Below are 208,584 nucleotides of genomic sequence, written 5' to 3' on the forward strand. Positions count from 1 at the left end.
CGGGCTTTTCCCTTCGGTCTTGCGTTTCCGACTCTATCAGATCTTTCCGATCCGATTTCCTCGGTGCTTTCCGGCCTCTTCGGTTTCCCGTTTCGACCTTCCGGCGTTTCCGACTCTATCAGATCCTTTCGGGCCTGATTCCCAGTCAGAGTGGGTTGTCTTTGCGGCTGTTGGGCCGTTCCGACGAGTGAGACTTTAGCGGATTCCTTGCCCCCGACGCTAATCGGGCGGCTCGCGCTCAAACCTTCGAACGCGGATTCCTCATTTCGCAAAAATGCACGGAAGCATGACGGCGCGACAAAGCATCGTCTGCTTGTAGTGGTTCTTGCGGAATGGTTGTCCGGGGCCGACCGGGGTCGGTGCTCACGTCGGACAACTCGGAGAACACTACGGACCGGGGAATCCCATGTCAACCCGGGGCCCGGGGGTAGCCTCTCCGTATGACTACGCATGCGCACACCACCCAGTGGTGGGCCGCCTGACGGCGGCCCGCGCTCACGCATGCACTCAGCGGCCGCCGACTCGGCGGCCGTTCGCGTATCCCCCTCCGGGAGTGCGGCCGACGGGTCGGCGCACAGGAGAGAGGGAGAACGAACGCGATGAAGAGGATCTTCAGCGGGATCAAGCCGACCGGGCATCTGACTCTGGGCAACTACCTCGGGGCCGTACGACGGTGGGTCGAGGTCGATCAGTACGAGTCCGACGGGCTGTTCAGCGTCGTGGATCTGCACGCCTTGACCGTCGAGCACGATCCAGCGCGTGTGCTGCGGCTCAGTAGGCAGGCGGCCACGCTGCTGCTGGCCGCCGGCCTGGACCCGAAGCTGTGCACGGTGTTCGTGCAGAGTCATGTGGACGAGCACGCCCGGCTCTCGTACCTGCTGGAGTGCACGGCCACCGACGGCGAGCTGCGGCGAATGATCCAGTACAAGGAGAAGGGCGCGCGGGCGCGGGCCGCCGGGGAGAGTGTGCGGCTGTCGTTGCTGACGTATCCGGTGCTGATGGCGGCCGACATCCTCGCCTACGGGACCGACGAGGTGCCGGTCGGTGAGGACCAGACGCAGCATGTGGAGCTGACCCGGGATCTGGCAGTGCGGTTCAACCAGCGGTACGGGCATGTGTTCACCGTGCCGAAGGCGACGCATCCCGAGGTGGCCGCTCGCGTCATGGATCTGCAGGACCCCGGCTCGAAGATGGGGAAGTCGCACGAGAACGCGGCTGGCATCGTCTATCTGCTGGACGACGAGGACACGGCCCGGCGGAAGATCATGCGGGCCGTGACCGACAGCGGACGGGATGTCGTGTACGACCGGGAGGCCAGTCCTGGCGTGGCGAATCTGCTCGATCTGCTGGCCGCCTCGACAGGTGGGAACCCGGAAGCCCTGGCCGGTGTATATGAGTCGTACGGATCTTTGAAGCGGGACACGGCGGACGCGGTGGTCGAGATGCTGCGGCCGGTCCGGGAGCGGCACGCGGAGCTGGCGGCCGATCCGGGTCATGTGGACCAGGTGCTACGGGACGGGGCCGAGCGGGCCCGGGGGATGGCGCGGCCGTTGGTGGACCGGGCCTATCGGGCGATCGGGTTGATGCCGGCCGTCGGGTGACGGAACGCGTGGCGATAGTCCCGCGGGCTGGTGGCGAGGTGCGAGGCGAAGTGCTGGCGCATCGTGACCTCGCTGCCGAAGCCCGCGCGGCGGGCGACTTCGGGGAGGGGGTGGTCGGTGAGTTCGAGGAGTTTCTGGGCGGCGGCGACGCGCTGGGTGATGAGCCAGTGGAGGGGGGTGGTTCCGGTGGTGGCCTGGAAGTGGCGGGCGAAGGTGCGCGGGGACATACCGGCGCGGGCGGCCAGGCTCGCGACGGTGTGGGGTTCCTCGAGGTGGGCGAGGGCGTAGGAGCGGACGGCGGCCAGGGCGTCGGCATCGCGGTCGGCGCGGGGTGTGGGGCGCTCGATGAACTGGGCCTGGGTGCCGGTGCGGAAGGGGGCGGTGACCATCGAGCGGGCGATCGTGGCGGCGGCCTCGGCCCCGTGGGCCGTGCGGACGAGGTGGAGACAGAGGTCGATGCCGGCGGCGGTGCCGGCCGAGGTCCAGATACCGGAGTCCTCCACGAAGAGGGCGTCGGCTTCGACGGTGACCTGAGGGTGCCGGGCGGCGAGGGTCGGGGCGAGGTGCCAGTGGGTGACCGCGCGACGGCCGTCGAGGAGTCCGGCCTTGGCCAGGACGAAGGCGCCTGCGCAGAGGGAGGCGACGGGAGTGCCGGCGGCGTGGGCCCGGCGGAGGGCTTCGAGTACGGGGGCGGGTGGCTCGGCGTCGGGGTCCTCGATACCGGGGACGAGCACGAGATCGGTGGAGGTGAGGTCGTCCAGCCAGTCCAGCGTGCGGTCGGGGGTGAGGCTGAGGCCGCCGCGCAGGGAGATGGGGGTGGTCGGGTCGGCCGCGACGCGGCGGAGCTCGAAGGGTGGGACGCCGCGCATACGACGATCGCTGCCCCAGACCTCGGTGACGACGGAGACGTCGAAGGCGCGGATGCCGGGGAAGGAGAGGAGGGCGATGCGCTGCATGGTGGCAGTAAACCATCGATCGGTGGCATTCCACCCTCTGGGAAGGCCGGCCGAGGAGCGGCAGCATCGTGGCCATGGAGATCGCGGAGAACGCAGCACTGGTGGTCATCGACGTACAGAAGGGCTTCGAGGAGGAGCACTGGGGACAGCGGAACAACCCGGCCGCCGAGGAGAACATCGCGGCACTGATCGATCTGTGGCAGGAGACGGGACGGCCGGTCGTGTTCGTACGGCACGACTCTCAGGCGCAGTCCCGGTCGCCGCTGCGGGTCGGGCACGTGGGCAACGACTTCAAGGACTTCGTCGAGGAGCGGAGGGGGAAGGGCAGCGGGCGGGAGCTGCTGGTGACGAAGAGCGTGAACTCGGCGTTCTACGGGGAGCCGTCGCTGGACGTCTGGCTGACCGGGGAGGACATCGCGCAGATTGTGATCGTCGGGATCCAGACCAACATGTGCAACGAGACGACCGCGCGGATGGGCGGGAACCTCGGCTATGACGTGGTGTTTCCGCTGGATGCCATGCACACCTTCGACCTGGCCGGGCCATTCGGGTGGTCGCAGAGTGCGGACGAGCTGTCGCGGGCCACGGCGGTCTCGCTGCACGGGGGCGGGTTCGCGAAGGTCGTGTCGACGGAGGACGTGGTGAAGGGGGCCTCGGCCGGGGTCCGGTGACCCCGGCCGGGGAGGGCGGTTCCGTCAGCCGTTGCCGGAGGCGAGCTCGCGGCTGCGGTCGCGGGCGGCCTCGAGGGCGGCGATGAGGGCGGCCCGTACACCGTGGTTCTCCAGCTCACGGATGGCGCTGATGGTGGTGCCCGCCGGGGAGGTGACGGCCTCGCGGAGCTTGACCGGGTGTTCGCCGCTGTCGCGGAGCATCACGGCGGCGCCGATGGCGGCCTGGACGATCAGGTCGTGGGCCTGGGCGCGGGGCAGGCCGAGGAGGATGCCGGCGTCGGTCATGGCCTCGACGAGGAAGTAGAAGTAGGCCGGGCCGGAGCCGGAGAGGGCAGTGGCGGCGTCCTGCTGGGACTCCGGGACGCGCAGCGTCTTGCCGACGCCGCCGAAGATCTCCTCGGCGTGGACGAGGTGCTCGGGGGTGGCGTGGCTGCCGCCGGAGATGACGGACATGCCCTCGTCGACGAGGACGGGTGTGTTGGGCATGACGCGGACGACGGGGGTGCCGGCGGTGAGCCGCTCCTCGATGAAGGAGGTGGGGATGCCGGCGGCGGCGCTGATGACGAGGCGGTCGGCGGTGACATGGGGCGCGAGCTCGTCGAGGAGGCGGCCCATGTCCTGGGGCTTCACCGCGAGGATGAGGGTGTCGGCGCGCTTGGCGGCCTCGGCGTTGGTGACGGGCTCGACGCCGTAGCGGGCGCGCAGCTCTTCGGCGCGCTCGGTGCGGCGGGCGGTGACCAGGAGGTTGGCGGGGCGCCAGCCGGCCCGGATCATGCCGCTGAGGAGCGCTTCACCGATCTTGCCGGTGCCGAGGACTGCGACGGTCTGGGTCATGGCTCTGTTCACCTCGCCGGAAGGGATACGTGTCGCCATCCTCGCACCGCGCGGGGTCGCGCGGTGCGGGTGTCCGAGGGGCGGTCAGGCCGTGCGGCGGCGGAGGGTCGCCGCGCCGAGGGCGAGGACGAGCAGGGCGCAGCCGGCGACGACGAGGGCGTCGAGGACGAAGGTGCCGGTGATGTCGGGGTGCCGTACGACCTCGTTCATGCCGTCGACGGCGTACGACATCGGCAGCGCGTTGGAGATCGCCTCCAGGACGGGCTGCATCCGTTCGCGCGCGATGAACAGTCCGCAGAGGAGCAGCTGCGGGAAGATCACGGCCGGCATGAACTGGACGGCCTGGAACTCGGAGGCGGCGAAGGCCGAGACGAAGAGGCCGAGGGCGGTGCCGAGGAGGGCGTCGAGCAGGGCGACGAGGAGCAGGAGCCAGGGGGAGCCGACGACGTCGAGGCCGAGGAGTCCGAGGGCGAGGCCGGTGGCGAGGGCGGACTGGACGATGGCGAGGAGTCCGAAGGCGAGGGCGTAGCCGGCGATGAGGTCGCCCTTGCCCAGGGGCATGGCGAGCAGGCGTTCCAGGGTGCCGGAGGTGCGTTCGCGCAGGGTGGCGATCGAGGTCACGAGGAACATCGTGATCAGCGGGAAGATGCCGAGCAGCGAGGCCCCGATGCTGTCGAAGGTCTGCGGGCTGCCGTCGAAGACGTACCGGAGCAGCAGGAGCATCAGGCACGGGACGAGGATCATCAGGGCGATCGAGCGCGGGTCGTGGCGGAGTTGGCGCAGGACGCGGGCGGCGGTGGCGAGGGTGCGGGCGGTGCTCATCGCTGGGGCTCCTCAAGGCGTACGGCCGCGAGGGCGTCGGCGGCGTCGACGAGGTGGAGGAAGGCCTCCTCGACCGTGGCGGTGTCGTTGCGGCGGCGCAGGGCTTCGGGGGTGTCCTCGGCGAGGATCTCGCCCTCGCGCATGAGGAGCAGGCGGTGGCAGCGCTCGGCCTCGTCCATCACGTGGGAGGAGACGAGGATCGCGGCGCCGCGTTGTTCGGCGATGCGGTGGAAGAGGTTCCAGAGGTCGCGGCGGAGGACGGGGTCGAGGCCGACGGTCGGTTCGTCGAGGACGAGGACCTCGGGGGTGCCGAGGAGGGCGACGGCGAGGGAGACGCGGCTGCGTTGGCCGCCGGAGAGCCGGCCGGCGAGGGAGTCGGCGTGCGAGGCGAGGTCGACGTCGTCGATGGCCCGGGCGACCGCGGCGCGGCGGTCTTCGCGGTGGGCGCGGCCGGGGAGGAGGACGGCGGCGAAGTAGTCGAGGTTCTGGCGGACGGTGAGGTCGTCGTAGACGGACGGTGCCTGGGTGACGTAGCCGATACGGGAGCGCAGGGCGGCGTCGCCCGCGGGGCGGCCGAGGACCTGGAGGGTGCCGGTGACGTGGGCCTGGGTGCCGACGATCGCGCGCATCAGGGTGGATTTGCCGCAGCCGGAGGGGCCGAGGAGGCCGGTGATCCGGCCCGCCGGGACGGTGAAGTCGAGGCCGCGCAGGACGGTCCGGTCGCCTCGCACGACGGTGAGGCCGTGCGCGACGATGGCCGGCTGCGTGACGTCGCCGGAGTAATTCATCATGCGATGAATAATGCGCGCGGGGGTCCGGAGCGTCAAGGACTTGGGCATCGCCTATCGGACCCCTCGGAATCCGGGCACCCGGAATCGGGATGGGTCGGCCGATGGCGGGAATCGGGCGGGTCAGGCCGGGCCGGTGGGCGGCGAGGCGGCGGCGCCCGTGGCGCCGGCGAGGTGGATCTCCGGGCGGGGGACCGAGCCCGCGCGCAGGGCGGGGTCGCCGGGGAGGTGGTGGGAGACCGCGCGCAGGGCGGGGTCGCCGGCGATCCGGCCGGAGGGGGCCGGGGGGTGTGGAGTTCGGCGGGCTCGGCCAGTGGGCGCGGTCAGGTGGGTGCCGCGGAAGGCCGGTACGGCGGCCGAGGGCGCGGATGAGCCGTTCGTACGGGACCGCTGCTGCCGTCGTCGGTGGTGACGAGGCAGGTGGCCGGGTCGGGGGCGGGAGCGCGCGGCGATCTGCGCGGGCCGGTCCTCGCAGGAACGGCGACAGAGGGTGGGTCGGTGGGTGACGTCGGGGCCGCCGACGGCGCGCTCGCGGAGACGGACCCGGTCAGTGAAGTGGTCGGCCGGAGCGATAGGTGACCCGGGCTTGCGGGGAGAGGCGAAGGGAAGCCCGTGGTCGGCCGGAGCGATAGGGGTGACCCGGTCATGTGGGCGAGGCGATGGGCGGCCATCAGGCCCGTGTAGCCGGCGCCGAGGACAAGGGCACGGGCGGCCGTGCGGCCTCTGGTGGGTGCCTGTGCTTGGGCTACTTGCGCTTGGGCTTCTTGCGGGTCGCCGGGTTGCCCGCGCGGGCGCCGCGGCGCTTCTCGTACTGGCTGCGGGCCGTCTCGTACTCCGCGCGGCGCAGCTTCTCGCCCGGGGCCTCGACGAAGCAGCGGAGGAAGTAGGCGAGGAGCGAGCCGATGAAGCCGATCATCTTGAGGCTGCGCAGCGAATCCTCGCGGGCCGGGTCGGCGGGGCGGCGGACGAAGCCCTCCCAGGTCTTGCGGAAGGCGATGGCGCTGCAGATCCCGAACATCAGGACCACGAGCATGTTCATGAGGCCGCCGACCGCGGCGATCTCCAGCCCCTGGTAGGCGAACCGCAGCACGAAGCAGCCGGCCGCGGCGGCGACGAGTGCGCCGACGGCGAGGCCGACGCGGCGCAGCGTGTAGTTGCCGCTGTGGTCGACCCACGTCGTCCCGAAGAAGCGGATCTCCTCGGGCTGCGGACCGGCGGGGGTACCGCCGGCCGCGCCCTTGGCGGTCGTGCTGGGCTTGGCGGTCTGGTCTTCGTCGCTCACGAGGTCGATTATCCCCGGGCGGCGGCGGGAGGGGTCAGCCGCAGCGGCGGGCGACGTAGCCGTCGCGCCCAGTGTTCACGTAGGCGTCCGAGACGTACTCGCCACTGGCGATGTTGTCCCAGATGTTCGACGTGCCGTACGGGCCTGTGACCGTCTCGCCCGGCTTCTGGCAGTAGATCGCCACGCTCACACCGATGCTCAGCACACGCACGATCGGGTACTGGGTGCCGGGCCCCGAGCGCACGTTGACGCGGTACCCGGGCGCGACCGGATAGCGGGCGACCTCCGCGGCGGCCGTCCCGGCCGTGGTGAAGAGCACGGCCAGCGCGGCGGCGGTGCTTCCGGCGGCGAGAACCGCTCGTCTGGTCAATGTCATGTCCCGTGTCCCCCTGTCAGCCGCAGCGGCGGGCGACGTAGCCGTCGCTGCCGGTGTTCACGTACGCGTCCGAGACGAACTCCCCCGGCGCGATGTTGTCCCAGAGGTTCGTGGTGCCGTACGGGCCGGAAATCCACTCGCCCGGCGTCTGGCAGTAGATCGGCACCCGGACGTCCAGGGCGAGAGTCCGCACGATGCGGAACTGCGTGCCCGGGCCCGAGCGCACGTTGACGCGGTACCCGGGTGCGATCGGGTAGCGCATCACGCTCATCGTGGTGACGCCGTCCAGCTCCGAAACCGCTGTCGATTCGTCCGTCTCGCCGACCGTCTTGTCAACGCCCATGGCGTCCTCCCCCGTTGGCGCAAAGCGCTCCGCTGAAATTCACTCTCTGCGACGCGCAGGCTAGCAAGCTCCACCGACATCGACCGCGCCATGGACTAGGCTCCGTGCGTCGCGCACGCGCGCGGCCTCAACGGGGAACCACACGGGGGTTGGCTATGCCGCCGTTGCGCAGTACCGGCGCCGACCGGGAAGCGGAAGGACCTGAGTACGCGGGCGAGTACCGCCTTCAGGCCTGTCTCGGCGCGGGCGGCATGGGTGTGGTGCATCTGGCCACCTCCGCCTCCGGGTTGCGGCTCGCGGTCAAGGTGGTCCACGGAGCGTACGCGGAGGACCCGGAGTTCAGGGCCCGTTTCCGCCAGGAGGTGGCCGCCGCGCGCCGGGTCAGCGGTGCCTTCACCGCGCCCGTCGTCGACGCGGACCCCGACGCCGTGCGCCCTTGGATGGCCACCCTCTACGTCCCCGGGCCCACCCTCGCCGACCAGGTGAAGCGGAACGGCCCCCTGTCCCCCGCCGAACTGCGGCGGCTGACGGCCGGACTCGCGGAGGCGCTGCGCGACATCCACCGGGCCGGCGTCGTCCACCGGGACCTCAAGCCGAGCAATGTGCTGCTCACCGACACCGGGCCGAAGGTCATCGACTTCGGCATCTCCCGGCCGGTGGACAGCGATCTGCACACGGAGACGGGGAAGTTGATCGGGTCGCCGCCCTTCATGGCGCCCGAGCAGTTCCAGCGCCCCCGCGAGGTCGGGCCGGCGGCGGACGTGTTCGCGCTCGGTTCCGTCCTGGTGCACGCGGCCACCGGGCACGGTCCGTTCGACTCCGACAGCCCGTACATCGTCGCGTACCAAGTCGTGCACGACGAGCCTGATCTGACGGGGGTTCCGGCGGACCTAGCGCCGCTCGTCGCCAGGTGCCTCGCGAAGGAGCCGGCCGAGCGCCCCAGCCCGGCCGAGATCATGGCGGCGCTGCTGCCGCCCTCGTACGAAGCGGCGGCGTTCATACCGTCCCAGCGCCGGCCCCTCACCCTGCCCGAGGCCCCGCCCGGGCCGTCGGGCTCCTGGGACGCGGACACGCCCGTACGGGCCCCCGCACCGCGCCCCCGCCGACGGCTCCGCCCGTTGATCCTCACCTCCGTCCTCGTCGTCCTTGCGGCCGGCGGATCGTTCGCGGCGCTCCACATGGCCGGCGGAGACACCCCGGTCGCCAAGTCACACCCGGCGGAGGCGGCTTCTGCCTTCTCCGGCTGGCACACCAGGGTCCAGAAGGACGGCGATCCGGCCTCCCCGGCCTGTGCCTACGCGGCCGACGCGCTCTACTGCTCAGGCCGAGGCGTCGCGCTCGCCCGGCTCGACCCCGCCACCGGCCGGGTGATCTGGTCGCGTCCCGCAGCGGCCGGTGAGGCCGTCTCCGCCCCCGTACCGTCCGGTGGTCTGCTCGGGACCGTCGCCTCCGACGGAACCCTGCGGACGTTCGCAGCAGACCGGGGCGACCTCGTGTGGGACACCAGTGCCGCCGCCCACCAGGAAGGCGCCAGCCCGGCCGGCGACACCCTCCTCTTCCCGGCGTCCGCCGCCGCCGTCAGGGCCGTCGACAGTGCCACAGGGAAGCAGCGATGGCGGCACGCCCTGCGCGGCTTCACCTCGCCCCGCTTCGGCCCCTACAACAAGACCTCGGGCCTCGTGCCCGTCTTCGAGACCACGACCGGCGGTACGCGCACCTCGCTCGGGGCCCTGCGGCCACGGACCGGCGAGGTCGTCTGGCAGCAACGGCTGGAGGGAGACCTCGTGCCCATGGGGACGGGCGAGAACGGCGTGCTGTTCCTGCGCTCCACGAACTCCGACTCGCAGACCGACGCCGTCGTTCGCTACGACCCCGCCGACCACTCCGTGCGCCGCATCCCCCTCCGCTACCGGCTCGACGAGCCGCGAACCGCCGTCCGCGGCACCAGCGTGTATCTCCTCGACGCCGGCGGCCGGCTCACCGCCCTCGACACCGCCGCCCCCCAGGGCCGCGTCCTCTGGGAGCTGGAGACCGCCGCCGGGAACGTTTCCGCGCCCGTCCTGGGGCCGGGTGGGCGGCTCTATCTCTCCGCGTCCGACGGGCGGCTGCTCGCCGTCGACACCGTGCGGGGCGCGCTGATCGGGCAGACGAAGCCGCGGCTCGGTGACGGCAGGCTCGGGTACGCGACCACCGTGCCCGCGCCCGTCGTCGCCGGGGACCGGGTGTTCGGGACGGCGCCCGACGGGTCCGTGTTCGCCGTGGACGGGCGCGACCCGTCCGGGTGGTGACGGCGGGCCGCCCACAACGCACGGACGCGGGGAGGGAGCGTCTCCGCCCCTCCCCGCGTCCGCCGCTTCTCTGAGCCGGCTCAGCCCAGCTTCGTCACGTCCCGGACCGCGCCCTTGTCGGCGCTCGTCGCCATCGCCGCGTACGCCCGCAGCGCCGCCGACACCTTGCGCTGCCGGTTCTTCGGGGCGTAGACGCCGCCCAGCGCCTCACGGCGCGCCGCCAGCGTCGTCTCGTCGACGAGGAGCTCGATGGAGCGGCTCGGGATGTCGATACGGATCCGGTCGCCGTCCTCGACGAGCGCGATGGTGCCGCCCGACGCCGCCTCCGGCGAGGCGTGGCCGATCGACAGGCCCGACGTACCGCCCGAGAAGCGGCCGTCGGTCACCAGCGCGCAGGTCTTGCCCAGGCCCCGGCCCTTGAGGAAGGAGGTCGGGTAGAGCATCTCCTGCATGCCCGGGCCGCCGCGCGGGCCCTCGTAGCGGATGACGACCACGTCGCCGTCCTTCACCTGCTTGTTGAGGATCTTCTCGACGGCCTCGTCCTGCGACTCGCAGACGACGGCCGGGCCCTCGAAGGTCCAGATCGACTCGTCCACGCCGGCCGTCTTCACGACACAGCCGTCGACGGCCAGGTTGCCGCGCAGGACCGCGAGTCCGCCGTCCTTCGAGTACGCGTGGGCCGCGTCGCGGATGCAGCCACCGGCCGCGTCCGTGTCCAGGGAGTCCCAGCGCTCGGACTGGGAGAAGGCGGTCGCGGAGCGGACGCAGCCGGGCGCCGCGTGCCACAGCTCGACGGCCTCGTCCGAGGGGGAGCCGCCGCGCACGTCCCAGGTCTCCAGCCATTCCTTGATGGAGCGGGAGTGGACGGTGTGGACGTCCTCGTTGAGGAGACCGGCGCGGTACAGCTCGCCGAGGATGGCGGGGATGCCGCCGGCGCGGTGCACGTCCTCCATGTAGTACGTGCCGCCGGGCGCCACGTTCGGCGCGACCTTGGCCAGGCACGGCACGCGGCGCGAGACCGCGTCCATGTCGGACAGGCCGTAGTCCAGCTCGGCCTCCTGGGCGGCGGCGAGCAGGTGCAGGATCGTGTTGGTCGAACCGCCCATGGCGATGTCCAGGGCCATGGCGTTCTCGAAGGCCGCGCGGGTGGCGACGTTGCGCGGCAGGACCGAGTCGTCGTCCTCGTCGTAGTAGCGACGGGTGATGTCGACGACCGTGCGCGCCGCGTTCTCGTACAGCGCCCTGCGGCCCGTGTGCGTGGCAAGGAGCGAGCCGTTGCCGGGGAGGGAGAGGCCGATGGCCTCGGTCAGGCAGTTCATCGAGTTGGCGGTGAACATGCCGGAACAGGAACCGCAGGTCGGACAGGCGTTCTCCTCGATCCGGAGCATGTCCTCGTCCGAGATCTTGGGGTTCACCGAGTCGGACATCGCGTCGACCAGGTCGAGCGTGCGGACCGTGCCGTCGACCAGCGTGGCGCGGCCGGACTCCATCGGTCCGCCGGAGACGAAGACCGTCGGGATGTTGAGGCGCAGTGCGGCCATCAGCATGCCGGGGGTGATCTTGTCACAGTTGGAGATGCAGATCAGGGCGTCGGCGCAGTGCGCCTCGACCATGTACTCCACGCTGTCCGCGATCAGGTCGCGGGAGGGCAGGGAGTACAGCATGCCGCCGTGGCCCATCGCGATGCCGTCGTCGACGGCGATCGTGTTGAACTCGCGCGGGATGGCCCCCGCGGCCGTGATGGCCTCGGAGACGATCCGGCCGACCGGCTGCAGGTGGGTGTGGCCGGGGACGAACTCCGTGAAGGAGTTGGCGACCGCGATGATCGGCTTACGGCCGATGTCCGCGCCCGGTACACCGGAGGCGCGCATAAGGGCGCGTGCGCCCGCCATGTTGCGGCCGTGGGTGACTGTGCGGGACCTCAGCTCGGGCATCGTCGCTCGCTCCTCGTGACGGGTGTGCTTGCTGTCGAGCGTACGCCGATGGACCAAGATCTGGACAGCGTGTCCGTATGCCGGACCGACTGTTCAGCTTTCGGTCAAGACCCGGTCCGAACTCGGTCAGGACTCGGTGAGGTACCGCTGGAGGGTCGGGGCCACCATCTCCACGATCTTCTCCGGGTCGGCGGTCGCGAGCGGCTCGACCTGGATGACGTACCGCAGGATCGCGATCCCGATCATGTGGGAGGCCGCCAGCTCCGCGCGGAACTTCGGGTCCGGCACGTCGAGGTCGGCCGCGATCCGCTCCAGGAGCCGGCGCAGCACGAAGCCGCGCAGCACCTTCGCGGCCGCTTCGTGGGTCAGCGCGGATCGGATGATCGCGAGGAGCGGGGCGCGGGTGACGGGGTTCTCCCAGACGCCGATGAAGAAGCGCGCGAGCCGTTCGCCGATGGCCTCGCGCGGGCCTCCGACGATCGCCGGGACGACGTTCGCGGGCTCGAAGGAGACCTCGATCGCGGCGGCGAAGACCTCGTCCTTCGTACCGAAGTAGTGGTGCACGAGCGCCGCGTCCACCTCGGCCGCCTTGGCGATGCCGCGCACGGACGTCTTGTCGTAGCCGCGTTCGGCGAACTGCGTGCGGGCCGCCTCCAGGATGCGGTCGCGCGCGCCCGGACCGCTCTCCTCCTCGGTACGCGAGGGGCGGCCGCGTCGGCGCGGGGGCGGTCCGGTCGGCTCGGCCGGATCGGTCGGCTCGGCTGGGCCCGTCGGGTCGGTCGGTCCGGCTGATCCGGTCGGCTCGGCTGATCCCGTCGGGTCGACTGGTCCTGTCGGGTCGGTCGGCTCGGCCGGGCCGGTCGGCTCGGTCGGTCGCGTCATGAGCGGGGGGTCCGGGACGACGGTCTGGCCGCCGAGGCCAGGTGCAGCCGGGTGAAGGCGAGGGCCTCCGCGAGGTCGGCCTCGCGTTCGGCCGCTGACATCGCCCGCCGGGTGTTGACCTCGATGACGACATGGCCGTCGAAGCCGGTGAGCGCCAGACGCTCCAGGACCTCGGCGCAGGGCTGGGTGCCGCGCCCGGGCACCAGGTGCTCGTCCTTGGCCGAGCCCTTGCCGTCGGCGAGGTGGACATGGCCGAGGCGGTCGCCCATGCGGTCGACCATGGCGAGGGCGTCGGTGCGGGCCGTGGCGGTGTGCGAGAGGTCGACCGTGTAGTGGCGGTAGTCGTCCTTGGTGACGTCCCACTCGGGGGCGTACGCGAGCATCTCGCGGTCCTTGTACCGCCAGGGGTACATGTTCTCGACGGCGAACCGCACGTCCGTCTCGTTGGCCATCCGCCAGATGCCGGTGACGAAGTCACGGGCGTACTGGCGCTGCCAGCGGAACGGCGGGTGCACGACCACGGTGGAGGCGCCGAGCTTCTCCGCGGCCGCCTGGGCGCGCTGGAGCTTGGTCCAGGGGTCCGTGGACCAGACGCGCTGGGTGATGAGCAGACAGGGCGCGTGGACGGCGAGGATCGGGACCTGGTGGTAGTCCGAGAGGCGGCGCAGGGCCTCGATGTCCTGGCTGACCGGGTCGGTCCACACCATGACCTCGACGCCGTCGTAGCCGAGGCGCGCGGCGATCTCGAAGGCCGTCGCCGTCGACTCCGGATAGACCGAGGCCGTCGACAGGGCGACCTTCGCATCCGGGATGCGCACCACTGGTTCTGCCACGAAGGACAGGGTACGGGGCGGGGCGAGGCCTCGGGGAGGTGGTTCCGGTCACGCGGGGCGCGAGGCACGCGCGCGTGGGCCGTCCCGCGGGGCACACGCGCGTGGGGAGGGACCGGGCGGCAGGGCGCCTGGTGGCCGGTCGATTCGGGCCCCCGTATCCGGTGGCGGGCACCCCGCTCCCGTAACCGGTGGCAGGCACCCCGCTCCCCTCACCGGGGCGCTCGTAACCGCCCGCCCCCGCCCTCGCTACTCCTCCGGCAGGTGGTCCAGACGGCGCAGGATCACGCCCTCGCGCAGCGCCCAGGGACAGATCTCCAGTTCGTCCACGCCGAAGAGGTCCATCGCCCCCTCGGCCACCAGCGCGCCGGCGAGCAGCTGGGGTGCGCGGCCCACCGAGACGCCCGGGAGGCTGACGCGTTGTTCGGCCCTCATGGCGGCGAGCTTCGGGACCCACTCCTCCAGAGACGCGCGGGTCATGACGCGCCGCAGGTAGAGCCCCTTGTCCGAGCCAGGCGATCCGGCGATCCGGGCGAGCTGCTTGAAGGTCTTGGACGTGGCCACCACGTGGTCGGGCTTGCCGAAGCGGCTGAATTCTCCGACCGTACGGGCGATCTGGGCGCGCACATGGCGGCGCAGCGCCCGGACGTCCGACGCGTCGGGCGGGTCGCCGGGCAGCCAGCCGGACGTCAGCCGGCCCGCGCCGAGCGGCAGCGAGACCGCCGTGTCCGGTTCCTCGTCGATGCCGAACGCGATCTCCAGCGAGCCGCCGCCGATGTCGAGGAGGAAGAGCTTGCCCGCGGACCAGCCGAACCAGCGGCGGGCCGCCAGGAAGGTGAGCCGGGCCTCCTCCTCGCCGGTGAGGACCTGGAGATCGATGCCGGTCTCGTCCTTCACGCGGGCCAGGACGGCGTCGGCGTTCGTCGCCTCGCGTACCGCGGAGGTCGCGAACGGCAGCACTTCCTCGCAGCCCTTGTCCTCGGCGGCCTGCAGGGCGTCGCGCACGGTCGCGATGAGTCGCTCTATGCCGCTGGGGGCGATGGCACCCCCCTCGTCGAGGAGCTCCGCCAGCCGCAGCTCGGCCTTGTGGGAGTGCGCGGGCAGCGGGCGGGCGCCGGGGTGGGCGTCCACCACCAGCAGATGCACTGTGTTCGAACCGACGTCGAGGACTCCGAGTCTCATGGACGGAACGCTACTGCTCCCGCGCGCATACGCTGGGAGTGTGCCAAAGACGAAAAAGGCGAAGCCGGGCAAAGACAACACTGCCAAGGCTCAGAAGACCTCCAAGAAGCAGGGCGGGGCTCCCGGCCCGGGCGAGCCCGACGAGAAGGGCATCGACTTCCCGCGGGCCTGGGTCGAGTTCCCCGACCCCGCCGACGACGAGCAGGTCTTCCGCTGCGACCTGACCTGGCTCACCTCGCGCTGGACGTGCATCTTCGGCAGCGGCTGCCAGGGCATCCAGGCGGGCCGCGCCGACGACGGCTGCTGCACGCTGGGCGCCCACTTCTCCGACGAGGACGACGAGAAGCGGGTCGCCTCCCATGTGGAGCGGCTCACGCCGGAGCTGTGGCAGTTCCATGACGTCGGCACGGAGACGGGTTGGGTGCAGCTCGACGAGGACGGCGACCGGCAGACCCGCCGCTGGGAGGGGTCCTGCATCTTCCAGAACCGCCCCGGGTTCGCGGGCGGAGCCGGCTGCGCGCTGCACATCCTGGCCCTCAAGGAGGGCAAGGAGCCGCTGGAGACCAAGCCGGACGTCTGCTGGCAGCTGCCGGTGCGGCGGACGTACGAGTGGATCGAGCGGCCCGACGACACCAAGATCCTCCAGGTGTCGATCGGCGAGTACGACCGGCGCGGCTGGGGCCCGGGCGGCCACGACCTGCACTGGTGGTGCACCTCGGCGACCTCGGCGCACGGGGCGGGAGAGCCGGTGTACGTGACGTACCGGCCCGAGCTGACCGAGCTGATGGGCAAGGCGGCGTACGACGTGCTGGTGGAGCTGTGCGAGGCCCGGCTGGCCTCCCAGCTGCCGCTGGTGGCGCCCCACCCGGCGGACCCGACGCCGCGGTAGCGGTCCAGGGCCTGTCCGGCGGATCGGTCGCCGACCCGGCCGTGATCCGCCGGGCAGGCACCCCCTAGGACCCCGGCGGGGAGTCCGAGCCGCTCGGTGTTCCCGGGTCCGTGGACTGCGGGGGTTCGTTCGTGGGCGTCGGGTCCCCGCTCGGCGGAGGCGTCGTCGGATCCGTCGTCGGGGGCGGTTCCTCCGTCGTCGGGGGTGGCGTCGTCGGGTCCGTGGTCGGCGGAGGCGTCGTCGGGTCCGTCGTGGGAGGGGGCTCCTCCGTCGTCGGGGGCGGCGGGGTGCTCGCCCCGCGACCGTCGATCCGCACCATCGCGCCCGAGGGGTTCACCCCGACCCGCCCGGACCACGGGCCGACGGGCTCGCGTGCGTGGTCGACGCTGATCCGGACCGTCACGGATTCGCCTGGCCGCAGGGTGCCGGCCGCCTGGCTCACGTACAGCCAGGGCGCGTCCGTCCACAGCGACCAGTCGGCGGGCGATCCTCCGGAGTTCGTCAGCGTGAGCAGGGTGGTGCCGCCGTCGCCCCGCGCGGCGACCGTGATCCGGCCCGGGCCGGGCTGTCCGGGCAGGGTGGGCCCCACGGACCCGCCGGGGCTGATGACCTCGACCGACACGTCCGGGGAGCGGCTGCCCTGGGTGAAGCGGGAGTCGGGGGTCGTGCGGGCGTTGCCCGCGTTCTCGTAGCGGTCGTAGGGGGCGCCGTCGAGGCCCGCCGGTTCGTCCGCCTCGCGCGCGCTGACCGGGGCGGCCGCGCCGACGTCCTCCCCCGACCCACCGCCGCGGTACGAGGCCCACAGGGCGAGCACGGGGGCGGCGACCACGGCCGCCACGACGGTGGTCGTCACCGCGCGGGCCCTCATCCGGTCGCGGCGGGCCGCGTGGTCCTTGGGGTCCATCGGGAAGCCGGCGGGCCCGAAGCGCGGAGCAGCGGCACGCGCGCGTGGGGCGTGCAGCATCGCCACGTACGCGGCGGCCCTCGGCGCCTCGACGAGCGGGAGCCTGCCCGGGGAGACCGCCGTGGCGCCGGGCCAGGGGCCGCCCGCGCCCGCCCGCTCGGCGGCCCGGCGGCAGCGCGGGCAGTCGTCGACGTGGCGGACGAGTTCGGCGCGCAGGGCCGCGGAGAGCAGCACCTGGTGGTCACCGGTGAGCCGGGCGACGGTGGGGCAGTTCCCGGTCTCGACGACCGCGAGCGCGGCCCGGGTCCGCTCGACCTCGCAGGCGGCCGAGGAGAGCAGTTCCCTGGCGGCGAGCGGGTCGAGGGAGAGCACGGCGGCGACTTCGCGGTGCCCGAGGCCGTGCCGGACGGCGAGCTCCAGGGCCTCGCGCTGCTCGGGGGTGGTGCCGGCCGCCTCGGGCCAGGCGAGCAGGGCCAGTTCCGCGCGCCGGCGCTCGGCGACCTCCTCGGAGACCCGCGGCGGCTCCGGCTCGGCGGCGACGGGCCGGCCGGTGTGGGAGCCCTGCCGCTTGCGGCGCTGCTCACCGAGGCTGCGCAGACAGGCCCAGCGGGCCAGCGCGTAGAGCCAGGCCGTGCGCCCGGCCTCGTCGGACGGGCAGCGGCCGTGCTGGCGTTCGGCGACGGCGAGGACGTCGCCGAGGACGGCGGTCGCGACGTCGTGGTCGCAGAGCACGGAGAGGCAGTAGGTGAAGAGGCCGTCCAGATGGGCCTCGTAGCGGGCGGGCGGGTGCTGGCCGACGGTCCGGGGGCCTTCGGCCGCCCGCCGGTGCGCCCGGTGTGCGCCGGTGGTGTTCGTGGAGGATTCCAGCCTGCTGCTCATCACTGGGCGACCGTAGGCAGGAGTGGGCGGCCTCTTCGTACCGGTTCAACACTTTTAATCCTTACGGGTGAAGGTATCCCTCAAAAGGGGACAGGAAGGTGGCATTCCGCTGCCGGGAGCACGGCGGGCGGCGGGCACGGGGTCCGCTGTCAGTGGGTGCCGCTACGGTTCGGGGCATGGCTGCCCGTACGAAATCCGCCAAGGACAGGCCGTCCTACCGCTGCACCGAGTGCGGCTGGACGACCGCCAAATGGCTCGGCCGTTGCCCCGAGTGCCAGGCCTGGGGGACGGTCGAGGAGTACGGCGCGCCCGCCGTCCGCACGACCGCCGCAGGCCGTGTCTCCACCGCCGCGCTGCCCATCGGCCAGGTCGACGGCCGACAGGCCACGGCGCGCTCCACCGGCGTCGACGAGCTGGACCGGGTCCTCGGCGGGGGCCTCGTGCCCGGCGCGGTCGTGCTGCTCGCGGGCGAGCCCGGCGTCGGCAAGTCCACGCTGCTGCTCGACGTCGCCGCGAAGGCCGCCAGCGACGAACACCGCACGCTGTACGTCACGGGCGAGGAGTCCGCGAGCCAGGTCCGGCTGCGGGCCGACCGCATCAACGCGCTGAACGACCATCTGTACCTGGCCGCCGAGACCGACCTGTCCGCCGTCCTCGGCCACCTCGACGCGGTCAAGCCCTCGCTGCTGATCATGGACTCGGTGCAGACCGTCGCCTCCCCGGAGATCGACGGCGCGCCCGGCGGCATGGCGCAGGTGCGCGAGGTCGCCGGCGCACTGATCCGGGCCTCCAAGGAGCGGGGCATGTCCACGCTCCTGGTCGGCCATGTCACCAAGGACGGGGCCATCGCCGGACCCCGCCTTCTGGAGCACCTGGTCGACGTCGTCCTGAGCTTCGAGGGCGACCGGCACGCGCGCCTGCGGCTGGTCCGCGGCGTGAAGAACCGGTACGGGGCGACGGACGAGGTCGGCTGCTTCGAGCTGCACGACGAGGGGATCACGGGCCTGGCCGACCCCTCCGGGCTGTTCCTGACCCGCCGCGACGTCGCCGTGCCGGGCACCTGCCTGACGGTCACCCTGGAGGGGCGCCGGCCGCTGGTGGCCGAGGTCCAGGCGCTGACGGTCGACTCCCAGATCCCGTCCCCGCGCCGGACCACCTCCGGCCTGGAGACCTCCCGGGTCTCGATGATGCTGGCCGTCCTGGAGCAGCGCGGCCGGATCAGCGCGCTCGGCAAGCGGGACATCTACTCGGCGACGGTGGGCGGCGTGAAGCTCTCCGAGCCGGCCGCCGACCTGGCGATCGCGCTCGCGCTCGCCTCCGCAGCCAGCGACACCCCGCTGCCGAAGAACCTGGTCGCGATCGGTGAGGTCGGCCTCGCGGGCGAGGTCCGCCGGGTCACGGGCGTGCAGCGGCGCCTGGCCGAGGCGCACCGGCTCGGGTTCACGCACGCCCTGGTCCCCACGGACCCGGGGAAGGTGCCGGCGGGCATGAAGGTCACGGAGGTGGCGGACATGGGCGACGCGCTGAGGGTGCTGCCGAGGAGCCGCCGGGCGGCGGCCCCGAAGGGCGAGGACGGGTAGCACTCGGGCGAGAAGGGGGTGTGCTCCGGCGCGCGGCGGAGGGGCGCGGGGCGGTGTCGCTAGACTTTGCCCTGGTCTCGCCCATCCGTACGAGCCGGAGGAGTGCAGTGGCAGCCAAGGACGGGAACGAAGCGCTGATGCGCGCGGCCCTCAGCGCGGTCGCTCCCGGCACCGCACTGCGCGACGGCCTCGAGCGCGTTCTGCGGGGCAACACCGGCGGTCTGATCGTGCTCGGCATGGACAAGACGGTGGACTCGATGTGCACCGGCGGCTTCGTGCTGGACGTGGAGTTCACCGCGACGCGGCTGCGTGAGCTGTGCAAGCTGGATGGCGGGCTCGTCCTCGACAAGGACATCTCCAAGATCCACCGGGCCGGTGTCCAGCTCGTTCCGGACGCCTCCATCCACACCGAGGAGACCGGCACCCGCCACCGCACCGCGGACCGGGTCTCCAAGCAGTGCAACTTCCCCGTGGTCTCCGTCTCCCAGTCGATGCGGCTCATCGCCATCTACGTGAACGGTGAGCGCCGCGTCCTGGAGGAGTCGGCCGCGATCCTCTCCCGCGCCAACCAGGCGCTCGCGACCCTGGAGCGGTACAAGCTCCGGCTCGACGAGGTGGCCGGCACGCTCTCCGCCCTGGAGATCGAGGATCTGGTGACCGTCCGGGACGTGACGGCCGTCGCCCAGCGCCTGGAGATGGTCCGCCGGATCGCCACCGAGATCGCCGAGTACGTCGTCGAGCTCGGCACCGACGGCCGGCTGCTCTCCCTCCAGCTCGACGAGTTGATCGCGGGCGTGGAGCCCGAGCGCGAGCTCGTCATCCGCGACTACGTGCCGGAGCCGACGGCCAAGCGCTCCCGCACGGTCGCCGAGGCGCTCACCGAGCTCGACGCGCTCACCCACGCGGAGCTTCTCGAACTTCCCATCGTGGCGCGGGCCCTGGGCTACAGCGGCTCCCCCGAGACCCTCGACTCCGCGGTCTCCCCGCGCGGCTACCGGCTCCTCGCCAAGGTCCCGCGGCTGCCCGGCGCGATCATCGAGCGGCTCGTGGAGCACTTCGGCGGGCTGCAGAAGCTGCTCGCGGCCAGCGTGGACGACCTCCAGACCGTCGACGGCGTCGGCGAGGCCCGGGCGCGCAGCGTCCGCGAGGGCCTGTCCCGGCTCGCGGAGTCCTCGATCCTGGAGCGGTACGTCTAGGGCCTGACCGACCTTGATCCGAAAGACAGGCCCTGGCCGCACTCGGACACGGAAAGGGGCCGTACGGAGAATCCCGTACGGCCCCTTTCCCGTACCGTCAGTCCTTGGCCAGCGTGAACGAGGCCGGAAGGACCTTCACGCCCGGCATCGCCGCCTCCACCAGGTACGTCCCCGGTCCCACCGGGCCCGCCGGGGCGGTGGCGCACTGCGGGGCGCTCCGGCCGCGGTCCCACTCCACGGTGTGGGTGATCGTCGAGCGTGCCGGGATCCGCAGCAGGACGCCGACGGCCGGGCGCGGGCAGTCCTGGGAGGACCAGACGTCCTCGTTCTTGTCGTTACTGACCGTCAGGACCGCGTTCTTCGGGCCGAAATCGGCCTTGCAGTCGACGGCGGAGGTGTTCTTGGCGACCAGGTGGAAGCGGGGCTTCTCACCCGGCGCGTACGAGACCTTGGCACTGCGGAGGGTCAACTGCAGTGCTCCGGGCGCACAGTTCGGCAGCGGAGAATCGGCCGGAACCTGCTGCCCCGCGCCCGTACCCGCGCCACCGTCGCCGCCCGCGCCGTCGGTGTCGCCGTTCTTGCCGCCGCCCTCGGTGCCGGCGTCCGCGCCGGCGGAAGCGCTGTCTCCACCGTCGCCACCGTCGCCGCCGTCGCCGCCGTCACCGCCGGAGTTCTCGCCGGACTCGCCCGACTCGTCGCGTCCGCCCGGCTGTTCACTGATCGCGGGTCCGGAGCCGGAAGGTCCGGGAGTGATCGAGGGCGCGGGAGAGGAGCCGTTGGCGGCGTCGTTCGTCTTCTTCCCGCCGCCCCCACCGGAGGTGACGACCCAGAGCGCGAGCAGCGCGAGGAGTGCGACCAGGCACAGCGCGACCGCCCTCCGTCGCCAGTAGATGGAGGAGGGAAGCGGCCCGACCGGATTGCGCAGTGATCCCACGGACCGAACCTTACGAGAGATCGGCGCCAACTCCCGCCCCACCCGCCGCCCCAGGCACCAAACTTTGCCGATGATCACATCCCCCCCACTTTCGTAGGGGGTCGTCCTGGTCCTTCGGCACGGGTGCCGGTCATCGGCCGGCGGTTAGCGTCGCCGACCATGGACACGCTCACCGACCTCTCCGACGACATGTATCTCGACGTCGCCGGCTTCGCCCACTCCACCCCGCACTGGTTCCAGAGCCTCGCCGAGCTGTGGACCGAGGCCGGACTGCTGCTGTTCGGCGTGCTGTTCGTGGCCGGCTGGTGGCGGGCCAGGTCCGGGCGGAGCGACGCGATGGCCCTCGCGCTGCTCGCCCCGCTCGCGACGGCCTTCGGTTACGTGGTGAGCGAGGCGCTCAAGACAGTGGTGGACGAGGAGCGCCCGTGCCGGGCCGTCGTGGGCGCCCCCGCCTCGCTCGTCCCGTGCCCGCCGACCGGCGACTGGTCCTTCCCCAGCAACCATGCCGCCATCGCGGGCGCCGCGGCGGTCGCACTCGCGCTGGCCTGGCGCGGGATCGTGTGGCTGACCGTGCCCATGGCGCTGCTCATGGCCTTCTCCCGGGTCTTCGTGGGCGTCCACTACCCGCACGACGTGACGGTCGGTCTGCTGCTCGGCGGAGCGCTCGCGTTCCTGACCGTCAGGGCCGCGGCCCGGCCCGTCCGGGCCCTGGTGGAGACGGCCCGGACGAGCCGCAACGGCGCGGTGGTGTGGTGCGCGGGGCGCGGGCCGCGCCCGCGCGCCTCCACGCGCCCCGAGGGCGTGCGCCACGGCGCGCACTGAACGTGCCAGGATCGGAGGTGCCATGACTTCCACCGACACGTCTCTCACCGACGCCCCCGAAGCGGCCGCCCCGGCCGAGCTGCACGGGCCCGTCCTCGCCTGGTTCGACCGGCACGCCCGCGACCTGCCCTGGCGCCGCCCCGAGGCGGGGGCGTGGGGGGTGATGGTCAGCGAGTTCATGCTCCAGCAGACTCCGGTCGTACGGGTCCTGCCGGTGTACGAGCAGTGGCTCGCGCGCTGGCCGCGGCCGGCCGACCTCGCGGCCGACGCGCCCGGCGAGGCTGTGCGCGCCTGGGGCAGGCTCGGCTATCCGCGGCGCGCGCTGCGGCTGCACGCGGCGGCCGTGGCCATAACGGAACGCCACGGCGGCGACGTACCGAGCGAGCACTCCGCGCTGCTCGCGCTGCCCGGCATCGGGGAGTACACGGCGGCCGCGGTGGCCTCGTTCGCGTACGGGCAGCGGCACCCGGTTCTCGACACCAACGTCCGCCGGGTGTTCGCCCGGGCGGCCACGGGCGTCCAGTACCCGCCGAACGCCACGACCGCCGCCGAGCGCAGGCTCGCTCGGGCGCTCCTGCCCGCGGACGAGGAGACGGCGGCCCGCTGGGCGGCCGCCTCGATGGAGCTGGGCGCGCTGGTCTGCACGGCGAAGAACGAGGACTGCGGGCGTTGCCCGATCGCCCACAGCTGCGTCTGGCGGCTGTCGGGGAAGCCGGCCCACGACGGACCGGCGCGGCGCGGCCAGACGTACGCGGGCACGGACCGGCAGGTGCGCGGCCGGCTGCTCGCCGTACTCAGGGAGGCCGTCGGCGCGGTGCCGCAGTCCGCCCTGGACGCGGTCTGGGACGAGCCGGTGCAGCGGGGCCGCGCGCTGGACGGCCTGGTCGCGGACGGCCTGGTCGAGCCCTTGGAGAACGGCCTGTACCGGCTGCCGCAGTCCTGAGCCCCTCGAGCCGGACCCCACCCCGGACAGCCGAACTCCACTCCTTACCCATCTCACGCCCCTGTTACACAACCGATGGGCAGCCGTGCATCCGCCGACGGCTGCCCCGGACAGCCTCGTGACAACTGCTCCGTAACTTCGTCGACGTCAAGCAAACAGGCTGGTCACGGGGATCGGAGGCGGTTCGGGATGTCGCACGGTGAGGTGCTCGACTTCGAGGAGTACGTCCGCACTCGGCAGGACGCGCTGCTGCGCAGCGCGCGCCGTCTCGTCCCGGACCCCGTCGACGCGCAGGACCTGCTGCAGACGGCGCTGGTGCGGACCTACGGCCGCTGGGACGGCATCGCCGACAAGTCGCTGGCCGACGCGTACCTCCGCCGGGTGATGATCAACACGCGCACCGAGTGGTGGCGGGCCCGCAAGCTCGACGAGGTCCCCACCGAGCAGCTGCCCGACGCGTCCGTCGACGACGCCACCGAGCAGCACGCGGACCGTGCCCTGCTGATGGACATCCTCAAGGTGCTCGCCCCGAAGCAGCGCAGTGTGGTCGTCCTGCGGCACTGGGAACAGATGAGCACGGAGGAGACCGCGGCCGCGCTCGGCATGTCGACGGGTACGGTGAAGTCCACGCTCCACCGCGCACTGGCCCGACTGCGTCAGGAACTGGAGAGCCGCGGCGTCGACGACGCCCGTGCTCTGGAGCGGTCGACCGTACGACGTGACGAACGGGGGCAGGACCGGTGCGCGGCCTAGGCGCCAGACACAACGGCGACGACGACGGGCCCGACGGCCCTCGGCGACAACTCATCCTCCGGGCGACGGGTACCACGGCACTGGCCGGACTCGTCGCCGTCGGGCTGTTCCTGACGGCTTGTTCCACCGGCGGTACCGGCTCCCGGGACGAGGGCGCGGCCCGCGCCGACGAGGCGGCATCGCCCGCCCCGACGCCCTCCCCCTTCGCCTCCGGCGAACCGTCGACCGCCAAGCGGGTCGACCCGATCGCGCTGATCAAGAACGACCCGAAGATCGGCGAACGTCTGAAGGCGGATCTGAAACCCTGTGTCGCCGACGCGTACCCGGTGGACGCCTCGTACGGGAACCTGACCGGCGGTACCTCGCCCGATGTCGTCGTCAACGTGATGACCTGCGGCGATGCCGTCGGCATCGGCACGTATGTGTACCGCGAGGAGAGCGGCGCGTACAAGAACGTCTTCATGGCCGAGGACGCGGCGGTCTACGCGACGATCGACCGGGGCGACCTCGTCGTCACCAAGCAGGTGTACGCCAAGGGCGACCCGGTGGCCTACCCCTCCGGCGAGGACGTGATCTGGTACCGCTGGGCGGGGAACAGGTTCAGCCAGCACGACTGGGTGCACAACGACTACAGCCGCGCGGTCGGCGACGGGGGCATCGACGGCCCCGCGCCGACCAGCAGCAACTGATCAGCGGACGAGGTTCCAGGAAGGGCGCGCGATGGCCGAGACCCATGTGCTGTTCGTCGAGGACGACGACGTCATCCGTGAAGCCACCCAGCTCGCGTTGGAGCGGGACGGCTTCGCGGTGACCGCCATGCCCGACGGGCTGTCCGGGCTCGAGGCGTTCCGGGCGGACCGGCCCGACATCGCGCTGCTCGACGTGATGCTGCCGGGCATGGACGGCGTCAGCCTGTGCCGCCGGATCCGTGACGAGTCGACCGTGCCGGTGATCATGCTGTCCGCGCGCGCCGACTCCATCGATGTCGTCCTTGGCCTGGAGGCCGGGGCCGACGACTATGTGACCAAGCCGTTCGACGGGTCCGTGCTCGTGGCGCGGATCCGGGCGGTCCTGCGCCGTTTCGGGCACGCCGGCGGCCCGGCGGCCGGTGACGGGGGGCGGGACGACGCACCCGAGGGCCCGGTGCTGGTCTTCGGCGACCTGGAGGTCGACACCGAGGGCATGGAGGTGCGCAAGAACGGTTCGCCCGTCGGTCTCACCCCGACGGAGATGCGCCTGCTGCTCGAGTTCTCGTCCGCGCCGGGCACGGTCCTGTCCCGGGACAAGCTCCTGGAGCGGGTCTGGGACTACGGCTGGGGCGGCGACACCCGCGTGGTGGACGTCCACGTCCAGCGGCTGCGCACCAAGATCGGCCAGGACCGGATCGAGACGGTCCGCGGCTTCGGCTACAAGCTCAAGGCATAGGGCAGCGCACTGGTGAAGCCGCTCGCACTCCGTACGGGGGTCCGCTGGAAGATCGCCGTCGCCATCGCGGCGGTGGGCGCGCTCATCGCGGTCACCCTCAGCCTCGTGGTCCACAACTCGGCGCGGGTCTCGATGCTCGACAACGCGCGCGAGGTGCAGATGGAACGGCTGCTCTTCGCGCAGCGGATGTACGAGGGGTCCAAGCCGAAGGAGCCACGGTTCGGCACCAAGATCAACGACCCGATGCTGCCGCCGCAGCTGGACCAGCTGATGCGGGACAAGCGGCGCGGAACGTACGTCCAGGAGCACAGCCACGGCGGTCCGCCGGACGTCTGGGCGGCCGTGCCGCTGGCCAACGGCGACGTGCTGTCGCTGCACATCCCGTTCGCCGACCGCAGCACCGCGATCATGAAGGACCTCGACCGGGCCCTGGTCATCGGCTCGGTGTCGGTGGTGTTCGGCGGCTGCGCGCTCGGGGTGCTCATCGGCGGCCAGCTCTCGCGGCGGCTGCGCAAGGCAGCGGCGGCGGCCGGCAAGGTCGCGCAGGGCAACACGGACGTACGGGTACGGGACGCGATCGGCGGGGTCGTCCGCGACGAGACCGACGAGCTGGCCCGCGCGGTGGACGCCCTGACCGACGCGCTGAACGAGCGGATCGAGGCCGAGCGCCGGGTCACCGCCGACATCGCGCACGAGCTGCGCACCCCGGTGACCGGGCTGCTCACGGCGGCGGAGCTGCTGCCGCCCGGCCGCCCCACCGAGCTCGTACGGGACAGGGCGCAGGCCATGCGGACCCTGGTCGAGGACGTCCTGGAGGTCGCCCGGCTCGACAGCGCGTCGGAGCGGGCCGAGCTGCAGGAGATCGCGCTCGGCGAGTTCGTGGAGCGGCGGGTGCGGGCGCTCGACCCGGAGGCGGTCGTGCACGTCGTCCACGAGTCCTGGGTCAACACCGACCCGCGCCGGCTGGAGCGCATCCTGGGCAACCTCCTCGCGAACGCGGCCAAGCACGGCAAGCCGCGGGTCGAGGTGACGGTCGAGGGCCGGGTGGTACGGGTCCGGGACCATGGCCCCGGCTTCCCCGAGGCGCTGCTCCGCGAGGGCCCGAGCCGCTTCCGTACGGGCGCGAGCGACCGCGCGGGCCAGGGCCACGGGCTGGGTCTGACGATCGCGGCGGGGCAGGCCCGGGTCCTCGGGGCCCGGCTGACGTTCCGCAACGCGGCGCCCGAGGGGACCCCGGAGGGGGCGGGCGGGGCGATCGCGGTGCTGTGGCTCCCCGACCACGCTCCGACGAACACCGGCAGCTTCCCGATGATCAAGTTCGCGGACTAGGGCCTGTCCGGCGGATCAGGGTCGGATAGGCCCTGGGGCGTATGCAGAAGAACGGCCCCGGCACACCTGGTGTGCCGGGGCCCTTTCGCGTACGGGAGGGGTCAGACGGTCTCGGCGACCTTCGGCTCCTCGTCCGTGGCCTGGGGCTTCGGCGCCGGTCCGGCACCGCGCAGCGCGACCTCCTTGACCAGGAAGGCGAGGACGAAGCCGATGACCGCGACCGCCGCGCCGACCAGGAAGGCGGAGTGGGTGCCGGCCGACACCGCGTACTGGTACGCCTCGCGGAGCGCGGCGGGCAGCTTCGCCAGGGAGGCCGCGTCGAGCTGGGCGGACTGCTGGGTCAGCTCCGAGCCGCCGCGCGCCGCCATCTCGTCCTGGACGCGGCTCGTGAAGAGCGCGCCCATGATCGCGACGCCGAAGGAGGAGCCGAGGGTGCGGAAGAGGGTGGTCGCGGAGGACGCGACGCCCATGTCCTTCATCTCGACGCTGTTCTGCGCGACGAGCATCGTGATCTGCATCAGGAAGCCCATGCCGGCGCCGAGCACCGCCATGTAGATCCCGGAGGTGAGGCGGGAGGTGCCGGTGTCCATCTGGGCGAGCAGGAACAGGCCGATCACCATCAGCGCCGTACCGATGATCGGGAAGATCTTGTACTTGCCGCTGCTGGTGGTGATCCGGCCGGAGACCAGCGAGACGACCATCATCGACAGCAGCATCGGCAGGAGCAGCAGGCCGGAGTTGGTGGCCGAGGCGCCCTGCACGGACTGCTGGTAGAGCGGCAGGAAGAGGACCGCGCCGAACATCACGAAGCCGGTGAGGAAGCCGATCACCGACATGAGGGTGAAGTTACGGCTCCGGAAGATGTGCAGCGGCACGACCGGGTCGCTCGCCCGGGTCTCGGCCCAGAGGAACGCGGCGAGCGCGGCGACGCCGGCGACCGAGAGACCGACGATGGTCGCGGAGCCCCAGGCGTACTCCGTACCGCCCCAGGTGGTGACCAGGACGATCGCGGTGATGCCGACGGTCAGCAGCGCGGCGCCGAGGAAGTCGATCCGGGTGGAGCGGTCGCGCTCCTTCTTCGGCAGGTGGAGCACGGCGGTGACCATCGCGAGGGCGACGGCGCCGAGCGGCAGGTTGATGTAGAAGGACCAGCGCCAGCCCCAGTGGTCGGTGATGGTGCCGCCGACCAGCGGTCCGCCGATCATGGCGAGCGCCATGACGCCGGCCATCATGCCCTGGTACTTGCCGCGCTCACGGGGCGGGATCAGGTCGCCGATGATCGCCATGACGCCGACCATCAGACCGCCGGCGCCGAGGCCCTGGACGGCACGGAAGCCGATCAGCTGGCCCATGTCCTGGGCCATGCCGCTGAGCGCCGAGCCGATCACGAAGATCACGATCGAGGTGAGGAAGACGCCCTTGCGGCCGAACATGTCGCCGAGCTTTCCCCAGATGGGGGTGGAGGCGGCGGTGGCCAGGGTGTACGCGGTGACGACCCAGGAGAGGTGCGCGAGACCGCCGAGCTCGCCGACGATCGTCGGCATGGCGGTGCCGATGATCATGTTGTCGAGCATCGCGAGCAGCATCGCGATCATCAGGGCGAGAAGGACGACGCGGACGCTGCGCGGCCGCTCCGCCCCCTCGACTGTCTTCGGTTGCGGTGTCGTCGTCATGTCCCCTGCTCCCCGTACCCCTCTGGGTGCTTACTTGCCGACCGGCTAGTTACTACACTGGGGGACAGTAGACCCGTAACTAGCCGGTCGTCAAGTAAGTAAGAGTGTGTGGGAGCGGACCATGGCCAGAGGCAACACCCGGCAGCGCATCCAGGACGTGGCCCTCGAACTCTTCGCCGCGCAGGGGTACGAGAAGACCTCACTGCGCGAGATCGCCGAGCACCTCGACGTCACCAAGGCCGCGCTGTACTACCACTTCAAGACCAAGGAAGACATCATCATCGGCATCTTCCAGGACCTCACCCGGCCCGTGGACGAGCTGATCGCATGGGCGCGGGAGCAGCCGCGCACGCTGGAGGTCAGGGAGGAGATCCTGCGCCGCTACCAGGAATCGCTGGTCGGCGCGGCACCGCTGTTCCGCTTCATGCAGGAGAACCAGGCGGCCGTCCGCGAGCTGAGCATCGGCCTGACCTTCAAGGAGCGGATGCTCGAACTGAGCGCCCTGATCCAGGAGCCGGACTTCGCCATGATCGACCGGGTGCGCTGTGTGAGCGCGATCTTCACCCTGCACGCGGGGATGTTCTTCATGGACAACGTCGAGGGCGACCCCGAGGAGAAGCGTGAAGCCGTCCTCGAGGTCGCCCTCGATCTGATCACCCAGGCGCACAGCGCGCGGTGAAGCGTTCCTCGGGTCAGATGGTGACGCCGACGGTGCGCAGGAACGCGGCCGGGTTGAGAGCCGAGCCGTAGTTCGGGGTCGTACGGATCTCGAAGTGCAGGTGCGGGCCGGAGGAGTTGCCGGTGTTGCCGGACGAGGCGATCTTCTGGCCGGCGGCGACCTTCTGGCCGATGTGCACGTCGATCTTCGACAGGTGCGCGTACTGCGAGTACTTGCCGTTGGCGTGCTTGACGACGATGGCGTTGCCGTACGCGGGACCGTCACCGCCGCCGTTCGGGCCGGCCTTCACGACGGTGCCGGCGCCGGCGGCCTTGACCGGGGTGCCGACGGGGACGGCGAAGTCCTGGCCGGAGTGCTTGTGGGCCCACATGGCGCCGCCCTGGTTGTAGCTGGCGGTCAGCGTGTAGGAGGTGACGGGCTTGACCCAGGACGGAGCCTTCTTGGCGGCGACCGGGGCGGCCTTCACGGCCTTGGCGGCAGCGACCTTGGCTGCGGCGGCCTTGGCGGCGGCGGCCTGCTTGGCGGCGGCGGCCTGGACGGCCTTGGTGGCGGCGAGCGCCTGGGCATCGGCCTGCGCGGCGACGGCAGCGGACGCACCGGTCGCGGCAGTCGCGATGGTGGCGGCCTTGCCCTCGGCGGCGAAGGCGGACCCTGCTCCGGCCACCAGCGACGCTCCCAGACCCGCGGTGGCGAGAGCAACGGCGGTGATACGGGCGGCGGGGTTCATGACGCGCTTCGACATACGGGGGAAAACCTCCGGGACAGAACGGGACCCGACGCGAACGGCGCGCCGGGCTGCTTGGTGCTGTTCCTTGGTAACCCGGACCCCCATCCGGGGTAAAACACCCCATCTACGACATTGCGTCGTAGCGATCTCCTGGGGTGTTCAGGTCTTGACGACCCCGGACACCCCTCCCTGAAATCGGACAAAGCGGCACAAGAGATTCGGTTTATTCGCACGTCGGACCCGCCCGGATCAGTCCGACAGGCCGCTTCTCGTACGGTTCGGTCCCCCTAGGGACCAAAGTCCCGACCGCCCGGCCCTGAACGTCCCGAATCGACAGCAAACGCCAGCACTATTCCGGTTAGTACCCCTCGAAACGCCTGTGCGCCTTGTCACGGCGCGCCGCCCCTGAATGGGACCTGGGTCACGCAACCAGGGCGTGTCGAAGGCCGTCCCTGACTACGGTTTGCGGGACACGGTCCGCAGCAGGGACATACGGGGGACGCACGTGGATCCAGCACTCGTCGGCATGCGACTCGCCTCGTCCGCGATGGGCCCACTGCTCAAGAAACTCCTGGTCAAGGACGGTCCCGGCGCCGGACTCACGGGCGACGCCCGCCGTATCCGGCTCTCCCGGCTGGTCTCCTTCCGCGGCGAGCAGCGCACCCTGACGGAACGCGACGTCCGCAAACTCGCCGCCACCCTGGTCGAACGCGCCCGCACAGGCCCCGGCGAGCCGCCGTTCCCCGCCGACGAGACCGAGGCGCTCACCGACGCCCTGACCGCCACGCTCCTCGCCCTCGGCGACCTCGACATGGACGACGTCCAGGCGGTCCACCTCGGCCACACCGCCCTCGCCAGGCGCCTGCGCACGGCTGCCCCCGCCCCGGACGGCCTGTCGACGGACTCGGTCCTCTTCCTCGACTCGCTCATCGAGTGGGCCTGCCTGCACATCCTGGAGTTCTTCACCCAGCGGTCCACGTTCGTGGCCCGGACACTCGTGGAGCAGACCCGCGGCCAGAGCGAGCTGACGGCCAAGGTCGACGAGGTGATCCGCCGGACGCCGCGGGTGGACGGGCGGGACGCCGAGTTCGAGCGGCGCTACCTCGCGTACGTGGCGAAGAAGCACGGCAGCCTCACGATCTACGGGGTGGACCTCCGCGACGCGCCGGAGAAGTGGCCGCTGGACGTGGCGTACCTGTCGCTGGAGGCGACGACGAGGGCGGCGGCGAACCCATGGTCCGCGGAGTCGCCCGCCACGACGGAGTGGGGCGGCCTCCGCTCCGGCCGGGCGGCGGCCGTCCACCGTGGCGACCTGCTCGGCGGCCGCGCCGACCAGGTCCTCGCCCGGCACGACAAGGTGCTGCTCCGCGGGATCGCCGGATCCGGCAAGACCACGCTCGTGCAGTGGCTGACGGTCGCGGCGGCGGGCCAGGAGGAGGACCACGCCGGGAGCATGGCGTACCTCCGCGACCGGATCCCCTTCGTCCTCCCCCTCCGTACCCTCACCCGCCACGGCGAGCGGCTCCCCGCCCCCGACCGCTTCCTCTCCGCCGTCGACTGTCCGATCACCCCGCCCGAGGGCTGGGCCGACCGCGTCCTCGCCGCCGGGCGCGGCCTGGTCCTCGTCGACGGCATCGACGAGATCCCCGAGGCGGAGCGCGACCGCGCCCGCCGCTGGCTCCGCGGCCTCCTCGACACCTACGACGGCAACCGCTGGCTCGTGACCTCCCGCCCCACCGCCGTACGCGAGGACTGGCTCACCTCCGACGGCTTCACCGAACTCACCCTCGCCCCCATGTCCACCGCCGAGGTCAGCACCTTCGTCCAGCGCTGGCACCGGGCGGCCGGTCCGGAGGCAGCACCGTACGAACAACCCCTCCTCGATGCCCTGCGGACCACCTCCGACGTCTCCCAGCTCGCCACCAACCCGCTGATGTGCGGCCTGATCTGCGCCCTGCACCTCGGCAGGCGCGGCTTCCTGCCGCGCGGCCGGAAGGCGCTGTACGACGCGGCGCTGTCGATGCTGCTCTCCCGCCGGGACCGTGAGCGGGACATGGGCACGCCGTACGGGATCGAGCTGGGCGAGGCCCCGCAGATCCAGCTGATCCAGCGTCTCGCGTACTGGCTGACGCTCAACGGCCGGACGACGATGGACCGTGCGCACGCCGAGTCCGTCGTACGGTCCGCCGTGCCGGCGATCACGGAGGCGGCGGGGTACGACCCCGGCGCGGTCTTCACGCACCTGCTCCACCGCAGCGGCCTGCTGCGCGAACCGACCGCGGACACCGTCGACTTCGTGCACCGCACCTTCCAGGACTACCTCGCGGCGAAGGCCCTCGTGGACCAGTGGGACATCGGCGTCCTCGTCCAGCACGCGGCGGACGACCAGTGGGAGGACGTCATCCGCATGGCCATCGGCCATGCGCGCCCGCGCGAATGCGCGGAGATCTTCGACGAGTTGCTGAAGGCGGCGGACGCGGAAGCGACGCGACGCACGCACCTGCGCATCCTGGTCGTGGCGGCCACGGCGCTGGACCACGCCACGGAGGTGGCGCCGGAGATCCGTGAGCGGATCCTGGCGCGGACTGCGACGGTGATTCCCCCGCGCAACGCGGAGGAGGCACGCGAGCTGGCATCGGTGGGACGGGCGGTCCTCGACCTGCTGCCGGAACCGGAGGGTCTGGACTCCGAGGCGGCGCTGCACGTCGTGACGGCGGCGACCCACATCACGGACGACGCGGCACTCCCCTACCTCCGACGGTTCACCCGACACCCCGAACTGCGCGTCCGGTCCCAGCTGATGTGGGGATGGTCCCGGTTCGACACGGTGGCGTACGCCGATCAGATCATCGCGGACCTGGATCCGGACAGGCTCAACTACACCGTCCGCTCCGACCAGCAGGCCACGGAGCTCGTGCGCCTGGGGCTGAGGTGCCTTTCCATCGACATCCGCTCGGGCGTCACCGACCACGGGATGGCCGCTGTGGCGCCGCTCCTCACGAATGCGGCGACCCTGGCGCTGGCGGACGACATGGCGTGGGCCCTGGAATCCGTGCCTGCCGAGAACGAACTGCTCTATCTCCATCTGGGGTCCCGCCCCCCGGCGGGGCTCGGCTCCCTGCGCTCCTTCACCCATCTCGAGGTGCTCACTCTGGGCGGGGTCGGTGCGCTGAGCGAGGAGGAGTGGCTCGCCATCGGCGCCCTGTCCCGGCTGCGGAGCTTCTTCGTGGACGACGTCACGCTGCTGAGCTGCCCCGACACGATCCGCTTCCCTCACGTGCAGGTCCTCGACGTGATCGGTGAGCGCACCGACGAGCTGTTCGAACCGATCGCCCGAACCTTTCCCGGTCTGCGCCTGCTGTACATCACCGAGAGCGGCCGCAGCCATTCCTACGACCTCGCCCCCCTCGCGAGCCTGGAAGGCCTCGAATCCGTACACATCCCCGACGCCGAGGTCACCGGCGCCGAACACCTCTCCCCCACCGTCCGCGTCATCACTTGAGCTGACCTCGCCCGCCTTCCCCAGGTACGTTCCGATCATGACCGACATAGGGACCGACATCGAGCTCGCCGACGCCATCGAGTCCGTACGCGATCAGCTCGTCGACGCCGCCACCCGCGCCACCGGAAAACCCGTCACCTTCGAAGTGGGCGACATCGAGATGGAGTTCACGATCGAACTCCGCAAGGAGGTGAAGGGCGGGACGAAGGTCAAGGCCTGGGTCGTCGAGGCCGGGGCCGATGCCTCCCGTACCCGGGGTGAGACCCACCGCGTCTCCTTCACCCTCAAGCCCCGGAACGCCGCCACGAACGGCCCCTGGCTCGTCGGCAACGAGGACGCCGGTGACACCTCCGACTTCGGTGGCGGGCAGCCGCGTTGACGCCCCCCGCACCGAGCCCCTCCGTACGGCTCCCCGTCGTCGTCCGCTCCGAGCAGCACGGGCGGCAGGGCAGCGGTGTGCTGCTCACCGCCGACACCGTCCTCACCTGCGCCCATGTGCTGCTGACCGCCTATTCGGCCTGGGTGTCCGTGCCCGGCCGGAGCGAATCGGTCCTCTGTCAGGTGATCTGGTCGGACCAGCGGCTCGACGCGGCGCTCCTCCAGGCCCCGGAGAGCCTGGTCGACCCGCCCGGCGACGAGTACGACGCGTACCACCCGTACCGCGCGGAGATCAGCCGGATCGCCACCGACCGGCCGCTGCCCGACTGCGAGATCCTCGGCTACCCCCGCGTGCAGCGGTACGAGGACGGCCGCAAGCTGGAGAGCGATCAGTACCGGGGCACGCTGCTCCCGCTCGCCGGCCTCGTCCGCCGCACGATGGTCGTCGAGCTCGACGCGCCCCCGGCCGCCGAGCCCGCCGACGGGAGTTCGCCCCTCGCCGGGCTGTCCGGAGGGCCCGTCGTCGCCGGTGACGGGCTGCTCGGCATCGTCAGGGAGGTCCCGCGCGGGCGGGGCCACCGGCGGGTGGAGTGCGTGCCCATGAGCGCCATCGCCGCGAACGGCGAGTTCCTCGTCGCCTTCACGCAGGCCACCGGCCGCGGCTTCCCCTCGCTCACCGCCCTCACCCGGCACAGCTCGACCGACTCGCCGTACGAGCAGGAGTACGGGGAGGCGGTGGGAGCCGCCTACCGCCGGACGCGGATCTTCGGCCTCGACGAACTCGGCCGGCGCGCCGCCTCCTGGGACCTGGACACCGCCTACCTCTCCCTGGAGGCCACCTCCGGGGAGCCCGGGACCGCACCCGTTCCCCGGCGCATCGACGAACTCCTCGCCGCCCGCCCCCGTGTCCTGCTCCGCGGCGACGCGGGCGCCGGAAAGACCACCCTGGTCTGGTGGCTCGCCGCCCACGCGGCCGCCGGCACCCTCGACCCCCAACTCGCCGAGCTGAACGGCCTGGTGCCGTTCGTCGTCCCGCTCAGGACGCTCCGGGCCCACGGCTCCGCGTTCCCCTCGCCCGCCGAACTCCCCGGCGTCGCGGGCCTGATGGTCGACCCGGCGCCCGACGGCTGGGCAGGCCGGGTCCTGTCCGGCGGCCGGGCGCTGCTCCTCGTCGACGGTCTCGACGAGGTACCCCAGGACCACCGGGAGGCCGCGCACGCCTGGCTCTCGGGGATCCTCGCCCGCTTCCCCCGTACCCGCTGTGTGGCGACCGTACGGCCGCTCGCCGTGGAGCCGGAGTGGCTGGCCGCCGAGGGCTTCGAGGAACTGACCCTGCTGCCCATGCGGGACCAGGACATCCAGGCCTTCGTCGCCGCCTGGCACGACGCGGCGAGGCTCGACGGCGAGGCCGAGCACCTGGCCGCGCTGGAACAGGACCTCGCCCAGCAGTTCCGCCACAATCCGGCCCTGTCCGACCTCGCCCGCACCCCGCTGCTCTGTGCGGTGATCTGCGCGCTCCACCGGTTACGGGAGGGGTTCCTGCCCGAGACGCGCTGGGCGCTGTACGAGTCGGCCCTCCAGCTGCTCCTCGGCACCCGCGACGACCGGCGCCGGATCGACGCCCCCGACGGCATCCGGATGTCGGTGGAGGAGCACCAGCAGCTCCTCCAGCGTCTGGCCGCCTGGCTGGTCCGGGGCGGTCAGACGGAGTTCACCCGGCAGCAGGCGCTGCACCAGCTGAACCGCGCGCTGCCGGGGATGCCGCGGGTCCTGGCCCAGGGGACGCCCGAGGAGATCCTCACCCACCTGCTCAACCGCAGCGGCCTGCTCCAGGAGCGGACGGACGACGTCTTCCAGTTCGCGCACCGCACGTTCCAGGACTTCCTGGCGGCGAAGGAGTTCGTCGAGGACGACCTCGTCCCTGAGCTCCTGCGCCACGCGCGGGAGCAGCAGTGGCACGACGTCCTGCTCCTCGCGGCCGGCCACTGCTCCCGCCGGGAGCTCCCGGTCCTGGTGGAGGGTCTGCTCGCGGAGGGCTCGGCCAGCCGGAAGTGGGACCTCAAGACGACCTTGTACGTACTGGCGGCGCAGTGCGCCCACCATGCGGCGTGGCTGTCCGAGCCCCTGCACGGGCGCGTGCGGAACGCGGTGAGGTCGGTGCTGCCCCCGCGCACTCCCGAGCAGGTGTTCCAGCTGGCCCGGCTCGGCCCGTACGTCCTGCCGCTGCTCCCCGGCCCCGACGAGAACGGCAGGCACGACGAGCACGTGCTCGAGGTGATCTGCGCGGTCGGCGGCGCCGAGGCCATCCCGTACGCCCGCGCTTTCGTGACCTCGCACCTCGCCTACCGGCTGGCCTTCCGCTGGCGCTTCTTTCCCCCCGCCCCCTACGCCCGGGAGGTCCTGGCGCGTCTCGACCTCGGTACGACGCCCCTGCTCGTTTCGTCCCGGGGCGAGCTGGCGCAGCTGGGCATGCTCGGCCCGGTCGCGCACCTGTGCTTCATGGGCGACTTCACCGGCGACGAACTCGCCCGGGCCGTGGCCGGGGCTCGCCCCGACCAGGTCGAGATCGTCGACAACCCGGCACTGGACGGCATGGAGTGGCTCCGCGACTGCGGCGCGATGCCCGCGAGTCTGACCCTGCAGGACTGCTCCGGGGTGACGGGTCTGGTGCCGCTCACCGAGCCGGCGGGTCTGGAGGTGCTCCGGCTGCGGGACACGCCCCTGCGGCCCGACGACGTGCGGGCCCTCGCCGCCATGCCCGGGCTGCGGATCCTCAGCCTCCAGACCACTCAGGTGGACGCGCTCGACCGCCTCGACCTGGCGGCCCTGCGGGCGCGCCCCGACCTCGACCTCCGTACCACCTGACCCATGCCGAAAGGGGCGGCCCCGGACTCTTCCGAGTCCGGGGCCGCCCCTGTCATGCGTCGGAACGCTTACGCGTCCTTCGAGAGGTTCGGGCCCGCTCCGCCCGTCGCCTGCTCGATCGGCGGGACGTCCGGCAGTGCCGACTTCTCCTCGCCGCGGAAGGTGAACTTCTTCTCCTCACCCTCGCCCTCGGTGTCCACGACCACGATGTGACCGGGGCGCAGCTCGCCGAAGAGGATCTTCTCGGAGAGCGAGTCCTCGATCTCGCGCTGGATCGTCCGGCGCAGCGGCCGGGCGCCCAGAACGGGGTCGTAACCCTTCTTGGCGAGCAGCTCCTTCGCGGACTGGGAGAGCTCGATGCCCATGTCCCGGTCCTTCAGGCGCTCGTCCACCCGGCCGATCATCAGGTCGACGATCTGCAGGATGTCGTCCTGGGTGAGCTGCGGGAAGACGATGACGTCGTCCACACGGTTCAGGAACTCCGGGCGGAAGTGCTGCTTCAGCTCGTCGCTGACCTTCGCCTTCATCCGCTCGTAGTTGGACTTCGTGTCGCCCTGGGCCGCGAAGCCCAGGTTGAAGCCCTTCGAGATGTCCCGGGTCCCGAGGTTGGTCGTCATGATGATGACCGTGTTCTTGAAGTCCACGACCCGGCCCTGGGAGTCGGTCAGTCGACCGTCCTCCAGGATCTGGAGAAGGGAATTGAAGATATCGGGGTGGGCCTTCTCGACCTCGTCGAATAGGACGACGGAGAACGGCTTGCGGCGCACCTTCTCGGTGAGCTGGCCGCCCTCTTCGTAGCCCACGTATCCGGGGGGAGAACCGAAGAGACGGGAAACCGTGTGCTTCTCGCTGAACTCCGACATGTCGAGGGAGATCATCGCGTCCTCGTCGCCGAAGAGGAATTCGGCGAGCGCCTTGGACAGCTCGGTCTTACCGACACCGGACGGGCCGGCGAAGATGAACGAGCCACCGGGACGCTTCGGGTCCTTCAGACCGGCTCGCGTACGACGGATCGCCCGCGAGAGGCCGATGACGGCGTCCTTCTGGCCGATGACGCGCTTGTGGAGCTCGTCCTCCATGCGCAGCAGGCGGCTCGACTCCTCCTCGGTCAGCTTGAAGACCGGGATGCCGGTGGCGGTCGCGAGGACCTCGGCGATCAGCTCGCCGTCGACCTCGGCGACGACGTCCATGTCGCCGGCCTTCCACTCCTTCTCCCGCTTGGCCTTCGCCGCCAGCAGCTGCTTCTCCTTGTCGCGGAGAGACGCCGCCTTCTCGAAGTCCTGGGAGTCGATCGCGGACTCCTTGTCCCGGCGGACGCCGGCGATCTTCTCGTCGAACTCGCGGAGGTCCGGCGGCGCGGTCATCCGGCGGATGCGCATCCGGGAGCCGGCCTCGTCGATCAGGTCGATCGCCTTGTCCGGAAGGAAGCGGTCCGAGATGTACCGGTCGGCCAGCGTCGCGGCCTGGACGAGGGCCTCGTCCGTGATGGAGACGCGGTGGTGGGCCTCGTAGCGGTCGCGCAGACCCTTGAGGATCTCGATCGTGTGCGGCAGCGACGGCTCCGCGACCTGGATGGGCTGGAAGCGGCGCTCGAGGGCCGCGTCCTTCTCCAGGTACTTGCGGTACTCGTCCAGCGTGGTCGCACCGATGGTCTGCAGCTCACCACGGGCCAGCATCGGCTTGAGGATGCTCGCGGCGTCGATCGCGCCCTCGGCGGCACCCGCACCCACCAGGGTGTGGAGCTCGTCGATGAACAGGATGATGTCGCCGCGGGTGCGGATCTCCTTGAGGACCTTCTTCAGGCGCTCCTCGAAGTCACCGCGGTAGCGGGAGCCGGCGACCAGCGCGCCGAGGTCCAGGGTGTAGAGGTGCTTGTCCTTGAGGGTCTCGGGCACCTCGCCCTTGACGATGGCCTGCGCCAGGCCCTCGACGACGGCGGTCTTGCCGACGCCGGGCTCGCCGATGAGAACCGGGTTGTTCTTCGTACGGCGGGACAGCACCTGCATGACCCGCTCGATCTCCTTCTCGCGCCCGATGACCGGGTCGAGCTTGGATTCGCGGGCCGCCTGGGTGAGGTTGCGGCCGAACTGGTCGAGGACCAGGGACGTCGAGGGCGTGCCCTCGGCAGGACCGCCGGCCGTGGCGGCTTCCTTGCCCTGGTAGCCGGAGAGCAGCTGGATGACCTGCTGCCGCACCCGGTTGAGATCGGCGCCCAGCTTCACGAGGACCTGGGCGGCTACGCCCTCGCCCTCGCGGATCAGGCCGAGCAGGATGTGCTCGGTGCCGATGTAGTTGTGGCCGAGCTGGAGGGCCTCGCGGAGCGACAGCTCCAGGACCTTCTTGGCACGCGGGGTGAAGGGGATGTGGCCGGACGGGGCCTGCTGCCCCTGACCGATGATCTCCTCAACCTGCTGGCGGACCGCCTCGAGCGAAATCCCGAGGCTCTCCAGGGCCTTAGCGGCGACACCCTCACCCTCGTGGATAAGGCCCAGGAGGATGTGCTCGGTGCCGATGTAGTTGTGGTTGAGCATCCGGGCTTCTTCCTGAGCCAGGACGACAACCCGCCGCGCGCGGTCGGTGAACCTCTCGAACATCGTTAATCGCTCCTCAGAGCGGTCAGTCAGTTAGGGGTCGATCCCCTCCCTGTCCTTCCGCAGCTTAGTCCCGCAAGCGGGGACCGCTCATTCCAACTGCCGACATCCGTCCGGATCACCCCCTCTCAAGCGGGGAGACCTGCTGCCGAACAGCCGACAAATGCTCCAACCCGATGGTGCGAGACGATGTTCCCGCAGGCCAAGCAGTTACCCGTGCCATCTGTACGCCGATGGCGAACGTGAGACGCCAAAGCCCGCGAGTCGCCCCTCCTCACTAGGAATGTCTTACCCGTAAGCACTGACACTCCATGCAGCACACCCCGGTTCCCTCCGCTACGGGCGAACATCCTTGCGCTCTCGAATGCACCCGTACGCCCCCATCACGGACACTCTGCGCATCGGATCAAGGACGCTGGGTCATCGCGGGCGTAACCAACGAGCCCTCGCGGGAGTTCCCCGGACATGGCCCTCACCGTTCCGCTCCCCCGCTCGCCGATCGACGGCGGCCTGGTGCGGTGGTACGAGCGGGAGCTCGGCTGGGCGGCCGTGGACGGCCCACCGGTGCAGCTGGTCACGGGGGTGCGCTTCGACGTCCTGGAGCTGCCCGCCGCGGCCGGCCGGGCGGTGCTGCGCAGACATGGCAGGGCAACCGGGCCGGTGGCCCTCATGGGGCGCAGAATGCGGCTGCTGGTGGCCGCGGGGAGCGCGGAGGAGCTGCCGGGGCTGCTCGACTGGCTGGAATGGGGCGGGATCTCACTGGATCTCGTCGCGCTGGGCGCGGGCGGCCGGATGACCGCTCCCATTCCCCCAGGACGGAGCGGTTCCGGCGCACCGGGCACCGCGGTGTGGCTGCGGGCCCCCGAGCCCGGCCGGGCAGGGGAAGACTCGCTGCCCGCCCTGCGGGCCGCCACGTGGGGCGGTGCGGGCGCCCCCTGTCTCGTACGGCTCGTGGCCGCCGCCGCCGCGGAATGCCACCGGGTGCGGCTGCTGAGTGCTCGCCCTCACGGATCGGCGCCTCAGCAGCTGACGCCTCAGCGGTTCGCGTCCTCGTAGGCCGCCTTGATCTCCGCGGGCACACGACCGCGGTCGTTCACGTTGTAGCCGTTCTCCTTGGCCCACGCGCGGATCTTCGCGGTGTCCGGGCTGCCACCGGCGGCGACCCGGCCCTTGCCACGCGTACCGGCGCTGCGGCCACCGGTGCGCCGACCGCTCTTGGTGTACGGCTCGAGCAGGCCACGGAGCTTGTCCGCGTTGGCGGTGGTGAGGTCGATCTCGTAGGTCTTGCCGTCCAGCGCGAACGTCACGGTCTCGTCCGCCTCGACACCGTCGAGGTCATCGACAAGAAGGACCTGAACCTTCTGTGCCACCGGATTTCCTTTCATCGAAAATGCAGTACGCGGAAAGGAAACCGCTTTTCCCGGAAAAACACAAACCCCTGGCAGAGGTTCAGAAGCCCGGCAACGCGGGAAACGTGCGCGATTCGGACATAGGGTTCCGGATGCTCGCCCCGATCACAGATGCAGAAGCATCCGGCTGTTGCCCAAGGTGTTCGGCTTCACTCGTTCGAGACCGAGGAACTCTGCGACACCCTCGTCATAGGAACGCAGGAGCTCGCTGTAGACATCTCCGTCGACCGGAGTCTCACCGATCTCGACGAAGCCGTGCTTCGCGAAGAAGTCGACTTCGAAGGTCAGGCAGAATACCCGGCGTACACCGAGCCATCGGGCGGTGTGGAGCAACTTGTCGAGCACGTGATGTCCGACGCCCGCGCCCTTGAACTCCGGATCGACGGCGAGAGTACGCACTTCCGCGAGGTCTTCCCACATCACGTGGAGTGCGCCGCAGCCGACCACCTCCGCGTCCTCGTCGCGTTCGGCGACCCAGAACTCCTGGATGTCCTCGTAAAGCGTCACGGTCGCTTTGTCGAGCAGGATGCCGCGCTGGACGTAGGGGTCGACAAGGCGGCGCACGGCGGCGACATCACTGGTGCGGGCACGACGAACGGTGACGGCTTTTGAAGCGGTGGAGGACGACGACATGGGGGGACGTTATCGCTCCTGGTCCGTCGTCCCGCCGTCGCCCTCGCCGGTGGCCTCGTCGGCGGGCTCGGCGGCGCTCTCCGCCGGTGGGGCCGGGTCCTCGGTGATGTTGTGCCCGGCGATACGGAGCGCGTCGGTGAGGGCCTCTCGCTGCTCGCTCGACATCATGCCGAAGAAGGCGACGAGGGCGGCGGCGGGGTTGTCGCTCTGGGACCAGGCTTCGTTCATCAGTGCGGCCGAGTAGGCGGCGCGGGTGGAGACTGCCGTATATCGATAGGCGCGCCCGTCGACTTCCCTGCGTACCCAGCCCTTCTGATGGAGATTGTCCATTACCGTCATGACGGTGGTGTAGGCGATGGACCGTTCCTGCTGGAGATCCTCCAGGACTTCCCGGACGGTCACCGGGCGGTTCCATTGCCAGACGCGTGTCATGACGGCGTCTTCGAGCTCTCCCAATTGACGGGGCACAACGCCCACCATAGTCCGCGAACCGGGAATGGCTGGTTATTGGCGTAGGAAACGCAACAAAAAGGACGTACGACATGAAAACTGTCGTACGTCCCTGATGTGAGCGGGCTCCGGCCGCGGGGCCGGGGCCGGACTAGGAGGCGGTGCCGTCCGCCTGACGGGTGGCCTCGGCGCGAGCGAGGGCGGCGTCCACGGCCGCGTCCTCCTTGGCCTTGTTGGGGCCGCCCTGGCTCTTCACGATCGTGACGACGAGGACGGTGAAGAACACGGCCATCACGACGGGGGGCAGGAGCGCGGATACGTAGTCCATGCCGACCAGAGTAGCTATCCGGCCGCGCGTTCCTCGGGTGGGGGCGGGGGTACGGGGCGTCGGCGCGGCGGGAACACCTCGGAGGGCTTGGGCGCCGGCTTCTTGGTGGGGGCGGGCGGCTTGGGGGCGGCCGGCTTGGGCTCGTCGGTGGCCGCGCGACCGCCGGGGAGGGCGAGCAGCCGGGTTCGGGGAGCGGGCGCCACCGTCCGGCAGACCGTCCGGGAGGCGCGGGCGAGACGGACCCGCACGGAGCGCTCGGCGAGCACCTGGCAGCGCTCCAGGAGGACGGCCGCCCGGGGGTTCTCGCGCAGGGCGCGCAGGGCGGTGAGGTCGTCGGCGGCGGGGTCGTAGCCGGCGGCGAGGGCGTCCTGGAGGAGCTCCAGATAGCCGGGGAGCGAACCGGGCAGGGCCTCGCGGTAGCGGGCCAGGTCGGCGAGGAGGAAGGCGCGCAGCCGGCCGGCCTCGCGGACGGTGTCGTCCACGGATTCGGCGAGGCGCAGGCAGTCCTGGACGTCCTCGTCCTGAAGGGGGGCAGGGTTGAGGGCGGTGGCAAGGGCGCGTCGGAGCACACGCAGCTCGTCCGCGCTGAACGCCATGCCGCCGCGGGATCCGTATGGCGTGGGCATGAGGTGACGATACGCGCTAATCGGACAAATTTCGTTTACCGATCATCCCGGCGCGGCGGGGCCCTGGGCCGGGCGGCGGGGCGGGTGCGCTGCCGGGTGCCCGCGCCGGCGCCGCGGCCCCGCCGCTCACATCCGCGAGACGTTGCGTTCGTACACCAGGCGGAGGCCGATCAGGGTCAGCCAGGGCTCGTGCTCGTCGATCTCGGTGGATTCGCCGAGGACCATCGGGGCGAGGCCGCCCGTCGCGATCACCGTCACGGCGGAGGGGTCGCCGTCCCGGCCGACCAGTTCGCGCTTCATCCGGGCCACCACACCGTCGACCTGGCCCGCGTTGCCGAACACGATGCCCGACTGCATCGCCTCGACCGTGTTCTTGCCGATCACGCTGCGCGGCCGCGCCAGCTCGATCTTGCGGAGCTGGGCGCCGCGGACACCCAGCGCCTCGACCGAGATCTCGATGCCGGGCGCGATCGCCCCGCCCGCGTACTCGCCGCGGGCGCTGATCGCGTCGTACGTCGTCGCCGTGCCGAAGTCGACCACGATCGCCGGGCCGCCGTAGAGGTCCACCGCGGCGACCGCGTTGATGATGCGGTCGGCGCCGACCTCCTTGGGGTTGTCCGTGAGGATCGGAACACCCGTCTTGACACCCGGTTCGACCAGGACGGCCGGGACGTCGCCGTAGTACCGCCGCGTCACCTCGCGCAGCTCGTGCAGGACCGAGGGGACGGTCGCGCAGATCGCGATCCCCTCGATGCCGTCGCTCAGCTCGACACCCAGCAGCGGATGCATGCCCATCAGGCCCTGGAGCAGGACCGCCATCTCGTCGGCGGTGCGACGCGGGTCGGTCGAGATGCGCCAGTGCTCGACGATCTCCTCCCCGTCGAAGAGACCGAGAACCGTGTGCGTGTTGCCGACGTCGATGGTGAGCAGCATCAGCCCCGCACCTCGCGCAGGTCGAGGCCGATGTCGAGGATCGGGGACGAGTGGGTGAGCCCGCCCACCGCGAGGTAGTCCACGCCGGTCGCCGCGTACGCCGCCGCGTTCTCCAGCGTGAGGCGGCCGGAGGACTCCAGGACGGCGCGGCCGGCGACCAGGGCGACGGCCTCCTCGGTCTCCATGGGGGTGAAGTTGTCGAGCAGGATCAGGTCGGCGCCCGCGTCGAGGACCTCGCGGACCTGGTGCAGGGTGTCGACCTCGACCTCGATCGGCACGTCCGGGAACAGCTCCCGTACGGCCTTGAAGGCCTGCGCGACACCGCCGGCCGCCACCACGTGGTTGTCCTTGACCAGCGCGGCGTCCGAGAGCGACATGCGGTGGTTGACGCCGCCGCCGCAGCGCACCGCGTACTTCTCCAGCGCGCGCAGGCCCGGCGTGGTCTTGCGGGTGTCCCTGACCCGGGCCCTGGTGCCCTCCAGGACGTCGGCCCACGCGCGCGTGGCGGTGGCGATGCCGGAGAGGCGGCACAGGATGTTCAGCGCGCTGCGCTCGCCGGTGAGCAGGTCGCGGGTGCGGGTGGTGACCGAGAGCAGCTTCTGGCCGGCCTCGACGCGCTCGCCGTCCTCCACGTGCCGCTCGACCTCGAAGGTCTCCGTGCAGACGATGGACAGCACCGCCTCAGCGACCCGCAGACCGGCCACGACCCCCGCCTCGCGGGCGGTGAAGTCGGCGGTGGCGATGGCGTCCTCGGGGACGGTCGCGACGGTCGTCACGTCCACGCCGCCGTCGAGGTCCTCCTCGATGGCCAGGTGCGCGATGTCCTCGACCTGGACCGGGTCGAGCCCGGCGTCGGCGAGCAGCTGGGCGAGCGCGGGGTCGAGACCGCACTCGTACACCTCGTCGCCCCCGGCACAGCCGCAGCCGTCACCGCAGCCGCCCGCGTCCTCGGCGGGGGCGCTGATCTGGATCAGCGGTACGTCCACGGGCTCGGGACGGCGTTCCTCTGGCGTGCTCACGGTTGCGGCTCCCTGGGGGCTTCGGGGGTTACGGAGGGAAAGTCTGCGGTGGCGGTACGGCGGACCACGAGCCGCCGGTCCGAGGTGAGGCGCACGATCAGGTGGCGCTGCCAGTCCTCGTCGCGCTCGGGGTGGTCCTCGCGCCAGTGGCAGCCGCGGGTCTCCTCGCGCTCCCTGGCCGCGGCGACCAGCACCCGGGCGACGCACAGCAGGTTCGTGGTCTCCCAGGACTCGACGCCCGGCTCGGCCGCCTTGCCCAGCCGGTCCTCCGCCGCCGTGAGGCTCAGCGCCTCCAGGGCCTCGGCGGCGTGCCCGAGGCTCTCGGCGGAGCGCAGCACCCCGGCGTCCGCGCTCATGACGCGCTGGATCCGGACCCGGGTCTCGGGGGCGAGCAGCGGCAGCACCGACGCGGTGGCCGGGACGACCGGAAGGCCCTCGCGGTGCGGGCCGCGCGTGGCGATGTCCTCGGCGATGCGCTCGGCGAAGACCAGGCCCTCCAGGAGCGAGTTCGAGGCGAGCCGGTTGGCGCCGTGCACGCCCGTGCAGGCCACCTCACCGCACGCGTAGAGGCCCGGGACGGTGGTCCGGCCCGTCAGGTCGGTGCGGACGCCGCCGGAGGCGTAGTGGGCCGCCGGCGCGACCGGGATCGGCTCGGTGACGGGGTCGATGCCGTGGGCCCGGCAGGCCGCCAGGATGGTGGGGAACCGGTTCTCCCACATCTCGGCGCCGAAGTGCCGGGCGTCCAGGTACATGTGCTCCGCGCCCTGCTCCTGCATCCGGCGCATGATCGCCTTGGCGACGATGTCGCGGGGGGCGAGCTCGGCCAGCTCGTGCTGCCCGAGCATGAAGCGGACCCCGTCGGCGTCGACGAGATGGGCGCCCTCGCCCCGTACCGCCTCGGAGACCAGCGGCTGCTGGCCCTCGGAGTCGGCACCGAGGAAGAGCACGGTGGGGTGGAACTGGACGAACTCGAGGTCGGAGACCTCCGCCCCGGCCCGCAGGGCGAGCGCGACGCCGTCGCCGGTGGAGACGGCCGGGTTGGTGGTGGCCGAGAAGACCTGGCCCATGCCGCCGGTGGCGAGGACCACGGCGGGGGCGTGGACGGCGCCGACGCCGTCGTGCTGGCCCTCGCCCATGACGTGCAGGGTCACACCAGCCGTGCGGCCCTCGTCGTCGGTGAGCAGGTCCAGGACGAGGGCGTGCTCGACGGTGCGCAGCCCTCCGTCCCGTATCGCCTCGACCAGGGCGCGGGAGATCTCGGCGCCGGTGGCGTCGCCGCCGGCATGCGCGATCCGGCGGCGGTGGTGGCCGCCCTCGCGGGTGAGGGCGATCTCGCCGTCGGCGTTCTTGTCGAAGTCGGCGCCGGTGGCGATGAGTCGGCGCACGGCGTCGGGGCCCTCGGTGACGAGCAGCCGTACGGCCTCGGTGTCGCAGAGCCCGGCGCCGGCCACGAGGGTGTCGTCGAGGTGCTGCTCGGGGGTGTCGCCCTCGCCCAGCGCGGCGGCGATGCCGCCCTGCGCCCAGCGGGTGGAGCCGTCGTCCAGGCGGGCCTTGGTGACGACGACCGTGCGCAGCCCGGCGGCGGTGCAGCGCAGGGCCGCGGTCAGCCCGGCGACGCCGGAGCCGACCACGACGACATCGGCGTCGATGGCCCAGCCCGGCGCGGGCGCGTGCAGCCGTATTCCGGTCACTTGGTGGCTCCGAAGGTCAGCGGGATGTTGTCGATCAGCCGCGTCGTGCCCACGCGCGCGGCGACGGCGAGGATCGCCTCGCCGTCGTGGTCGTCGGCGACGTCGGTGAAGTCCGCCGGATCGACCAGCGCGAGGTAGTCGAGGGTGAGCGGCGGCTCGGCCTTCGCCGCGTCGTCGAGGACGGCGCGGGCCGCGGCCCGTACGGCTTCGGCGCCGCCGCTCTCGGACGCCTGGGCCACCGCGTGGGCGTCCGCCGCGGCGCGGGCCTCCCCGAGCCGGGAGAGCGCCTCCGCGCGGGTCTCGGCCCGTTCCTGGGCGCCGGGCAGCGAGTCGGCACGCGCGCGCAGCGCGTGCTGGGCGGCGAGCCGGTCGCTCGCGGCGAACAGGGCGCGGGAGAGCGCGAGGGCGGTGCGGCGCTCGCCGTCGGAGAGGTAGCGGTTACGGCTCGACAGGGCGAGGCCGTCCGCCTCGCGGACGGTCGGCACGCCGACGATCTCGACCGGGAAGTTCAGGTCGCGGGCCATCCGGCGGATCAGCGCCAGTTGCTGCGCGTCCTTCTGGCCGAACAGGGCCAGGTCCGGGCTGGTGAGGTGGAGCAGTTTGGCGACGACGGTGAGCATCCCGTCGAAGTGGCCGGGCCGGGAGGCGCCTTCGAGGCGCTCGCCCATGGGGCCCGCGGTGATCCGGACCTGGGGCTCCCCGCCGGGGTAGACCTCGTCGACGGCGGGCGCGAAGACCGTGTCGGCGCCGGCCGCCTCGGCCGTCCTCAGGTCGGCGTCCAGCGTGCGGGGGTAGCGGTCGAGGTCCTCGCCGGCGCCGAACTGGAGCGGGTTGACGAAGACGGTGACGACGACGAATCCGTCGGGGCCGACGTACTCGCGGGCCGTGCGGACGAGGGTGGCGTGGCCCTCGTGGAGGGCGCCCATCGTCATGACGACGGCGGTGCGGCTGTTGGCGCTGCGGCGGTTTTCGGCCGCGCGGGCGTGGAGTTCGTCCGCCGTGCGGACCAGGGCGAACGACGAGGCCGCCGCCGACGTGGTCGACGCGGTCGACGTGGACGACGCGGATGTCATCGGGGGTCCCCCTCTGCGAGCACGCCCAGCAGATCCTCGGCCAGCTCGGGCTTGAGCAGTCCGTGCGCGAGCGCCCGGTCCGCGGTCGTACGGGCCATCGCCAGATAGCCGGCGACGGTGCCGGGCGCGTGCTTGCGCAGCTCGGCGACATGGGCGGCGACGGTGCCGGCGTCACCGCGCGCGACCGGGCCGGTGAGTGCCGCGTCGCCCGAGCGCAGGGCGTTGTCCAGGGCCGCGCCCAGGAGGGGGCCGAGCATCCGGTCGGGGGCGGCGACCCCGGCCGTACGGAGCAGTTCCATCGACTGGGCGACGAGCGTGACCAGGTGGTTCGCGCCGAGGGCGAGGGCCGCGTGGTAGAGCGGGCGGGCCTCCTCCTCGATCCACTCGGGCTCACCGCCCATCTCGATGACCAGGGCCTCGGCGGCGAGCCGCAGCTCCGCGGGCGCGGTCACTCCGAAGGAGCAGCCGGCCAGCCGCTGGACGTCGACGGAGGTCCCGGTGAAGGTCATGGCGGGGTGCAGCGCGAGGGGCAGCGCGCCGGCCCGTCGCGCTGGGTCCAGGACCTGCACGCCGTACCGCCCGGAGGTGTGCACGAGCAGCTGTCCCGGCCGTACGGCTCCGGTCTCCGCGAGGCCCTCGACCAGGCCGGGCAGGGCGTCGTCCGGGACGGTCAGGAGCACCAGCTCGGCGTGGGCGAGCACCTGCGCGGGCGCCATGATCGGCACGTCGGGCAGCAGGGTGGCGGCTCGGCGCACGGAGGCGTCGGAGACCGCGGAGACGGCGACGGGACGGTGCCCCGCGAGCTGGAGGGCGGCGGCGAGGGCGGGCCCCACCCGACCGGCTCCGACGACTCCCACGGCGAGTCGCGCGGGTCGGTCTTCCGCTCGGGGTTCTGCTGGTTGGTTCACGCGGCAACGGCCTTCCGTTCCAGTCCGCGGGGGGTACCGGACGATTTCTGGTCATGCTACGCCAGCGTTTCGCGCTCCCCGGCGGCTGTCCACAGGGTGTGGGCGGTGGTGTGATGATCAGCCCATGGACGATATGGAAGCGCGGCTGCACCGGGCGAAGGTGTGGGGCGGTGCGCGGCGCAAGCTGTGGCACCAGCCGGTCGAGGGCACGGTCGGTGAGCGTCTGCGGGAGCTGGCCGACTGGGCGGGGACCACGGAGGACGACGGGGGCCCGCTCGACGTGTACGGCGACGGCCTCGTCGAGGAGGTCGAGCGACGGGTCGCCGACGCGCTGGGTCTCCCGGCCGCGGTGTTCTTCCCGACCGGGACGATGGCCCAGCAGGTGGCGCTCCGCTGCTGGTCGGGGCGGACGGGCAGCCCGGTCGTCGCCCTGCACCCGCTCGCCCACCCGGAGGTCCACGAGGGCGGTGCGCTCGGGGCGGTGAGCGGACTGCGCACGGTCCACCCCACGGACGAGCCACGGCTGCCGACGGCCGAGGAGGTGCGCGACCACCCGGAGCCGTTCGGGACGCTGATGCTGGAACTGCCGCTGCGGGACGCGGGATTCGTGCTGCCGTCCTGGGAGGAGCTGGTCGACGTGGTGGAGGCGGCCCGCGAGCGGGACGCAGTGGTGCACGTCGACGGCGCGCGACTGTGGGAGTGCGCCCCGCACTTCGGGCGCGGGCTGCGCGAGATCGCCGGTCTCGCGGACAGCGTGTACGTGTCGTTCTACAAGTCGCTGGGCGGCCTGTCGGGGGCGGCGCTGGCCGGCCCGGAGGACGTCATGGAGGAGGCGCGGGTGTGGCGCCATCGGTACGGGGGGCTGCTCTTCCAGCAGTACCCGGCCGCGGTGTCGGCGCTGCGGGGCCTGGAGCGGGAGCTGCCGCGGCTGCCCTCGTACGTGGCGCACGCGCGCGTGGTGGCGGCCGGGTTGCGGGCCGGCTTCGAGGAGGCGGGGGTGCCGTGGTTCCGGATCCACCCGGAGCCGCCGCACACGCACCAGTTCCAGGTCTGGCTGCCGTACGACCCGGAGACGCTGACGACGGCGTCCCTGGCCCTCACGGAGGCGACGGACACGGTCCTCTTCCGAAGGTGGGCAGGGCCGGGCGCGGGCGGCCCGCCGGGGGTGGCGGTGACCGAGGTGACGGTGACGGAGCCGGGGCTCGCGTGGACGGAGGCGGACGTCCGGGAGGCGGTGCGGGAGTTCCTGTCGCGGGTGGGGTGAACCGGGGTGGTGAAGGGGTGAACCCGCCTCGCGCCGCCGGGCCCGGCCGCGGTCAGCAGGCGCCCGGGTGCAGCCAGCGGTCGAGCGCCGCGCAGAGGCGGTGACGGGGCCGGCCCGAGGGAGTGGTGCGGCAGCGGCGGTGGCGCCTGACGGCGCGGAGGGTCTCGATGTCGTGGGTGCCGGGGATCGGCGGTAGTCGATCGCGGTGCTGCTCGGCCCGGTAGCTGTCCAGGAGGTACTGGTGAAGGGCGTTCATGCACTTCACGATGGGCCGGGCGGGGGCCGCGGTCGCGCCGATTGACGGCCGCCGTCAAACGGGCGGCAGGGGGCCCGGCTCGACCCGCACCATAGGGGGGTGAGCGTGACCATCGACATCACCGGACTGCCGCACCAGCGGATCTCCTTCTGCCCCTCGCCGCTGGCCGAACTCGGCGCCGCCCTGCACGCGCTGTCCGAGCCCGGGCACCACCCCGGGCTGCACGGCTGGGCCACGACCACCGCGGCCGGGCTCGAGCCCGCGCTCGCCGACCGGATGCACGAGGCCGACTTCATGTGGAGGTCCACGCGCTCCGACTTCCTGCTGCCCGCCCAGCCGCGCGAGACGCTCGCCGAGGAGCTCGACGACCTCGACCGGATGACCGACGAGACCTACGTGGGGGCGGCGCTGGAGATCTCCTGCAGCACGCAGTACGCGGACGGCCTGCCCTCCCCGCTCGTCGACGCCCACTCCCGCCGCCGCGCTCTTGACCTGGCCGCCGCACGCGGCCCGCGCCAGGCCGCGTTCGTCGAGCGGATGCTCGCCGATCCGACCGGCACGCGCGCGTGGATCCGCCGGCTCCTGGAGGACTGCGACGACGCGTTCTTCGCCGACACCTGGCGCCGGGTCCGGGTCCAGCTCGCGGCCGACGCCCGGCACAAGACCGAACTGCTGCGCCGCAAGGGCCTCGCCGACGCCGTCGCCGCGGTCTCCCCGGCGATGAGCCTGGAGGAGGACGAGCGCGGCTCCCGGATAGCCGTCGACAAGCTGGTACTCGGCCGCACGACCGCCCAGGGCTCGGCGCTCACCTTCCTGCCGACCGCCTTCGGCCGACCGCATCTCATCGCCGTGCACGCACGCGGCTGGCAGCCGGTGATCCAGTACCCCGTATCCACCCGCGAACTCGCCGGCACCGCCCCCGTGGAGACGGTCAAACTCCGCCTGGAGGCCGTGGCCCACCCGATGCGGATGCGGATGTGCCGCAACCTCGCCCGCGCCTCGTACACGACGAGCGAGCTGGCCGACGCGTACGGCATCACCGCCCCGGAGGTCTCGCGCCACCTCGCCGTCCTGAAGAAGGCCGGGCTGCTCACCACCCAGCGCCGCGGCCGCTACGTCCTGCACCAGCTGGACGTGACCGTCGTCGCCCGCCTGGGCAGCGACTTCCTCGAAGCCGTCCTGCGCTAGGGCCTGTCCGGCGGATCAGGGTCGGACAGGCCGCGGACCCGGCCATGATCCGCCGGACAGGCCCTAGCGGCTCGAAGGGACCAGCTCTCAGTCGAAGCGGATGTGGGCGAGACCCACGCGCACCCGGCGCAGCCGGTGCCGCAACGGCCGGTCCGTGTTCGGCGCGAGCCGCAGCCCCGCGACCCCCGCCACCTCGTCCGCGACCTGCGGAACCGTCAGCCGGTCGGTACGGATGTGGTGCGCGAACTCCGGGCCGTTCAGCCGCTCCAGGCACACGTCCAGCTTGCTCACCGCGAAGCTCTCGCGCGTCACGGCTCAGACCGCCCCGCCGCCCGCCCGCACCAAACCCGTCTCGTACGCGAGCACCACCACCTGCACCCGGTCGCGCAGGTCCAGCTTCGTCAGGATGCGGCCGACGTGCGTCTTCACCGTCGCCTCCGAGAGCACCAGCCGGGCGGCGATCTCGCCGTTCGACAGACCCTGCGCCACCAGGAGCATCACCTCGCGCTCCCGGTCGGTGAGCCGGTCCAGCTCCTTGTGCTGCGGCTCCTTCCCCGACGAGGGCAGCATCGGCGAGAACCGGTCGAGCAGCCGGCGGGTGGTCGACGGGGCCACGACCGCGTCCCCGCTGTGCACGGACCGGATCGCGCCGAGCAGCTCGCCCGGCGGCACGTCCTTGAGCATGAAGCCGCTCGCCCCCGCCTTCAGCCCGGAGAAGGCGTACTCGTCCAGGTCGAAGGTGGTCAGGATCAGCACCTTGGGGGCGTCGGGCTCCCCGCAGATCCGCCGGGTCGTCTCGACCCCGTCGAGCTTGGGCATCCGTACGTCCATCAGCACCACGTCCACGGCCGTGGAGCGCAGCACCTCCAGCGCCTCCACGCCGTCGCCCGCCTCGGCGACGACGTCCATGTCCGGCTGGGCGGCGAGCACCATGCGGAAGCCGGTGCGCAGCAGCACCTGGTCGTCGACGAGCATCACGCGGATGGACATGAAGATCCTTAAAGGTCGTCAGTGGGCGGGCTTGAGGGGGAGCAGGGCGCTGATGCGGAAGCCGCCTCCCGGACGCGGCCCCGCGTCCAGGGTGCCGCCGACCATGCCGACCCGCTCGCGCATGCCGATCAGGCCGTGGCCCCGGCCGTCGGCGCCCCCGTCCTCGTACATCTCATGGGTCGCGCCCCGCCCGTCGTCCTCCACGAGAAGGCCGAGGCCGTCGTCGAAGTACACCAGGCGGACACTGGCCCCGGCGTCCGGGCCGCCGTGCTTGCGGGTGTTGGTGAGGGCTTCCTGGACGATCCGGTACGCGGTGAGTTCGACGCCGCTGGGCAGCGGCCGCGGCGTCCCCTCGATCCGGAAGTCGACGGTCAGACCGGCGCCGCGGACCTGCTCGACGAGGTCCTCGATCTGCTGGACGTCGGGCTGGGGCACGTACTCCCCCGCCTCCTTGTGCTCGCCGGTGCGCAGGATGCCGAGCAGCCGGCGCATCTCGGCGAGCGCCTGGCGGCCGGTGGAGGAGATCGTCTCCAGGGCCTGCTTGGCCTGCTCGGGCGAGGCGTCCAGGACGTAGGCGGCGCCGTCGGCCTGGACCACCATCACCGACACGTTGTGCGCGACGACGTCGTGGAGCTCGCGCGCGATCCGGGCGCGCTCGGCGGCGACCGCGACCTTGGCCTGCGCCTCGCGCTCCTGCTCCAGGCGGGAGGCGCGCTCCTCCAGCTGGGCGAAGTAGGCGCGGCGGGTGCGCAGGGAGTCGCCGAGCACCCAGGCGAGGGCGAACGGCACGGTCATGATCACCGTGAAGAAGATCTTCGCGAGGTTCGAACCGGGTCCCTCCATCGGCCAGCGCAGCTGGGAGAGCGTGGCCGCGCTCAGTCCGCCGATGAGCGCGACGCGGGAGGCCCAGCGCGGTCCGTCGCTCGACGCCACGGTGTAGATGATCACCAGGATGGCCAGGTCCGCGAAGAATGGCAGCAGGTCGAAGGCGAGCTGGGCGACGCTCAGGGCGACGGCGAGCAGCAGCATCTTCTCGGGCATCCGGCGGCGCAGCGCGACCACGAGCGAGTACAGCGCGGCGACGACGCCGTACGCGGCGGGGTTGTCGACCGGCGGGTAGGACGAGCCCACCCACAGCAGGGAGAACCCGAGGAGGACGACGGCCCAGAAGGTGTCGACGCCCGTCGGGTGTCTGCGGATGAAGTCGTAGAGGCGCTGCACGTAACCCAGCGTAGGGAAAGCAGATAGGTGCAGGGGTCAACCGTGGGGTCGATCCTTGGCGTGAGGGCCGTACTCCGCAAGGTGGAGACTGGGGCCCGTGACGGATGAGACGTGTCAGTGGCAGGGGTGGCGCGAGGCCACGGAGCAGGCGCTGTACGGGCCCGGGGGCTTCTTTCTGCGCCCCGAGGGCCCGGCCGGGCACTTCCGCACCTCGGTGCACGCGTCCCCGCTCTTCGCGGGGGCCGTGGCCCGGCTTCTGGCGCGGGTGGCGGAGGAGCTGGGGACGGACGAGGTCGCGTTCGTGGACGTGGGCGCGGGGCGCGGCGAGCTGTTGACGGGTGTGCTGGCCGCCTCGCCGGCGGGGCTTTCGGTACGGGCGTACGGCGTGGAGCGCGCCGCCCGGCCCGCGGGTCTCGACCCGCGGGTGGAGTGGACGGACCGGATGCCGGAAGGGGTCCGCGGACTGATCTTCGCGAACGAGTGGCTCGACAACGTGCCGGTGGACGTCGCGGCCGTCGACGAAGCGGGGGCCGTCCGGTACGTCGAGGTGCGGGCTGCGGACGGGGCGGAGCGGCTGGGGGGTGTCGTCGAGGGCCCGGACGCGGAGTGGCTGGAGCGGTGGTGGCCGCTGCGGGAGCCCGGTGAGCGGGCGGAGATCGGGCGGGCTCGGGACGAGGCGTGGGCGGCGGCGGTCGGCTCACTGGCGGCGGGGACGGCGGTGGCGGTGGACTACGGGCATGTACGTGAGTCCAGGCCGCCGTTCGGGACGCTGACGGGGTTCCGGGCGGGGCGGGAGGTGGAGCCGGTGCCGGACGGGTCGTGCGACGTGACGGCGCATGTGGCGATGGACGCGTGCGCCTCGGCCGGCGGGGGTGGGGAGCTGGTGACGCAGCGGGAGGCGTTGCGGGGGTTGGGGGTGAGCGGGGAGCGGCCGCCGCTTTCGCTGGCCTCGTCCGACCCCGCGGCGTACGTGCGGGCGCTCGCCGGGGCGGGCGAGGCGGCCGAGCTCACCGCGCGGGGTGGGCTGGGGGACTTCCTGTGGCTGACGCGGACGGTGCCGGGGCCACGGGCTGGACGGGCCTGACAGGGCGCCGCGCCTGTGGGCTGTGCCCACCCGTTCCGCCCCTGCGGAACAGTTGCCCACAGCGGGGTGGGGGAGGGTGGGGTCCGCCCCGCGGAACAGTTGCCCACAGCGGGGTGGGGGAGGGTGGGGTCCGCCCTGCGGAACGGGTGGCCACAACGGTTTGAGCAGAGGGGATACTGGCCCCATGACGGAGACGACGGTCGGAATCGGCGGGGCGGCGGAGAGCACCGACATGGTGCTGAACATCGGGCCGCAGCATCCCTCGACCCATGGTGTGCTCCGCCTCCGCCTCGTTCTGGACGGCGAGGTGATCCAGCACGCCGAGCCGGTCATCGGGTACATGCACCGCGGCGCCGAGAAGCTCTTCGAGGCGCGCGACTACCGGCAGATCATCATGCTCGCCAACCGGCACGACTGGCTGTCGGCGTTCTCCAACGAGCTCGGTGTCGTCATGGCCGTCGAGCGGATGCTCGGCATGGAGGTCCCCGAGCGGGCCGTCTGGACCCGCACCCTGCTCGCCGAGCTGAACCGGGTGCTCAACCACCTGATGTTCCTGGGGTCGTATCCCCTCGAACTGGGTGGTATCACCCCGGTCTTCCACGCGTTCCGGGAGCGCGAGGAGCTCCAGGCCGTGATGGAGGAGGTCTCCGGCGGCCGGATGCACTACATGTTCAACCGGGTCGGCGGGCTCAAGGAGGACCTGCCGGCCGGATGGCTCGGGCGGGCCCGCGAGGCCGTCGCCGACGTCCGGTCGCGGATGGACGTGTACGACAAGCTGGTTCTCGGCAACGAGATCTTCCGGGGCCGCACCCGGGGCGTCGGCGTGCTCACCCAGCAGACGGCGCACGCGTACGGCGTGTCCGGGCCCATCGCCCGCGCCTCCGGTGTCGACTTCGACCTTCGCCGCGACGAGCCGTATCTGGCCTACGGGGAGCTTCAGGACACGCTGAAGGTCGTCACCCGTGAGGAGGGCGACTGCCTCGCCCGCTTCGAGTGCCTCCTGGAGCAGACCCACAACTCCCTGGACCTCGCCGACGCCTGCCTCGAACGGCTCGACGAGCTCCCGCCGGGACCGATCAACCAGCGGCTGCCGAAGGTGCTCAAGGCGCCGGAGGGCCACACGTACGCCTGGACCGAGAACCCGCTCGGCATCAACGGCTACTACCTGGTCTCCAAGGGCGAGAAGACGCCCTACCGGCTCAAGCTCCGCTCGGCGTCGTTCAACAACATCCAGGCGCTGACCGAGCTGCTGCCGGGCACGCTGGTGGCCGACATGGTGGCGATCCTGGGTTCGCTCTTCTTCGTCGTCGGCGACATCGACAAGTAGCGGACGGGTGGTCCGCGGGACCGCCGGTCGTCAGCCGGTGTGGCGCATCACGACGAAGTCCTGCGGGCTCTTCTCCCCGGGCACGTGCCGCGCGACGCTCCAGCCCCAGCGCTCGTAACGCTCGCGCAGCTCCGGCACGTCGAGCGTGGTCAGCATGCGCGGCGCGGGCGCCTCGGCGAGCAGGGCGTCGTGCAGGGTGCGGCCCAGGCCACGGCCTTGGTGGGCGGGGACGACGACGAGTTCGACGAGCTCGAAGGTCTCCTCCCCGCCGGAGAGGGCGTTGTCCACCCAGCCGGCCGAGAAGCCGGTCAGGGCGCCGTCCGCGTCGAGGCCGGCCACGCAGCGGAAGCCCGGCTGCCCGGTGCGGGCGAGCAGCCGCTCCACGGTCCGCACGGCGCCTCGGGGTGTGTCGTGCCAGGGCGCGCCGCAGAAGGCCTGCGCGCACAGGGCTATCAACTCGTCCCGGCGTCCGGCCACTTCGTCGGCGCCGAGGACCGAGGTCACGAGTTCACGGCTCCGCGCAGTTCCGCCACGTCGATCTGCTCGGTCTCGTCGTGCGCGGTCAGGTCGATGACCTGGCCGATCGCCCGCTGCTCGGGGCTGCGGCGCGCGACGGTCGCGAGGACCTCCTCGCCCACCACGTCCGCGAGGTCGGCGTCCTGCACGGCCTCGATGGCGGCCGCCGCCTTCTGCATACCGAAGAAGTCGAAGCCTCCCTCGGGGCGCGGGGCGCGGCGCGCGGTGTAGGGGACGATCGCGGACGCGGCCGGGACGGGCCGGACGGCGGGCACGGCGGAGGGAGCGGGCACCACGGCGGTCGACGGACGAGCGTGCTGCTCGGTACCGGCGGCCGCCGCGTGCTTCCCCTGCGGCTCCTCCGTCTCCCGGGCGCGCTCGGCGAGATCGCGGCTGCGGGCCGCCTCCGCGGTACGGCGGGCCTCCTGGGCGGCGGCGTTGCGCGCGAGGTTGCGCAGGGCGTCGGCGGCCTGGCGGTACGCGGCCGGGGTCGGCGTGGACCCGGCGGCCGGCAGCTCCTTCGCCGGGGCGGCCGACTCCAGGGCGAGCTGCCGGCGGCCCTCCAGGGCGCTGGCCCGCTCGGTCTCGGCGGTGGCGTATCGGCGCAGCAGCGCCGCGTGCTCGCCCCGCAGCCCGGCGAGTTCGACCCGCTTGGAGCGCAGCTTCGCGTCGAGCTTGGCGCGCAGCTCGCGGGACTCCTCGAGGTCGGCCTCGAGCTCGGCTATCCGCTCCTCGGTCTTCCACTGGTCGGCGGTACGGGCCCGGGTCAGCTCGGCGACCTGCCGACCGGCGCTCCGGTCCCAACTGCGCATGATGACGCCACCGGTGACCGCGGCCGCCGCGGCGGCCGCCACCAGCAGCCTCAGCGCCACGGGATCGGCGAGCAGCCAGGCGCCCGCGGCACAGACGACCGACGCTCCGGCGACCGCCGAGGGCGGCAGGAGCTTGTGCAGAGGAGGGGAATGACGGTGGCGTCCACGTGGCATGGCCTGAAATTTACCGTGCGTAGGCGCCCTATGGGGTGTCGGCCCGGCAATCTCTTGGCCACTTCTCGCCGCCGTTCTCGCCGCCGGGCTCGCACCCCCGCCGGACCGGGCCGACTCCCCTTAGCCGGCCCCTACTTCTTGACCAGCCCCTTCGACTCCAGATAGGCCTTCGCGACGTCCTCGGGCTTCGCGCGCTCCGCGTCCACCTTGCGGTTCAGTTCGGCGAGATCGGCCGTCGTGAGGACCTTTGTGATCTTGTCGAGCGCGGCGGCTATCTCCGGCGACCCGGCGTCCTTGGCATTGACGACCGGCAGCACATTGTCGGCGTTCTGCAGCTTCTTGTCGTCGGTCAGGAAGACCAGACCGAAGCTCTCGACCGTCGCGTCCGTCGTGGTGGTCAGCACCAGCTGGTCCACGCCGTCCTTGACCGCCTGCTTGGACTGCGGCGTACCGACTCCCTTGGGGTCGATCCCCGTCACGTCGATCCCGTAGGTCTTCTTCAGGCCCGGTGCGCAGAACGGCCGTATCTCGCATTCGTCCCCGGCCGCGATCTTCACCTTCAGCTTGGCGGCGCCGAGATCGGAAAGCGTCGTCAGCTTGTTCTTCTCGGCGAATTCCTTGGACACCGCGAAGGCGTTCTGGTCGACCGCCTCGCCGACCGCGAGGACCTTCAGTCCGCGCGGCTCCGCGAGCTTCTTCAGCGCCTCCACCGTGGCCGCCGCGTCCCCGGAGGCGACCGGCTTCTCCTCGGGCGCCTTCGGACCGTTCACCTTGGCATTGAGGAATTCCGCGATCGTCGCCGCGTATTCCGGTACGACGTCGATCTCGCCCTTCTCCAGCGAGGGTTCGTACAGCTCACGGTTCTTCACCGTGGTGACGGTCGCGGAGTATCCGGCGTCGTTCAGCACCTGCGCGTACAGCTCCGCGAGCACCTTCGACTCCGTGAACGCGGCGGCGCCCACGACGAGCGAGCCCTTGCCCGAACCCGCCGACGGCGCACTGCTCTTCTCCAGGCTGTCGCCGCCGCACGCGGCGAGCCCGGCGGCCAGCGCCGCCACGCCCAGTACCGCACCCGCGGTGCGCGAGGTCCTGCTCACGAGATCACCCATTCCGTTCGTCGTCCATCGTTCCGTGGTCCGTCGTCAGCGGTCCCGGCCGTCACGGCGTCCTGCGGCCGAGCAGCCGGTCCGCCCCCACCAGCACCGCCTCCACCAGGAGCGCGAGCAGCGCCACGAGCAGCGCGCCCGCGACCACCTGCGGGGTGTTGTACGTGTTGAATCCGGCGGTGATGATCCGGCCCAGGCCCCCCTGGCCGACCATCGCCGCGATGGTCGCCGTGGCGACCACCTGCACGGCGGCCGACCGCAGGCCCGTCATGACCAGCGGGCGGGCGAGCGGAAGTTCGACCTTCCCGAACACCTGCCCGCCCGACATGCCCATCCCCCGAGCGGCCTCGACCACCGCCCGGTCCACCTCCCGCATCCCCACGTACGCGTTGGTGAGCAGCGGCGGCACCGCGAAGAGGACCAGTGCGATCACCGTCGGCACGTAGCCCGCGTTGCGCAGCGGCGACACCATGAACAGGGCAAGCACCGCGAAGACGGGAATCGCCCGCCCGGCGTTGGAGACGTTGACGGCGACCGTGCCGCCCTTGCCCAGGTGCCCGAGCCCGAGACCCACCGGCAGTGCGACGGCGCAGGCGATCAGCAGCGCGACCCCGCTCACGTACACATGCTCACCGAGCCGGTGCCACACCCCGCCGTCACCCGCCCAGTTGGCACCGGTGGTCAGCCAGCTCCAGGCGTCCGCCACGACCCCCATGTCACTCGCCCCCCGCCGCGGTACGTATCCGGGTCCACGGTGTGAGCAGCCGCTGGACGCCCAGGAGCAGCAGATCCGCGGCGACCGCGAGGAGCACGCACAGCACGGAGGCGGCGAGCACCTGCGCCTTGAAGAAGGTCGGCAGGGCGTCCTCGATGAGGTTGCCGAGCCCGCCGCGCCCGACGATCGAGCCGACCGTCGTCAGCGCGATGGTGGAGACCGTCGCCATGCGTATGCCGGCCATCAGGGCCGGCAGCGCGAGGGGCAGTTCGACCTCCCACAGCATGCGGCCCGCGCCGTACCCCATGCCGCGCGCGGCCTCCCGCGTCTCGGCCGGCACCGCCTCAAGGCCCGCCAGGATGTTCCGTACGAGGATCGTCAGCGAATACAGCACGAGTCCGGTCACCACCAGCGCCGCCGAGAGCCCGAAGAAGGGCAGCAGCAGCGAGAACATCGCCAGGGACGGAATCGTGTACAGCAGCGTCGTGAGGCCGAGGACCGGACCGGCGAGGCGCGGCCGGGCGCGCACCAGCAGCGCCATCGGGAAGGCGACGGCGAGCCCGATCAGTACGGACACGACCGTGATTCCCACATGTTGAACCGTCGCGTCGGTCAACTCCTGGCTCCGGGTGCGCAGATACTCGCCGCAGATCCAGTCGTTCGTCACCAGACAATTCGACCCGCTCATCTGCCCTCCCCCCGGTCGCCCACCGCTGCCGAACGTATGTCCAGCGACCCTAACCCCGCCACTGACAATCACCGAGGACCGCCACAATGCGGCAACACGCCCTTCACACGCCCTCGGCCGCCGACCGTCAGAATGGGGAACCATGATCCGGTTCGAGCAGGTGACCAAGCGGTACGCGGACGGCACGACGGCCGTCGACGACCTCTCCTTCGAGGTCGCCGAGGGGGAACTGGTCACGCTCGTCGGCCCGTCCGGCTGCGGCAAGACCACCACGATGAAGATGGTGAACCGGCTCATCGAACCGACCGAGGGACGCATCCTCCTCGGCGGCGAGGACATATCCACGATCGACCCGGTCCAGCTGCGCCGCCGGATCGGTTACGTCATCCAGCAGGTCGGGCTCTTCCCGCACCGCACGGTCCTCGACAACACCGCGACCGTCCCCCACCTCCTGGGCGCCCCCCGCGCCCGGGCACGCGCCCGCGCCGCCGAGCTCCTCGACCTCGTCGGCCTCGACCCGAAGAAGTACGGCGACCGCTACCCCGACCAGCTCTCCGGCGGACAGCGCCAGCGCGTCGGCGTGGCCCGCGCGCTCGCCGCCGACCCGCCCGTGCTGCTGATGGACGAGCCCTTCGGCGCGGTCGACCCCGTCGTCCGCGAGCATCTGCAGAACGAGTTCCTCCGGCTTCAGGCCCAGGTCCGCAAGACCGTCCTGCTGGTCACCCACGACCTGGAGGAGGCCGTCCGCCTCGGCGACCGCATCGCCGTCTACGGACAGGGCACGATCGAGCAGTTCGACACGCCCGCCAGGGTGCTCGGCGCCCCCGCCACCCCGTACGTCGCCGAGTTCGTCGGCGCCGACCGCGGCCTCAAGCGGCTCTCCGTCACCCCGGTCGACCGCGCCGCCCTGGAGGAGGCCCCGGTCCTGCGGCCGGGCGAGGCCGCCTCCGACGCTCCCTGGTCCGTCGTCCTCGACGCCGACGGCCGTCCGGAGGGCTGGGTGTCGGCGGACGATCCCGGCCGCACCCGCCCGACCCCCGCACCGGTCCCGCTCGGCGCCTCCCTACGGGAGGCGCTGGCGGCGCTCCTCCAGGACGACACCGGCTGGCTCCCCGTCACCGACCCCGCCGACGGCGGCCGTTACGCCGGCGTCCTCACCCCGGCGGGCGTCCACCGGGCGCTGCGCGCGGCCACCGAGGCCGAGGAGACCGCACTCAGTTCGCGCTGAGCCGCCCGCTCATCCACACCAGCCCCGGCGGGATCTCCCGGTTCCAGGTGTTGAAGTTGTGCCCGCCGCTGTCGAGCGTGATCGAGGAGACCCGCGCCGGGGCCTTGACCTTCTTGATGAAGTCGAGGGTCGCCCCGCGGTTGTCCTCGCCCTGCTTCGACGTGGTCACGAGGAACGACGACCTCCCCTGCGGCGCGTGGTCCAGGCTCCACAGCAGATCGGCCCGCTTGCGCGCCGCACCGTCACCCCGGAACAGATCACCCGTCGTCACGTCCTCCGCCGCCTTGTAGTACGCCGAGAACCCCGCGCCCGCCGCGAACCGGTCCGGATGGTGCAGCGCGATCTTCAGCGCACAGTAACCGCCGGTCGAGTTCCCCATGAAGCCCCAGTTCCGCGCCTTCGTCCCCACCCGGTACGTCTCCGAGACCGCCTTCGGCAGGTCCTCGGCGAAGAAGGTCTCGGTCTGCGGCCCGCCAGGGATGTCCACGCACTCGGTGTCCCGGGGCGGCGCCACGGTCGGGCGCAGCATCACCAGGATCATCGGCCGCATCTTCTTCTCCTTGGCCTGCAGAAAGGCCGTCTTCGGGTACTTCAGCCCCTTGAGGAGGTTCTCGGCCGTGCCCGGGTAGCCGGTCAGCACCACCGATGCCGGGAACGTGCTCGTCGCGTACTCCTTCTGGAAGTACTCCGGCGGCAGATACACATAGGCCGGGGAGTCGATCTTCGACTTCTCGCCGGCGACGACGACCTTCTGAATCTGGCCGCCGACCGCCGGACGGCCACCGCCCGGCACATCCAGCGCCTGCGTGCCGACGACCTTGATGTCCTTGGAGGCGGCCGAGTGGTCGACGACCACCCCCATGTCCTGCTCCTGACCGAAGAGGTCCGCCCAGGAGCCGTAGAACAGGAAGGAATTGTTCGCCGCGAGACCGACCGAGGCGAACAGCGCGAGCTGGGTGGCGAGCAGCAACCCGATCCTGCCGAGGACGGACCGCACGCCGCCACGGGCCAACCGCGGCCACAGCCAGACCGTGGCCGCGAACAGCACCACCGCCACCACGACGGCCAGCGCCAGAACCTTGCTGCTGGTGAGACCCATGAGACGCCCGAGCCCTCTTCCTCAGAATTTCCCGTACCCGAATGAACCCGCTTCCCCGCGACGCCGTCCTAGAAGGCGCAAAACCTCCGGCACGGCCCGCCCCTGACCACCGCGCGGCCGCCGGACCACACAATCTCTCGCGGAACCACGGGAAGCACGGGAAGCGATGTCTGTCACGGTAGATGGGGACAAATCAGGATCGGTTCCGGTTCGGGTACGCCGGATTCTGCGCGGACCTCGCCCCGAGAAGGTCCCCTCCCTCGTCGGTACGGCCTGCACCCTCATCGGCCTGATCGACATCGCAGCGGGCGTCTTCCCGCGCTTCCGGGCCAGCCGGATGCACGCACTCGCCGAAGTCCTGCCCGGCACCCTCGGACCGCTCTCCGCGGCCCTCTCCCTCAGCGCCGGCGTCCTGCTCCTGCTGCTCGCCCACGGCCTCAAGCGCCACAAGCGCCGCGCCTGGCGGGCCGCCGTCGTCCTGCTGCCCCTCGGCGCCGCCGCCCAGTTCGTCTGGCGCCACTCGGTCCTCGGCGCCCTGCTCTCCCTCGCACTGCTCACCCTGCTGCTGCGCCACCGGGACCAGTTCGCCGCCCTGCCCGACCCCCGCAGCCGCTGGAAGGCGCTCGCCAACTTCGTCGTCATGGGCGCCGGCTCCATCGTCCTCGGCCTGGTCATCGTCAGCGCCCACCCGCGCCGCGTCATCGGCAGCCCCAGCCTCACCGACCGCCTCGAACACGTCCTGTACGGACTCTTCGGCTTCGAAGGCCCCGTCGGCTACACCGGCAACGTCGACTGGACCGTCGGCTACTCCCTCGGCGCCCTCGGCATGCTGACCGCCCTCACCACCATCTACCTGGCCTTCCGCCCCGAACACCCCGCCGCCCGGCTCACCGAGGACGACGAGACCAGGCTGCGCGCCCTCCTCGACAAGCACGGCGGCCGCGACTCCCTGGGCCACTTCGCCCTCCGCCGCGACAAGGGCGTCGTCTTCTCCCCCAGCGGCAAGGCCGCCGTCTGCTACCGCGTCGTCTCCGGCGTCATGCTCGCCAGCGGCGACCCCATCGGCGACGTCGAGGCATGGCCCGGCGCCATCGACCGCTTCATGGACGAGGCCAAGGCCCACTCCTGGACCCCCGCCGTCATGGGCTGCTCCGAGACCGGCGGTGAGGTCTGGACCCGCGAGACCGGCCTCGACGCCCTCGAACTGGGCGACGAGGCGGTGGTGGACGTCGCGGATTTCTCCCTCTCCGGGCGCGCCATGCGCAATGTGCGCCAGATGGTGAAGCGCATCGAGCGCAACGGCTACACCACCAAGGTCCGCCGCGTCCGTGACCTGTCCGACGGCGAACTCGCCCGCGTCCGCCGCGCCGCCGCCGACTGGCGCGGCACCGACACCGAGCGCGGCTTCTCCATGGCGCTCGGCCGGATCGGCGACCCCGGCGACGGAGACGCCGTCATAGCGACCGCCCACAAGGACGATCCCGACTCCCCGTACGGCGACCTCAAGGCGATCATCCACTTCGTCCCCTGGGGCACGGACGGCATGTCCCTCGAACTCATGCGCCGCGACCGCTCCGCCGACCCCGGCATGAACGAACTGCTCATCGTCGCCGCCCTCCAGGAATCCCCCCGCCTGGGCATCGAACGCGTCTCGCTCAACTTCGCCATGTTCCGCTCCGCCCTCGCCCGCGGCGAGAAGATCGGCGCGGGACCCGTCCTGCGGGTCTGGCGCGGACTCCTGGTCTTCCTCTCCCGCTGGTTCCAGATCGAGTCCCTGTACAAGTTCAACGCGAAGTTCCGGCCCCGCTGGGAACCCCGCTTCGTCGTCTACCGCAAGAGCCGTGACCTGCCCCGTATCGGCTTCGCCGCCATGCAGGCCGAGGGCTTCGTGAGCCTCGAACTGCCCCGCCCCTTCGCCCGCCGCAAGGCCGCCGCCGAGGCCCGCCCCTGCGCCCACATCGTCGCCCCGCACCCGGACCGGGAAGTCCGGGCGGCCTGACCACACGGGCGGGCCTGACCGGCACCCCCGGACCGGGCAGCCCCTAGTCTGGACATATGAGTACGTCGATCGGTCGGGGCACGGCCTGGGGCCTGCCGGAGTGGGACCGCTGCGCGGTCATGGGCGTCGTGAACGTGACGCCGGACTCCTTCTCCGACGGCGGCCGCTGGTTCGACACCACGGCCGCCGTCAAGCACGGGCTCGACCTGGTCGCCGAAGGCGCCGACCTCGTCGACGTCGGCGGCGAATCCACCCGCCCCGGCGCCAGCCGCGTCGACGAGGAGGAGGAACTGCGCCGGGTCGTCCCCGTCGTCCGCGGCCTCGCCGCCGAAGGCGTCACGGTCTCCGTCGACACCATGCGCGCCTCCGTCGCCCGCGCGGCCGTCGCGGCCGGGGCCACCCTCGTCAACGACGTCAGCGGCGGCCTCGCCGACCCGGACATGGTCCCCGCCGTCGCCGCCGCCGAGGTCCCCTTCGTCGTCATGCACTGGCGCGGATTCAGCCAGGACATGAACAGCCTCGCCGTCTACGACGACGTCGTCGGCGAGGTCCTCACCGAACTGCGCCACCGCATGGAGGCCGTCGTCGAAGGCGGCATCGCCCCCGAGCGGATCGTCATCGACCCCGGCCTCGGCTTCGCCAAACTCGCCCCCCACGACCTCGCCCTCGTCGCCCACCTCCCCGAACTCCGCGCCCTCGGCAGGCCCCTGCTCGTGGCCGCCTCCCGCAAGCGCTTCCTCGGCCACGTCCTGGCCCGCGAAGGCGCCGCCCCGCCCCCCGCACGCGAACGCGACGCCGCCACCGCCGCCGTCTCCGCCATCGCCGCCCACGAGGGCGCCTGGGCCGTCCGGGTCCACGAGGTACGGGCCACCGCCGACGCCGTCCGGGTCGCCAGAGCCGTCGAGGGAGCCGCGTGACCCACCAGACCGACACCGAAGCGGTCGAGGCCGCCAACACCGCCTTCTACGAGGCGATGGAGCGCGGCGACTTCGAGGAGATCTCCGAGCTCTGGCTCGACGACGGCGCCACCCCGATCAGCTGCGTCCACCCCGGCTGGCCCGTGCTCACCGGCCGCGGCGAGGTACTCCGCTCGTACGCCCTGATCATGGCGAACACCGAGTACATCCAGTTCTTCCTGACCGATGTGCAGATCTCCCTCGCCGGCGATGTGGCCGTCGTCACCTGCACCGAGAACATCCTCAGCGGCGGACCGGCCGAGGACGGGGCCGAACTCGGACCCCTCGTGGGCCAGCTCGTGGTCGCCACCAATGTGTTCCGCCGCACATTCGAGGGCTGGCGGATCTGGTCCCACCACGGCTCCCCGGTCCTCACCGAATCGGACGAGGAAGAGGACGAGGAACCCGGCTCCTGACGGGATTCCCGGGGCCTTTCGGGTGACCACCGGGATTGGAATCCACCGCTCTGGGTAGGGGCCGCACCCAGCCCCTGTGGCCCTCGCCTCAGCCCCCCGTGGGCAAGCGCTGTCGGTGCCCGCGGGTAGATTCGATTCCGGACACCCGGCCGTCCGCACCCGGCTGCGTGGCCACAAGAACTACGACAGCAGGAGTGATTCGCGTGGATCGTGTCGCGCTGCGCGGCCTCAAGGCCCGAGGACACCACGGCGTCTTCCCCAAGGAGCGCGAGGAAGGCCAGACCTTCATCGTGGACCTCGTCCTCAGCCTGGACACCCGCCCCGCGGCAGCCGACGACGACCTGACGAAGACCGTGCACTACGGCGTCGTCGCTGAGGAAGTCGTCGATGTCGTCCAGGGCGAGCCGGTGGACCTGATCGAGACGCTCGCCGAGCGGATCGCCGAACAGTGCCTCAAGCACGCCGGCGTCCAGGAGGTCGAGGTCGTCGTCCACAAGCCGGACGCGCCCATCACGGTCCCCTTCGACGACGTGACCATCACCATCACCCGGAGCCGAGTATGAACAGCACGCAGAGCGACCCCACCGTGCAGCCCGTACCCGCCTCCGTCGTCGAGGCGGTCGACGCCGCCGACGTGACGCTCTCCAACCCCAAATGGGCCGTCATCGCCCTGGGCGCCAACCTCGGCAACCGCCTGGAGACCCTCCAGGGCGCCGTCGACGCCCTGGAGGACACCCCCGGCCTGCGGGTCAAGGCCGTCTCCCCGGTGTACGAGACGGAGCCCTGGGGCGTCGAGCCCGGCTCCCAGCCCTCGTACCTCAACGCGGTCGCCCTGGTGAAGACCACGCTGCCGCCCAGCTCCCTCCTGGAGCGGGCCCACGCCGTCGAAGAAGCCTTCCACCGGATCCGCGAGGAGCGCTGGGGCGCGCGCACCATCGACGTCGACATCGTCGCGTACGCCGACGTGGTCTCCGACGACCCCGTCCTCACGCTCCCCCACCCCCGCGCCCACCAGCGCGCCTTCGTCCTCGCCCCCTGGCACGACGTGGACCCCGAGGCCCAGCTGCCCGGACACGGCCCGGTCGCGGACCTGCTCACGACGGTCGGCGACGCCGGCGTCGTGCCACGTGCCGACCTGGAACTCCGTCTGCCCGAGTAGTCGTTACGCTCGTGGGACACCACCCGCGCGACGACACGAAGGACACCCGGTGAAACAACTGCGGCTCAAGGTTCTCGCCGGACTGTTCATCGTGGCCGGAATCCTGTCCTGGGGCGCCGCGCGCCTCTGGGACGCGGTGGGCACCCTGCCCAGCGTGCCGCTCGCCGCGCCGATCGTCCTCGCGGCGATCGCGGTCGTCCTGACGGCCACCGCCCTGTCGCTGCGCGCCCGTCTGAAGGCCCAGCGCGAGCGCCGGCCGGGCGCGAAGGGAGTGGAACCGCTGATGGCGGCCCGCGCGGTGGTCTTCGGCCAGGCGAGCGCCCTGGTCGCCGCCCTGGTCGCCGGCATGTACGGCGGCACGGGCGTCTTCCTCCTCGGCTCCCTGGACATCCCGGCCCGCCGCGACCAGGCGATCTACGCCGGCTTCTCGGTCCTGGCCGGCATCGGCGTGATCGCGGCGGCCCTGTTCCTCGAGCACGTCTGCAAGCTCCCGGAGGACGAGGACCACAACGGCAAGGGCACAGCGCCGGTGGCCTAGGCCCTAGCGGCAGAGCGCGTCGATCTCCTCGGAGAACATCGCGAACTCGGCCTGCGCCTCGACGACGATCTCCCGGGCGGCCCGACGCCCGGCCACCGCCGCGTCCGGCCGCGCACACCAGATCGCGGCGAGCCCGCCGGCCCCGCCCTGCCCGAAGACCCGGAATGCGCCGCCTTCGAGCTCGTGGTCACCAGGGCGGACGGCTCGCTGCTAGCGGGCCAGTATCAGGGACATGGCCTCGGCTCGCGTCGTAGCGTCACGCAGTTGGCCACGCACTGCCGAGGTCGTCGTCTTCGCGCCCGGCTTGCGGACTCCACGCAGGGACATGCACATGTGCTCGGCCTCGATGACGACGATCGCGCCACGCGCCTCCAGGATCTCCATGAGCGAGTCCGCGATCTGCGTCGTCAGCCGCTCCTGCACCTGCGGACGCCGGGCGAAGACATCGACGAGACGCGCCAGCTTGGACAACCCCGTAATCTTGCCCGATTCGGCGGGAATGTAACCGATGTGAGCTACGCCATGGAATGGCAGCAAATGATGCTCACAGGTAGCCATCACTTCGATGTCCTTCACCAGGACCATCTCGTCGTGACCCAGGTCGAACGTCGTCGTCAGAACCTCTTCGGGCTTCTGCCACAGGCCCGCGAAGAGTTCCCTGTACGCCCGCGCCACGCGCGCCGGAGTCTCGCGCAGGCCCTCGCGGTCCGGGTCCTCGCCGACCGCGATGAGGAGCTCTCGTACGGCGTTCTCGGCGCGCTTCTCGTCGTACTCGCCGATCGTGCCCTCGCCGTCCAGCGTCACCGGGTCGGTCATCTGTGCCTCGTTCCATCTGAGCCATGGCGCGAAAAATGCCGCGCCCCCACAGGCTAGAACCTGTCGGGGCGCGGCATCCATTCCGGGGGGCGGAGGTCAGGCCTCCGGGGCCTCCTCGGGGGCGACCTCGATCGCCTTCGTGGTGTCCACCGTCGCGCTGCCGTTCGCGCCGTTCGTCAGTGCCAGCTCCTTGGGGGAGAGCACCGGCGGGCGGGTCGAGGGCGTGCGGCGGGAGGAGCCGGTCCACGCGGGGCGGGCCGGGCGCTTGACGATCGGGGCGAAGATCTCGGCGATCTCCTCCTTGCCCAGCGTCTCCTTCTCGAGGAGCTGCAGGACCAGGTTGTCGAGGACGTCACGGTTCTCGACGAGGATCTCCCACGCCTCGTTGTGCGCGGTCTCGATGAGCTTCTTGACCTCTTCGTCGACCAGCGCGGCGACCTCTTCCGAGTAGTCGCGCTGGTGCGCCATCTCACGGCCGAGGAACGGTTCGGTGTTGTCGCCACCGAACTTGATCGCGCCGAGCCGCTCGGTCATGCCGTACTGCGTGACCATCGCGCGTGCGGTGGCCGTGGCCTTCTCGATGTCGTTCGCCGCGCCCGTGGTCGGGTCGTGGAAGACCAGCTCCTCGGCCGCGCGCCCGCCCAGCATGTACGCCAGTTGGTCGAGCATCTCGTTGCGCGTGGTCGAGTACTTGTCCTCGTCCGGGAGCACCATCGTGTAGCCCAGGGCCCGGCCGCGGGACAGGATCGTGATCTTGTGGACCGGGTCGGAGTTCGGCGAGGCCGCCGCGACCAGGGCGTGACCGCCCTCGTGGTACGCGGTGATCTTCTTCTCCTTGTCCGACATGATCCGGGTCCGCTTCTGCGGGCCCGCGACCACACGGTCGATCGCCTCGTCCAGGGAGTGGTTGTCGATCAGCTTCTTGTCCGAGCGGGCGGTGAGCAGCGCCGCCTCGTTCAGGACGTTGGAGAGATCGGCACCGGTGAAGCCGGGGGTGCGGCGGGCGACGGCGCCGAGGTCGACGTCCGGGGCGACCGGCTTGCCCTTCTGGTGGACCTTGAGGATCTCCAGACGGCCCTGCATGTCCGGGCGGTCGACGGCGATCTGCCGGTCGAAGCGGCCGGGGCGCAGCAGCGCCGGGTCGAGGATGTCGGGCCGGTTCGTGGCGGCGATCAGGATGACGCCGCCCTTCACGTCGAAGCCGTCCATCTCGACGAGGAGCTGGTTGAGGGTCTGCTCGCGCTCGTCGTGGCCACCGCCGAGACCGGCACCGCGGTGACGGCCGACGGCGTCGATCTCGTCGACGAAGACGATCGCCGGGGCGTTCGCCTTGGCCTGCTCGAAGAGGTCGCGGACACGGGAGGCACCGACACCGACGAACATCTCGACGAAGTCGGAGCCGGAGATCGAGTAGAACGGCACGCCGGCCTCGCCCGCGACGGCGCGTGCGAGCAGGGTCTTGCCGGTTCCGGGCGGGCCGTAGAGCAGCACACCCTTGGGGATCTTGGCGCCGACGGCCTGGAACTTCGCCGGCTCCTGGAGGAACTCCTTGATCTCGTGGAGTTCCTCGACGGCCTCGTCGGAGCCCGCCACGTCGGCGAAGGTGGTCTTCGGGGTGTCCTTGGTGATCAGCTTGGCCTTGGACTTCCCGAAGTTCATGACTCGGGAGCCGCCGCCCTGCATCTGGTTCATCAGGAACAGGAAGACGACCACGATGAGGACGAACGGGAGCAGCGAGAGCAGCACCGACAGGAACGGGCTCTGCCGCTCCGGGGAGACGGTGTAGCCCTTGTCCAGGGCGCCGGAGGCGGCCTGGTCCTGGAGCGTGGTGGTCAGGTTGGCGCCCTGGTCACCGATGTAGCTGGCCTGGATCTTGGTGCTGCCGCCGTACTTGTCCTTGTCGGCGCCCTTCTTGAGCTCGACCTTGATGACCTGCTCGTCGCCGGTCGTCAGCTTGACCTGGTCGGCCTGCTTGTCGTTGATCGCCTGGACGACCCTGCTGGTGTCCACTGTCTTGTAGCCCTCGGACGAGCCGACGACCTGCATCAGCACGACCACGGCGAGGACGGCCAGCACGATCCACATGACCGGCCCACGGAAGTATCGCTTCACGTCCATCCATACGGAGCGAGAACGCTCCGTCCCTCCTGCCCGTAGGTAAATGCTGCTGTGAGAGCTGCTATGAGAAAAAGCTGTTCTTCGGAAGGTACCTCAGCACGGGGACCCGTGACCGCCTTCCCTTGCTCCAACGGCGGGAGGGCGGTACGGGTTCCCGTGCCTCAGCCGCCGTAGACGTGCGGCGCGAGAGTGCCGACGAAGGGGAGGTTGCGGTACTTCTCCGCGTAGTCGAGTCCGTACCCGACGACGAACTCGTTGGGGATGTCGAATCCGATCCACTTCACATCGATCGCGACCTTCGCGGCGTCCGGCTTGCGCAGGAGCGTGCAGACCTCGAGGGAGGCCGGCTCGCGCGAGCCGAGGTTGGACAGCAGCCACGACAGCGTCAGGCCGGAGTCGATGATGTCCTCGACGATCAGGACGTGCTTGCCCTTGATGTCGGTGTCGAGGTCCTTGAGGATCCGGACGACGCCGGAGGACTGGGTGCCGGCGCCGTAGGAGGAGACGGCCATCCAATCCATGGTGACGGGGGTGGACAGCGCGCGCGCCAGGTCCGCCATCACCATCACGGCGCCCTTGAGGACGCCGACGATGAGCAGGTCCTTGCCCGCGTACTCCGCGTCGATCTTCGCGGCCAGCTCGGCCAGCTTCGCGTCGATCTCTTCCTTGGTGATGAGCACCGACTTGAGGTCGGTGCCCATGTCCTTCTCGTTCACCCGGGTCACTTTCGTTGCAGCTTGCGTCAGCCTTGCCGAATGACCAGTCTGCCACCCTGCCGCCGTGCCTCGACGCGGCCGGGCAGATTGATGGCGCCTTGGCCGCGCCAGCCGGTGATCAGCCGGTCGACCTCTTCGATGTGGCGGGCGAAGAGGGAACCGGCGGGTGCGCCCTCGGCGATCATGGCGCGGCGCAGGATGCGGCGGCGGACGGCGGGCGGGAGCCCGAAGAGCTTGGCGCATTCGAGCCGGCCGGCCTCGTCGCGTACGGCGGTCTCGGCGTCGGCGGCCCAGGAGTCGAGGGCGTCGGCGTCGTCGCGGGAGAGCTGGGCCGTCCGGGCGAGGGCTTCGACGACGCCTTTGCCGAGCGCCTTCTCCAGGGCGGGGAGGCCTTCGTGGCGGAGCCGGGAGCGGGTGTAGGCGGGGTCCGCGTTGTGGGGGTCGTCCCAGACGGCCAGTTCCTGGGCGACGCAGGCCTTGCGGACGGTCTGCCGGTCGAGCTCCAGGAAGGGGCGGCGGTAGCGTCCGGCGGCGCCGGAGATGGCGGCCATGCCGGAGAGCGAGCGGATGCCGGAGCCTCGGGCGAGGCCGAGGAGGACGGTTTCAGCTTGGTCGTCGCGGGTGTGGCCGAGCAGCACGGCGGCGGCGGCGTGGCGTTCGGCGGCCTCGTCGAGGGCGGCGTAGCGGGCGTCGCGGGCGGCTGCCTCGGGCCCTCCTTCGCGGCCGACGGTGACGGTGACGGCTTCGACGGGGCCGAGTCCGAGCGCGGCCATGCGGCCGGCGACCTCGGTGGCGCGCTGGTCGGAGCCGTCCTGGAGGCCGTGGTCGACGGTGATGCCGCCGGCGCGGACGGGGAGTTTGCGGGCTTCGAAGGCGAGTGCGGAGGCGAGCGCCATGGAGTCGGCGCCGCCGGAGCAGGCGACGAGCACGAGTGGGTGCTGGTCGGGTGTCGCGGCGGGGTCTGTCTGATGCTCGGTGATGACGTCGTGGAGTACGCGGCGGACCGCCAGGCGTATCGCCGCGACCGCAGGATGGGGACCCATGTCCGGTGCCCTTCGTGATGGAGTGGGGTGCCTCGGTCGGAGTCTTAACGGTCGGAAGAGGGGGTTCGGTCACTCAGAGTGCGTCGATGGTGACAGAACCTGGCCGTTACCCGAGCATTGCACGCCCCACCCTTTGCCTAGGGTCCCTCGGATGGGTGATTGGAGGCGAGTTCTTCCGTCGTACGCCGCACCCGTCTCACGAGTCTGCCTTACGGTGCACCCTCGCGACCCAGTCCGCCGGTTCGGCGATCTCCGCCTTGGTGGGGAGTGTGTTCGGCGAGGTCCATACGCGGTTGAAGCCGTCCATGCCGACCTGGTCGACGACGGCCCGGACGAAGCGCTCTCCGTCGCGGTACTGGCGCAGTTTGGCGTCGAGGCCGAGGAGCTTGCGCAGGGCGAGGTCGAGTCGGGAGGCGCCGCGGGCGCGGCGCTGCTGGAACTTCTCGCGGATCTCGGCGACGGAGGGCACGACCTGGGGGCCGACGCCGTCCATGACGTAGTCGGCGTGGCCTTCGAGGAGGGACATGACGGCGGTGAGGCGGCCGAGGATCTCGCGCTGCTCAGGGGTCTGCACCAGTTCGACGAGTGAGGGGGCGGGCTCGCCCTCCTCGCCCTCGGGGCGGCCGCCGACGAAGGCCTGGGCGGCCTCGCGCAGTCGCTCGACGACGGTGGAGGGGTCGACCTCGGTGGCGCCGAGGAAGGACTGGATCTCGCCCTGGAGGTGGTCGCGGAGCCAGGGCACGGCGGTGAACTGGGTGCGGTGGGTCTCCTCGTGGAGGCAGACCCAGAGCCGGAAGTCGTGGGGGGCGACGGCGAGTTCGCGTTCGACGTGGACGATGTTGGGGGCGACGAGCAGGAGCCGGCCGCCGCCGTTGTCGCCGGCGGGGAGTTCGCGGGTGGCGGGGGCGAAGGTCTCGTACTGGCCGAGGATCCGGGAGGCGAGGAAGGACAGCAGCATGCCCAGCTCGACGCCGGTGACCTTGCCGCCCACGGCGCCCAGCATCGTCCCGCCGGGCGTGTTGGAGCGGCGCTCCTGCATCTTGTCGAGGAGCGGGGAGAGCAGTTCGCGGAAGCCGGCGACGTTGGCCCTGACCCAGCCGGCCCGGTCCACGACGAGGACGGGTGTGTCCCGTGGTTCGTGGCCTTCGGGGATCATCCGGGTGAAGGCCCTGACGTGTTCCTCGGACGCCTTGGCGTGGCGTCGGAGCTCCGCGACCACCTCGCGGGCCTCGTCACGGCTCACCTCGGGTCCCGGCCTCAGTAGGCGGGTCGCGGTCGCGACCGCGAGATTCCAGTCGACCATCTCGGCACCACCGATGCTCGTCATGCGTCAACCGTACGTTCTTGTCGCCTGTTCGGTGAGGGTTCGGACCTGTTCAGCCGAGGGGGGCGAGGGCGGCGGAGAGTCGGTCGAGGGCGGGCTGGGCCGTGTAGGGGGAGGGGGTTCGGCCGGCGAGGAAGGCGAAGGCGAGGAGTCGGCCGTCGGCGGTGACGACGGTTCCGGCGAGTGTGTTGACGCCCGTCAGGGTGCCGGTCTTGGCGCGGACGAGGCCGGCGCCGGTCGTGGCGGGTCCGGTGTCGAAGCGGCTCTTGAGGGTGCCGCTGAAGCCGCCGACGGGCAGGCCGGTGAGGACGGGGCGCAGGGCGGGTCGGGTGGGGTCGGCCGCCCGGGTGAGGAGGCCGGTGAGCAGGGCGGCGGAGATCCGGTCGTCGCGGGACAGGCCGCTGCCGTCGGCGAAGCGCGCCCCGGCGGTGGGCAGGCCGAGGCCTGCGAGTTCCGCCCGGACGGCCTTGCCGGCGCCGTCGAAGCTCGCGGGCTGCTTGCGGGCGAGGGCGGTCTGGCGGGCGAGGGCCTCGGCGAGGTCGTTGTCGCTGTGGGTGAGGGTGCGCTCGACGAGGGCGGAGAGCGGGGCGGATTCGGTACGGGCGAGGTGGGCGGCCTTCCGGTTCTCGGCGGCCTTGGGGTCCTCGGCGGCCTTCGGGTTCTCGGCGGCCTTGGGGTTCTTGGGGGCGCGGGCGGGGGTCGGGTCGCCCTGGACCTTCGTACCGGCCTTGTCGAGGAGCTCGGCGAAGGCGGTGGCGGTGTCCCCGGCCGGGTCGGCGGTGCGCGGGGCGGGTCCGCTGTCGGAGCCGTCCAGACGGCCCTCGTCCAGCATCAGGGCGCTGACGGGGGCGATGTTCTCGTTGGGGCCGATGGGGTGCCGGGCGGGACCCTGGTAGAGGCTCGTGTCGTAGGCGACCCGTACGTCGGTGACGCCCCGGGCCTTCAGGGCGCGGGCGGTGCCGTCGGCGAGGGTCTTGAGGCGGGCGCGGTCGAGCGTGGGATCGCCGCCGCCCACCAGGGTGACCGTGCGGCCGTCCGGAGAGGCGACGACGGTGGTGGGGATGCGGTGGTCGGGCCCGAGGGCCGAGAGGGCGGCGACCGATGTGGCGATCTTGATCGTGGAGGCCGGGGTCATCGGGGTCGTGGCGCCCTCCCCGTACAGCTGCTTCCCGGTGGTCGCGTCCACCACCGATGCGGTGCGCAGCGTGCCGAGGCCGGGGTCGGCGAGGAGCGGTACGAGGGTGGCGGCGAGGTCGCTCTCGCGGCTCGTGCCCGGCGCGCCGAGCGCGCGGAGCACTCCGGCGGCGCTGGGGGCGGGGGCGGGGCGCGGCGGGCCCGCGGGGGGCCGGGAATCCGCGTGATGTGCGCCACCTGTCGGGGCCGCGGCGGCCGCTCGGGCCCGCTCGGCCTTACGCTGACCGTTGTCCCACGGGCCGGCGGCGGTCACCGCTCCGGCGGCCAGGGCCAGACCGAGCACGGCAGCACCCGCCGTGACCTGCCACGTCCTCGGCTCCGGCATTGCTGACCAGCCCCTTTCGCGATCACACACAGGCGTGAGGGACACTTAATCACTGCGCGTTGCCGCAGGCATTCACATGTGTTGATTCAGGAGGAGCCACCCGTGGAGTTCGACGTCACCATCGAGATCCCGAAGGGGTCGCGGAACAAGTACGAGGTCGACCACGAGACCGGTCGCATCCGCCTGGACCGCCGCCTCTTCACCTCGACCAGCTACCCGGCCGACTACGGCTTCGTCGAGAACACCCTCGGCGAGGACGGTGACCCGCTGGACGCGCTGGTCATTCTGGACGAGCCGACCTTCCCCGGCTGCCTGATCAAGTGCCGCGCCATCGGCATGTTCCGCATGACGGACGAGGCCGGCGGCGACGACAAGCTGCTGTGCGTCCCCGCCTCGGACCCGCGCGTCGAGCACCTGCGCGACATCCACCACGTGTCGGAGTTCGACCGCCTGGAGATCCAGCACTTCTTCGAGGTCTACAAGGACCTGGAGCCGGGCAAGTCGGTCGAGGGCGCCAACTGGGTCGGCCGCGCCGAGGCCGAGGCCGAGATCGAGGCCTCCTACAAGCGCCTCGAGGCGCAGGGCGGCGCCCACTGAGTGGGCCCACGTTCGACGTCGTGACGGGCGGTGCACCTCTGCGGAGGGGCACCGCCCGTCTCGCGTGAGGCCGTATGGCCGTGCCCATACTGGGCAGACACGTGTGAATGGGAGTGAGGACGAAGAGAGTGGTCGCGGAGGCGGACGGACCGGAGGACCGGAAGCCGCAGTCGGACGAGGCGCGCAGCGCCTTCACTCCGCCGGCGGGCGTCGAGCAGCCGGTGGTGCCGGAGGAGGAGCATCCGACCTCCGAGTTCGCGCTTCCCGAGGGTCTGGAGCCCGAGCCGCCGGCCGAGCAGGAAGGTTCCGCCTTCGCGCCGCCGTCGACGTACTCGGCGAAGCAGTCGCCCCCCGCCTTCACACCCGCCCACGGCATCCCGCTGGTAAAGCTGCCGGCGGACGCGCCCTGGCAGGACCGGATGCGCACGATGCTGCGGCTGCCTGTCGGCGAACGGCCGGTGCCGGAGGCACAGCGCAAGGAGGACGAGGCCGGGCCCGCGGTGGGCCGTGTGCTCGACCTGACCCTGCGTATCGGTGAGCTGCTGCTCGCGGGCGGGGAGGGCGCGGAGGACGTCGAGGCCGCGATGTTCGCGATCTGCCGCTCGTACGGTCTCGACCGGTGCGAGCCGACCGTGACGTTCACGCTGCTGTCGATCACGTACCAGCCGTCGCTGGTGGACGATCCGATCACGGCGAACCGGACGGTACGGCGCCGGGGCACGGACTACACCCGGCTGGCCGCGGTCTACCAGCTGCTCGCCGACATCAACGCGGAGGAGCACGACGTCACGCCGGAGGAGGCGTACCGGCGCCTCGCGGAGATCCGCCGGAACCGGCACCCGTACCCCGGATGGGTGCTGACGACGGCGGCGGGTGTCCTGGCGGGCGCGGCCTCGGTGCTGCTCGGTGGCGGCGCGACGGTCTTCTTCGTGGCGGCGCTTGGCGCGGTGCTCGGGGACCGGCTGGCGTGGCTGTGCGCGGGGCGCGGGCTGCCGGAGTTCTACCAGTTCCTGGTGGCGGCGATGCCGCCGGCCGCGATGGGAGTGCTGCTGACGCTGCTGCACGCGGATCTGCGGCCCTCGGCGGTCATCACGGGTGGTCTGTTCGCGCTGATCCCGGGGCGGGCACTGGTGGCGGCCGTGCAGGACGGCCTGACCGGCTTCTACATCACGGCCTCGGCCCGGCTCCTGGAGGTCGGGTACTTCTTCGTGGCGATCGTGGTGGGCGTGCTGTCGGTGCTGTACGTGGCCGTGCAGTTCGACGCGCAGCTCAATCCGGAGGGGGTGCTCAGCGCGGTCGAGCGGCCGGTGGTGCAGATCCTGGCGTCGATGGTGCTGTGCGCGACCTTCGCGATCCTGTTGCAGCAGTCGCGGGACACGGTGTTGTTCGCGACGCTGAACGGCGGTGTGGCGTGGGTGATCTACGCGTCCATCGCGGTGACGGCGGACGGCTCCGCGGTGATGGCGACGGCGGTGGCGGCGGGCCTGGTGGGCCTGTTCGGGCAGCTGATCGCCCGGTACCACCACACCTCGTCCCTGCCGTACGTGACGGCGGCGATCGGGCCGCTGCTGCCCGGTTCGGCGACGTACTTCGGGGTGCTCTCGATCGCCCAGAACAACCTGGACCAGGGCTTCGCCAACCTGGCGAAGGCGGCGGCCCTGGCCCTGGCGATCGCGATCGGGGTGAACCTGGGAGGCGAGCTGGCCCGCCTCTTCATGCAGGCTCCGGGCGCGGCGGCGGCCCGCCGCGCGGCGAAGCGTACGAGGGGCTTCTGATCCCTTGAGTGCTACCGCTTGGCGTGGCGGCCGCGCTCGTTCGGGGTGTCGTGGTCGCCGTGGTCGCCCTTGGCGCGGGCGGCCTTCTTGGACTGGGAGCGGGCCCGGAGGTACTCGATCACGATCGGGATCACGGAGATCGCCACGATCAGGATGAGGATCGCCTCGATGTGCCGGTGCACGAAGTCGACCTTGCCGAGCGAGGCGCCCAGCAGGGTCACGCCGGCGCCCCACAGCACACCGCCGATGATGTTGAACGTGATGAACGAGCGGTAGTTCATGCGGCTGACACCGGCGATGATCGGCGTGAACGTCCGCACGATCGGTACGAAGCGGGCCAGGATCAGCGACTTCGGGCCGTGCTTCTCGAAGAACTCGTGCGCCTTCTCCACGTTCTCCTGCTTGAACAGCTTGGAGTCGGGGCGCTTGAAGAGGGCCGGGCCGACCTTGCGGCCGAAGAGGTAGCCGACCTGGTCGCCGATGATCGCGGCGAGGACGACCAGGGTGCAGACGAGCCACAGCGGCTGGTCCAGCTTGTTGGTGGTGACCAGCAGGCCGGTGGTGAAGAGCAGCGAGTCGCCGGGCAGGAAGAACCCGATGAGCAGGCCGGACTCGGCGAAGACGATGACGAGGACACCGATCAGGCCGAAGGTCTGGATCAAGTAATCCGGGTCCAGCCAGCTCGGTCCGAGGGCAAGCGTATTCACGGGTTCCGGGCTCCTGCAGTTGGTGGGGGCATGGGACGGCTGCCCCAAAGTATCAACGCTTTCTTACGGCCCCGGGTTCCACGGGGCCCTCCACCGGGCCCCTCCGGGGTGCGGGGGCGGGCGGGCGGGCCGAGGCTGGGGCCAGGAGGTGGATGCTGATGGGCATCGATGAGTACGGAGGCGGTCAGGGACCGCAGCCCGACGTGCTGGTGGTCACGACCAACGACGTTCCCGGCCACGAGGTCCGGCAGGTGCTCGGCGAGGTCTTCGGGCTGACGGTGCGCTCGCGGCATCTGGGCAGCCAGATCGGCGCCGGGCTGAAGTCGATGATCGGCGGGGAGCTGAAAGGCCTGACGAAGACCCTGGTGGAGACCCGTAACCAGGCGATGGAGCGGCTGATCGAGCAGGCGCGGGCGCGGGGTGCGAACGCGGTCCTGATGTTCCGGTTCGACGTGACGGAGGCGGCGGACGTGGGGACGGAGGTCTGCGCGTACGGCACGGCGGCGGTGATCGCTCCCCGGAGTTGAACGGGGAACACGCCCGAATCGCGGGGTGTTGTGCGGCATTTGCACACTTATGGTGGGCCGGTGGTCACTGATACCCCGTCGTCCGCGCCCCCGCCCCCCGTCCCCGAAACCCCTCTCCGGGTTCTGCTGCCGCAGATCCTGCCCGCCCTCGTGGTGGGGGTGGCGGCGAGCCTGCTCTTCCTCGGGATCGAACTGGTCGCCGAGGAGTTCCAGCACGTGCTGTGGGAGATCCTTCCGGACGCCCTGGGCATCGGCGGCTTCTCGTCCCTCTGGATGATCGTCATGCTCACCGCGACCGGAATCGCGGTCGGGCTCGTCGTCTGGAAGGTGCCCGGGCACGCGGGCGCCGACCCCGCCACCACCGATCTCGCGGGCGCCCCGATCGCGCCCGCCGTCGTCCCAGGGCTGCTCCTCGCGAGTGTTCTCGCGCTGGCCGGCGGGGTCAGCCTCGGCCCGGAGAACCCGATCATCGCGGCCAATGTCGCGCTGGCCTACTGGCTCGGCCGCAAGGCCCAGCCGGCCCTGCCCGGGGCGCTGTGGGTCTCGCTCGCCTCGGCCGCCACCATCGGCGCCCTCTTCGGCACGCCGGTGGCCGCCGCCCTGGTCATCTCCGAGGCCCTCGTCCACCAGCCGGGCGGCCGGGGCTCGTTGTGGGACCGGCTCTTCGCCCCGCTGGTCGCCGCCGGGGCGGGTTCGATGACCGCCTCCGTGCTTTCCGACCACACCTTCGACATGTCGCTGCCGCAGGTGACCGACCCGGGATGGAGCGATCTGCTCGCCGCGATGGTCGTCGCCACCCTCGCGGCCCTCTTCGGCCTCCTCGCCTGCTACGGCTTCCCCCATGTCCACCGCTTCTTCAAGCGGATGCGGCACCCGATGCTGATGCTGCCGGCCGGCGGCCTGGTCCTCGGTCTGCTGGGCGCGCTCGGCGGGCATCTGACGCTCTTCAAGGGCCTGGAGGAGGTCAAGGAGCTCACCTCGAACATCGGCGGGTGGTCGTCGGGCGAGCTGGCCCGAATGGCCGTGGTCAAGCTCGTCGCCCTGCTCGTCGCCGCCTCGTGCGGGTTCGTGGGCGGCCGGGTCTTCCCCGCCGTGTTCATCGGCGCCGCCTTCGGCCTGCTGGCCCAGGCCCTCGTCCCCGAGATCCACCCGGCCGTCGCCGTCTCCTCCGGCGTGCTCGGCGTCCTGCTCGCGACCACCCGGCAGGGCTGGGTGAGCCTCTTCGTCGCCGCCGTCATCTCCTCCTCGCCCGCGATCCTCGCGGTCCTCTGTCTGGCCTCCCTGCCCGCCTGGCTGGTCGTCACCGGCCGCCCCCAGCTCGAACTCGACGCGTCCGGCGCCTCTCTGCGCTGAGCACCCCCTGGAAGGAGTTCCCATGCCGCTGCACAAGGGTCCCCACGAGGCCGAGCCCGACCGGCGCCTCGCCCTCAACCCCTTCTACGGCGAGGCCAACCCCGTCGGCGGGATGACCGACGCGCCACCGCGCCACCGCCTCCCCGAGGGTCCGCTGCCGCCGATGAGCGCCTATCAGCTGGTCCACGACGAGCTGATGCTCGACGGCAACTCCCGGCTCAACCTCGCCACCTTCGTCACCACCTGGATGGAGCCCCAGGCCGGCGTCCTGATGGCCGAGTGCCGTGACAAGAACATGATCGACAAGGACGAGTACCCGCGCACCGCCGAACTGGAGCGCCGCTGCGTGGCCATGCTCGCCAACCTGTGGCATGCCCCGGACCCCTCGACGGCTGTCGGCTGCTCCACCACCGGCTCCAGCGAGGCGTGCATGCTCGCCGGCATGGCCCTCAAGCGTCGCTGGGCCAAGAAGAACGCCGATCGCTACCCGGCCGGCGCCCGGCCCAATCTGGTGATGGGCATCAACGTCCAGGTCTGCTGGGAGAAGTTCTGCACGTTCTGGGAGGTCGAGCCCCGGCTCGTGCCCATGGAGGGCGACCGCTTCCATCTGGACCCGCAGTCGGCCGCCGAACTCTGCGACGAGAACACCATCGGTGTGGTCGCCGTGCTCGGCTCGACCTTCGACGGCTCCTACGAGCCGGTCGCCGAGATCTGCGCCGCCCTCGACGCCCTCCAGGAACGGACCGGACTCGACATCCCCGTCCATGTGGACGGCGCCTCCGGCGCGATGGTCGCCCCGTTCGTGGACGAGGACCTGGTCTGGGACTTCCGGCTGCCCCGGGTCTCCTCGATCAACACCTCCGGTCACAAGTACGGACTCGTCTATCCGGGCGTCGGCTGGGCGCTGTGGCGCTCGCCCGCCGAGCTTCCCGAGGAACTCGTCTTCCGGGTCAACTACCTGGGCGGCGACATGCCCACCTTCGCCCTCAACTTCTCCCGGCCGGGCGCCCAGGTCGTCGCGCAGTACTACACGTTCCTGCGGCTCGGCCGGGAGGGCTACCGGGCGGTCCAGCAGACCACCCGGGACGTCGCCCGCGGAATCGCCGAACGGATCGAGGCCATGGGCGACTTCCGCCTGCTCACCCGCGGCGACCAGCTGCCCGTCTTCGCGTTCACCACCGCCTCCGACGTCACGCGTTTCGACGTCTTCGACGTCTCGCGCCGGCTGCGCGAACGCGGCTGGCTCGTACCGGCGTACACCTTCCCCGCCAACCGGGAGGACCTGTCCGTGCTGCGCGTGGTCTGCCGCAACGGCTTCTCGGCCGACCTGGCGGGGCTCCTGATCGAGGACATGAACCTGCTCCTGCCGGAGCTCCGGAGCCAGTCCGGCCCTGCCATCGGCGACAAGAAGGCCGCCACCTCCTTCCACCACTGAGCGCGAGGGACGCTCAAGGGGTCTCGCCCTCGCACCCCAGGCCGAACTCCGCCCACCGCTCGCCGTCGACGGATATGTCGTAGAGGCAGGCGGTGCCGTGGCGGAGCAGCCCGACGGGTGTACGGCGGGTGAAGCCGGAGCCCTCGCCCGAGGGGCGGAAGCTGCGGCCCCCGTCGACACTGACGTACTCCCGGTCCTCGGCGCCGATCAGCACCCGGCCGCCGGGGCCCGGCACGGGGAGCCCCAGGAGGGTGCGGGGCTCCACCATCGGCCCCGTCGTCCACATCCGCTCCCAGGTCCGGCCGCCGTCCAGCGAGCGGTGCAGCGCCCGCATCGGGTTCTTGACGGGCTCACCGCCCTTCAACTCCCCCATCTCCGCCGCGTAGACGGCGTCCGGGCCGACCGCGACCGCGGTGTGCCATCCCGGCTCGGCGGTCGGGCTCGGCAGCCGGCTCACCGACCAGCTGCGGCCCGCGTCCCGCGACACGGCGACGGCCGCCCGCCCCGAGAGCGGGTCGGTCCCCGAGGCCCACCACGAGCCGTCGGGCTCCGCGACCTCCGCCGGCCTCGGGTGCGCCCCGAGCAGCGGCCCCTTGGCGAGGGCCCGCCGCCGTCCGTCCTCCGGGGAGATCACGACCAGCCGCTCCCGGGCGCAGTCGTCCACGAAGGCCCCGGCGGGCTGCGCGCAGTCGGTGGTGAGCACGGCCCCGGCCGGTATCGCCGCGGCCGTGCCGACCGTCTTCAGGTCGCCCTCGCGCCAGTTCCGCCCGCCGTCCCGGGTGAACCAGGTCCGCCGCGCCTCCGGCTCGGCGCCGCCCTCCTCGATCAGGGCGCGCCCCGGCCCGACCACCACCAGGTGCGAGGAGACCCCCTCCGTCCCCCGGAGCTCGGGCAGCGGCGACTTCCGCAGCACCCAGCTCTTCGCGCCCCGGTCGAGCACGGCCACGTGCTGCCGGCAGAACCCGTTCTCCGGCACCTTCTCGTCCGTCACGCAGTCGGCCAGCAGGGCGAACCCGCTGCCGTCGGAGGCGAATCCAGGGGCGTGCGACCACCCGGGCAACTGCGGCGCGGACGGTATCCGCGGCGGCGGGACGACCGATGCGCCCGGACGCCCCGCACCTCCCGGAGACCCCGAAGCCCCCGAACCCGAACCCGCCGCCGAGCCCGCCGTCGAACCCGGACCCGCCGCCGAGCCCGGGGGCCGGGAGTCCGAAGACCCCGATGACCCCACACCCGTACAAGCCGTCAACACCAGCGCCACGACGGCGCCGGCCACTCCGTAGAGCCCGCGCATCGCCCGTCCCCCTGCCCTTCGCCCGGTCCGCGGTGAACCGTCTGCCTTAGTTACACCGCTCGACCGGTCGGGGTTCCCACTACGCGCTCAGCTTCCTGAACTTCCTTACGGCCAGCGGGAAGAAGACCGCGAGCAGCAGCAGCGGCCACACCACCGCCGCCATCACGTGCCCCGGCTCCCCGCCCGGGTTGCCGAAGAGGTCCCGTACCGCTGTCGCGGTCGCCGACATCGGGTTCCATTCGACGACCGTGCCCAGCCACCCCGGCATGGACTCGGGCGAGGCGAAGGCGTTCGAGAGGAAGCCGATCGGCCAGACCAGGATCTGCACGGCCTGCACCAGCTCCGCCCGGCCCGCGACGAGCGCGAGGTGGATGCCGATCCAGAGCATCGCGAAGCGCAGCAGGAGCAGCAGCCCGACGGCCCCGAGGAAGGCACCGAAGCCGCCGTGCGCCCGCCAGCCGATCGCGTACCCCACGCCGATCATCAGCAGCAGGCCGGCCGCGGACTGGAGCATGTCGGCGACTGAACGCCCCACGAGCACCGCTCCGTCGACCATCGGCATCGAGCGGAAGCGGTCGATCACTCCCTTGTTCAGGTCCTGGGTGACGGCGGTCATGGTGCCTTCGAGGCCGAAGACCATCGTCAGCGTGAGCATGCCGGGGACAAGGAAGTCGACGTACGCGCCGTCGATCCCCCGGCCGCCGCCGACGAGGTAGCCGAACATCAGCAGCATCATGATCGGGAAGACCAGCCCGACGACCACCTGGACCGGCTGCCGCGCCCAGTGGGCCAGCTCCCGCCGGGTCATGGTCCAGCAGTCGCTCATCACATACGCGGCGCTCATGCCGCCACCTCCTTCTCGCGCTCCGTCAGATGCAGGAAGACCTCGTCGAGGGTCGGCCGTCGCAGGGCGATGTCCTCCGCCTCGATCCCGGCCGCCTCCAGAGCCCGTACGGTCTCGGCCAGCGCGGCCATCCGGTCCGTCACCGGGGCGCTGACCCGCCGCCGGTCCGTGTCGACGTCGACCTCGGGCGCGGAGACCGGCAGCAGCCGCGCCGCCTCGGCCAGCCGCCGCCCGTCGCGCACCACGACGTCGATCCGGTCCCCGCCGACCTTGGCCTTCAGCTCGTCGGCCGTGCCGTCGGCGACGACCCGGCCACGGTCGACGACCGAGATCCGGTCGGCGAGCTGGTCGGCCTCCTCCAGGTACTGCGTGGTCAGCAGGACGGTCGTCCCGCCTCCGACGAGGGAGCGCACCGACTCCCACACCTCGCCCCGGCCGCGCGGGTCGAGTCCGGTCGTCGGCTCGTCGAGGAACAGCACGTCCGGCTCGGTGATCAGCGAGGCCGCGAGGTCGAGCCGGCGTCGCATCCCGCCGCTGTACTGCTTGACCGGCTTGCGGCCGGTGTCCGCGAGCCCGAACCGCTCCAGGAGTTCGTCGGCCCGCGCGCCGGCCCGCCGGGCGCCCAGGTGGTGGAGCCGCCCGAACATCTCCAGGTTCTGCCGGCCGCCCAGCTCCTCGTCTACGGCCGCGTGCTGACCGAGCAGCCCGATCCTGCGCCGCACGTCGGCCGCCTGCGTCCGGACGTCGAAGCCCGCGACCCGCACCAGGCCCTCGTCGTGCCGCAGCAGTGTGGCCAGGATCCGCACCGTCGTGGTCTTGCCCGCGCCGTTGGGGCCGAGCACCCCGTGCACCGTTCCGGCGCCGACGACCAGGTCCAGCCCGTCGAGCGCCTGCTTGTCCCCGTACCGTTTCCGCGCGCCCTCGACGACGATCGCGTCAGTCATCCGTCTCCTCCAGTCGAGCCTCTCGGCCCAGTAGTCAAATTTGACCACCGAGGGAAGGTATGCCCGCCGCTTCGATTAGTCAAACTTGATTAATCTTGAGATTCGTCCGGCGCGCCCGTCGCGTACGGGTTCTCCTCGCCCTCGGCGAGCACACCCACGAAGGGCTCCCCGCCCTCCCCCGCGAAGGAGTACGCACCCGCCTCGATCCGCTCGATCAGACCGAGGGTCCACTCCTTGCCGGCGTCCGCCGAGTGCACCCAGAGATGCATGATCTCGCCGATGTGTCCGAGCTGCTGCGGGCCGCCCTCCGGCGTGTAGTACTCGGTGACGGCGGTCCGCCACTCGTCGAGCGCCCGGAGCCGCTCGCGCAGCAGCCCCACGACCTCGGCCCGGGGGAGGTCCACGATGAACCCGATCCCCGCCGACAGGACGTCCATCTTCTGGTCGTACGTGGTCAGCGCCTCGCGCAGCAGCGCGAAGTACTCCTCCGTACCCTTCTCCGTCACCTCGTACTCGGTCCGCGGCGGGCCGCCCGCCGTGCTCGGCGCGATCTCGTACGCGTGCAGCAGACCTTGCTTGGCCATCTGCTTGAGCGCGTGGTAGATCGAGCCGGGCTTGGCGTTCGACCACTCGTGCGCGCCCCAGTACTCCAGGTCGTTGCGGACCTGGTAGCCGTGGGCCCGCCCGTGCTGGCGGACCGCGCCGAGAACAAGAAGCCGGATCGCAGACACCCTCGCACCTCCTAGTCAATTTTGACTAGGGTACGGCGGTTCTGCCTCTCAGCGGCCCTCCTCGCCCTCCTCCTGCGCGATCAGCGTGAAGGAGTCCTTGCCGTCCAGGGTTTCCCTGACGATGTCCGCGTGCCCGGCGTGCCGCCCCATCTCCTGGACCAGGTGGAGCAGCATCCAGCGCATCGAGACCCGTCCGTCCTTCGGGAACCAGGGGGCCGGGGGCAGCGGGAAGGTGTCGTCCAGGCTCGGCACGGACCGGACGAACTCCTCGGTCTCCTTCGCCACGCCGTCCCAGAAGTCCAGGGTCTCCGGCACGGTCTCACCGTCGACCAGCCGGAAGCCGTCACCCCAGGAGTCCTGGGAGCGCTGCTTCTCGTTCGGGCGCTGCTGGGCCAGCCGGAGCCAGGTCAGCTCCACCTCGGCGACGTGCTTGATCAGACCGGACAGGCTCAGCGAGCTGGCGCTGGGGCGGCTCGCCGCCTGCTCCTCGGTGAGGCCGAGGGCGGCGCGTCGGATCGCGGCCCGCTGGGCCTCGACGAAGTTGAGGAACGCTCCGCGCTCGTCACCCTGGGCCTCCGCGGGAACAAGAGCAACCATGAGATGTCCGCCTTCCGTGTAACGACTCGTGGATGCCGGGGAGTTGGTCCTCCTTCCGACACCCACCACGCTACGGAGCCTTGCGGACAGTTATGGTCCTAAAACGGGAACCGGCTCCGGCCGTGCTGGATCGAGATCCACTTCTGGGTCGTGAAGGCGTCGATCATGGCGTCGCCGTTCAGGCGGCCGATGCCCGAGTGCTTCTCGCCGCCGAACGGCACGATCGGCTCGTCGGCCACGGTGCCGTCGTTGATGTGGATCATGCCGGTGTGGATGCGCTGGGCGACCCGTACACCCCGCTCGATGTCACCGGTGTGGACGGCGCCGCTCAGGCCGTACGGCGTGTCGTTGGCGATCCGTACCGCCTCCTCCTCGCCGTCGAAGGGGATGATGAGCGCCACCGGGCCGAAGATCTCCTGGCTCAGCACGGGCGCGTCGGCCGCGAGGCCGGTCAGGACCGACGGGGAGACGACGTTGCCGTCCGCCGAGCCGTGCAGCAGGGCCGTCGCACCCCCCGCCACCGCCTGCTCGACGACGGACGAGACGGACTCCGCCTGCTGGGAATTGATGAGCGGGCCGATGTGCGTGGCGGGGTCGGCCGGGTCGCCGACACGCAGGGTCTTCACCTTGGCGACGAACTTCTCGGTGAACTCCGCCTCCAGGGTGCGGTCCACCAGGATCCGGTTGGCGGCCATGCACACCTGGCCCTGGTGCACGAAGCGGCTGAAGACGGCCGCGTCCACCGCGTAGTCGACGTCGGCGTCCTCGAGGACGATCAGCGCGCTGTTGCCGCCGAGTTCGAGGACGGCGTGCTTGAAGTTCTGCGCGCAGACGGTGGCGACATGGCGGCCGACCTTGTCGGAGCCGGTGAAGGAGATGACCTTCGGCACGGGGTGGGTCAGCAGCGCGTCGCCGATCTCCGCGATGTCGGTGACGACGACGTTCAGCAGCCCGGCCGGCAGACCGGCCTCCTCCAGGACCTTCGCGACGAGCGTGCCGCCGCAGATCGGGGTGTTCTGGTGCGGCTTGAGGACGACCGCGTTGCCGAGCGCGAGCGCCGGGGCGACCGACTTGATCGACAGCAGGAAGGGGAAGTTGAAGGGGGAGATGACGCCGACCACGCCGACCGGGAGGCGGTAGACGCGGTTCTCCTTGCCGTCGACCGGGGAGGGCAGGATCCGGCCCTCGGGGCGCAGCGCCAGCTGGATGGCCTCGCGCAGGAACTCCTTGGCGAGGTGCAGCTCGAAGGCCGCCTTCAGGCGGGTGCCGCCGAGTTCCGCGACGATCGTGTCGCCGATCTCCTGCTCGCGCTCCTCGACGATCCGCAGGGCGCGCTCGAAGACGAGTCGCCGGGTGTACGGGTTGGTCTCGGCCCACGCGCGCTGGGCGCGCTCGGCGGCGCGGTAGGCGCGGTCGACCTCGTCGGCGGTGGCGACGGTGATCGAGGCGAGCTTCTCCCCCGTGTAGGGGTTGAAGTCGATGATGTCCCACGAGCCGCTGCCGGGCTTCCACTCGCCGTCTATGTACTGGTGGGCCAGGTCGGTGAAGTAGGACATGTACGAGACCCCTTAACCCGCGGTGGCGGACACTGTGGCGACTGTGACATCTGTTTCCTGATGTCACGTCATCGTACTGACGTCCTAGGAGAGTTGAAGGAGTCCTCGGAGAAGATCGCGACTTTCGGCCGGATCGGGACTGTCCTCGCTCAGCCGCTCCATCACGCGGGCGTACTGTGCGACCTCCTCGCGCTTGTCGAGGTAGAGGGCGCTGGTCAGCTGCTCCAGGTAGACGACGTCGGAGAGGTCGGACTCCGGGAAGCTCAGCATGGCGAACGCGCCGCTCTCGCCGGCGTGCCCGCCGAAGCTGAAGGGCATGACCTGGAGCGTCACGTTGGGGTGCTCGGAGATCTCGATGAGATGCCTCAACTGCCCCTGCATCACGGACCGGTCGCCGTACGGGCGGCGCAGCGCGGCCTCGTCGAGGACGGCATGGAACTGCGGGGCACGCTCGGAGACGAGGACCTTCTGCCGCTCCAGGCGCAGCGCGACGCGGCGCTCGATCTCGGCGCGCGGGGCGTCGGGCATGCCGCGGGAGACGACGGCGTGCGCGTACGCCTCGGTCTGCAACAGGCCGTGCACGAACTGGACTTCGTAGACGCGGATGAGGGAGGCGGCGCCCTCCAGGCCGATGTACGTCTGGAACCAGCCGGGCAGTACGTCGCCGAAGCTGTGCCACCAGCCGGCCACGTTGGCCTCGCGGGCGAGCCCGAGGAGCGAGCCACGCTCGGACTCATCACTGACGCCGTAAAGCGTGAGCAGGTCCTCGACGTCCCTTGCCTTGAAGCTCACCCGTCCCAACTCCATGCGGCTGATCTTGGATTCGGAGGCGCGGATCGAGTAGCCGGCCGCCTCGCGGGTGATGCCGCGCGATTCGCGCAACCGCCTCAGCTGCGAACCCAGCAGGATGCGCCGCACCACGCTCCCGCTCGCTCCGCTCGATTCGACTGCGGTCACGGCTCCAGCCTCTCCTTCGCGGTCTCGGGCCCCCGGATTCTGCCACTAAACGCTTCAGCGCGTACACATTCGATTACGGAAAGGCGGCAAGTTCAGGGCGACTTCCTGATCAAGGCGAAAGTGGTCGGCAGAAGATATGCACAGAATCGGCGCGGGGACGGACAGGTCCGGCGCGTGCACGTGCATCTGCCCTTGCATCCCTTGGTCGCATTCGGAACCATGGACCCCGCGCAGCTGCGTACTCGTTCGTGTTGTCGCACCACAGTCGCGATTCCCGGGAGTGCCTCGCATGGGGACGAATGGATCGACCATGCTCGAGCCGTTACGGCAGGGGCTTCCGCCGATCGATCCCGCTGCCGTCTCCACCTCCGCCTCCTGCGCCCTGCCACCCCGCTACGAAGCGGTGCGCGGCGCACGGAAGTTCACGCAGTCGACCCTCGCGCAGTGGGAGCTGACCGAACGCTTCGACGACGTCGCCCTGGTCGTCTCCGAACTCGTCACCAACGCCCTGCGCCACGCGCTGCCGTCGGACACCCCGCAGGAGGAGGACGGCCGGCACGCTCCCCCGGTCCGCCTGCACCTGATGCGCTGGACGAGCCGCCTGGTGTGCGCGGTGCGGGACCCGAGCCACCGGAGCCCGGAGGCGCGCGAGGGGGACGAGGACTTCGCCGCGGAGTCCGGGCGGGGGCTGTTCCTGGTCGACTCCTTCAGCGACGGCTGGGGGTGGCACCCGCTGGCCGGGACGCTCCAGGGCAAGGTGGTCTGGGCGCTGTTCCGGCTCGGGCCGGAGTAGGACGCGCACAAGGGATACGCAGACACACGAAGGGCCCCGGCGCACACGCGCCGGGGCCCTTCGTGCGCGTACGTCACACCAGGTGGTCGAACTCCCCGTCCTTGACCCCGAGCAGCAGCGCCTCGATCTCGGCGGGTGTGTAGACCAGAGCGGGCCCGTCGGGGTGGCGCGAGTTGCGGACGGCAACGTTGCCACCGGGCAGTTTGGCGAACTCCACGCAGGACCCCTGGGAGTTGCTGTGCCGGCTCTTCTGCCACACGACACCGTGAAGCTCCGTGGCCGCCATGCCGTTGTACGCGTGATGCGCATGATGCACTGGTAGCTCCCCGAGATGCTTGGTGCAGGTGTCAACTTCCTCGGATCATAGCTGTGTTCATATGCCAATGCATGAGCAGATGCACGTGCACGCGGGGTGGCGTAGCGACTACGCGACTCAACGCACTCAGCGAGCTACCGACGAGTAAGGCAAGAGTGCCATCTCCCGCGCGTTCTTGACGGCCCGGGAGATCTGCCGCTGCTGCTGCGCGCTCACCCGCGTCACCCTACGGCTCCGGATCTTCCCCCGGTCGGAGATGAACTTCCGCAGCAGATCGGTGTCCTTGTAGTCGACGTACGTGATGCCGTCGCGGTCCAGGGGGTTCGGGCGCGGCTTGGCGGGCTTGCGGGGGGACTTGGGGGGCATGGGTCAGACCTCCAGGAGGGTGTCGAAGGCGGGCGGGAGGCGCTTCCAGGCCTCGCGCCCGGCGGCGTACTCGGCATCGGTGAGCAGGCAGGAGCCGAGGACCTCGGCCAGACCCTCGCGGTCCAGGCCGGGCGAGATGAAGACCAGGTGCTGACAGCGGTCGCCGTGCTCGGGGTGCCAGTCCAGAGCGGCGGCGGCCCGGCGGACGGGCGGGACCATGTCCCAGGCGGCGTCGGGCAGCGAGGCCAGCCACGGGCCGACGCTCTCGACGCAGAGCGCACCGCCCGCCGCGTCCCAGTGGAGCAGGGTGTCGGGCCTGTCGGCGAGCCAGAACCGGCCCCGGCTGCGGGCCGCGGCGCAGGTCAGGTCCTCCAGGGCCGCGTACAGCCGCTCGGGATGGAAGGGACGCGTGTGGTGCCAGACATAGGTGGCGACCCCGCTCTGGTCCGCCTCCTGGGGCAGCAGCGCGCAGGCCGGATGCTGGGCGGCGGCCGCAGCCTCGACGTCGAAGCCCGCGAGGGCTGCCGCGGCCAGCTCCGTGCCGGACTCGACCGGGATCCGCCGGGCGGTGGGGTGGAGCTGGGCCAGGAGGGCGCGGTCCTCGTCGTCGGCCTCGGGGCTGTCGACGACGGCCAGGACGGGCGCGTACTCCAGCTGGCGCGCCCAGGTGTCGGCGACGGTCCGCCGGTCGGTGGCGGCGGCCGCGAGCCCCGTGTCCGCGAGGTCGTCGCCGTTGCCGAGGTAGGGCAGGACCAGGGCCGGGTCGACGGCGGTCATCACGGCGGTGAGGCGGAGCCCGGCCGCGGCGACGACCTCGGCCATCGCCTTGGGTTCGACCGAGTCCCAGAGCTCGACGACGGCGAGGCGGGTGAGGCCGGCGTCGGCGAGCCGCTGGAGCTCGGGCACCAGGTCCTCGCGCAGGGCGCAGCAGGCGCAGTCGTTGACGAGCGGGGTCTCGCCGGTGGACAGGGCGCCGGTGGCGTCGCGGACGGTGCGGGCGACCGTCCCGGTCTCCGGGGCCGTCGCGAGGTCGTGATGGAGCGCGACGCTGCCGGGGACGGTGGCGAGGAGCCGGTCCACGGCAGCGCGGCGGGCGTCGGAGTGGAGCCCTCCGACCAGGGCGACGGAGAGGCCTGCGGACATCAGCGAGCCTCGCGCCGTCCGTAACGCCGCTCGAAGCGCTCCACCCGGCCGGCGGTGTCGAGGACGCGCGCGGTGCCGGTGTAGAAGGGGTGGCTCGCCGAGGAGATCTCGACGTCGACGACGGGGTAGGTGTTGCCGTCCTCCCAGACCACGGTCTTGTCGCTGGTCATCGTGGAGCGGGTGAGGATGGCGAAGTCGCCGGCCTTGTCGCGGAAGACGACCGGGCCGTACGCGGGGTGGAGTTCGTGCTGCATGGGGTGCTCAGCGCTCCTCTCGGAAGTCGACGTGGCGGCCGGCGACCGGGTCGTACTTGCGCAGGGTGAGTCGGTCGGGGTCGTTCCGGCGGTTCTTGCGGGTGACGTAGGTGTAGCCGGTGCCGGCGGTGGACCGGAGCTTGATGATCGGGCGGAGTTCGTTGCGGGCCATGGTGTGTAGAGTAAATGAACATGGTTCCCATTTCCAATATCACCGAGGAGAGGTAGGTCACCCTTGTCCGCCCACTGCCAGCTGACCGGCGCACAGCCCGGATTCGGCAACCGCATCTCGCACTCGCACCGCCGTACGTCACGGCGCTTCGACCCGAACATCCAGAAGAAGCGCTACTGGCTGCCCAGCGAGGGCCGGTACGTCCGGCTGACGCTGAGCGCCCGCGCGATCAAGACCGTCGACACGATCGGGATCGAGGCCGCGGTGGCCCGGATCCGCGCACGGGGGGTCAGGGTCTGATGGCGAAGAAGAGCAAGATCGCGCGGAACGAACGACGGAAGACCGTCGTGGAGCGGTACGCCGAGCGGCGGGCCGAGCTGAAGGAGATCATCCGCAGGCCGTCCACCCCGGAGGCCGAACGCGAGGCGGCGGTGCGGGAGCTGCGTCGCCAGCCCCGCGACGCGAGCGCCACGCGGTTGCGCAACCGGGACGCGGTGGACGGCAGGCCGCGCGGGCACCTTCGGAAGTTCGGGATCTCGCGCGTCCGGCTGCGCGAGCAGGCGCACGCGGGGTTCCTGCCGGGGGTGCGCAAGGCGTCCTGGTAGCGGGGAGCGGCCGGGGCGGGGGGCGAGCCGGGGAGCTTCCCCGCCCCGGACGGCCCGGGGACTTCACCCGCCCGTCCGGCCCGGGGGGCTCCCCCCGCCCCGTCCCGCCCGGGGGACTTCCCCCGCCCCGTCCGGCCCTACGGGGTGTCGGGGAGCTCGGGGCGGGTGCGGCCGAGGCCGGCCGCGTTCGCGGCCGTCGTGCCGTGGCTCCAGCCCGCCTCGTCCCACATCGCGCGGACGCGCGTCGTGCGCGTGTCGGGGAACATCTCGTCCGTGCGGGAAGTGACCGCGACCTCCCGGCTGCGCAGGGCGGGCAGCAGCGTCGGCTCCTCCGCGGTCACCCGGCGCGCCGTCGTCTCGAGCCGCGCGCCCAGGCGATTCGCGTACGCGAGCAGGAAGGACTGGCGGAAGGACTTCGTGCGCTTCCGCCCGCCCGCCCGCTGCTCCGCCTCCGCCCGCGTCATCGCCGCCGTGCCCTGGACCAGGAGCGAGGTGTACAGCAGCTCCACCGGATCCAGGTCCGCCTCGAAGCCGACCACCGTCGAGAAGCCGTACGGCTCGTTCCACACCGCCCGGCAGTGGTTCGCCGTCGCCACCGCGTCCAGCAGGATCGCCTTGGCCTGCTCGTACGGCGGCTCCACCCCGATCCGGATCGCGCCCGGCACGTCTCCCGACGGCGTACGGGACGCCAGCGCCGCCTCGTCCAGGCTGTGGCGGGCCATCAGCTCCTGGGCCTTGGCCGTCAGCGCCTCCGCCTCCTCCGGGTAGCCCGTGGCCTCCGCCTTCGCCAGCAAGGCCCGTACACGCGTCAGCATCCGCGGCTCGCCCACCGTCGCGGCCGGCAGCACGTCACCCGGCACCGGGCCCACCGGTTCCAGGGACGGCAGCCTGACCAGCAGGCGGTACAGCTCCAGGGACGTCGTCGCCGAGGAGAAGCGGTCCGCCCGGACGGGAGTGGTGTCCAGGTCGGCGAGTTGCGCCGCCCAGCGCGACGGCAGGCGCTCGTAGCGTCCCGTCTCCGAGGCGATCAGGGCCCCCGCCAGCCGCACGTGCTCCTCGCCCAGATCCCGCCGCACCAGCCGGACGACATCCGCCGGCTGCCAGCCCCGCTCCCACGCCCGCCGCACGAACTCCCCGCCACGGCGGGCCAGTTCCGCGTCCGCCGCCCGGTCCGCCGCGAGCAGGGACGCCGCCGTGTCCAGGGCCGTGTCGTCGTCCGTGTACAGGGCCTCGAAGGCCCTCTCGACCGTCGTGCTCACGACTGCTTCGCGTCCCATTCCTCACGCGCCCGACCGATCACCGCACGGTGGTCGAGCGACCAGTCGATCAGCTGCTTGATCAGGTGCGTCATGCTGTGGCCCGTCTCCGTCAGCGCGTACTCCACCTGCGGCGGCGTCGTCGGATACACCGTCCGCGTCACGAGCCCGTCCCGCTCCAGGCGGCGCAGCGTCAGCGTGAGCATCCGCTGCGAGATCCCGGTGACCAACCGCTGCAACTCCTTGAACCGCCGCGCCCCCGCCGCAAGTTCGACCACCACGTGCACGGTCCACTTGTCGCCGAGCCGGTCCTGCACATCCCGTACTCCGCACTCCTCCGCGCAACTCACCAGAGGGTCGGTGGTTACCTCCGTGTGCCCCTCGTACATGAATGTGCCTCCTTACCCGACGCGCGCGCTGCCTCCAGAATGATCCTCACCGAACACGATCACGAAATCAGGGGGAATCATGCTGCTCGTCACCGGTGTCTCCGGCGGTCTCGGCTCCCTCGTCGCGGAGCGTCTCGCCGGCCGTGACGACATCGGCCCCGTCGTCCTCGGAACGCGGGCCGGACTGCCCGGCACCCGCCTCGTCGACTTCGACGAGCCCGGCACCCTGCCGGACGCCTTCGCCGGGGTGGAGACCCTGCTGCTGATCTCGGCGGGGTACGGCGAGGACGACACGGTCATCGCCCGCCACGAGGCCGCCATATCCGCCGCCGAGCGCGCCGGGGTCGGCCACATCGTCTACACCAGCCTCTCCGGCGACGGCGACCACCTCACGTACTCCCTCGCCCACCGCTGGACCGAGCGGCGGCTCCAGCGGTCGAGCGTGAACTGGACCGTCCTGCGCAACGGGCTCTACGCCGAGTTCCTCGCCTGGATCGCCACCCCCGACGCCGACAACCGCATCACCGGCCCCCTCGGCGAGGGCCGGCTGGCTGCCGTGGCCCGCGAGGACCTCGCCGAGATCGCGGTCACCGTGGCCACGGCCCCGGCCGCGCACGCCGGCCGCACCTACGAGCTCGTCGGCGAGCGCCCGCTGGGCGGGGCCGACCTGGCTCGGGCGCTGGGCGCCGAGTACGCCCCCGGCACGCTCGCCGAGGCGCGTACCGCGATCGCGGCCTCCGGGGCCGTGGACTTCCAGGTGCCGATGCTGACCGGGACGTACTCGGCAATCGCGCACGGCTTCATGGACGGCACGAGGGTCAAGAGCGACCTGCGGGATCTCCTCGGCCGTGAGCCGCTGGACGCGCTCGAGGTGTTCGTGGCGGCCGTACGCCGGGAGTAGGGCAAGGCATACCCCGCAGACGCCCTCCAGCGGTCGTGATCGGCGGGCGTGCGGACGGTTGGCTTGAGGCATGACATCAACCGCCGTACGGCTCACCGACCTTCGTCGCCACCACCGCGACGTCCGCGCCCTGGACGGCGTCGATCTCGACTTCCGCACCGGGACCTTCACCGCCGTCATGGGGCCCTCGGGCTCCGGCAAGTCCACGCTGCTGCAGTGCGCGGCCGGCCTCGACCGGCCGACCGGTGGGACCGTCGAGGTGGGCGGGGTCGCCCTGGAGGGGCTGAGCGAGCGGCGGCTGACACTGCTGCGGCGGGACCGGATCGGGTTCGTCTTCCAGTCGTTCAACCTGCTGCCCTCGCTCACCGCCGCGCAGAACGTGGCCCTGCCGCTGCGGCTGGCCGGGCGCCGCCCGTCGCGTACCGAGGTACGGGAGGCGCTGGAGCGGGTCGGGCTCGGCGGGCGGGAGAAGCACCGCCCCGGGGAGCTGTCCGGCGGGCAGCAGCAACGGGTCGCGATCGCCCGGGCGTTGATCACCCGGCCGGCGGTGCTCTTCGGGGACGAACCGACCGGCGCCCTGGACTCCACCACCAGTCGCGAGGTCCTGACGATGCTGCGGGAGCTGGTGGACCGGGACGGCCAGACGATTGTCATGGTGACGCATGATCCGGTGGCGGCTGCGCGGGCGGACCGGGTGGTGTTCCTGGTCGACGGACGGGTCGTGGGGGAGCTGCACGCGCCCACGGTCGAGGCGGTCGCGGCTCGCATGGCCGGTCTGGAGACCGCGGGGGCGGGGGCACCGGCATGCTGACCGTCGTCCTCTCCGGGCTGCGCGCCCGCTGGGCCGCCTTCCTCGGCAGTTTCGTCGCCCTCGCCCTGGGCGTCGGGCTCCTCACCACCATGGGCCTCGGGCTCGCCTCGACCTTCGACGCCCCGGAGCGGGCACCGCAGCGGTTCGCGTCCGCGCCGGTGGTCGTGAAGGGGAAGGACGCGGTCACCGTCGACGTCCGGCGGGGGCCGGACACGGCATCCGTCTCGCGCGGGCTCGACCGTCCACAGCCTGTGGATATCGACCTTCTGGGCGAGCTGAAGGCCCGCTGGACCGTCACCACCGCCGGCGGCCCCGACGCCGTCGGCGTCCACGGCCCCGCGGCCGAGATCCGTACCCTCGTCGGCGACCGCGCCCAGGTCCTCACCGGGAAGGACCGGCGGCTCGCCGACCCCGAGCCCGAGCGGGACGCGGAGGCGCTCGTCGCCCTCAACGCCCTCCTCGGCACCGCCGGCGGTGTCACCACCTTCGTGTCCGTCTTCGTCGTCGCCTCCACCTTCGCCTTCGCGGTCGCCCTGCGGCGGCGGGAGTTCGGACTCCTGCGCACCGCCGGGGCCACCCCGGGCCAGGTGCGGCGGATGCTGCTCGCCGAGGCCGCGGGCGTCGGGATCGTCGCCTCGGCGACCGGGTGCGCGCTCGGCGCGTGGGGGGCACCGTGGCTGGCGCGGGTGCTCGTCGACGGCGCTCTCGCCCCCGACTGGTTCGCGATCGGCGCGGCCACCTGGCCGCTGCACGCCGCCTTCTGGACCGGGGTGACCGTCGCGATCGCCGGGGCCGTGGCCGCCTCCCGCCGGGCCGGGAAGGTCGGCCCGACGGCCGCGCTGCGCGAGGCGGACGTCGACACCGACGTGCTGCCGCTCGGCCGGGCGCTGCTCGGCACGGGGCTGCTCCTGGCCGGTGCGGGGCTGCTCGTGTGGACGTGTGTCACCGAGCCGTCGGAGCTGCTGAAGCGGAAGACGTACACGACGCTGCCGATGCTGCTGATCACCGGCGTCGCCCTGCTCGCCCCGCTGCTCGTCCGGCCGGTGGCGCGCGCCCTGCGGCTGCCGGGGGCGACGGGCATGCTCGTACGGGAGAACAGCGCGGCGGCCGTGCGCCGTACCGCCGCCGTCGCCGCACCCGTCCTCGTCACGGTCGCGCTGGCCGGCTCGTTGCTGGGCTCGGCGACGACGGTGACGAGCACCAGGGCGGCGGAGGCACGGGAGCAGACGGCCGCTCAGTACGTGGTGAGCGGGGAGGACTTGAGGCCCGTGCGCGTGCCGGGCGCGTCGGCGACGGGCGCCACCTCCGTCTTCGTACGGGACGGGGCCGAGGCGCTCGTGAAGTACGGGGCCCGGGCGGTCTCCGACCCGGCGGCCTTCGCGGACCTGGCACGGCTGCCGGTGGTGGCCGGGGACGTACGGGACCTCGACGACCGGTCGATCGTCGTCAACGAGGAATGGGAGCGGCGGACGGTCGGCGAACAGGTCGAGGTGTGGCTCGCGGACGGGAGCGGCCCGGTGAGGCTGCGGGTCGTGGCGGTCCTGGCGCTCGGGACGGGCGACAACGGACCGTACGTGACGCGGGCGAACGCGCCGGGCGCGGCGGTGGACCGGATCGACGCGGCCGGCCCGGCGCCGGAGGCCCTCGCGGCGGCGGGCGGGACGGTGCGCACGGTGGAGGAGTGGGCCGCCGCCACCCACCCCGCGACCAGCCCGCAGACCCGGCTCGGGCTGCTCCTGGTCCTCGGCATCGCGCTCGTCTACACGGTGATCGCGCTCGCCAACACGCTGCTGATGGCGACGTCGGTACGGGGCGGGGAGCTGGCCTCGCTCCGGCTGGCCGGCGCCACCCGGGCGCAGATCCTGCGGGTCGTGACGGGCGAGGCGGGTCTGGCCGTGGCGATCGGCGCGGTCCTCGGCCTCGCGGTGACGGCGGTGAATCTGGGGGCGCTGGGGGCGGGGCTCGGGGCGCTGTCCGCGCCGGTCTCCCTGTCGGTGCCGTGGGGCGCGGTCGGGGCCGCGGCGGGGGCGTGCGGGGCGGTCGCCGTGACCGCTTCGGCGCTCCCCGCGTGGCGCGCGACGCGCTGAGCGGCGAAGGTGGGTGGACGGGGCGGTGACCAGGGTCGGAGCCGGGTCACCGCCCCGCCCCACGTGCCACGGCCCCCGCCGGGCACGCCCCGCCAGGCGGACCCCCGTCCCGCCCGGCCGGCCCAGCCCGGCGAACCCCCGTCCCGCCCGGCCGACCTCCGTCCCGCCCGGCACGCCCCGTACAGCGGGCCCCGTCCTGCCTGGCACGCCCCGCACAGCGGGCCCCGTCCTGCCTGGCATGTCCGCCCTGCGCCCCCGTCCGGAACGCCCCGCACGCCCGCGCCGTCCGGCATGCGCCGCCCAAGCGCCCCCGTCCTGCTGTCCCGCCCCCGTCCTGCGTGGCCCCTGCTGGCGGGCGCACCTACGGCAGGAGGATCAGCTTGCCGCGTGCGTGGCCCGACTCGCTCAGTTCCTGGGCCCGCGACGCCTCCTTCAGGGGCAGGGTCTCCGCCAGCCGGACCTGCAGCCGGCCCTCGGCCGCCAGGCGGGCCTGCGAGGTGATCCAGTCACGCACCTGGTCCGGGCCCTCGATCACGCCGCTGAAGACGATCCCGTGCTCCTCCGCGTCCGTCGCCGCGATCGTCACGATCCGTTCCTTCGCGCCGCCCAGCAGCTCGATCGAGACCGACAGCGTGTCGTGCCCCGCCGCGTCGAAGACCGCGTCGACGCCCTGGGGCGCGGCCGCCCGGACCCGGTCGGCGAGGCCCTCCCCGTACGTCACCGGGATCGCGCCCAGCGAGCGCAGGTAGGCGTGGTTGGGCTCCGAGGCGGTGCCGATCACCGTCACACCGGCCGCCACCGCGAGCTGGACCGCCACCGAGCCGACGACTCCCGCCGCGCCGTGCAGGAGCAGGGTCTCGCCCGAGGTCACCCCCAGCAGGTCGAGAACGCGCTGCGCGGTCTCCCCCGCGACGGGGAGGCTCGCCGCCTGCTCCCAGGACAGGCCGGCCGGCTTGGGCACGAACAGGTCGGCCAGGGCGTACTGGGCGTACGCGCCCGTCTTCGTCCAGCCGAGCACCTCGTCGCCGACCTCGACACCGGTCACCCCCGGCCCCAGCGCGTCCACCGTGCCGGCGAACTCCAGGCCGGGCACCGCCGGGAACGTCGTCGGGTAGAACTCCTCCACCCAGCCGTAACGGCGCTTGTGGTCCACGGGGTTGACGCCGACCGCGGCCACCTTCACCCGTACCTCACCTCGGCCCGGCTCGGGCACCTCGATCCCCGTCTCGTGGCGCAGCACGTCCGGGCCGCCGAACTCTTCGTAGACGATCGCTTCCATCGCATCCTCCTCAGGTCGGCCTCCAGCTTCGGGCTACGGACCCCTCCCTCCGGCCAGTCGAACGGCCAGTCCCAACTGGCCGAAAGACCAGCCGCGGACAGGGGCCGGCTCACTAGGCTGAACCGCATGGACGCGACCACGCTGACCACCGCGTACGAGATCATCCGGCAGCCGCTCGGCGAGATCCTGCCCCGGCTCTCGGCCGCCCTCGCGCCGCTGATTCCGCACCGGACCGCGGCCGAACTCTCCACGCACTGCGCGCACTCGCCCTTCAAGGCGGTCGGCGAGACCGCCCTGCTCACCGCCGCCGAACTCACCCCGCTGCTGTCCTCGGGCACGCCCGGCAGCCCTTGGCAGGGCAGGGCGACGGTCGGCGGCGCGGAGCGCGAGGTCGTGGCCGTCACCAGCGACGCGACCGCCCGCCGTTCGGTCCTCGTGCTCGTACGGGAGGACGGCACCGGCCCCGTGCCGGAGGAGACCCTGGCCGTCGCGCAGGCCCTCTGGGACCTGGTGACCAGCCACTTCGACCGGTTCGCGGTGGAGGCACTGCCGGGCGCCCTGGCCCGTTCGCGGGCGGCGGCCGACACCCGGGCACGGGTGATCGCGGAGCTGACGACGGCGCACACGGCGGCCCTCTCCGGGATCCTCGGGGTGCTCCGCAGCCGGGCCCTGGACGACGGGGCGGCCCGGGTGACCGCCACCGACCTCGCCGTCAACGCGCTGATCGAGATGCGGGCGGAGTCGACGCGGGACCGCTCGGTCGCCGAGGAACCGGCCCACGAGGCCTTCGACCGACTCGCCGACGGTTTACGGACGATGCTGCGCCACAGCTCCGTACGGCTCGAACTCGGCCCGCCGGACAGCCCGCGCTCCCTGGCGGCGGACGTGGCGCACGGTGCGCGGGCGATCGTCCGGGCCCTGCTGCTCGTGATCCTGGAGCAGGACTCCGTGAGCCGGGTCCGCGTCGGCTGGCAGCTCACCGAGCACGAGCTGCGGGCGACGCTGCGGGACGACGGCGCGGGCGCCCTGGACGCCTGCCCGCTCGGCGCGGGCAGTATCACCGACCGGCTGGAGGTGCTGGGCGGCCGGCTGGAGATGGACGCCGTCCCCGGCTGGGGCACGACCCTCACGGCGACACTCCCGCTGGCCACCCCGGACGCGCCGGTCACGGCGGTGGACCCGCTCACCGACCTCGGCGGCCGCGAGCTGGAGGTCCTGACCCAGCTCGCGCTCGGCCACCGCAACCGGCAGATCGCGCAGGAGCTCCACATCAGCGAGTCCACGGTGAAGTTCCACGTCGCCAACATCCTGACCAAGCTGGGGGTGGGATCCCGGGGCGAGGCCGCGGCCCTCTTCCACAAGGCGGCGTAGCCGCGGCGCGACCCGGCCCTGCCGGTCCGGCCCCGTCGGTCCGGCCCCGTCGGTCCGGCGCTGTCAGTGGCAGGTGCCAGACTCGCACCCATGAGCGAGAGGTGGGCGCTGGCCTGCGAGGCGGAGGGGGACGGAGCGCTGCTCGTCCCGCTCGGTCCCGACGGGCTGCCCGCCGGGCCCGTCCTGCGTGAGCCGGACCTCGTCGAGGCCGTCCGCTCCCGGCCCGGCGTCGCCCGCTGGGTGTGGCGGTCGACCGCCGAGGTCCTTCCGCGGCTCCTCGCAGCAGGCATGCACGTCGAGCGGTGTTACGACATCGAGGTGGCCGAGCAGCTCCTCCTGGGCCATGAGGGGCGCCTCGGGGAGCCCCGTTCCGCGGCGGCCGCCCTCGCGCGGCTGCGGAACGCACCCGTACCGCCCGATCCGCCGCAGCGGGCCGCCGAGCCCGGCTCCCAGGACTCGCTCTTCGAGCCGGTGCCGTCCTCCGGGATCCCCTTCGAAGGGCTGCTCGAGGTGTACGCCGAGCAGCAGCGGCGGCACGACCGCGCCGAGCACCCGGGGCGCATGCGGCTGCTCACGGCCGCCGAGTCCGCGGGGATGCTCGTCGCCGCCGAGATGCACCGGGCCGGGCTCCCCTGGCGGGCCGATGTGCACCGGGAACTGCTCCACGAACTGCTGGGCGAGCGGTACGCGGGGGGCGGCGAGCCGCGCCGCCTTGCGGAGCTCGCCGACGAGGTCTCGGCCGCCTTCGGACGCCGGGTCCGGCCCGATCTGCCCGCCGACGTGGTCAAGGCCTTCGCGCAGGCCGGGATCCGGGTGCGGTCCACTCGCCGCTGGGAGCTGGAGGAGCTCGACCATCCGGCGGTGAAGCCGCTCGTCGCCTACAAGAAGCTGTACCGGATCTGGACGGCCCACGGCTGGTCCTGGCTCCAGGACTGGGTGCGCGACGGCCGCTTCCGCCCGGAGTACCTGCCCGGGGGCACGGTCAGCGGCCGCTGGACGACCAACGGCGGGGGCGCCCTGCAGATCCCCAAGGTCATCCGGCGGGCCGTCGTCGCCGACGAGGGCTGGCGGCTGGTGGTCGCCGACGCCGACCAGATGGAGCCGCGGGTGCTGGCCGCGATCTCCCGCGACCCCGGCCTGATGGAGGTCGCCGGGCACCCCGACGACCTGTACACCCGGCTGTCGGACCGCGCCTTCTCCGGCGACCGCGACCACGCCAAGCTCGCGCTGCTCGGAGCCATCTACGGCCAGACCAGCGGCGACGGCCTGAAGAACCTGGCCGCGCTGCGCCGCCGTTTCCCACGGGCCGTGGCCTATGTCGACGACGCGGCGAAGGCCGGCGAGGACGGCCGGCTCGTACGGACGTGGCTCGGCCGGACCAGTCCGCGCGCGGTCGGCGCGGGCGAGGACGAGGAGGCGGGCATCCCGCAGGAGGGCGGCGAAGCTCCTGTGGCGGACGGCGAGTTCACTCCCGGGTACGCCTCCAGCAACGCGCGGGCGCGCGGGCGGTTCACACGTAACTTCGTCGTTCAGGGCAGCGCCGCGGACTGGGCGCTGCTGATGCTCGCCGCGCTGCGCCGCGCCACCGCGGGGATGCGGGCCGAGCTGGTCTTCTTCCAGCACGACGAGGTGATCGTGCACTGCCCGGCCGAGGAGGCGGAGGCGGTCACGGAGGCGATCCGCGCGGCCGGGGACGAGGCGGGGCGGATCGCGTTCGGGCCGACGCCGGTGCGCTTCCCGTTCACGACGGCGACGGTGGAGCGGTACGCGGACGCGAAGTAGCGGAGCGGACACACGACCACGCGAGCGGCCGATGGAGTGGGACGCCCGGTCGCGGAGCGTCGTCGCTGGTCAGCAGGCATGCGCCGGTGACGCGGTGGGCGCGAGGCCGGGGTTCGCATGAGTTCGCGGCTCCCAAAATGTCCCAGATCGCCCCAGAAGGGGTATCCCTGAAACATGAACGCTTTTCTCTTGGATTCCGCAGGGGTCACGACGGCGGCGGGGGTCTGGCAGTCCGGGCTGGCCCAGGTCCTCGGCGGCCTGGTCGTGGTCGCCGTACTGATCGGCGCGTTCTGGCTGGGGATGAGGGTCAGGGACAAGGAGTCCCCGACGCCCAAGCCGGAGGAGCAGCCGAACCGGCCCGAGGGCGGGCTTCCCGGCGAGACCTCCGAGTACCGCAGGCCCGCCGAGATGCCGCAGACCGACGGGGAGCACCGGCTCATGCCGTACGAGCTGAAGGACGGCGGCGAGGCCTCGCCCGACCCGCCGAGCGAGGAGAAGCGCAAGTGGGGCGGGATCTCCAGCGGCGGCTTCGGCAGCGGTGGGCCGGGGCACGGCGACTGACGTTCGGCACGGGCGCGAGATGCCTCACGGAGGTTGCGAGCGGTGGTCGATCACGCGGTGAACCATGACGATCACGCGGTCGGGTCGCGGCTGCGGGAGGTCGCGTACCGGTTGCTCGGCTCGTTCGGCAGGGCCGACGCGGCCGTGCGGGAGGCGGCGCTGCACCTGGGCCGCTCCGGCTCCCCGGCCAGGGACGAGACCATGGCGGTCGCCCGCGTCTGTCTGGACATGCTGCGGTCGCGCGAGGGGCGGCGCGACGACCCTTGGGACCCCTGGGGCGCGGGCGAGCCGGGGCAGGCCACCGACCCCGAAGAGCGGGCGCTGCTCGCCGCGCTGGACAGGCTGACACCCGCCGAACGGCTGGCGTTCGTGCTCCACGACATGTTCGCGGTGCCCCTCGAGGAGATCGCGCCCGTCGTGGAGCGCACCCCCGCCGCCACCCGGCAGCTGGCCGCCCGGGCGCGCCGGCGGGTGCAGGGCACGGAGGAGATGCCGGAACCGGACCTGCCACGCCAGCGCGAAGTCGTCGCCGCCTTTCTCGCCGCCGCGCGGAGCGGCGACGTCGACGCGCTGCTCGCGCTCCTCGACCCCGATGCGGTGCTGCGGGCGGACGCGGAGGCCGTACGGGCCGGGGCGAGCGCCGCCCACGGGGCGCTGCCGGTGGCAGAGAGCTTCGCCGGGCGGGCCCGGTCGGAGCGTCTCGCGCTGGTGGACGGGGCGGCCGGTCTGGTGTGGGCGCCGGCGAGCGGACCGAGGTCGGTGATCGCCTTCACGGTGCTCGACGGCCGCATCACGGCCGTAGACGTCCTGATGGACCCGGCCCACCTCGACCGCCTGAAGGTCGAGATCCTGCCCGAGTGAGCGCTCAGGAAGGGGCGGACTCGGCGCCCTTCCTCTCCATGGACCGCGGCGCCCCGGGGGACTGGGCAACCTGGGCGGGAAGGTCGCGCCGGGTCCGCACCGGCGAGAGGAACACCGGCAGGAAGGCGGTGGCGAGCAGAGCGCCACCCACCCACAGGGTGGGGTGGATGCCGACGAGTTCGCCGAGGAGTCCCGCGACCGCGGCGCCGATCGCGAGCGCACCGGTGAGAAGGAAGCGGAAGGTCGCGTTCATGCGGCCGAGCATGTCGTCCGGGGTCATCCGCTGACGCAGGCTGACGCCGAGGACGTTGTCCATGCCGGTCTTGAACATCGCCAGCAGCCATCCGGCGCCCGCGATCCACAGCCAGGGGCCGTGCCCGATGAGCGGGACGAGCAGCCCGGCGGGGGCGAGAACGAGACCGGCCAGGCCCAGGGTGCGCCCGTAACCCAGGCGGGCCGCCACCGCCCGCGCGCAGCGGGAGCCGAGCAGGAGTCCGAGGCCGCCGGCTGCCCAGTAGACGCCGAGGACACCGGCGGAGAGCCCGAGTTCGCGGACGAAGATCACCGGCATCATCGTGTTGAGCACCTGCGAGCCGAGGTTGGTGAGCGCTGCGCTCAGGGAGAGCGCCCGCAGCTCCTTGTTCCCGAGGACGTGCCGTACGCCGGCGGCGATCTGGGCGCGCAGCGATTCCCGGGTCCGGTCGGCCGGTGCGGCGGGCGACGCCGCCTCCTTCAGCCACAGGAGCCGTACGGCGGAGGCGAGATGGCTCACCGCGGCACCCGCCACCGCCGCCGGGGCGGTGAGCAGCTGGACCAGGGCGCCGCCCGCTCCACGGCCGGCGACGTTGGTGACGGCCATCAGGCCGACCATGGCCGCGTTGGCCTGGACGAGTCCGTCCCGGCCGACGAAGCGGGGCAGGATGCTCTGCCCGGTGACGTCATGGAAGACGGTGGCGCAGCCGCCGAGCAGCACGACGGCGTAGAGCTGGGCGAGGGTCAGGGCGTCGCACCACCAGGCGACGGGGATGGAGGCGAGGAGCAGCCCGCGGGCCGTGTCCGCCGCGATCAGTACGCGCCGCTGGGGCAGCCGGTCCACCCAGGCTCCGGCGGGGAGGCCGATGAGCAGGAACGCGAGAGTGGCGAGGGTGGCGAGCGCCCCGACCTCGCCGGGGCTCGCGTCCAGGGTCTCGACGGCGATCAGCGGAACGGCGACGTATCCGACGTTGGTACCGAGGTGACCGAGAACGGCCGCGGAGAACAACGTACGGAAGTCGGGCACGCGCCAGGGTGAGTCGGATCGCATGTCTGCGAACCTGCCGCACCCCAACGCGTCAGCACAAGCGAATAGTTCTACAGCGACGATTAAGCGGTGCTACACCGACGTGCGGGCCGCGCGCCCCACGATCGGGACGCGCTGCCGTTGCCGCGAACTCCCGCACAGGTCACCGTGCCTCCGCGTCCGCGACCTCCAGTGCCTCGTCCAGGATCGCCAGGCCCTCCTTGGCCTCCGACTCCGTCAGGTTGCAGGGCGGGGCGACATGGATGCGGTTCATGTGGACGAAGGGCCACAGGTCGCGCGCCTTGCAGGCCGCGGCGACCCGGGCCATCGGCGCGGCCGCCTCGCCGGTCGCCGCGTAGGGGACGAGCGGCTCGCGGGTGGCGCGGTCGGCGACCAACTCCAGGGCCCAGAAGGCGCCGAGACCCCGGACCTCGCCGATACTGCGGTGCCGGGAGGCCAGTTCGCGCAGCCCCGGACCGAGGACGCGCTCGCCCAGGTCGGCGGCGTGCTCGACGACGCGCTCGACGCGCATCGTCTCGATGGTGGCCACCGCCGCCGCACAGGCCAGCGGATGCCCGGAGTAGGTGAGACCGCCGGGGTACGGACGGTCGGCGAAGGTCGCGGCGATCTTCTCGCCGATCGCCACCCCGCCCAGCGGCACATAGCCGGAGTTGACCCCCTTGGCGAAGGTGAGCAGATCCGGGACCACGCCCCAGTGGTCGGCCGCGAACCAGCGTCCCGTACGCCCGAAGCCGGCCATCACCTCGTCCAGGACGAACACGATGCCGTAGCGGTCGCACAGCGCGCGCACCCCGGCCAGATAGCCGTCCGGGGGCACCAGCACACCAGCCGTACCGACCACCGACTCGAGCAGGACCGCCGCGATCGTGCCGGGCCCCTCACCGACGATCGTCTCCTCCAGATGACGCAGCGCCCGCTCGCACTCCTGCCGCTCGTCCGTGGCGTGGAAGGACGACCGGTAGGCGTACGGACCCCAGAAGTGGACCACCCCGGCCGCGCCCGTGTCCGAGGGCCAGCGGCGCGGGTCACCGGTCAGATGGATCGCGGTGGAGGTGGCGCCGTGGTACGAGCGGTACGCGGACAGGACCTTGTGCCGGCCGGTGTGCAGCCGGGCCATCCGTACCGCGTGCTCGACCGCCTCCGCGCCGCCCGTGGTGAAGAAGATCCGGTCCAGGTCGCCGGGCGTGTGCTCGGCGATCAGCCGGGCCGCCTCGGAACGGACGTCGACGGCGAAGCTCGGGGCGACGGTGCACAACTGCCCCGCCTGCTCCTGGATCGCGGCGACGACCCGCGGATGCTGGTGGCCGATGTTGGTGTAGACGAGCTGGGAGGAGAAGTCGAGGTAGCGGTTGCCCTCGTGGTCCCAGAAGTACGCGCCGGAGGCGCCGGCCACCGGCATCGGCTCGGTCTGCGCCTGCGCGGACCAGGAGTGGAAGACATGGGCGCGATCGGCGGCGCGCGCGGCGGCGTTGGTGCGCGCGGCCTGGTCGTCACGGGTCGTCATGCCTGCACCGCCTCCCCGGTCAGGACGCGCCCGGCGCGCTCCGCGATGTGCTCCGGCATCTCGATGTCGGCGGGCAGGACGGGGTCGGCGACCGGCTCCCCGAACGTGGTGACGACCGGCAGCACCCCGGCCCACAGCCCCAGTGCCGCGTCCTCGCTCTCGCCGTCGTCCGGCGGCCCGGTGGCGATCTTCACCGAGGCCTCGACGAGGTCGAGCGCCACCAGCGCGGTCGCCGCGAGCTCCTTCCGGCTGGGCTGCCGGGCGTACTCCCACTGCCCCGGCGCGCACTGCTCCGTGAGCGCCCGCAGCCCCCGCAGCTTCTCGTCCGGGTCGGTCACCGACCGCGGTACGCCGTAGATCATCGCGCACCGGTAGTTGACGCCGTGCTCGAAGACGGAGCGGGCGAGCACCAGACCGTCGACGTGCGTCACCGTGACGCAGACGGTCGCGTCGGGGGCCTGGACCAGGCTGCGGCTGGCGACCGAGCCGTGCAGGTAGAGCCGGTCGCCGTCGGTGCCGTACGCCGTGGGCACCACCATCGTGGTGCCGTCGACGGTGACGCCGAGGTGGCAGAGGAAACCGGCGGCGAGCACCGCCTCCAGATCGGCCCGCCGGTGGCTGCCCTTGTGGCGCATCCGGCGCAGCCGGGTGCGGTCGGTGGCGGCCAGTTCGTCCGGTGCGGGTACCTGTTCGGCGGCGGTGCTCATGGTGTCCTCTTCGTGGGGTCGTGGCGACGTGCTTCCGGGGTTTCTACGGGCTTCAGCCGCGGGCCGCCACCGGCGCCCGCCTGTCGGAACGGCGGCGGGCCGCCAGCGAGTCGCAGATCTCGCCCGCCCGGACGGCGGCCATCGACAGCAGGTTCGCCGTGATGCCGTGGCTGTGCTCGGTGCCGCCCATCAGATAGACGGCGGCCTCCAGCTCCGGACCGGTCTGCACCCGGTAGTCGCGGCGCACCCGCAGCCGGCCGTCCTCGTCGCGTGCGCAGGCCGCGTTCAGTTCGCCGAGCAGCCGGGCCGGGTCGGGCTCGGTGTAGCCGGTGGCGTAGACGACGGCGTCGGCGGTGAGCTCCTCGGTCTCGCCGGTCGCGAGGTTACGCACCCGCACCCGGACCTCGTCGGCGTCCGCCTCGACCGACGTCAGCTGCGAGGCGCCCATGATGCGCAGTCGCCGCTCGCCGCGGACCTTCTCCTGGTAGGAGCGACGGTAGAGCTCCTCGATCAGGTCCATGTCCACCACGCCGTAGTTGGTGTTGCGGTGGTAGGCCATCAGCTTGCGGCGGACCTCCGGGTCGGCGCCGTGGTAGAGGTCGACGGCCTCCGGGTCGAAGATGCGGTTCGCGTACGGGCTGTCGTCTGCGGGGCTGTAGCCGTAGCGCGTGTGGACGGCGACGACCTCGGCGTTCTCGTACGTACGGTGCAGATGGTCGGCGATCTCGGCGGCACTCTGTCCGGCCCCCGCGACCACGAAGCGGCGCGGGTTCTCGGTGGGCAGCGCGGCGAGCCGGTGCAGGAACTCGCTGCTGTGCCAGAGGCGTTCGGAGGACTCGACGCCCTCGGGCAGCCGGGGTACGAGGCCGGTGCCCAGGACGAGGTTGCGGGCCCGGTAGGTGACCGCCTCGGTCGCTCCGAGCGCGGTGACGTCGACCTCGACGACCGGGCCGGCCTGGGTGGTGGAGCGGATCGCCGTGACCTCGAGGCCGTAACGGACCATGTGGTCCACGCCGTTGGCGGCCCACTGGAGATAGTCGTGGAACTCCTCGCGGGTGGGGAACAGCACCTTGTGGTTGATGAAGTCGACCAGGCGGCCCCGGTCGTGGAGGTACGGCACGAAGCCGAAGCGGCTCCGCGGATTGCGCATCGTGGCCAGGTCCTTGAGGAACGAGACCTGCATGGTGGCGTCCGGGATCAGCATGCCGCGGTGCCAGCCGAAGGACGGCTGCTTCTCCAGGAAGACGGCGGTGAGCTTCTCGTCGGGCCCGGCCTGCTCGTTGTACTCCTCGATGGCGATGGCCAGGGCGAGGTTGGCGGGGCCGAAGCCGACACCGACGACGTCGTAGACGGGAGTGGTCTCGTTCATGGCAGGGGCCTTTCTGATCAGGAGGAACGGGTCCGGCAGGACGGGGTCAGGCGGATCGGACGGCGGTGACGGCGGCGCAGCCGGCGGCGAGGAGCAGCGCGAGCAGCAGGCCCGTACCGGCGAAGGAGAGGAAGACGACGGCGATCAGCAGGGTCACGACGGCGGTGGTGCGCAGGGCGCGCCCGGTGCCGCGGGCCCGCAGGGCGGCGGCTGCCGCCGCCACGTACAGCAGCAGGAACGCGCTGCTGGTGACGATGAGGACGAGTTCCTCGCCGGTGCCGGTGAGGGTCAGTGCACCGAGGACGGCCGTGTAGGCGAGGGTCAGGGCGATGGTGGCCGGCACGGCACGGTCGGCCAGGGCGCGCGGCAGGATGCGGTCGCGGGCGGCGGCCCGGACGACCCGGGTGGCGCCCAGGACCCAGGCGTTGGTGGCGACGACCGCGAGGCCGAGGGCGAGCAGATCGCCGGCGAAGGCGCCGGCCTCGCCGAGGGAGGCGCCCAACAGGGCGGTGATGACGACGGGTTCGTCACCGGGCACGGCCAGGTAGGCGGCCGTGACCGCGGCGTAGAGCAGCCCCACGATGGGCACGGCCCAGCGGATGGCGCGCCGGTAGCTGCGGGCCGGGTCGTCGACCTGCTCGGCGAGGGTGGAGACGTTCTCCCAGCCGAGGAAGGAGAAGAACGCGGTGACGACGGCGATGCCGACACCGCCCCAGCCCTGGGTGAGGAACGGGGTGTACTCCCCCGCGTCGAACCGCGGCGCGGCGATCGCCACGGCCCCGCCCAGCCCGAGCAGCAGCACGACCAGCGAAGCGGCCTGGACCCGGGCGCCGGCGGTGAGGCCGAGCAGGGTGAACGCGGCGGACAGGGCCATGAAGCCCATGGCGATCGGGTATACGGGCCCGTCGGGCTGCCCGAGCAGACCGAGCAGACAGCGGGCGGAGACGATGCCCATGACCGGGTTGCCGATGACGTACGTGGCGACGAGCAGCAGCGCGGCGGCCCGCCCCGGCCGCCGCCCGAACCCGGCGGTCACCATCGCGGCGAGCCCTGCGGCGTCGGGCCGCCAGGCGGACATCTCCGCGAAGAACCGGGCGAACGGATACGAACTGATCGCGAGTGCCAGCCACGCCAGCACGGAGGCCGGTCCGGCCTGCCGCTCGGTCAGCCCGGGCACCAGCAGAATGCCGGTCCCGACGAGGCTGCTGACGTAGAACACGACAAGAGCCCGAACGCCGAGCGTGGCGGCCCGTTCCTTCCCGGCGGGTGCGGGGCGGGACATGAGGTCCGTCATGGGTGTCACCTCCGGTGGGGGGGTTGGGGGGAAGGGCGGGTGGCCGGGGGGGCGGGACGCCGGGGCCGACGGGCGGGTGGCCGGGGTGCCGGGGCCGGCGGGCGGGGCGCCGGCGCGCGGTCGGGGTGCCGGGGCGTTGGGGGCCGACTGGCGGGGTGCCGGGGCGCCTGGCCCGACGGGCGGGTGGCGTCCCGACGCCCGGCGACCCGGACGTCACGACGTCACGCGCCCGAGAGGATGTCCATGGCTTCCGACGCGGCGAGTTCGGCCGCCGCGGGGGCCGTCTTGAAGCCGGCGCCGGACCAGCCGGTGGCGAGCACGATGCGGCTGTCCGACCGTTCCCGCCCGAGGTGGGGCAGGGAGTGCGGGGTGTACAGGTCCACGCCCTGCCGGCCGCCGAGGAAGCGCGTGGCCGGGTCCGCGAGCCACGGCCAGCGCGCGGCCGCCCCTTGGCGGATGTACGCCACGTGCTCGTCGGTCAGCGTGTCGTCGCCCCCCGCGGGTACGTCCCACTCGTCGACCGGCCGCCCCGCCATGTACCCGCCCGCCGCCTCCCCGGTCACCTGGGGCCGCCCCCAGACGCCGGTCACCATGTCGACGACGGTCGGCAGACCGGCCGTGTCCGGGTGGTGGAAGAAGCCGTACCGGATGCTCTTGGTACGCCCGGCGTCCGAGCCGCTCAGCCGGTGCCCGGCGATCGCCCCGGTGCCGCTGCCGGCTGCCAGGACGACGGCCAGGGCCTCGACGGGCCCGCCCGGTTCCAGGAGGACCCGCACCCGGTCGGCCCCGGGCGGCGCGACCAGCTCCCGCACGCGGGCGGGCAGCAGCCGGGCGCCGTGGGCCAGGGCCCGGTCCCGGTAGACGCGGGCGGTGCGCGGCGGATCGGCGTAGCCGCCCTCCGGCTCCCACACGGCCGCGGTCACCCCGTCGACCGCCAGCCCCGGGAACCGCTCCCTGAGCGCTCCCGGTGCCAGCAACTCGGCGGGCACTCCGGCACCGTTGAGCTCGGCGACGCCCTTCTCGGCCTGCTCCAGATCGGGGTCGCCGCACAGCACGAGCGACCCGGTCGGCACGAAGCCGTACGGTCCCGGCACGAGGGCGGCGGGCCCCCAGGCCAGCTGGTGGCTGCGGAGGGCGAGCCCCCGCAGATACGGGTCGGGCTCGAAGGCCCGTACGAGACCGCCGGACCAGGCGGTCGCGTGGTCCCGGCGCCCGTCCATCGGGGCGACGAGCGCCACCCGCGCGCCCTGCCGGGCAAGGACGGCGGCGGTCGCGGCCCCGACGACCCCGGCGCCGACGACGATCACGTCGTACGCCCTGCCGCGGTGTCCTCCGGCCTGGGACGGCGCACGCGACGGGACCGGGACCGGTACGAAGTCCCAGCCCACGCTCCCCTCCACCGGCTCCCCGGTCGCGGTGAACGCCCGGTCGGCGTGGGCGCGTACGGCGGCGAGCAGAATCCGCCCCGTCCGCTCCGGGTCCTCCGTGAGGGCCCGGGTGGCCGCGTCGAAGGCGGCCATGACGTGGGTCTCCGGCCCCCCGCGCATCCGGGCCACCCTGGCGGCGCCCCGGTTCGCGTCCCCGAGGAGCTCGGAGAACTCGTCCACCGCGCAGTCGTCGGTGAAGTACAGCTCCCCACCGAAGCCGGCCTCCCGCCACTCCCGCCCGACCCGCGCGGCCCCGCCGTGCGTCCCGCACACGACGAGCGCGGCGAGCGCCGCGGCGTCGGCCCCGGGCTCGGGGACGATGTCCGGCACCGGCGCCGGTGGCCGTACGCCACCGGCACCGGAAGCCAGCGGGCCGACTCCCGGCACGGCGCCGGTCGCCGGGCCACTGCCGTCCGAGACCACCGGCCCGGCCGGGAGACCGGAACGGGGGCCCGAAGCGGCGACATGCCAGGCGTCCCGTACGAGACGGGCCAGGCCCTCCCCGTACGCCGTCCCGTCGTGCGTGACGGCGATCCGGGTGTGACCCGCCGCGCCGACGGCCGTGAGCAGGTCCGTCGCCTGGGCGCGGTCGTCCGGGCACCAGCGCAGCACCGTGCCCGCACTGTCGGCGAGCAGGTCGGGCGTGGTGGCCAGCGGCAGCAGGACGGGCAGGCCGCCCGCCCGGTAGACGGGAAGCGCGGCCCGCGCGCCGGCGCTGTTGAAGTGGCCGATCACCAGCGTGTGCCGGCCCTCGGCGACCACGGCCTCGGCGATCTGCCGGGCCGTCTCCGCCTCTCCCCGGTCGTCGTACAGCTCCCAGTTGACGGCTCCGTGCAGGGCCGCGGCCCGTTCCAGGTGCTCGCCCCAGGCGGCCCGCGGCCCCGAGAAGGGCCCCACGACGGCGCCCCGCGGCAGCGTGGACTCGGCCCCGGCGGCACCCACCGCCCCGGACCCGGAATCGGCCGATTCGGGCTCAGCCACTGAAGACCGTCCCGGGCCAGGCCACCAGCGGCGCCCCCGGGACCAGCGGCGTCAGCGCCACCGCGTCCACGGGCCGTACCGCCGGAAGGCCGAGGAGTTCCGCCAGCCGGGCCGAGCCGTACGGCAGCGCCGGCGCGGCCCAGGCGGACAGCGCGGCGGCCACGGCGAGCTGCGCGGCCAGCGCGGCACGGTAGGCAGGGGCGCCGGTCGGCCGCTCCGCCTCGAAGCCGTTGACGTGACCGAAGTCCTCGGCCAGCGCGACGACTTCGTCGAGCAGCGCGACCGCGCGCCGGGCGTCGTAGCCCTCGACGCCGTACGCCTCCCGCAGCTGACCGACGGTCTCCGTCAGCCGGGCGCGCAGCCGCTCCCAGGCGGCCCCCTGCGGCGCCTCGGCCGGGACCACGCCCCCGATGTCACCGACGGCGGTGAACAGCCGGCCCAGCCAGCCGTCCCAACGGTCCGCGAGCCGGGCGCGGCTGATCTCCAGGGCGGCCGAACTGAAGCTGGTCTGGCGCCCGTTGGGCCGGTCGGACAGCACGTGGTAGCGCAGCACGTCCGCGCTCGTGCGGGCCAGCTCCTCGTGCGCCCAGATCGCGTGGCGCCGGCTGGTGGAGAACTTCAGCCCTTCGAGCCGGTAGAACTCGTTGACCACGAATGCCTTCGGCAGCGCGATCTCCGCGTCGTACGCCCGGAACGCCGCGGGGAACAGCACGGCATGGAAGTAGCCGTTGTCGAAGCCGAAGAACTGCACCGGAGCGGGCGCGGGACCGGTCTCCCCGGCACCCGTCCACTCCAGCAGATAGCCGGGGGCCATCTCGAACCACACGTAGATCCGCTGCTCGGTGAAGCCCGCGACCGGTACCGGCACGCCCCAGTCGGAGGGGTGACTGACGGCGATCTCGGGCAGCCCTTCCTCCCACATCCGCTCGCACAGCGCCCGCAGGTGCGGCGGCATGTCGACCTGCTCCCAGAAGGCGGCGAGCTGCTCCTCGAAGGGGGCGAGGGGGAAGTAGAGCCGCTCGCAGTCTCGGAGTTCGGGGGTGGCGCCGCAGCCGGTGCAGACCGGGTCGATCAGATCGGCGCAGTCGTTGGGGCGTCCGCAGGGCTCGCAGGCGTTGCCGTTGGAGCCGGAGCCGCAGTGCGGGCAGTCGCCCTTGAGGTACGCCTCGTACAGCCAGCGCTCGCAGCCGGTGCAGTACGGCAGCGGCTTCGTACGGGCGACGATGTGCCCGGCGCGGTACAGCCGCTCGAAGAACTCCTGGACGGCCGACTGGTAGCCGACGTCACGGCGCGGACGGACGATCGCGTCGAAGTCGGCGCCGGCCTGCCGCCAGACGGACTCGATGGAGGCGCCGTAGCCGTCGGCGACCTCCTCGCCCTTGCGCCCGCCGTCGTTGAGGCCGCGGACGGGGACGTAGCTCTGGTGGTCGTCGAGGCCGGTGGTGTACCGGACGGCCCCGGCCCCCTCGGCCACCAGGAAGCGGCGCAGCACGTCACCGGCGAGGTACGGGCCGGCGAGATGGCCGATGTGCAGGTCGCCGTTGGGCGTGGGCGGGGTGGCGGTGATCCAGTGCGTCGCGCTCACGCGGCGACCTCCTCGTTCTCGGTACGGATGGCGGGCTCGCGCAGCGGCCAGTAGAGGGAGACCCAGCTCAGCTCTTCGTCGCCCGTGTTGTGGACGACGTGCTCCTGGTTGCGGGGCAGGACGACGATGTCGCCTGTGCGAAACGGCGGTTCGAGCTCGCCGTCGAGGGTCACGCTTCCGGTGCCGGAGAGGATGATCATGACCTCGTCCTGGTTGTGGCAGTCGGGGTCGGAATCGCCGCCGGGCCGCAGGAAGCAGGCCATGGCGCCGACCGGCGGCTCCTTGTCCCCGCCGGGCCACGGAATCAGCCGCTGGCAGGCGAGGCCGAACTCCTCCTCGGCGGAACTCCGGTCGATACGGAAGCGGTTCGGACTGCGGTCGGCCATGGCCTCTCCTGTGCGGTGGCCCCGCCGGACCGGCGGGGTGGTGTCGGCGCTGCCGTACGGGGTGACGGCGGCGGCCGGCTCTCCCGGGGGCAGGATGGGTGCGGTGAAGGGCATACGGGTCTCCTGAGGCGGTCGGCGTCGGCGCAGGGCGGGGCGGGCGGAGCGGGGCGGGCGCACGGATCGGAACGGTTCGCGGGACGGACCGCGCAGGGGTCGAGACGGTCGACGGGACGGACCGCGCAGGGTCGAGACGGTCGACAGGACGGACCGCGAGACGGTCCATGGGACGGACCGCGGGACGGACCGGGGCTTGCGGGACGGACTGGGGCGTGGACCACGGGCGGACCGCGGCGGGGCTGCGATGGGCGCCGTTGGCCCCTCTAGCCCGCGCCGAGTCCTCGTACCGCCGCCACCGGGATCCGGGCGAGGCCGGCCATGACCTGGCGCGGCCCTGCCTCCCAGCCGTACCGCCGCTTGAGCGGGGCGAAGTGAGTGGCGATCAGTTCGAGGAGCGGGCCGATGTCGCTCGGTGCGGCGCCGAGCAGGGCGAGGAGCTGTTCGGTGCGGGTGATCCCCGCCCCCGGGCCGACCCCGTACACGGCGGCGTCCTGCCAGGTGGCGCCGGCGCTGCGGGCCACCACGGTGTTGTGCAGGGCGAAGCCCTGGTTGTCGTGGGCGTGGATGCCGACCGGGGCGGGCACGGCGGCGCGGGTGGACTGGACGAGTTCGATGACCCGCTCCGGGCGGAGCGAGCCGAGCGAGTCGACGAGGAAGACGGCGTCGAGCGGGCCGAGCGTCGCCGTCTCGGCGAGACATCGGTCGAGCTCCGGGTAGGAGGCGAGGTCGATCTCGGTGAGGAGGAGACAGACGCCGAACCCGGCTTCGCGCAGCCGGCCCAGCGGGGCGGCGGCACGCGCCACCTGGTCGTAGCGGACAGCGACGCGCACCAGGCCGACGGGGAGCGGGATGGCGGCGATCCGGTCGGCGATCCGGTCGGTCGCCGCCGCGGCGGCGGTGTCTCCTCCGGGCAGTTCGGCGGCGTCGAGCAGGACCGCGAACCGCGGCCCGTACCGCTGGGTGGACGCGACCGGAAGAAGATCGGGGAGCAGACCGCCCGTCCGGTGGGCCGGATCGCGCACGTGCCCCAGTTCGATGACGTCGATGCCGAGCCGTGCGCAGACCGCGAGGTAGTCGGCGACCAGCTGCGGTGACGGCGTGCCGCCGGTGAGCTGCCCGCTGGTGCGCAGGGTGCAGTCGAGCAGCGTCATACGGTCATCCCCAGCCGGTGTCGTTGGTGCCCGGGCCGGGGGCCGGAGCGCCCCAGCCGGTGTCGTAGGTACCGCTGACGACCGCCGCTCCCCATCCGGTGTCCTCGGTACCGGCGCCACTGCCGGCGAGCTGCGCTCCGGTGACGGTGGCCAGGCCCGCGAGGGCGGTGATCAGGGTGGCGTACACGGTGCTGCGGATCCGCCGCTTCATGTCGTCTGCTCTCTCTTCCACGTTGAGTAAGTCCGGGTGTTTCCAAGGGATGTGCGTGGCTCGCGTGCTTCACGAGCTCTGTGAGCTTTGACCTTGTGGGCGGTGAGATGAACGTATCCGGGATTGCATGACTATCGGGGGGACCGCATGGCTCATTAGGCTGCATGGCAGCAAGAGGACGCTGTCACAAGCGGGGGTAAAGGTGGCGATAACAGACAGAAGTGAGAGGCCTGAAGGGCTCGCGAGCGGCCCTGGCGGCGGCTTCGCGATCGGCCTCATGGGCGCGACTCCGGGAGAGGGACTGCCGGACGGCCTCGCGCCCGACGATCCACCGGCCCGCGTCTACACGACGATCCTGGGACGCGACCCGGAGCTTCCCGCGCACCCCGCGGACCTGGCCGAGGAACTGGAACTCCCGCTCGCACGCGTGGAGTCCGCCGTGTCGGCCCTGCTCGACATGGGCCTGCTGCGCCGCACCCCGGAGCGCGGCGTCCTGCCGGTCCCACCGGACGAGGCGGTCCAGCGCACCCTGGGCCCGCTGGAGCGCGAGATGCGGGCCCGGCGCCTGCACATGGAGCGCACCCGCGAGCAGTTGATGGCGTTCATGCCGCTGTACGAGACGCATCTGGCCCAGCTGACCCATCTCCGGCAGGCGGAGTACGTGGAGGTCCTCACCGATCTCCGGGCGGTCCGGGAGGCCATCACCGAACTGGGCCGCACCTGCGAGAGAGAGGTCATGACGGCCCAGCCGGGTGGCGGCCGCCGCGCCGAGGTCCTCGAGGAGGCGGTCGCCCGCGACGAGGAACTCCTGCGCCGCGGCGTCCGGATGCGCATCCTCTACCAGCACACCGCCCGCTTCTCCTCGGGCACCTGCGCCTACGTCGAGCGGGTCGGCAAACTGGGCGCCCAGGTGCGCACCCTGGACGACGAGTTCATGCGGATGCTGGTCTTCGACCGCGCGACGGCGGTCATCCCCGTCCCCGACGACCCGAACGCGGCGGTCCTGATCCGCGAACCCCACGTGGTCTCGTTCATGGTCGGCGCGTACGAACGACTCTGGCTGGAGGCGCTCCCGTTCGAGACCGAATGGGACCGCCAGACGATCATGGACATCTCCGACGAACTCAAGCAGACGATCGTCCGCCTCCTCACGGAGGGCCTGACCGATGCCGCGATCGCCCGCCGCCTCGGCCTCTCGGTCCGCAGCTGCCGCCGCCACGTCGCCGACGTGATGGCCGCGCTCGGCGCCGAAAGCCGCTTCCAGGCCGGCTACCTCCTGGCCCAGCAGGAACGCGACCAGCCGCCGGGATAGCCGCGGAAACCGCGCAACCCCGGCTCGGAAGGATCCGAGCCGGGGTTCGACAAAGCCGCCATGTCCCGCTCATCGAGCGGGGGACGGCCGGGTGTCGGCATGGTCAGCCGAGGCACACCACGAGCACGCACACCTCCGTCGGCGACGTCGAGATCAATGCGGGGCGGGGCTGGGACGCGCCCGAGTCCTTGTTGTCGGCGGTCGCGGGCGCCGACGGTTGCTGCGTTGCCGTATCGGAGCGCACGGGGGCCGTGTCGCCTGCGGATGGGGCGGTGCTCTGCGGCTGCGGGATCGACGACGAGGCCGGACGGGGAGGCGCGGCGGCATCCGGCCGAGCGGCGGGCGGCGGTGTGCGGGGCGGGGCCGCGACGGACTGCTGTCGCGGGACACCGGTCGTCGTCGGCTGCGGCTGGGACGCGGGGTGTGACGACGGGTGAGTGCGCCCAGTTGTGGGCGGTGTGGACGCCGGCGGGTTCTGCTCGGGCGTCTGCTCCTCCACGGCGCCCATACTCCGCTGGTCCGGCGCCGTGGCCGCCTGTGCCCGGTCCGTTGAGTGCCCGTCCATCGAGGTGATGGTCAGGCTGCCTCCGACGAGTGCGAAGGCGCCGGCGACCACGGCCCGGCGCTTGTTCTTCTTCCAGCGGGCCAGCTGGCGACGGCGCGCCGCCCTCCCCTGCTGCGCGGGCGGCGGGCCCTCTACGTCGACGGCGAGGGCGTGCGGGGCCGCGTCCCTGTCAGCATGGAACTCCGCCTCGTCGTTCAGGGGTCTGTCGTGCCACGCGCCGGAGGTCGTGGACTCCGGGTGGGCCGCTGTGACCGGTGTCATGGCGGGAGCGGAACCGATGCGGCCGCCGGTGGCGTGCGGGGCGATGTCCGGGGCGTAGGCGCCACACCCGGGACACACCAGGGCGCCGTTGAGATGCCGACGGCACGAGGAGCAGTAATCCATCTGCAGTCTTCTGGTCTTCCTGGGCGGACTGCGCCGTCGGCCCGCCTGGGCCACGGCCTGGTCGTGTTTCGCATAGGAGATCGAGCGGCCAGCCACGCTAACGAGGCTTTCGAAAGGCTGTGTGCAGCCTGTGTGATGCTCCTGCGAGGGTCTTGGGCCGGTAGTTCCGCTGCCTGATGCCGCGCAAACACTCGCGCGCCCGGATTCCTTCGGGAGGGAACGAAGCAGGTCGTTCGGGCTGCCGGAACAGCCTCCCGGCCCGGTGTGTGCGCAATTCGTGGCCAAGCCATGAGCGTGGCAAGTACGCGCCCTCAAAAGGGTGTCGGTCTCGCGACCATTCCCGTTTGCCCGTGACACATCGGACGCGCGGCACGCTGTGAGAAGTGACCCCGGGCGGGGTCATGGCGCCCATCCTCCGAGGGGGAGGTGCACAGGCGCCGAGATGCAGGGGCAGGCTCGATTCCCCCGTGACCGGGCCTGCCCCTGCATCCGAGAAGGACCGAGACCGGGGACAGCCGAGCAGGCCGCACCCGCCGCCGCGTCCGCCGAACCAAAGAACCCCAGCTCAGACAATGTCCGGGCTGGGGTTCCAATGGAGCCGCCTTCGGGATTCGAACCCGAGACCTACGCATTACGAGTGCGTTGCTCTGGCCAACTGAGCTAAGGCGGCATGCCGTGCGTTCCCATGGTGGGTGCAGCGGCCTCGCCAAGTCTACACAGTTTCCGGGGGTGCTCCTGACCACCCTCCGCGTGGCCCGCGCCACCCCTCACGTGCAGCGCTTGCCGTCCTTCGGGGCGGTGCCGTCCAGGAGGTACGTGTTGATCGCGGTGTCGATGCAGTCGCTGCCCCGGCCGTACGCCGTGTGTCCGTCGCCCTCGTAGGTCAGCAGGGTGCCGGAGGCGAGCTGGTCCGCGAGGGACTCGGCCCACTTGTAAGGGGTCGCCGGGTCGCGGGTGGTGCCGACGACGACGATCGGGGGCGCGCCCTCGGCGGTGATGCGGTGGGGGGCGCCGGTCGCCGGGGTCGGCCAGTAGGTGCAGTTCAGGGAGGCCCAGGCGAGGCCCGCGCCGAAGACGGGGGACGCCTTCTGGAAGGACGGCACCGCCTTCTCGACCTCGGCCGGTCCACCGAAGGCGGCCGGGAGGTCCAGGCAGTTCACGGCCGCGTTGGCGAACATCAGGTTCGCGTACGAGCCGTCCGCCTCGCGCTCGTAGTAGCTGTCGGCCAGGGCCAGCAGGCCCGATCCCTCGCCGTCGATCGCCCGGGTCAGCGCCTCGCGCAGCTGCGGCCAGGCCCCCTCGTCGTACATCGCCGCGATCACTCCGGTCGTCGCCAGGGACTCCCCGAGCTCGCGGCTCTCGCCCGTCGGCACGGGCTTGGCGTCGACGTCGCGGAAGAACTTCTTCAGGTTGTCGCCGGCCGCCGCGACCGACTCGGTGCCAAGGGGGCAGTCCGACGTCTTGATGCAGTCGGCCGCGAACGCCCGGAAGGCCGTCTCGAAGCCGGCGGTCTGGTCGCGGTTGAGGTCGACCGCGGGCAGCGAGGGGTCCATCGCCCCGTCCAGGACCAGTCGTCCGGCGCGGGCGGGGAACAGCTCGGCGTAGGTGGCGCCGAGGAAGGTGCCGTACGAGGCCCCCACGTAGTTCAGCTTCTCGTCGCCGAGCACCTCCCTCAGGATGTCCATGTCGCGGGCCGCCTCCACCGTGGAGACATGCGGCAGGACCTTCCCGGAGCGCTTCGCGCAGCCCGCCGCGAAGCCCTTGAAAGAGGCGGCGAGGGCGTTGGTCTCGGTGGCGTCGTCGGGCGTCTGGTCGACCTGCGTGTACGCGTCCATCTGCGGGCCCGTCAGACACTCGACGGGCTCGCTGCGGGCCACCCCGCGCGGGTCGACGGCGACGATGTCGTAGCGGGCCCGGACGGGGGCGGGGTAGCCGATGCCCGCGTACCCCTGGAGGTAGCCGACGGCGGAGCCGCCGGGGCCGCCCGGGTTGACCAGGAGCGAGCCGATGCGCTTGCCCGGGCCGGTGGCCGCGACCCGGGAGACGGCCAGCTCGATGTCCCCGGCCTCCGGCTTGGCGTAGTCGAGCGGCACGCGGAGGGTCGCGCACCGGAACTGCGGCACACCGCAGTCGCGCCAGGCGAGCTTCTGCCCGTAGTAGCCCCGCAGGGCGGCCGGAGCTGCCGCCGGGGACGGCGGCACGGCCGACGACGGAGTCGCGGGCGCGGCGGCGTCGCTGCCGCCCGTGCAGCCGGAGAGGATCAGCCCGGCGGCCGCGAGGGCCGTGGCGGACATACGGAGCAAACGCCTGGAGTCCATTCCCGGAGCGTATCCGTACAAGTACGGACCGTGTCCAATCGCCGTGATCAGCCGCGCAGGGCCATCGTCATCGCCTCGACCGCCAGCAGCGGGGCGACATTGCGGTCGAGCGCCTCGCGGCAGGCGAGCACCGCCTCGATCCGGCGCAGCGTCCGCTCCGGGGCGGTGTCACGGGCGATCCGCTCCACGGCGTCCCGTACGTCCTCGTTGGCGATCGGCGTCCTCGCCCGGAGCTGCAGGGCGAGCACATCGCGGTAGAAGCCGGTGAGGTCGGTGAGCGCGAGGTCCAGGCTGTCGCGCTGCGTACGGGTCTTCCGCCGCTTCTGCCGCTCCTCCAGGTCCTTCATGGCCCCCGCGGTGCCGCGCGGCATCCGGCTGCCCTGGCCGCCGCCGAGCGCGGCCTTCAGCTCCTCGGTCTCCTTGACGTCGATCTCCTCGGCGACCTGCTTGGCGTCCTCGCCGGCCGCGTCGACCAGCTCCTGGGCCGCCTTGAGGCAGCCGCCGATGTCGTCGACGCGCAGCGGGAGCTTCAGGACGACGGCGCGGCGGGCCCGGGCCCGCTCGTCGGTCGCCAGTCGGCGGGCGCGGTCGATGTGTCCCTGCGTGGCCCGGGCGGCCGCCGCGGCGACCTGGGGCTCGATGCCGTCCCGGCGTACGAGCACGTCGGCGACCGCGTCCACCGGGGGCGTCCGCAGGGTCAGGTGGCGGCAGCGGGAGCGGATGGTCGGCAGCACGTCCTCCAGGGACGGCGCGCAGAGCAGCCACACCGTGCGGGGCGCGGGCTCCTCGACGGCCTTCAGAAGCACATTGCCCGCGCCCTCGGTGAGCCGGTCGGCGTCCTCCAGGACGATCACCTGCCAGCGGCCGCCGGCGGGCGAGAGCTGGGCGCGCCGGACGAGGTCGCGGGTCTCCTTCACACCGATGGAGAGCAGGTCCGTGCGGACGACCTCGACATCGGCGTGCGTCCCGACGAGCGCGGTGTGGCAACCGTCACAGAAGCCGCATCCCGGGGCCCCGCCCAGCGCCCGGTCCGGGCTCACGCACTGCAGCGCGGCCGCGAAGGCGCGCGCCGCGGTCGCCCGGCCGGAGCCCGGGGGGCCGGTGAACAGCCAGGCGTGGGTCATCCTGGACGCATCGGGAACGGGCTCGCCCGCGGCATGGGTGGTCACGAGGGCATCGGCGTCCCGCGCCGCGGCGGCGAGCTGCTCCTCGACCCGCGCCTGTCCGACGAGGTCGTCCCATACGGCCATGTCTGCCCCTCCTCAGGTACGCACTCCATTGTGGGGCAGCCCTACGACAACGGGTCGCGGGCAGAGGCCCGCGACCCGTTTCAGTTCCTGCAGGAAGACGATCCTTCGGATCGTCAGCGGCGCCGGCGGCGGCCGTCGTCCTCGTCGTCGTGGGGGCCGAGCAGCTCGTCCGCCAGGGTCGGGAGGTCGTCGAGCGGGGTCTCCTCCGCCCAGTCGGAGCGGCGCTTCGGGCGGCCCTGGTCGTCGAGCTGCGGCAGCTCGCGCGTCTGCTCGTTGGATCCGGCGGGCTGCTCGGCGCGGAAGATGCCCGGCGGAACCCGGTCGACCGGGTCCGTCCCCCGTACGGGAGGCAGCACGGCCGTCTCGTCGGTGGCACGCACCGGCGGCAGCACCGCCGTCTCGTCCGCGGCCCGCACCTGCGGCAGGACCGAGGTCTCCGCCTCGCGCCGCACGGCGTCCGGGTCGACGACCGGCGTCGGGACGGTGATCTCGTTCGGCGAGACCTGGGGCACCGTCTGCGTCACGTCGTCGGGCGTCACGACGGGCGTTTCCACGGTCACCTCGTCGGGCTTCACCATGGGGGTTTCCACGGTCACGTCGTTGGCCGACGCCTCCGCCGCGCGGGCGGCCTCCGCGGCCTTGGCAGCAGCGGCCTCGGCAGCCTTCCGCGCCTCGGCGGCCTCGGCGGCCCGCTTCGCCTCCGCGGCCCGTTGCGCCTCGGCAGCCTTCCGCGCCTCCTCCGCGCGGGCGGCCTCCGCAGCCTTCCGCGCCTCTTCCGCGAGGGCGGCCTCGGCGGCCGCCTTCTCCGCGGCTTCCGCCGCGGCCTTGCGCGCCGTCTCCTCGGCGGCCTTCGCCGCCGCGGCCTCGGCCAGACGCCGCGCCTCCTCCGCCCGCAGCAGGGCCTCCTCGGCCTTGCGCTGCTTCTCGCGGCGGCGCTCCTCCGCCTCCGCCCGCAGCCGGGCCTCTTCCTCGGCCTGCTTGCGGCGGCGTTCCTCCTCCTCGCGGCGGGCCTTCTCCTCGGCCTCGCGCCGCTTGCGCTCCTCCTCGGCGGCCAGCCGGGCCTCCTCGGCCCGCCGACGGGCCTCCTCCGCCTGCCGTTCGGCCTCGCGGCGCCGGGCCTCTTCCTCCTCCTGGCGCTTGCGCTCCTCCTCCTCGGCACGGAGCCTGGCGAGCTGCTCCTGGCGCTCGCGCTCCAGCCGCTCCTCCTCCGCCTTGCGGGCGGCCTCCTCCTCGGCCCGGCGCCTGGCCTCCTCCTCGGCCTTCCGCCGCGCCTCCTCCTGGGCCTTCACCTCGGCCTCGGACAGCGGCAGCATCCGGTCGAGCCGGTGGCGTACGACGGTGGTGACGGCCTCCGGCTCCTGGCCGGCGTCGACGACGAGGTAGCGGCCGGGGTCACCGGCGGCCAGGGCCAGGAAACCGGCCCGCACGCGCGCGTGGAACTCCGGCGGCTCGGACTCCAGCCGGTCGGGGGCCTCGGTGAACCGTTCCCGCGCGGTCTCCGGGGAGACGTCGAGGAGCACGGTCAGATGCGGGACGAGTCCGCCGGTGGCCCAGCGGTTGATCCGGGCGATCTCGGTCGGCGACAGATCGCGCCCGGCGCCCTGGTAGGCCACCGAGGAGTCGATGTACCGGTCGGAGATCACCACCGCGCCCCGCTCCAGGGCGGGCTTGACCAGCGAGTCGACGTGCTCGGCGCGGTCGGCGGCGTACAGCAGCGCCTCGGCGCGGTTCGAGAGCCCGGCCGAGGAGACGTCGAGCAGGATCGAGCGCAGCCGCTTGCCGATCGGCGTCGCGCCCGGCTCGCGGGTGACGACGACCTCGTGGCCCTTGGCGCGGATCCACTCCGCGAGCGCCTCGGCCTGGGTGGACTTGCCGGCGCCGTCGCCGCCCTCCAGGGCGATGAAGAAACCGGTCGGTGCGGGCGCCTGGACGGGGTCGGCGCCGCGCAGCGCGTCGCGCAGATCGCGGCGCAGCGGTACGCCGGCCCGGTCGTCGGTCTTGGCGAGGACGAGCGCGGCGACGGGCAGCAGCAGCGCGCCGACCAGCATGAGCGTGAAGGCGGCGCCGCCGTGCGCGAAGACGAAGCTGCCGGAGGCGAGGCGGTGCGGCCCGATGGCGGCGGCGAGCAGCGGCGCGCCGAGCGCCCCGAGCGCCATGCCTACCCGGGCGACGGCCTGGAGGTGTTCGGTGACCCGGGGGCGCCGGGCCTCCTCTGTCTCCTGGTCGATGAGCGTGTGGCCGGTGTTGGCGGCGACCCCGGCCGCGTACCCGGCGAGTACGGCGAGGAACAGGACCGTGGCCGTGTCCGGCACGAGGCCCATCGCGAGCAGCGCGATGCCGGTGAGGGTGATCGCGAGGGCGAGGAGCCGGCGGCGGGAGAGGGCGGGCAGCACGGACCCGGCCGTCCGGATGCCGACGCCGGTGGCCCCGGCGAGCGCGAGGATCAGCAGCGCGTAGGTGACCGGGCCGCCGCCGAGGTCGTACGCGTGCAGGACGGCGACCGCCGCAGCGGCGGCGACGGCTCCGGCGACGGTGGCGCAGGCGAGGACGAGCAGCGCGACGGCGCCCGTGCGGCCCTTCTCGTTGGCCGGCCGGCGCAGGCCCTCCAGGGGCGAGCGGGGCCTGGGCGTCTGCCCGCCGGGCAGCTCGACGGCGTACAGCACGGAGAGCGAGGCGGCGAACAGTCCGGCGGCGACGTACGCGCCGAGGGCGGCCTGGTGCAGCGAGAACCAGTCGATGCCCGTGCCGAGCAGGTTGCCGACGAGTGTGGCGACGAGGAGCGCGGCGGCCGCGGCGGGCACCGCGAGGAATCCCGTGCGCAGCGACAGCCGGCGCAACGCGTCCAGGTGGTCCGGCAGGGGTCGCACGGCGGCGCCCTCCAGCGGCGGAGCGGGCAGCAGCGCGGGGGCCGCGCCCTCCCGGGCGATGGTCCACAGCCGTTCGGCGGCGCCGGCGACGAAGACGGTGCCGAGCAGGAACCACAGGGCGTTGTCGGGTGTCCAGTCGATCCACAGGGGCGCGACCACGAGAAGCGCGATCCGCAGACCGTCGGCCCCGATCATGGTCCAGCGCCGGTCGAGCGCGCCGCCGGGCGCGGTCAGCGTGGTGAGGGGGCCGAGGAGAACGGCACCGAACAGCACCGAGGCCAGCAGCCGGGCGCCGATCACGGCGGCGACGGCGAACGCGGCCCCGCGGTATCCGCCCCCGAGGGCTCCCTCGGAGACGGCGGCCTGAAGTCCGAGGAGTACGAGGACGAGCAGGGCGAGGGCGTCCCCGGTCCCGCCGACGAACTGCGCACTCCACAGCCGTCGCAAGGGTTGATGGCGCAAAAGCGCCCGTACGGCACGCTCCCGGGAGTCTGCGACAAGGGCGACGTCGGAGTCTGGCTGCTCTGCTCGCGTCATCCGTCCACCCTATCCGGACCCCCTCACTCCCCGTGGCCCCCGCCCGAACAAACGTCGGGCGGAGCGCGCACGAGTAAGGGGCGGGGGCCATGGGCCCCCGCCCCTTACAACGTCAAGCGCTCTACTCGGCCGCCGTCTTCTTCGCCGCGGCGGTCTTCTTCGCGGCAGCGGTCTTGGCCGTCGTCGTCTTCTTGGCGGCGGTCTTCGCGGCGGTCTTCTTGGCCGCCGTCTTCTTCGCCGGCGCGGCCTTCTTCGCGGCCGCCTTCTTGGCGGGCGCCTTCTTGGCCGTCTTCTTCACCGGCCCCTTGGCCCGCTTCTCGGCGAGCAGCTCGAAGCCGCGCTCCGGCGTGATCTCCTCGACGCTGTCCCCGGTCCGCAGGGTCGCGTTCGTCTCGCCGTCGGTCACGTACGGGCCGAAGCGACCGTCCTTGACGACCACCGGCTTCTCACTGACCGGGTCGACGCCCAGCTCCTTCAGCGGCGGCTTGGCAGCCGCACGGCCACGCTGCTTGGGCTGCGCGTAGATCGCGAGCGCCTCCTCCAGCGTGATCGTGAAGAGCTGCTCCTCGTCCGTCAGCGACCGCGAGTCCGTGCCCTTCTTCAGGTACGGGCCGTAGCGGCCGTTCTGCGCCGTGATCTCGACGCCCTCCGCGTCCGTGCCCACCACGCGCGGCAGGGACATCAGCTTGAGCGCGTCCTCCAGCGTCACCGTGTCGAGGGACATCGACTTGAAGAGCGAGGCCGTCCGCGGCTTCACCGCGTTCTTGCCGGTCTTCGGGGTGTCCTCGGGCAGGATCTCGGTGACGTAAGGGCCGTAGCGGCCGGCCTTGGCGACGATCTGGTTGCCGCTGACCGGGTCGGCGCCCAGCTCGAAGTCACCGCTCGGCTTGGCCAGCAGCTCCTCGGCGTAGGCGACCGTCAGCTCGTCCGGGGCGAGGTCGTCGGGGACGTCCGCGCGCTGGTGGCCCTCGGCGTCCTTCTCGCCGCGCTCGACGTACGGGCCGTAGCGCCCGACACGCAGCATGATGCCGTCGCCGACCGGGAAGGAGGAGATCTCCCGGGCGTCGATCGCACCGAGGTCGGTCACGAGCTCCTTCAGACCGCCGAGGTGGTCGCCGTCGCCGTTCCCGGCGTCGGCGGCGCCGCCCTCGCCGGAGCCGCCGCCCTCGCCGAAGTAGAAGCGCTTCAGCCACGGCACGGCCTGGGCCTCGCCTCGCGCGATGCGGTCGAGGTCGTCCTCCATCTTGGCGGTGAAGGAGTAGTCGACGAGTCGGCCGAAGTGCTTCTCGAGCAGGTTGACCACGGCGAAGCTCAGGAACGACGGGACGAGCGCCGTCCCCTTCTTGAAGACGTAGCCGCGGTCCAGGATGGTGCCGATGATCGACGCGTACGTCGACGGGCGGCCGATCTCGCGCTCTTCCAGCTCCTTGACCAGCGAGGCCTCGGTGTAGCGGGCCGGCGGCTTGGTCGCGTGGCCGTCGGCGGTGATCTCCTCGGCGGACAGCGCGTCGCCCTCGGCGACCTGCGGCAGCCGACGCTCACGGTCGTCCAGCTCGGCGTTCGGGTCGTCGGCCCCCTCCACGTACGCCTTCATGAAGCCGTGGAAGGTGATCGTCTTGCCGGACGCGCTGAACTCGGCGTCCCGGCCGTCAGCGGAGCGGCCACCGATCTTGACGGTGACGGAGTTTCCGGTCGCGTCCTTCATCTGGGAGGCGACGGTCCGCTTCCAGATCAGCTCGTAGAGCCGGAACTGGTCGCCGGTCAGGCCGGTCTCCGCCGGGGTGCGGAAACGATCACCCGAAGGGCGAATCGCCTCGTGCGCCTCCTGCGCGTTCTTGACCTTGCCCGCGTAGACGCGCGGCTTCTCCGGCAGATAGTCGGCGCCGTACAGCTGCGTGACCTGCGCCCGGGCCGCCGCGACGGCGGTGTCGGACAGGATCGTCGAGTCCGTACGCATGTAGGTGATGAAGCCGTTCTCGTACAGCTTCTGCGCCACCTGCATGGTCGCCTTCGCCCCGAAGCCGAGCTTGCGCGAGGCCTCCTGCTGGAGCGTGGTCGTACGGAACGGGGCGTACGGCGAGCGGCGGTACGGCTTCGACTCGACCGACCGGACGCTGAACGAGGTGTCGGCGAGCGAGGCGGCGAGCGCCCGCGCCTTCTCCTCGTCGAGGTGGAGGATGTTCGCGGTCTTCAGCTGCCCGTCGGAGCCGAAGTCACGGCCCTGGGCGACGCGCTTTCCGTCGACCGTGTTCAGGCGGGCGACCAGCGAAGACGGGTCGGAGGGGTCCCCGGCACGGCCCGTCGAGAAGGTGCCGGTCAGGTCCCAGTACTCGGCGGAGCGGAAGGCGATGCGCTCGCGCTCACGCTCGACGACGAGGCGGGTGGCGACGGACTGGACCCGGCCCGCGGACAGGCCGCGCATGACCTTCTTCCACAGGACCGGCGACACCTCGTAGCCGTACAGCCGGTCGAGGATGCGGCGAGTCTCCTGGGCGTCCACCATGCGCTTGTTCAGCTCGCGCGGGTTGCGGACGGCCTCCTGGATCGCGTCCTTGGTGATCTCGTGGAAGACCATCCGGTGGACCGGGACCTTGGGCTTCAGGACCTCCAGGAGGTGCCACGCGATGGCCTCGCCCTCGCGGTCCTCATCGGTGGCGAGGAAGAGTTCGTCGACCCCGGCCAGCTGCTCCTTGAGCTTCCTGACCTGCGCCTTCTTGTCGGCGTTGACGACGTAGATGGGCTGGAAGTCATGCTCGACGTCGACACCGAGGCGGCGCACCTCGCCGGTGTACTTCTCCGGCACCTCGGCGGCGCCGCTGGGGAGGTCGCGGATGTGCCCGACGCTCGCCTCGACGACGTAACCCGGGCCGAGGTAGCCCTTGATCGTCTTCGCCTTGGCAGGCGACTCGACGATGACGAGTCGGCGGCCGCCCTGTGCGGTCTCGCTGGTCGGGGACAACTTCGCTCTTCTCTCCGGTCGACGCTCGGTGGCACGTACGGCGCTGGCACTCCGCCGCCGGCACGCTCGGCTGCGGCACACGGTGACGCTGCCGTCGCTGCGGAGTGTGACGGTACAACCCGCCCCCGTGTCAAACGGCGAAAGCCCGCAACGGCCACTCGAACGGTAACCCGACTCTTGGCATTCCTGCCGCCCGGACTCCCGGTCCGGTGGGGCGGGGCCGCTCGGAACGACCTCGTCACAGCCGCCCGAAGCACCACACCCCAAGGAGAAGGAAGACGATTCCGAAGATCGTCGTCAGCGTGGCGGCCATCGGCGTGCCGACCCCCTGCGCCACCGGCTCACGGTGCGCCACGCGCACGCCCGTCCACAGCAGCAGTGCCGCTCCGAACAGCGCGAACGCCATTCCCGCGAAGATCGCCGGCCCGCTCTCCATGCCCGTACCCCGTTCCGTTCACGGGCCCCCGCGGCCCCTGGAGGCCGAGGCTGGCACCTCCCGGCATCGTCGGCGCGAATTCCGGGTGAACGACGCGGACGCTCCCGTACGGGTTCACGAATATGGCCGGTAGTGCCCCACTCCCCTCTTGTCGTTCGTCACATCCCGCCGTCACATCTCTCCGTCACATCACGTCGAGCGTGGCCCGTCGTCTGCTGCCCCGCTCGAAGAGTGCGAGGAGCGCCACGGCCAGGACCGCGTACCCGGCCCCCACCGCCAGCTCGGCACCGAGCAGCGCGCCGTCGAGTCCGCCGCCCGCGGTGAGCCGGCGGGCCGCGTCTGCCGCGTGGGTGAGCGGCAGCAGGTCGCCGGCCGCCCGCATCCACTCGGGCAGCGTGTCCCGGGGGACGGCGGCGCCGGTCAGCAGGAGCAGGACCGAACTCGCCACGTTCGACACCAGGAACACATCCCGGAAGCGCAGCCCGAGCGCGCCCAGCGCTAGGCCGAACGCCGAGCAGCCACCGGCCGCCACGAGCAGCACCAGGGCGAGGCCGGGCAGCGCGCCGACGGGCACCGCCAGACCGAGCACCAGCGTGGCGGCGGTGAGGACGAAGGCGCTGACGAACAGCCCGTTCATGACGTACGGGAGGGCGCGTCCGGCCCACAACGGGACGCGGCGGCGCGGCGAGAGCAGGACGGCCCCGAGGGTGCCGAACCGGCGTTCGTTCGCGATCGCCATGGTGCCGCCGTACACGCAGGAGGCGGAAGCTGCGAGGACGGCGTTGCCGACCAGGTGGAAACGGTCGTCGGCGACACCGAGTTCTCTCCCCAGGAAGACGAAGAAGAAAACCTGGAGCAGCGGCCCGACCAGCAGTGTTCCGATGAACATGGGTGGGGTCGTCCAGTTGAACAGGGCGCGGTAGGAGAGCGATCCGCCGACCAGGACGAGCCGGGCGGAGGTGCGGAAGCGGAAGCCGATGAGGCGGAGGCGGAAGCGGAACATCCGGCAGGGTCCTTTCAGGCGAGGGCGAGCGTGGCCGCGGCGCGTGCCCGCCGCTCCACCCGTCCGAGGACGAGGACGGCGGCCAGGGCGTATCCGGCGCCGAGCGCGACGGCGGCGAGCAGCGGTGTGAGAACGTCCCCGCCCGAGGTGGCGGCGTGCACGGCCCGCGCGCCCCAGGTCGTGGGCAGCGCCCAGGAGATGGGGTGGGTCCAGGCGGGCAGCACACCGATCGGCACGAGCAGCCCGGACAGCAGCCAGACGGGCGTGTCGAGCGGGTTGGCCAGCGCGTTGGCGTTGCGCAGCAGGACGAAGGTGGCCGCGAGCAGCAGCCCCATCATGCCGAGCGCGAGCACGCACACCGGGACGGCGACGAGGAACAGCAGCGGGTGCGCGAAGTCGAGCGGGACACCGAAGAGCAGGACACCCCACAGGACGGTCGCGCCCATCGCGTACGTACCGATGACGGCGGTCGCGAGGGTGATGGGAAGGAGCACGAGGGCGAGCGGGGCGGGCGCGACGACGAGCGTCTCCAGCGTCCCGAGCCAGCGCTGGTTCTGCACGGCGCCGCCCGAACCGAACAGCACCGAGCCCCAGATACCCATGAGACCGGCGCCGACGGAGGCGGTGAGCAGCCGCTCCGGATCCCCGGCCGCGCGGAACAGATGGACGGCGAGGGTCGCGTACACGAGCGGAACGAGGACGGCGAAGGTGATCTCGATCGGGGAACGGGACGTGTACGAGACATGGGTGCGCACGCCGACCGCGATCAGCCGCAGGACGCGCGTCACGCCCGCACCTCCTGCGACGACTGAGACGACTGAGACGACTCCGACGACTTCGGAGACTGCGACGACGCCGGCGACTCCGGCGACTGCCCCGACGCCGGCTCCTGACCGGTGTCTTCCGACACGATCGCGATGTAGGCGTCCTCCAGGGAGGGTTCACGGCTGACGACGCGCCCGAGCCGTACGTCGTCGAGCGCGGCCAGGATCGAGGCGTGCAGTTCGGCCCCGCGCTCGGTCTGCACGGTCACGGTCTGCGCCGTGCCCCGCTCCTCCACCGACGCCCCGCGCACACCGGGCAGTCGGCGGATGCGGACCAGGTGCTCCTCGCCCGCCCCGTACGCCTCGATCTCCAGCACGTCACGTTCCTGGACCCGGGACTTGAGGCTCGCGGGCGTCCCGAGCGCCCTGATCCGGCCGCCGGCGATGACGGCGATGCGGTCGCAGAGCTCGTCCGCCTCGGCCATGTAGTGGGTGGTGAGCAGCACGGTGGTGCCGGCGGCGGTGAGGTCGGCCACGGTACGGCGCAGATCGCGGGCGGCGACCGGGTCGACGCCGATGGACGGCTCGTCGAGGAAGAGGACGTCGGGGTGGTGGAGGAGCCCGCGGGCAATGTGGAGGCGCTGCCGCATCCCGCGCGAGTACCCCTCGACCCGCTCCTTCTCGCGGCCCGTGAGGCCCACCAGGTCGAGGAGTTCGGCGATCCGCCGCTTCTGGGCGCGGGGCTCGACGCCGTACAGCTCGGCGAAGTAGCGGAGGTTGTCCAGGGCGGACAGCCGGTCGTACAGGCCGCGGTCGCCGCCGAAGACGTAGCCGATCCGGCGGCGTACGGCGACGGGGTCGCGGGCCACGTCGTGGCCGAACACCCGGGCCGTGCCGGAGGTCGGCAGGAGCAGGGTGTTGAGCATCTTGATGGTGGTGGTCTTCCCGGCGCCGTTGGGGCCGAGCAGCCCGAACAGTTCTCCGGGCGCCACCTCGAAGGTGACCCCGCGCACGGCCTCGGTCTCGGTCCGGCGGGGCCGCAGCCACCCGGTCCTGCTGGTGTAGGTGCGGCGCAGCGCGTCCGCCTCGATTGCGAGCATGAGCGGGACCGTATGAGCGCCGTACGAGCCCCGGCCATCGATTCGGGAGCCCCCGAATCGTCAGGCGACCGCGTTCAGCACGCCCTCCCCGGCGAGAAGCGCGAGCAGCGAACGGCCGGTGTCCGTCAGCTGGTAGTAGACGGACCGGCCGACCCGGTGCCGGGTCACCACGCCCGCTTCCGCGAGCACCGACAGATGCTCGGAGACCGTACTGGGCGCGAGCCCGAGCCGGTCCGCGAGACCGGCCGTGGTCAGCGGGCCGGCCAGCTCGCGCAGGACGGCGGCCCGGCCGCGGCCGAGCATGAGCCCGAGCCGGTCCTCGGCGACGGGTTCGACCGGCTCGCGCAGGGCGGCTGCCCCGCGGGCCTGGAAGGAGACGGCGACCACCTCGGGGTCGTCGGTCGAGTAGAGCCGGCAGCCCTCCGCGAAGACGAGCGGCACCAGCACCAGGCGCCGCTCCCCGGCCGCGTACTCCGCCTCGTAGAACTTGGTCAGTTCGAGCACCGGCCGCTCCCAGCGCCCGCGCGATTCGAGCCCGCCGAACAGCGCGTCGACGCCCTCGGTCGCGAAGGTCCGCGCCCGTACGAGGACTTCGTCCTCGACGAGCCGGCGCATCGTCGGCCAGTACGGCTCGATCGCGCCCTCCCACCAGGCCGCGTACGCGTCGGCGAGCGCCGCGCAGGCGGCCTGCGGGTCCTTCAGATACGGCTGCAGGAAGGGTTCGTCGGCCATCCCGGGGTAGCAGACGGCCGCCTGCGCGCGGACGAACTCCGGATCGGTGGAGCGCAGCTGGGCGAGTTCCTCGTGGATGTTCACCGTGCCGACGGGGCGGGGCAGCAGGAAGTCGGAGACCTCGTACCGTCCCTCGGCCAGCAAGTCCCACAGCGGCGCGAGCCGCTCGTCCTCGCGCCACACCTCCCGCGCGCCGACGACCCACTCCTGGTACGGCCAGGAGGGCCGCCGCCACGGCAGTGTCAGGTGGAGGGCGCAGAAGGCGTCCCGCAGCGGACTGATCGCGATGCGGGTCGCCCCGAGGGAGGCCTCGTCCAGCTCGATCCGTATCAACCCTGCTGTGCCTCTCTGGCCGGGAGGAGGAACCCCTCCTCCACCAGGAGCCGGATCGCCTGCGGGGTGCGGTCCCGCAGCAGCACCGGGTCCTCGCCCATGAGCTGCCCGATGGCGTCGAGGATCCGGCCGGCGCTGAGCGAGCCGTCGCACACGCCCGCGAAGCCGGCGCCGACGTGGTCCACCTTGGTGGCGCGCCGCATGCCGCGGTTCTGCCGCAGCACGACGTGCTCGGGGTCCTCGGCGCCCGGCAGCCCGACCTGCTCCTGCATGACCTCGGGCGCGAGGGTGAAGCTGTCGGCGAGCAGGGCCGCGTCGTCGTGCGTGCGCAGATAGTCCTGGCGCTCGAAGTGGGCCAGCACGGTGTCGCCCAGCGGCTGCTCGACCGGGTGCGGCCACTCCTCGATCACGATCGACGGCTCGACGGCTCCGGAGGCGACGGCTGCGTTCTTGCGCAGGGTGATCCAGCCGAATCCGACCGCCTTGGTCTTGCGGGCCTCGAACTCGTCCAGCCAGGCCTCGTACCGCTCGGTGTACCGCTCCTGGTCCTCGCGGTGGTCGCCGCTGTCGCGCAGCCACAGCTCGGCGTACTGGGTGATGTCCTGGACCTCGCGCTGCACGATCCACGCGTCGCAGCCGCGCGGCACCCAGGAGCGCAGCCGGTCCTGCCACTCCTCGCCCTCGACGTGCTGCCAGTTGGCGAGGAACTGGGCGTAGCCGCCGTCGTTCAGCCGCTCCCCTGCCTGCTGCACGAGCGTGCGGCACAGGTCGTCGCCGCCCATCCCGCCGTCGCGGTAGGTGAGGCGGGCGCCGGGCGAGATCACGAACGGCGGGTTGGAGACGATCAGGTCGTACGTGTCGCCGTCGACCGGCTCGAAGAGGGAGCCCGGGAGCAGCTCGGCCTCGCGGGCCCCGGAGAGCGCGAGGGTGAGCCTCGTGAAGTCCAGCGCGCGCGGGTTCAGGTCGGTGGCGGTGACCAGCGTGGCGTGCTGGGCGGCGTGCAGGGCCTGGATTCCGGAGCCGGTGCCGAGGTCGAGCGCGGAGGACACCGGCGTACGGACGGTGATGCCGGCGAGTGTGGTGGAGGCTCCGCCGACACCGAGGACGACGGCTTCGTCCTTGTGTCCGATGCCGCCGGCCCCGCCGACGGCGCACCCCAGGTCGGAGACGATGAACCAGTCCTGGCCCTCGGGCCCGCCGTAGGGCCGGACGTCGACGGCGGCGCGGACGTCGTCGCCCTCGCGCTCCAGCCAGCCGTCCGTGAGGCACTCCTCCAGCGGGAGCGCGGCGGCGGCCCGCTCGGCGGGGACGGCTCCCTGGAGCAGGAAGAGCCGTACGAGAGTCTCCAGCGGGGAGTCCCCCCGGGTGGCCCGCAGCGCGGGCACGGTCTCACTGCGCGCGAGCGCGGCGTAGGCGGGGGCGCCGAGCCGTTCGAGCAGGCCGTCGGCGGTGAAGTCGGCGGCGAGCAGGGCTTCGCGCAGCAGGGCGGCGTGCGCGGGCACGGGGAGGCGGGAGGTCAGGCTGGTCGTACTCACCCCACCATTGTGACGGCCGCCACCGACATTGCCCCGACTGCCCCGCCCCGGGCCTGTCGGCCGGTCATGCGAAAGGCCCGGGGCGAGTGGTGCTCGCCCCGGGCCCTTCGTGCGGTCCGGACCCGCCGCTACTCCGACTTCTTGCTCGCGGAGCTCGACGGCTTGGTGGACGCCTTCCCGGACGGCGTGGAGCCCGCCTGCGGGGAGGCCGTGCCGGTCGCCGCGGGCGAGGGAGTCGCCTTCTGGCAGCCCGGCTGCTTCGCCATCGCCGTGCCGACCTCGCCGGACTGCAGCTTGGCCAGCGCGTCCTGGTCCATCTTCTCGATCTTCTTCAGGCCGTCGGCGACGCCCTGCAGACCGTCCGCGAACTTCTGCTGGTTGTTCGGGTCGAGCTGGTCGACCTGCTTCTTCAGCCCCTCGTAGGCCACGGCCGTGGCGTTGAGCTCCTTGACCGCGTCCTGCTGGAGCTTCTCGCCGTTGTCCACGGGCGGCGCACCGGCGTCCTGGATGGCCTTGGCGAGCGCCCTGTCGGCGTCGGCGATGTCCTGGAAGGCCTTCGAGTCGGCGGCCTGGATGTCGGCCGGCTTTCCGTCCGCAGCCGTCGAGATGATGAGCTGCTGGGCGTCGGCCCGCTTCTGGATCTGGGGCTTCGCCTGGTCGCAGACCGTCTTGGCCCAGTCGTCGACCTTGTCGCCGTCGTCGCTGCAACCGGACAGCGCGAGCACCAGTACCGCGCCACCCGACAGCACGGCCGCAAGTTTCTTGTTCACCGGATCGGTCCCTTCCAAGGCTCTCGGCCCCGGAACATACACGCCGAGCGGACGACATCCACCTTTCGTGCGACTGATTCATCCCATATTGCAGTCGTTCGCACCAAGGGAGACACGCCTCACGTCCCCGTACGCGACGGGCGGACGGCACGTCATCACATGCCGTCCGCCCGCTCTCTGACCAGGTGTTACGAAATCACCGGCGCGTCCGGCGAAGCCGCCGACCGATGGGCGGCGTTGTCTTCGTCACCCGCTTCGTCGCCGACGGCCACCGAACGCCGCTTGGAGACGTAGACGGCGCCGATGATGACGACGATCGCGAGGATCGCGACCAGCGCCCGCAGTCCGCCGCTCGCGTCGTCGCCGTAGCTGAACTGCACCACCGCGGGCGCGATCAGCAGCGCGACCAGGTTCATCACCTTCAGCAGCGGGTTGATGGCCGGTCCTGCGGTGTCCTTGAACGGGTCGCCGACGGTGTCGCCGATGACGGTCGCGGCATGGGCGTCGCTGCCCTTGCCGCCGTGGTGGCCGTCCTCGACGAGCTTCTTGGCGTTGTCCCAGGCGCCGCCGGAGTTGGCGAGGAAGACCGCCATCAGCGCGCCCGTACCGATCGCTCCGGCGAGGTACGAGCCGAGCGCGCCCACGCCGAGCGCGAAGCCCACCGCGATCGGTGCCATCACGGCGAGCAGCCCGGGCGTGGCGAGTTCGCGCAGCGCGTCCTTCGTGCAGATGTCGACCACGCGCCCGTACTCGGGCTTCTCGGTGTAGTTCATGATCCCGGGGTGCTCGCGGAACTGCCGCCGCACCTCGTAGACCACCGCGCCGGCCGAGCGCGACACCGCGTTGATCGCGAGCCCCGAGAACAGGAAGACCACCGCGGCGCCCAGGATCAGCCCGAAGAGGTTGTTGGGCTGCGAGATGTCCAGCGAGAGGTTCATCTCGCCGGCCTTGGCCCCGACGTCGGAGACCGCCGTGGCGATCGCGTCGCGGTACGAACCGAACAGCGCCGCCGCCGCCAGGACGGCGGTCGCGATGGCGATGCCCTTGGTGATGGCCTTGGTGGTGTTGCCGACGGCGTCGAGGTCGGTGAGGACCTGCGCGCCCGCGCCCGTGACGTCGCCGGACATCTCGGCGATGCCCTGGGCGTTGTCGGAGACCGGTCCGAAGGTGTCCATGGCGACGATCACGCCGACGGTGGTGAGCAGGCCGGTGCCCGCGAGGGCAACGGCGAACAGCGCCAGCATGATCGACGTACCGCCGAGCAGGAACGCGCCGTACACGCCGAGGCCGATGAGCAGGGCGGTGTAGACGGCGGATTCCAGGCCGATGGAGATGCCGGCGAGGACGACGGTGGCGGCGCCGGTGAGCGAGGACTTGCCGATGTCCTTGACCGGGCGCCGGTTCGTCTCGGTGAAGTAGCCGGTGAGCTGCTGGATCAGCGCGGCCAGGACGATGCCGATGGCGACGGCGACCAGGGCGAGGATGCGCGGGTCTCCGGGGTGGCTCAGGATGCCGGGCTCCGTGACGCCCTTGAGGTCGGCGTAGGAGGACGGCAGGTAGACGAAGACCGCGATGGCGACCAGGACGAGCGAGATCACCGCGGAGATGAAGAAGCCGCGGTTGATGGCGGTCATTCCGCTGCGGTCGGCGCGCCGCGGGGCGACCGCGAAGATGCCGATCATCGCGGTGACCACGCCGATCGCCGGGACGATCAGCGGAAAGGCGAGGCCGAGGTCGCCGAAGGCCGCCTTACCCAGGATGAGCGCGGCGACGAGCGTGACGGCGTACGACTCGAAGAGGTCGGCGGCCATGCCCGCGCAGTCGCCGACGTTGTCGCCCACGTTGTCGGCGATGGTGGCGGCGTTGCGGGGGTCGTCCTCGGGGATGCCCTGCTCGACCTTGCCGACCAGGTCGGCTCCGACGTCCGCGGCCTTGGTGAAGATGCCGCCGCCGACTCGCATGAACATCGCGATGAGCGCGGCCCCCAGGCCGAATCCCTCCAGGACCTTGGGCGCGTCGGCCGCGTAGACGAGGACGACGCAGGAGGCACCGAGCAGGCCGAGGCCCACGGTGAACATGCCGACCACGCCGCCCGTACGGAAGGCGATCTTCATTGCCTTGTGTGAGACGGCCGTCAGATCCCTTTCCGGTTCGCCCGGCCCCGGGGTGGCCTCACGGGCAGCTGCGGCCACCCGCACATTCGCCCGTACGGCGAGCCTCATGCCGATGTATCCGGTGGCCGCCGAGAAAAGCGCACCCACCAGGAAGAACAGGGAACGCCCGGCGCGCTGCGACCAGTTGTCGGCGGGAAGCAGCAACAGCAGGAAGAACACGACGACCGCGAAGATCCCGAGAGTCCGCAACTGCCGTGCGAGATAGGCGTTCGCACCCTCCTGCACGGCGGCGGCGATCTTCTTCATCGAATCGGTGCCCTCACCGGCCGCGAGCACCTGGCGCACCAGCAGCTGGGCCACGAGGAGCGCCGCCAGCGCGACGACCGCGATGACGATCACGATGGTTCGGTTCTCGTCGGTGAGTACCGCCGCGGCGAGAGAAGTGGGGTGTCCGGTCAGTTCTGGGTTGAAGAGCCCCGCCATTCGTCCTCCTTGACGTTGCGAGCTCAAGATGTGGACGGATTGTAGGGAGCAGAACCTGATCAAAACAGGGCGCCGCAATTGGAATTCCCCATTGACACGATCTTCCAACCGAAAGCTGTAATGGGGCAAAAGCATTGACACATGATCGATGATCTAGAGAAATGAAAAGAGGCCCTGCTCAGCAGGGCCTCTTTTCGTGATCTCGATGGATCGGAGAGAGCCATTCGGGGGAAGGATGTTTCAGGAGCGAACGGAGAAGCGAATCGAGGAACGTCCCGAAACGACCCGGGGGGCCTCCCGGGGAACGATCCGGAGAGACACTCCTGGGGAACGATCCCGGGCTCTGGGGAACGATCCCGGGCGCACGTTCCCGGGGCAACGACCCCGGAGGACGCTCAGGGAAGCGCGACCGCCGGCGTGGTCGGCCAGCTCATCCTGATGACCCCACCCTCCTCGCCGGCGCGCACCTCGACGTCGTCGACGAGCCCGCGGATCACCGCGAGACCCATCTCGTCCTCGCCGTCGGCGTCGTCGAACTCCTCGGCCGGAGCCTCATCCCGAGCACCGGGCACACCGGCGGCATCGGCCGCCGCCACGCCGGCGCCCGGCACCTCGTCGCCGACCTCGATGGAGAACGACTTCTCGTCCTCGGTCAGCACGACCCGGACGGGGGTGGTGACGTCGTTGCTGCGGTGCAGCCCGACGGCGCGGGAACACGCCTCGCCGACGGCGAGTCTGACCTCGTCGAGGACCGCCTCCTCGACCCCGGCCCGGCGCGCCACCGCGGCCGCCACGAGGCGGGCCGTGCGGACGTGCTCGGGCTGGGCGCTGAAGCGGAGTTCAACGGTGGCCATGCGGTCCCCCTAGGAACGTATGGGCGGGCAACTCGGAGGACCGGGCGTGTCGGGCCCGGCTCTCCACTCCTTCTTCCGACGCCGGACGGCCGTCAGTCGGTGGCGTTGACGGCCTCTTCGACCGTGGTGTGAATGGGGAACACCTTGGTCAGACCGGTAATCCGGAAGATCTTCAGAATGCGCTCCTGGTTGCAGACGAGACGCAGCGAGCCCTCGTGCGCGCGCACGCGCTTCAGGCCGCCCACCAGCACGCCGAGGCCGGTCGAGTCGAGGAAGTCCACGCCCTCCATGTCGACAACCAGGTGGTAGCTGCCGTCGTTCACCAACTCGACCAACTGCTCGCGCAGCTTGGGCGCGGTATACACATCAATCTCGCCACCGACCTCGACGACCGTACGGTCGCCACTCGGGCCGGACACATTGCGAGTCGACAGGGACAGGTCCACGGATCCTCCAGCACCTTGCTATCGAGCGGTCGCCCCTCGGGTCTCCCCGGCGGAGTCGGGGGACGGATCGCCAGCCGCGATGGCATTCAATCACTTACCAGCAGCCATGCACGACGCCTTGGGAGCATTGTCCGTCACGCCAGTGACACACTCGGTGCCGATGGCCAAGAATCACCGCCCCAGTCGACCTGCCGGGGACATGGGCAGCCGCCCCTCTCCCGGCATGATCCTCGACCGGCTCTCCTCGGGCGAGAGCCGGGCCGCGCGCATCACTCATACGGAGCACTTGCCCGCCCGGGCGGGTCGCCATGCCGTCTGGCCGCATCGCATCCGGCCGGAAGTGATCGGCGCGATCCAGGCGGCCGGCATCGAGCACCCCTGGGCCCACCAGGCGGAGGCCGCCGAGCACGCCCTGGACGGCGAATCCGTGGTGATCGCGACCGGCACCGCCTCGGGCAAGTCGCTGGCCTATCTCGCACCCGTCCTGTCCACGCTCCTGGACGGCTCGGAGGCCGCCAACGGCCGGGGCACCACCGCCCTGTATCTGGCCCCCACCAAGGCCCTCGCCGCCGACCAGCGCCGCGCCGTGCGCGAGCTGGCCGCCCCGCTCGGCAACCGGATCCGGCCCGCCGTCTACGACGGCGACACGCCGGTCGAGGAGCGCGAATGGGTCCGCCAGTACGCGAACTACGTGCTGACCAATCCCGACATGCTGCACCGGGGCATCCTGCCCTCCCACCCCAGGTGGTCCTCCTTCCTGCGCTCGCTGCGCTACGTCGTGATCGACGAGTGCCACACCTACCGGGGCGTCTTCGGCTCCCACGTCGCCCAGGTACTGCGCCGGCTCCGCCGTATCTGCGCCCGGTACGGCGCGGATCCCGTCTTCCTCCTCGCCTCGGCCACCTCGGCCGAGCCCGCCCTCGCCGCCGGCCGGCTGACCGGCCTGCCGGTCTCGGAGGTCTCCGACGACGCCTCCCCGCACGGCGAGCTGGTCTTCGCCCTCTGGGAGCCGCCGCTGACCGAGCTCCACGGGGAGCAGGGGGCCCCGGTGCGCCGCACGGCCACCGCCGAGACCGCAGACCTGCTCACCGACCTGACCGTCCAGGGCGTCCGCTCGGTCGCCTTCGTGCGCTCCCGGCGCGGCGCCGAGCTGATCTCGGTCATCGCCCAGGAACGCCTCGCCGAGGTCGACCGCTCCCTCGCCCGCCGGGTCGCCGCCTACCGCGGCGGCTACCTGCCCGAGGAGCGCCGGGCCCTGGAGCGTGCCCTGCACTCGGGCGAGCTGCTCGGGCTTGCCGCCACGACCGCCCTGGAGCTGGGCGTGGACGTCTCGGGCCTGGACGCCGTGGTGATCGCCGGCTACCCCGGTACCCGCGCCTCCCTGTGGCAGCAGGCGGGCCGCGCCGGCCGCTCCGGCGAGGGCGCTCTGGCGATCCTGGTCGCCCGGGACGACCCGCTGGACACCTTCCTGGTCCATCACCCCGAGGCCCTGTTCCAGCAGCCGGTCGAGTCGACCGTCCTGGACCCCGACAACCCCTACGTCCTCGCCCCCCATCTGTGCGCCGCCGCCGCGGAGCTCCCGCTCACCGAACCCGACCTGGCCCTCTTCGGCCCGGCCGTCCCCGAACTCCTCCCCCAGCTGGAGGCCGCCGGCCTGCTGCGCAAGCGCTCCACCGGCTGGTACTGGACCCGCCGCGAGCGGGCCGCCGACCTGACCGACATCCGGGGCGGGGGTGGCAGCCCCGTCCAGATCGTGGAGGCCGCCACGGGCCGCCTCCTCGGCACGGTCGACGAGGCCGCCTCCCACACCGCCGTCCACGACGGCGCCGTCCACCTCCACCAGGGCCGCACCTATCTGGTGAAGACCCTGGACCTGAAGGACTCCGTGGCCCTGGTCGAGGAGGCCAGTCCGCCGTACTCCACCACCGCCCGGGACACCACCTCCATCTCCGTCCTCGAAACCGACACCGAGATCCCCTGGGGAGCCGGCCGCCTCTGCTACGGCTCCGTCGAGGTCACCAACCAGGTCGTCTCCTTCCTGCGCCGCCGTCTGATGACCGGCGAGGTTCTCGGCGAGACCAAGCTCGACCTGCCGCCCCGCACCCTGCGCACCCGGGCCGTGTGGTGGACGGTCACCGAGGATCAGCTGGACGCCGCCCGGATCAACCCGGAGATCCTCGGAGGCGCCCTGCACGCCGCCGAGCACGCCTCGATCGGCATGCTCCCGCTCTTCGCCACCTGCGACCGCTGGGACATCGGTGGGGTCTCGGTCCCGCTGCACCCCGACACCCTGCTGCCCACCGTCTTCGTCTACGACGGGCACCCGGGCGGCGCGGGCTTCGCCGAACGGGCCTTCCACACCGCCCGCGCATGGCTGACGGCCACCCGCGAGGCGATCGCCTCCTGCGAATGCGAGGCGGGCTGCCCCTCCTGCATCCAGTCGCCCAAGTGCGGCAACGGCAACGACCCCCTCCACAAGCGCGGCGCCGTGCGCCTCCTCACGGAACTGCTGCGGGAAGCCCCGGAAGAGCCTCAGGAGGCCCCGCCCGCGCCCTGACCGCCGGCTCGTACGGCCCCAGACGCACCGCCGCGGTCACGTCCGCGATGTCGCCCCGTACCGAGCACGTCAGCACAGAGGCCCCCTGCGCACCCGCCACCCGGGCCGCCGCCGCGCAGGCGGCCTCCTCGCCCCACAGGGCCCGGTCGGCGGCGGCGAGCGCCGCCAGGTCCGCCGCCCCTCCCGCGCGGTGCCGGGCCGCGACCGCCTGCCCCAGGGCGAGCACCGCCCCGAACACCACGCACAGGACACAGGCGGCGAACGCCGTCCACACCGTCGCCATCCCCCGGTCGCCGCGCATCCGCGCCGCCCGGGCCGCCCCGGCCCCACTCATGGCTCCGTCACCCCCACCGTGTCCTCGGCGAGCGCCGCCGCCCCGGCGCGCAGCGTGAGCCCCATCCCGCCGGGCCCCGGAGCGGTCACCTCCACCGTCACCCGCCACAGCTCGTCCGAACGGGTGACGGCGACCCGGGCTCCCTCGGGTGCGGCCGCCCGGGCGGCCGCCTCGGCGCCGGCCACTGGCTCCGACCGGGCCACCGCCCGCGCCCCGGCCCGCGCCGCGTCCACGCACTGGATCTGTGCCGCCGCCGCTGCGAGCGCCCAGACCAGGGCCATGGTGAACACCACGAGCGCCGGCAGGGCCATCGCCGCCTCCACGGTCACGGCGCCCCGGTCCTCAGAACGGCGCATCGAGCGCCTTCCCGATCACGGACTCCAGCGCGCCGGAGACCGAGCCACTGGTCACGATCTTGTACAGCACCGCGGCGAAGCCCGCGGCCGCGATCGTCCCCATCGCGTACTCGGACGTCGTCATTCCCGCATCGCTCCGGGCCGCCCAGCGGGCCCGCCACCACGCGCTCATCCTCTTCATGCCAACCCCCATGTGTCGTCGTCGTGTTCGTGTTCGTGTTCGTGTTCGTGTTCCGTCAGTGCCGCAGCAGTCCGCTCGCGAGGCCGATCACCACCGGGGCGACCCCCACCGCCAGGAAGGCGGGCAGGAAGCAGAGCCCCACGGGCGCGGTGATCAGCACCTGCGCCCGCTGTGCCCGGGCCGCCGCCTTCCGCGCGCGATCCGCCCGCAGGTCGGCCGCGTGCTTCGAGACGGCCGCCGCGGCGGGCGCCCCGGAGGAGCCGGCCCGTTCCAGGCAGCGGGCCAGGCCCTCGGCGCCGGGTATCTCGCCGAACCTCCGCCACACGTCGGCCGGTTCGCCGCCCAGGCGGAGCTCCGCCGCCGTCCGGGTCAGCCGCTCGCCGACCGGCCCTCCCAGCGATCGGCCCACCGCCTCCGCCGCCTCGCCGGGCCCCGCCCCGGCCGAGGCGCAGGCCGCCAGCAGATCGGCCGCGAGCGGCAGTTGCCGTGCGACCGCGCCGTCGTCGCCCTCCGTCGGGGCCCGGCGCGCACGGAACCGTCGTACTCCCCAGCCCGCCGCGATGCCCACCGGCAGGCCGGCCGTGCCACCGATCAGCGCCCAGCCGACGACGGCCACCGCGAGCGGTGCAGCCCAGCTCCGCAGCCAGGGCGGGAGCCCGGTCCCGCGCCGTGCTCCCCGCTCGAAGTCGGCGCCCAGCAGGGCCGCGATCCGCTTGCGCGTCCGCCGTTCGCGACGCCGGTCGACCACGGTCCAGGCGGCCCAGGCCACCGAAGCGGCCATCGCGACCACCACCCCCGGCCTGTGGACGAACTCGCCCATGAGCCACGCCGGTCCGCTCATGCCCGCTCCCCTCCCCTGACGATCCGCGCCGCCCACCACACGCCGGCCGCCTCCAGCGCGCCGCCGACGGCCAGACACCCCAGCCCCACCGGCGTGTGCAGCAGCACGTGCAGCGGTCGCGCGCCCAGCGCCGTACCGAGCACGAGCCCCACCATGGGGAGCACCGCGAGGACGGTCACCGTCGCCCAGGCCCCGGCCAGTTGGGCCCTCAGCCGCTCCCGCTGGTCCCGGTGCTCCCGGAGCGCGGCCTCCAGCCGGTCGAGCCCCGCGGCCAGCCCGGCGCCACCGTCCACCGCGACCTGCCAGCAGGCCGCCAGCCCGGCCAGGCCGTCGGCACCGTCCTGCCGCGACGCCCGCCGCAGCGCCTCCGCCACGTCCCCGCCGAACCGGGCCGCCGCAAGCACCTCCGCCTCTTCCCGAGGCCCCAGCGCCCCGGTCGCCCCGACCGCGAAAAGCAGCGCCTGCGCGGGCTGCCGACCGGCTCTCAGCTCACCCGCGACCGCGCCGCACAGGGCCACGACCGCGTCGGACCGCGCCTCCCGCTCCTTGCGGAGCGCCGCCGCGCGCAGCCTCCGCCCCACCAGCGGCACCGCGAGCACCCCCGCCACCAGCGGCAGCGGCGACTCCCCGAGGACGGCGAGCACCAGGGCCACCGGCAGGCACAGCCAGGCGCGCCGCCCCCGCACCACGGCCCACCACCGCTCGCCCACCGCCCGCAAGGACGGGAGCCCTCGCCCCGGAGCCCCCACGACCCCCAGAGCCCCCGCACCCGCCAGCACCACCCGCGCCCTGCGCAGCCCCCGCTCCCGCTCGGCCAGCCGCCACAACGCGACCCCCGCGCACAACGCCGCCGCGCCCTGGACCGGCACCCACTGCTCCACCCTCACCACTCGCCCCCGATCAGCGACCGCAGCCGCTCCCAGCCCCGGTCCCGCTCGAACCCGGCCGCTCCCCACCGCAGCGCGGGCACGGTCACCACCAACCCCTCCCGGTTCCTTTCGAGGACATGGATCTCGGCGATCCGCCGGCAGCCCGCCCGATCCCGCACGAGATGCAGCACCGCCGAGAGTCCGGCCCCCAACTGGCTGTGCAGCGCGGCCCGGTCGAGCCCCGCAGCCGTCCCGAGGGCTTCGAGGCGGGCAGGTACGTCCGCCGCCGTGTTGGCGTGGACCGTTCCCGAGCCGCCTTCATGGCCGGTATTGAGAGCGGCCAGCAGATCGACCGCCTCCCCGCCGCGGACCTCGCCGACCACCAGCCGGTCGGGCCGCATCCGCAGCGCCTGCCGGACCAGGTCCCGCAGGGTCACCAGACCGGCGCCCTCCTGGTTCGCCGGGCGTGCCTCCAGCCGCACCACATGTGGATGGTCGGGCCGCAGTTCGGCCGAGTCCTCGGCCAGGACGATCCGCTCCCGCTCGCCGACCAGGCCGAGCAGCGTGGAGAGGAGAGTCGTCTTTCCCGAACCCGTGCCTCCGGAGATCAGATAGGAGACCCGGGCCTCGATGAGGGCCCGCAGGATCCGCTCCCCGCCCGGCGGGACCGTGCCCGCCGCGGTCAACTCCCCCACGGAGAAGGCCCGCGGCCGCACCACCCGCAGCGACAGACAGGTCGAGCCGACCGCCACGGGCGGCAGCACGGCGTGCATCCGGGTTCCGTCCGGCAGCCGGGCGTCCACCCAGGGTCGGGCGTCGTCCAGGCGCCGGCCGGCCACGGCCGCGAGCCGCTGCGCCAGTCGGCGCACGGCGGGCGCGTCCGCGAAGCGGACCTCGGTGAGTTCGAGGCCGGCGCCCCGGTCGACCCAGACCCGGTCGGGCGCGGAGACCAGCACGTCGGTGACGGCGGGATCGGCGAGCAGCGGTTCCAGCGGTCCCGTGCCGACGAGCTCGCATCGCAACGCCTCGGCCGCGCCCAGGACTTCCGTGTCGCCGAGCAGCCGGCCCTGTGCCCGCAGCGCCGCCGCGACCCGCGCCGGCGTCGGCTCGGCGCCGCTCTCCGCGAGCCGCTGCCGCACAGCCTCCAGCAGCCCCGCGCCACCGGCCCCGCCCTCCAGGGGCGCCCCGCCGCTCATGACACCCCGTCCGGGGCCAGGGCGCGCTCCCAGAACTCCGCGCAGAAGCGGCCGAGCGGTCCCCGCGCCTCGCCGCCCGGCGGCGCGCCGCTGTCCAGGGCGGCCAAGAGGCCGGGATCGTGCGGCAGTTCCCCGGCGAGCGGCAGCCGCAGCGCGTCCGCGACCCATTGCTCGTCGAGCCCGGGAGCGTACGGACCACGCACCACCACGCGCAGATCGCGCACCACCAGGCCCGCGAGGGAGGCGACCCGATGGGCCGCGGCGACGGCCCGCAACTCACCGGGGACGACAAGAAGTCCGAGGTCGAGCTGCGCCAGCGCCTCGGTCACCGCCGCGTCGACCCGGCGGGGCAGGTCCACGACGACGATCCCACCCCGCCTGCGCGCCGCGGCGAGCACCGAACGCATCGCCTCGGGCGGCACGAGAACCGAGTCCCCCCGGTCCCAGCTGAGCAGCCGCAGCCCGCGCACCGAGGGCAGCGACTCCTCCAGGGCGCCGCCGGCCACCCGCCCCTTGGAGGCGGCGAAGTCGGGCCATCGCCTGCCCTCGGCCCGCTCCCCGCCGAGGAGGACGTCGAGGCCGCCGCCGAGCGGGTCGCCGTCCACGAGCAGGGTGCGCCGGCCGGTCCTTGCACCGGCCAGCGCGAGGGCGCAGGCCAGCGTCGAGGCGCCGGCGCCGCCGCGTCCGCCGATGACGCCGACGGTCAGTGCCTGCCTCCCGGCGCCTTCGGCCGCGTCGGCGATCCGGTCGACGAGCCAGCTCTCGGCGTCCGGCAGCCGCAGCACACAGTCGGCGCCGATCTCGACGGCCCGCCGCCACACGTCGGGGTCCTCGCGGTCCTCGGCGCCGCGGCCGACGAGGATCACCCCCTGCCTGCGCGCGGCCCCACGGCAGCGCGCCGCGGCGTCGTCGCCGACCAGGACGAGCGGGGCGTCTGCCCAGCTCGCGCGCTGTTCCGGCACCGTGTGGTGCACCTCCGGCTCGGCTCCCGCCGCGGCGCACAACCGCAGCAGGTCGTCGAGCAGCGCGAGGTCCTCGGTCACGATCAGCGGTCCGGTCCGCCGTCCCCCTCCGGCCGGCTCCCCGCCGGATGTTCCGGAAGAGCCGACGGACCGCGCGGCCCCGGAACGCCGCGAAGTTCTGAAAGTCATGGTTCCCGCCACAGCACACGCCCCCTGTCCGTGTGATCCCGTTCGGCGCCCGTGGCGCCGCCGAGATCGGTGATTCCTTCCGTCCGCGAAGTTCGCGGCGGGAATCACCGTCCCGCCATCCCGGAAATCGTGTGGATCTTGCTCAAAAACTGTGGATAACTCACCGGTTGTGAATATCCCAGTGCCCCATACCGGGGATGTCCGGAGAGCAGTCCACCAGTTACGCTGAGTGACGAATCGAGGGCATCACGCAGCCTCGGCCACACGGCCGACGGGAGGGGAAGACATGAGGATCCGGCGGACGAAAACGCGTCCGGACATGCGACGACCCCCGCCGGGGGGGAGAGCGGGGGTCGTCTCTCCGGCCGACTCGGGGGGGGAGGAGCCGGACCGGGTTAGCACGGTCGCGAACGATCCGTGACTTCCATGGTGTACCCGAGAGCCTTCTCAGGCAAACCCACACGCCCCAGCGTACGCCGAATGGCGGGCACCTATGCTCGGCTCGTGGAAAACCACTCGTTGCCGCGCACAGCCGCGTTCTTTGACCTGGACAAGACGGTCATTGCGAAGTCGTCGACGCTGACCTTCAGCAAGTCCTTCTACCAAGGCGGACTGATCAACCGCCGTGCCGTCCTGCGGACGGCCTACATCCAGTTCGTCTACCTCGTGGGCGGCGCCGACCACGATCAGATGGAGCGGATGCGCGAATATCTTTCCGCGCTCTGCAAAGGCTGGAACGTCTCGCAGGTCAAGGAGCTCGTCGCCGAGACCCTGCACGATCTGATCGACCCGCTCATCTACGACGAGGCGGCCTCCCTCATCGAGGAGCACCACGCCGCCGGCCGTGATGTCGTGATCGTCTCGACCTCCGGCGCCGAGGTGGTGGAGCCCATCGGCGAGATGCTGGGCGCCGACCGGGTCGTCGCCACCCGGATGATCGTCGGCGACGACGGCTGCTTCACCGGGGAGGTGGAGTACTACGCCTATGGCCCCACCAAGGCGGAGGCGATCCGGGAGCTCGCCGAGTCGGAGGGTTACGACCTCTCGCGCTGTTACGCGTACAGCGACTCGGCGACGGACGTACCGATGCTGGAGGCCGTGGGCCACCCGTACGCGGTCAACCCCGACCGGACGCTCCGCCGCGAGGCCACCGCCCGGGACTGGCCGATCCTGGCCTTCGAGAAGCCGGTCCGGCTCAAGCAGCGCCTGCCGGAATTCCGGATGCCACCGCGCCCCGCCCTCATGGCGGTGGCCGCCGTGGGCGCCGCTGCGGCGACCGCCGGACTCGTCTGGTACGCCAACCGCCGACGGCAGACCGCCCTTGCCGATCGCTTTGCCCGGATTTGAGGCGAAAGTAAAAGAGTGGAGCCAGGACTTTCGCTTCCCACTCGACAGGAGTAGAAAGGAATCAGGCCCGCGAGACCTAGGACATCCGAGAGGATCACCTGTTGAGCAAGAAGGCCCCACGGACCATGCACAGAAGCTGAGCACCCACGCGACGTCGACCCGTCGATTACGGGCCAGCCGCACCAGGCGACGGGCAAAGTTCCCCGCTTGATGGGCACATATCGAGGACGCTTGGTAACTCGGCAGACGTGCCAGCGGCGGTACCAGGACTGGTACCGCCGCAACCCTTTTCCACGCGATTCACAAGCGCCTTCCGGGCGCCGCTAGGCGGCGCCGCGCTGGAGCGCCTCGCAGACCGCTGTCGACTCCCGGACCCCGAGCTCCACGGCCCGCCCGCAGTGGGCGATCCAGGCGGCCATGCCCTCCGGAGTCCCGGAGAGGTACCCGTCGAACGCCGCGACATAGGCCGCACGCCCCTGCTCGGCGTGGCCGACCTCGGCCGGGCAGATCGCCTTCGGGTCGAGCCCGCTGCCGATCAGCACGATCCGCTCGGCGGCGCGCGCGATCAGCCCGTTGTACGAGGTGAACGGCCGCAGCGCGAGCAGTTCGCCGTGCACCACGGCCGCTGTCACCAGGGCCGGAGCCGTACCGCCCGCGATGATCAGCTCCGAGAGCCCGTCGAGCCGGCCCGCGACCTCGGCCGGGTCCGGCAGCGGCGCCTCGATCAGCGGCTCGTCGACGGCCTCGCCGGCCTGCCGGGGCCTGCCGACGGAGTCCCCGAAGTCTCCGCTGTCGCCCACCGAGACCAGGTGCAGCCGGGCCAGCACCCGCAGTGGCGACTGACGCCAGATGGAGAGCAGCTGGCCGGCCTCGGCGCCCAGCCGGAGGGCCGCGCCGACCGTGCGCGCCTCGGCGTCCCCGCCGAAGTCGGTCCGCCGGCGGACCTCCTCAAGCGCCCAGTCGGCGCCGGAGAGCGCGGCCGAGCCCCGCGCGCCGCGCAGGGCCGCCTCGGAGGTGATCTCGTTGCTGCGGCGCCGCATCACGCGGTGTCCGTAGACCCGGTCGACGGCCTTGCGTACGGAGTCCACCGAGTCGGCGACGCCCGGCAGGGAGCCGAGGGCGGCCAGGGGGTCAGAGGCGTGCGTACTCATAAGTAGGGAGGCTACGCGCCCAGGGCCGCCGCCCCACGTTGGAGTGGTCTTCTTCACGCACTTCGACCACGTGCCGCGATCATGCCACTACGCTAGGTGAACATGAAGATCGCTTTCGTAGGGAAGGGCGGCAGCGGGAAGACCACGCTGTCCTCGCTCTTCATCCGCCACCTCGCCGCCAATGAAGCCCCCGTCGTCGCGGTGGACGCCGACATCAACCAGCATCTCGGGGCCGCGCTGGGTCTCGACGAGACCGAGGCGGCGACGATGCCCGCGATGGGCGCGCACCTGCCGATGATCAAGGAGTACCTGCGGGGCTCGAACCCGCGGATCGCCTCCGCCGACACGATGATCAAGACGACCCCGCCCGGGAAGGGTTCGCGGCTGCTGCGGGTCCGCGAGGACAACCCGGTGTACGAGGCGTGCGCCCGGACCGTGCGCCTCGACGACGGCGACATCCGGCTGATGGCGACGGGGCCGTTCACCGAGTCGGATCTCGGGGTGGCCTGCTACCACTCCAAGGTCGGCGCGGTGGAGCTGTGCCTGAACCATCTGGTCGACGGGGAGGACGAGTACGTCGTCGTCGACATGACGGCGGGCTCGGACTCCTTCGCCTCCGGGATGTTCACCCGCTTCGACATGACGTTCCTGGTCGCCGAGCCGACCCGCAAGGGCGTCTCGGTCTACCGCCAGTACAAGGAGTACGCGCGGGACTTCGGCGTCGCGCTCAAGGTCGTCGGCAACAAGGTGCAGGGCATGGACGACGTGGACTTCCTGCGCTCCGAGGTGGGCGACGACCTGCTGGTGACGGTCGGCCATTCGGACTGGGTCCGCGCGATGGAGAAGGGCCGCCCGTCCCGCTTCGAACTCCTGGAGGCGGACAACCGGATGGCGCTCCAGGCCCTCCAGAACGCGGCGGACGACTCGTACGCCCACCGCGACTGGGAGCGGTACACCCGCCAGATGGTCCACTTCCACCTCCGCAACGCGGAGAGCTGGGGCAACGCCAAAACCGGGGCCGACCTGGCGGCGCAGGTCGACCCCGGGTTCGTGCTCGGTGAGGAGCTCGCCGTCCCTCAGCACAGCTGACGGTGCCCGCGACCGGCGGCCGGAGGCCGGCGCAGCACGCCGAAGCCCGCAAGGCGCCCAGGCGCCGAGCGGTGCGAGGAGTGCAGAAGAAGGAGGGGCCCGGGGCCGACCTGGCGGCGCAGGTCGACCCCGGGTTCGTGCTCGGTGAGGAGCTCGCTGTCCCTCAGCACAGCTGACGGGTTCGTTCTCGGTGAGTTCGCGGGCGAAAGGGTCAGTGCCCTTCAGCCTGCTTGACCTGGGGCGCGGCCGGGGGCGCCGGCTGGGGGGCCAGGAAGGCCGCCCAGCCGCCCGGCGGGGCCTCGCCCACCTTCAGGGTCCGCATCTTCTCGATCACCGCCGGGTCCTGGGCGTCCAGCCAGTCCGCGAGCTGGCGGAAGGACACGCACTTCACGTCCCGCTGGACGCAGACCGTGGCGATGGTCTCCTCGACGGCGCGCATGTACGTGCCGCCGTTCCAGGACTCGAAGTGGTTGCCGATGATCAGCGGGGCCCGGTTGCCCCGGTACGAGCGCTCGAAGGCCTGCACCAGACCGTCACGCATCTGGTTGCCCCAGTACTGGTGCTTGGACGGATCGCCCTTGGTGGTCGAACCGGACTGGTTGACCATGAAGTTGTAGTCCATCGACAGCGTCTGGAAGGCGCGGCCGGGGACCGGCACCAGCTGCAGGGACAGGTCCCACAGCCCGTGGTCCTTCTTGGGCCAGATCTGGTCGTTGACGCCACTGGTGTCGTAGCGGAAGCCCAGCTGGGACGCGGCCTGGACGAAGTTCTCGCGGCCCTCCAGGCAGGGGGTGCGGGCGCCGACCAGTTCCTTGTCGTAGTCGAAGGGGAGCGGCTCCTCGGTGGTCAGGCCGGCGTTCGTCTTCCAGTTCTTCACAAAGGACTTGGCCTGGCTGATCTCGCTCTTCCAGTCCTCGACCGACCAGTTGCCGACACCGCTCTCCGGCCCGCAGAAGTGGCCGTTGAAGTGCGTGCCGACCTCGTTGCCCTCCTGCCAGGCGCCGCGCAGCTCCCTGACGGTGTCGCGGATGCCCTGGACGTCGTTGAAGCCGATGTCCGAGCGGCCGGCCGCGTGCTGCGGCGGGTTGTAGAGCTCCCGCTTGTCCTCGGGCAGCAGATAGACACCGCTGAGGAAGTACGTCATCGTCGCGTCGTACTTCTGGCCCACCTTGCGGAAGTGTGAGAAGAGCTTCTGGCTGTCCTCGCCCGCGCCGTCCCAGGAGAAGACCACGAACTGCGGGGGCTGTTCGCCCGGCTTCAGCTTCTGCCAGACCGGCTGATTGGGCTGAGCGCCGGTGAAGGCGGTGGAGCCGTCGCCGATCAGACGTACCGCGTTCTGCGGGGCCGCGGCCTGACCCTTCTTCACGCCCGGCGCGCCCCGGCTCGGAGCCGGTCCGCCGGAGTCCGAGCAACCGGCGAGGCCGGTGATCAGGGCGGCGGCGAGAGCGCCGACGGCGAGCGTCCTGGTGCGGGCAGTGGTCCTTCTCCCGGCGGTTGTCATCCGCCCACCTCTCCTCGGTTCCGTGCGAGCGGCGTCAACGTCGCACCACGGCCGCCGGAAAGATGAAACGACAAGCGGCACTCCGCCCGCCATTCACCGGAACCGGTGAATCATTGCCCTGTTTGCCCCGAAAATAATGCCGCAGTCTTTACTCTGCATTACGATCCATTTACTGAGTGTTGATACTCGCGATGAGGATCCGCGCTCGGAATCCCGCCGCTGCACGCCGTGACCCACGGCCGCGACCCCCACGTTCGTCCTGCACGAGCCGCGACCGCGCTGCCCCGGAGGAGACGGGAACCAATGACTGTCCACGCACCCATCCGCCGTACACCCACCCAGCGGCCGCACAGCCCGCCCGGCCGCGGCCGACGCTTCCCCATCGCGGGCGCCGACCTGTCCGCATCGATCTCCGTCTTCCTGATCGCGCTGCCGCTCTCGCTCGGCATCGCCCTCGCCACCGGAGCCCCGCTTCAGGCCGGCCTGGTGGCCGCCGCCGTCGGCGGCATCGTGGCCGGCCGGATCGGCGGCGCGCCGCTCCAGGTCAGCGGCCCCGCCGCGGGCCTCACGGTGGTCACGGCCGAGCTGATCCAGCGGTACGGCTGGCGCACCACCTGCGCCATCACCGTCCTCGCCGGACTCGCCCAACTCGGCCTGGCCGCCCTGCGGGTGGCGCGCTCCGCCCTCGCCGTCTCCCCCGCGATCGTGCACGGGATGCTCGCCGGCATCGGCGTGACCATCGCGCTCGCCCAACTCCACATCGTGCTCGGCGGCACCCCGCAGAGCTCCGCCGTGGACAACGTCCTCGGACTTCCCGCCCAGTTGGCCGACCTCCACCGGGCCGCGCTGATCATCAGCGCCCTCACGGTCACCGTCCTGCTGATCTGGCCCCGGCTGCCCGGTCGCGCCGGACGGTTCGTACGGAAGGTCCCGGCCGCGCTCGCCGCGGTGGCCGCGGCATCGGTGGCGGCGGCGCTCGCCGGACTGACCGTCCCCCGCGTGGACCTGCCCTCCTGGAGCAGCCATGCCCTGCCCGGCCTTCCGGAGGGCCCGGTCCTCGGCATCGCGGCCGGCGTGCTCACGATCACCCTCGTCACCAGCGTGCAGTCGCTGCTCTCCGCAGTGGCCGTCGACAAGCTGGTGGCCGCCCGGCCCGACCGGGGCCACGGCGTGCCCCGCTCCCGCCTCGACCGCGAACTCGCGGGCCAGGGCGCGGCGAACGTCGTCTCCGGCGCGCTCGGCGGACTGCCGGTCGCCGGTGTCGCGGTCCGCAGCGTCGCCAATGTCTCCGCCGGCGCCGTGAGCCGCAACTCCACGATGCTGCACGGCCTGTGGATCGTGCTCGCCGCGCTCGTGCTGGTCCCGGTCCTCGACCTCATCCCCCTGCCGGCGCTTGCCGCGCTCGTCATGGTGATCGGCATCCAGATGGTGAGCATCACCCACATCCGCACCGTCACCCGGCACCGCGAGGTCCTCGTGTACGCGGTGACGCTGAGCGGCGTCGTCCTCATCGGCATCCTCGAGGGAGTCGCGCTCGGGGTCGCGGTCGCCTCCGCCGTCGCGATGCACCGCCTCACCAAGACCCGTATCACCCTCGAGAGCGAGGGCGGCCTGCACCACATCTGCGTGCGCGGCCAGCTGACGTTCCTCGCCGTACCGCGGCTGAGCCGCGCCCTGCATCAAGTACCCCAAGGAGGCCGCGTGGTGGTCGAGTTGGACGGGTCCTTCATGGACCATGCCGCGTACGAGACGCTGCACGACTGGCAGTCGGGCTATCAGCGGCACGGCGGGACGGTGGAGATGACCGGGCCGTCCGGAGCGCGCATCACCGAGCCCGCCCCCGAGTCGCACAGCTGCTGCCGCCCCTGGACCCCCTGGCGCAACCATCGCTGCGGCGAGCCGCGCCCGGTCGACGAGACCAGGAGGACCACCGGACATCAACTGGCCCGTGGCATCGGCAAGTTTCAGCGCAATACGGCGCCGCTGGTGCGTGACGAGCTCGCGCGCCTCGCGCGCGAGGGGCAGCGCCCCTCCCAGCTCTTCCTCACCTGCGCCGACTCCCGCCTGGTCACGAGCATGATCACCTCCAGCGGGCCCGGCGACCTCTTCACCGTACGGAACGTGGGCAATCTCGTTCCGCTGCCCGGCGAGGAGAGCGGGGACGACTCGGTGGCGGCGGCGATCGAGTACGCGGTGGAGGTCCTGCGGGTGCAGTCGATCACCGTCTGCGGGCACTCGGGCTGCGGGGCGATGCAGGCCCTGCTGGGCAGCACACCGGACGATCCGCCGACGCCGCTGCGACGTTGGCTGCGGCACGGACTGCCGAGCCTGGAGCGGATGGCGAGCCGCAGGCACGCCTGGGCCCGGATCTCCGGGAGGCTGCCGGCCGACGCGGTCGAGCAGCTCTGTCTGACCAATGTGGTCCAGCAGCTGGAGCACCTGCGGGCGTACGACGCGGTGGCGCGGCGGCTCGCCGAAGGGACGCTCACGCTGCAAGGCATGTACTTCCACGTCGGCGAGGCCCAGGCGTACCTGCTCGCGGACTCCCACGAGCCGCACGGATACGACGACGTCTTCGACCTGGTCCCGCCCACAGCCCTGCAGGAAGCCCGCGTGTCCTGACCCCTGCCTGCGCGTCCTGGCCCCTTCCCGCCCGCGCGTCCTGACCGTTCCGCCCGCGCGTCCTGACCCACGCCCGCGCGTCCTGACCCAGGCCCACGCGTCCTGAACCTTCCCGTCCGGGCGTCCGTGAGACTGTGTGGCCCCTTCTTCCCACCGCTCGGGAGGGAGGGGCCACCGCACGCCCGTCACCTCACAGGTCTAAACCAATTTCCTGGAGACTCTTGTCACCCGGGCATCTGACTGATGAGCTATGACGCGGGACACATAGGCACATAGGACGCCCTGGGAAAGGGAGATGTCGTGAGCAACGAAAGCCTGGCCAACCTGCTCAAGGAAGAGCGGCGGTTCGCGCCGCCGGCCGAGCTGGCCGCGCACGCCAACGTGACGGCGGAGGCGTACGAGCAGGCCGCGGCGGACAGGCTTGGCTTCTGGGCCGAGCAGGCGAGGCGGCTCACCTGGGCCACCGAGCCGACCGAGACCCTCGACTGGTCGAACCCGCCCTTCGCCAAGTGGTTCGCCGACGGCGAGCTCAACGTGGCGTACAACTGCGTCGACCGGCACGTCGAGGCCGGAAACGGCGACCGCGTCGCCATCCACTTCGAGGGCGAGCCGGGCGACAGCCGCGCCATCACCTACGCCGAGCTCAAGGACGAGGTCTCCAGGGCCGCCAACGCCCTGACCGAGCTGGGCGTCACCAAGGGCGACCGGGTGGCGATCTACCTCCCGATGATCCCCGAGGCCGTCGTCTCGATGCTGGCCTGCGCCCGCATCGGCGCCGCGCACTCCGTGGTCTTCGGCGGCTTCTCCGCCGACGCCATCGCCACGCGCATCGAGGACGCCGACGCCAAGCTGGTCATCACCGCCGACGGCGGCTACCGCCGCGGCAAGCCGAGCGCCCTCAAGCCCGCCGTCGACGAGGCCCTCGCCCGCGTGGACCGCGTGGGCAACGTCCTCGTCGTACGCCGCACGGGCCAGGAGGTGGCGTGGACCGAGGGCCGGGACGTGTGGTGGGACGACATCGTCGCCCGCCAGTCCGCCGAGCACACGCCCGAGGCGTTCGGCGCCGAGCACCCGCTCTTCATCCTGTACACCTCCGGTACGACGGGTAAGCCGAAGGGCATCCTGCACACCTCCGGCGGCTACCTCACGCAGGCCGCGTACACCCACCACGCCGTCTTCGACCTCAAGCCGGAGACCGACGTCTACTGGTGCACCGCCGACATCGGCTGGGTGACCGGCCACTCGTACATCACGTACGGGCCGCTGGCCAACGGCGCGACGCAGGTCATGTACGAGGGCACCCCGGACACCCCGCACCAGGGCCGGTTCTGGGAGATCGTCCAGAAGTACGGCGTCACCATCCTCTACACCGCCCCCACCGCGATCCGTACGTTCATGAAGTGGGGCGACGACATCCCCGCGAAGTTCGACCTGTCGAGCCTGCGCGTACTGGGCTCGGTCGGCGAGCCGATCAACCCCGAGGCGTGGATCTGGTACCGCGAGCACATCGGCGCCGGCAAGACCCCGATCGTGGACACCTGGTGGCAGACCGAGACCGGCGCGATGATGATCTCGCCGCTGCCGGGCGTCACCGAGACCAAGCCGGGCTCGGCCCAGCGCCCGCTCCCGGGCATCTCGGCCACCGTCGTCGACGACGAGGCCAACGAGGTCCCGAACGGTGGCGGCGGTTACCTGGTCCTCACCGAGCCGTGGCCGTCGATGCTGCGCACCATCTGGGGCGACGACCAGCGGTTCCTCGACACGTACTGGTCGCGCTTCGAGGGCAAGTACTTCGCCGGCGACGGCGCGAAGAAGGACGACGACGGCGACGTCTGGCTGCTCGGCCGGGTCGACGACGTCATGCTCGTCTCCGGGCACAACATCTCCACCACCGAGGTCGAGTCCGCCCTCGTCTCGCACCCGTCCGTCGCCGAGGCGGCGGTGGTCGGCGCGGCCGACGAGACGACCGGGCAGGCGATCGTCGCCTTCGTCATCCTGCGGGGTACGGCGAACGAGGACGACAGCCTCGTCGCGGAGCTGCGCAACCACGTGGGCGCGACGCTGGGCCCGATCGCGAAGCCGAAGCGGGTGCTGCCGGTGGCGGAGCTGCCGAAGACGCGGTCCGGGAAGATCATGCGTCGGCTGCTGCGGGACGTGGCCGAGAACCGGGAGCTGGGGGACGTCACGACGCTGACGGACTCGTCGGTCATGGACCTCATCCAGACGAAGCTGCCGAGCGCGTCCGCGGAGGACTAGAACTCGGGCTCTCATGGGCGCCCACTCCAGGTCACCTGGGGTGGGCGCTCTTGTTTCCGGTGGCCCGTCATGTGGGTTGTGCCCACCCTCCCCCCGACTCCGTCCAGGGGACCCCCAGCCCCTGCGGAACGAATGCCACAACGGGCTCGGCGGGCCGTTTGTACCTAAAGTGAAGATCACCGGACACAACTCCGGCTCGTTAGGTAAAGTAAAGATCGCGTCAGAGACGCGACAGAAATACCTAGGTGCGCCGGGAAGTCTGGTCGGCATGTGCTTCGCCCTGCCCAAACCGACCGGAGGTTGCCCACCGTGCCCGCGCCCACCGACCGCAAGTTCCTCGGCCTCATGCCGCTTCCCGAGCGGCGGTTCGTCGCCGACGCGCTGCGCACCGAGACCGTCGGTGGCGTGCTCCTGCTCCTGGCCGCCGTCGCCGCACTCGTCTGGGCGAACTCCCCCGTCGGCGACAGCTACGAGACGGTGCAGGACCTCCACATAGGCCCCGAAGCCCTCGGGCTCGACCTCTCCCTGCAGCACTGGGCGGCCGACGGGCTCCTCGCGATCTTCTTCTTCGTCGCCGGCATCGAGCTCAAGCGCGAGCTCGTCGCGGGCGAGCTGCGCGACGCCAAGGCCGCCGCGCTCCCTGTCATCGCCGCCATCTGCGGCATGGCCGTGCCCGCGCTCGTCTACGTCCTGACCAACGCCATCGGCGGCGGCTCGATGGACGGCTGGGCCGTGCCCACCGCCACCGACATCGCCTTCGCGCTCGCCGTGCTCGCCGTCATCGGCACCTCGCTGCCGTCCGCGCTGCGCGCCTTCCTGCTGACGCTCGCCGTCGTCGACGACCTCTTCGCGATCCTGATCATCGCGATCTTCTTCACCAGCGACCTGAACTTCGCCGCCCTCGGCGGCGCCATCGCCGCCCTCGCCGTCTTCTGGCTGCTGCTGCGCAAGGGCGTCCGGGGCTGGTACGTCTACATCCCGCTCGCCCTGGTCATCTGGGGCCTGATGTACAACAGCGGCGTCCACGCCACCATCGCCGGCGTGGCCATGGGCCTGATGCTTCGCTGCACCCGGCGTGAGGGGGAGGAGCACTCCCCCGGCGAGCACATCGAGCACCTGGTCCGGCCGATCTCCGCCGGGCTGGCGGTCCCGCTCTTCGCGCTGTTCTCGGCCGGGGTCACGGTCACCGGGAAGTCGCTGAGCGACGTCTTCACCCAGCCGGTCACGCTCGGTGTCGTCCTCGGCCTGGTGGTCGGCAAGGCGCTCGGCATCTTCGGCGGCACCTGGCTGGCCGCCCGATTCACCAGGGCGGAGCTCAACGAGGATCTGGCCTGGGGTGACGTCTTCGCCGTCGCCTCGCTCGCCGGCATCGGCTTCACCGTCTCGCTGCTCATCGGCGAGCTGGCCTTCGAGGGAGACGCGGCCCTGACCTCGGAGGTCAAGGCGGCCGTCCTGGTCGGCTCGCTGATCGCGGCCGTGCTCGCGACGGTCCTGCTCAAGCTGCGCGTCCGGAAGTACCAGGCGCTGCTCGCCGAGGAGGAGCGTGACGAGGACGAGGACGGCATCCCCGACATCTACGAGCAGGACAACCCGGAGTACCACCTCCGGATGGCCGCGATCTACGAGAAGAAGGCCGCGGAACACCGCGAGCGCGCCCAAGTGGCGGGGGCATCGCGCGATGACGCCGACAGTCCGGCATGATCTGAGGTCGGACCGTAGAAGAGAAGAGGGAGCAGCGATGAGCGACCCGGTCAACGGAACCGAGCGCAGCCTCGGTCAGCTGGTCGCCTCGGCGACCGCCGAGATGTCCGCGCTGGTGCACGACGAGATCGCCCTGGCCAAGGCCGAGATCCGACAGGACGTCAAGCGCGGCGCGATGGGCGGGGCGGCCGGTGGTGCGGCGGCGACGGTGCTGCTCTTCTCGCTGCCGATGCTGAGCTTCGCGCTCGCCTACGGCATCCAGGCCTGGAGCCACTGGCACATCTCGGTCTGCTTCCTGCTCTCCTTCGCGGCGAACGTGCTGCTCGCGGGGCTGCTCGGGCTGATGGCCTACGCCAAGTTCAAGAAGGTCAAGCCGCCGGAGAAGTCCATCGCCTCGGCCAAGCGGACCGCCGCGGTCCTGCAGAACGCCAAGCCGCACCCCCGCCCCGAACGGCCGGCGCTGCCCGCCACGGTCCAGGACAAGGCCGTCGTTGTGGGACGCTCGTCTGCATGACCGTCCCTGAGAGCAGCAACGGCAGCGGCAGTCCCGTACGGATCGACGGCCCCTGGACCCACCGCGACGTGGCCGCGAACGGTGCGCGCTTCCACATCGCCGAGATGGGCGACGGGCCGCTCGTGCTGCTGTTGCACGGCTTCCCGCAGTTCTGGTGGACCTGGCGGCATCAGCTGCCCGCTCTCGCCGACGCGGGCTTCCGGGCCGTGGCGATGGACCTGCGGGGCGTGGGCGGCAGCGACCGTACGCCCCGGGGTTACGACCCCGCCAACCTGGCGCTCGACATCACCGGCGTCGTCCGCTCCCTCGGCGAGCCGGACGCGGCGCTGGTCGGCCACGACCTGGGCGGCTATCTCGCCTGGACCGCGGCCGTGATGCGGCCGAAGCTCGTCCGCCGGCTCGCGGTCTCCTCGATGCCGCACCCGCGCCGCTGGCGTTCGGCGATGCTCTCCGACTTCTCGCAGTCGCGGGCCGGTTCGTACGTATGGGGCTTCCAGCGCCCGTGGCTGCCGGAGCGTCAGCTCGTCGCGGACGAGGGGGCGCTGGTGGGGAAGCTGATCGAGGACTGGTCGGGCCCCGGGCTGCCGGACGAGGAAGCGATCGCGGTGTACCGGCGGGCGATGTGCATCCCGTCGACCGCGCACTGCTCGATCGAGCCGTACCGGTGGATGGTGCGTTCCCTGGCACGGCCGGACGGAATCCAGTTCAACCGGCGTATGAAGCGCCCGGTGCGGGTACCCACCCTGCACCTGCACGGCTCGATGGACCCGGCGATGCGCACGCGCAGCGCGGCGGGTTCGGGCGAGTACGTGGAAGCGCCGTACCGCTGGCGGCTGTTCGACGGGCTGGGGCACTTCCCGCACGAGGAGGACCCGGTGGCGTTCTCCACGGAGCTCATCAACTGGCTCAAGGACCCCGAGCCCGACCGCTGACCGGACTCCCGTTCTACGAACGGCCATGTGCCCGGCGCATACTCCAATTGGCGGGCCCCTGGGCGGTTACCGACCTTGGGCCCCGGGCAGACGTCGGGGTATGGGCTGGACGCACGACTACGGTGACACAGCACGCAACCGCCGCTCGACCGCTGGGCCGGGCACCCACGAGAGAGGTGGCCCGCAGGAGCAGGGCCGCTCGCATCCCGTGCAGGGGATCGGGATCCCCCGCATCCTGCGCCGCCGGGCCCGCTGGGTCTCGGCCAGGCTCAGGCACACCCGGGACTGACTCCCGGGACCGGCCGCCGGGACCGATCCCGGGGCCGGCCGCACTCGTCCGTTCGGCTACAGCGCGCACCCCTGGCTGTCGACCTGCTGGTTGGCCGCGCGACCCTGGACGATGTCGTCCCGGATCTCGTCCGCCGTCAGCGCGTACCCGGTGTTCGCGTCGTCGAGCGAACGGGCGAAGATCACGCCGTACACCTTGCCGTCGGCGGTGAGGAGCGGGCCGCCGGAGTTGCCCTGACGGACCGTCGCGTAGAGCGAGTACACATCCCTGCGCACCTCACCGCGGTGGTAGATGTCCGGGCCAGTGGCGTTGATACGGCCGCGGACGCGCGCCGAGCGGACGTCGTACGAGCCGTTCTCGGGGAAGCCCGCGACGATCGCGTTGTCGCCGCTGCGGGCGTCCTCGTCGGTGAACTGCAGGGGCTCGGCGTTCAGGTTCGGCACGTCCAGGACGGCGATGTCGCGCTGCCAGTCGTAGAGGACGACCTTCGCGTCGTACAGCTTGCCCTCGCCGCCGATCTGGACGGTCGGCTCGTCGACGCCTCCGACGACATGGGCGTTGGTCATGACACGGCGGTCGGAGAAGACGAAGCCGGTGCCTTCGAGGACCTTGCCGCAGCTCGGGGCCGTACCGACGACCTTGACGATGGAGCGCTGGGCGCGGGCGGCGACCGGGCTGCCGGCGAGCGCCGGGTCCGGGGGCCGGACCTCGGTGATGGGCTCGTTGGCGAACGGGCTGAAGACCTGCGGGAAGCCGTTCTGGGCGAGCGTCGAGGTGAAGTTCGTGAACCAGGTGGACGCCTGATCGGGCATCACCCGCTCGACCCCGAGGAGCACCTTGGAGTTGCGCACCTCCTTGCCCAGCGTGGGCATCGAGGTCTGGGCGAGGGCGGAGCCGAGCAGCCAGGCGACCAGCAGCATCGCGATCACGTTGACCAGCGCGCCGCCGGTGGCGTCCAGGGCGCGCGCCGGTGACCAGGTGATGTGCCGGCGCAGCTTGTTCCCGAGGTGAGTGGTGAAGGCCTGGCCTACCGAGGCACAGACGATCACCACGACCACGAAGACGACCGTCGCCGTGGTGGAGACCTGCGAGTTGTTCGTCAGCCAGTCCCAGATGACCGGGAGCAGGAGGACGGCGACGAGGCCGCCGCCGAGGAAGCCGACGACCGACAGGATGCCGACCACGAATCCCTGGCGATAACCGATGATCGCGAACCACACGGCGGCGAGCAGCAACAAGATGTCCAGCACGTTCACCGTCAATAGCCTCACAGATTCGTCTTCGGTCGCCCGGGCCCGGAGGTCAGCCTGTCATGAGCGCCAGTCCAGCGGGACCTCCTTGGCCCGGTCCCAGGGCCTCTCCCAGCCTGCGTAGTGGAGCAGCCGGTCGATCACTCCGGCCGTAAAACCCCAGACCAGGGCGGATGCGACAAGAAATGCGGGGCCCCGGTGACCGCTGGGGTGGACCGTGGTCGCGCGGTTCGCCGGGTCCGTGAGATCCGCCACGGGGACGGTGAAGACCCGGGCGGTCTCGGCGGGGTCGACCACGCCGACCGGGCTGGGAGTGCGCCACCAGCCGAGGACGGGGGTGACGACGAAGCCGCTGACCGGGATGTACAGCTGGGGCAGCACGCCGAAGAGCTGGACGCCGGAGGGGTCGAGGCCGGTCTCCTCCTCGGCCTCGCGCAGCGCGGCCCGCAGCAGGCCGCCGTCGGCCGGGTCGCCGTCCTCGGGGTCGAGGGCGCCACCGGGGAAGGAGGGCTGCCCGGCGTGCGAGCGCAGGGAGCCGGAGCGCTCCATGAGCAGCAGCTCGGGTCCGCGCTCGCCCTCGCCGAAGAGGATGAGGACGGCGGACTGGCGGCCGGCGCCGCTCGCGGGCGGCAGGAAGCGGCTGAGCTGCTCGGGCGCGACACCGCGGGCGGCGCGGTCGACGGGGGCGAGCCAGTCCGGCAGGCCGTCCCGGCTCAGCAGGCCGCCGGTCCCGACGCCGTGGGTCGAGTCCCCGGTGTACGCCTCGGTCTTGTCGATCTCTTCAGTCTCTTCAGTGCGCGTCATAGGCACCCCCGTGATTCACAACGCGATCGGTGTGTGCGTTCGTTCCCTCATGCCCCGGCCCCCTCGGCTCCCTCGGCCCCCGGGGCCACGCCGGGGGCGGGGGCGGCCGGGCGGCCCGGGTAGTCCGGGGGCGGGTTGAGGCGCTGGCCGGGGAAGCCGCCCTTCTCGTACTTCAGGAGCTTCTTCGCCTTCTCCGGGTCGGTCTCGCCCTCCCCGTACGCCGGGCAGAGCGGGGCGATCGGGCAGGCGCCGCAGGCGGGCTTGCGGGCGTGGCAGATCCGGCGGCCGTGGAAGATCACCCGGTGCGAGAGCATCGTCCACTCGCTCCTGGGGAAGATCTCGGCGATCTCCGCCTCGATCTTCACGGGGTCGTCGCCCTCGGTCCACTTCCAGCGGCGGGCGAGGCGCATGAAGTGGGTGTCGACGGTGATGCCCGGCACTCCGAAGGCGTTGCCGAGGACGACGAAGGCGGTCTTGCGGCCCACTCCGGGCAGTTTCACCAGGTCGTCGAGGCGGCCGGGGACCTCGCCCCCGAAGTCGTCCCTGAGGGCCGTGGCGAGGCCCATGATCGACTTGGTCTTGGCGCGGAAGAAGCCGGTGGGCCGGATCAGCTCCTCGACCTCCTCGGGGACGGCGGCGGCCAGGTCCTCGGGGGTCGAGTACTTCGCGAAGAGCGCGGGGGTGGTCTGGTTGACCCGCAGGTCGGTGGTCTGGGCGGAGAGGACTGTGGCGACGAGCAGCTCGAAGGGGTTCCGGAAGTCCAGTTCTGGGTGGGCGTACGGATAGACCTCGGCCAGCTCACGGTTGATCTTCCGGGCGCGGCGGACCATCGCGAGCCGGGATTCCGGTTTCGCTGATTTCGGAGCTGCCTTCACGGTCTTCGGGGCCGCCTTCGGAGTGGTTTTCGCGGCCGCGGCGGGAGCGGCCTTCGCCTTCGGCGTGGCCTTCGAGGTGGCCTTCGTTGGGCGTTTTGCGGCATTCGCCCGTTTCGGCGCACCCTGTTCGCCCACAGCGGAATTACCCTTGGCCGACACTCTTCCAGCCCCCTTGGCCTGCGCTCTCACCGGCGAGTTGGACACTCGGCCAGCCTAAGGGCCACCACCGACATCCGCCCTGGGCACGGCCGATCGCGACCCAATCGGGCCCCTGACGTACGGAGGAGTGGTTCGGTACGTCAAACTTGTTGTGATTGATCGCACTGTTTTGTGCGTCCGGCATCATGGGATCAAGGTCCCCTGAGCAGGTCGACATAGGAGAGAACTCGTGGACGACGTTCTGCGGCGCGCCCCGCTCTTCGCGGCGCTCGATGACGAGCAGGCCGCGGAGCTGCGCGCCTCGATGAGTGAAGCGACGCTCGCCCGTGGCGACGCGCTCTTCCACGAGGGCGACCCCGGCGACCGCCTGTACGTGGTGACCGAGGGCAAGGTGAAGCTCCACCGCACCTCGCCCGACGGTCGCGAGAACATGCTGGCCGTCCTCGGCCCCGGCGAGCTCATCGGTGAGCTGTCCCTGTTCGACCCGGGCCCGCGCACCGCCACCGCGACCGCGCTGACCGAGGTCAAGCTGCTGGGCCTGGGCCACGGTGACCTCCAGCCATGGCTGAACGCCCGCCCCGAGGTGGCCACCGCCCTGCTGCGCGCGGTCGCCCGCCGGCTGCGCAAGACCAACGACCAGATGTCCGACCTGGTCTTCTCCGACGTTCCGGGCCGTGTCGCCCGCGCGCTCCTCGACCTGTCGCGCCGCTTCGGCGTGCAGTCCGAGGAGGGCATCCACGTCGTGCACGACCTCACCCAGGAGGAGCTCGCCCAGCTGGTCGGCGCCTCCCGCGAGACGGTCAACAAGGCCCTGGCGGACTTCGCCCAGCGCGGCTGGCTGCGCCTGGAGGCGCGCGCCGTGATCCTGCTGGACGTGGAGCGCCTCGCGAAGCGCTCGCGGTAAGCACCGTCGTATGTACGAGAAGGGCCGCCCCGGTCGAACCGGGGCGGCCCTTCTCGTACTCCCAGGACGGTCGGTTACCGCTTCGTGCCGTCCACGATCAGCGGGTTCCCGTTGCCGCCGCCGCACGGAACCGCGTACACCGGGTTCTTCGCCGCGGCCTCCTTGTACGCGTCGATGCACTGGTTCATCAGGACCTTGTCGGTCAGCGAGTCGTTGAGGATCTTGTTGGCGCGGGCGATGCCCTCGGCCTCGATACGGCGCCGGTCGGCCTCGGCCTTGGCCGTACGGGCGGCCTCGGTGGCGCGCTCGGTGGCCTGCTGCTGCTGGATCTTGCGGTCGATCTGGCCCTGGAGGGCGTCCGACGGCTTCACATTGCGCAGGTTGACCGTGGTGACGGCGATGCCGCGCGGGGCGAGGCGCTCCTTGATCAGGGAGCCGATCTCGGCGTTGATCTTCTCGCGGTCCGTGGCGTAGCCCTGCTCGCTCGTGTAGCGGGCGAAGACGTTGCGGACGATCTCCCGGCTGTCGGGGTAGACCAGGCGCTGCTGGATGGCGTCCTCGCTGCCGGCGAGCCGGTAGAGCTCGACCGCCTTGGCGGGCGTCACGGCCCACTTCACGGTCACCTCGGCGTACATCACACCGCCCTGCGAGGAGCGGACCTCGACCACGTCCTTGTCGGAGAGGTTGAGGTCGACGGGGCGGGTCGAGAAGGTCGTGACGTCCGTGAACGGCGACTTGAGGTGCATGCCCGAGGTCATCGGGGTGCCCACCTTGCCGAACGCGACCGGGACGCCGACCTCGTACGCGCTGACGACGTAGAGGGTGGAGCCCAGCAGCGAGAAGACACCCGCGATGAGGGCACCGAGGGCGCCCAGCTTCAGCCCGCGCGTGTCGTTGCTGCGACCGATGAAGAACAGGACCGCTGCGGCGATGAGCAGCAGGACGGCTATGAAGAACATGGGCATTCCCCCGAGAGCTACGGCACAAGTAAGCGGAGCGTAAAGCACAGGCCAAAAGATCGAATTCTCGGGGTGACCCTGCACCGGGTGGTCCGCGGCGGCCATGGAGAGGCCCCCGATCGGCTCGATCGGGGGCCTCCGCCTCCGCTCGTACGGGCAGCCCGTGCGCCGCCGGATCGGCCCGCCGGGGTGGTCCGTCAGATCAGTCCGTGCTCCCGCAGGTACTCCAGCTGGGCCCGTACGGACAGTTCGGCGGCCGGCCAGAGAGAGCGGTCCACGTCCGCGTACACATGGGCGACGACCTCCGAGGCGGTCCGGTGGCCGCTCTCGACGGCCGTCTCCACCTGGGCGAGCCGGTGCGCCCGGTGCGCGAGGTAGAACTCCACCGCGCCCTGCGCGTCCTCCAGGACCGGGCCGTGGCCCGGCAGCACCGTGTGGACCCCGTCGTCGACCGTGAGCGAGCGCAGCCGGCGCAGCGAGTCCAGGTAGTCGCCGAGCCGCCCGTCGGGGTGGGCGACGATCGTCGTGCCGCGCCCGAGGATCGTGTCGCCCGTCAGGACGGCCCGGTCGGCGGGGAGGTGGAACGAGAGCGAGTCCGAGGTGTGGCCCGGCGTCGGCACCACCCGCAGCTCCAGACCGCCGACCGTGACCACGTCCCCGGCGGACAGCCCCTCGTCGCCGAGCCGCAGAGCCGGGTCCAGGGCCCGCACATGCGTCCCCGTCAGCTCGGCGAACCGGCCCGCGCCCTCGGCGTGGTCGGGGTGGCCGTGCGTCAGCAGCGTGAGCGCGACCCGCTTGCCGAGCTTCGCCGCGGTCTCGACGACATGCCTCAGGTGGCCGTCGTCGAGCGGACCCGGGTCGATGACCACGGCGAGGTCGGAGTCCGGCTCGGAGACGATCCAGGTGTTGGTGCCGTCGAGGGTCATCGCGGACGGATTCGGCGCGAGGACGTTGACGGCGCGTTCGGTCGCGGGGCCCGAGAGCACCCCGCCCCGGGGCTGCCCGGGCAGCGCGGCGGCGTCGCTCATGACGTCCCTCCCGTGGAGATGTGCTTGGTGAACTCGTCGTGGCCCGGCCAGCTCAGGATCAGCGCGTCCCCGTCCAGGCGCGCCTGCGCGAGTACGGGAGTCAGGTCCTGCTCCCCGGCGGTGGCCAGCGCCTCGGCGGCCGTGCCGAAGCGTTCGAGACCCCGCAGGGTCGAGATCGTCGGCGGCATCATCATCAGCTCGCCCCGGTCGTAGCCGGCCGCCGCCTCCGCCGGGCGGATCCAGACCGTGCGGTCCGCCTCGGTCGAGACGTCGCGCGTGCGCTGACCGGCCGGAAGCGCGGCCACGAAGAACCAGGTGTCGTACCGCCTGGGCTCGAACTCCGGCGTGATCCACCGCGCCCACGCGCCGAGCAGATCCGACCGCAGCACCAGACCGCGCCGGTCGAGGAAGTCGGCGAAGGACAGCTCGCGGGCGACCATCGCCTCGCGGTCCTTCTCCCAGTCGTCGCCCGTCGTGTCACCGACCACGGAATCGGCGGTCTCCCCGGCGAGCAGCACGCCCGCCTCCTCGAAGGTCTCGCGCACGGCCGCGCAGACGATCGCCTGCGCCTCTTCCGTACCCGTGACGCCGAGGCGCTCGGCCCAGCTCTCCAGGGACGGGCCCGCCCAGCGCACGGGGTGCTCGTCCCTCGGGTCGACGCCGCCGCCGGGATACGCGTACGCACCGCCCGCGAAGGCCATGGAGGCGCGCCGCCGCAGCATGTGGACGCTCGGCCCCTCGGCGCCGTCGCGCAGCAGCAGGACGGTCGCCGCCCGCCTGGGTGTCGCGGGGGTGAGCTCGCCCGCGGCCAGGGCGCGGATGCGGTCGGGCCATTCCGGGGGGTACCACTGACCATTCGACATGGCCGGATGGTATGCGCAACTACTCGTACGCACGAGAGCCGATTCCCCCTGGACGGGAGAACCGGCTCTTGACGAACGTACGGACGGACGGTCAGTCCTGGACGAGCTCCACCTGGACCTCGACCTCGACCGGGGCGTCCAGCGGCAGCACCGCGACACCCACCGCGCTGCGCGCGTGCACGCCCTTGTCGCCGAGGACCGCGCCCAGCAGCTCGCTGGCGCCGTTGATGACGCCCGGCTGACCGGTGAAGTCGGGGGCCGAGGCGACGAAGCCGACGACCTTCACGACCCGCTTGATCCGGTCCAGGTCACCGGCGACCGACTTCACGGCCGCGAGCGCGTTCAGCGCACAGGTCGCCGCGAGCTCCTTGGCCTCCTCGGCGGTGACCTCGGCGCCGACCTTGCCGGTCAGCTGAAGCTTGCCCGCCACCATCGGGAGCTGGCCCGAGGTGTAGACGTACACACCGGACTGCACGGCCGGCTGGTAGGCGGCCAGCGGAGGCACGACCGCCGGAAGGGTCAGGCCCAGCTCGGCGAGCTTCGCCTCGACGGCTCCGCTCATCAGGACTTCTCCCGCTTCAGGTAGGCCACGAGCTGCTCGGGGTTGTTCGGGCCGGGAACGACCTGGACGAGCTCCCACCCGTCCTCGCCCCAGGTGTCCAGAATCTGCTTCGTCGCGTGCACGAGAAGGGGCACGGTCGCGTATTCCCACTTGGTCATGGAGCCGACTGTATCCGCTGCCACAGGCAGCCTCCTGCTTAGGCTTCGCCGCCAGTGGTTAGGCTCGATGACGTGAGCAGGCTCCAGGTCGTCAGCGGCAAGGGCGGTACCGGTAAGACGACGGTCGCCGCCGCCCTCGCGCTCGCCCTCGCGACGGAGGGCAAGCGGACCCTCCTCGTCGAGGTCGAAGGCAGACAGGGCATCGCACAGCTCTTCGAGACGGAGGCCCTTCCGTACGAGGAACGCAAGATCGCCGTCGCGCCGGGCGGCGGGGAGGTGTTCGCGCTGGCCATCGACGCCGAGCGCGCGCTCCTCGACTACCTCCAGATGTTCTACAAACTGGGCAGCGCGGGCCGGGCCCTGAAGAAGCTCGGCGCGATCGACTTCGCGACGACGATAGCGCCGGGCGTACGGGACGTGCTGCTGACCGGCAAGGCGTGCGAGGCGGTCCGCCGGCGCGAGAAGCACGGCGGTTACACCTACGACCACGTGGTCATGGACGCGCCCCCGACCGGCCGGATCACCCGCTTCCTCAACGTCAACGACGAGGTGGCGGGTTTGGCCCGGATCGGCCCGATACACAATCAGGCGCAGGCCGTGATGCGGGTGCTCAAGTCCCCGGAGACGGCGGTGCACCTGGTGACGCTGCTGGAGGAGATGCCGGTCCAGGAGACCGCGGACGGCATCGCGGAGCTGCGCGATGCCGAACTCCCGGTGGGCGAGGTCATCGTGAACATGGTCCGTCCGCACGTCCTCGACGAGGCGGCGGTACGGGCCGCCTCCGGCGACCACCGGGACGCGGTCGCGAGGACCCTGACGGCCGCGGGAATCACCGGCGGCACGAAGCTGGTCGAGCCGCTCCTGGAGCAGGCGGGCGAGCACGCCCAGCGGGTGGAGCTGGAGCGCGAGCAGCGGGCGGTGCTCGCCGGGCTCGGCGTACCGACGTACGAACTCCCGTTCCTCGGGGACGGGGCGGACATCGCGGGCCTGTACCGGCTGGCGAAGGACCTGAGGAAGCAAGGGGTGGGCGCGTGACGGAGAAGGCTGCCGCGGTGAACGGTCCCGACTCCTTGCCCGTCGCGAACGGGCTCGATTCCGCCCTCGGCGCGAACGGGCTCGACTCCGCTCCCGTTCTGCACCTGGATCCGCTCATCGACGATCTGGGCACGCGGATCATCGTCTGCTGCGGCGCCGGCGGGGTCGGCAAGACGACCACTGCGGCGGCCCTCGGCGTACGGGCGGCCGAACGGGGCCGCAAGGTCGTCGTACTGACGATCGACCCGGCGCGCCGGCTGGCCCAGTCGATGGGGATCGACTCGCTCGACAACATCCCCCGGAAGGTCGACGGCATCAAAGGTTCCGACGGCGGAGAACTGCACGCGATGATGCTCGACATGAAGCGGACCTTCGACGAGATCGTCGAGGCGCACGCGGACGCCGAGCGGGCCCGGGCGATTCTGGAGAACCCCTTCTACCAGTCCCTGTCGGCCGGTTTCGCCGGTACGCAGGAGTACATGGCGATGGAGAAGCTCGGGCAGCTGCGGGCCCGCGACGAGTGGGACCTGATCGTCGTCGACACGCCCCCGTCCCGTTCGGCGCTCGACTTCCTGGACGCGCCGAAGCGGCTCGGTTCCTTCCTGGACGGGAAGTTCATCAAGCTGCTGATGACCCCGGCGAAGATGGGCGGCCGGGCGGGGATGAAGTTCCTCAACGTCGGCATGTCGATGATGACCGGGACCCTGGGGAAGCTGCTGGGCGGTCAGTTCCTGAAGGACGTGCAGACCTTCGTGGCCGCGATGGACACGATGTTCGGCGGCTTCCGGACCCGGGCGGACGCGACGTACAAGCTGCTCCAGGCCCCGGGCACGGCGTTCCTCGTGGTGGCCACGCCGGAGCGGGACGCGCTGCGCGAGGCCGCCTACTTCGTGGAGCGGCTGGCCGCCGAGGAGATGCCGCTGGCCGGCCTCGTCCTCAATCGCGTCCACGGCAGTGGCGCCGCCCGGCTGTCGGCCGAGCGGGCACGGGCCGCCGCGGAAAATCTTGACGAGGGGCGCATTGTCGATCAGACGGGCGGGAAGACTGGTGTTCGTGGCTCCCGAGCCACACCCGCCGAGCCGTCAGACACCGCCACCGCCGCCGCACGTTCTTCGCACGACGAGGCTGCCCCCACAGCCGACCCCGCCACACACGACATTCAGCAGTTGACCGCAGGACTGCTCCGTCTCCATGCCGAGCGGATGCAGGTGCTCGCGCGCGAACAGCGCACGCGTGACCGCTTCACGGCGCTCCACCCCGAGGTGGCTGTGGCCGAAGTGGCCGCCCTGCCCGGCGACGTACACGATCTCGCAGGGCTGCGGGCCATCGGTGACCGGCTCACGGCCGGACGGATACCGTCGGCCTGAGCTGTACGAACGCCGGCGGGGGCGTAAGCCGCCGCCGCGTAGGTCTCGTATGTGTCGTACGCCTCGTACGTCGCGTGCCGGCGGGGGTCAGCCCACCGCCGCGTACGCCTCGTACGTCGCGTCGTCCTCCATCGCCACGGGCAGCAGACCCGCTCCCCGCTCGTACTCCGTGCGCGCCGTCTCGAGCAGTCGCCGCCACGAGGTGACGGTCGGCCGCCGGCGCAGCAGGGCACGGCGCTCGCGCTCCGTCATGCCGCCCCACACACCGAACTCCACACGGTTGTCCAGGGCGTCGGCCAGGCACTCGGTCCGCACCGGGCATCCGGTGCACACCGCCTTCGCCCTGTTCTGTGCCGCTCCCTGCACGAAAAGTTCATCCGGATCGGTAGTGCGGCAGGCCGCCTGCGCACTCCAGTCAGCTACCCAGCCCATACCGGCGCCGTCCTCTCCCGAATCGAGGCTCCCCCACGGCGGTAGCGGCATATTCACCGCTGCCAGTTGGTGACGTTACGGAAGGTGGGCACAGCGCAACACCCCCTTCGGGCCCAATCTTGAATGGCCCGAACGGACTATGCGTACGCGGCAGATCACCCAGGGGAGTGACCGGAGGACATGCGTGTCGAAACCGGCGAACCGGTACAGTTCGCCCGACTGTGACGGAGCCACTTGGGGCGTCGAGTGACGCATGGGGCGGAATCGGGCATGGGTTCCCAGGCTTCGGGGTCAAGGGAATTCATGCCGATGTCACGCCCGGGTCTTGATGCAGAACCACACTGCTGTGACAGTTGAGAGCAGCTTAGGCCAAGGCATATACGTGTGTCCGGCGAATGAGAACGTGAAGTGTTCTCCCGGCCGTGGCCGGGAGATTCCTGCCTACCTTGCGGTGGCGGGCTTGACGCGGCGTGCGCGCCTGACGACTGCCCTCCCGGCAGCCGGGACGAGCGTGAGGCCCATCCGGTAGAGGTGCAGGACGTTCCTCGAAGCGTTGTGGTCGGCGTTGCCGGCCCAGCCGCAGTCGGGGTTCTTGCACACGAACACGGCCTGGGACTCCCGGCTGCCCGGCGTGGTGGATCCACAGACCGAGCAGCGCCGGGAGGTTCCCGGCGCGGGCACCTTCACCAGCGTCCCGCCCTGGCGGGAGGTCTTGTATGCCAGTTGCTCGACCGTTCGGCCCCACGCCTGTGCGTGGATGGAGCGGTTGAGGCCGGACTTCTGCGCGACGTTCTTCCCTGGGGAATCCGCGGTGCCCTTGGCGGACCTGGTCATGTTCGTGATCTTCAATGCCTCCACCACGACAGTGCCGTACTTCCTGGCGATGTCGGTGGTGGTCTTGTGCTGCCAGTCCAGGTGCCTGCGCTTGGCTCTCGCTCGAAGCCCTTGGATCCGGTCGTAGGTGCGCCGCAGACGTCGGGAGGTCTTCTCCCCGCGCCGGCGGCAGGCCTTGCGGCAGGCGGCCCGTCGCTCCAGCCGGAGCAGTGTCGCCCGTTCCTTCTCGGTCAGCCATTCGCCGTGGTCGTGCGTGGCCCCGTCGGAGAGCGCAAGCGGGACACCGATGCCGACGTCGATGCCGACCTCGGGGCCCGCGTGCGGCTCGGGGGCGGAATCGTAGGTCTGGATGCGGAAGGCGACGTGCCAGCCGAGCGCGTCCTTGACCAGTCGAGCCCCTGTGATCCGGTTCTGCTGGTCGGCGCGTTTGCCGACGGGGAGATCCTTCGTCCAGCGAAAGCGGACCCGGCCGAGCTTGGGGATGGTGACCATCCCCCACCGGCGGTGCACACGGGAGATGTTCAGGTCCCGTCCCTGCGGGACGTCCACCGACATCACCGTGCGGCAGCGGGCCTTGAAGCCCGGCTCGCCGGCCCGGCCCTCCCAGCAGTTCTTCCATGCCTGGAAGTACGTCTTCAGTACCGCCTGCGCGGCCTGGGCGGGCAGGACGCCGAGCCAGTCGATCTCCTTGCGGGCCTGCCGAATCGCCGCATCGGCGGCGGCCAGCGACCGACGCTCCCGCGGGAGGACCGTCCACCACTCGTGCAGCAGATTCCACATCGTGCGGGCCGCGTGCGCCTGCTCATCGGCGAGCCGGACCTGCGCAGGCGTCAGGACCAGCCGGGCGCGGTGCCCGAACTGCCGCTTCACCATCGCATGCCGCCTCACACCCCGAAGCTAGATCACCGCGGCATGCCGACGGCGGCGATGTCGTGGTTCGACGCATATTGGCTGCAACCTGCACGCAGTCGTGGTTTCCCTCGTCGAGTACCCGTATGGCGTGATCACTGGAGGCATGCGGCACCGACCGCCTCCCGAGTGTCACGGTCTGGTACTCGAACGCTCCGAGAAGCCCCTGCTCCTGCGGATCGCTCATAACTACGGATTAGGCTGCCCCCATGCCAAAGAAGCGCTCGGGCGGAGGTCTGACCGGGACCCAGCAGGCCGCCAAGTTCCTCGGTGTCAGTGTGCTCTCCGGAGCCGTGCTGGCAGGCATCGCCCTGCCCGCGGCCGGAGCGCTCGGACTGGCCGCCAAGGGCACGGTCGAGGGATTCGACGAAATCCCGTCCAACCTCAAGACGCCGCCGCTGAGTCAGCGCACCACGATCCTCGACTCCGAGGGCGGCCACCTCGCCACCGTGTACTCGCGCGACCGGAAGGTCGTGCCGCTGGAGAAGATCTCTCCGTACATGCAGAAGGCGATCGTCGCGGTCGAGGACTCGCGCTTCTACGAGCACGGAGCGATCGACCTCAAGGGCGTGCTGCGCGCGATCAACCGCAACGCCCAGTCGGGCGGCGTGGCCCAGGGCGCCTCGACGCTCACGCAGCAGTACGTGAAGAACGTCTTCGTCGAGGAGGCCGGTGACGACCCCGAGAAGGTCGCCCAGGCCACCCAGCAGACCATCGGCCGCAAGGTGCGCGAACTGAAGTACGCGATCCAGGTCGAGGAGGAGCTGGGGAAGAAGAAGATCCTCGAGAACTACCTGAACATCACCTTCTTCGGCCAGCAGGCCTACGGCATCGAGGCGGCGTCCCAGCGCTACTTCTCCAAGCCCGCCGCCGACCTGAAGCTGGAGGAGGCCGCGATGATGGCCGGCCTCGTCCAGTCGCCGAGCCGCTACGACCCGGTCAACGATCTCCAGGAAGCCACCAAGCGCCGCAACGTGGTGCTCCAGCGGATGGCCGACGTGAAGGACATCAGCCAGGCGGAGGCGGACCGGGCGAAGGCCGCGCCCATCAAGCTGAAGGTGAAGGCGCCGAAGAACGGCTGCATCACCGCCGTCGACGGCGCCGGGTTCTTCTGCGACTACGTCCGCAAGACGATCCTCAGCGACCCGGTCTTCGGCAAGACGGTCGAGGAGCGGCAGAAGCTGTGGAACCTGGGCGGTCTGACCATCCGGACCACGCTCGACCCGCGTGCGCAGGAGGCGGCCAACAAGGCGGCCGTCGCGAAGATCAACGAGGACGACAAGGTCGCCGCCTCGGTGGTCCAGGTCCAGCCGGGCAGCGGCAAGATCCTCTCGATGGGCCAGTCCCGGCCGTACGGCCTGGACCAGAAGCAGCATCAGACCACGCTCAACCTGGCCGTCGGCAGCAAGATGGGCGGCACGACCTACGGTTTCCAGGTCGGTTCGACGTTCAAGCCGATCACGGCTGCGGCGGCCCTGGAGAAGGGGCTCAGCCCGGCGCAGTCGTTCAGCTCCGGGTACGAGATCACCATTCCGGAGAACTCGTACACCCGCTGCGACGGACAGCCGGCGGGATACACCGACTGGAAGGTCGGCAACGAGCTCAAGTCCGAGACCGGCACCTGGGACATGACGAGCGCGCTCGGCAAGTCCATCAACACGTACTTCGCCAAGCTGGAGCAGATGGCCGGTCTGTGCGAGACGGTCCAGATGGCGAAGAAGGTCGGGTACGAGCGGGAGCTGGGCAAGAAGATCAAGGAAAGCCCCTCCATCACGCTCGGCGCGATCGAGGCCACCCCGCTCGACATGGCGGCGGTGTACTCCACCTTCGCCAACCGCGGCACGTACTGCACCCCGGTCGCCATCGAGTCGATCAAGACGGCGAACGGCGAGCGTCTGAAGGTGCCTCAGACGGAGTGCTCGCGGGCGATGAGCGAGCGCACCGCGGACATGATCAACCAGATGCTGAAGGGCGTCGTCGAGGACGGCACCGGTACGAAGGCGGGTCTGAGCGACCGCGACAACGCCGGCAAGACGGGTACGACGAACGACCGCAAGGACGCCTGGTTCGTCGGCTACACCCCGAACCTGTCCACGGCGGTGTGGGTCGGTGACGACGTCGGCGAGAAGCAGTCGATGTACGACATCACCATCGGCGGCCAGTACTACGACAAGGTCTGCGGTGGCTGCCTGCCGGGCCCGATCTGGAAGATCGCGATGACCGGGGCGCTGAACGCCTCCGAGACGCCGTCCTTCGCGCCCATCTCCGTCCCGCGCGGCGAGAACCCGGAGGACAAGGAGAAGGACAAGGGCAAGCCCCGCGACGACAACAGGCCGGGGGGCGACGAGGGCGACAGCCCGTTCCCGGGCATCACGATCCCGCCGGATCTGATCGGCGGCGGTCAGGGTGGTCGCGGCGGCGGCAACGGAAACGGCCGGTAGGACCGGCCGGCAGGACATGAGCGAGGGCGCCTCCCGCACGGCGGGAGGCGCCCTCGGTCGTGGGTAGGGAGACTCAGCCCGCGAGCAGCTTCTTCACGGCGGCCGCGACGCGCCCGCCCTCGGCCTGCCCGGCGACCTTCGGGTTCACGATCTTCATGACGGCGCCCATGGCGCGCGGCCCCTCGGCGCCGGCGCCCTTGGCCTCGGCGACGGCCGCCGCGACGATCTGCTCCAGCTCGTCGTCGCTCAGCTGCTTGGGCAGGTACGCGTCGAGGATGACGCCCTCGGCCTTCTCCCGCTCGGCCGACTCGGCGCGGCCGCCCTGGGCGAAGGCGTCCGCGGCCTCGCGGCGCTTCTTCGCCTCCTTGGCGATCACCTTCTGCACCTCGTCGTCGGAGAGTTCGCGCTTGGTCTTGCCCGCGACCTCCTCCTTGGTGATCGCGGCGAGGGTGAGCCGGAGCGTCGAGGAGCGCAGCTCGTCGCGCTCCTTGATGGCGGCGTTGAGGTCGTCCTGAAGCTTGGCCTTGAGCGTGGTCATGCCCCAAGTGTGTCAGGTGCCCCATCCTGCCCGCCCGCGCATTTCCCTCCATCGGGTCTGCGACGATGGGGGGATGCGCGCACGGTACGGGATCCCCCTGAAGATCACGGCAGGTCTTACGGCGACGGCGGCGGCCGGACTCGTCTACGCGGCGGGCTTCGAGGCCCGCTCGTTCCGTCTCCGCCGGGTGACGGTGCCCGTACTCCCGCGCGGCATGCGGGATCTGCGGGTCCTTCAGGTCTCCGACATCCACATGGTCTGCGGCCAGCACAAGAAGCGGGCATGGCTGCAGAAGCTCGCGGGGCTGCGCCCGGACTTCGTCGTCAACACGGGCGACAACCTCTCGGACACGGACGCGGTGCCGGAGGTCCTGGACGCGCTCGGGCCGCTGATGGAGTTCCCGGGCGTGTACGTCTTCGGCTCCAACGACTACTACGGGCCGCGGCTGCGCAACCCCGCCCGCTATCTCCTGGAGAAGGCCCAGGGCCGTCACGGCCTCAACGGCAACGCGCCGGTGGTGGGCGCGGTGCACAACCCGTGGGAGGGGCTGCGGGACGCCTTCGACGAGGCGGGCTGGGTGAATCTGACGAACACCCGCGGCCGGCTGAAGCTGCCCGATCTCGAGGTGGCCTTCACCGGCCTGGACGACCCGCACATCAAGCGGGACCGGTACGAGCGGGTGGCGGGCGGCCCGGACGTGACGGCGGACTTCTCGATGGGCGTGGTCCACGCCCCGTATCTGCGCACCCTGGACGCCTTCACGGCGGACGGCTACGGGCTGATCCTGGCGGGCCACACGCACGGCGGCCAGCTGTGCGTCCCCTTCTACGGCGCCCTGGTGACCAACTGCGACCTGGACACGGACCGGGTGAAGGGTCTCTCCACGCACACGGTGGAGGGCCGGACCTCCTTCCTCCATGTCTCGGCCGGCTGCGGCACGAACCGGTTCACCCCGGTGCGCTTCGCCTGCCCGCCGGAGGCGACGCTGCTGACCTTGACGGCGCGCGGCTGACGGCCGCGAAACCGGATTTCGTCTCAGGCCGCGGGTGGGCTAAAGTAATCGATGTCGCCGCGACGTGCAGAACAGAGCAGCGACATCGGGGTGTAGCGCAGCTTGGCAGCGCGCTTCGTTCGGGACGAAGAGGTCGTGGGTTCAAATCCCGCCACCCCGACTTCGTAAGACCAGGTCAAGGGCCTGATCCGCAGAGCGGATCAGGCCCTTCCTGCGTTCCCGGTAGCTTTCCCCGACGGCGCTGCGCACCCGATGAAACGCCGGAAAATCAAGAATCATCCCGGCGGCACACAAGAAAACCCGGCCCGTCGGAATTCGGGCACCGCGCCGAGCGGCGAGCCGAGTTCGTCGGCGGGCCCAGGCCGGCTGCCTTGCCTCCAACGCCCTCACCTTGGGTGCCCATCGCCCGGCGCCGTGCGCCCCCGTGAGATTGGGCGGTACTACTCCGGTGCGCAGCCCCGCAGGGTGGAGGCGATCACGTCGTCGAGGCCGTGGCGGCTCATCTCGGGGGGCAGCATGCCGCTCACCGCGAGGCCCGCGTAGCCGTGGAGTGCGGAGAAGACCGGCAGGGCGACGCGTTCGAGCGGCCCCTCCCGTACCTCGCCCCTGCGCTGGCCCTCGGCGATCAGTTCGAGGACCTGCTCGGACCAGCGGTGGGCCGCCGCGCCCAGGGCCTCCGACGCCTCCGGGCTGTGCTTGACCGAGAACATCAGGTCGAGCAGCGCGGCGTTGGTCGTGGCGAAGTCCACGTAGGCGCGGGCCACGGCGTCCAGGCGTTCGGCGAACGACTCGCCGAGGCCCTCCTGGGAGGCCGCGATGGTCGCGCCGAGCCGCTCGAAGCCGGCCAGGGCCAGGGCGTCCAGCAGGACCTGCTTGGTCTTGAAGTGGCGGCTGGGCGCGGCGGGGCTCACCCCGATGTCGCGGGCCAGTTCCCGCAGCGACAGGGCGCCCACCCCCTTCTCGCGCAGCGTCTGCTCGGCACGTGCGAGCAGCGCGGCGGGGAGGTCTCCGTGGTGGTAGGGGCGGTTCTTCACCTCCTCACCCTAGCTCGACGTGAGCACCGCCCACATTGTTGGCGTTGCATACATTGTTATCACCGCCTACATTGGACCCATGGCAAAGAACCTGACCACCCCGCCCTGGAACACCACCGACATCCCCGACCAGACCGGCCGCACCGCCGTCGTGACCGGCGCCAACAGCGGACTCGGCCTCGCCACCGTCGCGGCGCTGGCCGGTGCGGGCGCCCACGTCGTCCTCGCGGTACGGGACACCACGCGCGGCGAGGCCGCGGCCCGGACCGTACGGGGCAGCGTGGAGGTGCGCCGGCTCGACCTGGCCGACCTCTCCTCCGTACGCGAGTTCGCCGCCGGCTGGGACGGCGACCTGGACCTGCTCATCAACAACGCAGGCGTCATGAACGTCCCCGAGGCCCGCACCAAGGACGGCTTCGAGATGCAGTTCGGCACCAACCACCTGGGCCACTTCGCCCTGACCAACCTGCTGCTGCCGCACGTCACCGACCGCGTGGTGACCCTGTCGTCCGCCGCGCACAAGTTCCCGGGCGGCACCCGCATCCACTTCGACAACCTCGACCTGGCCGGCGCGTACAGCCCCATGACCGCCTACAGCCAGTCCAAGCTCGCCAACCTGCTCTTCACCCTGGAGCTCCAGCGCCGGCTCACCGAGGCGGGCTCGTCCGTACGGGCACTGGCCGCACACCCCGGCTGGGCCGCCACCAACCTCCAGAGCCACGACGCCAACTTCCTGCGTGGCGCCTTCCTCCGGCTGGGCAACCGGCTCGTCGCCCAGGACAGCCGGGCCGGCGCCCTGCCGACCCTGTACGCCGCCGTCCAGGACCTGCCGGGCGCGAGCTACGTCGGCCCCGACGGCATGTTCGAAACGCGCGGCGCCCCCACTCTGGTCAGCCGCTCGGCGGCGGCCAGCGACCCTGAATCCGCCCGACGACTGTGGACCGTGTCCGCGGCGCTCACCGGCGTCCCGTTCCCCGAACCGGCCGCCGTCGCATCAGCAGCGACGGCCTGACCCGTACGGCCCCCGAGCCCTGACGCATACATGTGAGTACGCCGGGAACGCGCCGAAGGAGGCGGCTGCGAGGCGAATCGATCATGATCGAGAAGAAGATCATCACGGTGATCGGCGCGACCGGTCGACAGGGTGGCAGTCTCGTGCGGGCGATCCTGGCGGACCGGGAGAGCGAGTTCGTGGTCCGGGCCGTCACCCGTCACCCGGACGGGGAACCGGCCGGGGAGCTGAAGCGGCTGGGCGTCGAGGTCGTCCGGGCCGACATGGACGACGAGTCCAGCCTCACCCCGGCCTTCGAGCACGCGTACGGCGCCTTCGTCGTGACGAACTTCTGGGAGCACATGTCCGCGGAACGGGAGAAGACCCAGGCCCACGCGGTCGCGCGGGCCGCCTCGCACGCCGGCGTCCAGCACGCGATCTGGTCCACGCTGGAGGACACGCGCGCGTGCATCCCCCTCGACGACGACCGGATGCCCACGCTCCAGGAGCGGTACAAGGTGCCCCACTTCGACGGCAAGGCGGAGGCGGACCACTACTTCACCGAGGAGGCCGTACCGACGACGTTCCTGCGCACCACGTTCTACTGGGAGAACCTGCTCGGTTCGTTCGCGCCGCAGCATGCCGCGGACGGCGCGCTCTGGCTGACGCTTCCGATGGGCGGGAGCAGGCTCTCCGGTATCGCCGTCGAGGACATCGGGAAGACCTCCCTGGCCGTCTTCCGGCGCGGCACCGACCTCATCGCCGCCACGGTCAGCATCGCCGGCGAGCACCTCACGGTCGCCGACATGGCCGCGGCTCTCACCGAAACGCTCGGCGAACCGGTGCGGTACCGGCCCCTGACCCCGGACGAGTGGCGCGCGCAGGGATTCCCCGGCGCGGACGAGGCGGGAAACATGTTCCAGTACTACGCGGACTGCGAGCACCAGTTCACCGCGGCCCGCGACCTCGTCGCCGTCCGGAATCTCAACCCCGCACTGCAGAACTTCGCCACCTGGCTCGCCGCCCACCGTGACCGGCTGCGCACCGCCCTGATGTGACGCCGGGAGGACGGGATGAGCACCGCAGAAAGGCTCTCGACGCGCGCCGGTGGACCCTCGCCGACGCGGACCCGCTCCTCGAGGACGACCCCTGGAGCCCCGCCCCGCGGCCCCGCTCGCTCGGGGCGGCGGCGGACCGCCTCCACCGCGGATGACGAGCGAAGGAGTGCTCCGATGGACACCTCCGAAGTGATCACCAGGCTACTGCGGGAACACGGGCGGACCTATGCCGACGAAGCCGGCATCACCCTGCACGACAAGCCCGCCCCGCTGTACCAACTGCTCGTACTCACCGTCCTGTGCTCGATCCGGATCAGGGCCGAGACGGCCACCGCCGCCGCCCGGGAGCTGTTCGCGGCGGGGCTGCGGACGCCACGGGCCATGGCGGACTCCGGCTGGCAGGAGCGCGTCGACGCCCTCGGGCGGGCTCACTACGTCCGCTACGACGAGAGCACCGCGACCGCGCTGGGCGACGGTGCGGAGCTGCTGCTCGACCGCTTCCACGGCGATCTGCGCAGACTGCGTGAGCAGGCCGGAGGCGATACGGCAGAGCTGCGCGGGCTGTTGCAGGAGGTGCCCCGCATCGGGCCGGTGGGCGCCGACATCTTCTGCCGGGAAGTCCAGGCCGTATGGCCGGAGTTGCGACCGTTCTTCGACGAACGCTCCCGCTCGGCCGCCGCCGACCTCGGGCTTCCCCGCACCTCGAGCGGCCTCGCGGAGCTGGTGCCGCCGGAGGACCTGGCCCGACTGGCGGCCGCCCTGGTGCGCGTCAGCCTGTCCAAGAGCGCGACGGAGGAGCTGCGGGCCGCGTGAGGGCGGCGGAAGAGGCCATCCGGGGGCGGGATGTCGATCAAGCGGCTCTACTCTTGAACGGCATCGGATGCCGGACAGCGGAGTACGGCGACGCGTGCTTCCTGTCAGGTTGACTGACCGTCGAAAGGCTGGGTCTCAGGTGCTGGTCGCGGACCGATATCGGCTCCACTCGTGTGTCGGACGTGGCGGTATGGGCGAGGTGTGGCAGGCCACGGACGAGGTGCTCGGGCGGGCCGTCGCCGTGAAGCTGATGCTCGGTCACGGCACCGACCCTTCGGCGGCCGACCGGTTCCGGCTGGAGGCGCAGACGGCGGCGCGGCTGAGCCATCCCCATGTCGTCGGGGTCTTCGACTTCGGCACGTGGGACGGAAAGCTGTTCCTCGTCATGGAGTTGGTGGACGGAGAGAGCCTCGCCGGGGACGCGGGAGCGCCACGCGTGCTGCCCGCGGAGCGGGTGGCCGTCGTCGCCGCCCACGCCGCCGCCGGGCTGGCCGCCGCGCACCGGGAGGGGGTCGTGCACCGGGACATCAAGCCCGGGAACCTGCTGCTCGACGGCGAAGGGACCGTGAAGCTCGCGGACTTCGGCATCGCCCGGTTCGTCGACGATCCCTCCGCCGGACTCACCACCACGGGGCAGATCGTCGGCACCGGCCTCTACCTCGCCCCCGAACGAGCCCTCGGCCGACCCGCCTCGCCGGCGTCGGACGTGTACTCGCTCGGCTGCGTGCTGTACCAACTCCTCACCGGCCGACCTCCGTTCCGGGGCGACACCGCGACCGCGCTGCTGTACCAGCACATCGACACACCGCCCGCTCCTCCCCGGCAGCTCGGGGTGGGGCTGCCGGCCGCGTTCGAGGAGTACCTCCTCACGCTGCTGGCCAAGGAGCCCGAGCAGAGACCCCCGGCCCAGGCGATCGCGGACTGGTTCTCCTCGGGCGCCTGGCGCGGTCACCCTCAGCCGCATGCCCAGCCGCCCCGTCAACCGCACCCACAGCCCCGCCACAACGCGCCGCGCCCGCAGGCCCGCCCGGTACCGCACGCGCAGCCGCGTCAGACGTCGCACCCTCAGCCTCGCCACACTGCGCCGCACCCGCACCCGCAGCCGCGCCACACGCCGCCGCACGCGCAGCCGCGCCCCATGGCGCCCCGACCGCAGACCGGCTCCGCTCCCGTTCCGCGACGGCAGGCGCGCCGGAGCGAGGGCGGTCTCGCCGCCCTCTCCCGGCGCCGTCCCAGGAAGACCGCCGCCGTGGCCGGCGGCATAGCGTTCGTCGTCTTCCTGCTCATCGGCATGGCCTGGCTGTCCTAGGCATCGACGGGGGCGCCGGCGCGCGGGCGACCTGAGACCCCGGGTCGGCCGCCCCAGCCACGAACGGGGTCCGCCAGGTGGCCCGGCGGGCGCCGTTCCGTTCCCCTGGGGACATGCACCCCCTCCAGACAGCCGCCGAGGCGGCGGCCACCGTCCCCGCCGAGGTCGTCTCCGACTCCGGCCCCTCCGCCCTCGCCCTGGGCCTCGGCGCGGCCGCGCTCGCGGGCGCCATCGGCACCGCCGTCGTCCGCAGCCGTCTGTCGAAGACGATCAGCGCACCACCCCGGCAGACACCCCCGCCGGGATCGTCGTCGGACAGCTCCCGAGGTTGACCCCCGTCGGCGCGCGCGTGCCGCGCGACGACGAGGAGGAGCCGGGTCAGCGGGGGCGGGACGCCTTGAGCGAGTACATCAGCGGGATCCGCGGCCGGTCCACCGGGAAGCGGTAGTACCCGTCCTCCTGCCGCTTCAGCGTCTCGTACCGGGGGAAGAGCGAGACGTCGTGCTCGTGCAGGAACTCGATGCGCAGCCCCGCCGCAGCGATCGCCGTGACGACCTCGCCGACCGGATGCACCCACTCCACGCTCCGGTTGTGGACGGTGGCGGCTTCCATGTCCGCGTACGTGCCCGAGCTGGTGTCCACCCAGGGTTCGCGCACGAAGTAGTCGTTGATGATCCGGCTGCCCGTCTCGTCGTCGAGGGAGTCGGTGAGCGGATGGAACTCGGCGACGTACAGAAATCCGCCCGGGGCGACGAGCGAGGCGGCCGTCTCGGCCCAGCGCTGGATGTCGGGGAGCCAGTTCAGCGCCCCGGTACCGGTGTAGACGATGTCGTACGAGGAGTCCGGGACGGCCTCGGCGGCGTCGTACGCGTCGGCGGCGACGAACGCCGCCCGGTCCGTGGAGAACCCGAGGTCGGTGGCGAGTGAGCGGGCCGTCTCGACGGCGGGCTCGGAGAAGTCCAGGCCGACGACGTGCGAGGCGCCGTGCCGGGCCCAGGACAGGGTGTCCAGGCCGATGTGGCACTGGAGGTGGAGCAGGGACCGGCCGGTGACGTCGCCGACCTCCGCGAGCTCGAAGTCGCGCAGGGCGTCCTTGCCGGCCCGGAACGCATCGAGGTCGTAGAAGGCGCTGGCGGCGTGGATCGGGACCCGTTCGTCCCAGCGGGCGCGGTTGGCCTCGCGCCAGTCGTCGGGCGTCGGTGCGTACATACCCGGGAGGTTATCCACAGGTTGCGGGCGATGCGAACGGATTGTCGGCGGATCAGAGCATCATGGGGGCCATGACTGAGACCAACGAGATCGCAGACAGCCCGTCGCCGAGTCCGTCGGCGGGCGCGACGCCCGGACCGTCGCCGGAGATCCCGGCGTGGGAGCAGAGGTTCCGGGCGCCGCGCGTGTCCCTGCCCGAGTGGGCCGAGGAGGCACCGGACCGTTCACTGTTCGTGTCCAACGCGACGGGGACGTACGAGCTGTACGCCTGGGACCGGGCGACCGGCGAGCAGCGGCAGGTCACGGACCGGCCGAACGGCACGACGGACGGCACGCTGTCGCCCGACGGGCAGTGGATCTGGTGGTTCTCGGACACGGACGGGGACGAGTTCGGGGTGTGGATGCGCCAGCCCTTCGGCGGCGGTGCGGACGAGCCCGCGGTGCCCGGGCTCGCGGCCTCGTACCCGGCGGGGCTCGCGATCGGCCGCGACGGCACGGTGGTCGTCGGCCGCTCGACGGACGAGGAGGGCTCCACGGTCCATCTCGTACGAGCGGGCACGGAGCCGGTGGAGATCTACCGGCACCGGGAGTCGGCCGGGGTGGGTGACCTCTCCCACGACGGCTCGCTGATCGCGATCGAGCACACCGAGCACGGCGACGCCATGCACTCGGCGCTGCGGGTGCTGCGGGCCGCCGACTCCTCGGTGGTGGCCGAGCTGGACGATTCCAAGGGCGGTACGGAGGAGCTGGGCCTGGCGGTGCTGGGCTTCGCGCCGGTGGACGGCGACACCCGGCTGCTCGTCGGCCACCAGCGGCGGGGGCGCTGGGAGCCGCTGCTGTGGGACGTCGCGACGGGCAAGGAGACCGATCTCCGGCTCGACCTGCCGGGCGACGTGTCGGCGGAGTGGTACGTGGACGGCACGGGCCTGCTGATCGTGCACAGCTTCGAGGCGCGCAGCGAGCTGTGGCGGTACGACATCGCGACCGGCGCGCTGGTGCGGGTGGAGACCCCGGCCGGTTCGGTGTCGGAGGCCACGGCCCGCCCGGACGGCAGCGTGGAGTATCTGTGGTCCTCGGCGGCACGGCCGCCGGTGGTGCGCTCGACGGACGGCGGCGTCGTCCTGGACCCTCCGGGCGCGAAGGCGCCCGGGTCGGTGCCGGTGGAGGACGTGTGGGTGGAGGGTCCCGGCGGCCGTATCCACGCGCTCGTGCAGCGGCCGACCGAGGGCGAGGGCCCGTTCCCGACGATCTTCGAGGTGCACGGCGGGCCTGCCTGGCACGACAGCGACGCCTTCGCCTCGGGCCCGGCGGCCTGGCTCGACCACGGCTACGCGGTGGTCCGGGTCAACTACCGGGGCTCGACGGGCTACGGCCGGGAGTGGACGGACGCGCTCAAGCACCGGGTCGGACTGATCGAGCTGGAGGACGTCGCCGCGGTGCGGGAGTGGGCGGTCGCCTCGGGTCTGGCCGACCCGGCGAAGCTGGTCCTGTCGGGCGGCTCGTGGGGCGGGTATCTGACGCTGCTCGGGCTCGGCACGCAGCCGGGCGCCTGGTCGGTCGGGCTCGCCGCCGTCCCGGTCGCGGACTACGTGACGGCGTACGAGGACGAGATGGAGGCCCTGAAGGCGCTGGACCGGACGCTGTTCGGCGGCTCGCCGGAGGAGGTGCCGGACCGGTTCCGGGTCTCGTCGCCGCTGACGTACGTGGACGAGGTGACGGCCCCGGTCTACATCTCGGCGGGTGTGAACGACCCGCGCTGCCCGATCCGGCAGATCGACAACTACGTCGACCGGCTGGCTGCCCGGGGCGCGGTGCACGAGGTGTACCGGTACGACGCGGGGCACGGCTCCCTGGTGGTGGAGGAACGGATCAAGCAGGTCCGCCTGGAGCTCGACTTCGCGGCGCGTCACCTGGGGACCCGGCCGGTCGGGGGGTGAGGCGGCTGCGTACCGTGGAGGGGTGTACCGGTTCCTGAAAACGCCCCGCTGGTGGGGGATCAACGTCTTCGTCCTGCTGGCGATCCCCTTCTGCCTGTTCATGGGGACCTGGCAGATGGGCAAGTTCGAGGACCGCGTCGACTCCCACCGGGAGGCGGAGCGGGCACCGGACCCGGGCGCGCTGAGGACCGAACCGCTGGACGAGCTGCTGCCGGTGGACAAGGAGACCTCGGGCCGGCACGCGGAGGCGAGCGGCCGGTACGGGGAGCAGTTCCTGGTGCCGGACCGTGAGCTGGACGGCCGCAGCGGCAGCTATGTGCTGACGATGCTGAAGACGGACGGCGGCAAGTCGCTGCCGGTGGTACGGGGCTGGCTGCCGGCCGGCGCGAAGGCGCCGGCCCCGCCGTCCGGCGAGGTCACCGTGGTGGGCGCCCTCCAGGCGTCCGAGAGCGCGGGGACCAAGGGTGTCCACTCGGCGGGCGGGCTCCCGGAGGGTCAGCTCGGCATGATCAGCGCGGGCTCCCTGGTGAACCTGGTGCCCGACGAGGTCTACGACGCGTGGGTCACGGTCGTGGACTCCCCCGCCGGGCTGACGCCGGTCCCGGCGGCCGCCGCGGCGGGCACGTCGCTGGACCTGAAGGCGTTCCAGAACCTCGGCTACACGGCGGAGTGGTTCGTCTTCGCGGGCTTCGTGCTCTTCATGTGGTTCCGCCTCCTGCGCCGCGAGGTGGAGGCCCAGCAGGACGAGGCGCTGGGCCTCTAGGGCCTGTCCGAGCCTCCAGGCTCAGCCGTCGGCCCTCCAGACTCGGCCGCCGAGACCCGTACGCCCGCGGCCGCCGGATCGCTGATCCGCCGGGCCGTTGATCCGCCGGACAGGCGCTAGGACGCGTCGAGCACGCCCGTGCGGTAGATCGTGCCCGCGCAGGCGTTCGGGATCGTCGTGGCCGCCTGCGGGGCGCCCGCCTCCGCGGTGTGGCTGACCGTGATGCTGCCGTCCGCCGGCGTCCCGTCCCTGACGAGCTGGGGTGCCGTGCCGTCGGTCGTGCCGCCGCCGGTGCCGGCTCCCGTGGACCCCGTCGACGTACCGTCGCCGTCCTTCGTCGGACTCGGGGTCGGGTTCGGGTCCGGGGTCGGGCTCGGGTCGGGGCCGGGGTCCGTGCCGGGGTCCGGCGAGGTGCCCGTGGTCGGGCAGGTCTCCGTGGGGACCCAGGCGAACTTCACCTCGTAGGCGTTGTCCGGCTGGAGGACCAGCGTGGGCGACTCCTGCGAGGGGTCGGGCAGTCCGCTCGCCGCGTCCCCGGCCGTGTGCGCGACGACCGAGATCCTGGACGGGTTCGCCGCCCCGAGCGCCTGGAAGCCGACACTGCCGTCGCCGGTCACCACGCAGTCCGTGCCGGAGACATTGGCGATGCGGAAGGTGCCGTAGACCTTGCCCTCGGCGTCGGGTCCGCCCGCCTGCACCGAGCTGACGGCCAGCTGCCCGGCCTCGCACGCCGGCGAGGAGCCCGCCGCCGGCTTCGAGCCGGTGCCCGTGCTCCCGTTCGCGGAGTCCTTGGCGTCGCCCGCGCCCGCGGCGGCGCCCTGGCTCGGAGCCGCGGTGCCGCTCGGCGTGCCGGTGCCCTTCCCGCCGCCCTCGACGCCGGTCTCGGAGCCGGTGCCGCCCTGGGCCTGCTCGCCGTGGCCGGCGTTCACGGCCTGGTCGGCGGTGATGCCGCCCGAGTTGGCGACGTGCACGAAGGCGGGGACGGAGGTGCCGATGAGCACCGCGGCCGCGGCGAAGCCGACGATGGCCTGGCGCTTGCGGGTGCGCCGCACGGGCACCGCCTGGCGCAGGTGGTCCAGCGCGCCCTCGGAGGGCTGGAGGTCCGCCACGGCGCCGTGGAGCAGTCGCCGCAGCGCCAGCTCGTCGCCCCCGAAGGCGTCTCCGAACGCGTCTCCGGAGGCGGCCTCAGAGGCGTCCCCGGAGGTGTCTCCGGCGAGCGGGGCGTCGCCCCCGGGACGGCCGTCGGGGGCCTTCTCGGTGCCGGGCGCGTCGTTCTCCGGCCCGTCGTTCACCATCTCGCGTTCCATGTCGTCGGGGCCCTCATGGTCGGGGCCCTTGCCGTGCGAGCTCATGCCGCCGGAACTCATGTGTTCGGAGCTCATGCCGTCGCCTCCATCGCGACGCGCAGCGCCGCGATGCCACGCGAGCCGTACGCCTTCACCGACCCCAGGGATATGCCGAGCGTCTCGGCGACCTGTGCCTCCGTCATGTCCGCGAAGTACCGCAGCACGAGCACCTCGCGCTGCCGCCGCTGCAGCCCGCGCATCGCCTTGATGAGCGCGTCCCGCTCCAGCTGGTCGTACGCGCCCTCCTCCGCGCTCGCCATGTCCGGCATCGGCTTGGACAGGAGCTTGAGTCCGAGGATGCGGCGGCGCAGGGCAGAACGGGACAGGTTGACGACCGTCTGCCGCAGATAGGCCAGCGTCTTCTCGGGGTCCCGGACCCGGTTGCGGGCGGAGTGGACGCGGATGAACGCCTCCTGGACCACGTCCTCGCAGGAGGCCGTGTCGTCGAGGAGGAGCGCGGCGAGGCCGAGGAGCGAGCGGTAGTGCGCCCGGTAGGTCTCGGTCAGGTGATCGACGGTGGTGCCCGCGGCCACGATGCCTTCAGCGCTCTCGCGCGGTGCGGGGATGCCGACCACCCCGGCCGTCCGGGTTCTGGTGGGCACGGGAGCGATCACCGGCATGCCGCCGGCCGGACGCGGACGCCTGAGCGGGCGCACCATGGTGCCGCGTACGGGGACCGCGATCGCGCCCCGGGGCGGGACGACCGCCGTGCCCCGTACGGGGACGACCGCCGTGCCGCGGAGCGGGACGACCGCTGCGATGTCGAGTACCTCTGCCACGCCTGTTGGACACACTTCCCCCCGTCAGGGTTGTACGAGTACGCCACCGTTTTTGACGGTGAACCAATTGTCATCATGCGTACCCGATCTTCCCCTGTGCCCCGTTTCAACGGCGCCTCAGCGACGCACCACCAGCGCGCACGCAGAGACGCCTCCCACCCAACTACCGGTTGCAGCAAGAGGTAAGAGCATCGTCGAACATGGCGTCACCCCAGTTCAAGGGGCATCCGCCGCCGACTTGCTCACAAGACGTTCACAGACCTCACAAAGCTGAGCGGTCGGAGGTCGCCGATTTCCGGACGCTCCGGGAGGTCAGGGACGCTCGTGATCATCCAGGTGGTCTGCACCAATCGGACGCTCCGGGCGAATGATCGACTCCGCGATCTGTACGGCGTTCAGCGCCGCGCCCTTGCGCAGGTTGTCGCCGCAGACGAAGAACTCGAGCGCCCGCTCGTCGTCCATCGAGCGACGCACCCGCCCCACCCAGACCGGATCCGTTCCCACGACGTCGGCCGGCGTGGGGAAGTCGCCCGAGGCCGGATCGTCGTAGAGCACCACACCCGGCGAGGTCGCCAGGATCTCGTGCGCCCGCGCGACGCTCACCGGGTGCTCGAACCGCGCGTGGACGGAGACGGAGTGCGCGGTGACGACCGGGACGCGCACACAGGTGGCGGCGACCGGGAGCCCGGGAAGGCCGAGGATCTTGCGCGTCTCCTCGCGGATGCGCAGCTCCTCGGAGGACCAGCCGTCCTCCGCCAAGGCCCCGGACCACGGCACCACGTTGAGCGCGACCGGCCCGGGGAAGGGCCCGGTGTCGTCACCGACGGCCCGCCGTACGTCGCCGGGATGGTTGCCGAGCTCGGTCCCGGCCACCAGCGACAGCTGCTCGCGCAGGGCGGCGACGCCCGCCTGCCCGCCCCCGCTCGCGGCCTGCTGGGCGGTCACCACCAGCTCACCGACCCCGAACTCCGCGTGCAGGGCGCCCACGGCGACGATCAGCGCCAGCGTGGAGCAGCCCGGGCTCGCGACGATGCCCCGCGGCCGTACCCGTACGGCGTGGGGGTTGATCTCCGGGACCACCAGCGGCACGTCCGGGTCCGCCCGGAACGCCACGGAGGTGTCCACGACGACCGCGCCCTTGGCGACGGCGATCGGCGCCCACTGCGCCGCGACCTCCTCGGGCGCGAGGAAGAGGGCGAGGTCGACGCCCTCCAGGACGTCCTCGCTCAGCGCGAGGACCTCGGTCTCCTCCCCGCGCACGGCCAGCTTGCGGCCGGCCGAGCGCGGAGAGGCCAAGAGTCGGATCTCGCCCCAGACGTCGGCGTGCTGCGAGAGGAGCTGGAGCATCACCGCACCGACGGCTCCGGTCGCTCCCACGACCGCGAGCGTCGGCTTGCGGCTCGGGCGATTCACCGGTTCGTCACCGAGTCACCGGCCGGTGCCGCCGTAGACGACGGCCTCGTCGGAGTCGCTGTCCAGACCGAAGGCGGTGTGGACGGCGCGCACGGCCTCGTTCACATCGTCCTCGCGGGTGACGACCGAGATGCGGATCTCGGAGGTCGAGATCAGCTCGATGTTCACCCCGGCGTCGGACAGCGCCTGGAAGAAGGAGGCGGTGACGCCCGGGTTCGTCTTCATACCCGCGCCGACCAGGGAGATCTTGCCGATCTGGTCGTCGTAGCGCAGCGAGTCGAACCCGATCGCGGCCTTCGCCTTGTCCAGGGCGTCCATGGCCTTGCGGCCCTCGGCCTTGGGGAGGGTGAAGGAGATGTCCGTCAGGCCGGTGGAGGCCGCGGACACGTTCTGCACGATCATGTCGATGTTGATCTCGGCGTCCGCGACGGCCCGGAAGATGGCCGCGGCCTCGCCCGGCTTGTCCGGCACGCCGACGACGGTGATCTTCGCCTCGGAGGTGTCGTGGGCGACGCCCGAGATGATGGCCTGCTCCACCTTGCGGTCCCCTTGCGGCTCGTTGCTGACCCAGGTGCCCTGCAGCCCCGAGAAGGACGAGCGGACGTGGATCGGGATGTTGTAACGGCGTGCGTACTCGACGCACCGGTGCAGCAGCACCTTGGAGCCGGAGGCGGCAAGCTCCAGCATGTCCTCGAAGGAGATCCAGTCGATCTTCTTCGCCTTCTTCACCACGCGCGGGTCGGCCGTGAACACACCGTCGACGTCGGTGTAGATCTCGCAGACCTCGGCGTCCAGCGCGGCGGCCAGCGCCACGGCGGTGGTGTCGGACCCACCGCGCCCCAGCGTGGTGATGTCCTTCTTGTCCTGGGACACACCCTGGAAGCCGGCCACGATCGCGATGTTGCCCTCGTCGAGGGCGGTACGGATCCGGCCCGGCGTGACATCGATGATGCGCGCTTTGTTGTGGACCGAGTCGGTGATGACACCGGCCTGGCTGCCCGTGAACGACTGGGCCTCGTGGCCCAGGTTTTTGATCGCCATGGCCAGCAGGGCCATGGAGATCCGCTCTCCGGCGGTCAGCAGCATGTCGAACTCACGCCCGGCAGGGATCGGGGATACCTGCTCGGCGAGATCGATCAACTCGTCCGTCGTGTCGCCCATCGCGGAAACCACGACGACCACCTGGTGGCCGTTCTTCTTGGCATCCACGATCCGCTTGGCGACGCGCTTGATGCCTTCGGCATCGGCAACGGAGGAGCCTCCGTACTTCTGCACGACAAGGCCCACGTGCGCTCCTCGCTCAGTCTCTGCCGCAGTCATTACTGCGGTCGGCTCAGTTTAACGAGCGACCCGGAATCGCCGACGCTATATCACATCCTGAGATGTCCCGCTCAGGAAGTGATCTAGGCCGGGGGCCCGGGCCGCCCGTGGGAGACCCCCTGCCCGGCTCGGCCGGGGGTAGGCCGAGGTGTGGGCGGGCTCACAGACAGGGGGGCCGCTCAGGGGCCCTTCAGGCCGTGGGCGGGAGTACGTGCCAGAGGTGGAGGGTGAACGGATGGTCGTCCCCCAGGAACCGCAGGCTGTCGTCCACGATCCGCTCGAACTCCGCCACGGCCCGCTCGCCCTGCCCGACCGCCTCGTACAGCCTGACCAGGTTGAGCCGGGAGGTGAGCGTCTCGGGGTGGCCGGGGCCGAGCAGCCCCGTGCGCTCGCCCAGCGTCCGCTCCTGCAGCGCGATCGCCTGCTCCAGGCGCCCCGCCTCCTGGTACGCGACCCCCAGGTTGCTCCGTACCCGCAGGGTGTCCCGGTGGACGGGCCCGAGGAGTCGTTCGAGTCCGGCCAGCGCGCCTTCCAGGAGCGCCACCGCGCCGTCCTTGTCCCCCAGGTGGCGCCAGGTGACCGCGAGCCGCCCCCGGGCGAGATGCGTCTCGGGCCGGTCCTCGCCGAGCACCCGCTCCAGATCGGCGACGACCCACGCCTGGAGCGAGACCGACGCCTCCAGATCCCCCTCGACGGCCCAGCACTCGGCGATGCCCTCACGGCTGCCGGCCGTCTCCGGGTGGTCCTCGCCGAGCACCCGGGCCCGGCAGGCGACGGCCCGCTCGAACCAGCGCGCCGCCCGCCCCGTGTCGCTGTGCTCCTTCAGGAACCAGGCCGCCCGGTCCAGCAGGGCGGCCGTGCGCGCGGTGTCCGCCGACTCGTCGGTGTGCTGGAGGTACGTCTCGACGTGCGGGAGCAGCTCACGCCACACGCCCCATTCCGCCACGCCCCCGGCGCCGCCCGTCGGCGCGGCGGACTCCAGCGTCTCCTCCGCGAGCACACGGGCCGCCTCGATGTCCTCCGCCCGCCGGTGCGGATCGCTCTCGTCCGCCGTGCGCGCGACGGCCTGCACGAGCCGGTGTACGGACACGGCGCCGTCCTCGTGGAGCGTCACCATGCTGTGCGCCGCGAGCCGGCCGACCGCGCGCCGCACCGACAGCGCGGATGCGAGCCGTTCCAGCAGGTGGCGGGGTATCCGGTCGGGCCCCCACCACGCGAGGACGCGCAGGATCGTCCCGGTGAGCGGATCGGCGGCCGCCAGCCGGTCCAGGGTCAGCCGCCAGGTCCAGGCGACCGCCTGCCCGCCGTCGGGGCCGTGCTCGATCGGCATCTCGTACAACTCGCCCGGATACCGGCGCAATTGGTCCAGATACTCGCCCGGGGTCGTACGGGTCTCGGCGCAATAGGCCGCCGCCTGGGCCACCGCGAGCGGCAGTTGACCCAAGGTCGCGCACAGGATCCGGACCTGGTCCATGTCCCGCGGACCGAGGTGGGGGACGATCCGCGTGAACATCTCGGACGACTCCTCGCGCTCCGGGACCTTCAGCGCCATGTCCTCCGCGAGCCCGTACCAGCCGCCCGACTGCCGGGTCGTGATCAGGATCCGTCCCCGGACGAGCCGTGCGAGGAGCGGTTCGACGTCGGCCGCTTCGGTGACGTTGTCGAGGACGAGCAGCCAGCCGTCGTGGGCGGCCAGCCACTGCACGGCACGCTCCCGCAACGCCTCCTGAGGGAGTACGTCGATCAGCGCGGGCTGCATGGAGCCGGCGAGGGCGGCGAGACCGGCGTCGAGGTCGGCCCGCGTCTCGGCGGTGATCCACCAGACGGGGTTGTGGTCGCCGGTACGCAGGGACGCCCAGCGGGCGGCGAGCGTCGACTTGCCGACACCGCCGAGCCCGCACACGGCCACGACACGGTGGCCCGCGGCTTCGAACTTCTCGTCCAGCCACTGGATTTCGCGCGCACGCCCGACGAAATCGGCGGCCCGCCTCGGCACGTTGACGAGCGCGTCGGGGCACCGCGCCGGCGCCAGGGCCTCCGGCGGCAGCAGGACCGCCCGCTCGACCTGGGTGACGTAGTCCCCGGTCGTGACCCGCCCGATGTTCCCGCCGGCCGCGACCGAGCGCTCCCCGGCGGCTTCGATGCCGCTCACGCGTCGCCCGTCGACACGCTTCCGATGTCACCACCGGCGGCGACGGACCGGTCGCCGGACGCGGTGACGGGCCCCGCGGACGGCGTCGAGGACCCCGGCATGGTGGGCTGCGCAAGCGCCTGCGCCCCGTTCCCGGTCGCGACGGCCCCGATGTTCCCGCCTGCGGCCACCGACCGCTCGCCGGAGGCGGTCACCCCGCCACCGGTGCGCGCCCAGAGCGAGAGCCCGAGCCCTGCGGCGGCCAGCACGGCCCCGACCACGCTCGCGATCTGATCGGCCTTCCCGAGGTCGGCGACGGCCACGATCACCAGCGCGGCGACTCCGGCCACCCCGACGCCAACACCGGTCCACAGCAACGCTTTTGACTGCCCTTGACCCGCCATGAACCCATGATGACAGGGCGAGACACCCCGGGGACGGACGGGCCGCGGCTACTTCTTCAGCGTGCCCAGACCCAGCGGGCCCGCGATCTCCTCCGCCATGACCCGGCCCGCCTCCTCCGCGAGGTCGTCCTCCGTCAGGTCCTCGTCCGTGTCGAGGCCGTCCAGGGCCGCAAGCGGCTGGTCGAGCCGGACGTGGGCGACGAGGGACTGCAGCGCCCGCAGGGTCGCCGAGGCCGTCGGGCCCCAGTTGGAGAAGTAGGAGAACTGCCACCACCACAGCGCCTCGCTCGTCCGGCCCGCACGGTAGTGGGCCAGACCGTGGCGCAGGTCGGTGACGATGTCGGCGAGGTTGTCGGAGATCCGGGCCGGGACGGGCGCCTTGCGGGGCTCGTACGGGTCGAAGACCTCAGAGAAGACGTCCACCGGGTCCAGCATCACGGCGAAGCGCTCGCGCAGGTCGTCGACGTCCGGCTCCGGACCCGTGTCGGGCTCGTAGCGCTCGTCCGGGACGATGTCCTCGTGCGCGCCCAGCCGGCCGCCGGCCAGCAGCAGCTGGGAGATCTCCAGGAGCAGGAAGGGCACCGCGCTGTCGGGTTCGTCCCCCTTGGCCACTTCCGTCGTGGCCACGATGAAGGACTCGATCGAGTCGGCGATCTGGACCGCGAAGTCGTCCGGATCCTGCGTGATCGCGTGGAGTGTGGCGTCAGACATCGCGGGTGCCTCCTTCGGGCGCGGCCGGCGCGCAGACCCTGTCGTCATACATCTAGCAGTCGCCGCCCCTCGAAGGCACGCCCCAGGGTGACCTCGTCGGCGTACTCCAGATCGCCGCCGACCGGCAGCCCGCTCGCCAGCCGTGTGACCTTGAGCCCCATGGGCTTGATCATCCGCGCCAGGTACGTCGCGGTGGCCTCGCCCTCCAGGTTCGGGTCGGTCGCCAGGATCAGCTCCGTGACCGTGCCGTCCGCGAGCCGCGCGAGCAGCTCACGGATGCGCAGGTCGTCCGGGCCGACGCCCTCGATCGGGCTGATTGCGCCGCCGAGCACGTGGTAGCGCCCGCGGAACTCGCGCGTCCGCTCGATCGCCACGACGTCCTTCGGCTCCTCGACCACGCAGATGACCGACTGGTCCCGGCGCGGGTCGCGGCAGATGTTGCACTGCTCCTGCTGCGCCACGTTGCCGCAGACCGCGCAGAACCGAACCTTCTCCTTGACCTCCAGGAGCGCGTGCGCGAGACGGCGTACGTCGGTCGGCTCGGCCTGGAGGATGTGGAAGGCGATCCGCTGCGCGCTCTTGGGACCGACGCCGGGCAGCCTGCCCAGTTCGTCGATGAGGTCCTGAACCACGCCTTCGTACAACGGAACGCCCTTCTCAAAGGTGCTTGATTCTTACGGTAGTGGCTGCCGGGGCGCCTTAGAAGCCCGGGCGCGGGAAGCGGCTCGGAAGCGGCCGGGGAAGCGGCTCAGAAGCCGAGGCCGGGCATGCCGCCCAGGCCCTGGGCCAGCGGGCCCAGCTTGGCCTGCTGGAGCTGCTGCGCGTTGTCGTTGGCCGCCTGGACGGCGGCCACGATCAGGTCGGCCAGCGTCTCGGTGTCCTCCGGGTCGACGGCCTTGGGATCGATCACCAGGCCGCGCAGCTCGCCGGAGCCGGTGACCGTCGCCGTCACCAGACCACCGCCCGCCTGACCCTCGACCTCGGTCGCGGCGAGCTCCTCCTGGGCGCGCGCGAGATCCTGCTGCATCTTCTGGGCCTGCTGGAGGAGCTGCTGCATGTTGGGCTGGCCACCACCGGGAATCACGGTCACTCCTGATGTTCGTATGTCGGTAAGCCGAGCCTACGTGGTCCATGCCCGGCCTGCCGCCACAACTCTTTCGAGTGAGAAACTGCGGGCTCCTCTACCTGATCAAGACCCCCTTGCGGGCGGAAATCCCGGGATTCCGGGCCCACAGCCCACCATTCGGCGGTAGGAAGGGCAGGCACCACGTGCACCGCATGTCACAGAAGGACACGAGCGCTGAGCTGAACAGAGGAGTGCCCCGGTGAGCCAGCAGCCGGAGATGCAGCCGCAGCCGGGGAATCCCGCAGGTCCGGCCGCGAACCGCGATCTGACCGGGACGCCGTTCCCCCTCGGCGACTGGGGCGAGCCCGCGGAGCGTCTGGACGAGCTCTACCGCTGGGTCGAGTCCAACGCGTTGCGCACGGCGGAGTGGTACCTGTCCGACCGGGTCTGGAAGCGCCGCTGCGCCCGGGCCCTGCGGGTCGGCACGGCGCTGGGCGTCATCGCCGGCGCGGCGCTGCCGCTGCTCGACCTCACCGCTGTCGCGGCGGACGGGGCGGCGGGCTGGGGGTATCTGTCGCTGCTGCTCGGCGCGGCCTGCATGGCCTGCGACCGGTACTTCGGGCTGACCTCGGGCTGGATAAGGGACGTGGCGACGGCCCAGGCGGTGCAGCGCAGACTCCAGGCCCTCCAGTTCGACTGGGCGTCGGAGAGCGTACGGGAGGTCCTCGGGCCCACGGAGGGGACCGCGAGCGAGGCGGCGGAGCGCTGCCTCGGGGTGCTCCGGCGGTTCTCGGAGGACGTGACGGAGCTCGTACGGGCGGAGACGGCGGACTGGATGGTCGAGTTCCGCTCGGGCCCCGCGCCGCTGGCGCTCCAGTCGGTGGGCGTGACTCCGGCCCGCCCGGAGGGGACGCACCCCTCGGCCCGCTTTCCGCTCCCGCCGGGCACCCGCCCCAACATGCCGCGGCAGCGGCCGCCGGAGCCCCGCTGAGCAGGGCGCCCCTTGGTGAGGGGCGCCCTGCTCCGTCGGACGAGGGCCGGGCTCAGCTCAGGATGATCATCGAGCCCTGTCCGAGGCTCCGTGTCGCCGCCGCGTGCAGTCCGAGCCACACATGGCGTTCGCGCGCGAACGGATTGTCGTCGTACGCGATCGGCACCGCGGGCTCCTCCAGCGAGGTCGGCCGTTCCGGCGGGAGCGGGGCGGCCGGCGGGTTGGCCGGGTCGATCCCGATCGCGGGGGCGACGAACTCAAGCTCCCGCAGCAGGCCGTGCGAGGACCCCAGCGGTCCGCCGCCCTCCAGGAGCTCGTCGTTGGAGAGCGGGGCCGGGAAGTCCACGGGGACGTACGCGCCGGCGTGGTCGTAGTGCCAGACCAGGTGGGACTGTTGCGCGGTCGCCTCGAACATCTCGAGGAGCTGCTCGTAGTCCCCGCCGAGCTCGTCGACCGGTTCGACGGCGAGGCCGCACATCAGCAGCAGATAGGCGCGGCGGAGGAAGTGCAGGGCCTCGTAGTCGAATCCGGCGACGGGCGCCACGTCGCCCGAGAGCCCCGGCATGTAGGCGAAGACGGGGACGGTCGGCAGACCGGACGCGGTCAGGGCCTTGTCGTAGGCGGCGATCTCTTCGGCGAAGGGATTGTCGGGGCTGTGGCACAGCACGTCGACAAGAGGGACCAGCCACAGGTCACAGGCCAAGGGGGGCTCTCTCTCCGTCAGTTGCAGGGACGGCCAGGGTAGTCGGCGCGGTCCGCGCCGCACACCCGCTGGGGACCTGCCCCGGGACACCCCACGCCAACCCGTCAGCCCGACAGCCGCTCCAGGCGGTCCGCCCACTCCAGGGACTGGGTGTTGTACGCCCGGACGACCGCGACCGCCGCCTCCGCGTCCCCGAGAGTCAGGGCGTCGACAAGGTCCACGTGCCCGCTCCACAGCCAGCCGAGGATGTCCCGGTCCGAGCGCAGATACGGCACGGAGAACACCCACGCCTGGACCCGCAGCCGGTGCAGGAAGTCGGCGATGTAGTCGTTGTTGGAGACCAGGCGTGCCAGCTCGCGCCAGTAGCGGATGTCGTACCCGATGAGGATGTCGAGGTCCCCGGCACGGGCCGCCCGCGCCGCCGCCTCGCCCCGGCGCCGTACGGAGACGAGCGCGACCCCGCGGCCGACGTCGGGCCCGACGGGATGGGCGACGGGGTCGTGGCGGCGGAAGATGCCGTCCACGACGAGCATCCGGGCCTCGACCATGCCGCGGTAGTCGTCGATCGTGAACTCGTGCACCCGGAAACCGCGGTGCTGGTCGGAGTCGAGGAGCCCCTGCGCGGAGAGGTCGACGAGGGCTTCCCGCACGGGCGTCGCCGACACCCCGTACTGCTCGGCTATCTGCTTGACGGTGAATTCCTCACCGGGCTGCAAACGCCCAGCGAGCACTTCGTCACGGAGCGCGTCCGCGATCTGCCGCCGCAGAGTATTGCGGGTGACAGCTCCGCTCGCGGGCATCTGGTCGGCCCCCTCCGTCCGGCTTCGGACACCCTAGACCAGACGGAGGGAAGGCTCCGTGACGCCGGTTACGCGGCGTTTGCGCGACGCGGTGCCGCGCTACGCGGTGTGCTCGTCGGCCACGCTCAGCGCCGCGTCGAGGGCGGCGAGGCCCTCCTTGGCCTCGGCCTCGGAGACGTTGCAGGCGGGGACGGCGTGGGTGCGGTTCATGTTGATGAAGGGCCACAGGCCGTGCTTCTTGGCCGCCGCGCCGAAGGCCGCCATGGGGGCGTTGGCCTCGCCCGCCGCGTTGTACGGGACGAGCGGCTCGCGCGTCTCCTTGTTCTTGACGAGGTCGAGCGCCCAGAACGTACCCATGCCGCGCACCTCGCCGACCGACGGGTGACGCTCGGCGAGCTCGCGCAGACCGGGGCCGAGGACGGTCTCGCCGATGTGGGCGGAGTGCTGGACGACCTTCTCGTCCTCCATGACCTGGATGGTGGCCACGGCGGCGGCGCAGGCGAGCGGGTGACCGGAGTAGGTCAGTCCGCCCGGGTAGGGCCGCTTGTCGAAGGTCGCGGCGATCTCGGCGGAGATCGCGACACCGCCGAGGGGGACGTAACCGGAGTTCACGCCCTTGGCGAAGGTCATCAGGTCGGGCACGACGTCGAAGTGCTCGGCGGCGAACCACTTGCCGGTCCGGCCGAAGCCGGCCATGACCTCGTCGAGGACGAAGACGATGCCGTACTTGTCGCAGATCTCGCGGACGCCGGCGAGGTAGCCGGGCGGCGGGGTCATGATGCCGGCGGTGCCGGGGACGGTCTCCAGGATGATCGCGGCGATGGTGGCCGGGCCCTCGAAGGCGATGGTGTCCTCGAGGTGCGCGAGGGCGCGCTCGCACTCCTGCTGCTCGTTCTCGGCGTAGAACGGCGAGCGGTAGAGGAACGGCGCCCAGAAGCGCACGACGCCCGCGGAGCCGGTGTCGGAGGCCCAGCGGCGCGGGTCGCCGGTGAGGTTGATCGCGGTGGAGGTGGCGCCGTGGTACGAGCGGAAGGCGGAGAGCACCTTGTGGCGGCCCGTGTGCAGACGGGCCATCCGGACGGCGTTCTCGACGGCCTCGGCACCGCCGTTGGTGAAGAAGATCTTGTCCAGGTCACCGGGGGTGCGCTCGGCGATGAGGCGTGCGGCCTCGGAGCGTACGTCGATGGCGAAGGCGGGCGCGAAGGTGGTGAGCTTCGCGGCCTGCTCCTGGATGGCGGCGACCACACGGGGGTGCTGGTAGCCGATGTTGGTGTAGACGAGGCCGCTGGTGAAGTCGAGGTAGCGGTTGCCGTCGTAGTCCCAGAAGTACGAACCCTCGGCACCGGCGACGGCGAGCGGGTCGATCAGGCCCTGTGCGGACCAGGAGTGGAACACGTGCGCGCGGTCGGCGGCCTTCACGGCAGCGCCGGCCTGGGGATCGGGTACGACATGAGGGGTCATGCGGCCAGGGTAAGTACGCGCAGGTCGGAGCGGCCATGACCATCTTGTCCACCGAGACCGTGACGGACCCGACACGTTGCCGCGCCTGCGTCGTGCCCCCACCCCGAGCCTCCGGCACGCTTGACAGCATCCTGTCGTCATGACAGCCTTCTGTCATACAAGGAACGGCACCGACACACGCAGGAGGCCCCGAAATGCCCCGCACCGTCCACCTCGCCGTCTACGACACCCTCGCCGACTGGGAGACGGGCCACGCCACCGCCTGGCTCGCCCGCTCCGGCTTCACGGTCAAGACCGTCGGCCCGGTCGCAGACAAGCCCGTCACCACCATCGGCGGCATGCGGATCGTCCCCGACCTCTCCCTCGCGGACCTCCGCCCCGAGGACAGCGCGCTGCTGATCCTTCCGGGCGGCGACCTCTGGGACACCGGCGACGACCTCGCCCCCTTCGCCGCCGCGGCCCGCCGCTTCCTCGACGCGGGCGTCCCCGTCGCCGCCATCTGCGGCGCCACGGCCGGGCTGGCCCGCGAGGGCCTCCTGGACGACCGCCCGCACACCAGCGCCGTCTCGTTCTACCTGGCCGCGACCGGCTACAAGGGCGGCGAGCACTACGTCGACACCGACGCCGTCACCGACGGCGACCTGATCACGGCCGGCCCGACCGAGCCGGTCGCCTTCGCCCGAGAGGTCCTCGGGAGAATGGGCGCCTTCGAGGGCGCCAAGCTCGACGCCTGGTACCGCCTCTTCCACGACTCGGACCCGGCGGCGTACGAAGAACTCAACTCATGAGCCGGGAGCAACAGGACGCCCTCTCCCGCACCGCCCTCGGCGTCTTCCGCCTGAACGGCCAGTTCCTCGCCGTGTCCGAGCGGCTGGCCGAGCCGGCGGGCCTCACCGCCGCCTGGTGGCAGGTCCTCGGCGCCGTCCTGCCCGAGCCGCTCCCGGTCGCCGGGATCGCCCGGGTCATGGGCATCACCCGCCAGAGCGTCCAGCGGATCGCGGACCTCCTGGTGGCCCAGGGCCTCGCGGCGTACGAGCCGAACCCGGCCCACCGCCGCGCCAAACTCCTCACCCCGACCCCCGAGGGCCGCAGCGCGATCCAGCGCATCGACCCCGGCCACGCGGAACTGGCGGCGCGCCTGACGCGGGAGCTGGGGGGCCTGGAGGCGTTCGAGGAGACGGTACGGGTCCTGGAACGGCTCTCCAGAGCGCTGGAGGCCGTGGACACCGCGGAGACCAGGGAGGCCGTGGACACCGCGGAGACCAGGGAGAGCGGAGGAGCCCCGAGGGAACGCTGACGGGGCTCCCTCCCCGGAACTACGACCCGCCGCCCAGGGACCCCGACACGTACTCCATCGCCCGGGTGAACTCGGGGTCCGTCATCCGACGGCCCATCTCCTCCTCGTCGACGTCCTCGATGTGGGTCTGGATCCACCACAGGTTCCCGAACGGATCGCGGACCCGGCCGACCTTGTCGCCGAAGAAGAGGTGGGTCACCTCAGTGACCGATGTACCGCCCGCCTCGACGGCCTGCCGGTGCACGGCCTCCGCGTCCTCCACGTACAGCCGGATGAACGCGGGCGTCGCGTCCCAGCCCTGCGGGCTGTCGAACGCCATCAGCCGGCCGTTCCCGATCCGGAGCTCGGCGTGGCCGATCCTCCCGTCCTCCATGACGAATCGCCCCAGGTCCTCGGCCCCGAAGGCACGCTCCAGGTAGTCGATGAGCCCGGCGGTGTCGTGGCCGATGATCCACGGGGTGACGCTGGTGTACCCCTCGGGAATCGGCTGGACCTGCCCCTGACGCTGTCCCTGCGTGTTCTCGCTCATGCCCCGAAGGTAGGACGCAACGAGGTCGAATCCTGTCCTCTTGCGAGCATCTCCGTCACCGCACTCCTCAGGAGCAGCGGATGGACGAACCTCCCCGCCCCGGTCGGCGGAAACCGCCAGGCCAGCGGCCACGTCCGCCCCGTCAACGCCGGTACTGGTACGTAACTCACATGGGCGGGCCCGCCATTGAGCCGGGTCACACCGCGCGGCCAGGAACGGCGGGCGGTCGTGCCCGCCGGGACGAGGAAGTAGACACCCTGCCGCCCGTTCGCCTCGGTGACGACGGGCCCGGGATCGCCGGCGGTCAGCCGCCCCATCCAGTCGGCGAGCCGACGACCGTCGGCACCGTCGACGCGTACGGCGTCGAATTGCACGCCGGCCTTGCGGAGTTGGAATCCGGAAACTGGAATCCAATCCAGGTTTACCTGTCGATTCTCTGCATTCACAACGACATGTTCCCGCGTCGCAGCTAGCGTTTTCCACGACTGAGGAGGGCGCGTCGGCAACCCCTTGACCTGCGCCAACGCACCTTGTGGGCAGTCGAATTCGGCGGGGAACAGTTGAGACCGGTTGAGATCGGTTGAGTCCGAATGGGGATCGCGATGGCGCGAGCGGAGAACAAGGAATCGGCGGGCCCTGCGGCGCGTATGGCGGCAGCGGTGGCGAAGAGAATGCGCGTGAAGAAAGGACTGACGCAGGACCAGCTGGGGGCGCGCATGGGTTACACCGGCGCGGCGGTGAGCGCGATGGAGACCCTTTCGCAACCGGTGAGCGACGAGATGCTGGTGAAGCTGGAGGAGGTACTGGGGGAAGGCACGGGCATCTTCGAGGAGATGCGGGAGCTGGTACGGCTGGAGAAGCTGCCGCAGAAGTTCAGGGATTACGCGCCGATCGAGCAGAGGGCGGTCGGCCTGTGCCTGTACGCGCACCACGTGGTGCACGGCCTCTTCCAAACGGAGGCGTACGCCCAAGCGCTGATCGCGGGCGGGCATCCGGTACCCATCCCCGAGCGAGTGACGGAGCTGGTCGACATGCGCATGGCCCGCAAAGTGCTGTTCGACCGGCAGCCGCCGTGCCTGATCGAGCTGGTCCTCGACGAGTCGGTCCTGAGGCGCCCTTTCGGCAGCGAGGAGATCATGCGGGAGCAGCTGCTTTACCTGGCAGGGCGCGCTCGCAGGCGGAATGTGTACCTCCAGGTGCTACCGCTCGACGCCGGTCTCTGCGGCGAGTACGCAGGCGACCGGGGAGAGCTGAACCTGGTCGAAACCCCGGAACACGACCGCCTCGCCTACCTGGACGTACAGGACGAGAGCATGCTGATCAGCGACCCGGCAAAGGTGAGTACATACGCCCAGCGTTATGCGAAGATCCGGGCACAGGCCCTGGGCCCTCGCGAATCACTGGGCCTCATCGAGCGGTTGGCGGGAGAAGGAAGATGAGCAAGACCCTGCACTGGTTCAAGTCCAGTTACAGCGACAGCAGCGGCGGCAACTGCGTCGAAGTGGCCTTCGATCCCCGCGCCGGGACTTCCGTCCACCTCCGCGACTCCAAGGTCCCCGAAGGCCCCACCTTCGCCGTCACCCCCGCCACCTGGTCCGCGTTCCTCGCCTGGCGGGGCTGACACGCCGTACGGCGACACCGGGTGCCGGTGTCGCCGTACGGGACGGGCTCAGCAGTACAGGTTCGCGCCGGTCGGCACGCCGAGGATCTGCGTGAACTGCTGGTACTTGCTCACGCGGCTCTGGACCTGCGCCGGGTTCTTGCCGTCGCACTCCAGCGCGCCGTTGATCGAGCGGATCGTCTGGCCGAAGCCCGCGCCGTTGACCATGGCGTTGTGGCCGGTCATCGTGCCGGGTCCGTTCTGGGTGTTCCAGTACCAGAGGCCGGTCTTCCAGGCGATGGGCGCCTCGCGCTCGACGCGGTACGGGTTGTTGAGCAGGTCGATGCCGAGTGCGTCGCCCGCGGCCTTGTAGTTGAAGTTCCAGGACAGCTGGATGGGGCCGCGGCCGTAGTAGGCGGCCTGGCCGGCGGGGCAGCCGTAGGGCTGTCCGCTGTCGCAGTAGTGGGGGTAGTTGGCGGTGTTCTGCTCCACGATGTGGACCAGGCCGCCGGTCTCGTGGCTGACGTTGGCGAGGAAGGCGGCGGCCTCCTGCTTCTTCACGGTGTCGCTGCCCGTGTTGGCGAAGCCGGGGTAGGCGCTGAGGGCGGCCGTCAGACCGCTGTAGGTGTAGAAGGAGTTCCGGCTCGGGAACATCTGGTTGAACTGGGCCTCGGAGACGACGAATCCGGACGACGGGGGCGGGGTCGTACCGCCACCGCCGCAGGTGCCCTCGTCGCGCCAGACGTCGGCGGAGCCCGGGCGTTCGTTCTGGGTCCACCACTTGGCGTACCAGTTGTGGCCGTTGTACGAGGCGGTCATGCCGCCCGTGTACACGCTCCCGGAGTTCCAGGCGGTCACGCAGGCGGGTGCCGCGCCGGCCGTGGCCGTCGGGAGGAACACGGCCAGTCCGACGGCGGTACAGAGTGCGGACATGACAATGAGCAGACGTCGCAGCATGCGCTCGTCCTTCCGTGGGGGAAGGGCAAGCGAAGCGTCTTTGGTCTGGACCTGTCAAGGTCTAGACCAGCACTTGTGACAGTCGGCGTTCCTCCGCCTCTCAGCGGTTGGGCACACATCCCAACAGGCGTGTCAGTGGCTCTCGTTGCACCCCCGGCCAGGTGTGCGGACAGCAACGGGCCCGGGGCCAGGTGAGCAACACCTGGCCCCGGGCCGAGAGCCCGCGTCTCAGATCATCAGCACGATGCGGCCCGGGCGGTGCCCGGCCTCCGCCCTGCGGTGCGCCTCCGCGACCTCTTCCAGGGGCATGACATCGGCCACCCGGGTGATCAGCTCCCGCTCGTCCACCTTCTCCAGGATCTCCTTCAGCCGGGCGGCGTCCGGCCTGCCGAACACGGTCTGCACGCGGATGTCCCGTTCGGGCGTCGGCGTCAGGTCGACGGCGAGGGCGACGAAGGCCCCGCCGTCCTTCACGGCCGCGAGGGCGGGGGGACCGAAGAGGGCCCCGTCGAAGACACCGTCCACCCGTTCCGGGAAGAGTTCCAGCACCTTCGTGAGCACCTCCGGCAGCGGGCCGCGCGGGATGGAGTGCTCGGCACCGAGGACCTTCAGCTCGCGTTCGTCGCCCTCGTGCGCGACCGCCACCACCCGTAGTCCGGCCGCCGCCGCGAACTGGACCGCGAACCGGCCCACCACGCCGCTGGCGCCGGTGACGAGCACCGTCGCCCCCTCCGGGAGCGCGAGCCGGTCGAGGCCCTGCTGGGCGGTGATCGCGGCCAGGGGGACGGAGGCGGCCACGGTGAAGTCCACGTCGTCCGGAATCGGCGCCAGCCAGGCCGGGTCGACCTGGATGACCTCCGCGTACGTGCCGTGTCCCGACAGTTCCTCGAACCAGGGCACGAAACCGGCCACGCGGGTCCCGGCCGCCATGCCGGGCACCGGATCGAGGAGCTTGCCGGCGAAGTCCGTCCCGAGGACGAAGGGAGGCTTGAGACTGCCGACCGCATGGGCGTAATGGCCCGCACGGATCCGCAGATCCGCCTGGGTCACACCGGCGGCCTTCAGCCGCACCCGCACCCGTCCCGGGACGTCTCCGGCCTCGGGCTCGGGCCGACGGGCCATGCTCAGGACCTCAGGGCCACCGTAGGCGGTCACTTCGACGACACGCATGGGGTTCCTCTCCGACAGCCCCCTCGTGGCCATTACACCCACGGTCCTCACCCCCGGCAACAGATGCTCCGCCAACCCGTGCCCCGTTGAACGAAGCGAGAACTCCAGGTGGCCACCTGCGACCTCCCCCACAGAACCGCACACGCGTCCGTACCGTCTCGGGCGTGGACTGGCTTACCGCCGAGAACGTCATCGCCGTGGTCACCGCGCTCCTCGGTGTCCTCGTCTCCGCCGGTGTGGTCGCGTACGAGCGCTTCCTGCAGCGGGGCCGAAGGCTGGGCTACCGCGTGCAGCTCAACACGCCGCTCCGCGACGCGGACGAGACCGCCGGCGACCTGACCCTGCGGGACGGCGAGATCGGCGATGCCAACGGCTTCACGCTCGTGCTGCTCCGGATCGAGAACGACGGCCTCCGGGACATCAACCACAGCGACTACACGGAGGGGGACGACTCCGGAGGGCTGAAGATCACCTTCGGCAACAGGGAGGTACAGGCGGTCGTCGCCACGATCCTGCGGCGCTTCGAGCCGGTGAAGATCGACATGAGCGCGGGTCCCGGGCTGCGCAAGCACGAGACCTCCGTCCTCATCCCCAAGGTCTCGCTCGAGCGGAAGCAGTACTTCAAGCTGCTCGTCCTGCTCTCCGGCAATGTCCTCGAACGCGCGATCCGGATCACCGGCCTGCGTGAATCGGTCGAGGTCCACCTCAACAAGAGCATGAGCGTCGACGACCGGAGACCGACGTTCAGCCCCGCGGCCCGGAACATCACCCTGGTCCTCGCGGCATGCGTGGTCGCCCTCGCCACGATCATCGTCCGAAGCGAGGAGCCACCACCCATCGGGTGCGCCCGGGGCACACTCACGGTCACCGGCTCCACCGCGTTCGCCCCGGCCGTACGGGAGCTGGCGAAGAAGTACGAGAAAGACTGCGAGGGATCCACCATCGTGGTGGACGCGCACGGCTCGACCGCGGGCATACGGGCGCTGGCGGCGGCCGGCGCCACGAGCGGCAAGGGCTCCCCCGCCGTCGTGGCGCTCTCCGACGGGCGCAAGCCCGGCGGCTACCCACAGCTGCGCGAGAGCATGGTCGCCGTCTCCCTCTTCACCCTCGTCCTCAACGACGGGATACCGGTCACGAACCTCACCCTCGACCAGGTCCGCCGCCTGTACCAGGGCAGGATCACCAACTGGAACCAGATCCCCGGCGGGCCGGACCGTCCGGTCCTGCTGGTCAGCCGGGACGCCAACTCCGGAACCCGCGAGGTCTTCCAGCGCCGGGTCCTCGGCCGCAACGAGCCCGCGAACTCGTCCCTGGACTGCGTGACGAAGGACGACGTGTCGGCCCCGGTCGTACGCTGCGAACTCGACAGCACGGACCAGGTGCTGTCGACCGTCGCCAAGCTTCCGGGCGCCATCGGCTACACCGAACTCCGCTCCGGCAGCGGGCTGAAGGGCCTGCACCGGGTGGCCATCGACGGCCGGGTGCCGAACGTGGACGAGATCGGCGCGTCCACGTACCCGTACCGGGAGATCGAGTACGCCTACACCTGGGGTCAGCCCCCCGCCGACTCGCTGACCTCCAGTTTCCTCACCTACCTGAACCGGGGCAGCGGCCAGGACGTCATCCGCACCCACGGCCACCTGCCCTGCGCGACGCCCAAGGGCCTGCGGATCTGCGGCGACGGTTGAACGCACGTCTGGCATCCTCTTTCGACGTGGAGCCATTGAACCCGGAAGACCCGGTCAGCATCGGCCCGTTCCGTCTGCTCGGCCGGCTGGGGGTCGGCGGGATGGGCCGGGTGTTCCTGGCGCGCTCGGCGGGCGGCCGGACCGTCGCGGTGAAGGTCGTGCACGCCGAACTGGCCGCGCAGGACGAGTTCAGGCGGCGGTTCGCCCGCGAGGTCGCCGCCCTGGAGCGCGTCGGCGGCACGGGCACGACCCCGGTCCTCGGCTCCGACACGGCGGCCCAGGCTCCTTGGGTGGCCATCGGTTACGTACCGGGGCCGTCGCTCCGCACCGTGGTGGGCGACGAGTTCGGGCCGCTGCCGCCCGCGACCGTACGCGCGCTCGCGGCCGGGCTCGCGCGGGCGCTCACCCATGTGCACGCCGCCGGGCTCGTCCACCGCGATCTGAAGCCGTCCAACGTCCTGCTCACCGTGGACGGCCCGCAGATCATCGACTTCGGCATCGCCCGCGCCGTCGACACCATCACCGACGGAGGGCTGACCAGCACCGGCGCGGTGGTCGGCTCGCCCGGCTTCATGTCCCCCGAGCAGGTGCGCGGCGAGAAGCTGACCCCGGCCTCGGACATCTTCTGCCTCGGCTCGGTCCTCGCGTACGCGGCGACCGGCAACTCCCCGTTCGGTACGGCGGACAGCGGCGTCCACGCCACGATGTTCCGCATCGCGCACGACGAGCCCGACCTGACGGGCCTCGCGCCCGAACTCGCCGGTCTGGTGCGGGCCTGCCTCGGCAAGGACCCGGCGGCCCGGCCCTCGGCCGCCGAGCTGGTGGAGACGATCACGGTCGCCGACCCGTGGCTGCCCGCGGAGGTGCTGGCCCGCCTCGGGCGGCACGCCGCGCGGGTCCTGGAGGCCGAGGCGGAGGCGACGTCCACCGACGGCACCCCGGCCGGTCCCGGCGACCCCACACCCCCGCCCGCCCCGAAGGCGCCCGAGCGGCGGCGCACCGGCCTGATCGCCGCCGCCACGGCCCTCGTGGTCGCCGCGGCGGCCACCGCCACGTACGTCTTCTGGCCGGCCCCGGACAGGGGCATCGACGAGCAGAAGAACCGGGCCCGCGGGACCGGCAGCGTGGCACCCCGCCCGGCCGGGATCGTTCCCGCCGCCTTCCTCGGCGCCTGGGAGGGCGTACTGCGCGGCTCGGCCGACCACCCCCGCGAGACCGTCCGGATCGAGCTCACGCAGGGCGCGGCGAACGCGAAGGCTGCCACGTACGTCCAGGTGGCCGACGAGCACCTGTGCATGGGCCGGTCCCGGCTCGTCTCCGCCGACGAGGACAAGGTGGTCCTCGGTGAGTCCGACGTCACCACCAGCGTGCCGACCGGGCGCTGCACCGCCGCCGCCCACCAGACCCTCTCCCTGCGCTCCCCGGACGTCCTGGAGTGGACCTCGGGCGCGGCGAAGGCGACCTTCCGCAAGGCGCGAACGGGTACGGACATCGTCCCCGCGACGCTCGTCGGCACCTGGAAGATGAAGAACGACCCGCTGGTCTACGGCGAGAACGCCGACCGCTACACCGACGAGGTGACCATCACCCAGGGCCCCATCGGCGCCCCCGTCTTCCGCAACGTGCAGGTCTACCCCCGCCAGGACGACGAGGGCAACCTCACCGGGGACGCGGTCAGCTGCACCTGGACGGCTCTGCTGGCCGGCTCCGGCACCCCGCTGGTCATCGGCCCCGGAACCCCCGACCCGGACGCCTCTGACGCCGACTGCCACGAGAACGGCAACTCCGGCTATCTGACGGTCGTCCGCTCGGAGGGCAAGGAGCGGCTACTGGTCTTCCCCATGCTCGACGGTGAGCCGGGCGAGTACTACCGGCGCTAGGGCCTGTCCGACCCTGATCCGCCGGACAGGCCCTAGCCGCCGAGGAGTTGCAGGGCGGCGCGGGTGGCGTCGAGCAGGGGCTGGCCGATGTTCCCGGCCATCCCCGCCACGGCCTCGAGGACGTGGAGGGCACTGCGCCGGGCCTGCGGCTCGGCGTCGGAGCCCGGGGCGAGGGCGGGGAGCGCGCTGTCGAGGGAGCCCTGCGCCTCGGCCGGGATGCTGTCCCGCAACTCCGCGACGCGGTCGAGCACCCGCAGCAACGCCTGCTCCAGCGCCGGGGAACCGTGGTGGTGCACGATCCCCTGGTTGCCGTCGCCGTACATGTTCACCGCGTCGCCGAAGTAGTAGTTGTCGCCGCTCATGCGTTCGTGATCCCCACGTTGCCGCTGCCGTACATGTTCACGGCGTCGCCGAAGTAGTAGTTGCTGGGCCTGCTGATCATCACCTGTTCCACGTGCACGCGGAACTCGTTCTCGGGGTTCTCGATGGCGTCCGTGATGGTGCGCACGAGCCCGATCAGGTAACCGCGGTCCCGGCTGGTGACCACCGCCACCGACGGGCCGGAGGTCTCGACCGCAAGGACGAAGTGGGACCTGGCCAGCACCACGCTGAGCATGTCGCCGATGAAGTAGATCGCGCAGCACACGACGACGAACCACAGGAACGGGGTGAGGTCGCCCGAGTCACTGTCGTAGGAGTCGTAGGACGAGAAGGACCGCTCGTCCGTGAACGCGGCCAGCAGCAGCCCCACCAGAATCGTGACGGCGATCCGCTTCAGGAAGCGCACGAACGCCTCGCCACGGCGCGGAGTGAGCGTGAAGGTGTAGACGCGGGCGACGTTCTGCAGCGGATACGCCGCCCCGCCCACCCACAGCAACCGCTTGCTGACCTTGAGCTCGATCCCGCCCGAGATCCTCGGCGGCTCGGGCGGCGGCGGAGGTGTGGTCGGCGGTGGCGTCGACGGCGGTGGCGTGGACGGCGGTGGTGGCGTCTTCGGCTCTTCCATCTGTCCCCCTGTTCCGACGGTGCGCCAAGTGTGACGGGAGGAAGGGAAGTTGACGAGAGGGAATCAGGGCAGAGTGCGGGCCGCCGCAGCCCTGGCGTAGTCCTGGACGAGCCGCCGGGTGTCGTCCGCACGCCAGGCCAGGGCGAAGCGGCTAGGGGACACCCCGTCGACGGGCCGGACGACGACCCCGCCCCGGGTGAGCAGCGGCGCGTTGCCGGCCGCCACCAGGCAGATGCCGAGGCCGTCGACGAGGGCCTCGTACGTCTCGTCCGTACTGGCGATCTCCCCGCCGATCACCAGGGGCCGGCCGTCGCGGGCGTCCAGCGCCAGCCAGTGGTCGCGCAGGTCGGGCGTGGTGGCGGGCAGGGCGAGGAACGGCTCGTCGAGCAGTTCGGCGAAGCGGACGCGCTCGCGCCCGGCGAGCGGGTGCGACTCGGGGAGGGCGATCAGACGGGGTTCGGTGGCGACCACGACCCAGCGGTAGCGCCCGGCGTCCGCCAGGGGCAGCCAGACGAAGGCGACGTCGCTCGTCCCGTCGGCGAGCCCCGCCGTCGGGTCCTCCCAGCCCACCTGCCGCAGCTTCAGCCGGATCTCCGGGTGGGCCTCGGTGAAGCGGGAGCGGATCGCGGGCAGCAGACCGCCCCGGCCGGGGCTGGTGGACATCCCGACGACCAGGGTGGCCTCTTCGGCCGCGCGGGCCCGCCGTACGGCCTCGTCCGCCTCCGTCCATGCGGCGAGCACGGCGCGGGCGTGCGGCAGCAGCGCCGTACCGACGGGGGTGAGGCGGACGCCGTGCCGGTCACGGTCGAAGAGCGGGGCGCCGAGCTGCCGCTCCAGGGCCCTGATCTGCTTGCTCAGCGCGGGCTGGGAGACGTACAGCTTCTCGGCGGCGCGGGTGAAGTGCAGCTCCTCGGCGACGGCGACGAAGTACCTCAGGTCCCGCCCGTGCACATCCGTGGTCATGCCCATGGGCTATCACGACAGATCTTGGACCGGCAACGGCCTTGTGGCACAGGCTTGTTGTGTCACCGAGAGACGTCATCGACGAGGGAGTCACGGACATGAGCAAGGTCTGGCTGATCACGGGCGCGAACAGCGGCTTCGGACGCGCCTTCGCGGAGGCGGCGATCGGGGCCGGCGACGTGGTCGTGGCCGCCGCCCGCCGGGTCGAGTCCCTGGACGACCTGGTCGCCGCCCACCCCGACCAGGTGGACGCGGTCGCGCTCGACGTCACCGACACGGCCGCGATCGACAGGGTCGTACGGGATGTCACCGAGCGGCACGGCCGTATCGACGTCCTGGTGAACAACGCGGGCCGCACGCACGTCGGTTCGGTCGAGGAGACCGCCGACGCCGAACTCCGCTCGCTCTTCGACGTGCACATCTTCGGCCCGGCGGCGCTGACCCGCGCGGTCCTGCCGCACATGCGGGCCCGCCGCTCGGGCGCGATCGTGCAGCTCAGCAGCGTGGGCGGGCAGATGTCGATGGCCGGCTTCGGCGCGTACAGCGCGACGAAGTTCGCCCTGGAGGGGATGTCGGAGGCGCTGGCCGCCGAGGTGCGTCCGCTCGGCATCGACGTCCTAATCGTGGAGCCGGGCGCCTTCCGCACGAGCCTGTTCGGGAACCACAGCCTGAGCGGGGACGGGATCGCCGACTACGCGGACACGGTGGGGGCGACGCGCGCGTACGTGGAGACGGGTGGCGGCACGCAGGCGGGCGACCCGGCGAAGGCGGCGGCGGCCGTCCTCAAGGCCCTCGACGCGGAGGAGACCCCGCTGCGGCTGGCGCTGGGCGACGACTCGATCGACACGATCCTGGGGCACCTGGACCAGGTCCGCGCGGACCTGACCGCGTGGGAGAAGGTCGGCCGGGACACGAAGCTGGGCGACCAGTAACAACCCGTTGTGGGCATTCGTTCCGCTGGGCGGAACGAATGCCCATAG

The 208,584-nt window shown here is 71.9% G+C and carries 197 protein-coding genes and 2 tRNA genes; 74 read left to right on the forward strand and 125 right to left on the reverse strand.

Annotated elements, in window-relative coordinates; genetic code table 11:
• Positions 1-599 precede the first annotated feature (599 nt).
• Complete coding sequence (gene trpS / locus ABZ939_RS18350; protein WP_361855662.1) at positions 600-1,601, forward strand: tryptophan--tRNA ligase; 1,002 nt, start codon at positions 600-602, stop codon at positions 1,599-1,601.
• Here the strand turns inward: trpS and ABZ939_RS18355 are convergent.
• Positions 1,565-2,557 (reverse strand): helix-turn-helix domain-containing protein, encoded by a 993-nt coding sequence (locus ABZ939_RS18355; protein ID WP_361855665.1) that lies wholly within the window; start codon positions 2,555-2,557, stop codon positions 1,565-1,567. The genes trpS and ABZ939_RS18355 overlap by 37 nt on opposite strands.
• Before the next feature lie 74 nt (positions 2,558-2,631).
• Here ABZ939_RS18355 and ABZ939_RS18360 point away from each other — a divergent pair, with 74 nt between their 5' ends.
• Entirely contained in the window at positions 2,632-3,228 is a 597-nt protein-coding gene (locus ABZ939_RS18360; protein WP_361856164.1) for a cysteine hydrolase family protein, read from the forward strand.
• Positions 3,229-3,252: 24 nt separating this feature from the next.
• Here ABZ939_RS18360 and proC read toward each other — a convergent pair whose 3' ends face one another.
• From proC to ABZ939_RS18390, 6 genes are all read right to left on the reverse strand, one after another.
• Complete coding sequence (gene proC / locus ABZ939_RS18365) at positions 3,253-4,062, reverse strand: pyrroline-5-carboxylate reductase (RefSeq protein WP_137988675.1); 810 nt, start codon at positions 4,060-4,062, stop codon at positions 3,253-3,255.
• An 84-nt stretch (positions 4,063-4,146) separates the two neighbouring features.
• Positions 4,147-4,884, reverse strand: a complete 738-nt coding sequence (locus ABZ939_RS18370) for an ABC transporter permease (protein ID WP_361855668.1) — start codon at positions 4,882-4,884, stop codon at positions 4,147-4,149.
• On the reverse strand, positions 4,881-5,675 hold the full coding sequence (locus tag ABZ939_RS18375; protein WP_361855671.1) for an ABC transporter ATP-binding protein: 795 nt from the start codon (positions 5,673-5,675) through the stop codon (positions 4,881-4,883). Before ABZ939_RS18375 ends, ABZ939_RS18370 begins: the two co-directional genes overlap by 4 nt.
• Before the next feature lie 742 nt (positions 5,676-6,417).
• The gene (locus ABZ939_RS18380) at positions 6,418-6,954 is read right to left on the reverse strand and encodes a hypothetical protein (RefSeq protein WP_361855674.1); all 537 of its coding nucleotides are present in this window, start codon (positions 6,952-6,954) and stop codon (positions 6,418-6,420) included.
• Positions 6,955-6,988: 34 nt separating this feature from the next.
• The gene (locus ABZ939_RS18385; protein WP_361855677.1) at positions 6,989-7,330 is read right to left on the reverse strand and encodes a hypothetical protein; all 342 of its coding nucleotides are present in this window, start codon (positions 7,328-7,330) and stop codon (positions 6,989-6,991) included.
• Positions 7,331-7,346: 16 nt separating this feature from the next.
• Positions 7,347-7,673, reverse strand: coding sequence for an SH3 domain-containing protein (locus ABZ939_RS18390; RefSeq protein ID WP_361855679.1), 327 nt, complete (start codon positions 7,671-7,673; stop codon positions 7,347-7,349).
• 155 nt (positions 7,674-7,828) lie between these two features.
• Here ABZ939_RS18390 and ABZ939_RS18395 point away from each other — a divergent pair, with 155 nt between their 5' ends.
• Positions 7,829-9,961 (forward strand): serine/threonine-protein kinase, encoded by a 2,133-nt coding sequence (locus ABZ939_RS18395; RefSeq protein ID WP_361855682.1) that lies wholly within the window; start codon positions 7,829-7,831, stop codon positions 9,959-9,961.
• Positions 9,962-10,041: 80 nt separating this feature from the next.
• On the opposite strand, the gene ilvD is transcribed toward ABZ939_RS18395, so the two are convergent.
• From ilvD to ABZ939_RS18415, 4 genes are all read right to left on the reverse strand, one after another.
• Entirely contained in the window at positions 10,042-11,895 is a 1,854-nt protein-coding gene (gene ilvD / locus ABZ939_RS18400) for a dihydroxy-acid dehydratase (protein WP_361855684.1), read from the reverse strand.
• A gap of 126 nt (positions 11,896-12,021) precedes the next feature.
• On the reverse strand, positions 12,022-12,777 hold the full coding sequence (locus ABZ939_RS18405; RefSeq protein WP_361855687.1) for a TetR family transcriptional regulator: 756 nt from the start codon (positions 12,775-12,777) through the stop codon (positions 12,022-12,024).
• Entirely contained in the window at positions 12,774-13,610 is an 837-nt protein-coding gene (locus ABZ939_RS18410) for a sugar phosphate isomerase/epimerase (RefSeq protein WP_361855690.1), read from the reverse strand. The genes ABZ939_RS18405 and ABZ939_RS18410 overlap by 4 nt, the downstream gene beginning before the upstream one ends.
• A 246-nt stretch (positions 13,611-13,856) precedes the next feature.
• Positions 13,857-14,789 carry a Ppx/GppA phosphatase family protein gene (locus tag ABZ939_RS18415; protein ID WP_361855693.1) on the reverse strand — a complete coding sequence of 311 codons (933 nt, stop codon included), beginning with the start codon at positions 14,787-14,789 and terminating at the stop codon, positions 13,857-13,859.
• 40 nt (positions 14,790-14,829) lie between these two features.
• Here ABZ939_RS18415 and ABZ939_RS18420 point away from each other — a divergent pair, with 40 nt between their 5' ends.
• On the forward strand, positions 14,830-15,678 hold the full coding sequence (locus tag ABZ939_RS18420; protein WP_361855696.1) for a hypothetical protein: 849 nt from the start codon (positions 14,830-14,832) through the stop codon (positions 15,676-15,678).
• Positions 15,679-15,742: 64 nt separating this feature from the next.
• Here ABZ939_RS18420 and ABZ939_RS18425 read toward each other — a convergent pair whose 3' ends face one another.
• Positions 15,743-17,461, reverse strand: a complete 1,719-nt coding sequence (locus tag ABZ939_RS18425) for a hypothetical protein (protein WP_361855699.1) — start codon at positions 17,459-17,461, stop codon at positions 15,743-15,745.
• A 176-nt stretch (positions 17,462-17,637) separates the two neighbouring features.
• Between ABZ939_RS18425 and radA the strand changes: the two genes are divergently transcribed.
• Positions 17,638-19,041 carry a DNA repair protein RadA gene (gene radA / locus ABZ939_RS18430; protein ID WP_361855702.1) on the forward strand — a complete coding sequence of 468 codons (1,404 nt, stop codon included), beginning with the start codon at positions 17,638-17,640 and terminating at the stop codon, positions 19,039-19,041.
• A 137-nt stretch (positions 19,042-19,178) separates the two neighbouring features.
• Positions 19,179-20,237 (forward strand): DNA integrity scanning diadenylate cyclase DisA, encoded by a 1,059-nt coding sequence (disA, locus tag ABZ939_RS18435; RefSeq protein ID WP_329125588.1) that lies wholly within the window; start codon positions 19,179-19,181, stop codon positions 20,235-20,237.
• A 97-nt stretch (positions 20,238-20,334) separates the two neighbouring features.
• On the opposite strand, the gene ABZ939_RS18440 is transcribed toward disA, so the two are convergent.
• Positions 20,335-21,171: a hypothetical protein gene (locus tag ABZ939_RS18440; protein ID WP_361855704.1), complete on the reverse strand. Its 837-nt coding sequence runs from the start codon at positions 21,169-21,171 to the stop codon at positions 20,335-20,337.
• A gap of 159 nt (positions 21,172-21,330) precedes the next feature.
• On the opposite strand from ABZ939_RS18440, the gene ABZ939_RS18445 reads away from it, so the two are divergent.
• The 6 genes from ABZ939_RS18445 to cseC all read left to right on the forward strand — a co-directional run bounded on the left by ABZ939_RS18445 (position 21,331) and on the right by cseC (position 26,443).
• Entirely contained in the window at positions 21,331-21,993 is a 663-nt protein-coding gene (locus tag ABZ939_RS18445) for a phosphatase PAP2 family protein (RefSeq protein ID WP_361855706.1), read from the forward strand.
• A gap of 22 nt (positions 21,994-22,015) precedes the next feature.
• The gene (locus ABZ939_RS18450) at positions 22,016-22,936 is read left to right on the forward strand and encodes an A/G-specific adenine glycosylase (protein ID WP_361855709.1); all 921 of its coding nucleotides are present in this window, start codon (positions 22,016-22,018) and stop codon (positions 22,934-22,936) included.
• Between the two features lie 189 nt (positions 22,937-23,125).
• Positions 23,126-23,689: a SigE family RNA polymerase sigma factor gene (locus ABZ939_RS18455; protein ID WP_361855712.1), complete on the forward strand. Its 564-nt coding sequence runs from the start codon at positions 23,126-23,128 to the stop codon at positions 23,687-23,689.
• A 53-nt stretch (positions 23,690-23,742) separates the two neighbouring features.
• Entirely contained in the window at positions 23,743-24,378 is a 636-nt protein-coding gene (locus ABZ939_RS18460) for a hypothetical protein (RefSeq protein WP_361856167.1), read from the forward strand.
• Between the two features lie 31 nt (positions 24,379-24,409).
• A complete protein-coding gene (gene cseB, locus ABZ939_RS18465; RefSeq protein WP_361855715.1) occupies positions 24,410-25,114 on the forward strand; it encodes a two-component system response regulator CseB in 705 nt (234 codons plus the stop codon).
• A 12-nt stretch (positions 25,115-25,126) separates the two neighbouring features.
• Complete coding sequence (gene cseC / locus ABZ939_RS18470; RefSeq protein ID WP_361855718.1) at positions 25,127-26,443, forward strand: two-component system sensor histidine kinase CseC; 1,317 nt, start codon at positions 25,127-25,129, stop codon at positions 26,441-26,443.
• Positions 26,444-26,544: 101 nt separating this feature from the next.
• On the opposite strand, the gene ABZ939_RS18475 is transcribed toward cseC, so the two are convergent.
• Positions 26,545-28,116 (reverse strand): MDR family MFS transporter, encoded by a 1,572-nt coding sequence (locus ABZ939_RS18475; RefSeq protein WP_361855721.1) that lies wholly within the window; start codon positions 28,114-28,116, stop codon positions 26,545-26,547.
• Positions 28,117-28,237: 121 nt separating this feature from the next.
• Here ABZ939_RS18475 and ABZ939_RS18480 point away from each other — a divergent pair, with 121 nt between their 5' ends.
• On the forward strand, positions 28,238-28,795 hold the full coding sequence (locus ABZ939_RS18480; RefSeq protein WP_361855724.1) for a helix-turn-helix domain-containing protein: 558 nt from the start codon (positions 28,238-28,240) through the stop codon (positions 28,793-28,795).
• A 13-nt stretch (positions 28,796-28,808) separates the two neighbouring features.
• Here ABZ939_RS18480 and ABZ939_RS18485 read toward each other — a convergent pair whose 3' ends face one another.
• A complete protein-coding gene (locus tag ABZ939_RS18485) occupies positions 28,809-29,537 on the reverse strand; it encodes a M23 family metallopeptidase (protein WP_361855727.1) in 729 nt (242 codons plus the stop codon).
• A 490-nt stretch (positions 29,538-30,027) separates the two neighbouring features.
• On the opposite strand from ABZ939_RS18485, the gene ABZ939_RS18490 reads away from it, so the two are divergent.
• From ABZ939_RS18490 to ABZ939_RS18500, 3 genes are read left to right on the forward strand one after another with little or no spacing between them, the layout of a single operon-like run.
• The gene (locus tag ABZ939_RS18490) at positions 30,028-33,024 is read left to right on the forward strand and encodes an NACHT domain-containing protein (RefSeq protein WP_361855730.1); all 2,997 of its coding nucleotides are present in this window, start codon (positions 30,028-30,030) and stop codon (positions 33,022-33,024) included.
• A gap of 37 nt (positions 33,025-33,061) precedes the next feature.
• Complete coding sequence (locus ABZ939_RS18495; protein ID WP_361855733.1) at positions 33,062-33,403, forward strand: trypco2 family protein; 342 nt, start codon at positions 33,062-33,064, stop codon at positions 33,401-33,403.
• Positions 33,400-36,267 (forward strand): NACHT domain-containing protein, encoded by a 2,868-nt coding sequence (locus ABZ939_RS18500; RefSeq protein ID WP_361855736.1) that lies wholly within the window; start codon positions 33,400-33,402, stop codon positions 36,265-36,267. The genes ABZ939_RS18495 and ABZ939_RS18500 overlap by 4 nt, the downstream gene beginning before the upstream one ends.
• 68 nt (positions 36,268-36,335) lie before the next feature.
• Here the strand turns inward: ABZ939_RS18500 and ABZ939_RS18505 are convergent, their stop codons facing one another.
• Positions 36,336-38,861 carry an ATP-dependent Clp protease ATP-binding subunit gene (locus tag ABZ939_RS18505; protein ID WP_361855739.1) on the reverse strand — a complete coding sequence of 842 codons (2,526 nt, stop codon included), beginning with the start codon at positions 38,859-38,861 and terminating at the stop codon, positions 36,336-36,338.
• Positions 38,862-39,323: 462 nt separating this feature from the next.
• Between ABZ939_RS18505 and ABZ939_RS18510 the strand changes: the two genes are divergently transcribed.
• Positions 39,324-39,914, forward strand: a complete 591-nt coding sequence (locus ABZ939_RS18510) for an SCO3374 family protein (RefSeq protein WP_361855742.1) — start codon at positions 39,324-39,326, stop codon at positions 39,912-39,914.
• Here ABZ939_RS18510 and ABZ939_RS18515 read toward each other — a convergent pair.
• From ABZ939_RS18515 to ABZ939_RS18560, 10 genes are all read right to left on the reverse strand, one after another.
• The gene (locus ABZ939_RS18515; RefSeq protein WP_147979058.1) at positions 39,893-40,228 is read right to left on the reverse strand and encodes an Lsr2 family protein; all 336 of its coding nucleotides are present in this window, start codon (positions 40,226-40,228) and stop codon (positions 39,893-39,895) included. The genes ABZ939_RS18510 and ABZ939_RS18515 overlap by 22 nt on opposite strands.
• 144 nt (positions 40,229-40,372) lie before the next feature.
• A complete protein-coding gene (locus tag ABZ939_RS18520) occupies positions 40,373-40,900 on the reverse strand; it encodes an amino-acid N-acetyltransferase (protein WP_361855745.1) in 528 nt (175 codons plus the stop codon).
• Positions 40,901-40,909: 9 nt separating this feature from the next.
• Complete coding sequence (locus ABZ939_RS18525; RefSeq protein ID WP_361855748.1) at positions 40,910-41,368, reverse strand: BlaI/MecI/CopY family transcriptional regulator; 459 nt, start codon at positions 41,366-41,368, stop codon at positions 40,910-40,912.
• Between the two features lie 133 nt (positions 41,369-41,501).
• Positions 41,502-41,678 (reverse strand): hypothetical protein, encoded by a 177-nt coding sequence (locus ABZ939_RS18530; RefSeq protein WP_361855751.1) that lies wholly within the window; start codon positions 41,676-41,678, stop codon positions 41,502-41,504.
• 14 nt (positions 41,679-41,692) lie between these two features.
• A complete protein-coding gene (locus ABZ939_RS18535) occupies positions 41,693-42,274 on the reverse strand; it encodes a hypothetical protein (RefSeq protein ID WP_361856169.1) in 582 nt (193 codons plus the stop codon).
• Between the two features lie 156 nt (positions 42,275-42,430).
• Positions 42,431-43,237 (reverse strand): type III pantothenate kinase, encoded by an 807-nt coding sequence (locus ABZ939_RS18540; RefSeq protein WP_361855753.1) that lies wholly within the window; start codon positions 43,235-43,237, stop codon positions 42,431-42,433.
• Positions 43,237-44,256 carry a carboxylating nicotinate-nucleotide diphosphorylase gene (nadC, locus tag ABZ939_RS18545; protein ID WP_361855756.1) on the reverse strand — a complete coding sequence of 340 codons (1,020 nt, stop codon included), beginning with the start codon at positions 44,254-44,256 and terminating at the stop codon, positions 43,237-43,239. Before nadC ends, ABZ939_RS18540 begins: the two co-directional genes overlap by 1 nt.
• Entirely contained in the window at positions 44,253-45,947 is a 1,695-nt protein-coding gene (locus ABZ939_RS18550; RefSeq protein ID WP_361855759.1) for an L-aspartate oxidase, read from the reverse strand. The genes nadC and ABZ939_RS18550 overlap by 4 nt, the downstream gene beginning before the upstream one ends.
• Positions 45,944-47,020: a pantoate--beta-alanine ligase gene (gene panC, locus ABZ939_RS18555; RefSeq protein ID WP_361855762.1), complete on the reverse strand. Its 1,077-nt coding sequence runs from the start codon at positions 47,018-47,020 to the stop codon at positions 45,944-45,946. The genes ABZ939_RS18550 and panC overlap by 4 nt, the downstream gene beginning before the upstream one ends.
• The gene (locus ABZ939_RS18560; protein WP_361855765.1) at positions 47,017-47,928 is read right to left on the reverse strand and encodes a DUF2520 domain-containing protein; all 912 of its coding nucleotides are present in this window, start codon (positions 47,926-47,928) and stop codon (positions 47,017-47,019) included. The genes panC and ABZ939_RS18560 overlap by 4 nt, the downstream gene beginning before the upstream one ends.
• Before the next feature lie 124 nt (positions 47,929-48,052).
• Between ABZ939_RS18560 and ABZ939_RS18565 the strand changes: the two genes are divergently transcribed.
• Complete coding sequence (locus tag ABZ939_RS18565; RefSeq protein ID WP_361855768.1) at positions 48,053-49,192, forward strand: beta-eliminating lyase-related protein; 1,140 nt, start codon at positions 48,053-48,055, stop codon at positions 49,190-49,192.
• A gap of 52 nt (positions 49,193-49,244) precedes the next feature.
• Here the strand turns inward: ABZ939_RS18565 and ABZ939_RS18570 are convergent, their stop codons facing one another.
• Complete coding sequence (locus ABZ939_RS18570) at positions 49,245-49,448, reverse strand: hypothetical protein (protein ID WP_361855771.1); 204 nt, start codon at positions 49,446-49,448, stop codon at positions 49,245-49,247.
• 99 nt (positions 49,449-49,547) lie between these two features.
• On the opposite strand from ABZ939_RS18570, the gene ABZ939_RS18575 reads away from it, so the two are divergent.
• Positions 49,548-50,636 (forward strand): DUF5937 family protein, encoded by a 1,089-nt coding sequence (locus ABZ939_RS18575; RefSeq protein ID WP_361855774.1) that lies wholly within the window; start codon positions 49,548-49,550, stop codon positions 50,634-50,636.
• Positions 50,637-50,723: 87 nt separating this feature from the next.
• Here the strand turns inward: ABZ939_RS18575 and ABZ939_RS18580 are convergent, their stop codons facing one another.
• Genes ABZ939_RS18580 through ABZ939_RS18590 form a run of 3 tightly spaced genes read right to left on the reverse strand, consistent with a single transcriptional unit; the run spans position 50,724 to position 52,847 of the window.
• The gene (locus ABZ939_RS18580; RefSeq protein WP_361855777.1) at positions 50,724-50,948 is read right to left on the reverse strand and encodes a hypothetical protein; all 225 of its coding nucleotides are present in this window, start codon (positions 50,946-50,948) and stop codon (positions 50,724-50,726) included.
• Positions 50,949-50,951: 3 nt separating this feature from the next.
• On the reverse strand, positions 50,952-51,626 hold the full coding sequence (locus tag ABZ939_RS18585; protein WP_361855780.1) for a response regulator transcription factor: 675 nt from the start codon (positions 51,624-51,626) through the stop codon (positions 50,952-50,954).
• Positions 51,627-51,644: 18 nt separating this feature from the next.
• Positions 51,645-52,847, reverse strand: coding sequence for a sensor histidine kinase (locus ABZ939_RS18590; protein WP_361855783.1), 1,203 nt, complete (start codon positions 52,845-52,847; stop codon positions 51,645-51,647).
• 97 nt (positions 52,848-52,944) lie between these two features.
• On the opposite strand from ABZ939_RS18590, the gene ABZ939_RS18595 reads away from it, so the two are divergent.
• Together ABZ939_RS18595 and ABZ939_RS18600 are read left to right on the forward strand one after the other, a co-directional pair.
• Positions 52,945-53,931: an SAM-dependent methyltransferase gene (locus ABZ939_RS18595; RefSeq protein WP_361855786.1), complete on the forward strand. Its 987-nt coding sequence runs from the start codon at positions 52,945-52,947 to the stop codon at positions 53,929-53,931.
• Positions 53,932-54,115: 184 nt separating this feature from the next.
• Entirely contained in the window at positions 54,116-55,258 is a 1,143-nt protein-coding gene (locus tag ABZ939_RS18600) for an NADH-quinone oxidoreductase subunit D (RefSeq protein WP_361855789.1), read from the forward strand.
• Between the two features lie 30 nt (positions 55,259-55,288).
• Here the strand turns inward: ABZ939_RS18600 and ABZ939_RS18605 are convergent, their stop codons facing one another.
• The 5 genes from ABZ939_RS18605 to ABZ939_RS18625 all read right to left on the reverse strand — a co-directional run bounded on the left by ABZ939_RS18605 (position 55,289) and on the right by ABZ939_RS18625 (position 59,269).
• Entirely contained in the window at positions 55,289-55,762 is a 474-nt protein-coding gene (locus tag ABZ939_RS18605; RefSeq protein WP_361855792.1) for a GNAT family N-acetyltransferase, read from the reverse strand.
• On the reverse strand, positions 55,759-56,760 hold the full coding sequence (locus ABZ939_RS18610) for a hypothetical protein (RefSeq protein WP_361855795.1): 1,002 nt from the start codon (positions 56,758-56,760) through the stop codon (positions 55,759-55,761). Before ABZ939_RS18610 ends, ABZ939_RS18605 begins: the two co-directional genes overlap by 4 nt.
• 131 nt (positions 56,761-56,891) lie before the next feature.
• A complete protein-coding gene (locus ABZ939_RS18615) occupies positions 56,892-57,857 on the reverse strand; it encodes an ABC transporter substrate-binding protein (RefSeq protein WP_361855798.1) in 966 nt (321 codons plus the stop codon).
• 61 nt (positions 57,858-57,918) lie between these two features.
• The gene (locus tag ABZ939_RS18620) at positions 57,919-58,581 is read right to left on the reverse strand and encodes an ABC transporter permease (protein WP_361855801.1); all 663 of its coding nucleotides are present in this window, start codon (positions 58,579-58,581) and stop codon (positions 57,919-57,921) included.
• 1 nt (position 58,582) lies between these two features.
• Complete coding sequence (locus tag ABZ939_RS18625; RefSeq protein ID WP_361855804.1) at positions 58,583-59,269, reverse strand: ABC transporter permease; 687 nt, start codon at positions 59,267-59,269, stop codon at positions 58,583-58,585.
• A gap of 142 nt (positions 59,270-59,411) precedes the next feature.
• Here ABZ939_RS18625 and ABZ939_RS18630 point away from each other — a divergent pair, with 142 nt between their 5' ends.
• Positions 59,412-60,497, forward strand: coding sequence for an ATP-binding cassette domain-containing protein (locus tag ABZ939_RS18630; RefSeq protein WP_361855807.1), 1,086 nt, complete (start codon positions 59,412-59,414; stop codon positions 60,495-60,497).
• On the opposite strand, the gene ABZ939_RS18635 is transcribed toward ABZ939_RS18630, so the two are convergent.
• Positions 60,484-61,596 (reverse strand): alpha/beta hydrolase-fold protein, encoded by a 1,113-nt coding sequence (locus ABZ939_RS18635; RefSeq protein ID WP_361855810.1) that lies wholly within the window; start codon positions 61,594-61,596, stop codon positions 60,484-60,486. The two genes, ABZ939_RS18630 and ABZ939_RS18635, sit on opposite strands and share 14 nt — an antisense overlap.
• A gap of 166 nt (positions 61,597-61,762) precedes the next feature.
• Between ABZ939_RS18635 and ABZ939_RS18640 the strand changes: the two genes are divergently transcribed.
• The 6 genes from ABZ939_RS18640 to ABZ939_RS18665 all read left to right on the forward strand — a co-directional run bounded on the left by ABZ939_RS18640 (position 61,763) and on the right by ABZ939_RS18665 (position 66,664).
• Positions 61,763-63,595, forward strand: coding sequence for a phosphatidylglycerol lysyltransferase domain-containing protein (locus tag ABZ939_RS18640; RefSeq protein WP_361855813.1), 1,833 nt, complete (start codon positions 61,763-61,765; stop codon positions 63,593-63,595).
• A 56-nt stretch (positions 63,596-63,651) separates the two neighbouring features.
• Positions 63,652-64,512 carry a dihydropteroate synthase gene (gene folP, locus ABZ939_RS18645; RefSeq protein WP_361855816.1) on the forward strand — a complete coding sequence of 287 codons (861 nt, stop codon included), beginning with the start codon at positions 63,652-63,654 and terminating at the stop codon, positions 64,510-64,512.
• A complete protein-coding gene (locus ABZ939_RS18650; RefSeq protein WP_361855819.1) occupies positions 64,509-64,967 on the forward strand; it encodes a nuclear transport factor 2 family protein in 459 nt (152 codons plus the stop codon). The genes folP and ABZ939_RS18650 overlap by 4 nt, the downstream gene beginning before the upstream one ends.
• Before the next feature lie 203 nt (positions 64,968-65,170).
• Positions 65,171-65,530: a dihydroneopterin aldolase gene (folB, locus tag ABZ939_RS18655; RefSeq protein WP_361855822.1), complete on the forward strand. Its 360-nt coding sequence runs from the start codon at positions 65,171-65,173 to the stop codon at positions 65,528-65,530.
• The gene (gene folK, locus ABZ939_RS18660) at positions 65,527-66,126 is read left to right on the forward strand and encodes a 2-amino-4-hydroxy-6-hydroxymethyldihydropteridine diphosphokinase (RefSeq protein ID WP_361855824.1); all 600 of its coding nucleotides are present in this window, start codon (positions 65,527-65,529) and stop codon (positions 66,124-66,126) included. The genes folB and folK overlap by 4 nt, the downstream gene beginning before the upstream one ends.
• Before the next feature lie 49 nt (positions 66,127-66,175).
• Positions 66,176-66,664, forward strand: coding sequence for a DUF3180 domain-containing protein (locus ABZ939_RS18665; RefSeq protein ID WP_361855827.1), 489 nt, complete (start codon positions 66,176-66,178; stop codon positions 66,662-66,664).
• 210 nt (positions 66,665-66,874) lie between these two features.
• Here the strand turns inward: ABZ939_RS18665 and folE are convergent, their stop codons facing one another.
• The 6 genes from folE to dacB all read right to left on the reverse strand — a co-directional run bounded on the left by folE (position 66,875) and on the right by dacB (position 74,200).
• Positions 66,875-67,480: a GTP cyclohydrolase I FolE gene (gene folE / locus ABZ939_RS18670; protein ID WP_361855830.1), complete on the reverse strand. Its 606-nt coding sequence runs from the start codon at positions 67,478-67,480 to the stop codon at positions 66,875-66,877.
• Positions 67,481-67,576: 96 nt separating this feature from the next.
• Positions 67,577-69,598 carry an ATP-dependent zinc metalloprotease FtsH gene (gene ftsH, locus ABZ939_RS18675; RefSeq protein ID WP_361855833.1) on the reverse strand — a complete coding sequence of 674 codons (2,022 nt, stop codon included), beginning with the start codon at positions 69,596-69,598 and terminating at the stop codon, positions 67,577-67,579.
• Between the two features lie 161 nt (positions 69,599-69,759).
• The gene (hpt, locus tag ABZ939_RS18680) at positions 69,760-70,299 is read right to left on the reverse strand and encodes a hypoxanthine phosphoribosyltransferase (RefSeq protein WP_132917781.1); all 540 of its coding nucleotides are present in this window, start codon (positions 70,297-70,299) and stop codon (positions 69,760-69,762) included.
• 41 nt (positions 70,300-70,340) lie between these two features.
• On the reverse strand, positions 70,341-71,357 hold the full coding sequence (tilS, locus tag ABZ939_RS18685) for a tRNA lysidine(34) synthetase TilS (protein ID WP_361855836.1): 1,017 nt from the start codon (positions 71,355-71,357) through the stop codon (positions 70,341-70,343).
• Positions 71,358-71,553: 196 nt separating this feature from the next.
• Positions 71,554-72,684 (reverse strand): zinc-dependent metalloprotease, encoded by a 1,131-nt coding sequence (locus tag ABZ939_RS18690; protein WP_361855839.1) that lies wholly within the window; start codon positions 72,682-72,684, stop codon positions 71,554-71,556.
• A 49-nt stretch (positions 72,685-72,733) separates the two neighbouring features.
• Entirely contained in the window at positions 72,734-74,200 is a 1,467-nt protein-coding gene (dacB, locus tag ABZ939_RS18695) for a D-alanyl-D-alanine carboxypeptidase/D-alanyl-D-alanine-endopeptidase (protein WP_361855842.1), read from the reverse strand.
• Positions 74,201-74,302: 102 nt separating this feature from the next.
• On the opposite strand from dacB, the gene ABZ939_RS18700 reads away from it, so the two are divergent.
• Together ABZ939_RS18700 and ABZ939_RS18705 are read left to right on the forward strand one after the other, a co-directional pair.
• On the forward strand, positions 74,303-74,797 hold the full coding sequence (locus ABZ939_RS18700; protein ID WP_019888410.1) for an inorganic diphosphatase: 495 nt from the start codon (positions 74,303-74,305) through the stop codon (positions 74,795-74,797).
• Between the two features lie 128 nt (positions 74,798-74,925).
• Positions 74,926-76,572 (forward strand): threonine/serine exporter family protein, encoded by a 1,647-nt coding sequence (locus tag ABZ939_RS18705; RefSeq protein WP_361856172.1) that lies wholly within the window; start codon positions 74,926-74,928, stop codon positions 76,570-76,572.
• Between the two features lie 11 nt (positions 76,573-76,583).
• Here the strand turns inward: ABZ939_RS18705 and ABZ939_RS18710 are convergent, their stop codons facing one another.
• On the reverse strand, positions 76,584-77,279 hold the full coding sequence (locus ABZ939_RS18710) for a VTT domain-containing protein (RefSeq protein ID WP_361855845.1): 696 nt from the start codon (positions 77,277-77,279) through the stop codon (positions 76,584-76,586).
• A gap of 158 nt (positions 77,280-77,437) precedes the next feature.
• Between ABZ939_RS18710 and ABZ939_RS18715 the strand changes: the two genes are divergently transcribed.
• From ABZ939_RS18715 to ABZ939_RS18725, 3 genes are read left to right on the forward strand one after another with little or no spacing between them, the layout of a single operon-like run.
• A complete protein-coding gene (locus ABZ939_RS18715; protein WP_361855848.1) occupies positions 77,438-77,806 on the forward strand; it encodes a YbjQ family protein in 369 nt (122 codons plus the stop codon).
• A 60-nt stretch (positions 77,807-77,866) separates the two neighbouring features.
• Positions 77,867-79,159: an ion channel protein gene (locus ABZ939_RS18720; RefSeq protein WP_361855851.1), complete on the forward strand. Its 1,293-nt coding sequence runs from the start codon at positions 77,867-77,869 to the stop codon at positions 79,157-79,159.
• Between the two features lie 22 nt (positions 79,160-79,181).
• Entirely contained in the window at positions 79,182-80,594 is a 1,413-nt protein-coding gene (locus tag ABZ939_RS18725; RefSeq protein WP_361855853.1) for a glutamate decarboxylase, read from the forward strand.
• A 13-nt stretch (positions 80,595-80,607) separates the two neighbouring features.
• On the opposite strand, the gene ABZ939_RS18730 is transcribed toward ABZ939_RS18725, so the two are convergent.
• The 7 genes from ABZ939_RS18730 to ABZ939_RS18760 all read right to left on the reverse strand — a co-directional run bounded on the left by ABZ939_RS18730 (position 80,608) and on the right by ABZ939_RS18760 (position 87,517).
• Positions 80,608-81,654 (reverse strand): sialidase family protein, encoded by a 1,047-nt coding sequence (locus ABZ939_RS18730; RefSeq protein WP_361855856.1) that lies wholly within the window; start codon positions 81,652-81,654, stop codon positions 80,608-80,610.
• A gap of 313 nt (positions 81,655-81,967) precedes the next feature.
• Positions 81,968-82,732, reverse strand: coding sequence for an ABC transporter permease (locus ABZ939_RS18735; RefSeq protein WP_361855859.1), 765 nt, complete (start codon positions 82,730-82,732; stop codon positions 81,968-81,970).
• On the reverse strand, positions 82,729-83,676 hold the full coding sequence (locus tag ABZ939_RS18740; protein WP_361855862.1) for an ATP-binding cassette domain-containing protein: 948 nt from the start codon (positions 83,674-83,676) through the stop codon (positions 82,729-82,731). Before ABZ939_RS18740 ends, ABZ939_RS18735 begins: the two co-directional genes overlap by 4 nt.
• An 89-nt stretch (positions 83,677-83,765) precedes the next feature.
• A complete protein-coding gene (locus tag ABZ939_RS18745; protein ID WP_361855864.1) occupies positions 83,766-84,407 on the reverse strand; it encodes a PadR family transcriptional regulator in 642 nt (213 codons plus the stop codon).
• Between the two features lie 48 nt (positions 84,408-84,455).
• A complete protein-coding gene (locus tag ABZ939_RS18750; RefSeq protein ID WP_361855865.1) occupies positions 84,456-85,004 on the reverse strand; it encodes a DinB family protein in 549 nt (182 codons plus the stop codon).
• 98 nt (positions 85,005-85,102) lie between these two features.
• On the reverse strand, positions 85,103-86,560 hold the full coding sequence (locus tag ABZ939_RS18755) for an aldehyde dehydrogenase family protein (protein WP_361855868.1): 1,458 nt from the start codon (positions 86,558-86,560) through the stop codon (positions 85,103-85,105).
• 84 nt (positions 86,561-86,644) lie between these two features.
• Complete coding sequence (locus tag ABZ939_RS18760) at positions 86,645-87,517, reverse strand: helix-turn-helix transcriptional regulator (protein WP_361855871.1); 873 nt, start codon at positions 87,515-87,517, stop codon at positions 86,645-86,647.
• Positions 87,518-87,806: 289 nt separating this feature from the next.
• Between ABZ939_RS18760 and ABZ939_RS18765 the strand changes: the two genes are divergently transcribed.
• A complete protein-coding gene (locus tag ABZ939_RS18765) occupies positions 87,807-88,310 on the forward strand; it encodes an ATP-binding protein (protein WP_361855874.1) in 504 nt (167 codons plus the stop codon).
• A gap of 73 nt (positions 88,311-88,383) precedes the next feature.
• On the opposite strand, the gene ABZ939_RS18770 is transcribed toward ABZ939_RS18765, so the two are convergent.
• From ABZ939_RS18770 to rpmG, 5 genes are all read right to left on the reverse strand, one after another.
• The gene (locus ABZ939_RS18770; protein ID WP_361856175.1) at positions 88,384-88,596 is read right to left on the reverse strand and encodes a DUF397 domain-containing protein; all 213 of its coding nucleotides are present in this window, start codon (positions 88,594-88,596) and stop codon (positions 88,384-88,386) included.
• Between the two features lie 156 nt (positions 88,597-88,752).
• A complete protein-coding gene (rpsR, locus tag ABZ939_RS18775) occupies positions 88,753-88,992 on the reverse strand; it encodes a 30S ribosomal protein S18 (RefSeq protein ID WP_361855876.1) in 240 nt (79 codons plus the stop codon).
• A gap of 3 nt (positions 88,993-88,995) precedes the next feature.
• Positions 88,996-90,135 carry a GTP-binding protein gene (locus ABZ939_RS18780; protein WP_361855879.1) on the reverse strand — a complete coding sequence of 380 codons (1,140 nt, stop codon included), beginning with the start codon at positions 90,133-90,135 and terminating at the stop codon, positions 88,996-88,998.
• On the reverse strand, positions 90,135-90,389 hold the full coding sequence (locus ABZ939_RS18785) for a type B 50S ribosomal protein L31 (protein ID WP_361855882.1): 255 nt from the start codon (positions 90,387-90,389) through the stop codon (positions 90,135-90,137). Before ABZ939_RS18785 ends, ABZ939_RS18780 begins: the two co-directional genes overlap by 1 nt.
• A 7-nt stretch (positions 90,390-90,396) precedes the next feature.
• On the reverse strand, positions 90,397-90,561 hold the full coding sequence (rpmG, locus tag ABZ939_RS18790; protein WP_017949758.1) for a 50S ribosomal protein L33: 165 nt from the start codon (positions 90,559-90,561) through the stop codon (positions 90,397-90,399).
• A 63-nt stretch (positions 90,562-90,624) separates the two neighbouring features.
• On the opposite strand from rpmG, the gene rpmB reads away from it, so the two are divergent.
• Complete coding sequence (gene rpmB, locus ABZ939_RS18795; protein ID WP_361855885.1) at positions 90,625-90,861, forward strand: 50S ribosomal protein L28; 237 nt, start codon at positions 90,625-90,627, stop codon at positions 90,859-90,861.
• Positions 90,861-91,166 (forward strand): 30S ribosomal protein S14, encoded by a 306-nt coding sequence (gene rpsN, locus ABZ939_RS18800; protein WP_361855888.1) that lies wholly within the window; start codon positions 90,861-90,863, stop codon positions 91,164-91,166. Before rpmB ends, rpsN begins: the two co-directional genes overlap by 1 nt.
• 137 nt (positions 91,167-91,303) lie before the next feature.
• On the opposite strand, the gene ABZ939_RS18805 is transcribed toward rpsN, so the two are convergent.
• Both ABZ939_RS18805 and ABZ939_RS18810 read right to left on the reverse strand, forming a co-directional pair.
• A complete protein-coding gene (locus tag ABZ939_RS18805) occupies positions 91,304-92,425 on the reverse strand; it encodes a DUF2786 domain-containing protein (RefSeq protein WP_361855891.1) in 1,122 nt (373 codons plus the stop codon).
• Positions 92,422-92,811 carry a helix-turn-helix domain-containing protein gene (locus ABZ939_RS18810; RefSeq protein WP_361855893.1) on the reverse strand — a complete coding sequence of 130 codons (390 nt, stop codon included), beginning with the start codon at positions 92,809-92,811 and terminating at the stop codon, positions 92,422-92,424. Before ABZ939_RS18810 ends, ABZ939_RS18805 begins: the two co-directional genes overlap by 4 nt.
• A gap of 79 nt (positions 92,812-92,890) precedes the next feature.
• On the opposite strand from ABZ939_RS18810, the gene ABZ939_RS18815 reads away from it, so the two are divergent.
• From ABZ939_RS18815 to ABZ939_RS18825, 3 genes are all read left to right on the forward strand, one after another.
• Entirely contained in the window at positions 92,891-93,712 is an 822-nt protein-coding gene (locus tag ABZ939_RS18815) for an NAD(P)H-binding protein (RefSeq protein ID WP_361855896.1), read from the forward strand.
• A gap of 70 nt (positions 93,713-93,782) precedes the next feature.
• Positions 93,783-94,523 (forward strand): ABC transporter ATP-binding protein, encoded by a 741-nt coding sequence (locus ABZ939_RS18820; protein WP_361855899.1) that lies wholly within the window; start codon positions 93,783-93,785, stop codon positions 94,521-94,523.
• The gene (locus ABZ939_RS18825; protein ID WP_361855902.1) at positions 94,517-96,610 is read left to right on the forward strand and encodes an ABC transporter permease; all 2,094 of its coding nucleotides are present in this window, start codon (positions 94,517-94,519) and stop codon (positions 96,608-96,610) included. Before ABZ939_RS18820 ends, ABZ939_RS18825 begins: the two co-directional genes overlap by 7 nt.
• Before the next feature lie 361 nt (positions 96,611-96,971).
• Here the strand turns inward: ABZ939_RS18825 and ABZ939_RS18830 are convergent, their stop codons facing one another.
• The gene (locus ABZ939_RS18830) at positions 96,972-97,889 is read right to left on the reverse strand and encodes an NADP-dependent oxidoreductase (protein WP_361855905.1); all 918 of its coding nucleotides are present in this window, start codon (positions 97,887-97,889) and stop codon (positions 96,972-96,974) included.
• A gap of 126 nt (positions 97,890-98,015) precedes the next feature.
• On the opposite strand from ABZ939_RS18830, the gene ABZ939_RS18835 reads away from it, so the two are divergent.
• The 4 genes from ABZ939_RS18835 (at position 98,016) to ABZ939_RS18850 (ending at position 102,464) form a co-directional block, all read left to right on the forward strand.
• On the forward strand, positions 98,016-99,260 hold the full coding sequence (locus ABZ939_RS18835; protein WP_361855908.1) for a LuxR C-terminal-related transcriptional regulator: 1,245 nt from the start codon (positions 98,016-98,018) through the stop codon (positions 99,258-99,260).
• Between the two features lie 90 nt (positions 99,261-99,350).
• Entirely contained in the window at positions 99,351-101,042 is a 1,692-nt protein-coding gene (locus ABZ939_RS18840) for a bifunctional 3'-5' exonuclease/DNA polymerase (RefSeq protein WP_361855911.1), read from the forward strand.
• A 174-nt stretch (positions 101,043-101,216) separates the two neighbouring features.
• Positions 101,217-101,603, forward strand: coding sequence for a DUF6479 family protein (locus tag ABZ939_RS18845; RefSeq protein WP_361855914.1), 387 nt, complete (start codon positions 101,217-101,219; stop codon positions 101,601-101,603).
• A gap of 57 nt (positions 101,604-101,660) precedes the next feature.
• Positions 101,661-102,464, forward strand: coding sequence for a sigma factor-like helix-turn-helix DNA-binding protein (locus tag ABZ939_RS18850; RefSeq protein WP_361855917.1), 804 nt, complete (start codon positions 101,661-101,663; stop codon positions 102,462-102,464).
• A 4-nt stretch (positions 102,465-102,468) separates the two neighbouring features.
• Here ABZ939_RS18850 and ABZ939_RS18855 read toward each other — a convergent pair whose 3' ends face one another.
• The 10 genes from ABZ939_RS18855 to ABZ939_RS18900 all read right to left on the reverse strand — a co-directional run bounded on the left by ABZ939_RS18855 (position 102,469) and on the right by ABZ939_RS18900 (position 114,496).
• Positions 102,469-103,767, reverse strand: coding sequence for an MFS transporter (locus tag ABZ939_RS18855; protein WP_361855920.1), 1,299 nt, complete (start codon positions 103,765-103,767; stop codon positions 102,469-102,471).
• Between the two features lie 139 nt (positions 103,768-103,906).
• The gene (locus ABZ939_RS18860; protein ID WP_361855923.1) at positions 103,907-105,268 is read right to left on the reverse strand and encodes an aspartate aminotransferase family protein; all 1,362 of its coding nucleotides are present in this window, start codon (positions 105,266-105,268) and stop codon (positions 103,907-103,909) included.
• On the reverse strand, positions 105,265-105,975 hold the full coding sequence (locus ABZ939_RS18865; protein ID WP_361855926.1) for a pyridoxamine 5'-phosphate oxidase family protein: 711 nt from the start codon (positions 105,973-105,975) through the stop codon (positions 105,265-105,267). Before ABZ939_RS18865 ends, ABZ939_RS18860 begins: the two co-directional genes overlap by 4 nt.
• A gap of 52 nt (positions 105,976-106,027) precedes the next feature.
• The gene (locus ABZ939_RS18870; protein WP_361855928.1) at positions 106,028-107,344 is read right to left on the reverse strand and encodes a lysine N(6)-hydroxylase/L-ornithine N(5)-oxygenase family protein; all 1,317 of its coding nucleotides are present in this window, start codon (positions 107,342-107,344) and stop codon (positions 106,028-106,030) included.
• A gap of 46 nt (positions 107,345-107,390) precedes the next feature.
• Complete coding sequence (locus tag ABZ939_RS18875; RefSeq protein WP_361855931.1) at positions 107,391-108,638, reverse strand: APC family permease; 1,248 nt, start codon at positions 108,636-108,638, stop codon at positions 107,391-107,393.
• A 221-nt stretch (positions 108,639-108,859) separates the two neighbouring features.
• Positions 108,860-111,046, reverse strand: coding sequence for an FAD-dependent oxidoreductase (locus ABZ939_RS18880; RefSeq protein ID WP_361855934.1), 2,187 nt, complete (start codon positions 111,044-111,046; stop codon positions 108,860-108,862).
• Positions 111,039-112,631, reverse strand: a complete 1,593-nt coding sequence (locus ABZ939_RS18885; RefSeq protein WP_361855936.1) for a class I tRNA ligase family protein — start codon at positions 112,629-112,631, stop codon at positions 111,039-111,041. The genes ABZ939_RS18880 and ABZ939_RS18885 overlap by 8 nt, the downstream gene beginning before the upstream one ends.
• Positions 112,628-113,131, reverse strand: coding sequence for a cupin domain-containing protein (locus ABZ939_RS18890; RefSeq protein WP_361855939.1), 504 nt, complete (start codon positions 113,129-113,131; stop codon positions 112,628-112,630). The genes ABZ939_RS18885 and ABZ939_RS18890 overlap by 4 nt, the downstream gene beginning before the upstream one ends.
• 266 nt (positions 113,132-113,397) lie before the next feature.
• Positions 113,398-114,285 carry a hypothetical protein gene (locus tag ABZ939_RS18895; protein ID WP_361855942.1) on the reverse strand — a complete coding sequence of 296 codons (888 nt, stop codon included), beginning with the start codon at positions 114,283-114,285 and terminating at the stop codon, positions 113,398-113,400.
• A 4-nt stretch (positions 114,286-114,289) separates the two neighbouring features.
• Entirely contained in the window at positions 114,290-114,496 is a 207-nt protein-coding gene (locus ABZ939_RS18900) for a hypothetical protein (protein ID WP_361855945.1), read from the reverse strand.
• A 277-nt stretch (positions 114,497-114,773) separates the two neighbouring features.
• Here ABZ939_RS18900 and ABZ939_RS18905 point away from each other — a divergent pair, with 277 nt between their 5' ends.
• Complete coding sequence (locus ABZ939_RS18905) at positions 114,774-115,808, forward strand: LuxR C-terminal-related transcriptional regulator (protein ID WP_361855948.1); 1,035 nt, start codon at positions 114,774-114,776, stop codon at positions 115,806-115,808.
• Between the two features lie 103 nt (positions 115,809-115,911).
• Here ABZ939_RS18905 and ABZ939_RS18910 read toward each other — a convergent pair whose 3' ends face one another.
• The 16 genes from ABZ939_RS18910 to ABZ939_RS18985 all read right to left on the reverse strand — a co-directional run bounded on the left by ABZ939_RS18910 (position 115,912) and on the right by ABZ939_RS18985 (position 137,258).
• Entirely contained in the window at positions 115,912-116,634 is a 723-nt protein-coding gene (locus ABZ939_RS18910; RefSeq protein ID WP_361855951.1) for a hypothetical protein, read from the reverse strand.
• A gap of 716 nt (positions 116,635-117,350) precedes the next feature.
• Positions 117,351-117,427, reverse strand: a tRNA-Thr gene (locus ABZ939_RS18915).
• A gap of 97 nt (positions 117,428-117,524) precedes the next feature.
• Entirely contained in the window at positions 117,525-119,075 is a 1,551-nt protein-coding gene (locus tag ABZ939_RS18920) for an alpha/beta hydrolase (RefSeq protein WP_361855954.1), read from the reverse strand.
• A 47-nt stretch (positions 119,076-119,122) separates the two neighbouring features.
• Entirely contained in the window at positions 119,123-120,325 is a 1,203-nt protein-coding gene (locus ABZ939_RS18925; protein ID WP_361855957.1) for a DNA polymerase III subunit delta', read from the reverse strand.
• A 113-nt stretch (positions 120,326-120,438) separates the two neighbouring features.
• On the reverse strand, positions 120,439-123,729 hold the full coding sequence (gene tmk, locus ABZ939_RS18930) for a dTMP kinase (RefSeq protein ID WP_361855960.1): 3,291 nt from the start codon (positions 123,727-123,729) through the stop codon (positions 120,439-120,441).
• A gap of 121 nt (positions 123,730-123,850) precedes the next feature.
• Positions 123,851-126,688: a type I DNA topoisomerase gene (gene topA, locus ABZ939_RS18935; protein ID WP_361855963.1), complete on the reverse strand. Its 2,838-nt coding sequence runs from the start codon at positions 126,686-126,688 to the stop codon at positions 123,851-123,853.
• 238 nt (positions 126,689-126,926) lie between these two features.
• The gene (locus ABZ939_RS18940) at positions 126,927-127,124 is read right to left on the reverse strand and encodes a hypothetical protein (protein WP_361855966.1); all 198 of its coding nucleotides are present in this window, start codon (positions 127,122-127,124) and stop codon (positions 126,927-126,929) included.
• Positions 127,125-127,308: 184 nt separating this feature from the next.
• Positions 127,309-128,127 (reverse strand): ABC transporter permease, encoded by an 819-nt coding sequence (locus ABZ939_RS18945; protein ID WP_361855969.1) that lies wholly within the window; start codon positions 128,125-128,127, stop codon positions 127,309-127,311.
• 14 nt (positions 128,128-128,141) lie between these two features.
• Positions 128,142-128,915, reverse strand: coding sequence for an ABC transporter permease (locus ABZ939_RS18950; RefSeq protein WP_361855972.1), 774 nt, complete (start codon positions 128,913-128,915; stop codon positions 128,142-128,144).
• The gene (locus ABZ939_RS18955; protein WP_361855975.1) at positions 128,912-129,991 is read right to left on the reverse strand and encodes an ABC transporter ATP-binding protein; all 1,080 of its coding nucleotides are present in this window, start codon (positions 129,989-129,991) and stop codon (positions 128,912-128,914) included. Before ABZ939_RS18955 ends, ABZ939_RS18950 begins: the two co-directional genes overlap by 4 nt.
• Before the next feature lie 60 nt (positions 129,992-130,051).
• Positions 130,052-131,056 (reverse strand): helix-turn-helix domain-containing protein, encoded by a 1,005-nt coding sequence (locus tag ABZ939_RS18960; RefSeq protein ID WP_361855978.1) that lies wholly within the window; start codon positions 131,054-131,056, stop codon positions 130,052-130,054.
• Positions 131,053-132,591, reverse strand: a complete 1,539-nt coding sequence (locus tag ABZ939_RS18965) for a methyltransferase (protein ID WP_361855981.1) — start codon at positions 132,589-132,591, stop codon at positions 131,053-131,055. The genes ABZ939_RS18960 and ABZ939_RS18965 overlap by 4 nt, the downstream gene beginning before the upstream one ends.
• 128 nt (positions 132,592-132,719) lie before the next feature.
• Positions 132,720-133,361, reverse strand: a complete 642-nt coding sequence (locus tag ABZ939_RS18970; RefSeq protein WP_361855984.1) for a small secreted protein — start codon at positions 133,359-133,361, stop codon at positions 132,720-132,722.
• Between the two features lie 188 nt (positions 133,362-133,549).
• Entirely contained in the window at positions 133,550-135,958 is a 2,409-nt protein-coding gene (locus tag ABZ939_RS18975; RefSeq protein WP_361855987.1) for a sodium-translocating pyrophosphatase, read from the reverse strand.
• 395 nt (positions 135,959-136,353) lie between these two features.
• Entirely contained in the window at positions 136,354-136,812 is a 459-nt protein-coding gene (locus ABZ939_RS18980) for an ATP-binding protein (protein WP_361855990.1), read from the reverse strand.
• 92 nt (positions 136,813-136,904) lie between these two features.
• A complete protein-coding gene (locus ABZ939_RS18985) occupies positions 136,905-137,258 on the reverse strand; it encodes an STAS domain-containing protein (protein WP_147979000.1) in 354 nt (117 codons plus the stop codon).
• Between the two features lie 79 nt (positions 137,259-137,337).
• Here ABZ939_RS18985 and ABZ939_RS18990 point away from each other — a divergent pair, with 79 nt between their 5' ends.
• Entirely contained in the window at positions 137,338-139,815 is a 2,478-nt protein-coding gene (locus ABZ939_RS18990) for a DEAD/DEAH box helicase (protein WP_361855993.1), read from the forward strand.
• Here ABZ939_RS18990 and ABZ939_RS18995 read toward each other — a convergent pair.
• Genes ABZ939_RS18995 through ssd form a run of 7 tightly spaced genes read right to left on the reverse strand, consistent with a single transcriptional unit; the run spans position 139,757 to position 144,743 of the window.
• Positions 139,757-140,149 carry an Rv3654c family TadE-like protein gene (locus tag ABZ939_RS18995; RefSeq protein WP_361855996.1) on the reverse strand — a complete coding sequence of 131 codons (393 nt, stop codon included), beginning with the start codon at positions 140,147-140,149 and terminating at the stop codon, positions 139,757-139,759. The genes ABZ939_RS18990 and ABZ939_RS18995 overlap by 59 nt on opposite strands.
• Entirely contained in the window at positions 140,146-140,505 is a 360-nt protein-coding gene (locus tag ABZ939_RS19000; protein WP_361855999.1) for a TadE family type IV pilus minor pilin, read from the reverse strand. Before ABZ939_RS19000 ends, ABZ939_RS18995 begins: the two co-directional genes overlap by 4 nt.
• Positions 140,492-140,698 carry a DUF4244 domain-containing protein gene (locus ABZ939_RS19005; protein ID WP_361856002.1) on the reverse strand — a complete coding sequence of 69 codons (207 nt, stop codon included), beginning with the start codon at positions 140,696-140,698 and terminating at the stop codon, positions 140,492-140,494. Before ABZ939_RS19005 ends, ABZ939_RS19000 begins: the two co-directional genes overlap by 14 nt.
• Positions 140,699-140,741: 43 nt before the next feature.
• A complete protein-coding gene (locus ABZ939_RS19010) occupies positions 140,742-141,467 on the reverse strand; it encodes a type II secretion system F family protein (RefSeq protein ID WP_361856177.1) in 726 nt (241 codons plus the stop codon).
• Positions 141,468-141,523: 56 nt separating this feature from the next.
• Positions 141,524-142,414 carry a type II secretion system F family protein gene (locus ABZ939_RS19015; RefSeq protein ID WP_361856005.1) on the reverse strand — a complete coding sequence of 297 codons (891 nt, stop codon included), beginning with the start codon at positions 142,412-142,414 and terminating at the stop codon, positions 141,524-141,526.
• Positions 142,411-143,592 carry a TadA family conjugal transfer-associated ATPase gene (locus ABZ939_RS19020; RefSeq protein WP_361856008.1) on the reverse strand — a complete coding sequence of 394 codons (1,182 nt, stop codon included), beginning with the start codon at positions 143,590-143,592 and terminating at the stop codon, positions 142,411-142,413. Before ABZ939_RS19020 ends, ABZ939_RS19015 begins: the two co-directional genes overlap by 4 nt.
• Entirely contained in the window at positions 143,589-144,743 is a 1,155-nt protein-coding gene (gene ssd / locus ABZ939_RS19025; protein ID WP_361856011.1) for a septum site-determining protein Ssd, read from the reverse strand. The genes ABZ939_RS19020 and ssd overlap by 4 nt, the downstream gene beginning before the upstream one ends.
• A 480-nt stretch (positions 144,744-145,223) precedes the next feature.
• Here ssd and ABZ939_RS19030 point away from each other — a divergent pair, with 480 nt between their 5' ends.
• A complete protein-coding gene (locus ABZ939_RS19030; protein ID WP_361856014.1) occupies positions 145,224-146,090 on the forward strand; it encodes an HAD-IB family hydrolase in 867 nt (288 codons plus the stop codon).
• A gap of 323 nt (positions 146,091-146,413) precedes the next feature.
• Here ABZ939_RS19030 and ABZ939_RS19035 read toward each other — a convergent pair whose 3' ends face one another.
• Positions 146,414-147,241, reverse strand: a complete 828-nt coding sequence (locus tag ABZ939_RS19035; protein ID WP_361856017.1) for an oxidoreductase — start codon at positions 147,239-147,241, stop codon at positions 146,414-146,416.
• 102 nt (positions 147,242-147,343) lie between these two features.
• On the opposite strand from ABZ939_RS19035, the gene ABZ939_RS19040 reads away from it, so the two are divergent.
• Positions 147,344-148,330: an ATP-binding protein gene (locus ABZ939_RS19040; RefSeq protein ID WP_361856020.1), complete on the forward strand. Its 987-nt coding sequence runs from the start codon at positions 147,344-147,346 to the stop codon at positions 148,328-148,330.
• 211 nt (positions 148,331-148,541) lie between these two features.
• Here the strand turns inward: ABZ939_RS19040 and ABZ939_RS19045 are convergent, their stop codons facing one another.
• Positions 148,542-149,831: a hypothetical protein gene (locus ABZ939_RS19045; protein WP_361856023.1), complete on the reverse strand. Its 1,290-nt coding sequence runs from the start codon at positions 149,829-149,831 to the stop codon at positions 148,542-148,544.
• Between the two features lie 303 nt (positions 149,832-150,134).
• On the opposite strand from ABZ939_RS19045, the gene ABZ939_RS19050 reads away from it, so the two are divergent.
• From ABZ939_RS19050 to ABZ939_RS19075, 6 genes are all read left to right on the forward strand, one after another.
• Positions 150,135-152,453 carry a SulP family inorganic anion transporter gene (locus tag ABZ939_RS19050; protein ID WP_361856026.1) on the forward strand — a complete coding sequence of 773 codons (2,319 nt, stop codon included), beginning with the start codon at positions 150,135-150,137 and terminating at the stop codon, positions 152,451-152,453.
• Positions 152,454-152,735: 282 nt separating this feature from the next.
• The gene (gene acs / locus ABZ939_RS19055; protein ID WP_361856180.1) at positions 152,736-154,709 is read left to right on the forward strand and encodes an acetate--CoA ligase; all 1,974 of its coding nucleotides are present in this window, start codon (positions 152,736-152,738) and stop codon (positions 154,707-154,709) included.
• Positions 154,710-155,054: 345 nt separating this feature from the next.
• The gene (nhaA, locus tag ABZ939_RS19060) at positions 155,055-156,410 is read left to right on the forward strand and encodes a Na+/H+ antiporter NhaA (RefSeq protein WP_361856183.1); all 1,356 of its coding nucleotides are present in this window, start codon (positions 155,055-155,057) and stop codon (positions 156,408-156,410) included.
• Positions 156,411-156,447: 37 nt separating this feature from the next.
• A complete protein-coding gene (locus ABZ939_RS19065) occupies positions 156,448-156,924 on the forward strand; it encodes a phage holin family protein (protein ID WP_361856029.1) in 477 nt (158 codons plus the stop codon).
• Positions 156,921-157,856, forward strand: a complete 936-nt coding sequence (locus ABZ939_RS19070) for an alpha/beta hydrolase (RefSeq protein ID WP_361856032.1) — start codon at positions 156,921-156,923, stop codon at positions 157,854-157,856. The genes ABZ939_RS19065 and ABZ939_RS19070 overlap by 4 nt, the downstream gene beginning before the upstream one ends.
• A gap of 100 nt (positions 157,857-157,956) precedes the next feature.
• Positions 157,957-158,145 (forward strand): hypothetical protein, encoded by a 189-nt coding sequence (locus ABZ939_RS19075; RefSeq protein WP_361856035.1) that lies wholly within the window; start codon positions 157,957-157,959, stop codon positions 158,143-158,145.
• A gap of 56 nt (positions 158,146-158,201) precedes the next feature.
• Here ABZ939_RS19075 and ABZ939_RS19080 read toward each other — a convergent pair whose 3' ends face one another.
• The 3 genes from ABZ939_RS19080 to nth are packed head-to-tail and all read right to left on the reverse strand — an operon-like array spanning position 158,202 to position 161,278.
• A complete protein-coding gene (locus ABZ939_RS19080) occupies positions 158,202-159,401 on the reverse strand; it encodes a MarP family serine protease (RefSeq protein ID WP_361856038.1) in 1,200 nt (399 codons plus the stop codon).
• A 54-nt stretch (positions 159,402-159,455) separates the two neighbouring features.
• Positions 159,456-160,199: a CoA pyrophosphatase gene (locus ABZ939_RS19085; protein ID WP_361856041.1), complete on the reverse strand. Its 744-nt coding sequence runs from the start codon at positions 160,197-160,199 to the stop codon at positions 159,456-159,458.
• Between the two features lie 47 nt (positions 160,200-160,246).
• A complete protein-coding gene (nth, locus tag ABZ939_RS19090; protein ID WP_361856044.1) occupies positions 160,247-161,278 on the reverse strand; it encodes an endonuclease III in 1,032 nt (343 codons plus the stop codon).
• 184 nt (positions 161,279-161,462) lie between these two features.
• Between nth and ABZ939_RS19095 the strand changes: the two genes are divergently transcribed.
• Positions 161,463-162,137 (forward strand): Crp/Fnr family transcriptional regulator, encoded by a 675-nt coding sequence (locus ABZ939_RS19095; protein WP_015034542.1) that lies wholly within the window; start codon positions 161,463-161,465, stop codon positions 162,135-162,137.
• A gap of 74 nt (positions 162,138-162,211) precedes the next feature.
• On the opposite strand, the gene ABZ939_RS19100 is transcribed toward ABZ939_RS19095, so the two are convergent.
• From ABZ939_RS19100 to ABZ939_RS19120, 5 genes are all read right to left on the reverse strand, one after another.
• Complete coding sequence (locus ABZ939_RS19100; RefSeq protein ID WP_361856047.1) at positions 162,212-163,096, reverse strand: prohibitin family protein; 885 nt, start codon at positions 163,094-163,096, stop codon at positions 162,212-162,214.
• A gap of 197 nt (positions 163,097-163,293) precedes the next feature.
• Positions 163,294-164,124 (reverse strand): MBL fold metallo-hydrolase, encoded by an 831-nt coding sequence (locus tag ABZ939_RS19105; RefSeq protein ID WP_361856050.1) that lies wholly within the window; start codon positions 164,122-164,124, stop codon positions 163,294-163,296.
• Positions 164,121-164,987 (reverse strand): NUDIX hydrolase, encoded by an 867-nt coding sequence (locus ABZ939_RS19110; RefSeq protein WP_361856052.1) that lies wholly within the window; start codon positions 164,985-164,987, stop codon positions 164,121-164,123. Before ABZ939_RS19110 ends, ABZ939_RS19105 begins: the two co-directional genes overlap by 4 nt.
• A 91-nt stretch (positions 164,988-165,078) precedes the next feature.
• Positions 165,079-165,549 carry a RidA family protein gene (locus tag ABZ939_RS19115; RefSeq protein WP_361856055.1) on the reverse strand — a complete coding sequence of 157 codons (471 nt, stop codon included), beginning with the start codon at positions 165,547-165,549 and terminating at the stop codon, positions 165,079-165,081.
• The gene (locus ABZ939_RS19120; protein ID WP_017947820.1) at positions 165,549-165,707 is read right to left on the reverse strand and encodes a DUF4177 domain-containing protein; all 159 of its coding nucleotides are present in this window, start codon (positions 165,705-165,707) and stop codon (positions 165,549-165,551) included. Before ABZ939_RS19120 ends, ABZ939_RS19115 begins: the two co-directional genes overlap by 1 nt.
• A gap of 72 nt (positions 165,708-165,779) precedes the next feature.
• On the opposite strand from ABZ939_RS19120, the gene ABZ939_RS19125 reads away from it, so the two are divergent.
• Positions 165,780-166,742, forward strand: coding sequence for an ArsA-related P-loop ATPase (locus tag ABZ939_RS19125; RefSeq protein WP_361856058.1), 963 nt, complete (start codon positions 165,780-165,782; stop codon positions 166,740-166,742).
• A 98-nt stretch (positions 166,743-166,840) separates the two neighbouring features.
• A complete protein-coding gene (locus ABZ939_RS19130; RefSeq protein ID WP_361856186.1) occupies positions 166,841-168,109 on the forward strand; it encodes an ArsA family ATPase in 1,269 nt (422 codons plus the stop codon).
• A gap of 87 nt (positions 168,110-168,196) precedes the next feature.
• On the opposite strand, the gene ABZ939_RS19135 is transcribed toward ABZ939_RS19130, so the two are convergent.
• Positions 168,197-168,541 (reverse strand): WhiB family transcriptional regulator, encoded by a 345-nt coding sequence (locus tag ABZ939_RS19135; RefSeq protein WP_026058363.1) that lies wholly within the window; start codon positions 168,539-168,541, stop codon positions 168,197-168,199.
• Between the two features lie 441 nt (positions 168,542-168,982).
• A complete protein-coding gene (locus ABZ939_RS19140) occupies positions 168,983-170,248 on the reverse strand; it encodes a transposase (protein WP_361856060.1) in 1,266 nt (421 codons plus the stop codon).
• Positions 170,249-170,493: 245 nt separating this feature from the next.
• Between ABZ939_RS19140 and ABZ939_RS19145 the strand changes: the two genes are divergently transcribed.
• Positions 170,494-172,725: a transglycosylase domain-containing protein gene (locus tag ABZ939_RS19145; RefSeq protein ID WP_361856063.1), complete on the forward strand. Its 2,232-nt coding sequence runs from the start codon at positions 170,494-170,496 to the stop codon at positions 172,723-172,725.
• A gap of 73 nt (positions 172,726-172,798) precedes the next feature.
• Here ABZ939_RS19145 and ABZ939_RS19150 read toward each other — a convergent pair whose 3' ends face one another.
• Positions 172,799-173,263 (reverse strand): GatB/YqeY domain-containing protein, encoded by a 465-nt coding sequence (locus ABZ939_RS19150; RefSeq protein ID WP_361856066.1) that lies wholly within the window; start codon positions 173,261-173,263, stop codon positions 172,799-172,801.
• 73 nt (positions 173,264-173,336) lie between these two features.
• On the opposite strand from ABZ939_RS19150, the gene ABZ939_RS19155 reads away from it, so the two are divergent.
• Positions 173,337-174,275, forward strand: coding sequence for a metallophosphoesterase (locus ABZ939_RS19155; protein WP_361856069.1), 939 nt, complete (start codon positions 173,337-173,339; stop codon positions 174,273-174,275).
• Positions 174,276-174,361: 86 nt separating this feature from the next.
• Positions 174,362-174,435, forward strand: a tRNA-Pro gene (locus tag ABZ939_RS19160).
• Between the two features lie 280 nt (positions 174,436-174,715).
• Here ABZ939_RS19160 and ABZ939_RS19165 read toward each other — a convergent pair.
• On the reverse strand, positions 174,716-175,309 hold the full coding sequence (locus tag ABZ939_RS19165) for a TetR/AcrR family transcriptional regulator (RefSeq protein ID WP_361856071.1): 594 nt from the start codon (positions 175,307-175,309) through the stop codon (positions 174,716-174,718).
• Between the two features lie 79 nt (positions 175,310-175,388).
• Here ABZ939_RS19165 and ABZ939_RS19170 point away from each other — a divergent pair, with 79 nt between their 5' ends.
• From ABZ939_RS19170 to ABZ939_RS19190, 5 genes are all read left to right on the forward strand, one after another.
• Complete coding sequence (locus tag ABZ939_RS19170) at positions 175,389-176,321, forward strand: oxidoreductase (protein ID WP_361856074.1); 933 nt, start codon at positions 175,389-175,391, stop codon at positions 176,319-176,321.
• 83 nt (positions 176,322-176,404) lie between these two features.
• Complete coding sequence (locus ABZ939_RS19175; RefSeq protein ID WP_361856077.1) at positions 176,405-177,358, forward strand: NmrA/HSCARG family protein; 954 nt, start codon at positions 176,405-176,407, stop codon at positions 177,356-177,358.
• Between the two features lie 174 nt (positions 177,359-177,532).
• A complete protein-coding gene (locus ABZ939_RS19180) occupies positions 177,533-178,171 on the forward strand; it encodes an endonuclease (RefSeq protein ID WP_361856079.1) in 639 nt (212 codons plus the stop codon).
• A gap of 139 nt (positions 178,172-178,310) precedes the next feature.
• On the forward strand, positions 178,311-179,480 hold the full coding sequence (locus tag ABZ939_RS19185; protein ID WP_361856081.1) for a protein kinase: 1,170 nt from the start codon (positions 178,311-178,313) through the stop codon (positions 179,478-179,480).
• 113 nt (positions 179,481-179,593) lie between these two features.
• On the forward strand, positions 179,594-179,812 hold the full coding sequence (locus tag ABZ939_RS19190) for a hypothetical protein (RefSeq protein ID WP_361856084.1): 219 nt from the start codon (positions 179,594-179,596) through the stop codon (positions 179,810-179,812).
• 46 nt (positions 179,813-179,858) lie between these two features.
• Here the strand turns inward: ABZ939_RS19190 and ABZ939_RS19195 are convergent, their stop codons facing one another.
• The gene (locus ABZ939_RS19195) at positions 179,859-180,689 is read right to left on the reverse strand and encodes a class I SAM-dependent methyltransferase (RefSeq protein ID WP_361856087.1); all 831 of its coding nucleotides are present in this window, start codon (positions 180,687-180,689) and stop codon (positions 179,859-179,861) included.
• A gap of 71 nt (positions 180,690-180,760) precedes the next feature.
• On the opposite strand from ABZ939_RS19195, the gene ABZ939_RS19200 reads away from it, so the two are divergent.
• Both ABZ939_RS19200 and ABZ939_RS19205 read left to right on the forward strand, forming a co-directional pair.
• Positions 180,761-182,626 (forward strand): prolyl oligopeptidase family serine peptidase, encoded by a 1,866-nt coding sequence (locus ABZ939_RS19200; RefSeq protein ID WP_361856090.1) that lies wholly within the window; start codon positions 180,761-180,763, stop codon positions 182,624-182,626.
• 22 nt (positions 182,627-182,648) lie between these two features.
• Positions 182,649-183,389, forward strand: coding sequence for an SURF1 family protein (locus ABZ939_RS19205; protein WP_361856092.1), 741 nt, complete (start codon positions 182,649-182,651; stop codon positions 183,387-183,389).
• A 116-nt stretch (positions 183,390-183,505) separates the two neighbouring features.
• Here ABZ939_RS19205 and ABZ939_RS19210 read toward each other — a convergent pair whose 3' ends face one another.
• The 9 genes from ABZ939_RS19210 to ABZ939_RS19250 all read right to left on the reverse strand — a co-directional run bounded on the left by ABZ939_RS19210 (position 183,506) and on the right by ABZ939_RS19250 (position 192,577).
• The gene (locus ABZ939_RS19210) at positions 183,506-184,771 is read right to left on the reverse strand and encodes a hypothetical protein (protein ID WP_361856095.1); all 1,266 of its coding nucleotides are present in this window, start codon (positions 184,769-184,771) and stop codon (positions 183,506-183,508) included.
• Entirely contained in the window at positions 184,768-185,514 is a 747-nt protein-coding gene (locus tag ABZ939_RS19215) for a SigE family RNA polymerase sigma factor (protein ID WP_361856097.1), read from the reverse strand. The genes ABZ939_RS19210 and ABZ939_RS19215 overlap by 4 nt, the downstream gene beginning before the upstream one ends.
• Positions 185,515-185,826: 312 nt before the next feature.
• The gene (locus ABZ939_RS19220) at positions 185,827-186,927 is read right to left on the reverse strand and encodes an aspartate-semialdehyde dehydrogenase (RefSeq protein WP_361856100.1); all 1,101 of its coding nucleotides are present in this window, start codon (positions 186,925-186,927) and stop codon (positions 185,827-185,829) included.
• Between the two features lie 15 nt (positions 186,928-186,942).
• Positions 186,943-188,214 carry an aspartate kinase gene (locus ABZ939_RS19225; protein ID WP_361856102.1) on the reverse strand — a complete coding sequence of 424 codons (1,272 nt, stop codon included), beginning with the start codon at positions 188,212-188,214 and terminating at the stop codon, positions 186,943-186,945.
• Between the two features lie 223 nt (positions 188,215-188,437).
• Entirely contained in the window at positions 188,438-190,399 is a 1,962-nt protein-coding gene (locus ABZ939_RS19230; protein ID WP_361856105.1) for a tetratricopeptide repeat protein, read from the reverse strand.
• Complete coding sequence (locus tag ABZ939_RS19235; RefSeq protein ID WP_361856108.1) at positions 190,396-190,782, reverse strand: hypothetical protein; 387 nt, start codon at positions 190,780-190,782, stop codon at positions 190,396-190,398. The genes ABZ939_RS19230 and ABZ939_RS19235 overlap by 4 nt, the downstream gene beginning before the upstream one ends.
• A gap of 48 nt (positions 190,783-190,830) precedes the next feature.
• Positions 190,831-191,493: a DUF5063 domain-containing protein gene (locus ABZ939_RS19240; protein ID WP_361856111.1), complete on the reverse strand. Its 663-nt coding sequence runs from the start codon at positions 191,491-191,493 to the stop codon at positions 190,831-190,833.
• A gap of 44 nt (positions 191,494-191,537) precedes the next feature.
• Positions 191,538-192,137: a recombination mediator RecR gene (gene recR, locus ABZ939_RS19245; protein ID WP_361856114.1), complete on the reverse strand. Its 600-nt coding sequence runs from the start codon at positions 192,135-192,137 to the stop codon at positions 191,538-191,540.
• Positions 192,138-192,241: 104 nt separating this feature from the next.
• The gene (locus ABZ939_RS19250; protein WP_361856189.1) at positions 192,242-192,577 is read right to left on the reverse strand and encodes a YbaB/EbfC family nucleoid-associated protein; all 336 of its coding nucleotides are present in this window, start codon (positions 192,575-192,577) and stop codon (positions 192,242-192,244) included.
• A 259-nt stretch (positions 192,578-192,836) separates the two neighbouring features.
• Between ABZ939_RS19250 and ABZ939_RS19255 the strand changes: the two genes are divergently transcribed.
• Positions 192,837-193,550, forward strand: a complete 714-nt coding sequence (locus tag ABZ939_RS19255) for an SLATT domain-containing protein (protein ID WP_361856192.1) — start codon at positions 192,837-192,839, stop codon at positions 193,548-193,550.
• A 52-nt stretch (positions 193,551-193,602) separates the two neighbouring features.
• Here ABZ939_RS19255 and ABZ939_RS19260 read toward each other — a convergent pair whose 3' ends face one another.
• From ABZ939_RS19260 to ABZ939_RS19270, 3 genes are all read right to left on the reverse strand, one after another.
• Complete coding sequence (locus ABZ939_RS19260; RefSeq protein ID WP_361856117.1) at positions 193,603-194,253, reverse strand: hypothetical protein; 651 nt, start codon at positions 194,251-194,253, stop codon at positions 193,603-193,605.
• A 104-nt stretch (positions 194,254-194,357) separates the two neighbouring features.
• Entirely contained in the window at positions 194,358-195,053 is a 696-nt protein-coding gene (locus ABZ939_RS19265; protein WP_361856120.1) for a GntR family transcriptional regulator, read from the reverse strand.
• Between the two features lie 99 nt (positions 195,054-195,152).
• A complete protein-coding gene (locus ABZ939_RS19270; protein WP_361856123.1) occupies positions 195,153-196,514 on the reverse strand; it encodes an aspartate aminotransferase family protein in 1,362 nt (453 codons plus the stop codon).
• A gap of 194 nt (positions 196,515-196,708) precedes the next feature.
• Here ABZ939_RS19270 and ABZ939_RS19275 point away from each other — a divergent pair, with 194 nt between their 5' ends.
• Positions 196,709-197,302 (forward strand): DJ-1/PfpI family protein, encoded by a 594-nt coding sequence (locus ABZ939_RS19275; protein WP_361856126.1) that lies wholly within the window; start codon positions 196,709-196,711, stop codon positions 197,300-197,302.
• A complete protein-coding gene (locus ABZ939_RS19280) occupies positions 197,299-197,811 on the forward strand; it encodes a MarR family transcriptional regulator (protein ID WP_361856129.1) in 513 nt (170 codons plus the stop codon). Before ABZ939_RS19275 ends, ABZ939_RS19280 begins: the two co-directional genes overlap by 4 nt.
• Positions 197,812-197,830: 19 nt before the next feature.
• Here the strand turns inward: ABZ939_RS19280 and ABZ939_RS19285 are convergent, their stop codons facing one another.
• Positions 197,831-198,340: a VOC family protein gene (locus ABZ939_RS19285; RefSeq protein ID WP_361856132.1), complete on the reverse strand. Its 510-nt coding sequence runs from the start codon at positions 198,338-198,340 to the stop codon at positions 197,831-197,833.
• Entirely contained in the window at positions 198,337-198,786 is a 450-nt protein-coding gene (locus tag ABZ939_RS19290) for a hypothetical protein (RefSeq protein WP_361856195.1), read from the reverse strand. The genes ABZ939_RS19285 and ABZ939_RS19290 overlap by 4 nt, the downstream gene beginning before the upstream one ends.
• A 144-nt stretch (positions 198,787-198,930) precedes the next feature.
• Between ABZ939_RS19290 and ABZ939_RS19295 the strand changes: the two genes are divergently transcribed.
• Positions 198,931-199,779 carry a helix-turn-helix transcriptional regulator gene (locus tag ABZ939_RS19295; protein WP_361856135.1) on the forward strand — a complete coding sequence of 283 codons (849 nt, stop codon included), beginning with the start codon at positions 198,931-198,933 and terminating at the stop codon, positions 199,777-199,779.
• A complete protein-coding gene (locus ABZ939_RS19300) occupies positions 199,776-199,961 on the forward strand; it encodes a DUF397 domain-containing protein (protein WP_361856138.1) in 186 nt (61 codons plus the stop codon). Before ABZ939_RS19295 ends, ABZ939_RS19300 begins: the two co-directional genes overlap by 4 nt.
• 48 nt (positions 199,962-200,009) lie before the next feature.
• On the opposite strand, the gene ABZ939_RS19305 is transcribed toward ABZ939_RS19300, so the two are convergent.
• Together ABZ939_RS19305 and ABZ939_RS19310 are read right to left on the reverse strand one after the other, a co-directional pair.
• Positions 200,010-200,897, reverse strand: a complete 888-nt coding sequence (locus tag ABZ939_RS19305; RefSeq protein WP_361856141.1) for a glycoside hydrolase family 19 protein — start codon at positions 200,895-200,897, stop codon at positions 200,010-200,012.
• A gap of 228 nt (positions 200,898-201,125) precedes the next feature.
• Positions 201,126-202,067: an NADP-dependent oxidoreductase gene (locus ABZ939_RS19310; RefSeq protein WP_361856144.1), complete on the reverse strand. Its 942-nt coding sequence runs from the start codon at positions 202,065-202,067 to the stop codon at positions 201,126-201,128.
• A gap of 164 nt (positions 202,068-202,231) precedes the next feature.
• Between ABZ939_RS19310 and ABZ939_RS19315 the strand changes: the two genes are divergently transcribed.
• Together ABZ939_RS19315 and ABZ939_RS19320 are read left to right on the forward strand one after the other, a co-directional pair.
• A complete protein-coding gene (locus tag ABZ939_RS19315) occupies positions 202,232-203,755 on the forward strand; it encodes a substrate-binding domain-containing protein (protein WP_361856147.1) in 1,524 nt (507 codons plus the stop codon).
• A 26-nt stretch (positions 203,756-203,781) separates the two neighbouring features.
• Positions 203,782-205,635 (forward strand): serine/threonine-protein kinase, encoded by a 1,854-nt coding sequence (locus ABZ939_RS19320; RefSeq protein WP_361856150.1) that lies wholly within the window; start codon positions 203,782-203,784, stop codon positions 205,633-205,635.
• 32 nt (positions 205,636-205,667) lie between these two features.
• Here ABZ939_RS19320 and ABZ939_RS19325 read toward each other — a convergent pair whose 3' ends face one another.
• The 3 genes from ABZ939_RS19325 to ABZ939_RS19335 all read right to left on the reverse strand — a co-directional run bounded on the left by ABZ939_RS19325 (position 205,668) and on the right by ABZ939_RS19335 (position 207,604).
• Positions 205,668-205,997 carry a hypothetical protein gene (locus ABZ939_RS19325; protein ID WP_361856153.1) on the reverse strand — a complete coding sequence of 110 codons (330 nt, stop codon included), beginning with the start codon at positions 205,995-205,997 and terminating at the stop codon, positions 205,668-205,670.
• Complete coding sequence (locus ABZ939_RS19330) at positions 205,994-206,641, reverse strand: DUF6232 family protein (protein WP_361856156.1); 648 nt, start codon at positions 206,639-206,641, stop codon at positions 205,994-205,996. The genes ABZ939_RS19325 and ABZ939_RS19330 overlap by 4 nt, the downstream gene beginning before the upstream one ends.
• A gap of 63 nt (positions 206,642-206,704) precedes the next feature.
• Positions 206,705-207,604, reverse strand: a complete 900-nt coding sequence (locus ABZ939_RS19335; protein WP_361856159.1) for a LysR substrate-binding domain-containing protein — start codon at positions 207,602-207,604, stop codon at positions 206,705-206,707.
• 98 nt (positions 207,605-207,702) lie between these two features.
• On the opposite strand from ABZ939_RS19335, the gene ABZ939_RS19340 reads away from it, so the two are divergent.
• Positions 207,703-208,536 carry an oxidoreductase gene (locus tag ABZ939_RS19340; RefSeq protein ID WP_361856161.1) on the forward strand — a complete coding sequence of 278 codons (834 nt, stop codon included), beginning with the start codon at positions 207,703-207,705 and terminating at the stop codon, positions 208,534-208,536.
• Positions 208,537-208,584: the final 48 nt, after the last annotated feature.

The sequence above is a fragment of the Streptomyces sp. NPDC046712 genome, from assembly GCF_040645695.1.
Lineage (GTDB): Bacteria > Actinomycetota > Actinomycetes > Streptomycetales > Streptomycetaceae > Streptomyces.

Excerpts from the sequence above, each read along its gene's own strand:
- trpS (WP_361855662.1), top strand. The coding sequence starts at position 600 with ATGAAGAGGATCTTCAGCGGGATCAAGCCGACCGGGCATCTGACTCTG.
- ABZ939_RS18355 (WP_361855665.1), bottom strand. The coding sequence starts at position 2,557 with ATGCAGCGCATCGCCCTCCTCTCCTTCCCCGGCATCCGCGCCTTCGAC.
- ABZ939_RS18360 (WP_361856164.1), top strand. The coding sequence starts at position 2,632 with ATGGAGATCGCGGAGAACGCAGCACTGGTGGTCATCGACGTACAGAAG.
- proC (WP_137988675.1), bottom strand. The coding sequence starts at position 4,062 with ATGACCCAGACCGTCGCAGTCCTCGGCACCGGCAAGATCGGTGAAGCG.
- ABZ939_RS18370 (WP_361855668.1), bottom strand. The coding sequence starts at position 4,884 with ATGAGCACCGCCCGCACCCTCGCCACCGCCGCCCGCGTCCTGCGCCAA.
- ABZ939_RS18375 (WP_361855671.1), bottom strand. The coding sequence starts at position 5,675 with ATGATGAATTACTCCGGCGACGTCACGCAGCCGGCCATCGTCGCGCAC.
- ABZ939_RS18385 (WP_361855677.1), bottom strand. The coding sequence starts at position 7,330 with ATGACATTGACCAGACGAGCGGTTCTCGCCGCCGGAAGCACCGCCGCC.
- ABZ939_RS18390 (WP_361855679.1), bottom strand. The coding sequence starts at position 7,673 with ATGGGCGTTGACAAGACGGTCGGCGAGACGGACGAATCGACAGCGGTT.
- ABZ939_RS18395 (WP_361855682.1), top strand. The coding sequence starts at position 7,829 with ATGCCGCCGTTGCGCAGTACCGGCGCCGACCGGGAAGCGGAAGGACCT.
- ilvD (WP_361855684.1), bottom strand. The coding sequence starts at position 11,895 with ATGCCCGAGCTGAGGTCCCGCACAGTCACCCACGGCCGCAACATGGCG.
- ABZ939_RS18405 (WP_361855687.1), bottom strand. The coding sequence starts at position 12,777 with ATGACGCGACCGACCGAGCCGACCGGCCCGGCCGAGCCGACCGACCCG.
- ABZ939_RS18415 (WP_361855693.1), bottom strand. The coding sequence starts at position 14,789 with ATGAGACTCGGAGTCCTCGACGTCGGTTCGAACACAGTGCATCTGCTG.
- ABZ939_RS18425 (WP_361855699.1), bottom strand. The coding sequence starts at position 17,461 with ATGAGCAGCAGGCTGGAATCCTCCACGAACACCACCGGCGCACACCGG.
- radA (WP_361855702.1), top strand. The coding sequence starts at position 17,638 with ATGGCTGCCCGTACGAAATCCGCCAAGGACAGGCCGTCCTACCGCTGC.
- disA (WP_329125588.1), top strand. The coding sequence starts at position 19,179 with ATGCGCGCGGCCCTCAGCGCGGTCGCTCCCGGCACCGCACTGCGCGAC.
- ABZ939_RS18445 (WP_361855706.1), top strand. The coding sequence starts at position 21,331 with ATGGACACGCTCACCGACCTCTCCGACGACATGTATCTCGACGTCGCC.
- ABZ939_RS18450 (WP_361855709.1), top strand. The coding sequence starts at position 22,016 with ATGACTTCCACCGACACGTCTCTCACCGACGCCCCCGAAGCGGCCGCC.
- ABZ939_RS18455 (WP_361855712.1), top strand. The coding sequence starts at position 23,126 with ATGTCGCACGGTGAGGTGCTCGACTTCGAGGAGTACGTCCGCACTCGG.
- cseB (WP_361855715.1), top strand. The coding sequence starts at position 24,410 with ATGGCCGAGACCCATGTGCTGTTCGTCGAGGACGACGACGTCATCCGT.
- ABZ939_RS18475 (WP_361855721.1), bottom strand. The coding sequence starts at position 28,116 with ATGACGACGACACCGCAACCGAAGACAGTCGAGGGGGCGGAGCGGCCG.
- ABZ939_RS18480 (WP_361855724.1), top strand. The coding sequence starts at position 28,238 with ATGGCCAGAGGCAACACCCGGCAGCGCATCCAGGACGTGGCCCTCGAA.
- ABZ939_RS18485 (WP_361855727.1), bottom strand. The coding sequence starts at position 29,537 with ATGTCGAAGCGCGTCATGAACCCCGCCGCCCGTATCACCGCCGTTGCT.
- ABZ939_RS18495 (WP_361855733.1), top strand. The coding sequence starts at position 33,062 with ATGACCGACATAGGGACCGACATCGAGCTCGCCGACGCCATCGAGTCC.
- ABZ939_RS18505 (WP_361855739.1), bottom strand. The coding sequence starts at position 38,861 with ATGTTCGAGAGGTTCACCGACCGCGCGCGGCGGGTTGTCGTCCTGGCT.
- ABZ939_RS18510 (WP_361855742.1), top strand. The coding sequence starts at position 39,324 with ATGGCCCTCACCGTTCCGCTCCCCCGCTCGCCGATCGACGGCGGCCTG.
- ABZ939_RS18520 (WP_361855745.1), bottom strand. The coding sequence starts at position 40,900 with ATGTCGTCGTCCTCCACCGCTTCAAAAGCCGTCACCGTTCGTCGTGCC.
- ABZ939_RS18530 (WP_361855751.1), bottom strand. The coding sequence starts at position 41,678 with ATGGACTACGTATCCGCGCTCCTGCCCCCCGTCGTGATGGCCGTGTTC.
- ABZ939_RS18535 (WP_361856169.1), bottom strand. The coding sequence starts at position 42,274 with ATGGCGTTCAGCGCGGACGAGCTGCGTGTGCTCCGACGCGCCCTTGCC.
- ABZ939_RS18540 (WP_361855753.1), bottom strand. The coding sequence starts at position 43,237 with ATGCTGCTCACCATCGACGTCGGCAACACGCACACGGTTCTCGGTCTC.
- panC (WP_361855762.1), bottom strand. The coding sequence starts at position 47,020 with ATGACATCCGCGTCGTCCACGTCGACCGCGTCGACCACGTCGGCGGCG.
- ABZ939_RS18565 (WP_361855768.1), top strand. The coding sequence starts at position 48,053 with ATGGACGATATGGAAGCGCGGCTGCACCGGGCGAAGGTGTGGGGCGGT.
- ABZ939_RS18570 (WP_361855771.1), bottom strand. The coding sequence starts at position 49,448 with ATGAACGCCCTTCACCAGTACCTCCTGGACAGCTACCGGGCCGAGCAG.
- ABZ939_RS18585 (WP_361855780.1), bottom strand. The coding sequence starts at position 51,626 with ATGTCCATCCGCGTGATGCTCGTCGACGACCAGGTGCTGCTGCGCACC.
- ABZ939_RS18600 (WP_361855789.1), top strand. The coding sequence starts at position 54,116 with ATGACGGAGACGACGGTCGGAATCGGCGGGGCGGCGGAGAGCACCGAC.
- ABZ939_RS18610 (WP_361855795.1), bottom strand. The coding sequence starts at position 56,760 with ATGCCACGTGGACGCCACCGTCATTCCCCTCCTCTGCACAAGCTCCTG.
- ABZ939_RS18620 (WP_361855801.1), bottom strand. The coding sequence starts at position 58,581 with ATGGGGGTCGTGGCGGACGCCTGGAGCTGGCTGACCACCGGTGCCAAC.
- ABZ939_RS18625 (WP_361855804.1), bottom strand. The coding sequence starts at position 59,269 with ATGAGCGGGTCGAATTGTCTGGTGACGAACGACTGGATCTGCGGCGAG.
- ABZ939_RS18630 (WP_361855807.1), top strand. The coding sequence starts at position 59,412 with ATGATCCGGTTCGAGCAGGTGACCAAGCGGTACGCGGACGGCACGACG.
- ABZ939_RS18635 (WP_361855810.1), bottom strand. The coding sequence starts at position 61,596 with ATGGGTCTCACCAGCAGCAAGGTTCTGGCGCTGGCCGTCGTGGTGGCG.
- ABZ939_RS18640 (WP_361855813.1), top strand. The coding sequence starts at position 61,763 with ATGTCTGTCACGGTAGATGGGGACAAATCAGGATCGGTTCCGGTTCGG.
- folP (WP_361855816.1), top strand. The coding sequence starts at position 63,652 with ATGAGTACGTCGATCGGTCGGGGCACGGCCTGGGGCCTGCCGGAGTGG.
- folK (WP_361855824.1), top strand. The coding sequence starts at position 65,527 with ATGAACAGCACGCAGAGCGACCCCACCGTGCAGCCCGTACCCGCCTCC.
- folE (WP_361855830.1), bottom strand. The coding sequence starts at position 67,480 with ATGACCGACCCGGTGACGCTGGACGGCGAGGGCACGATCGGCGAGTAC.
- ftsH (WP_361855833.1), bottom strand. The coding sequence starts at position 69,598 with ATGGACGTGAAGCGATACTTCCGTGGGCCGGTCATGTGGATCGTGCTG.
- hpt (WP_132917781.1), bottom strand. The coding sequence starts at position 70,299 with ATGGGCACCGACCTCAAGTCGGTGCTCATCACCAAGGAAGAGATCGAC.
- tilS (WP_361855836.1), bottom strand. The coding sequence starts at position 71,357 with ATGGGTCCCCATCCTGCGGTCGCGGCGATACGCCTGGCGGTCCGCCGC.
- ABZ939_RS18690 (WP_361855839.1), bottom strand. The coding sequence starts at position 72,684 with ATGACGAGCATCGGTGGTGCCGAGATGGTCGACTGGAATCTCGCGGTC.
- dacB (WP_361855842.1), bottom strand. The coding sequence starts at position 74,200 with ATGCCGGAGCCGAGGACGTGGCAGGTCACGGCGGGTGCTGCCGTGCTC.
- ABZ939_RS18715 (WP_361855848.1), top strand. The coding sequence starts at position 77,438 with ATGGGCATCGATGAGTACGGAGGCGGTCAGGGACCGCAGCCCGACGTG.
- ABZ939_RS18725 (WP_361855853.1), top strand. The coding sequence starts at position 79,182 with ATGCCGCTGCACAAGGGTCCCCACGAGGCCGAGCCCGACCGGCGCCTC.
- ABZ939_RS18735 (WP_361855859.1), bottom strand. The coding sequence starts at position 82,732 with ATGAGCGCCGCGTATGTGATGAGCGACTGCTGGACCATGACCCGGCGG.
- ABZ939_RS18740 (WP_361855862.1), bottom strand. The coding sequence starts at position 83,676 with ATGACTGACGCGATCGTCGTCGAGGGCGCGCGGAAACGGTACGGGGAC.
- ABZ939_RS18750 (WP_361855865.1), bottom strand. The coding sequence starts at position 85,004 with ATGGTTGCTCTTGTTCCCGCGGAGGCCCAGGGTGACGAGCGCGGAGCG.
- ABZ939_RS18755 (WP_361855868.1), bottom strand. The coding sequence starts at position 86,560 with ATGTCCTACTTCACCGACCTGGCCCACCAGTACATAGACGGCGAGTGG.
- ABZ939_RS18765 (WP_361855874.1), top strand. The coding sequence starts at position 87,807 with ATGGGGACGAATGGATCGACCATGCTCGAGCCGTTACGGCAGGGGCTT.
- ABZ939_RS18770 (WP_361856175.1), bottom strand. The coding sequence starts at position 88,596 with ATGGCGGCCACGGAGCTTCACGGTGTCGTGTGGCAGAAGAGCCGGCAC.
- rpsR (WP_361855876.1), bottom strand. The coding sequence starts at position 88,992 with ATGCCCCCCAAGTCCCCCCGCAAGCCCGCCAAGCCGCGCCCGAACCCC.
- ABZ939_RS18780 (WP_361855879.1), bottom strand. The coding sequence starts at position 90,135 with ATGTCCGCAGGCCTCTCCGTCGCCCTGGTCGGAGGGCTCCACTCCGAC.
- ABZ939_RS18785 (WP_361855882.1), bottom strand. The coding sequence starts at position 90,389 with ATGCAGCACGAACTCCACCCCGCGTACGGCCCGGTCGTCTTCCGCGAC.
- rpmG (WP_017949758.1), bottom strand. The coding sequence starts at position 90,561 with ATGGCCCGCAACGAACTCCGCCCGATCATCAAGCTCCGGTCCACCGCC.
- rpsN (WP_361855888.1), top strand. The coding sequence starts at position 90,861 with ATGGCGAAGAAGAGCAAGATCGCGCGGAACGAACGACGGAAGACCGTC.
- ABZ939_RS18810 (WP_361855893.1), bottom strand. The coding sequence starts at position 92,811 with ATGTACGAGGGGCACACGGAGGTAACCACCGACCCTCTGGTGAGTTGC.
- ABZ939_RS18815 (WP_361855896.1), top strand. The coding sequence starts at position 92,891 with ATGCTGCTCGTCACCGGTGTCTCCGGCGGTCTCGGCTCCCTCGTCGCG.
- ABZ939_RS18820 (WP_361855899.1), top strand. The coding sequence starts at position 93,783 with ATGACATCAACCGCCGTACGGCTCACCGACCTTCGTCGCCACCACCGC.
- ABZ939_RS18825 (WP_361855902.1), top strand. The coding sequence starts at position 94,517 with ATGCTGACCGTCGTCCTCTCCGGGCTGCGCGCCCGCTGGGCCGCCTTC.
- ABZ939_RS18830 (WP_361855905.1), bottom strand. The coding sequence starts at position 97,889 with ATGGAAGCGATCGTCTACGAAGAGTTCGGCGGCCCGGACGTGCTGCGC.
- ABZ939_RS18835 (WP_361855908.1), top strand. The coding sequence starts at position 98,016 with ATGGACGCGACCACGCTGACCACCGCGTACGAGATCATCCGGCAGCCG.
- ABZ939_RS18840 (WP_361855911.1), top strand. The coding sequence starts at position 99,351 with ATGAGCGAGAGGTGGGCGCTGGCCTGCGAGGCGGAGGGGGACGGAGCG.
- ABZ939_RS18845 (WP_361855914.1), top strand. The coding sequence starts at position 101,217 with ATGAACGCTTTTCTCTTGGATTCCGCAGGGGTCACGACGGCGGCGGGG.
- ABZ939_RS18855 (WP_361855920.1), bottom strand. The coding sequence starts at position 103,767 with ATGCGATCCGACTCACCCTGGCGCGTGCCCGACTTCCGTACGTTGTTC.
- ABZ939_RS18860 (WP_361855923.1), bottom strand. The coding sequence starts at position 105,268 with ATGACGACCCGTGACGACCAGGCCGCGCGCACCAACGCCGCCGCGCGC.
- ABZ939_RS18865 (WP_361855926.1), bottom strand. The coding sequence starts at position 105,975 with ATGAGCACCGCCGCCGAACAGGTACCCGCACCGGACGAACTGGCCGCC.
- ABZ939_RS18870 (WP_361855928.1), bottom strand. The coding sequence starts at position 107,344 with ATGAACGAGACCACTCCCGTCTACGACGTCGTCGGTGTCGGCTTCGGC.
- ABZ939_RS18875 (WP_361855931.1), bottom strand. The coding sequence starts at position 108,638 with ATGACGGACCTCATGTCCCGCCCCGCACCCGCCGGGAAGGAACGGGCC.
- ABZ939_RS18890 (WP_361855939.1), bottom strand. The coding sequence starts at position 113,131 with ATGCCCTTCACCGCACCCATCCTGCCCCCGGGAGAGCCGGCCGCCGCC.
- ABZ939_RS18895 (WP_361855942.1), bottom strand. The coding sequence starts at position 114,285 with ATGACGCTGCTCGACTGCACCCTGCGCACCAGCGGGCAGCTCACCGGC.
- ABZ939_RS18900 (WP_361855945.1), bottom strand. The coding sequence starts at position 114,496 with ATGAAGCGGCGGATCCGCAGCACCGTGTACGCCACCCTGATCACCGCC.
- ABZ939_RS18905 (WP_361855948.1), top strand. The coding sequence starts at position 114,774 with ATGGGCGCGACTCCGGGAGAGGGACTGCCGGACGGCCTCGCGCCCGAC.
- ABZ939_RS18910 (WP_361855951.1), bottom strand. The coding sequence starts at position 116,634 with ATGACACCGGTCACAGCGGCCCACCCGGAGTCCACGACCTCCGGCGCG.
- ABZ939_RS18920 (WP_361855954.1), bottom strand. The coding sequence starts at position 119,075 with ATGGACTCCAGGCGTTTGCTCCGTATGTCCGCCACGGCCCTCGCGGCC.
- ABZ939_RS18925 (WP_361855957.1), bottom strand. The coding sequence starts at position 120,325 with ATGGCCGTATGGGACGACCTCGTCGGACAGGCGCGGGTCGAGGAGCAG.
- tmk (WP_361855960.1), bottom strand. The coding sequence starts at position 123,729 with ATGACGCGAGCAGAGCAGCCAGACTCCGACGTCGCCCTTGTCGCAGAC.
- ABZ939_RS18940 (WP_361855966.1), bottom strand. The coding sequence starts at position 127,124 with ATGGAGAGCGGGCCGGCGATCTTCGCGGGAATGGCGTTCGCGCTGTTC.
- ABZ939_RS18945 (WP_361855969.1), bottom strand. The coding sequence starts at position 128,127 with ATGTTCCGCTTCCGCCTCCGCCTCATCGGCTTCCGCTTCCGCACCTCC.
- ABZ939_RS18955 (WP_361855975.1), bottom strand. The coding sequence starts at position 129,991 with ATGCTCGCAATCGAGGCGGACGCGCTGCGCCGCACCTACACCAGCAGG.
- ABZ939_RS18975 (WP_361855987.1), bottom strand. The coding sequence starts at position 135,958 with ATGGCGGGGCTCTTCAACCCAGAACTGACCGGACACCCCACTTCTCTC.
- ABZ939_RS18980 (WP_361855990.1), bottom strand. The coding sequence starts at position 136,812 with ATGGCCACCGTTGAACTCCGCTTCAGCGCCCAGCCCGAGCACGTCCGC.
- ABZ939_RS18990 (WP_361855993.1), top strand. The coding sequence starts at position 137,338 with ATGGCATTCAATCACTTACCAGCAGCCATGCACGACGCCTTGGGAGCA.
- ABZ939_RS18995 (WP_361855996.1), bottom strand. The coding sequence starts at position 140,149 with ATGAGTGGGGCCGGGGCGGCCCGGGCGGCGCGGATGCGCGGCGACCGG.
- ABZ939_RS19000 (WP_361855999.1), bottom strand. The coding sequence starts at position 140,505 with ATGCGCCGTTCTGAGGACCGGGGCGCCGTGACCGTGGAGGCGGCGATG.
- ABZ939_RS19005 (WP_361856002.1), bottom strand. The coding sequence starts at position 140,698 with ATGGGGGTTGGCATGAAGAGGATGAGCGCGTGGTGGCGGGCCCGCTGG.
- ABZ939_RS19010 (WP_361856177.1), bottom strand. The coding sequence starts at position 141,467 with ATGGCCGCTTCGGTGGCCTGGGCCGCCTGGACCGTGGTCGACCGGCGT.
- ABZ939_RS19020 (WP_361856008.1), bottom strand. The coding sequence starts at position 143,592 with ATGAGCGGCGGGGCGCCCCTGGAGGGCGGGGCCGGTGGCGCGGGGCTG.
- ssd (WP_361856011.1), bottom strand. The coding sequence starts at position 144,743 with ATGACTTTCAGAACTTCGCGGCGTTCCGGGGCCGCGCGGTCCGTCGGC.
- ABZ939_RS19030 (WP_361856014.1), top strand. The coding sequence starts at position 145,224 with ATGGCGGGCACCTATGCTCGGCTCGTGGAAAACCACTCGTTGCCGCGC.
- ABZ939_RS19035 (WP_361856017.1), bottom strand. The coding sequence starts at position 147,241 with ATGAGTACGCACGCCTCTGACCCCCTGGCCGCCCTCGGCTCCCTGCCG.
- ABZ939_RS19040 (WP_361856020.1), top strand. The coding sequence starts at position 147,344 with ATGAAGATCGCTTTCGTAGGGAAGGGCGGCAGCGGGAAGACCACGCTG.
- ABZ939_RS19045 (WP_361856023.1), bottom strand. The coding sequence starts at position 149,831 with ATGACAACCGCCGGGAGAAGGACCACTGCCCGCACCAGGACGCTCGCC.
- ABZ939_RS19050 (WP_361856026.1), top strand. The coding sequence starts at position 150,135 with ATGACTGTCCACGCACCCATCCGCCGTACACCCACCCAGCGGCCGCAC.
- nhaA (WP_361856183.1), top strand. The coding sequence starts at position 155,055 with ATGCCGCTTCCCGAGCGGCGGTTCGTCGCCGACGCGCTGCGCACCGAG.
- ABZ939_RS19065 (WP_361856029.1), top strand. The coding sequence starts at position 156,448 with ATGAGCGACCCGGTCAACGGAACCGAGCGCAGCCTCGGTCAGCTGGTC.
- ABZ939_RS19070 (WP_361856032.1), top strand. The coding sequence starts at position 156,921 with ATGACCGTCCCTGAGAGCAGCAACGGCAGCGGCAGTCCCGTACGGATC.
- ABZ939_RS19075 (WP_361856035.1), top strand. The coding sequence starts at position 157,957 with ATGGGCTGGACGCACGACTACGGTGACACAGCACGCAACCGCCGCTCG.
- ABZ939_RS19085 (WP_361856041.1), bottom strand. The coding sequence starts at position 160,199 with ATGACGCGCACTGAAGAGACTGAAGAGATCGACAAGACCGAGGCGTAC.
- ABZ939_RS19100 (WP_361856047.1), bottom strand. The coding sequence starts at position 163,096 with ATGTTCTTCATAGCCGTCCTGCTGCTCATCGCCGCAGCGGTCCTGTTC.
- ABZ939_RS19105 (WP_361856050.1), bottom strand. The coding sequence starts at position 164,124 with ATGAGCGACGCCGCCGCGCTGCCCGGGCAGCCCCGGGGCGGGGTGCTC.
- ABZ939_RS19110 (WP_361856052.1), bottom strand. The coding sequence starts at position 164,987 with ATGTCGAATGGTCAGTGGTACCCCCCGGAATGGCCCGACCGCATCCGC.
- ABZ939_RS19115 (WP_361856055.1), bottom strand. The coding sequence starts at position 165,549 with ATGAGCGGAGCCGTCGAGGCGAAGCTCGCCGAGCTGGGCCTGACCCTT.
- ABZ939_RS19120 (WP_017947820.1), bottom strand. The coding sequence starts at position 165,707 with ATGACCAAGTGGGAATACGCGACCGTGCCCCTTCTCGTGCACGCGACG.
- ABZ939_RS19135 (WP_026058363.1), bottom strand. The coding sequence starts at position 168,541 with ATGGGCTGGGTAGCTGACTGGAGTGCGCAGGCGGCCTGCCGCACTACC.
- ABZ939_RS19140 (WP_361856060.1), bottom strand. The coding sequence starts at position 170,248 with ATGGTGAAGCGGCAGTTCGGGCACCGCGCCCGGCTGGTCCTGACGCCT.
- ABZ939_RS19145 (WP_361856063.1), top strand. The coding sequence starts at position 170,494 with ATGCCAAAGAAGCGCTCGGGCGGAGGTCTGACCGGGACCCAGCAGGCC.
- ABZ939_RS19150 (WP_361856066.1), bottom strand. The coding sequence starts at position 173,263 with ATGACCACGCTCAAGGCCAAGCTTCAGGACGACCTCAACGCCGCCATC.
- ABZ939_RS19155 (WP_361856069.1), top strand. The coding sequence starts at position 173,337 with ATGCGCGCACGGTACGGGATCCCCCTGAAGATCACGGCAGGTCTTACG.
- ABZ939_RS19170 (WP_361856074.1), top strand. The coding sequence starts at position 175,389 with ATGGCAAAGAACCTGACCACCCCGCCCTGGAACACCACCGACATCCCC.
- ABZ939_RS19175 (WP_361856077.1), top strand. The coding sequence starts at position 176,405 with ATGATCGAGAAGAAGATCATCACGGTGATCGGCGCGACCGGTCGACAG.
- ABZ939_RS19180 (WP_361856079.1), top strand. The coding sequence starts at position 177,533 with ATGGACACCTCCGAAGTGATCACCAGGCTACTGCGGGAACACGGGCGG.
- ABZ939_RS19190 (WP_361856084.1), top strand. The coding sequence starts at position 179,594 with ATGCACCCCCTCCAGACAGCCGCCGAGGCGGCGGCCACCGTCCCCGCC.
- ABZ939_RS19195 (WP_361856087.1), bottom strand. The coding sequence starts at position 180,689 with ATGTACGCACCGACGCCCGACGACTGGCGCGAGGCCAACCGCGCCCGC.
- ABZ939_RS19200 (WP_361856090.1), top strand. The coding sequence starts at position 180,761 with ATGACTGAGACCAACGAGATCGCAGACAGCCCGTCGCCGAGTCCGTCG.
- ABZ939_RS19210 (WP_361856095.1), bottom strand. The coding sequence starts at position 184,771 with ATGAGCTCCGAACACATGAGTTCCGGCGGCATGAGCTCGCACGGCAAG.
- ABZ939_RS19235 (WP_361856108.1), bottom strand. The coding sequence starts at position 190,782 with ATGGCGGGTCAAGGGCAGTCAAAAGCGTTGCTGTGGACCGGTGTTGGC.
- ABZ939_RS19240 (WP_361856111.1), bottom strand. The coding sequence starts at position 191,493 with ATGTCTGACGCCACACTCCACGCGATCACGCAGGATCCGGACGACTTC.
- ABZ939_RS19255 (WP_361856192.1), top strand. The coding sequence starts at position 192,837 with ATGCAGCCGCAGCCGGGGAATCCCGCAGGTCCGGCCGCGAACCGCGAT.
- ABZ939_RS19265 (WP_361856120.1), bottom strand. The coding sequence starts at position 195,053 with ATGCCCGCGAGCGGAGCTGTCACCCGCAATACTCTGCGGCGGCAGATC.
- ABZ939_RS19270 (WP_361856123.1), bottom strand. The coding sequence starts at position 196,514 with ATGACCCCTCATGTCGTACCCGATCCCCAGGCCGGCGCTGCCGTGAAG.
- ABZ939_RS19275 (WP_361856126.1), top strand. The coding sequence starts at position 196,709 with ATGCCCCGCACCGTCCACCTCGCCGTCTACGACACCCTCGCCGACTGG.
- ABZ939_RS19280 (WP_361856129.1), top strand. The coding sequence starts at position 197,299 with ATGAGCCGGGAGCAACAGGACGCCCTCTCCCGCACCGCCCTCGGCGTC.
- ABZ939_RS19285 (WP_361856132.1), bottom strand. The coding sequence starts at position 198,340 with ATGAGCGAGAACACGCAGGGACAGCGTCAGGGGCAGGTCCAGCCGATT.
- ABZ939_RS19295 (WP_361856135.1), top strand. The coding sequence starts at position 198,931 with ATGGGGATCGCGATGGCGCGAGCGGAGAACAAGGAATCGGCGGGCCCT.
- ABZ939_RS19300 (WP_361856138.1), top strand. The coding sequence starts at position 199,776 with ATGAGCAAGACCCTGCACTGGTTCAAGTCCAGTTACAGCGACAGCAGC.
- ABZ939_RS19305 (WP_361856141.1), bottom strand. The coding sequence starts at position 200,897 with ATGCTGCGACGTCTGCTCATTGTCATGTCCGCACTCTGTACCGCCGTC.
- ABZ939_RS19310 (WP_361856144.1), bottom strand. The coding sequence starts at position 202,067 with ATGCGTGTCGTCGAAGTGACCGCCTACGGTGGCCCTGAGGTCCTGAGC.
- ABZ939_RS19325 (WP_361856153.1), bottom strand. The coding sequence starts at position 205,997 with ATGAGCGGCGACAACTACTACTTCGGCGACGCGGTGAACATGTACGGC.
- ABZ939_RS19330 (WP_361856156.1), bottom strand. The coding sequence starts at position 206,641 with ATGGAAGAGCCGAAGACGCCACCACCGCCGTCCACGCCACCGCCGTCG.
- ABZ939_RS19335 (WP_361856159.1), bottom strand. The coding sequence starts at position 207,604 with ATGACCACGGATGTGCACGGGCGGGACCTGAGGTACTTCGTCGCCGTC.
- ABZ939_RS19340 (WP_361856161.1), top strand. The coding sequence starts at position 207,703 with ATGAGCAAGGTCTGGCTGATCACGGGCGCGAACAGCGGCTTCGGACGC.